The sequence below is a fragment of the Parabacteroides provencensis genome, assembly GCF_900232875.1.
Lineage (GTDB): Bacteria > Bacteroidota > Bacteroidia > Bacteroidales > Tannerellaceae > Parabacteroides > Parabacteroides chinchillae.
This window is the reverse complement of the sequence record NZ_LT960488.1, coordinates 1,145,344-1,376,029: the sequence shown is the minus strand read 5'-3', so window position 1 is coordinate 1,376,029 and position 230,686 is coordinate 1,145,344. Positions and strand designations below refer to the sequence as shown.

The following is a 230,686-nucleotide window of genomic DNA, read 5'->3' as shown; positions in this document are numbered from 1 at the left end:
ATCAGGAGTTGGATAAAACGTGCGAGGCTTCGGGTTGCTATGTGGTTGAAAATATTCGGATCGCACCGGAAGATGTTGCTGAAATAAAAGTAATCCATGTTAAATTTGATTTGGACTATCCATCAACAGGCAAGCCTTGTTCTGTTACTTACTAAAATATAACGAGTAGAACTCCTCAGAAGGGTGATTCTACTCGTTATAGGCAGTTTACTGCATCAGATATTCACCGCCATTCCGTCAATCTTTCGGGCAAGGGCATCCATATCCTGGCTCAACTTCTGGTTGGTGATGCGGGCATAAATTTGAGTGGTTCGGATGTTGGTGTGGCCGAGCATTTTACTCACCGTTTCGATAGGTACTCCGTTGCCAAGCGTGACCGTTGTGGCGAAAGAGTGCCTACTTAAATGGAACGTAACTCGCTTATTTATACCGCACAAAGCAGCTACTTCTTTCAAATAATCGTTGATCTTTTGGTTCGAAGGCATCGGGAATAATTTATCTCCTCGTCCCGTTCCTGCGTATTTCTCAATAATCCGGCGCGGTATCTCTAATAATCGGATATTGATGGGTACTTTAGTCTTCTGCCTTTTCGTCATCACCCACAAGTTGCCTGCGTTGTCCTGTTGGATATGGTCGGTGGTTAAACCGCTGACATCTATGTAACTGAGTCCGGTATAGCAGCTGAACGCAAACATATCACGCACGAGTTCAAGTCGTTGGCTGTCGAACTTTTTCTCCAACATCGAGTTGATTTCTCCTTGTGTGAGGTAGCCTCTATCTACCGCCTCGAAGTGAAGTTTGTGGTTGATGAATGGATCGGTACTGACAAGCCCTTCAGCTCGTGCTTGGTTATAGACCGTTCGGAAGCGTTGTACAAACTTGGTGGCTGAGTTGTTTTCGAGTGCACATTTAGTCTTGAGCCAAATATCGAACTCCTTGATAAATCGCAAGGTCAAGTCTTTGAGCAGGATGTCATTTACTCGGTACTTCTCTCTCATAAACTCGGCAAGTCGGTTTCGGGTTAGCAGGTAACGGCTATAGGTTTTCTGCGTGGATGTTTTGCCTACCGTCTGCGCGTAGTCGTTATTATAGGTATCGAAATACTCCAAGAGTCGGGTAGCGTTAGTGTCGAGTCCCATTACGGAGTTCTTCAGTTTGTCAGCTGTGAGTGTCTCTCCGATGCGAACCATCTCATTGTATCGCCCCTTTACCAAAACCATTAGGTCATTGAGTGACTTGTTGATGATCTTCTCGTCCGGAGTCTGGCCGAGCGTTTTGCACTCCTTGGGCAGCCAACGTTCCGGCAAGATGTCAAACTTGGTCGAGAAGTGCGACATTTTGCCGTTAATCGTGATTCTTGCCATAATCGGCACTCGGCCATCTGCTTTGGGTTTTCCCTTTTGAATGATAAAGAGAACGGTGAATGTACTTTTCATCTGTTTCTATTTTTTAGTGTTCAACAATTACTACGACAAAGGTAGCGTGAGTTTAATTGCCATAGAAACAAACAGATACACAAGAAACGACACTAACAGCGACACTAAAAATCAATCAAGCGACACCAATACCGACACTAATCATTCGATGGAATAGGTTACACGATTTTCTGAACCTTGGTTACGATTTGGTTACTTTTTACGGTCGTAAGTCCCACGACTTTAAGGCCGTAACTAAATACAGCACTAAGAGCGACACTAAAAACGGTTTTAGACGGTGTTTGATTATCAAAGAGTTATCAATCAGGCGTCTGGATACGAAAAAGGCGACAAATCAGTGATTTATCGCCTTTGTGATCCCGCTGGGTATGCTTATTGTTTAATTATATATTTGAGTATCAAATAAATACACCAAATGGTATTCGCAGGTTATGCCGTGGTTATGCGTTAATGTCGCATCGTTTCGCCCGAAAATACGAAAAGGCTCATAATCTGTCGATTACAAGCCTTTTGTGATCCAGCTGGGTAGCGTTCGCGACAATACATTTATTTGATTATCAAAGCAATAAATCAAATAAATATCTTGAGGTTACACGCAGGTCACAGCATAATGTCGTACCAATAAAAAAGGCTCGGAGATAAATCTCTAAGCCTCTTTCCTTAAGTGATCCGCCTGGGTTATGAACCAAACGTTATTTCTTCCTCAATATCAGTACTTTCAGAAATTTCGGCTTTGTACCCGTCACGCTTTAGTCCTTAAAAACTGTCTGCTGTTGTCCGGTGTCTGTCTGCCAACATCTTGGGTTCAAATGTACGCATTATTTTTGAATTATGCAAACCGTTGAAAATAAACATTCTAAGGTTAGTGCAAGGTGCAAGCTATATATATAGATATATACTTGCACCTTGCACTAAAAAAATCACTTGTCCCCAAATAGCATTACAGCATTATTATACAAATGCTTATGGCTTTTTTCTGTTATGTATTCTATCTGTCAAAATGGTGTTCATGTTTTCTTTTGCCCACACAATCAAACTATTGATATGTGGTAGTAATGAGATGGCTCTATCGGTTAGTGAATATTCAACTCTTGGTGGCACTTCTGCATATACTTGTCTTTTGACAAACCCGTCCTCCTCAAGAGTTCTCAAAGTCATAGTCAGCATTTTTTGTGAAATGTCGGGGATGTTTTTTTGCAAAGCGTTAAAGCGCATTAATGCGGACTGGTTTAATGTGAAAAGAACTAATATAGACCATTTGTCACTTATGCGAGCAAGTATATTCCGAATGGGGCAATCGGGATATAATTCATTTTGAATTTCTGTTCTTACCATAACACTTATATTTTTATATTACGCTACAAAAGTAACTAACATTCTCCAAATCAGCAAGGATAAGTTTTTTGATTACTTAAATAGTGTTAAATACATATTTCACAAATTCTTCATAGTCAATAATAGTTTCATGCGGGTAACTATCTGAACACAAAGTGCCTTCTTGTATAACTAAAAAAAGAACTTCATATTTGCATTCGAAAAGAGATAAACAATCTTTTAGATAGTAATATTGATTATTAAATATTTATAGTTATGAAAAATGTAGTATTGATTGGAGCAAGCGGTTTTGTTGGAACTGCAATCCTTAATGAGTTATTGGACAGAGGTAACAAGGTTACAGCAATAGTTCGCAATCCCGAAAAGATTGCAATTAGCAACTGTGATTTATCAGTAGTTAAAGCAGATGTATCTGATGTGGAAACGATAGCCGCTACTTGTAAGGGAAAAGATGTTGTTATCAGCGCTTATAATCCCGGCTGGACAAACCCCGATATTTACGAAGAAACGTTGAAAAACTATCCATTAATCCTCAAAGCTGTAAAGCAAGCAGGTATTAAACGACTGTTGTGTGTCGGTGGTGCTGGTACTTTATTCTGCGCTCCGGGGCTTAGAGTGGTGGATTCGGGTGTAATCCCTGCTGAAATAATGGGTGGGGTGAAGTCTTTAGGTGAGTTTTACTTGAATACATTGTGCAACGAAAAAGAAATCGACTGGGTATTTTTCTCTCCTGCCGGAACTCTTGAACCGGGACAACGCACAGAAAAATTCCGTTTGGGAAAGGATGACCTTATTGTTGACGAAAATGGGAACAGTCATATTTCTGTAGAAGATTATGCAGTTGCAATGGTAGATGAAATGGAGCAGGCAAATCATCATCGGGAACGTTTTACTATCGGTTATTAATAATAAGATTTAGAAATTATGAAAAAGATGTTTTTATTCTTACTGGCTTTTGTGGCAATTGTAGCAGAAGCACAGACAAAAGGAAATTTTGAAGTTTTGGATTTAGGTAGTTTCAAGCTTCATGTATATAATACGAATGATGCGCTTGGAGATGCAAGTTACATTATAGAAGGCAAGACCGGGCTTGTTACTTTGGAGCAACCGTTGTTTAAAGATAATGTATCGGAATTTGATGCTTATGTGGTTTCATTAAATAAACCTGTACAGAAAATCATCACCGACTATCATGTGGGCGGAACGGGCAATCATGATGTTGTGATGATTGAGGGAATGCCGGATTTTGTCAAGGGGACTGTTTACGGTGGAATGATGCAAAATTTTGCAAAAATATTTGGCGATGCCATAGTTCCCATGCCGACCGGAAAAACAGAAGAAGTTCCTTTGGGAAGTACTCAAAATTGGAATGGAGTGAAATTCTCTTTTCAAAAAGGAGCTTCAACAGATTTTCCTGCGGCAAGTATTATAATAGGTAACAAGGTCTATTACACACACTGGACGCCTGTTAAATCTCATGTCAGCCATTTACAAATATCTTCTTTAGCTGCGATTGATGCAGAAATAACAGAAGCGGAGAGGGCTTTAAAATCCGGTTGTGAATATTTTATTGGCGGACATGGGGGTGCTGTGAAAAAAGATATGGTAGAATTTAAAATTGATTATTTGAAAACGATGAAGCGTATAATTGCAGCAAATAAAACAGCCGATTCATTTATCGCAGCCATGAAAAAGGCTTATCCCGATCTGCCGGGAGAAGCCGGATTAGCAGATTTAGCTAAGACTTTATACAAGTAAATCAAGTTCATGTTCAATATAAGGTTACTGTCGGTAGCCTTATATTGTTTAAAACAAACGCAATATGGAAAAAGGATTAAGTTTTTTAATGAGCCATAAAGATGTGGCTTTTGCCACAGTAGAGGATGATAAACCGAAAATTCGTGTTTTTCAGATTATGAAAAGAGAAAAGGCTACGCTTTATTTTACCACAACAACCTATAAGGAAGTTTATAAGCAATTGCAAAAGAATCCTTTTGTAGAATTGCTTGCTATGGCTGGAAATATTTCAGTAAGGGTAAAGGGAAAAGCTGTTTTTGATGTTCCTGATAACATAGGAGAAGAAATCTACGAAACAAATCCGATTCTGATGCGCTTGTATCGTTCATATTCGGACTTGGTGTATTTTCGTTTGGATATTAGCGAATTGGATTATTATGATTTAACGCCGACACCTCCTATATTTGAGCACTTTGACAACAAAAGATAAATGATGTTTTATGCAATTTGTAGATAAAATATTATTTCAAATCGATACGGAAATAGAAAAAAACGGCATAAATGATTGTACCGGTATTGATAGTGCTTTGTATATGATGCGTTTTATTCGACCTTTATGCGATGAACTGAGAAAATACATATCGGCTTATAAGTTTGCGAATGAAGCGGAAGAAATCAACTTCTTTAAAGAACAGAAACCCGAAGTGTTGAGCAAATATTTGTATTACAATAAAATATATGTCATTGAAAGTAAATATCCTACGGGCAGTGATGTTGCGCAAAGAGAATATTTATATAAAGAATTGGATAGTTTGACGTTTTATTTCAGTAGGAATTTGGACTTTTACCAGTATTACCGTTCTAAATCTACTTATTTGGATAGGTACTATTTTACCCGAAATCAAAATGATTTACGAATATGTACAGACAGTTCCCATATTGATAAAGACCCTCTATATTCAACCGGGTATGATTTTAAAGTGGCTAAAATTATTACCAACGAGCTGTTGAAAATCTACTTGACTAACAGATTGCAGGAATTGGAGCGTATTGTGCAGCGCAAAGCGGACAACGGGCTGATTGCAGAAACTATTTTGCGTTGGACTGGCTCTAAAAGGGCATTGGTGGAACTTATTTATGCTTTAGAAGCGAATGGGGATTTTAATAAAGGAACGGCTACTTTAAAAGAGATTGCAGGATATTTTGAAAATGTGTTCAGTATAGATATTGGTGATTTATATCATTCTTATTTAGAAATGCGAAGCCGTAAGATAAATAGAACCCGATATTTGGAAACATTGCAAAAAAGTCTGCTCCGAAGAATGGATGAAAACGATACATGATGCGAGTTTTATTTTCTTTTCGCAAGTAATTATATTCTTGATAATAAATAAACCATTCAGTATTTCAATCAATATTGAATGGTTTATTGTTTTCATTCAATCCTGCCATATTGAAATCTTGCTTTCAATCAATCAAGCTATCAATATTTCAATAAAACAAGATTGCAGAATTACAAAAATAAACTCATCGGTCGGGGAACGCCCAGCGGCAAGGGGCGGGACCACCCGTCCCGACGAGCGAAAAAATCTTTAGTTAGGGAATGTCTTTCTTTCATTGGCAACACGACTTCGGAGTGAATTTGCCCAAGGTGTTTTGCGGCACGGAAAACAGATTTGTGTGCCACAAATCACACCTTGCTGTTATCTGACGATAACACGATTTCATTGGCTGGCAGTCCTGTGTGGAACATCCAACTTTTGAGCCAATATTTCCATGTCGCTACTTACTTTCAAATCGGTAATCCTCGCATAAATTTGAGTAGTTCTTATGTTGGTATGACCTAAAATCTTAGATACAGTTTCAATGGGAACACCGTTTGCGAGCAGCACCGAAGTGGCGCACGAATGCCGGGCAACATGGTAGGTCAAGGTCTTTTCAATTCCGCAAATGGCTGCGATTTCTTTTAAGTAATCATTCATTTTCTGATTGCTGATAACTGGTAAAATCTTACCGTTTGGCAATTTGTCTTTGTACTTTTCCAATATGGCTTTTGGTATATCCAGCAATCGGACGGTAGATGTAACATTTGTTTTGTGTCTTTTCCGTATAATCCACAAATTACCGTCAAATCCGGTGCGAATGTCCTCCTGCTTTAACTCGCATACGTCAATGTAGGAAAGTGCCGTGTAACAACTGAAAATGAACAAATCACGTACCTGCTCCAACCGTTTAGAGCTAAACTCGTGATTGTAAATAGCGGTAATTTCTTCCATAGTCAGATAATCTCTATCGGTACGCTCAAACCTTACCCGATAACTCCCGAAAGGGTCGGCAGTCACTAAACCCGTATTCTTGGCAAAGTTTACCACCGTGCGAAAGCGTTGTACGAACTTCATAGCCGTATTATGGCTACAATTGTAGTTGTTTTTGATATACAGCAAAAAGTCCTCAATGAACACTACATTAATATCTTTAATCAGTATATCAGAAACCGAATACTTGAACTTCATAAATTCGACAAGCCGTTTCTTTGTCAGTTCGTAACGTGAATAGGTTTTGTCTGCGGTATTCATTTTGACCTTTTGCAAATACTGCTCGTTGTGCTGTTTGAAGAACTCTATCAAAGTCCGTTCCCTTGCTATCTTGCCTAAAAAAGCGTTCTTAACCAGTTCTGCGGTTACATATCCGTCTTGCGCCATTAACGCATGGTAATGTTGATGAACTGTGCTACGAATACTTTCCAGCATGGAATTGATGTGTACAGCTTCTGCGGTTCTGCCGGAAGCCTTGCCTAATTCCACGCTCCAGTGAGCCGGATTTATTTCCAGTTTGGTGTTAAACTGGGCTACAACTTGGTCGATAGTGATACGTGCGATAATCGGTGCATTACCGTTCTTCTTTACTGCATTTCGTTTGACGAAATAGAGTAGCTTAAAAGTACTTCTCATAATCTCTTTTTTTAGTTACAAACTTAAATTGATAAACTGAAAATGAGATATTTGCAGTACGGACAAATCAGGACAACAAACCGCCAATTTGGGACATTCCGTGACCTAAAATCTTAGAGGGTGGACAGGTCACGAATTGGTCACGAAAGTGTGTCTTTTTGTGACCTTTTCGTGTCTTAGGTCACAGACATTATACAAAGAAAAACTCCTACAATACCTTGATATTGTAGGAGTTGTACATTTACTGTCCATTTCTGTCCAGCGTTTCTGTGATCCGCCTGGGGTTCGAACCCAGGACCCCATCCTTAAAAGGGATGTGCTCTACCTGCTGAGCTAGCGAATCATCCTATGCGTTACTTCTGTAATGCGGGTGCAAAGGTAGGGATATTTTTTATATATGCAACACTATGCGCATTTTTTTTACTTTTTAGGCTCTGTTTTTTCGCCTGATGCTGTTGGATTCTTTTTCTTTTTATCAATTACACTACTTTCTTCCATGAGGATAAAACGTTTGTAGTAGGATAAAAACAGGGTGGTAAGCGGTAAGGCTACAATCAGTCCGACAAAACCGAGCAAGGTTCCCCAAATAGATAAAGACAATAAAATAATGGCAGGATTCATTCCCATAGCTTTTCCCATGATACGGGGGGTGAGGTATAAATCCTGTATGCATTGTACGATTCCCAGAACTAAAATGCCGGAACCGAATATCATCCAGAAGTTTTCCCCTGTCTCTGCTGATTTAAGGAGGCTCAACAAAACCATGGGGATTATTCCGATTGCTTGCATGTATGGAATCAGATTAAGGAATCCGATAAACAAACCTAACACTACGGCCAGCGGAAATCCTACGATTTTGAATCCGATAGCAAATAAGATCCCAACGCACAGCGCTATTAATGATTGTCCGCGGAAGTAGCGGTTCATACTATATTCTACATCCTCGGCCAAGTCTTGAACGAATGGGCGGTAACGCGATGGTATTAAATGGATCCATCCATTGGCAATGCGTTCGTAATCCAGTAAAATGAATATAAAATACAGGAAGATTACAAAGATAATTGTAATACTGAAGAGGACGGAAAAAGTATTTGTCAATAATACCCACATTTGGGGAGCAATTTGTTTAATTGCATTTTCGATATTTTCTTTGCTCATTATCTGTACCAACTGTTCCGGGTCTACATGCTTGTCTATAAATTCTACCCAGGCACTTGGTAGTAAAGGTATGTGATTATAACCATTGTGTTCTTTCATGAGTTCAAGCGTCCGGTTTATCTCTTGCGTGACAGATGGCACTACTATTATTCCCATTAATGCAATAATCAATATGGTGGATAATAATACTGCGATAATTGCCAGTATACGGCTTTTTAATTTCATCTTATATTGGAAAAACCGGACAAATGGTTGCATCAGATAAGCAAGTAGCCAGGCGATAAGGAAAGGCAATAAGGCATTACGCAATAGTGCGATCAGGTAGATAATGCCGGCAAGGGTTGCTACGCTGAACAGAATGCGCACTACTCTGTCGAATGTAAACGGTTTATCGAATAGTGGGTTCATATTTAATTTTTTATCTTTGTGGACAAAGATAGTAAAGTAAAATAGATTGAGATGATACACATTAAAATATTAGGCTTCTGCTTGTTGATTTGCTTATGTTGGCCTGCAAATGCACAGCCTTCGCAACCCGTAAAACAATTATTACGTAATCCATATATGAAGGGAGCAACATTCTCTCTTGTTGTAAAGGATTTGCAGGACGGGAAAATTGTACATAGTTATGAAGAAGACAGGCAGGTTTCTCCTGCTTCTGTGATGAAGACAGTTTCTACGGCTACTGCCCTTGAAATTTTAGGAGAAGACTATCGTTTTCCTACTTCATTGGAATATGATGGCACTATTGAAAACGGTGTGCTGAAAGGCAATTTATATATTAAAGGCAGCGGCGATCCTTCATTAGGTTCTTCCCATTTCGGGCAAGAAGCCAATTCGTTTCTTCCGGCCTGGATCAATGCTATTTATAAAGCCGGCATACGCAAGATAGAAGGAGCTGTTATTTCCGACGAAAGTATCTTTGATTCCGAAGGCTCTTCTATCAAATGGCTGCGTGAGGATATGGGTAATTATTATGCACCCGGAAGTTACGGCATTTCAATATTTGATAATATGTATAGATTATCGTTTAAAACCGGATTGGCGGGCAGTAAACCAGTGTTGGTTGATAGTGACCCCGATGTTTCGTATATCCGTTTTCATAATTATATGACGGCAAGTCCTGTGTCGTCTGATAGTGCATATATTATTGGTGCTCCGTTTTCACCGGAACGTTATTTGTATGGAGTGTTACCGGCTAATAGGGATCGTTATCAGTTGAAGGGCGATATTCCTGATCCTGCTTTGTTCATGGCACAATATCTGACTGATGTGTTAGGTAATGAAGGAATTATGGTTTCGGGTACGCCTTCGTGCTACCGGATAGAGAAAGAAGAGGACAGGTGGAAAGGCAATGCGGAAAAGACTGTGATTGTGACTACTTATTCTCCGGCTTTGGCCGAAATAGCGAGTGTTACAAACCACGTAAGCCATAACTTATTTGCTGATGCGCTGCTGAAAACGGTGGGTTTGCAATATAAGCCGAAGAAGAATGAGGTGATCTCTTCTTTTAAGCGCGGCGTGCGTGTCGCGAAAGAATATTGGGAGAAGAAAGGTATAGATACGTTTCCCCTGTGGATGTATGACGGTAGCGGATTAGCGCCGGCCGATAAAGTTTCTGCCCGTTTTATTACGGATATGTTGGTATATATGGCCACAAAGTCGGGTGTTTCTGATGCATTTATTGCTTCTCTGCCGCAACCTGGTCTGGAAGGTTCGGTTCGCAATTTTTTAAAAGGCTCGAAACTGCAAGGCAAATCACGTTTAAAAAGTGGCGGTATTACCCGGGTAAGAAGTTATGCCGGCTATGTCACCGTAGGCGGAAAGAAGTATGCGGTTGCTGTTTTCTCCAATAACTATTCATGTAATATGGGACAAATGACAAAAGAGCTGGAACGGCTGCTATTGCAGTTGTTTTAAGGCAATAACGATCTTTGTCCCAGAAATTCCATAAACTTCTGTTTATAGTTGTCGGAGATGGGAATATATTCTTTGCCGAATACGATGCGGTTACGCTCAATAACTTTTATCTTTTCGGGTTGTACGATGAATGAACGGTGTACGCGGATGAAATGATCTGCCGGCAACATCTCTTCCATCGACTTCATACTCATTAACGATAGGACAGGACGGGACTCGTCTTCAACATATATCTTTATATAGTCCTTCAGGCCTTCGATGTAGAGTATCTTGCGTAGCTCTATCTGTACCAACTTGTATTCTGTCTTGACAAAAATGCTTTCGATGGAAGAAGGTGCGGATGAGGCTGTTTGTATATGTTCGCTATCCGGTTTGGTTGCCGCCTGTTCGTTGCTTTGCAATAGTTCATACCACTGTAGTGCTTTATTTGCAGACTTCAGGAAGTCCGGGTAACTGATGGGTTTCAGCAGATAGTCGAGGGCGTTTACCTTGTAGCTGTCTACTGCATATTGCTCAAAAGCTGTTGTGAAAATAATACGGGTACCTGTGCCCAGCATTCGTGAAAACTCCATACCGCTCAACTCTGGCATCTGAATATCCAGGAATAACAGGTCGACAGGTTTGCTGCTAAGCTCCGGTAGCGCATTGACGGCGCTATTGTATTTACCATGCAGTTCCAGGAAAGGAGTTTTCAATACATAGCTTTCCAGCAGGCTTACAGCCAACGGTTCATCATCTATTATGGCACAAATTAACTTCATTATAATTTCAATTCTAACGTACAATTATACACTTCTCCTTCCTGCCCGTATGTGAAGATATGACGGGAGGGATAAAGTAATTCCAAACGGCGTTGGAGATTGAGAAGCCCGATGCCCGAACCGCTTTTGTCTTGCGTGGCATCTTTGGGAAAATAACTGTTGCGGATGGTGCAGGTAATGCGGTCTTTTTCCTGATATATATCTATGTCTATAAAAGACGGCTTGTTGTTGCTTACACCATGCTTAAATGCGTTTTCGATAGGAGAGATAAATAGTAACGGAGCTATTGATACGCCTGTTGTATCTTCCTGGATATTTGTTTTGAGTTGAACATGTTCCGGCAGGCGGATGCGCATCAACTCTACATAGTTGCGGACGAAGTCTAAATCTTTTTCAAGCGATACAAGTGGCTGGCTGCTTTCATAAAGTACGTAACGAAGCAGGCGGCTTAGGTCGTGTACGGCCCCTTGTGCCCGTTCGGGGCTAATGGCAATCAGACTGTAAATATTATTCAATGTATTAAAAAGGAAGTGCGGGTTAAGCTGACTTTTCAGGTTCTGCAATTCGGCCTCGGCACGGCTTGTCTCCAACTCTTTGCGCATAGATTCCATTTCGTACCATCCGCCGGTCATTTTTATGGCAACGCTCAGCCCGGCTACCAATGTGTAGAGGAAAACGTTTACGACTAAGAAACCTACCACGTCCTGCCATTCACGTTCCGGTCGGGGATGATGCCATTCCGGGGGAGGAAGTAACTGAAAGACCAGGTGCACCGCAACCATTGTAAAAGCTATCAACAGTATGTTGCTGGAAAAGAAACGCCACGGATGCTTTGAGAACAAAAAACGATTCACCAGCAGCAGGTAGTTTACGTAGAACACAAGCATAAACGACAACGGAACTATTTCCGAACGGACATAGTTCAGCAGGTTCAATTCTTGTTGTTGCTTGCCGGTGAAGAAGAACGGGAGGCCGAACAGTAATCCCCAGGCTACAATATGAATCAGACGTCCGACTCCTTTGTAGGGCGGCTTTGCCGGTATTGCTATGTTTTCTGTTGCATTCATAAAAACAAAGATAGTTAATTGCTATTGTTTTATATAGTATCTGGTCGTGTTTTTGTCGGTAAGTAATAACCGTTCGACGGCCGCCGGACGACCGTTCTCCAGGCAGCGGACGATTGTCCGGCGGCCGTCGAACGGTTGTCCGCTGACTGGAGAACGATTATTTGCCTGGCACAAAGTGGCTACTTCTTCTTTATAAAATACTTAAAAGAACCGGAACTTATTCGTAGCGTATGGCTTCAATCGGATCGAGTTGTGCCGCTTTTTTGGCCGGATACCATCCAAAGAATACACCGGTTACGGTACAAACTGCGAACGAAAGAACCACGCTCCACGGCTGAATGTAGATTGGGAAATGGGCAACCCCGTTAACAACAAGGGCTGCCCCGACACCCAATACTACGCCTATTAAACCGCCAGTTACACTTATAAGTATGGATTCTATCAGGAATTGCGCCAGTATATCGATGCCTTTGGCTCCGATACTCATACGGAGGCCGATCTCTCGGGTACGCTCCGTAACGCTGACGTACATAATATTCATAATGCCGATTCCACCAACGAGCAACGAAATACCCGCCACAGCCGCCAACAACACCGTCATCATGTCCGTAGTACTTGTCAACATCGTGCTCAGCTCCTGCTGGCTACGGATTGTAAAGTCGTCATCTGCACCTTCTTTCAACTTGTGGTTGCGGCGGAGTATCTCCGTTATCTCATCAATGGCCTGGTCGGTGTATTCTTCTTTTAGGGCCGAACAGGTAATGCCCTGCAAATGGGTAATGGCCAGAACTTTCTTTTGTATAGTTGTGTATGGAGCTAAGATAAGGTCATCCTGGTCCATTCCCATGCTATTATATCCTTTGCTTTCCAACACTCCAACGATGCGGAAAGGTAGTTTCTGAAATCGGAATACTTTTCCTACCGGATTTTCTCCTCCCGGGAAAAGATTGTCTACAACGGTTTTACCTACGACACAAACCTTGGCTGCGGTTTGTATATCCTGTTCGGTAAACATGTCTCCGTCTTGTATCTTATAACGGCGGATGTCCAGATAATCGGGGCTGACGCCATAAACGGTAGTCGGGGCATTATTGGCTCCGTAGATGGTTTGCCCGCTACTGTTTACCGTTGGAGATGTGTATGATATGAAACGGGTCTCGTTCACTATGTCTTCGTAGTCGTTGAGCTTTAGAGTTTCCATTGCGGAAGCATCCTGGCGTACGCCACCCCGGATGTCGGCTCCCGGGTGGATCATTATCATATTAGATCCCATTTCGCTTATCTGTGCCTGTATGCTTCGCTTCGAGCCTTGCCCGATAGCGAGCATGGTAATGACGGATGCCACGCCGATAATGATGCCGAGCATTGTCAGGAATCCGCGCATTTTGTTATTGGCAAGTGCCCTGAGAGCTATCTTTATTAAGTTTGTCCCGTTCATTTTCGTTTTATTTTAATCGTCGTTTTTTGGTAATCGTGCCAGTGCTTCCGCTGCGTTCAGTACGTTAGTATTTACCATGTCGGAAGTAACGTGTCCGTCCCGCAACGTGATGTTGCGGCTACTGTACCCTGATATTTCCGGATTATGTGTTACGAAGATGATAGTACGCCCTTCGGCATGCAGCTTCTGGAATAATACCAGTATCTCGAAACTGGTACGCGTGTCCAGGTTTCCTGTTGCTTCATCGGCAAGTATTACCGCCGGATCATTTACCAGTGCACGGGCGATGGCTACACGTTGCATCTGCCCTCCTGACATTTGGTTGCTTTTATGCTCTAATCTATCACCCAAGCCAACGGCAATCAGTGCGTTGACTGCCTTTTCTTTTCTTTTTGCGGCACTGTAATTCGGATTATACATCAGGGGCAGTTCCACATTTTCTACTGCGGTGGTCTTCGGCAGCAGGTTATAACTTTGGAAGACAAAGCCGATTTTACGGTTGCGCAACGTTGCACGGGCATTCTTTCCCATCGTCCTGACAGAAACACCATCCAGATAGTATTCGCCGGACGTAGGTGTGTCGAGGCAGCCCAGTGTGTTTAGCAACGTGCTCTTTCCTGATCCGGAGGTTCCCATGATGGTGACGAACTCGCCTTCGTGTATGGTGAAGGAGACGCCACGTAAGGCATGGACGATTTCGTCGCCGACCCGGAAGTCACGTTTGATATTATCCAGTTTGATGATCTCTTTCATTGCTTTATTTCTTTTTCTTGCTTCCCGGAGGGCCTGGCATGAACGGGCTCTTTTCTGCCATTTCGGGAGACGGGGTTACAGTGGCAGAAGCGAGGTCTACTATTATTTCTTCTCCTTCTTTCAATCCTTCTGTTATCTCGATATGATTGCCGCTTGTGGAGCCTACGGTAACAGTGCGAGGCTGCAGCTTCTGCCCTCCTTTTACCCATATCAAACGCTTCCCTGCGGGAGTTTCCTTGTTTATATCTGTGACTGTAATGCCCATTGGTGTAAGTATATTTTCGTCAGGAACGAAGCGAAGGGCTTTAGTAGGGATAGTCAGCACGTTTTCTTGTTCCATTGTGTAAATCGTAACATTGGCTGTCAGTCGGGGTTTTAGCTTCAAGTCCGGATTGTCGGCTGTGATAACGACTTCATAAGTTACAACAGTGGAAGAGGAAGATGTCGAACTTGTGTTGCTATTGCTGCTGTCGCCCAGACGTATCTGTTTCACTTTTCCTTCGAATACGTCGTTAGGGTAAGCATCGACGGTGAAACTAACGCGTTGCCCGTCTTGTACGTTGCCTATATCAGCTTCGTCTACATCGGCTATTACCTGCATCTTGGTAAGGTCGGCGGCGATGGTGAACAAGGTTGGTGTTTCAAAGCCGGCGGCAACGGTTTGCCCTTCTTCAACAGCACGGTCTATAATCACGCCGTCTATCGGGCTGGTGATGGTTGCGTATTCCAGATTGCGGTTAACCTTTACCATAGCTGCCTGGCTTTGGTCGTATGCAGCTTTTGCCTTCTCGTAGTTGTAAGTTGCAGTTTCGTAGTCGGAATCACTGATCAGCTTCTTTTCGTAGAGTACTTTGCTGCGGGCATAGTTCTTTTGTTGATATTCGAATTCCGTTTTGCTGCTTGCCAGCCCGGCCTGTGCCGATGCCAGCTCTGCTTTCAGGTTTACCTTATCCATTTCGGCAATTAGCTGTCCGGCTTTTACTACATCATTGTAGTCTGCATACAATTTATCAATGATACCCGAAACCTGTGTACCTACTTCTACTTCGGTAACCGGTTCTACGGTACCTGTGGCTGTAACCGTATTGGTAATGGAGCCACGCCCCACTTTGGCCGTCTCCAGTTTTATACCGCCTTTTGATGATTTGCCCATAAAGAGATAGACTCCTCCAATGATGAGCAACATGACGATAATACCGATAATTAGTCTCTTTTTGTTCATATCTGATCTGTTTTATTTCATTCCCACATCAATTGGTTTCTTCTGATAGAGATTCAACAGTTGTATACTCATTACCGCCATATATTTGGATTGCAATACTTCCTGTTGTGCGGTTAGGTAATTGTTTTTCTCTGTCAGCAGTTCCACCGTGTTTTTCATTCCGAGAAAGAATTGTTCTTCGGTCAGCTTGTAACTTTCCGAAACATATTTAAGACGTTCCGACGCGGATAAATATTGGTTTTGCGAGGAAGTTGCATCCAGGTAAATACCTTCAACCGTTTTCAACAATGCTTTTTGTGTATTAAGCAGTTCGAGCTGGCTGGTTGTGATAGCTAGTTTTGCTTTGTTGTAGGCCGTTTTGTGCTCCCGGTTGCTGAATATAGGAATACTTAATGTAAGACCTATGCTTTCGTTAAACTTATTCCACATCTGGCTGCCAAAGGTATAATCGGTGCCTGACAGGTGCCCGGTTCCTATGCCTGCATTCATCGATAATGAAGGAAGATAGCCGGCACGTGCCTTTGTCTTTTCCAGTTCGGCAATGCCGATAGAGAGTTGGCTGCTTTTTACTTCCGGCATTACAGCCAATGATGTATTGTAGATTGTTTGCTTATCGGGTAGGGGAAACATGATCTCTTTCTCGGTAATATCGGGAGCAGCCAAATGAATGTCTGCATTGATATCCAGTTCCAGTAATTGCTTTAGTTGCAATTTGTAATTATCCAGATTGGTTTGGGCTACTACCAGCTGGTATTTGTCTGTACTGTATTGACTCTCGAGTTGAGCAAAATCTACCTGGGATATGGAGCCAGCTTTGAACAGTTCTTCGGCGCGATCGCGTTGTGCTTTGGAAACTTCTACCGTATTTTTATTAATCCGGACAGCATCCATTGCATACAATACTTGCATGTAGGTCTGGATAAGTGAGATCTGAATGTCGTCTTCGTTTTGTTCAATGCTCAGTTCGTCTACTTTATTTTGTATCTGTTGTTGCTTGATGCTGCTGGTACGGCGTCCGCCATCAAATAAAGTCCAATTTGCATTGACGCTGTAATTTCCCGTATAGCTGTTATTGCTTATGGCATCGGAAGAAGGATAGTTAACATATCCCTGGGTAACGGATGCGTTAAGCGAAGGAAACAATTGTGCTTTTGCCTGTTTTGTATCTTCTATACCGGACAGGTGGGTTACTTTGCTTTTCTTTACCTGGATATTATGTTCCAAGGCATAGTTCAGGCAGTCACGGAGTGTCCATTTGTCTGGTTGATCCTGTGCCTTCATTCCTGTACTGAGGAAAAACAAACATGCTAATAAGAATGAATATTGTTTCATAATGCCTTCGTTTTCTGTCTGTATTACGAAAGCAAAAATAAAAAACCGCTTTTCCTCTTACAATTATAGTAGAAGGAGAGGCGGTTTGTATAGACAAATGTGTTAAATCTATCGACAACGGATAGTTTTGTCCATTGTAATTTTCCGCAGGTCTGTTATATTCTCTTACCAATAAAGCACGATTCCTGCGGCGCCGGCAAGCAAAATCATCAATATAGGGTTGACTTTAAATTTCCAGGTAAGAAGAAAAGCGGCTCCGAAGATAAGGAAGCTTTTATAGTCTATAAAGTTCTCTTTATTCATTAACATCAGGGCTGCGGCTGCTATTAATCCTACTGTGGCCGGACGTAGTCCTGTAAAAGCGGCGGCCACATATTTATTGTTTTTGAATTTGGAAAAGAAATAAGAGATAATTAGTACCAATATAAAGGAGGGCAGACATACGGCAAAAGTAGCCAGGCTGGAACCTAATATACTCATACTTTGTGAATAACCGGCATTATGGATAGCTGTATAACCTATATAGGTGGCACTGTTGATGCCGATAGGGCCCGGAGTCATCTGGGATATGGCTACAATGTCGGTAAATTCCTGTAACGAGATCCATTTGTATTGGTCTACAACATCCGATTGGATTAAGGAAAGCATGGCGTACCCGCCGCCAAATCCAAAGATTCCGATTTTCAGATATACGTAAAACAGCTGTAACCAAATCATATCTCAATACTTTTTTATTTTTAATCCATAATATAATCCGCCAATAATAGCTGCAAGGATAATCCATATCGGCGATACATCGCCTAACCATATTAACAGTGCAGCCCCTATAGGAATGACCATCTGTGCATAACTTAGCTTAATGGAACGAGCGGTGGTAAGGCATGGAACTGCTATCAGTGCTACCACGGCCGGACGCAAGCCTTTAAATGCCTTTTCTACCCATACATTATCCTTAACTCCGGTGAAGAATAAGGCAATGGCTAGAATGATAAGGAAAGAAGGGATAATAGTCCCCAGTGCACAAATGATACTTCCCGGAGTTTTCTTCAGTTTATATCCAACGAAGATTGAAATATTTACAGCAAATATGCCCGGTAAAGACTGTGCTACCGAGAATAGGTCGATAAAGTCTTCTTTCGAAAGCCATCCTCTGTCTACTACTTCACGTTGAATAAGAGGAATCATAGCATAGCCGCCTCCGATAGTAAATGTCCCGATCTTAACGAATGTCAGAAAAAGAGTCCAATACATAGCAATTATTTTGTCAGGATAGTAGAATACGCAGCCGGATCGTTAATGATGCGTAGGGCTTCCTGATAACTTGCATTGTCGTCGTTTATGATCTGGAAATACTGAGCCATGTCATATAGATCACGTGCAATAAGGGCTTTTATCTGAAGCATGATAAGCGGCTTGGAGCGGTTATATTGCTCTTCGTTGAACTCGATCTTCTCTTCTTTTGCCATATTCAGGAGATCCTGCATGATATCATCCGTGATGATGAAATCCTGTTTATATTGTGGAAATTTATGATATTTCTTTGTCATTTCTGCACGATTATGATCTAGGTAATTCATCGCAACCCGGTTTACTAACCCGGATGCTACCAGTTTGCGATGATAGTCTGTGTAACGGGACGTATCTACCGGAATGAAAACGTCGGGCATGATTCCGCCTCCGCCATAAACCGTGCGTTTATTAACTAATGTGCTATACTTCATTGAATCGGGAAAGTGAATACTGTCTGCACTCATTAGCTCTCCACGATTATAACGGTCTATCAGGTCGTGCTGGTATTCTTCGATCTTTCCGTTTTCGTAAGGCTTTTGAATACAGCGTCCGGTTGGTGTGTAATAGCGGGCAACGGTTAAGCGGATCATGGATCCGTCGGGCAGGGGAATAGGTTTTTGCACTAATCCTTTACCAAAAGTGCGGCGGCCTACAATTACTCCGCGATCCCAATCCTGAACAGCACCTGACAGAATTTCACTGGCGGAAGCAGACGCTTCGTCTACCAATACAACAAGACGTCCGTCTTCGAAACCTCCCCGGTTGGTGGATTTCGCTTCTTCACGTGATTGTTTGCTACCTTCGGTATAGACGATGAGTTTATCTTTTCCCAGAAATTCATCAGCTAAATCGATTGCAATATTCAGATAGCCTCCGCCATTGCCTTGCAAGTCCAGAATCAGATTCTTCATGCCTTGTTTCTTCAACTTTTCCAAAGCTTCACGAAACTCATCAGCCGAAGAAGCGGCAAAGCGGTTTAATTTGATATAACCTGTATTTTTGTCTGCCATATAAGCTGCGTCTAAACTGTATACCGGAATTTTGCCTCTGGTAATTTTAAATTCTATTAATTCCGGTTTATTGTTGCGCTGCACTTTCACATTTACCTCCGTTCCTTTGGGACCGCGCAAACGTTTCATAATGTCTGTTGTTTTCATGTTTACACCGGCAATCAGTGTGTCGTCAACCATAATGATACGGTCGCCGGCCATTAATCCTACTTTTTCGGATGGTCCGCCGGGAATTACCTGGATGACGTATAATGTATCTGTCAGCATATTGAATTGAATGCCGATACCGTCAAAGTTCCCTTGTAAAGGTTCGTTCATTTCTTTCGTTTCCTCCGGATCCATGTAGTTTGAGTGAGGGTCTAGTTTATCTAATATGCCTTTGATAGCATCTTCAACCAGCTTACTGTCATTTACGGGGTCTACATATAAATTGGAAATGGCATATAACGCCATGGATAACTTGCGGGCATCTTGATTTACCGGCTGGGCTTTGACAGAAGTAAACGTTACGACTGCCAAGAGCAATACTATAAGTTGTTTCATTCGTTTATTAATTTCCTGATTCATTAATACAATTCTGTTTCTTTAGGGACAAACAGGGAAATGTCTTTTCCGTATCGTAAAAGTTCACGTACAATACTAGAACTGATATGTGTATGTTCCGGTTCGGTAAAAAGGATAAAAGTTTCGATTCCTGTAAGTTTACGGTTTACGTCGGCAATTGTCTTTTCATATTCAAAGTCGTTTACCGTACGGATACCGCGCAGAATAAAATGGGCTCCTACCTCAAGCGCAAAATCGACTGTCAGTGAGTTGTAGGACATAACTTTTACCCTTGGTTCGTTTTTGTATAGGTTTTGGATTGCCTCTATTCTTTTTTCAAGTGAAAAATAGGTTAGTTTCTTATCATTTATACCGATGGATATGATGATTTCGTCCACTAACGTCAGTCCCCGGGTTACTAATGACCGATGTCCGATGGTAAAAGGATCGAACGTCCCCGGAAACAGTGCTATTCTTTTATTTTCAACTGACAACATCTTCTTCTATTACAAGGTTATCTATAATGAAATTTTGTCGTTCCATTGTATTTTTGCCCATGTAGAATTCCAGCATTTCTTTTACGGAGTCTTCTTTCTTCATGGTTACCGGATCGAGACGAATATCTTTACCTATAAAGTGTTTGAATTCGTCCGGCGAAATTTCTCCTAATCCTTTGAACCGGGTAATTTCCGGGTTTTTGCCTGCTGCCTGTATGGCTGCCAAACGTTCTTCCTCGCTATAACAGTACCATGTTTTTTGCTTGTTACGTACGCGGAAAAGTGGTGTCTGCAATATATATACATGGTTACGCTTGATCAGATCAGGGAAAAATTGCAGGAAGAAAGTAATCAGAAGCAAACGGATGTGCATACCGTCTACATCGGCATCTGTTGCAATAATCACCTTGTTATAACGTAATCCTTCCAGACCGTCCTCAATATTCAGAGCTGCTTGCAGCAGGTTAAATTCTTCATTTTCGTAAACGATCTTTTTGGTAAGTCCATAACTGTTTAATGGCTTACCACGCAGACTGAATACTGCCTGAAGATTCGGATCACGGCTTTTGGTGATGGAACCGCTGGCCGAATCTCCCTCTGTGATAAAGATACTGCTCTCTTCTGTCCGTTCTCCTTTTGTGTCGTTTAAATGGATACGGCAGTCACGCAATTTACGGTTATGCAAATTTGCTTTCTTGGCGCGTTCACGTGCCAGTTTGGTTACACCGGCTATTGCTTTGCGTTCTTTCTCTGCTTCAAGTATTTTATGTAAAAGAGCTTCTGAAGTATCGGCATTCTTATGGAGGTAGTTGTCCAGTTCTTTTTTGATAAAGTCTCCGATAAATTTGGCTACTGTCGGACCTTCCGGTCCCATATCTTTAGAACCCAGTTTTGTTTTGGTCTGGCTTTCAAATACAGGTTCTTCTACCTTAATACTGATTGCCGCCACAATTCCGGCCCGGATATCCGAATATTCAAAATTTTTGTTGTAATATTCTTTAATAACGCGTCCTACAGCTTCACGGAAAGCTGAAAGGTGTGTTCCGCCCTGTGTGGTATGTTGTCCGTTTACAAATGAATAATATTCTTCGCCGTATTGGTTGCTGTGTGTAATAACCAATTCGATATCTTCTCCTGTCAAATGGATGATCGGATATAAAGGGTCTGTTGTCATGTTTTCATTTAACAGATCAACCAGGCCGTTGCGTGAATGGAACTTCTTTCCGTTATAAGTAATGGTAAGGCCGGAGTTCAGGAAAACATAATTTTTTAATAAGCTTTCAATGAACTCATCCTTATATTGATAGTCTTTGAAGATTTCGCGATCAGGAATAAAGTAAACCATGGTTCCGTTTGCTTCCTCTGTTGGCTGTATACCTGATTCTTCTGTAATGATGGCCTTGCTGTATTCCACTCGTTTGCATTCGCCGTCACGATAACTGGTGATTAGAAAATAGCTGCTTAATGCATTTACAGCCTTGATACCTACACCGTTCAATCCTACTGATTTCTTAAATGCTTTGCTATCGTATTTGGCGCCTGTATTCATCTTACTGGATACATCGACAACCTTGCCGAGGGGAACACCTCGTCCATAGTCGCGTACGGTAACAGAACCTTCTTCTACGGTAACTTCAATGGTCTTACCGTAACCCATCATATATTCGTCGATGGAGTTATCCAGTACTTCCTTCAACAATACATAGATTCCATCGTCTGCATAACTTCCATCTCCAAGTTTACCGATATACATACCGGGACGCCGGCGGATATGTTCCATCCAATCCAGTGTCTTGATGTCATCGTCGTTATACTCTGTTGGTTGTTGTATAGTTGAATTCAGTTCGTCCATATTGATTATAACTTTTTTATAAATGCTCTTCTTGATTTGTGATGTTCACGTTTGAAGTAATCCCATTGGGCTTGTACGGCGCTGTTAGTTTCCAGTTCGGGATTACTTTCTGCATAAACAGCTCCTATGCTTTTGTATACCGGAATCAAATCATTAAAAAGTAATGCGTTTACGCCTTTGCTTTGATATTCAGGCAAAACTCCGGTTAGGTATAAGTCTATTACTTTAGGTCTGCTTTTTAGCCCTTTCAGCAAATGAATCCATCCGAATGGAAACATGTGCCCTTTTGCTTTTTGCAATGCTTTTGACAGGTTGGGTAACGATATCCCGAAACCGACCACTGAATTGTCATCTTCTTTTATGATAAGAGTAACCAGGTCAAAACGGAGCATCGGGATATACATGTTTATATAATAATCGATTTGTTTTTCCGTGAGCGGAGCAAAACCATATAAAGGTGCAAAAGCAGCATTTAATGTATGGAATACCTGTTTGGTATAAGGCATAATTTCTTTGGCATTCTTAAATTTCATTACTTTTAATCCATATTTCTGCTTTACAATTTCTCCGATGCGCAAATGTTTATCGGGTACACCGTCTGGAATATAGATTTTAAATTCGTGCCAATCCTGATCTTTCTTGAATCCGATACGTTCTATCTGCTTAGGATAATAAGGATAGTTGTATATGGTAGCCATTGTGCCGATTTGGTCGAAACCTTCTATTAACATGCCTTCGTGATCCATGTCCGTAAAGCCCATTGGCCCGTGAATTTCTTCCATGCCTTGTTCGCGTGCCCATTTTTCTACAGCTCCGAACAGGGCGTCAACTACTTCGTTGTCGTCTATAAAATCCACAAAACCGAAGCGTGCACGTTTCTGTCCCCAGACTTCATTGCTCGGATGGTTTATCATTCCGGCAATACGGCCAACAATTTTACCGTCTTTATAGGCTAGAAAGTATATTGCATCGCAAACTTCAAAGGCCGGGTTCTTTTTTTTATCTAATGTAACCATCTCTTCGTCTATCAAGCCAGGCACATGATAGGGATTCCCTTTATATAACTCGATATTAAATTTAACGAACTTCTTAAGTTCTTTCTTTCCGGTTACTTCTTTAATTATTACGCTCATCCATCATTCAATTAGATTGGCAAATTTACATAAATAAATTGATTGTGTAAATAAATAATGACGCTTAGGTTTTAAAGTTGTTGATTAAAACCGTATGTTTGTATGAGCATGATATATACCTTGTATAGAGAAAACCAAAAATAGTTAGCAATTACATGAAGTTTTTATTATTTAATTTATTAGCATCATTAACTATGCTTTTAGGAAATTCTTGTGTTAAGGCCCCAAAAGTTCTCACTGCCGAGAAGGTGTTTGAAGTTGAAGCTGTGACAGGCGAAGGATCAATCTGGCATCCGGACCGCCGTTCTTTGTTTTGGGTCGATATTGAAGGAAAAACACTTTATGAATATTTTCCTTCGAAAAAAGATTGTAATGTGCGAACGTTTGATCGTATGATATCGACAGTTGTTCCTGAGACTGACAGTACTGTCATCGTTGCTTTTCAGAATGAGATAGCCCGTGTAAATTTGTGTAACCAGTCTGTTACTTCAATTGCCTCGATCCCTGATGAAAATGGTACTATCCGTTGTAATGATGGAAAATGCGACCCGGCAGGGCGTTTATGGGTTGGAACCATGAGCCTGAATGCTACCCCTCAGGCAGGTAAATTATATTGTGTACTTCCGGATGGAATGGTAATAACTAAAATTACAAAAGTTTCTATTTCCAATGGAATCGTGTGGTCGGCAAACAAAAAATATATGTATTATAACGATACACCGACTCGTAAAATAGTGCGTTACCGGTATGACGTTAGTAATGACGATATACTTTATGACGGCGTTGCTGTCAGTATTCCTTCGGAGCAAGGCCTGCCTGATGGAATGACTATAGATAGCGAAGATAATTTATGGGTTGCCCAATGGGGAGGATTTGGTGTATATTGCTATAATCCGTATACAGGCGATTTGTTGGCGAAAGTGGAAGTCCCGGCTCCAAATGTTACTTCTTGTGCATTTGGAGGCAGAAGCATGGATGAACTGTATATTACTACGGCTCGTTCGGGTTTATCTGACGAGGAATTGAAGAAATATCCGTTAAGCGGAAGTCTTTTCTATTGTAAGCCAGGAGCAAAAGGTATACAGGCCAATTATTTTAATGAATGATACAAGTCTTTTTATCAAATTAATTTAAACGTAAACAGGATATCAATTATATTTGTTTACTTTGTAAAAGAGATATCTGCTTATCTCTTTTTAAACTAGAAGATTTATGACAAAGAACAAATCCGGAAAGAAGGGTAACAAAGAAAAGAAGGAAAAGAAAGACAAGGGAAAAAGCAAACGAATGAGAAAAGAGGCTATGATACAAGCCACAATCTCTGTTTTCCAATCTTCTCCGAAAGAACCATTCAATTACAAGCAAATAAGTAAGATTATAGGACTGGAAAGCCAGGTACAGAAGTTGCAGGTTGTAGACATCCTTTATGATCTGGCAGCCGAAGATATTATTACTGAAATTGATCGCGGACGTTATCGGTTGAATGGACTGGGAACTGTTGCTGTTGGTTTATTTATGCGCCGTAGTAATGGTAAAAACTCTTTTATTCCCGAAGACGGAGGAAGCCCGGTATTTGTTGCCGAACGAAATTCCGGTCATGCTATGGACGGAGATAAGGTAAAAGTGCAACTTTTTGCTAAACGAAAAGGTGCCGAACCTGAAGGCGAAGTTGTGGAAATACTGGAAACAAAGGAACGTACTTATGTTGGAAAACTTCAAGTTTCCGGCAGTTTCGCTTTTCTTATTACAGAAAACAAAACGCTGGCTAATGATATTTTCATTCCGAAAGAAAAGCTAAACGGAGGGAAAAATGGAGATAAGGCTGTAGTGCGTATTGTTGAATGGCCGGAAAATGCTAAGAATCCGTTGGGCGAAGTAATTGATGTATTAGGCGCTGCCGGACAAAATACAGCTGAAATGCATGCTATTTTGGCCGAATTCGGTTTGCCGTATAAATATCCTGTGAGTGTAGAAAAGGCAGCAGATAAAATTTCTGATAAAATTTCTGAAGAAGAGATAGCGCAACGTGAAGACTACCGTAATATATTGACTTTTACGATAGACCCGAAAGATGCGAAAGACTTTGACGATGCTCTTTCTGCTCAACGTCTTGAAAATGGCAATTGGGAAGTGGGTGTTCATATTGCTGACGTAACGTATTATGTCAAACAAGATAGCTTGATTGATAAAGAGGCTGTAAATAGGGCTACTTCTGTTTATCTGGTAGATCGTACCATACCTATGTTGCCTGAAAGGTTATGTAATCAGATATGTTCGCTTCGTCCGGATGAAGAAAAACTTTGCTTCTCTGCAATCTTTGAATTGGATGAGAATGCAGAAGTGAAAAACTCACGTATTTGCCGTACGGTTATTAAAAGTGACCGGCGTTTTGCCTATGAGGAAGCTCAGGAGGTAATTGAAACCGGCGAAGGGGATTGCAAAGAAGCGATTCTGGCTTTGAATGAACTAGCCAAGAAGTTGAGGGAGAAACGTTTTAAGAATGGCGCCATAAACTTCGATCGTTATGAAGTTAAGTTTGAGATAGACGAAAATGGCAAACCGATCCGTGTTTACTTTAAAGAATCAAAAGAAGCGAATAAGCTGATAGAAGAGTTCATGTTGCTGGCAAACCGTACGGTTGCCGAATTTATAGGCCGTCCTCCTAGAGGCAAAGCTAAGAAGACGTTTGTTTACCGTATTCATGAATTGCCCGATCCGAATAAAATGGAAAACTTTGCCAGTTTTATCCGCCGTTTCGGATATAAGTTGAAGACAGAGGGAAATAAGGGCGAAATATCAAAAGGAATTAATAGCTTGTTGGATTCGGTGCAAGGTAAACCGGAAGAAAACCTGATTGAGACTGTTGCCATCCGCGCAATGCAGAAAGCAAAATACTCAACGGATAATGTTGGCCATTATGGTCTGGCGTTCGATTATTATACTCATTTTACATCTCCTATCCGCCGGTACCCGGATATGATGGTACATCGTTTGCTGGAACGTTATCTGGCAGGCGGGCGTAGCGTAATAAAGAGCAAATATGAAGAACTTTGCGACCATTGTTCTGAAATGGAACAAGTGGCTGCTAATGCGGAACGTGCTTCTATTAAATATAAACAGGTAGAGTTTATGAGTGATAAGTTGGGCATGGTATTCGACGGTGTTATTTCCGGAGTGACCGAATGGGGATTATATGTTGAGCTGAATGAAAATAAATGTGAAGGTCTTGTTCCTATTCGCGATTTGGATGACGATTACTACGAGTTTGATGAAAAGAACTATTGTCTGATCGGTAGACGTAAGAAGCGTAAATATCAATTAGGCGATTCGATCACAATCAAGGTGGCACAAGCAAACCTGGAACGGAAACAGCTGGATTTTTTATTAATGGAATAAAGGTCGAAAGACTTATATCAGGAAAACAAGAAAGGGACTGCTTCGCTATTCATGAAGCAGTCCCTCTTGATTGTTGCGGGGATAGTATTACCTTCTATTACTGAATTATCTTTATTACAGCCTGTAATAAAGATAATCAACAGATACGTGAAAAATAAGAACAACAGTTTATTAATTTCATAAGTTTTTTTGTATTTACCAATAAAGTAATCCGGTAACTCCGCAGGCAATCAATGCCAGTCCCAGAATTGTGTAGAAAATCCGTGCTCCTTTACGTCCGAATTTCCTCACAAATGTCATTGCTCCACTAGTTTGGAAATACCAATCGAAGTTGAAAGCGGCGGCTATAATCGAGAATATGCCTAATGCAATGAATAAGGCAAGAATAAAGTATTCGGAAGGTTTCATATTATTTCCATTCTACAGAGCGCGAACCATCTGCATTCTCACTGATTGTCACCGAAACGACATCTTCCGGCAATAATTCTTCTATCTTTTCAGGCCATTCTATAAAACAGAGGGCTCCGCTATAGAAATAATCTTCCGTTCCGATGTCTTCGGCTTCGCTTAGTTTGTTGATACGGTAATAATCGAAATGATAAATTAGTTCTCCTGTTTCATCGCTACGGTATTCGTTGATAATTGCAAATGTGGGGCTGTTGATTACATCTTCCACTCCCAGTTCTTCGCAGATAGCTTTTATGAATGTGGTTTTACCGGCTCCCATTTTTCCGTAAAAGGCAAAAACTGTACGGTCGTCCATAGCTGCAATAAACTCTTTGGCAGCCTGGTGGATCGTATCCAGGTTATCGATCTTTATTGTATTCATATAAATGATCTTATTATGTTTGTTATGTATTCTGGCTGCAAAGGTAATTAATTGTCCGTTCCCGAAAATTATTTCGGTTCCATAATAATAAACGGTACCATCATTTCTTCCATTGATATCCCGCCGTGTTGGAAGGTATTCTTATAGTAAGAAACATAGTAGTTGTAATTATTAGGGTAAGCAAAGAAGCTTTGCCCTGTAGCAAAGATATATTTACTGCTTAAATTAGGAGAGGGTAGCCCGAACTTTTCGGGATCGCGCATCTCAAAAACTTCTTTCGGGTTATAGTTCAAATTCTTTCCTACTTTATAGCGGAGGTTGGTGTTGGTATTTTTATCACCTACTACTTTGACCGGGTTATCTACCCGGATTGTCCCGTGGTCGGTTGTTACAATAACTTTGTAGCCTTTCGTAGCGATCCGCTTAAATAATTCTAAAGTGGAAGAATGCTGGAACCATGATTTGGTAAGGCTCCGGTAGGCCGCTTCGCTTTCTGCCAGTTCACGTATCATTTTGTTTTCAGTACGGGCATGTGATAGCATGTCTACAAAGTTTAATACCACGACATTCAGTTGATTATGGGTAAGTGAACTTACGTTGCCCAGTAGCTTTTCGCCATATTGGGAATCGTGTACTTTGTTATATGAGAATGTATATTTTTTGCGGAAGCGTTCTATCTGAGTCTTGATAAGAGGGGCTTCGTTCAGATTCTTGCTTTCTTCGCTGTCTTCATCTACCCATAAATCGGGGAACATTTTTTCTATTTGAAGCGGCATTAGGCCTGAAAAGATTGAATTTCGCGCATATTGGGTTGCAGTCGGAAGAATGCTGTAATAAAGGTTTTCTTCCATCGTATAGTAATCGGTCAGCAAGTCTTTTACAACACGCCATTGATCCAACCGGAAATTGTCTATGAGGATAAAGAACACCTTCTCTTCATTATCCAACATAGGAAATACCTTCTTTTTAAACAGGTCGGGACTCATTAGCGGCCGCGACTCTGGATTTTGTATCCATTCGGTATAATTATGTTTTATGAACTTACCGAAGGCATTGTTGGCTTCTTCTTTCTGCATCCGGAGCATGTCTTGCATTTGCACCTGGTTGTTTTCCAGTTCCAGTTCCCAGTATACCAGTTTTTTATATACTTCCATCCATTCGCCGGCAGTGAGCGAATCATTTATTTGCATACCTATGCGACTGAATTCTTGCTGGTAACCTACAGTTGTTGTCTCTGAAATGATTACATTTTTATGGACATTCTTTTTAATAGACAGAAGAAGCTGGTTGGGATTGACCGGCTTTATCAGGTAATCGGCGATTTTATTCCCGATAGCCTGGTTCATGATGCTTTCTTCTTCGCTTTTCGTTACTATGACTACCGGAACGTTCGGGTCTATTTCTTTTATGTAAGCAAGTGTTTCCAGACCTGTGAGGCCGGGCATATTTTCATCCAGAAAGATAATGTCGAAGGATTGCTCCTTGCAACAGTCAATGGCATCTTGCCCACTGATCACGGGAATCACTTCATATCCTTTGTCCTGCAGGAACAGGATATGCGGTTTCAGCAAATCAATCTCATCGTCTGCCCAAAGTACCTTATCTTTCTTTACTGCCATATTTTATTTATTACTGTTTGGTAATATAACTACAAATCTATACCGAATTGTTGAAAATATAACGAAAGGGAACTTTGTTTTGTATATTCTTCGCTGTTTTTTAGGCTCATTAATTTTTCTTGATCGTGTAATCTTTAATACCTAAAGCATTATATGCTTGCAGCAAAGCTTCGTCATTGTCTGAAATCATCAGTAATTTGTCATTTTCTTTCAGTTCGGTGTTGCCTTTGGGAATAAAGTAACGTCCTTCACGTTTTACCATAACCGCCAAAGTATGGTCGGGCAATGTAAGCTCCATCAGCTTATTGCCATGCAGCAGTACGGCCGGTGTTATGTCTATTTCGCTCATTGCACTTTTTATATCCTCGGGAAGTTCGATGCCAAATGCATCCTTTTTGATTGGAGCGGCTATCAGGTTTAACCATTTGGCAGCTAATGTTACGGTAGTTCCCTGGATTAGCAAAGACAAGATGGTGATAAAGAACACGACATTGAATATCAAACCGGCATGTTCTACCCCGGCAATCAACGGGTAAGTGGCGAAGATGATAGGAACTGCTCCGCGTAATCCTACCCAAGATATGTATAGCTTTCCTCTCAGATCGAAGTTCTTGTAAGGAAGCAGGCATAGAAACACACTGACCGGGCGAGCTATAATAATCATAAAGATACCAACTGTTAGCCCGATACTTGCTACCGGTAGCAATTCGTGTGGGTTTACCAGCAATCCCAGCGTTAAGAACATTACAATTTGCCATAACCAGGCGAAACCGTCAAAGAAGGTACCGATACTCTTCTTGTGCACTATCTTTGAATTGCCCACGATTAATCCGGCAATGTATACTGCCAGATAGCCGTTTCCTTTGCAAAGCGTGGTGGCAGAGAAAGTCAGGAATGCTGTTGCCAGTATCATAATAGGATACAAAGATTCGTTTTCTATGTTTATACGGTTAATAATATATACGGCTAACCGCCCGAACAGGTAACCGGCTATACCGCCCACAATCAACTGGATGACCAACGAGAAACCGGCTTCCATCAAATCCATGTCCCCCTGTTGTATATAGGCTATCAATATAAGAGTCAACATGTATGCCATGGGGTCGTTGCTTCCGCTTTCGAGTTCCAGCGTGGGGCGCAGTTTTTGCTTCAGATGTACGCCTTTGCTTCGTAATATGGAGAAGACGGAAGCCGAGTCGGTAGATGACATAACGGCTGCCATCAGCAGCGATTCGGGGAAAGTGAGCGACACGTATTGGGACGCAAAGCCTGATAACCAATATATGAATCCGCCGGTGATAAAGGTGGTTGCAAAAACTCCTACAGTAGCCAGCACTATTCCTTGTGAGGCAATTGGCTTGACTTCGGAGAACTTTGTGTCCATACCGCCGGAAAACAAGATAATACTTAATGCCAGCATACCGATGAACTGTGCAAAATGTGAGTCGCTGAACTGTATACCCAGGCCGTCGCTTCCAAACAGCATGCCTACTCCCAGGAACAAGAGTAACGCAGGAAGTCCGAAACGATAACCGGCTTTACCGGCAAAAATACTTAAAAACAAAATAATAGAGGCTGTCAACAATACCTCTTCGCCGTTATGAAACATAGGTTAAATGATTTATTATATTATTACTTGTTATCAGATGCATAAGCTCTTTGTATTCAATGGAAAATGAAGAACAAAAATAGTAATTATACCCGACAAATCTTCTTTGTTATTATATTATCTGCTGTATATCTAACTTTTATTTGTAAATATGGAACTATTTATCAAAAAGATTGAGATAATTTATTCTTTTGACCCGGGTAAAAAGAATAAAAGTATAGCATCAAATACTTAAAAAAACGGCATAACGGATTTAATAAACTTTATCTTTCCTATTATATTAACAACCTTTTTATCTGTAGGGTTTTTCCTGTTTTGAAGAAAATCACTATTTTTGACGCACATACGATCGCTATATGAACAAAAAACATTTATTTACACTACTATGTGCTCTGTTACTGATAACCAGTTGTAACCGCCAAGAGCACTTTATTACAGACAATGCTTACAGGGCCGAAGTGGAAAAAGATTTTCAGGCTAAGCAGGCTGCATTACCGAACGGCAATCTGTTCGAAGTATTCAATGAGCAAATGACTCCGAAAGAAAAAGAAGCACTTACGTTTATGTATGCTTATATGCCGATCGGAGATATTACCGATTACAGCGGAGATTTCTATCTGGATAATATTCGCTCATCTTTCAAGGCACAAAAGGAAATGCCTTGGGGAGACAGTATCCCGGAACAGGTATTCCGTCATTTCGTCTTGCCGGTGCGTATAAACAATGAAAATCTGGATAATAGCCGCACGGCCTTTTTTGAAGAATTGAAAGACCGCGTAAAAGGGCTTTCTCTTTATGATGCCGTACTGGAAGTAAATCATTGGTGTCATGAGAAGGTTATCTATACGCCTTCGGATGGTCGCACAAGTTCGCCGTTGGCCTCGGTACGGACAGCGTACGGGCGTTGTGGCGAAGAATCTACTTTTACCGTGGCTGCTCTTCGCTCGGTAGGCATCCCGGCACGTCAGGTATATACACCCAGATGGGCGCATACCGACGATAATCATGCCTGGGTAGAAGCATGGGTAAACGGCAAATGGTATTTTCTGGGAGCATGCGAGCCGGAACCTGTCCTTAATATGGGCTGGTTTAACGGGCCTGCTTACCGTGGCATGTTGATGCATACGAAAGTATTTGGCAAATATAATGGCCCGGAAGATGTAATGGAACGTACGGACGGATATACCGAAATCAATGTAATAGACAACTATGCTCCGTCTGCCAGGGCAGAGATTATCGTAACCGATACGGAAGGTAAGCCGGTACAGGGTGCAGAGGTGGAATTTAAGATATATAATTATGCCGAGTTTTACTCCGTTGCACGTAAGAAGACGGATGCCGATGGCAAATGTTCGCTTTCAGCCGGTAAGGGAGACATGCTTGTTTGGGCAAGCAAGGACGGTAAGTTTGGGTATAGTAAAGTCTCTTTTGGCAAAGACGGCAGTATAACTATTCAATTAAATAAAGTACCGGGCGATGTAATCGATACGGCTGTGTTGGATATTGTTCCGCCGGTAGACGGTACTATACCGGTCAGTGTAACCGACGAACAAAAGGAAGCAAATGCAAAACGTTTGCTTGAAGAGGATGCCATCCGTAATAAATATGTAGAAACATTCTATACTGTAGACAAGGCTGTGGCGCTTGCCAAAGAATTGGGCACGGATGAAGACCTGACCGCCAAATATATGTTGGCAAGCCGTGGCAATTATAACGAAATAGAGAAGTTCCTTCGCGAAACTCCGTCCGATAAACGTGCTCAGGCTATTGCCTTGCTAGGTGTAATTTCGGCTAAAGATGTCCGTGATACTCCTGCTTCCGTATTGGCAGACCATTTGAACAATACGCCGCAATCTGATAGCGAACTGTTTACGGAATATGTTATGAATCCGCGTATAGCGCTAGAGTTCCTTACGCCGTATAAGAGTTTCTTTACTGCAAATGTAGATCCCGCCTTTGCAAAACAGGCGAAGGATGATCCGCAGGTGTTGGTCCGGTGGGTGAAAGATAGCATTACGATAAACAATGATTTGAATGCGCAGCGTATTTCTATCATGCCGATAGGAGTCTGGAAGGCACGTGTATCGGATATAAATTCAAGGGATATATTCTTTGTCGCTTTGTCGCGTAGTTTAGGTATTCCGGCACGTATTGAACCGGTAGCCCGTAAAGTACAATATAATAAAGATGGGCAATGGATAGATGTAGACTTTGAAGCTGTTGCCCCGGTTACTGCCAGACAAGGTAAGGTTGTGGCTTCCTATGCTCCGATTAAGGCATTACAAGACCCGAAATACTTCAGCCATTTCACAATTGCAAAAGTGTTGCCTGATGGTAAATTGCAGACATTAAATTTTGAATCGGGAAATGGTGCTGATATGGGCACGGGAGATACCTGGAGCGCTTTGCTGAAAAATCCGTTGACACTGGACGCAGGAGATTATGTGCTGGTTACCGGAACGCGTATGGCAAACGGTAGTGTGTTGTCTGAGATGACTTTCTTTAAAGTAGAAAAGGGCAAAACAACGCCAATTAAGCTGGAAATGCGGGAAAATAAAGACGAAATCCAGGTAATAGGAAACTTTAATTCGGAAGATAAGTTCCGACGCGCTGATAATGGAGAAGAAACAAGCGTTTTGGCAACTACCGGCCGTGGTTATTATGTTGTGGCTATTTTAGGCGCTCGCCAGGAACCTACTAATCATGCAATGCGTGACATATCTGCCGTTAAGAAAGAATTGGAAGAGTGGGGGCGCGGTATGGTTCTGCTTTTCCCTGATGAAAAAGGTTATAAGAATTTTGATCCGAAGGAATTCGGCGAATTACCCAATACAATTACCTACGGTATCGATATTGACAATGCAATCCAGAAAGAAATTGTAAGTGCAATGAAATTGCCGCAATCCAATACGTTGCCGATCTTTATCATAGCCGATACTTTCAACCGTGTGGTTTTCGTGTCTCAGGGTTACACGATCGGTTTGGGCGAACAATTGATGAAGGTGATACATAAACTATAAGTTGGGTAAGCTCAACTTATAGTAGTTAAGAAGTCAAGGAGATAACTGCCAGTTTCTAATTCTTGACTACCAGCGAAGCGATAACTACTTGACTTCTTAACTACTTAATTATTCGTATTTTTCACAGAATTGTAATATCTGTTTCATTTTACTGAAATATGGTTGATATTATTTTGTACTCATAAAATAATTAGACACAGAAAATGAAAAAGACGATTGTTCTGGCTGCAATGGCAGCTTGTATGTTTGTAACAAATGTATTTGCACAGAAAATTAAAGGTAGCGATACTTGCCTGCCTGTTACACAGTCCGAAGCCGAAAACTTTATGAAAAAGAATAAAGGAGCCAGTATTACGGTAACCGGGGGAGGCTCCGGCGTGGGAATATCTGCTTTGCAGGAAGGAACTACAGATATTGCAATGGCGTCCCGTAAGATAAAGTTCGACGAAAAGGTCAGAATGCAGAAGTCCGGTAAAACACCGAAAGAAGTGGTTATTGCCTATGATGCACTGGCTGTCGTGGTACATCCTTCTAATAAAGTCTCTAATTTGACACGTGAACAACTGGAAGGTATCTTTACCGGAAAGATTAAAAATTGGAAAGAAGTAGGTGGGGCGGATATGAAAATCGTGGCTTATTCGCGTGAAACTTCTTCGGGGACATACGAGTTTTTTAAGGAAAGCGTGCTGAAGAATAAGAACTACATGAATGGGATATTAAGTATGCCTGCCACCGGTGCAATCATACAGAGTGTGAGCCAAACGAAAGGCGCCATTGGCTATGTTGGGCTTGCTTATCTGAATAAGGATGTTAAACCTATTCACGTGTCGTATGATTCGGGGAAAACATTTACAGAGCCGTCTATGGCGAATGCAAAGAATAAAACTTATCCTGTTGTGCGTCCGCTCTTTTACTACTATGAAGTAAAGAATGAAGCTAACGTGAAACCCTTTATTGACTATGTGCTTTCTGCTGAAGGACAAGAGCTTGTTAAGAAGGTTGGATATATTCCGTTGAAATAAAGGAAGAAATTGCACACCTTTGCCGGGTTTGTGCATTTATATTGGTTTGTTTTGCACATATATTGGGATATTATTCTACCTTTGCGACCGTTATAAACAAACAACTATTTAATGAAAGCATTGACAATCGGAGACCTAAAGGCTCGCATTCCTATTATCCAAGGAGGAATGGGCGTAGGTATCTCTCTTTCCGGCTTAGCCTCAGCCGTTGCAAATGAAGGTGGGATCGGCGTAATTTCCGCCGCCGGTCTCGGTCTTTTATATAAAAAATTATCTCCAAATTACACAGAAGCCGGTAATCTTGGCCTGGCCGAAGAAATTCGTAAAGCCCGCGAAAGGGCTAAAGGAATTATCGGCGTGAATGTCATGGTTGCTCTTTCCGATTTTGCAGAACTGGTAAAGACGAGTATTGCAGAGAAGGTAGACATCATATTCAGTGGTGCCGGATTACCTTTGGACTTGCCATCGTTTTTGAAGAAAGACAGTGTAACGAAACTGGTACCTATCGTATCGAGTGCACGTGCCGTACGTATTATCTGCGAAAAATGGAAAAACAATTACGATTACCTGCCTGATGCAGTTGTCTTGGAAGGCCCAAAAGCCGGTGGACATTTGGGATATAAGGAGAATCAGTTGGAAGACGAACATTTTTCGCTGGAAGAGTTGCTGCCGCAGGTAGTAGCAGAGGTTTCACACTTCGAACAGAAGTATGACAAGAAGATCCCTGTAATTGCAGCGGGAGGCATTTACACGGGTGAAGACATTAAGCGCATGATAGACCTTGGAGCGTCAGGCGTACAGTTAGGAACACGTTTTGTTACCACCAAGGAGTGTGATGCATCCGAGGCCTTCAAAGAAAGCTATATTCATGCTGAAGAGAAGGATATCGAGATCATTAAAAGTCCTGTTGGTATGCCGGGGCGGGCAATTCACTGCAATTTCCTGGAGAAGGTGAAGCAGGGAATAAAACAGCCGAAAGTATGTCCGTTTAATTGTATCAAGACTTGTGATATATCGCGTAGTCCTTATTGTATTGTGACGGCTTTGTATAATGCATTCAAAGGAAACTTCGAGAATGGTTATGCATTTGCGGGCAGTAATGCCTGGCGGGCAAGCCGTATCATGTCTGTACGGGAAACGATTTCGGAATTGATAGACGAATGGAAATCTAAAATGTAAATAAAAAACGCCGTTGGTAATCTGCCAACGGCGTTTTTTGTTGATACTATATTATTACTGTATATCTTTCAGCTCAACCAGCTTGTTAACGATAGCATAGATTGTTAAACCGCTGGCACTATGTATTTGTAGTTTGCGTGCTATATTGCGGCGATGGGTTATGACTGTATGCGTAGATAAGAATAGCCGGTCTGCAATTTCCCGGTTTGTCATCCCTTTTACCACACAAGTAACAATTTCTTTCTCGCGGGTACTTAATGTTTGTTGTTCCTCATTCTCGGCATTGTCCGGGATTTCTTCGGCCAACAGGCGTTCCAGTTTGTGCTTTATTTCGTCTATACTGTCATAAAGGCCAAATTGGTCGTCGTAGGGACGTATCATTTGAGGATCGGTTGCACTGCATATTAAGGCGATACATTTTATTCCGGGGCAGGCACATCCGTCTTTGATAGACTGGAGCCCCGAATAACCGGGGAACGCCGGATTTATAATCAATAACTCCGGTTTATGCATCCTTAAAGATTCCTGCAGGCTTTCCATGTTACATATCTCTACTATTTGAATATGAAAACCTTGCAGTTGCCGCAATACAGTTTCTAATCCACAACGGATAATTGTAGAAGGTTCTGCAATAGCAATTTTAAAATTAAAGTTCATTGTTATGAATTTAATTGTTTTTCTAATGCCAGGATAGCTGGCACGAATAAATAATCTTCTACGTGATTATGGGCTGCTAAATCTTGTTCGGTAGAAAATATATCGAATAATACACTATTCAGCAGGTAACTGTCTTCTCCCGGATAATATTTGATCAGGATATTTTTCAATTCTGTTATTTTCATTTCTATCTGGTCATGCCGTTTTTTAAAGATGGTAATGTTATACTTAGGGTCTTTTTCTCCTTTGAGCAAATTACGGACATAGGGGAATACATTCTTTTCTTCGTATGACATGTGTTTATTTACTTCTTCTGTATATCCGTCGAAGAATTGGCGAATAACAAATGCTACATCTTCCGGGCAATCTTGTATAGCGTCAACCAATTTACGACGGATGTGCGGAAGGCGGAAATTGAGAAAATAATCATGTGCGTTGTGTAAATAAACAATCAGTGATTCTATAGAGAGACATTTGTCGATATCTGTGATTAGTTCTTTTCTGTCTTCTACGAGGAAATTTACTACGGTTAAGAAAGTACAGGTATCCACCTTATTCTGCCGGCAAACATCTCCGATATTTTTTTCTCCGAAACCAAGGGCAATGCCAAAACGACTCATAACGAGAACCATGGGATAGTTCTCGCAAATCAAATCGCTCATCTTATCAGTCTCTCTGTATTTTCCTTTTTTGTACATTATTTTTCTGTCTCTTTAGGGGGTTGAATAGTCAAAGATACAAAATATTATTCCTGTTTTGCCATCATCGGGGAAAGTTAGATATATAAAATATTGAAAGAGGAACCAGTTCCAGCTGGCATCGGTTGCTATTTGCCGGACACGGGTGCATTGTTGACCATTCTCCTTGTTTTACAAAATTCTTTTTCTATTAAGTAAAGACGGGTTAAATGGATTGTATGAATTTTACAATGGCATCTCTGTCTTCTTTGCTTAATTGACGGAATTTTTCCTTTGATCGCTTAGCATCTCCACCATGCCACATGATAGCTTCTATTTCGTTGCGTGCACGCATATCGTGTAAACGGTCACATGCGCCTGTACAGATGAGTGACAGACCGCGTCCCCAAAGCGGAGTTGTACGGCACCAACCGGTACGTATATCGTTTTTCATTTCCAGTCTATGTTGAATCAGATCGCTATACGGCCATATTGTTTGATGCGGATATTTAGGTAATTTCCCGGCAACTAACGGATCTCCGGAATAATTATCATTTCCGGTCTTCCATGAGGGACGATGGCAGGTAGTACAGCCGATCTGGTTGAAAAGTTGCTTTCCCTTTTTTACGTCTTCATCATGTAAATTGCGTGCTGCAGGAACAGCAAGGCCACGGTGCCAGATCATGAAGTTTATGTAATCTTCGTCCGACATTTCGGCTTTGTGGACAGCCAGGGTCGGATCCAGCATCTTGTAAATAGAATCGCGTCCTACTCCTAACTTCTGTTGGATTTCCTGATTTTCAGACATGGCTTTTGCCCATGCAGCCGAAGTATACAATTTAGGACGGTCTGACCGGTTTACGTTTGTGATGTTCCATATTGCATTAGCTCCGGGACCATTCTGGAGCGTTCCGCGGGAGAGGGCATACGTGAAACGTCCCGGATGTTCCGTTCCATCCGCTTCTTTGATTAGGTTGACAAATTGGCCTCCACCATATTTGGCTGGATTCAGCGGTAATCCCAGCTGTTCTTCATGTTGATATTGTATTAACAGAGAATCGTCAGGTATGGCATCCAGTAAACCGCTTCCGTAAATACCTATGGTCGATTCCAGACGAACTTCGTAGTTGGTAGGCTTAGGAACCGTATTTATATAGTCCGGGTTGATAGTAACTTCCGGATATATCAGGTTATAAGTTTCTCCATCCGGAAATTTGTTCCCGTATTCATCTGTGTAAGGCAACCATTGTATATTAATACCTTCTTCATCAACAGGAGGTAGGTAGGGCGAAGTAGCACGGGTTTGCGGCATACCTGTCAGTTCGGGTACGTATGCTTGTGTGTCTTTATCATATACAACAAGCAGGTAGCCGTTGCCATACTCCGCTTTATATTGATCTACCCTTTTGCCATGCCCGTAGCCGGGATGACAATCCACACATGAACTACGTGTGTAAGCCGGTCCTAAGCCATGAAACGGAGGGGTACTGGTGTTGAACGTCCTTTCAAAGAATATTTCTCCGTATTTGAATTTGTCAACCATTCCGGCTTGCTCGATTGCCGGCGTAGGATCTTCGTAAGCAGATTGCGTTGTGTTGTCTGTTGTACCTAATAAACCGCCGGGATACCACTCGGCAGCACTAAATACTTCATTTGCCTCTCCGCGTCCGGGTATAGGGTTATTTTCCGAACCAGGTTTATCGTCGTTACAAGCGACGAGAGAAAAGGCGGCTATGCATAAGGTAAACCATTTTATGTCAGTGATTTTCATTTGTTAATCCTCCTTAGCTAATTCAGCTTTTGCCGTAGTTAATATATCATCAAGCGCTTTGCAGGCATCCATGGCATTCTGGCATGATGGATCCGTGTAGTTTTTTACAAATGGAAATTTCATGGCTTTAATCCTGGCTATTGTATTGGCTATGGCATCGGTTATTTGTTTATCTAGATCAGGATTAATTTTTGCCATGTAGTCATGGATAGAAGAACCGCGATCTCCTTCGATACCTCCCATATATGCGTTTTCTATACTTTGGATATTGTCGCAGAAGTCTTCAATAGAGTTATAGCTATACGGAGATTCGATGTAGTTAACATCTTCACCTGTATGGGGCTTGCCTATCTTTTGAGTACCTACTTCGTCTGCAATAGATTTACAACCGTCTATAATTGCTTGTGCGGCCGCTGTCCAGGTCGAATATGTACTACCTGCTTTGCCTGCGTTTTTCATGTTTTCTCCGTATGAGAATTCTCCGCTGTTTACGGTAACCGACCATTCCATTTTATCAACTACTTTTGCCCAGCGGTTGGCTGCTGTTCCTTCCTCTCCGGCCCATGATGCTTGCAAACGGTAACAATTGTTACGTAGATCTCCGGCTACAGCGATAGCATAAGTAAGTTCTTTTTCCTGTATGTCTTTTACTGCTCTTTGAGAACCATCCTTGAATAATATGTATTCAATGCTGTGGAATCCCAGTAATTCCTGACCTAACTTTGAATAAGCCCATACGTCGGCATCTTCGGCTTCCATGGCTTTGATATGAGCTTCATTTTTCAACTCATCTAATAATCCGTTCAGGTCTAAAGGCCATGAATCAATGTGCGGGTCAATACCAAAGTCTCCGGCTGCTCCAAACAGGAATGCTTCGCTCAGTTCCCATTGTTTGCGGGCTTGTTTAAACAGGTCGCAAGCTGCTTTTACATTTACATCGGTTCTTTCTGTTTTTAAAGTTTTTAGTTTGTCCACCAGAGTTTCCGTATCGTCAGCCAGTTGTTTATAGGTTGCTATTACAGGGTTATTTACAAATTGAACACATGCAGCTTTCAGCATCTTGTCTTTTTCAGAAGAATCAGGGTTTGTTCCCTGTCCCGGATCGTCGTTGCTACATGCAGAAAAATTCATAGCCATAAGAATACAGGCCGATACACTTAAAGGAAATTGTAAATACTTTTTCATGTCTTATCTGTTTTTGAAATTGTTAGTTCTTTTTTTATCTGATAAAATATCCGGCATACGCTACGCCGATGGAGAATGACGGTTCATTATTAAATTGACTTTTCAGGAAACGTTCGGAGTATTCGGCTTTTATTACTATCTCTTTGATCGGGAAGTAATTCAGGCCAACAGCAATACGATGACGTTCGGTCCAGGCATAATCCTGGTATTGCTTCGTAGGAGGTTCGTATGCGTCATGATATTCGTAACGTCCGAATAGATATAGCTTATGTTCTTTTTCGTGCAGTTTCTTAAAACATGAGAACAAGTCGTATCCGGCTTCTACACCTCCACAAAGAGCTTGCCTGCCTACAAGGGTACGCGAATAAGGTGTTGTGCTTGACTGTCCCCGGTTAAAATCGCTTATTTTATCTGCATCACCCAAATGCCCATAATCAAAATTGCCTCGCGCTATCCAGTTGTGTCCTGCATAATTAAAGTCTATAGCACCAATGGCAACAGCTCCTTTTACGCCTTTGTATTTGGTGGAATTGAAATCCGATTGCAGGGTATTGTTGAAACTGTGTCCATAGTAGCCGCTGACACCAATACGTAAACCGGGAATTGAATAGTTGTCTATGCGGGCGGCTATAGCATAATTATTTGCAACTTTAAATTCGAAAGCCGAAGCCGAACCGTTCTTTATCCAGAGGTCTTTGGAAAACATAGCGGAGTTAAGCCCTGGTAACAGCATGGCTTCATATCTCCATTTACCTGCTACACCCCACAAGCTGATTCCTGTTTCATGCCACGTACAAGGCATTATAGTGTTTTCTCCTTCAGGACGGTACACTGTGAAAAATTGTGTCGGGAGATGTTGCGAATTTGTTAATCCGACAGGTACTACAATGTGCCCCATTCGTAAGTTTACAGCACGATTAAATGATTTTTGTATCCAGAACTGCTCCAAAGCCACTTCGCCGCCGCGTTCTATTTCTTTTTCAAATTCGCCGACTTCCTCCGCTTCCATTTCTACTGCCGATTCTGTCCCGCCGTGTTCAAACTCGATTTCACTTCCCATAGACCAACCTTTCCCGAAATTGTAGTTCAGCATAATTACGACATGAGGCAGGTCAAATTGTCCGTGACTGTGCGCATCTTTATACTTATCGGCATGGGAGTAACGAAATACATTGTCGCTGTAGAAATTGCGTGTCATTACAGCTTCGCCGTAACCCCCCAGCTGGAGACGCGAAGGTTTGGTTGCTGAGGCCTGTTCTGCATACATCGTAATAGCTGATACAAGCAGAAGCAGTAAGAAACGTTTATGAATACTTGTTTTCATCTTGTTAATGAATTTGTTTCTAACTCTTATTATTTTATAATTTTATCAGAGGACAAAAGTACCGGAGGCGAAAAGTGCGGGCAATACCTATTGCTAGGTATCTTGAGGCCTTGATTAATAACAAGTAGGTAATATGAACCCGTTTGCCGGGATTTATGCTTTAAAATCACTATTAATAGGTAACGGCGGAGTTTATTTACTCAGTTCTAGGTATTGTATCTCCTTCTAGGCGAGCTTATCTTTGCAGTGTCAGATGAAAAGATGACTATTAGTATAATCGCTATGCCAGAACCTGTTGCTAATATTTAAAGTAAGCATATAAGATGATTAAACACCGTATGAACAGAGGAGTTTTTTATTGGTTATCCTCTTCATAAAAAAGAAGTCTCCCTGTGAAGGAAGGCTTCTTTTTTGTTAGAAAAAAACATAGCTTTGCATACGGTTGTTGTTAATAATAAAGGGGGGTTATAAAACTAAATAAATATATGGCTATGGGGCATCATCACGAACATAATCATGATCACAATCATGAGATAACTTCACTCAACAAAGCTTTTGTTATAGGCATAAGCTTGAATCTCATATTTGTATTTGCTGAGTTCTTTGCAGGTTTCTGGTATAATTCATTAGGCTTGTTGTCCGATGCAGGGCATAACCTGGGAGATGTTGCAAGCTTGATCCTTGCTATGTTGGCATTCCGGTTAGCCAGAGTGCATCCAACTTCCAGTTATACGTATGGATATAAAAAGAGTACGGTATTGGTTTCGTTACTTAATGCGGTTATTTTGTTAGTTGCTGTCGGTATCATTGTTACCGAGAGTATAGGAAAACTTATGCATCCCCGCCCGGTGGAGGGTGAGGCTATAGCCTGGGTTGCCGGTATTGGTGTTGTTATTAATGCTTTGACGGCCTGGCTTTTTATGAAAGATAAGGATAAAGACCTGAATGTAAAGGGGGCTTATTTGCATATGGCTGCCGATGCTTTGGTATCGGTTGGCGTTGTGGCTTCCGGTATTATTATCAGCTATACCGGCTGGTATGTGATTGACCCGGTCATAGGATTACTGATTGCTGTTATTATAGTGTATTCTACGTGGGGGCTTTTGCGCGACAGTATCCGTCTTTCGTTGGATGGAGTTCCTCCGGGAATGGATATTAAAAAAATAGAAGCGATAATTTATGATGTATCCGGAGTAAAGAACGTACATCACCTGCATATCTGGCCGATAAGCACTACGGAAATAGCCCTGACCGGACATATACGTATTGAAGGTTCGGATTGTATGGAAAATATAAAGCATGAAATTAAGCATAGCCTGGCCGATAATGGCATTTCGCATGTTACATTGGAGTTTGAAACATCGGGCAACAAATGTTGTGATTCTAATTGTGCATTAGTTGAAGATAAATAATGATAAGGATCATTTGAAAAAAACATCCCGATGATTTTATAAAATCATCGGGATGTTTCTGAATTTAGTCAATACCTATTTCGTCGACGAATAAGAAGGCATCGCTGCCGGCTCCACCGTGCCATGCAGGCAATTTGCTGCTGTTGATAATAACTTCCACATAACGGGCTGTTACCGGTTCGAAAGTGATTTCCTGCGGATAGATACCATCCTTGTCTTCTTTTGTCAGTTCGGGAATCTTTTTACTTGCCACTTCACGGAAGTTTGTTCCGTCATTGGAAACCTTTACCGTAACTCCGGCAGCGCCCATAATCCAGTCTCCTTTTACTACATTTGTATTAAAGGTGACTTTGTTTATTTCGGCCGGTTCTTTCAGGTCGATCACGGCATCTACATCCTTTCCCTGAAAACCTAACCAACGGCCGGTCTTGTAGTTCTCATTGCCTGTCAGACCGTCTGCAAGTGCCGGAGCACCATTAAAAGAATAGCCTTTGCTTGGTTCTTCCTTCAGCGTGATAGGCTTCATGGTTGCTTTGTTGAAGTGGATTTGTTCATTGAAAATGCGGCTTTCCGTACCGTTCGGACGAATAACAATAGCTTTAAAGTCGGCATCCTTAGTTATCTGGATAGGTGCTTCATACTTCATGCTGCTGCTTGTTGGAGTACTACCGTCTAACGTATAATAAATGGTGCCTTCTCCCAGTTTAAGCAGGTTGATCTCTAAACTGCCCTTTTCCGTATTGGGGGTAAGTACGGCATTTACATCAAATATATGTTTGGCATAGTTGTAGCCCAGGCGGTCATACAATTCCGTCATTCTTGCTACACGAGGCAGGAAGCTCTGGTAATCTTTCTTGGAAGGGTCAGTCCATTGTACTTCTGCCAATGCATCCATACGGGGCAGTACCATGTATTCTACCTGCGAGAAAGTAGGTATGTATTCTGTCCACAAGTTTGCTTGGGCTCCGATAATATATTTTTGTTCGTCGGGAGTAAGTTCGGCAGGAACAGGCTCAAACGAATATACTTTCTCTAAAGGAAGATATCCGCCAATGGCTTCAGGATCATTCTCCGTATCGGTAGACTGGTAATAATCAAAATATACGAATGTGTTCGGAGACATCACAACGTTGTGTTTCTGCTTGGCTGCTTCCACTCCTCCGGCCATGCCTCTCCAACTCATTACGGTGGCATTCGGAGCCAGGCCGCCTTCCAGTATTTCGTCCCAGCCGATGATGTGGCGTCCTTTGCTTTCTACAAACTTTTCCATCCGTGAGATAACGTAGCTCTGAAGATATTCTTCCGCCGTATGTTTTTTATCACCCTTGATTCCTTCGGCTTTGATGCGCGCCTGGCATTTCGGGCATTTCTCCCAACGGACTTTCGGGCATTCATCGCCTCCCACATGTATATATTCGGAAGGGAAGAGGTCTATTATTTCTGCCAGTACGTCTTCAAGGAATTGCATGGACTGTTCGTTTCCGGCACAGATTACATCTTCGGATACACCCCATTGTTTCCATACTTCATACGGGCCGCCTGTGCAACCTAATTCGGGGTAAGAAGCCAAAGCCGCCTGCTGGTGTCCCGGCATATCGATCTCAGGAATGATCGTAATGTAACGTTCTTGTGCATATTTTATAACGTCGCGTATTTGATCCTGTGTATAAAAGCCGCCATATTCCTGACCGTCATACTTGCCGGAATTGTGCCCGATCACAGTTTCCGAACGTTTCGAGCCTATTTCCGTCAGTTTAGGGTACTTTTTTATTTCAATACGCCATCCCTGATCATCTGTCAGATGCCAATGGAATGTATTTATATTATGCAGGGCCAATATGTCCAGATACTTCTTTACCGAATCTGCAGGGAAGAAATGACGGCTTATATCCAGCATCATTCCACGATATTTGAAACGGGGATAGTCGTTGATTGTAACGGCCGGGAGTTCGATATTCGCTCCTTCTGCCGTTGCCGGGATAGATTTGCGTAATGACTGAATGCCATAGAATACTCCGGCTTCGGTAGCTCCGGCAATCTCAATGCTATCTGCGGACACAACTAATTTATATCCTTCCGGATTCCGGATATTGCTATCTACAGATAAGTTGATTCCTTTGGACGTTGCTTGTGTCGTGGTGCGCAGCTCATAACCCGTTACTTCGTTAATGTAAGCGGCAAGGAATTTGGCATTCCGGGCCATGTTGTCATTTCCTTCCGGATAAACAATCCGGGTAGAGGGGGATAGCATGAAAGGTGTGCCGTCTGCTATTGTCACTTCTTGCGGCAAGGGTACGATTCCATAGTTGCCCTTCATCGTTTTGTTGTTTGAACATGCCACCATGCCTGCGCATGATGCCAGTATCAATACATACTTGCTGAATTTGCTCATGTGTTTATATTGTTTAGTTTAAGAAATGTGAGTACAAACTTACTAAAAAACCTTCGGATTTCCTACAGAGGTATCACCGGAGCTCCGGCGAAGGTTCCGTAGGGCTACAAAATGGTTGCCGTTGTTCCTGTAATGGTTTCGTAGGCCTACAAAACGATGCCAGCCGTTCCGGTAGTGCCTCTGTAGGGATACAAACCCTTCGCAGCCGCTCTGGTGATGCTTTTGTAGGGGTTTTACACCGGGACAGCTTTGAAAAAGCTGCCTACTGCGCGGACAAGTGCCATTTTCAGGTAGGCGTCATGACAGAAGACCAGGGTTTGTCCTTTGTCGGCTGCTTCTTTAAGCATCCGTACTTTTTCGTTATAAGAAATAACAGGATATGTATCATAGGCGGATATCCATTCCGGTGATACGCTGGCGGCAAGAGGGATGACATCTCCTGCAAAAACCACCTTCCGCTCCGGTGTTTGGATATAGGGTACTAATTGTCCCGGCGTATGCCCGTTGTAAATACGAAGTTCTATATCCGGACAAAGGAAAGTATCGTTGTCTACCAACCGGAGCAATCCGGCCTCCTCTACTGCCTGCATGTTTTCTGCGAAGTAAGAATCTTTTTCCAAAGCGTTAGGATGGCAGAAGTTGTTCCATTGGGAGCGGCTTACCCAATGGGTGGCATTAGGGAAGGCAACAATGAGTTGCCCGTTTGCATTATCCTTAAGAGTAGCATATCCGCAATGATCAAAGTGCAGATGGGTAAGCACCACATCCGTTATTTGCCCGCGGCTATATCCCAACTGTTCCAGTTCGTCGTTTAAATCTTTTAAATTGAAAAACTTATAATAGCTGAGTTGTTTTAAGTGCTTATTCCCTGCTCCGGTATCGATTAAAATAACCCGGCCGTCGTCTGTTGTAATCAGGGTGCTTCGCATAGCTAGTATGCACCCGTTTGTTTCATTGCTGGGATAACGGCGTTGCCAAGCTGTTTTAGGAATTGCTCCGAACATGGCGCCGCCGTCTGCATAGAAATACCCCGTATCTATAAGATGGACATCCATATGTTGTGTTTATTTAGAACTTGTATTGCAAACGAACCGTCAGTACATTATCCTTGCGGTCTTTTTCGTAACCTTTTACAAAGGTACTCTTTTCGTTGAAATTAAGTTCATAATAGGCTTGCAGGCGGATATGTTTGTTGAAGTTGTATATACCACCCAGGCCTAAAGTGCTTTGTGCAAGATCCGTTTTGGAGGTATAGCTGTTTTCGGCTCCTGCTTCGTTTCCTTTAATCTTTGTATTCGGATCATAAGCATCGTACTTGAATACGACAGAAAACGGGGATGCCCCGATGTCTTGCACCAGATAGAAGAAATAACCCAGGAAAGGACGCTTGAATAACGAGTTTTCCGGTAAATCTTCAGGGCGTGAACTGTAATTGGGGCTTCTGCTACTTCCGGCAATACCCGGTTGGATGCCTAAAAGCCCTTCTGCACGTAAGGTTGTTTTGCCTAGAGAGCTTAAGAAGGAAAACTGGGCATCCATACCTATATATTGACGTTTCATGTATGTACCGGTTTCTCCTTTGTCTACCTTGACGAAATGCTTACCGTCCATTTCATAAGCCTCTTTTGTCGGATTGTAAACGTAACCGTGATAGTATGAAACACCTAATCCCCATTTGCCCCAATTCCCGATAGGTCTTTCGGCTCCCAGGCGGCCGATAAAATCTTTCCGGCTGTCTGTTTCCCGGTTAATACTGTTTCCTGCGAACAGGCCGGCATCCAAACGAAGAAAGTTTAGCGGACTTTTCTCTGGCGTACGCAAGGTAAGCATAGCTCCCAGATCTCGTTCGTCGGGGAAAAAATACTGAATGATTGTTGCACGTTCGGGAGATTCCAGTCCACTGGTTGAGTAACCGATTTCATGGCCGAAAGGACGATTGAATACACCAGCCATCAGTTGATTGCGTTTTGTCCATGGGTCTTTGACTCCGATGTATAAATCACGAAAGCTTATACCTTTGTCATTTGCTTCTATTTGCACGGCACCTGTACCAATACCGTCGTTGTATTCAAATTTCAGACGTCCGCGACGAATGCCGATACGGTTAAAGCCTTTATCTTCATGTTCGTTCTTATCTCCTACTTTAAGGGTTGCATCTTCCTGCCCATATTGGTATTGTCCCTGGATATAGGCCGATACTTTAAATTTGCTGAGTTTCTTTACAATTTTGTCCAGAGTTGCAGTCTCTTCTGCAAGCGAATCTATACGAGGGTTTAGGCTCTCTGTTTCCTGAGCTTTCATCGCTAAGGGAAGCAGCGCTAACAGAGCGAGCGCCATTCTTTTTCCAATTTTCATTTTAGTTTGTTGGTTGCGGTGAATAAAAATATGACTCACTGTTTCCGCCTGCAAATAAACAGCTTTTCTGTTTCACATACGTTTCGACAGCATTGCAAAGATAGGAACAAATTATTACAATAATATTACAGGGGGGATATCAACCAATATTACCATAATTATATGCACAACATTTTTGTCTTAGCCTCGTCCGGCGTCCCGCTTTCCCCTGCCAGGTCAATGCCACCTGCAGTCGGTAGCCCTGTAGCAATAGCACTATATTGAGTTTTTTTCAAAAGTATATTTCATAAAGAATGCACCTCAAAAGTTAGACAAAAAACTTTTGAGGTGCACTTCATTTAAAAGCTATATATCTTTTTTACTTCTTGTTTCCTTCGATCCACTTGTATGCGTTCACAAAGGCTTCGATCCATGGAGTTACCTGATCGTTTTCCTTGCGGTCGGCAGGATAATAACCACATTGCCATGGGAAGATGGCACGTTCGGGATGAGGCATCATTGCCAGATGACGGCCGTCTTTAGAGCAAACGCCGGCAACAGACCAAGGCGAACCGTTCGGATTGGCAGGATAGCCTTCGTAGTTATACTTTGCTACTACATTATATTCCTTCTCTTCATACGGGAATGAGAACTTGCCTTCGCCGTGAGCCACCCATACACCCAACTTGTTTCCGCTAAGCGAACCGAACATGATGGAGTTGTTCTTCGGAATCTCCAGTGTTACGAAGTTCGATTCGAACTTATGGGAATCATTATGCAGCATCTTGTGCTTCACTTCGTGTTCCGGATAAACCAGTCCCAGTTCGGCCATTAACTGACAACCGTTACAGATACCCATACTCATTGTATCGGTGCGTGCGTAAAAGTTCTCGATTGCCTTTTTTGCCTTCTCATTATATAAGAAGCCGCCTGCCCATCCTTTGGCTGAGCCGAGCACGTCGGAGTTGGAAAATCCACCGCAGAATACGATGAAGTTTACGTCTTCCAGTGTTTCGCGTCCACTGGCAAGGTCGGTCATATGAACATCTTTCACGTCGAAGCCAGACAGATAGAGTGCATAAGCCGTTTCGCGTTCGCATTGCGTACCCTTCTCGCGGATTACGGCAGCCTTTATTCCACTCGGACCTTTGCGATCGGCAGTCAGGCCGTAAGCAGAAAGTTTTCCGGTGAAGTTCTTGTTGTATTTGAATTCAAGCGGTTGCATCTTATAGTTCTCGAAACGGTTGCCTGCGCAAACGTTACCGCTCTGCTTGATATCCAATTTATAGGATGATTCATACCATACGTCGCGCATATAATCGATGCCGAAGTGGTATTGTACACCGTTTTTCGATACCAGTATATGGCGTTCGTCGGTCGGTTTTGCAATGACGGCGAAACCTACACCGGCTTCTTCCATCATCTTTTCAAATGCTTTCTTGTCTTTTACCTGAACCAGAATACCCGGATTTTCGGCAAACAATATTTTGATAACATCCGTTTCGCCTATCTTGTCCAGATTTACTTCCAGGCCACCTTCTACATTGGCAAAACACATTTCGAGCAAAGCAGTAATCATACCGCCGGCAGAGATGTCGTGTCCGGCAAGAATCAAGCCTTTCTCTATTGCTTCCTGTATGGCGTTAAATGCGTCGCGGAAGTATTCGGCATCCTTTACAGTCGGTACTTCGTCTCCCAGTTTGTTCAAGACCTGGGCAAAGGCGGAACCTCCTAATTTTAATGTGTCGAATGAGAAGTCTATATAATACAGGCTCGAATTCTTTTCGCGGGCTAATACCGGAGAAACGATTTTCTTTATGTCGCTTACTTCGGCACCTGCCGAGATGATAACCGTACCCGGAGCAATTACTTTATCGTCGCCATACTTTTGCGTCATGGATAAAGAGTCTTTACCGGTAGGAATATTGATGCCTAAAGAGATGGCAAACTCGGAAGCCGCTTCTACGGCTGTGTATAAACGGGCATCTTCGCCTTCGTTGCGGCACGGCCACATCCAGTTGGCGCTCAATGATACACCTGTCAGTTTATCGCTGAGCGGAGCAAATACGATATTGGTTAATGCTTCTGCTATTGCCATTACCGAGCCTGCTGCAGGGTCTACCAATGCTACCTGCGGAGCGTGTCCGATGGATGTTGCAATACCTGCTTTTCCACGGTAGTCGAGGGCTACGGCACCCAGGTCACTCAATGGCAATTGCAGTTCGCCCTGGCATTGCTGGCGGGCAACCCTTCCGCTTACCGAACGGTCTACTTTATTGGTTAACCAGTCTTTGCAAGCAACGGCTTCCAGCTGGAGAACGTTTTCCAGATAATGATGCAGTTCCGATTCTTTGTAAACAACCGGCTGGAAACTTTCGGTAACGGTATGGTCTGTCATCACAGTTCTTGGCGGTTTGCCAAACATATATTCCAGCTTGATGTCGATAGGTTTTTTTCCGTCGGCCTGTTCGAAAACGAACTTCATGTCGTTTGTTGTTTCTCCTACCACATACATCGGAGCGCGTTCGCGTTCGGCAATGCGGCGTACGCGGGCTACGTCTTCTTCTTTCATCAGCAAGCCCATACGTTCCTGGCTTTCATTACCTACGATTTCTTTGGCCGAAAGTGTCTTGTCGCCGATAGGCAATTTGCTCATGTCTATATGTCCTCCGGTAGCTTCCACTAATTCGGATAGACAGTTCAGATGGCCACCTGCGCCGTGGTCGTGGATAGAAACGATCGGATTCTCGTCTGATTCGGCAATCGTACGGATTACGTTGGCAGCACGTCTTTGCATTTCGGGGTTGGCACGCTGTACGGCATTCAGTTCGATACCGCTGGTATATTGTCCCGTATTTACAGAAGATACGGCACCTCCCCCCATACCGATACGATAGTTGTCGCCACCGATAACGACTACTTTCTCACCAGGTTCGGGATTACCTTTCAGTGCATCGCGCATATTGGCAAAACCTACACCGCCGGCAAGCATAATCACTTTGTCGTAAGCATATTTCTTATGGTTTTCCGTATGTTCAAAGGTAAGCAATGAACCACAGATTAGTGGTTGTCCGAAATGGTTGCCGAATGTTGAAGCACCATTGGATGCCTTAATCAATATCTGCTCGGGCGTCTGGTATAACCACGGACGCGGGTCAAGAATCTTTTCCCATTCACGGGCTTCTTCCGTACGCGGATACGAAGTCATATATACGGCTGTTCCGGCAATAGGCAACGAAGCCTTACCGCCGCCCAGACGGTCGCGGATTTCACCGCCGCTACCGGTTGCAGCACCGTTGAAAGGTTCTACGGTTGTAGGGAAATTGTGCGTTTCTGCTTTCAGCGAGATAACGGTTTTAATATCTTTTACGGCAAAATAGTCGGGTTTGTCTCCACTTTTCGGAGCAAACTGTTCCACTACTGGGCCTTCGTTGAAAGCTACGTTATCTTTGTAGGCTGAAACCAGTTTGTTCGGATTCTCGGCCGATGTTTTCTTAATAAGATTGAACAGTGAACTTTCCTTTTCTTCACCGTCGATAACGAATACACCGCCAAAGATTTTATGACGGCAGTGTTCCGAGTTTACCTGCGAGAAACCAAACACTTCGCTGTCTGTCAGTTTGCGTCCCAGTTTCTGGCTTACTTCATTCAGGTAGGCAATTTCTTCGGCACTTAAAGCCAGCCCTTCCTGCTTGTTGTAAACTTCCAGGTCATCTATGTAAACGATAGGGTCCGGTTGTTTGCTGATAGTGAATAATTCCTGATTCAGCCCGTTGTAAATACGTTGCAACATCGGATCATGGTCTGCATCCTTGCCCGATACAGGAAAATACTCTTCTATGCGGGAGATGCCGGAAAGACCCATGTTCTGGGTTATTTCTACAGCGTTTGTACTCCATGGGGTGATCATTTCCCGGCGGGGACCAACAAACCAACCTTCCAATGTTTCTGCCTGAACAGGAGTTGCATCGCTAAACAACCATACCAGTTTTTGAACATCTTCGGGTGAGAAAGTTTGTGCAGCTTCTACGGCCAGCACAGTCTTTGTTGAAGATTTGAAAAATAGAATCATATCGACGATTTATTTATATATTCCACTTGTTAGTAAGGAGATGGCAAAGATAGCTATTTTTTGCGTTATATGAAATCAGTTGACAGAATAAGAAAGTTAAACGGATATATCCGGTTGTTTAATTTCTGATAAGGCACAATTTAATAAGATGTATAGGAAGTTGTATTCTTTCGACCTAGGTCAAAAGAATAAATGTATAGGATATTCAACTTAAAATATCCGGTATAAAAACCTAACGGGATAGTGAATATCTTTATAGTTTTTAAACACGAAAGTGAATCCGGATATGCAACATATAAAAGAAAGATTCTATCTTTGTAAAGTCATACAGTATTATTAAAACCACGAAGTATCATGAGGAGATCAAGAACCACGCTGACCTGCATGCTTGTGTGCATGCTTTTCGTTTTTACGCACTTGGTGAACAGTGCGGTTTCCGTGAAGAAAGAAAATGGAAATATTATTCTTTCCAATGGTAAAACGGAACTTGTTTTTTCGGATTCCAAGAATTTTAAATTAGTTTCCATGCATGCCGGAAACCGGGCGTTGCTTCCTGCAAAAGGAGTCGATATGGCACCCTGGCAAATCACATATAAAGGAGAGAATGGGGAAAATCCTACACTACTGCCGGTAAACGGCACCTACGAAGGAGTGGAAGTGAAGGAAGAAGGCAACCGTGCCACACTCGTTTTTACCTGGCAGATGGTTTTACGGTATACGCCTACATATCCGGTTCGCATGTCTGTGTCTTTGTCTGACGATTCTGAACTGGCACAATGGAACATCGAAGCTTCTATGCCGGAAGGGTGGGTGGTAAGCCAGTTGGAATTTCCACGTATTCCGGTGTCCAGACCTGAAGGAGCTAAACTTATCATTCCTTTTGGCTGGGGGATAGAATATGAAATGGGACGGCAGAGCGAATACGGTGCACGTTATCCTTCATGCACAGGCGGTATGCAGTTTTTGCTTATGCATAATTCCGAGGGTGCTTTTTATTATGCAACCGAAGACCGTGGCGCGTGCGGTAAATCATTAAAGGTGAAAGATAACGGTACGATCGCTACTTTCCAGACAGATATTGTTGCATCTGAAGGCTGGACAAAAGCGGGGCATTTTAAGTTACCCTGGACTACCGTTACCGGTTTTAATCCGAAAGGCTGGATAGCAGCCACTACTGAATGGTATCGTCCGTTTACTTTTACTACCGAATGGGGAGGCAAACTGTTGACCGAACGTTCTATTCCGGAATGGCTCCGCAATGCGGATATGTGGATCCGTCCGCGTAATTTATCTCCCGAAATCATGCAAGGAGTACGGGATGCTTTGAAATTTTACGGTAAAGGATGCGGCATTCATTGGTACGACTGGCATCAGATTCCTTATGATACACATTATCCGGATTACTTTCCGGCCAAAGAAGGCTTTGCAGAAGCTGTAAAAGAAGCGCAGAAGTTGGGAGGTCATGTTACACCTTATATAAATGGCCGTTTATGGGACCCGGCAACGGAAAGCTATGGCCGGTTGAATGGTAAGGACGCCTCTTGCCGTAAAGCGGACGGAACTTTGTATACCGAGGTGTACGGTTCTAAAGTGCCTAACTCGGTAACCTGTCCTTCTTCCCCGATCTGGCAGAATATATTGAAGGGATTGGTAGACCGTATACAAAACGAACTGGGAACTAGTGGCGTATATATCGATCAGATAGCAGCAGCGGCTTCCGAACCTTGCTATGCTAAAAATCATTCGCATCCTGCCGGAGGCGGAGATTTCTGGCCTAAGGCCTATCGCAGCCTGCTGACAGATATGCACGCCAATCATCTGAAAAAAGACAATATCTTCACCAGTGAAGAAAATGTAGAGTGTTATATCGACCTTTTCGACATGCTGCTTGTGGTAAATACGGCTCATAATGCCAATATCCGTATGGTGCCTCTTTTCCCGATCGTATATTCGGATCGTGCTATATATAGTGGATTTGCTTATCTGCCTTCAAACCTGACCGATGGAGTGTTCCGCTATATCAGTATGCAGAGTTTGTTGTGGGGTTCGCAACTCGGATGGGTGAATCCTGTGCTTCTGATGAAACCCGAATCGCGTACCGAAGCACAATTCCTGAAAAATATGATGTTATTCCGCAAGAAACAACACGACTTGTTCCTGGGCGGACGTTATATGCAGGAAATTATTCCTGCGGGCGATAATCCAACGCGTGATATACCCGGTTACGAAATCTCCCCGGTAGTTCGCGCAGCCGAATGGACAAGCGTAGACGGCAAGAAGGCCATACTTGTAGTAAACATGGATGAAAACAAACATAAAGTATATTTACCCGGAAATAAAGAAATAGAAATAGACGGACTTAGCTGTATGAGAATAAACCAATAATAAGTAATTCGTTAACAATTTATGAGAACCATTATGAAACATCGAGTAATTACATTCGGAGAAATTATGCTCCGCTTAGCCACACCGGACTATTTACGTATCTGCCAGAGTAACCAGTTCAACGCCACTTTTGGTGGGGGAGAGGCAAATGTCTCCGTGTCGCTTGCCAACTATGGTATCGAGACCGAGTTCGTAACCCGCCTGCCTGAAAATGATCTGGCACGCGCCTGTGTAATGGATTTACGTAAATACGGTGTAGGAACATCGCACATTGTTTATGGAGGCGAACGCCTCGGCATTTATTTCCTTGAGACGGGTGCTGTAGCACGTCCCAGCAAGGTGACGTACGACCGTGCGCATTCTTCTATTTCGACCATTCAACCCGGTATGGTTAACTGGGAGGAAGTATTTAAGGATGCAACCTGGTTTCATTGGACAGGCATTACTCCCGCTTTGTCGGAAGGAGCGGCAGCTGTTTGCCTGGAGGCTATCCGGGCAGCTAACCGGATGGGAATCACTGTATCTTGTGACCTGAATTATCGCAAGAACCTTTGGAACTACGGAAAGACAGCTTCAGAGGTTATGCCGGAACTGGTAGCCGGATGCGACGTGATTCTGGGAAATGAAGAAGATGCGGAGAAAGTATTTGGCATCAAACCCGAAGGATTTGACGTGGCGCATACGGGAGGAAATGTGCAGGCCGACGCATTTCGTTCGGTTTGCACCCAGCTAATGACCCGTTTTCCGCGTGCAAAGAAAGTAATCATCACGCTTCGGGGCTCTATTAATGCCAACCATAATACTTGGGGAGGCGTGCTTTATGCAGATGGCAAGCTCTATGAATCCCGCCGTTATGACATAACCCATATTGTTGACCGCGTAGGTGGTGGCGATTCGTTTATGGGAGGTCTTATCTATGGTTTGCTTATTTATACAGGCAACGACCAGAAAGCGTTGGATTTTGCAACGGCGGCCTCTTGCCTGAAGCATACGATTTATGGCGATTTCAACCAGGTGTCGGTTGAAGAAGTAGAGAAACTAATGTCGGGCGACGGCAGCGGACGCGTTGCAAGATGATAATAAATAAACATTATGGCAAGATTCAATAAACTGCAAACTATAGAGGCAATGCGCCGCACAGGTATGGTTCCTGTTTTCTATAATAAAGATGCGGCAATAACGCTGCAAGTAATAAAAGCCTGTTACGAAGGCGGTGTACGTGCCTTCGAGTTTACTAACCGTGGCGACTTTGCCCACGAAGTATTTGGCGAAGTATCCCGCCGGCTAAAGGATGAATGCCCGGATATGATACTTGGGGCAGGTTCTGTTGTAGACCCTGCTACGGCCGCTTTATACATGCAATTGGGAGCAAACTTTATCGTTGGCCCCTGCTTTAATGCCGAAGTGGCCAAGGTATGCAACCGCCGTTTGGTTCCATACATTCCGGGCTGTGGGTCGGTAACGGAAATTGGTACGGCACAAGAGGCCGGCTGCGACGTATGTAAGATATTCCCTGCCGGATCGGTGGGAGGCCCTTCCTTTGTTAAGAATATGCTGGCGCCTATGCCTTGGACACAGATTATGGCTACCGGGGCTGTGGAACCGACCGAAGAGAACTTGTCCGCCTGGATTCATGCAGGTGTGGCATGTGTAGGAATGGGATCGAAACTTTTCCCGGCCGAAACGATAGCCAAAGGAGATTGGGCACACATCAGTGCGCTTTGTTCCGACGTATTGGCCATCATCGACAGGCATAGATAACCTGAAGGAGGATATATAATAAAATGCGCCCCTGCTTTCTTTTTTCAGGAAGAGAGTGGGGGCGGGTTATTAATAATACGAAAACATATTTCCTCTCTCTGCAAATCTGTCTATCTTTGCAAAAATATGAAGAAGATGAAACATTTGAATATATGGATGATCTGTCTTTCACTGTGTTTGCTGGCGGCTTGTACAAACAAACAACAGGATGCAAAGATGATATCTGTAACCATAGAACCTCAACGGTATTTTGCGGAACAGATTGCAGGGGATAAATTTAAAGTCAATTGTGTTGTTCCATCCGGCCAAAGCCCGGAGACATACGACCCGACGCCCCAGCAAATGATACAGATCGATAAAAGCCAGGCTTACTTCCGGATTGGTTTTATCGGTTTTGAGCAGGCATGGATGGATAATATTATAAAGAACAATCCGGATCTGAAAATCTTTGATCTTTCGGAAGGTATGGAATTTGTCCGTAGTGAAGAAGAGCATGACGGACATCACCATGAAGGCGAACACCATCATCATCCGGAAGGTATAGATCCGCATGTGTGGAGTTCTTTGCAAGGTTCGAAGGTGATAGCTCAAAACACGCTGAATGCATTTATTGCTTTGGATAAAGAGAATGAGGCGTATTACCGCGACAATTACGATCGTCTTATGGGTGAAATCAACCAGACTTCTGAGTCTGTTACTTCTTTACTGGAACCCTTGAAAGGGACGGCTTTTATTATCTATCATCCGGCTTTGACCTATTTGGCTGATGAGTTTGGATTGCATCAACTCTGTATAGAGATGGATGGCAAGGAGCCTTCGCCGGCACAACTGAAGCGATTAATAGAAACAGCCAGGGAGCATGATGCCAGAGTCGTCTTTATCCAGCAGGAGTTTGACCAGAAAAATGCCGAACTGATTGCCAAAGAGACAGGCTGTAAGTTGATACGTATAAATCCGCTGGATTATAACTGGAATAAAGAAATGATACATATTGCCCAATCTCTTGCCGATGGAAAAGCTGATTGAAATAGACAATGTAACGGCCGGATATGGAACGAAAACCGTATTGAAGGATATTAAGCTGGATGTATGGAAAGATGATTTCCTGGGGATTATCGGGCCGAATGGCGGAGGGAAAACAACTTTGCTGAAGCTTATTTTAGGATTGTTGTCTCCAAAATCGGGAACAATCCGTTTCTATAGCAATGGCGGGGAAGTATCTTCCCTGAAGATAGGCTATCTGCCGCAAATGAATAATATAGATAAAAAATTCCCTATATCGGTACGTGAAGTAATTGCTTCGGGTTTAGCAGCAGAGAAACCTTTGTTCAGAAAATATAATAGTTCGCAGCAGGGACGGATAGAGAAGGTGATAGGGCAAATGGGACTGGAAGATTTGGCTACCCGCCCTATAGGGGAATTGTCAGGCGGACAGTTGCAGCGTGTTTTGCTGGGACGCTCTATTGTTTCACAACCGCAAGTGCTGATTCTGGATGAGCCTAATTCGTACGTCGATAAGCGGTTTGAATCGCGTTTCTACCAATTGCTGACAGAAATAAATAAGGAAAGTGCCATCATCCTGGTTTCCCATGATATAGGAACTGTGCTGACTATGGTGAAAAACATTGCTTGTGTAAACGAGTCTCTGCATTATCATCCGGGAGCAGATGTGTCGGAAGAGTGGCTGGGCGAGAAGTATGCTTGCCCGATCGAACTTGTCGGACACGGAAACTTGCCGCACCGTGTACTGAAAACACATGAGCATTAGTATCCATTAAATCTTTATTATACAATGATACCACATATCTTAGGCCTTATAAGCATTTCCGAGATCGGATATATTGTCGGAATTGCAGTTATTATGTTTGGCTGTACGGCAGTAATGCAAAACCCGTTCATCAGTACGGGCAAGAAAGTGCTTTGGGTACTTACTATCCTTTTACTGAACTGGATCGGGTTATTATGGTATTACTATACCTATTATATGAAAGATAAATAATACGGATATGAAGATATTGATAACCGGTGCAAGTGGCTTTATAGGTGGATTCCTGGTAAAAGAAGCCCTTCGGAGAGGATATGAAACATGGGCGGGAATCCGTTCCGGCAGCAGCCGCGAACATTTGCAGGATGAACGAATCCATTTTATTGACCTGAAGTATAATAACAGGGAAGCGTTGACTGATCAATTGGCGGAGTTTGCAACTGCCGGAGGTGCGTGGGATTATATAATCCATAATGCCGGACTGACAAAGACATTGGACAAACGCAACTTTTTCCGGGTAAATGCGGAAAATACGTATAACTTCGTTGAAGCGCTTCATGCTGCCGGTTGCCAACCAAAGAAATTTCTGTTGATGAGTAGCCTCAGTTCGTATGGTTGTGGCGATGAAGATACATTCAGTCCTATCCGTCTGGATGATTTTCAACAACCGGACACGGCTTATGGAAAAAGCAAATTGCTGGCAGAAAATTATGTACGTTCGCAAAACTACTTCCCTTATGTCATCTTACGTCCTACCGGAGTATATGGCCCGGGTGAGAAAGACTATTTTATGGAAATAAAAAGCATTCGTTCCGGACTTGACTTTGCTGTAGGGTTCGTTCCCCAGCGCATTACATTTATATATGTAAAAGACCTGGCAACCGTAGCTTTCCTGGCTTTGGAGAACGAGGCGATTCGTAACCGGCATTATTTTGTTGCGGACGGAGATGTATATACCGATGAAGAGTTTGCGCGTATTATCCAGGAATTGTTAGAGAAAAAACATGTGTTACATGCCCGTATTCCTTTGTTTCTGGCATATATAGCTTGTATTTGTTCTGAGGCTATCGGGAAACTATTGAATAAAAGCATGACATTGAACAGCGATAAATATATTATCCTTAAACAACGTAACTGGATATGCGATGTGGAACCGCTTCGGAAAGAACTGGGTTTTGTTCCTTCTTATCCGTTGTGGAAAGGGTTAGAGGAAAGTATTGCGTGGTATAAAAAGGAAGGTTGGCTGAAATAAATCAGTCAACCTTTATTATTTTCCCTGAATTTACTCCTTTTGTGGAAATCTGAGGATTGCCTTTGTACTTAATAGTTCCCGAACCGGCAATCTTTGCTTTGATAAGTTTATTGGCATATACTTCCAAATCTCCACTACCGGCAATTTCACAACGCACTTCGTCTACAATAAAGTCCAGCGCATACACATCGCCACTGCCTGCAATTTCGTAGGATGCTTTTTCGGCCTGGCCTCCTAGAATTAATTCGCCGCTACCTGCAATTTCGGATTTCAGTTCTTCACAGAACAGTTTCTTTGCATTCAGAGTGCCGCTACCTGCTATATCGATAGAGAAATTCTGTACGGTTACACTGTCATTCAGGTTTATTGTCCCGCTGCCACTCATGGATATATTTAGTTTGTCTGATATGAGTGTGCTGTTTACGTTGACATTCATAGAACCGGATGTTTCCAATTCTTCCAATTTGCCGGAGTTGGCAGTTATTGTAAATTCGGTTGGAGAGAAACTAGTCATCCGATATTCGGTTTTCGGCTTTACTTTGAGGGTGTGGTTCTCAACAATAAAGTCGAATATGTCGTAAATGTTCTTGTCTGTAGTTACTTGCATGGAAGCTTCGTTTGCAGATTGAGTATAGTTAAGAATCATATTGCACCCGCTCAGGTCTATCTCATCGAAGTCGCTGATGGAAAGCGTTTCGGTAACAATGTTGCCATCTCCATTTACTACTTTGAAAAAGCAACTGTTCAGTAAAAGTAATATGGAAGTTGCACATAAGTACAAAGAGATTTTTCTTGTCATATTGTTATCGATTAGTTGTTGACACATTTTATACTTCCTACTCCGGACTTGTTGGATTGAACATTGGCTGTACCTTTATATTTGATAGAACCGACGCCGGAAACATTCGCTTCCAAATTATCCGAGACATTTACTTCGGCTCCTCCTACACCTGATACTCCACATTTCATATCTTTCACAACGCAGTCGTAGCAATAAATATGGCCTACACCAGATACCTGGAAGTCTCCTTTGTCTGCCTTACCGGTCAGTTTAATATTTCCTACTCCCGATACGCGGCATGACAAATCACCGCACTCCAGATCGTTCATTTTTATATCGCCAACACCGCTGACGGAAGCTTTAAGCTCTTTGAGTTGTATAGGCCTTTCGGATACAAAGTCCATGCAACCGCTGATATTTACTTTTGTCAGATTCCGTGAAGATCCATTGATTGTTAATTGGGTAGGAATTAATTTGGTCTTCCCGTCTTTGGATTTTATAGTTAAACTGTTTCCGTTTACCTTAATCTCTATAAGAGGCAAAAGATTTTCGTCTGTTGTGATTTGTAACTGTGGAGCATCTTCTGTTAAAACGTAGTTGAATACAGCCGGGTGGCTGGATCCGCCAAATATGTTTTTTCCGCTCTCGATGTTGCTGCCTAAGTCGATTTCTGAAAAATCACCAATCTCTATGGTACGGGTTACGATAGAACCGTTACCTTTTACCTTTTGCTGGCCACTCTTAAAGCTGATGTTTGGTAACACCGTTAGCATGGAAACGATACATACCAGTCCTATTAGTAATGTTTTCATAACTTTTGCCCTTTATGGTTTAATTATTTTACTTCTTCGACGGTTCCCTTGCCAATTACTTTCTGCTGAACTGCCGTGGGACCTTTATAACGGATATTTCCTTTGCCTATAATGGTAGCTTTCAAGTTATCGGTAGGATGAACTTCGGCAGAACCATTGCCTGTAATCTTGCAGGTCAGATCGGGAACAGCAACGCCAAAGGCGTGAATATCTCCACTGCTGACTATGCTATATTTTCCTTCTTTTGCACTGCCGTTTTTCAGAGTAATAGAACCGGAGCCATCCACATTACATTCTATTATATCTACTTTCAGGTCGTCTATTACCATATTGGCACTGCCTGAAACATCCATTTCCAGTTTGCTTACGGTAACCAAATGTTTTAATTGTACCAGGCTGTTTGCATTTGCTTTAATTTCCAATTCATCTCCGGTTAAAGGAGTATTAAGTATAAAATTGCCATTGCCCGAAACCTTTGCGCCTTTTAACCATTTTGAATTTGACTTCACAATGAATTTAGTAAAGTGATCTACCTTTGCACCTTTAAATCCGATAGACAATACACGGTCTTTTACTTCTATGTTTACATATTGATGAAGGTTTTTATCAATAGTTACTTCCATGGATGGTGTCGTTTCAGATTGTTCATAACTAAAGTCGATCACTCCATCTATTTTTATTTCGTTGTAATCGTCAATAGAAATCTTTTTTGTAGTAAGATTTCCATCTCCTTTTACTCTGTCTGCCGCCATAATAGAGGTGGTGGAGAAACATATTACCAATGCCGTACGCAACCAGGATTTTGCCTTCATATAGGTAATGTTTTAGAATTGTTTCTAATAATAAGACGACTTGTAAACCAAATCCGTTACAAAAATAGCAAAAAAAGTTTCTTTTGTTTGTATTCAAATCATAGAGATTCAGATGAATTATTAATTGACTTTTTTTATCGAACCTGATCCAAATACAGAGGTGCTTGCTTTGGCGTTTCCTTTGTGATAGATGCTGCCGCTACCAGTTACAATGGCATCAATGTTTTCTGTTGCGTAAGCTTTTATTTCGCCACTTCCGGCTACACTGCAATCCAGTTTTTTTACAATGCATTTGTAAGCATTTATTTCACCGCTACTAGCTACGTTGTAATTGGCACGTGGCGTTTCACCTCCTAAAGTGATATCTCCGCTTCCGGCCAGTGAACATTCAAGATTATCTACACGTATATCATTTGCATTAATATCTCCGCTGCCAGCCAAAGACAGGGCTATTTTGCTTCCTTTTACCGCTTTTGTGAAATTGACAGAACCACTTCCTGCTAAATTTACCGTCAGTTTATTAATAGACAAGTCACTTAATACGGAAAAATCTCCGGACCCTACGGTCTGAACTTCTTTAAGGTTTTTTGAATTGGTTATTATCTTAAACTTGCTGGGATTAATATTACAGGTGTTTCCCCATTCGTTATCGGGATCATCCAATGCTTTGGGGGCTACTTTCAGAGTTTCCCCTTCTACTTTAATGGAAATATAAGGAAGTACATTTTCATCAATGATTACAGTTAATTTCGGGGTTTCATCAGATTGCTTATACTCAATATAAGCAGAACAACCAATCATATTTACAGATTCATAATCTGAAATTTCGATCTTTTTTGTTATTATATGCCTGTTGCCACGAATGCTTTTTTGAGCAATGCAACCAATTGAAACGGTTATCAATAAACAAAAAATAAATAGGCAAGTACGTGTTTTCATAATCTAACTTTTTTTAAGTTCATTCGTTTTATAAGACGTATAATAAAGTTGCACTGTTGCATAATTATAAAATTTAATCAGCTTTAGTGATGATGTTAGTTATATTAATACTAATTAACGCAAACAATTGCATGTGTTTACGATTTGTTCGTAGATTTGTGATGTTGTCATAAAATATAATTGTCATGGAAAAATTAACACATCAGGAAGAAGAAGCGATGCGCTGGATATGGTATTTGGGTCCTTGCTTTGTAAAAGATATTCTGGCGAAATATGCCGATCCCAAACCTCCCTATACTACGCTAGCTTCAGTAATAAAGAATTTGGAACGTAAAAAGTATGTCAAAGCTAAACGCTATGGTAATACGTACGAGTATACACCTTTGATAGAGGAAAGTGATTACAAGCGAACCTTTATGACGGGAGTGGTGAACAACTATTTCAAAAACTCTTATAAAGAGATGGTTTCATTCTTTGCCAAAGATCAGAAAATCTCGGCCAATGATTTGAAAGACATCATCGATATGATTGAAAAAGGGAAAGAATAACGTTAAAACATATATACCATGAATCCGGAATTTGCCTACTTTATGAAGGTGAATATGGCGCTTGTACTCTTTTACGCCTTCTACCGCCTGTTTTTTTATAAAGATACGTTCTTTAAACTGAGACGTACGATTCTGTTGTCGTTTTTTGGTTTGGCATTGCTCTATCCCTTGTTTAATATACAAGATTGGGTGAGAGACCAGGAACCTATTGCAGACGTAATATATATGTATAGTGCCGTCATGTTGCCGGATGTGACTGTGCAGGCTGCAGAGCAATCAATAAACTGGAAATTGGTTTTACCAGCTTGTGCTGTAGGTATATATGGAGTAGGGGTTCTTTTGTTGATTATACGTTTTTTCATTCAATTAGGTAGTATTATACGGCTTGCTTTTACCTGCCGGAAGACGATGGTTCATGGAGTGATGGTACGGTTGCTGGGGCCTTCTGCAGGACCGTTTTCTTTTTTCAGGTTCATATTTATTTGTCCTGAAAACTTTTCGGATAAAGAGACTGATGAAATATTGACACATGAATGTACACATGTGTCTCAATGGCATTCAGTTGACGTGATCATAAGTGAGATTATAGCTATTTTCTGTTGGTTCAACCCATTTGTTTGGTTGCTCAAGCGCGAAGTGCGCCATAATCTGGAATATCTGGCCGATAATAAAGTGATACAAGCCGGTTATGATAGCAAAGTCTATCAGTATCACTTGTTAGGATTAGCACATCATTGCCAGGTATCTTCGGATTTATATAATAGTTTTAATGTCATACATCTGAAAAACCGTATTTTTATGATGAATAAAAAACGTTCGCATGGAATAGGGCGTACAAAATATCTTATATTTCTTCCCCTTGTTGGTATACTTATGTTATTAAGTAATATTGAGGCTGTGGCACGTATAACAACGGAGCTGGCCAATGGAGCTTCTTCCATCGTAAATGAAGGGGAAAAAGTGAAAATAACTGCTACAGTGGTAGATGAAATGTATAAACCGCTGATCGGTGCAAATATCTTAATAAAGGGAACTTCTAGTGGTACGATAACAGATAATAAAGGTGTTTTTGTATTAGAAGCTCCTGAGGATGGTGTCATTTCTGTTTCAGCTTTAGGCTGTCTTGCCAGAGATATGGAAGTCAGTCGTATAAGAGATAATATGAAGATACAGTTAATGACGGGCGGTACATATTCGGAAGGAAGGTATTTCACCGTAGTAGAACAAATGCCTCGTTTCCCCGGTGGGGATAATGCATTGTTGAAGTTTCTCGGTTCAAATATCAAATATCCGAAAGAAGCACAGGAAAAAGGTATTCAAGGACGTGTAATTTGTAGTTTCATAGTTGATTCGGAAGGCGATATTCGTGATGTGCAAATAGTACGTGGAGTAGATCCGTCATTGGATACCGAAGCGCTGCGTGTGGTCGGTTTATCCCCCAAGTGGACTCCTGGAATGCAGAGAGGGAAAGCTGTTCCTGTAAAGTATACGATACCTGTTACGTTTTCACTTCAACGCTCAAATAACCAATCTTCGGAAAGCGGGAAAGTACAAACTGTAGAGCAAGACCCTAGCAATACCGTATTTCGTATGGTAGAACACATGCCACGTTTTCCTGGTGGTGAGGGCGAACTTTTGAAGTTCCTCGCTTCAAGTATCAAATATCCGAAAGAAGCGCAGGAAAAAGGTCTTCGAGGACGTGTGATCTGCCGCTTTATTGTGGAAAAAGACGGTTCGGTAACAGGTGCTGAAGTTGTCCAGGGAATAGATCCGTTATTGGATACCGAAGCATTGCGTGTTATAGGTTTATTCCCTAAGTGGACTCCTGGAATGCAGAGAGGAAAAGCTGTTCGTGTAATGTATACCGTACCCGTTATGTTTAGACTGCAATGATTAAGATTATATCCATATTGTTGTTGGCTTGGGGCTTTTGTTTACAGATAAAAGCCCAGTCTTCTACTTTGCAACAGTTAGTAGATAAAAAACAGTATGCAGCAGTTACTGCCCGGGCCGATAGCCTAACGGCTACCGACTCGGCGGATTATGCTACGATGTCTGCTATCGGACAAGCTTATGAAGGGATGCTTCAATATCGTAAGGCCTTTGGTTTTTATACTTGTTGCCTGAATATGGATACATCTAATATCGATATGCTTAATACGTTGGCTCGTACTGCTATAAACTTGGGGCGTGTATCAGATGCCAAGCGGCTTTTCTATAAAGTGTTATCAAATGACAGTACAAACTTTTATGCCAATTATCAGTTAGCCAGGCTTTATCAGCAATTGGGCGATTACCGTATGGCAATAGATATGTATCACCAGTTAATGGATTGGAACGGGGTCAGTTCAGCCCTGTATCGCAACGTGGGTGACTGCTATACGAGACTGGAAGAATATCCGGCCGCTGCTTTATGTTACTTTCAGGCATATAATCAGAATCGTGAAAATGCCAGCCTGGCAAGTGCCTTGATTAATACAATGCTACGGATAGGCGGAACTTATCAGCAAGAGGCTTTGGCTATATGTGATACGGCTTTGTACTATAATCCGGATAACCGTTTGTTACGGCAAAACAAAGGGATGGCACTATATATGAACAGAATGTATTCCGAAGCCGATACTTTATATGCTCAACTTCTGGCAGAAGGCGATTCTTCTTACTTTACTTTAAAATATGGAGGTGCATCCAAGTATTATGCCGGACAGTATCTGGATGCTATTGAGCCGTTGGAAGCAGCATATAATAAAGATACTACAGCTGTTGAGGTAAATCTTCTGTTGGGTTCTGCATTAGGAAAAACTTTTGATCGAAACAGGGCCTATGTCTTGTTAGACAAAGCGGAAGAAGGACTTAAGCCGGATGAATTCCTTTCTAACCAATTACTTGGTTTCAGGGCGGAAACGAAAATGAAAGATGGCCATTTCAGGGAGGCTTCACGTTTGTATTATCAGATGTGGAAAAATAACCCTGGGAGACTGGATGTCTTATTCAATATTATGAAAATGTATAGCGGTGGGTTTGATGTAAACCAGTATAAGAATGAAGAAGACCGCCAACGTGGGCTTTTTATCTATGTACTTTACCTGAGTGAATATTTAGAAAGCAAAAAAGATAAAGAATCTCTTTTTTATTACAGGCCATTACTTGAATCTTTTTATCAGGATATGTTTTTTAAGAGCGTGACCGAAGAAACAATGTTGGCACCTGACGGTAAAAAAAGTAAACTCTCTGTGATAGACCTTCGCAATCTGATCGGTAAATTGCCTGATATGCCTGATGACTTTCGTAATCAGCTGAATAAAGTAAAGAAATAGCCCTTGTCCATTTAAGGTAAACCATTACTTTTGTTGCAAAGATTGCAAGGATGAAGAAATGTCTTATCTTTTTGTTGATGACGCTTTTTGCCTTTTCATCTGTCGCTACGGAACGCAAGAAAGTCGGTCTTGTTTTAGGCGGTGGCGGAGCAAAAGGGGTTGCCCATATAGGAGTGCTGAAAGTGCTTGAAGAAGCAGGCATACCTATAGATTATATTGCGGGTACGAGTATGGGAGCTATTGTAGGTGGCTTATATTCCATAGGGTATGCTCCGGCTGAGATAGATAGCATGGTAAGCTCGTTGGACTGGCAAATGCTTTTGAGTGATAAAGTGCAGCGTAGCAATCTTTCCTTTCCTGAAAAAGAAAACTCCGAACGTTATATCATATCTATCCCTTTTGGCAAGGAGAAGAAAGACCGTTTTATGAGCGGGGTGATAAAAGGACAGAATTTGCAGAACCTTTTTTCGAGCTTGACAATAGGTTACCATGATTCGGTGGACTTTAATTCCTTTCATATACCGTTTGCTTGTGTGGCATTGGATATTGTAGACGGTAAAGAGAAGGTATTCCATGAAGGAAGTCTGCCTACCTCGATGCGTGCCAGCATGGCGATACCAGCCGTATTTACTCCTGTACGTTTAGATAGTATGGTATTGGTAGATGGCGGTCTTTGTAATAATTATCCGGCTGATGTTGCTCGTGCAATGGGTGCTGATGTCATTATCGGGGTAGATTTGGGTACCAGCGACCTGAAAGATATAGATGGCATAAATACGCCCAGCGACGTAGTGGGGCAAATTGTAGCTCTGTACGGATATGATAAATATAAAAACAATAAGGATAGTACAGAGCTCCTGATTCGCCCGAACACAGTTCCATATAATTCTGCCAGTTTTAGCGTATCCGCTTTAGATACATTGATAAACCGCGGTGAAATTGCTACCCGTAAACAGTGGGATGAGCTGATTGCCCTGAAACAACAAATCGGATTGATTGATTCTACAGGCCTGCAAGTTGCTGATGTTCCTGTGTACCGGGATAGCGTGCATACTTATCCGGTTTCTCCGAATGATACGCTTTTTATCCGCCACATTCGTTTTGAAGGTATTGATCCGAGGGATGAGAAATGGTTGACAGGCATAACACGCCTGAAGGAAAACAGCACTATAACAATGAAACAATTGCAACAGGCGATGAATATCCTTGTTGGGACAAATGCGTATTCTAGCGTAAGTTATAAACTGACGGGGGAAAAACAGGATAATCTGATATTTACCGTTCAGGAAAAATCTATTAGTTCTATAAATGTAGGGCTTCGTTTTGATACGGAAGAAATAGTGGCTGTTTTGTTGAATGCTACACTTGACTATCGTACCCGCTATCACTCTAAGCTAGCTTTTACGGGGCGGGTTGGAAAGAAAACGTATGTTAAGTTAGACTATGCAATACAAAGATCTCCTCTCCGGAATTTTGACCTTTCGTATAAATTTACTTATCAGGATTTGGATATATATAACAGAGGCGATAAAATATTCAATACAACTTACCGGCATCATCTGGCCGAGTTTAGTTATACGGATGTAAACTGGCTGAATTTTAAGTTTCAGGCAGGCCTTCGCTATGAATATTTTGATTATAATTCTTTGCTTTATACGGCCGACGATCAACGGTTTGATATTAAACCTGCAGGTTTTGTAAGCTACTTTGCCCTGGCTCATTTGGAAACGTTGGACCGTCGGTATTTTCCAAATAAAGGTGTTTCTTTGCAAGCCGGTTATTCAATCTATACAGATAATTTTGTAAGTTATAAAGGACATGTTCCGTTCCAGGCTTTAGGGTATCAGTTTCAGGCAGTTTTACCGTTAACATCTCATTTCAGTTTAATACCTTCCCTTTATGGAAGAGTGCTGATAGGGCGCAATATTGCTTATCCTTTCATGAATGCTGTCGGAGGAGAAGTGCCAGACCGCTATTTACCGCAGCAATTGCCGTTTGCCGGTTTGAATCATGTAGAGATATTTGATAATACGGTTGCTTTTGCACGGTTGCATTTCCGACAGCGTATCGGACAGAATAACTATATCTCTTTCATTACAAATTATGGAATGACCGATAATAACTTTTTTAATCTTTTTAAAGGCGAACATGTTTTCGGAGGTAGTCTGGGATATGCGTATAATAGTTTTGCGGGCCCTTTAAGTGCCAATTTCGGAATGTCTAACCGTAATCATAATGTGCAATTTTATATGAACCTGGGATATTATTTCTGATTTTGTTCTACATTTGTATTCTGTCAATCATTTATTTAAACGATGCGAGCGTATGAATACAGAGATATTACAGTTTCTTGAGGAACTTAAACAGAATAATAACCGTGCATGGTTTCAGGATAATAAAGAACGTTATGATGCCTTACGCCAAGGTTTTATTGATGAGGTGCAAGAGTTGATCGGACGTATTTCATTGTTCGATCCAGAGGTTGCAGGGCTGGAGGCTAAAGATTGTTTATTCCGCATTTACCGTGATATCCGTTTCTCGCCGGATAAAACTCCTTATAAAATACATTTTGCGGCGTATATAGCCCAAGGGGGGCGTTCCAGTGAACGGAGTGGATATTACATTCATCTTGAACCAGGAAACTGTATGTTGTCGGGAGGCGTATGGTGCCCTCCACCCGCTTTGCTGAAGAAATTGCGTCAGGATATATATGACCATATTGAAGAATTTGCAGGTATTCTGGAAGATCCTGTTTTTAAAACGACTTTTCCGGTATTGGAGGGCGAAATGTTGAAACGCATGCCAGCCGGTTATCCGGCAGATTCTCCCTACGATTATATTTTGAAGCATAAAGATTTTAGTGTGGTAGCCGTGAAGCCGGATTCTTTTTTCTGCAAGAAAGGTTGGATTGAACAGGCTGTTGACTGCTATAAGCTGCTTTTACCTTTTAACCGTTTCCTTAATTATACGGTAGACGACTATCAGGGACGTATCTGATAGACTATATATTTCTTTTTTTGAAATCATCCCGATCATTTTTAGAAATCACCTTGATGTTTTTTGAAAATGATCGGGATGATTTTTTTGTAACATTTTATTGGAAAAGGAGGCTGTAATAACTGCTGTTTTTGTATTTCGAAAAATATTTATCGAAAAACGATAAGAAATATTTGGTGGAATAAAAAATAATATATTCATTTGCATATCGAAAAACGATAAAAATTGATTGTAAAACAAAATATATTATGAAACAATTTTTCAAAATGATGTTCGCCTCCACATTAGGAGTGCTAATCGCAGCAGGTATTTTTTCTGTTTGTTCCATATTCTTTATTATGGGAATTCTTGCCAGTGCCGAAGGTTCGTCGGAATATATGCCTGAAAAGAACACTGTGTTCAAGCTTTCTTTGAAAGGAACTTTGTCCGACCAGGCGGTTAAAAATCCTTTTGATGAGATTATGGGTGAAACAAATAGCCGGATGTCCTTGGTTGATATAACAAAAGCAATTCGTTGTGCAAAAACGAATGATAATATAAAAGGTATCTATTTGGAAGTTGATGGCCTATCCGGTGGTTTTGCGGGCTTTGAAGCTATCCAGAGAGAACTTAAAGATTTTAAGGAAAGCGGTAAATTTATTGTGGCTTATGGAGACTTCTATACGCAGGGTTGCTACTATTTGGCCAGTGTTGCCGATTCTGTTTATTTGAATCCTCTGGGTGCTGTAAGTTTGACCGGACTTGTATATCAGGGAATTTTCTTTACCGGACTGGAAGAAAAGCTAGGCATAGAACCTCTTATTTTTAAAGTGGGAACTTATAAAAGTTATACAGAGCCTTATGTGTTAAAGAAGTTCAGCGAAGCCAACCGGGAGCAAATAACTTCTTTTTTGGGAAGTGTCTGGGGAAATATGACATCGGTTATTGAAAAGAACCGTAATATACCGGCTGCAAAATTGGAGCAGTTCTTGAATGAAGGCCTTGCATTGGGCAGTGCCGGAAAAGCGGTAGATTATAAACTGGTAGATGCGTTACTTTATCGAAATGATGTTGAGAATATTGTAAAGAAAATGGCCGGACAAGATGTAAAAGGTAAGCTGAAAGTTGCTGGAGTGGATAAAATGGCATCTATAAAAGTGAAAGAAAAGGAAAGTAAGAATAAAATTGCTATCTATTATGCAGAAGGAGAGATTACAATGGAAGAACCTTCCTCTCCATGGGATGCTGACGCAAAGGTAATTACTGAAAATATGGCAAAACAAATTCGTAAATTAAAAGATAAAGATGACGTGAAGGCTGTTGTGTTGCGTGTAAACTCTCCGGGAGGGAATGCTTTCGTTGCCGAACAGATATGGAAAGCAATAACGGAATTGAAAGCTGTTAAGCCGGTGGTTGTTTCAATGGGCGATTATGCTGCTTCCGGGGGATATTATATTTCAGCTCCGGCAAGTAAGATTATAGCCGAGCGTACTACCTTGACCGGTTCTATCGGCGTATTTGGTATTTTGCCGAATTTGACAGGCACGTTCGAGAAGATCGGTTTAACTACGGATGTGGTAAAAACAAATACTTATGCAGACTTGGGTGATATGAGCCGTCCGATGCGTGAAGATGAAAAGGCTCTGATTCAAAATAGTGTGGAACGTACATATGATCTATTTATCAGTCGGTGTGCCGAAGGACGTGGAATGACGAAAGCCCGGATTGATTCAATTGGACAGGGACGTGTATGGACAGGAGAACAAGCAAAAGGTATTGGCCTTGTCGATGAATTGGGTGGAATAGAAGATGCGGTTAAACAGGCAGCTTCTTTGGCTGAAATTACAGATTATACCGTAACGGTAGCCGATGCTCCGAAAGATTTCATTACCAAATTTATGGAAAAGAAATTGGATGAAGCGAAAGTTTCTGTAGTGAAAAATCTGATGGGAGAAGATTTTGAAACGTTCCGCCTTGTTCAAAAAGCGAAGACTCAACGTGGTATCATGGCTCGCATGCCATTCGACAAAGTAGGTTTATAATCAAGATTAAGGCCATAAGTTATGAGAAAGCAATTAAATATTATCTGTATACTGATATTCGTTTGTCTGGGACTGTCTCTGATTCCCAATGTATATATGATAGGAGATTCCTTTGTTCAAGGGTTTAAGCATGGATATTCACAGTCGAAGGAAGCCTCTTTGCATCTGGAAAAACCGCAGATATTAATGCCTTTGGAATTAAGCTTATGGCCTGAGTCGGTAGCAATTGCCCCGGATACGATCGTAAACCAAAAAAGCGGTGAACGCTTTCCGGTGCAACATATCCATAATATCGTATGGGTAGATCAGGCTAAGTCCGATACAACCACTACTCGCGGTTTGTTATCTATCATTCGTTTGATTGCTATCCTGTATGCTATAATCCAGTTCTATAAATTAATAAATGCAATAAACCATCAGGTTATTTTTGAGTGGGTGAATGTGAAAAAGTTGAATAAGATCGGAGTAGCCTTGCTCCTCTCATATGTGATGACCATGTTGTTTGTCGGATTAAACTATCTGTTTGCAAAAAGCCTGATTGAAATTCCTGGATATCATTTTAATTATTGGTGCGAATTGAATACTGTTAATTTGATATTAGGGTTGATTGCTTTGCTGGTAGGACGCGTTTTTGCTATGGGGATAACATTACGTGAAGAGCAGGAATTAACAATTTAAAAGATGGAAAAGAAAAGAATCAATATACTATGTTTGTTTCTGATAGGCTTGTTTTTGTTTGCTGTATATGATAGCGGAACAGGAATTGTAAAAAGCGTTTCGGATTCCATGGGTCATGTAAAGAATATGAAAGGGATGGAAAAAGTCCATGTTACTTTATTGCCGGACAATAAATATACATTTATTGATATGTTTGACGGAGCATCTCCTTCCGGTTTGCTTTTCCAAATGAAGGAAATCAATCTGGCAGTACCGGAAACAGATGCTTACGGGATTACTTCTTCTGTTTTGCTTTTGGTTGCAACTCCGCTTCTGCTGTTTTTCCTGTTTTGGTCGCCTTATTCGTTTTTGTGTTTTATACAAGATATTAAAAGGGGGCGGATATTTGTCCGGGACAATGTTAAAAGGCTACGGATTATAGCTGCGTTGCTTCTTATTCTCGGGGTGATGATAAATATGCTGGATGCTTTGGATTATTATTTTTTACTGCAAGGGTTAGATTTGAAAATCCAGGGATATCAGGTTGTAAAGTTTGAATTTCATTACACTGCATTGATGGTTGCTCTTTTGTTTATTCTCTTTGCCGAAATATTTTCAATGGGGGTACACATGAAAGAAGAGCAGGATCTTACAGTTTAACGGGGGGATAGATATGGCTATAGTAGTGAATTTAGATGTGATGATGGCAAAACGAAAAATCTCGTTAGGCGAATTGGCTGAACGTATTGATATTACTCCTGCTAATTTATCTATACTAAAAACAGGGAAGGCGAAAGCAATACGCTTTTCTACACTTGAGGCAATATGTAAGGAGTTAAACTGTCAGCCGGCAGATATACTGGAATACAAAGAAGAAGAATAAGTCTCTTATTTATTATTAATCATAAACACACTGAAAAAGGCGCGAATAACAAAAGACGTGAGTCCCTGTTATTAGCGCCTGTTTCATTTTAAATCAATTATTTTATTATCTTCTCGAGTTCTGCAAGGTTTTTAGCTACATCTTCGTCTGTAACTTCATAGTTTGTTAAGTCTCCTGCCAAATATTGGTCGTAGGCGGCCATATCGATTAATCCGTGACCCGATAGATTAAATAGGATCGTACGGGGCTTTCCTTCTATCTTTGCCTGTTCTGCTTCCTGGATTGCTGCAGCAATAGCGTGAGAAGATTCCGGAGCAGGGATGATGCCTTCACATTGTGCAAATAATGTGGCGGCTTTGAATGTATCCAATTGTTTTATATCAACAGCATCCATTAGCTTATCTTTCATCAACTGGCTTACGATGGAACCGGCACCATGGTAGCGTAAACCACCGGCATGTATGTTGGCAGGTGCAAAATTATGACCTAGTGTGAACATAGGCAATAGTGGTGTGTAACCAGCTTCATCGCCAAAATCGTATTGGAATTGTCCGCGCGTTAATTTAGGGCATGATGCAGGTTCAGCGGCAATAACACGTACGTCTTTTCCTTCTGTAAGTTTATGACGTAAAAATGGGAATGTGATACCCGAAAAGTTAGATCCTCCGCCAAAACAGCCAATAACGACATCCGGATATTCTCCCGCCATTTCCATCTGTTTTTCGGCTTCCAGCCCGATTACGGTTTGGTGCAACATTACGTGGTTTAATACACTGCCTAATGCATATTTACAATTTGGTGTTTGCATGGCCAGTTCAACCGCTTCCGAGATAGCAGTTCCCAAACTACCCTGATAATTAGGGTGGTCGGTTAATATTTTGCGGCCGGCCTTTGTGCTCATACTTGGCGAAGCAATAACCTGGGCACCGAATGTCTGCATGATAGAACGGCGATATGGCTTTTGATGATAGCTTACCTTAACCATGTAGACAGCCAATTCTAACCCAAAGGCTTTGGCTGCGTATGAAAGGGCTGCTCCCCATTGACCGGCACCTGTTTCTGTAGTAATGTTGGTAACGCCTTCTTTTTTACAATAATAGGCTTGTGCAAGGGCTGAATTTAATTTGTGTGATCCAATCGGACTGACGCTTTCATTCTTAAAATAAATGTGAGCTGGTGTGTCCAACATCTTTTCCAGTCCGGTTGCGCGTACAAGAGGAGTAGGGCGCCATACTTTATATAATTCACGTACTTCTTCCGGGATTTCAATCCAGGCGTCCGTCGTATTCATTTCCTGATGTGAAACAGCTTTTGAGAACAAAGGATATAAGTCTTCTTCTTTCATCGGTTGTTTGGTCTGGGGATTCAAAAGAGGAAGCGGTTTGGTCTTCATATCGGCAACAATATTGTACCATGAAGTAGGTATATCCTGTTCTTGTAGTAGAAATTTTTTAGTACTCATAATTCTTTATGTAGTTTACATTATTAATCATATTAGCCTAAAAGGCTTACAACTTGGAAGCAAAGGAACAAATAAAATTTCGTTCTTCAAATTGAATAAACAAAAATATATACCTTTGCACCCTGATTATTACAAAAATAACAAACTAAAAAACAATGAAACGAGTAGCATTAGTGCTGGTGGCTATTATTACCTTATTTCCAGTATATGCACAACGGAAAAACTTTACTTATAAGTTTTATGGCTTTGTTCGTGGCGATCTGTTTTATAATACGCGTGCTAATATGGCTCCTGTGGATGGAAATTTTTATTTGTATCCTCTCGACAAAAAACCGGATGCGAATGGAGAAGATCTGAATGCTACGCCTAATGGTAGTTTCTATACCTTTACCTCCCGGCTGGGTATTGATGTTACAGGTCCGAATATAGGTACTGCTAAAACAAGTGCTAAGCTGGAAACTGATTTTGGCGGGTTTTCGGGCAGTACTACTATGTTGCGAATCCGTCAGGCTTATGTAAATCTGGATTGGGGAAAATCTTCTGTTCTGATCGGGCAAACCTGGCATCCTTTGTTTGGAGCGGTTATGCCGGATATTCTTAATCTTTCAACAGGGGCACCTTTTCAGCCGTTCAACCGTCAACCACAGATACGGTATCAATATAATGTAAAGGGATGGAAACTGACAGCTTCTGCTTTGTGGCAATTACAATATCTTTCCAGTGGTCCTAAAGGAATGAGCGAAGATTATATAAAGAATAGCTGCGTGCCTGAGTTTTATGTGGGTGCAGATTATATATCGTATGGCTGGTTGATGGGAGCAGGTGTTCATTTGATTTCTTTAAAACCACGCACTTCTTCCGAATGGCAAGACAAAACTTATAAAGTGAATGAAAGAATGACCGCATTGTCTTATGAGGCTCATTTTAAATATACAGGAAAAAATTATACTTTTGCGGCGAAAAGCCTGATGGCTGCTTGTTTAGATCATACGGCTTTACTGGGAGGATATGGAGTAAGTTCAATTAATCCGGAGAACGGGGAGCAGGAATATACACCTTTTCGCCATTCTACCACTTGGATAAACTTTACATATGGCAAAAAGTGGAAACCGGCTTTGTTTGTTGGCTATACGAAGAATATGGGAACCGGGAAGTCATTGGTTGAATCAACAAAGGTGTATGGTATGGGATTGAATATAGATCAGCTACTTTCTGCTAATGTGAACCTGTCTTATAATTTACCGCATTGGCAGATTGGGTTGGAATACTGTCCTAGCACTGCCTGGTATGGTTCAAATGATCCTGGTACGGGTAAAGTGAAAGATACCCATTCTGTTACTAACCATCGTATCCTGGGATTGGTGATGTATTATTTTTAAGATGATTATTTATTAAGTACGAATGAAATATTTTTTACTTCTTTGGGCGAGTTGGTTGACTGTGTTCATTGGATATGCCCAAAAGAAAAACTTTTCTTACAAATTTTACGGACAAGTCCGTGGTGATTTATTTTATAATTCGCGTGCCAATGCGGAGATAGTGGATGGATTATTTCATTTATATCCTAAAGATGTTTCTTTAGATGCTGATGGAAATGATTTGAACGCAACGCCTAACGGCAGTTTTTACTTGCTTTATTCCCGGTTAGGTATTGATGTTACAGGACCAAATATTGGTAGTGCAGCAACTTCTGTTAAGGTGGAAGGAGATTTTCGCGGTTCGGGAAGCAACTGGGCAATGTTGCGTATTCGTCATGCTTATGTGAATCTGGACTGGAAAAAATCGGCTGTGTTGATCGGACAAACTTGGCATCCGCTTTTTGGTGAAGTATATCCTCAGATGTTGAATCTTTCTACAGGTGCCCCTTTCCAACCTTTCAACCGGGCTCCTCAAATACGTTATCGGTATAAAAATAAATATTGGCAATTAACGGGAGCTGCAATGTGGCAGTTACAATATTTGTCTACCGGGCCTAACGGAAAGAGTGAGGAATATATAAAGAATAGTTGTGTTCCGGAGATTTACCTCGGTGTTGATTATAAAAAACCAACTTGGATGGCTGGCGTTGGAATGGAAATCCTTTCTTTGGTTCCGCGTACGCAAAGTAAAGTTGATGGAAAAGTCTATAAAGTGAAGGAACGTGTGACTTCTGTTTCGGGAGAAGCCCATGCGAAATTTCAGGATGGAAATTGGACTGTTATGGCAAAGACTCTGCTGGCTTCTAATCTTGCTCAGACTTGTATGTTGGGAGGCTATGGTGTTACTGCTATTGATCCTCGTACAGGCGAACAAGAATATTCTCCTTATTTGTATTCGACAACGTGGTTGAATATTGTATATGGAAAGAAATGGCGACCAGGACTGTTTTTAGGTTATTTGAAAAACCTGGGAGCAGGTAAAGCGATACTTGGTAAAACCTATGGTGTTGGCCTGGATGTGGATCAGGTATTTACTGCAAATGTCCAGTTGTCATATAATTTACCTCATTGGAGGCTTGGTGTCGAGTACAGTCCCTCTCTTGCTTGGTATGGGAACGTGGATTGGCTGGATGGCGGAACGATTCATGATATCCATTCGGTAACTAATCATCGCGTGTTGGGCGTTGCAATCTTTATGTTCTGATGAAAGTTCAGGATTGTTTTCTATATAACTTCCTATATTCGGCGGGTGACATGGATTTATATTTCCGGAATATCCTCGATACATTTTTGTAATCATCAAAGCCAACCTGAATAGCAGCATCCGGCAAATGCAGGTTTGTTGTCAATAGCAGTTTGGTAAAATGATTAATTCTATGGTCAAGGACACATTGGTATATGGAAGTGCCAATTTGATCTTTAAATTTCTTTTCTAAAATTCTTCTGGACAGAGGAACCAGATTTACCAGATCAGAAACAGATATCTTATTATTATAATTGTTGGTGATATAATCCAATACTATTTTTACGTGAGGATCTGATACTGCATATTTGTCTGTTGAAGCTCTATTTTCAATATATAAAGGTTTAACTACTATATTGAAAGCTTCTTTTTGTTCATTTTTTATATACTGATCCAATAGTTTGGCTGCCTGGTATCCGCCGTTTTCTACATCAAGAACTATAGAAGACAGTGTAGGTGTTGATAAATTACATAACAGAGTATCATTGTCTACCCCTAAAATGGCAATATCATCGGGTATGGAGATGTTGTATATGTTGCATGTTTCTGATATTTGTAAGGCATAGAAATCGTCACAAGCGAAAAGGGCGGTGGGTTTAGGCAAAGCTTCTAACCATTTACCCATGTCTTCGGTGTTATATAGCCATTCTTTATTATCCGGATTTTTGTTTTCAAGCATGTTGCATGTATAGCCATGTTTTTCAATCCTTTCTTTGTACCCTAAAGCCCTTTCTCTGGACCAGATTGCATTTTTATATCCATAATATGCAAAATGGCGGAATCCTTTTCCCAGAAAGAAATCGGCGGCTAAAACTCCTGTTTCATAATAATCCCCTGTAAGGTTAGAAATATTTTTGTTCCTATGGCGGTAATTCTGTACTATAATAGGAATATCCAGGCTTCTGAACAAATCTATATTTACATCACGAAGTTGTGCAATGATGGCATCTGCCTTCCATCGTTTAGCGAAATCTACAACCCCGTTTTCACCATTCATCATAAGATAATATAGCGGCATGCGTATAAAAGACCAAGGTCCTACTTCTCTGGAGTAACGTATAATACCTTCAAGTAACCTGCGGCTGTATCCGCTGGAGAAGTCTGTTAGTACAAGTATTTTTAGCATATTTCCCGATGATTATTAGTAGTAGATTAAATTGGTGCTAATTTACTATGTATAATAAGAAATATGATCAAATTTACCTCAAAAACAATCTGAATAATTGTTTAATTTCTGTAACCAAGTCTCATTATACAGGGAATGATCGTTTCTTTGATGTGTCAATGAATGTTGACGTTTTTTGAGAATAGTAAGGCGTCATTTGAGTTTTGTTTTAATTCAAATAAGAGTTCCTTTGTATTGCTTGTTAAGATTAAGTTTATCTACTATAAAAATAGAACCATGAGTACACGACGTGAATTTTTGAAAAAAGCAGCACTGGGTGCTTCCGCTCTTTCTTTTGGCGGAATACTGGAGGGTGTGAGTGCTAGAAGTTATTCCAATATCAAAGGAGCAAATGAAAAAATAAGAGTAGCAGCAATAGGTGTTAATTCCCGTGGCGGAGCTTTAGCTGCAAATTTTGCGAAGCAAAAAGGCTGTGAAATAACTTATATTTGTGATGTTGACAGTCGTGCTATTGCTAAATGTTCGGATGCTATTGCAAAAATACAGGAGCGTAAACCAAAAATTGAGAAAGATCTGAGAAAGGTTATCGAATCCAAGGATGTAGATGCCGTTATAATAGCAACACCGGATCATTGGCATGCCCCTGGAGCGTTGATGGCAATGCAGGCTGGCAAAGATGTATATCTGGAAAAACCTTGTAGCTATTGTCCGGAAGAAGGCGAGATGCTTATTAGAGGAAAAGAAAAGTATAACCGGGTGTTGCAAATGGGTAACCAAAGACGTTCATGGCCTAATGTGCAAGAAGGTATTCAGGCATTGAAAGAGGGCATTATAGGTAATGTGCATTTTGGTAAAGCCTGGTATACAAATAACCGTCCTTCCATTGGCATTGGCAAAGAGGTGCCTGTTCCGGAATGGCTTGATTGGGATTTATGGCAAGGTCCGGCTCCCCGTGTGGCCTATAAAGATAATGTTGTTCATTATAACTGGCACTGGTTTTGGAGATGGGGAACTTCCGAATCGTTGAATAACGGTACGCATATGATTGACTTATTGCGTTGGGGTATGGATCTTGATTACCCGACAATGGTTAATTCTGCAGGAGGACGTTATTTCTTTAATGATGACTGGGAAACTCCGGATACTCAGATTATAAATCTTGAGTTTGGCGGTAAAAAATCGATGACATGGGAAGGCCGTAGTTGTAATGGAAGAACAATTGAAGGAAGTAGTGTTGGCGTTATGTTCTATGGAGACAAAGGTAGCTTGCTGATCACGGGAAGTGATGGTTACCGGATTTTCGATATGGACAATAAGGTGATAAAACAACAATACAGCAAACTGGAGATCGACCCTCGTAACCTGATGAATCCGGCTGAAAGCTTGGATGCTTTACATATAAATAACTTTTTTGATGGTATCAGAAAAGGTGCTGTTCTAAATTCGGATATTGTTTCGGGACATAAGAGTACATTGTTGATGCAAATCGGAAATATATCCCAGCGCGTAGGACGTTCTCTTAATATAGATTCTGCTAATGGCCGTATTATTCAGGATGCGGATGCTATGAAATATTGGAGTCGTGATTATGAACCGGGATGGGAAATGAAATTATAATCCGGAAAAAGAAAACCATATCATTTCAAATAATAATTTAAACCATGAATACTCAAAATTTATCTCGTAGAGAGTTTCTAAAAAATGTAGGTACAATCGGCGGTAGCGGCCTATTGTTGTCTTCATTGCCTCAGTTGCATCTCTTCGCTCAGGAAAGAGAGAAACAGGTGAAGGGCCAAAAGGCACGACTTGCCGTAATCGGAACAGGCTCCAGAGGTATGTATCATATAAACCATCTGCTACAGATACCTCATGCAGAGGTAGTTGCTTTGTGTGATATTTATCAGCCTCATTTGGATAATGCTGCAAAACAGTACCNGGCACGACTTGCCGTAATCGGAACAGGCTCCAGAGGTATGTATCATATAAACCATCTGCTACAGATACCTCATGCAGAGATAGTTGCTTTGTGTGATATTGAGCAGCCTCATTTGGATAATGCTGCAAAACAGTACCCTAAGGCAAAGTTGTATAAGGATTACCACCAGGCCATAGCCGATCCGAATGTGGATGGAATCTTAATAGCTACGCCATTGAACATGCATGCACCTATTTCAATTGCAGGATTGAAAGCCGGAAAACATGTCTTTTGCGAAAAGTCTATGGCCCGGACAATGGATCAGTGTAAGGAGATGTACGATGTTTATAAAGAATCGGGAAAGGTTCTTTATATCGGCATCCAGCGTTTGTTTGATCCGAAGTATTTGAAGGCTATCGAATTAATAAAGAATGGTACAATCGGCCAAATCGTCGGTCTTCGTAACTTCTGGTATAGAAATAATGATTGGCGCAGACCTGTTCCTGATCCATCCTTGGAAAAACTGATAAACTGGCGGTTGTATAAAGAATCTTCCGGAGGTTTGATGACGGAGTTGGCCGCTCATCAATTGCAGATGGGAACCTGGGTCAACCATTCGTTGCCTGATTACATCACCGGCTTCGGCGATATCATTTATTGGAAAGACGGCCGGGAGGTTTATGATAGCGTAAGCGTGATCTACCATTATCCAAACGGTTTGCGTATGACCTTCGAATCAATCATTTCGAATAAGCGTTACGGTATGGATGAACAGGTTCTGGGTCATGAAGGAACATTGGAGTTGGCTCAGGGTTTGTTGTATACGGAAAACCCGAAACCGGCTCCTGGTATCCAGCAGTTGATAAATCAGATAGAGCATAAGGTGTTCGACAATATCTCGTTCGCGGGTCCGAGTTGGGTACCGGAAACGGCCTCCTCTACAAAGGGTGAACCTATAATGGATCATATCCAGACTCATGATGGCTCTAATACTACCGGCGCTACAGTAGATGACGGTTCAAAGGGCCTTGTATCGGCTTATTGTTCATCAGTCATCACCGGCGATCCGATACCAAATCTGGTTGAGGAGGCGTATTATTCGTCCGTTCTGGCTTTGCTGGGCAATAAGGCAATGGAAGAACGTTCGGTGATAGAGTTTCCTGAAGAATACAAAATACCTTATTCATTTGACGCATAATTATGAGAGACTTAAATATAACAATAACAACAAAAAGGCAACGCACTGAATTATTGATCTTTGGTGTTTGTTTTGTACTGGCTTTCTTACTGAATATCATTTCTATTATAGCCTTTGGTACGGAATGGAAAGAAGTATTTACACAGTTGCTATGGGTGCTTTGTCTAAGCATCGCTTTTTATGCTCTTGCACTTTTCTTCCGTATCCTTTATTGGTTGATTCGTAACGTATTCGGGAGGAAGAAATAACAACTTGTAGATGATAGATTGTCGGTTAGTTTGTAGAAAGCTTTTATACTTACCGGTATAAAGACATTCTACAAAACGGACACTTCTATCAGAATATTGACCACTAATAAAAGTAAATACGGATAAAAATGAGACAAATACTATTTGCCTTTTTGATTATAGTTCTTCAGGCTACTATGTTACATGCCGGAGAATTGCAGAATAAAAACCATTCCGTTGCGGTTAAACCCGAAGACTTTGAAGGGAAGAACATATCAGAACAGATATCTAACGCTCTGGATTTTATAAAAGAATGCAACGGTGGCACAATCCTGTTCAAAGACTCTCCGGTTTATCTTATATCAGAGGCAATTGCTTTGCCGTCCAACACAACGATGATTGTTGACGGATGTAAAATAAAGCTTGCCGATCAGGTGTTCGACAATATTATTCGTTCAGGAAATCTGGATATAGATGAAAATAATCCGAATGGGTATGTCAAGCAATTATTGCCTGCCGAGAACATTAAAATTATAGGATTGAACGGAGCAATAATAGAAGGTGCCGAAAATTTTTATGAAGGAGTAAACCCTAAGACGAAGGTGAAAGAAAAATGGCTGGGTGATTATTGGGGTTGGAGAAACTTTACGATACTGTTTTCTTATGTCGACGGATTTGAAATATCCGGATTGAAAGTACAGAAAACGCATAGTTGGGGTATTGTATTGACTAACGGATGTAAAAACGGATATGTTAATAATATAGATTTGCACACAACTGTTAAAAATGGCGATGGAGTAAGTATAATTCAGGGAGGTTCTGATATTGTGATTGAGAATATTACAGGAGAAACTTCTGATGATACGATAATCCTCGCTGCTTTTGACGAAACCCGGTGGAGCAATAATAAATATGTATTTCCTCTTCTTCCGGTAAGATATTCGGATTATTCTTATGGAGGCGACATACATGATATTACCTGTCGTAATATTGAAGCATCCGGTGTACATCACGTGATGATTCTGTTGCCTTCACAGCCTAAAATTTATAATATTTATTGTTCTAATATAAGCGACGGACCGAAAGGCGGAAAAAGAAAAGTTGTACGTATTTATGGAAATGGGCAATATGGACAAGGCTTTAAACCTGGAAATATGTATAATATCTTTATGAATGATATTCGCTCTTATAAGTCGGATATTGCCTTGGAGTTTCTTGCTCCGGTATATAATTCGCATTTCAATAAAATCACACAACTTAACCCGAAAGGGAAAGATGTACAACTGGATCCAGGAAATGTAAATGTGAGGATAACCAATTCGGTAAAAAAATAATAATAGGATAAAGCAGAAAATTGCAACAATGAGTACATGTAAAAACCACATATTATTTTTTCTTGTTTTTTTTACAGCATGCATGGCTGTTACGGTCCTTTCTGCAGAGAATTATTCTCTGCAGAAAAGAACCGCAGAAGATGAAAAATATAAAGCGACTCTAACTGTAGACTATGCCAAGAATAACAATAAAACCACTAATGTAATCTATAAGACTGCTTCTCCGAAAACAAAATTATTGACTTTAAAAAAAGGAGTGAGCGAAAGAGTAAGTACTGATACCGAAACCGATCCTGATGTAGTATATAAAGTTAAGGTTCCTGAAGCCGGGAGGTACAGGTTATTTGCGGATGTGATTAGGCACGAGGTCATTAAACCCGGAATGAATGTAGAGACACGTTTGGTTAAGATTCAAATAAACAATCAACGTGTAACGAGACGTATCGTATCGAACCTGCATGAATATTCCGGGCATGACCTCGGCATATTCACTTTGGAAACAGGCCAGGAGTTAAAACTTTGGTTACCGGAAAAAATATCATTCGAAGCAATTCGTATAGAGAAATATGTTCCTCTGGAAGTACCGGCTGATGCTGCCAGTTATGTTCCAACAGTTGTTCCGCCTACAGACAGACCAAGACTATGGGTTAACAAGAATAATATTGCAGATGTAAGAGAGAACTTAACGAAAGGTGAAAATCTTGCGATATGGCAAATAGTAGAAAAAACAGCGAAAAAACCATTCCCTTTTCAATTCAATATACGGAAAGAAATATTTTATAATACGGAACTGGAAGACGCAGTCATTATTAAGTCTTTCTATTATCTTATGACCGGCAATCGCGAGATCGGAAAAGAAGCTGTTCGATTGGCGGTTGATTATTTATCAGTTTTAGAATTCGGTAATGTTAAATCCGGAGATATTACGCGTGAAATAGGAAAAGCTATTTATACGGCGGCAATTACTTACGACTGGTGTTATAACTTGCTGGATGAAAAAGATAAGCAAAGTCTTTATGATAACATGATGCGTCTTGCTCCGGATATGGAGATCGGGTGGCCTCCTTTCAAAGAGCATGTAGTAAATGGACATGCCAGTGAAGCTCAGGTGAACCGCGATTTTTTAGCGATGAGTATTGCTATATATGATAAAGACCCTGAACCATATCGTTATATCTCTTACCTGTTTCTGGAACATCTGGTTCCTATGAGGGCATTTGAATATCAATCACCCCGTCATAGTCAAGGTTTTGATTACGGAGCATATAGACATGGGTGGGAAATGCATGCTGCATGGATGTTTTATAGAATGACCGGAGTTCGCGTGTTTAACGATAATGTTGCTGATCTGCGGAAGTACTGGTTATATATGCGTCTCCCGGATGGGCTTCGTATGTATGATGGGGATAAATTTTCCAAAACGCATTTTGCTTACCCCGAAACCTTATTGTTGGACTATTCTTATGCTGATGATGCTGTAACGAAAGGAGAATTTGAACGTCGTGGCGGATTGGAAAGAGCTAAAGACAATCCTGTTCTTTTTTTGTTGGTGAATAATCCTGATTTAAAAGCAGAACATGATTTAACTTCTTTACCATTATCTACAGAATTTGGTCCTGTATTGGGAAGCCTGATTGCAAGAACCGGATGGAATATGGATAAAACAAGTAATGATGTGGTTGCCGAAATAAGAGGCGGAGGTTATCATTTCGGAAATCATCAACATGCCGATGCCGGTTCTTTTCAGATTTATTACCGTGGTCAACAAGTCGCAGATTTGGGAATATATGGAGCGTATGGCACATCATATGATTTCAACTTCTATAAAAGGTCTGTTTCTCACAATATGATACTTGTTAAAGATCCTGATGAAAAGTTGGCTAACAGAACAAAAATAAATGATGGAGGAAGCCGGTTTAATCAAAGAAATCCGAAATCACCCGATGAGGCTAAAAATAACCCTTGGTTTGATTACGGAACCGTACTTTCTGCAGATTTTGAAGCAAATACTCTGAAACCGTCATATAGTTATTTTAAAGCAGATTTGACCGCTGCTTACTATAGTAAAGTTGCTAATTATACCCGTAGTTTCTGTTTCCTTAATATGAATAGGGAAGATGTTCCGGCTGTAATTATTTTGGCAGACGATCTGTTTGCGTCCAAAGACAACTTTGATGCTTATTGGAAGATAAATACATTGAATAAACCAGGCCGTCTCGGTACCGACGTTGTATTACAAAATAATAAAGACGGCTTTGTTGGTAAGACCCATATTAATATGTTACTTCCATTACCGGAAAATCGGGAGATCGAAATTTCCAGCCTGAAAGATTCTTCTAGTGTATTAGGCCCCCAGTATCAGATTAAATCATCTTATCCCGAGGCAAATGGTTATCAGGTTGTTGCTTTTTCGAAGAAAAAAGAAAAGCACAATCGTTTCCTTACTGTTTTTCAAATGACAGCAGACAATACAAAACCTATGCCTGTAGACTTTAAAGAAGAAAATGGCCAATATATTATATGTTGTCAAGATCGTGTGGTATGCTTAAGTTCCGGTTATCAGCAAATACAAAATCCGTTTACCTTAAAGGTTGATCAAAGTTCGGAATCCCAGATATTAATAACTGATTTGAAACCCGGTTTTTGGAATGTACAAAGCGAGAATGGGGCGATAAATATTAACTTCAAAGTTAAAACGGGTAAGAATACTATTTTCTTTAGAGGTGGTAAGGGAAGGTATTTAATTACTCCCGGTCGCTCTTATGAATTGGGTAAATAGTTAGAAATTGTTTGATTATAAATAAAATTTCCAGATAATACAGAATGACGTGATTTGAAGATTCTTTAGCTCGAATGTACTACTGAGAGGGTAAAAGAATCAATAGTTTTGTAAATAAAGTGAAGGGAAGATAGATAACCGTTATTCTTCAAATTCGCTTTACACTAATGAATAAGTAAAGATTGATTATTTCCTGTAATCTAATGTCTAATTATAAATTAATATGAAAAACTACAAAAGATCTATTTTAGGAGTATTTCTTGGCTCCGCGATGTTGGGTTTACCCAATGTTGCTGCTTACGCGCATGTACCAGATAAGGTAGATGACAGCAGCAAGATTGGAATGCCGTCTCCAACGCAACAAAAGCAGTTGAGAGGTAGTGTCAAGGATGAAGCGGGCGAACCACTGATGGGTGCTAGTGTGGCTGTGAAGGGAACCACTAACGGAACAATGACTGATATGGACGGTAATTTCTCTCTTTCAGTAAGTCCGGGTTCAGTGCTTGTTATTACTTATCTCGGTTATCTGCCAAAAGAAATTACTGTTGATTCCAAAAATACTTATAATATTGTACTGGCCGAAAATTCTCAAATGATTGATGACGTTGTGGTTGTAGGCTATGGAACAATGAAGAAACAGAATTTGACAGGTGCCGTATCTGCTGTTAGATTTGATGAGTCAATGGAGAGTCGTCCTACAATGAATCTGTCTTCGGCATTGACAGGTCTGAGTGCAGGTTTAAATATCTCTCAGACATCGGCAGCTCCTGGGTCTGAAGAAGTCTCTATCCTGGTAAGAGGTAAAGGTACAATGAATAATTCGGAACCTTTGGTTATTATTGATGGTGTACCAGGAGCATTAAATGATGTAAATCCGAATGATGTAGAAAGTGTATCTGTGCTTAAAGACGCTTCTTCTTCTTCAATCTATGGTTCCCGTGCTGCTAACGGTGTAATTCTGGTTACTACAAAGAGAGGAAAAGAAGGTAAAGTAAATGTTTCTTATAATGGTTATGTTGGATGGCAAAGTGCAGCAAAGACGGTCGACTTTGTAAGCGATATGGCTACTCATATGAGTTTGGTAAACGAAGCAGAAGGTTTTGAAAAGTATTCAAATAGTCTGATTGATCAATGGAGGCAAGAATCTGCCGCAGGTAATCCTCTGTATCCGAATACCAATTGGTATGATGAAATGCTTAAGACCTCAGTTTTGACAGAGCATAATCTGAATGTAAGAGGTGGTAGCGAGAAAATGAATTACTCATTGTCTCTTGGCTATTTGGACAATCAGGGAATTATTGATAATTCCGGCTCTAAAAAGTATTCATTCCGTTTAAATGTAGATTCAAAAGCAACAAGTTGGCTTGATTTGGGTGCTAACGTGTTTGGTTCATGGTCGGATAGTAAACCTATTAATACAAAAGACTTTTTCAACTACATCAGAAATACAACTCCGGGAGTTATTCCTCAATATGAAGATGGCCGTTATGGTGGAACTATGTTCAAAGACCTGGCAGAAGTTAGTAACCCGCGTGCTTATGTAGATAATATACGGGGTAACTATCAAAGACAAAAATTAGGATTGAAATTCTATGGAAAAGTGAAGTTCCTGAAATTCTTTGAATGGGAAAGTAGTTTCGGCTTTAATTATGATAACAGATATAACTGGGAATATACCAATCCTTATTCTCTATGGGACTTCCAGTCTGGATATGAATACCAGCCAAAATCCAATATTGATAAATTATTTAACGGTACACGAAGAGACTATTCAACTATTTTGAATACCCTTTTGCGTTTCAACTATTCATTAAATAAGGAGCATAACTTTGCGGTTTTACTTGGTTTCGACCAACAATATAATCGTATGGATAAGTTTGATGCAAAGAAAAGCGATATACTTGGAAATGATGCCATATATATTATGGATGCCGGTGTTGAGAACGAATCTATAACCGGATCCGGAACCGACGATGCTCTCCGTTCTTATTTCGGACGTGTCAACTACGATTATAAAGGAAAATACCTTTTAGATATCAGTGCCCGTTATGATGGGTCTTCCAGATTTGCTCCTGCTAACAGATGGGGATTCTTCCCTTCTTTCTCTGCCGGTTGGAGATTAACAGAAGAATCTTTTGCCCAACCATTGAAGACTGTTTTTGATGATATCAAGATCAGAGGTTCATGGGGTAAATTAGGTAACAACAGAATTGGAGATTATGCATATCAGGTTGTATATGGCTCTTCACCTTATTCTTTTGGCGGACAACTTCAGCAAGGTGTGGCTCCTGTAGAGTTGGCAAACAATAAAATTAAATGGGAAACAACAGCAATTACTAATATTGGTGTAGACTTTGTCTTGTTTAATAACAGACTATCCGTAAGTGCTGAGTATTATAATAAGAAAACCAGTGATATCTTAACACGTATTCCTATTTCATTGACAATGGGAAACTTTACTCCACCTTGGCAGAATATTGCTGAAATGACCAATAAAGGTGTGGAATTACAATTGACTTACCATGGCAATGTTGGAAAAGATTTCTCATATAGCGTTAGTGGTAACTTAGCTACAGTGAAGAATGAAGTAACCAAGTTTAATGGCGACAGATCCATAGATAAAGCTATGATTACTATGGAAGGTAAGCCTTATAACAGTTACTACGTTCTTGAAGTAGATCATATCATTCAGGATCAAGCCGAAATAGACAAGTTATTGGCTGACGGATATACTTTCGGAAGTGATATAGGTGGTACACCTAAACCAGGTGATTTCTTATATAAGAATACAAATGACGATAAAGCATTCAATTTGGAGGATCGCGTAGCAAAAGACTTTTCTTCCCTGCCTAAATTAACTTATGGTATTAGCATTAGTGCTGCATACAAAGATTTTGATTTTAATATCGTGGGACAAGGAGTCGGCAACGTAAAAGGTTATTGGGGTAATGACGGATTCAATACGTTCAATATTAACGAAGGATTCTTGATCAGAGAGAATGTTTTAAATCATTGGACTCCTGAAAACAGATCAACGGAATATCCTCGTCTGCAGACTTCAGGTTCGGCACTTAATACGGCATATAGCGATTATTGGTTGTATAATACTTCTTATTTCAGAATTAAGTCCATACAACTTGGATATACTTTGCCTAAACGATTGACATCTACCTTCTTGGTTGATAGATTGAGAGTATATACGAACCTTGAGAATTTCTTTACCTTTACAAGCTTCGACGGATATAACCCTGAAAACACAGATATATCTTATCCGTTAATGAAACAATGGGTAGTTGGTTTAAACGTAACATTTTAAATGAATAAGATATGAAAAAGATAATAATATCAATTATAGCATCTATATTCCTTCTGTCTTCTTGCAGTGATTTTCTTGATAGAAATTCATTGGTAGGACTTTCGGAAGGAGGATTTTGGAAATCGGAAGAAGATGCGATAATGGGCGTAAATTCATTGTATAATGCGAATCGTGAATTTACAAACAGCATCGTAATATATGGTATGATGGACGACTTTACTGATATTTCGTACCAGTCATGGGCTACCGGATTGACAACCGGAAATTTCCCTACGAATGCTGTCTTTTATGAAACTTCATGGGGTATATTCTATAAAGGCATTTACCGTGCGAACACAGCTATTAAGCAGATACCGGGTATCGAGATGTCAGAAGCTGTAAAGAACCGTACAATGGGTGAAGCAAAGTTTTTCCGTGGATATTTCTATTTTAAACTATGGGATTATTTTGGAGGTGTGCCTATTTATGATTATCCGATGAATGCAGACGAAGCTGATAAGCCTCGTAATACAGAACAGGAAGTGTATGATTTTATTGTGCAGGATATGACAGATGCTATTTCTTTATTGCCTGAAAGTTATGGACAATCAGACAAAGGCCGTGCTACAAAATGGGCTGCATTGGCAATGAGAGGTAAAGCACATCTGTGGGCTAAACAATATGACAAGGCTGCTGCCGATTTTAAAGAATTGATGGAAAAGAGCGACCGCAAGTTGGTGGATGATTTCCATTCACTATTCCGTGTTGCAGGAAATAATAACAGCGAAGTTATTTTTGATGTACAGTATGTTGCCGAAGCAAAACAAGGTATAGCAACAGACCGTAATTATGGAAATTCGGGAGGTGCAACATCTGGATCGCAGCGTACCCGTCCTACTCCGGCATTGGTAAATGCTTTTGAAATGATTGACGGAACATCTTTTGATTTCAAAAATTATAAAAATGCAAAAGGAACTACTTTTGATCCTAACAATCCGGAAGACTGGAATGATGAAGCCTCTGTTAGAAAATTGTTTGAGAATAGAGACCCTCGTATGCATCAGGCAATTATTGTTCCCTGGTCTGAATTTGAAGGAAAAAGTGGAACGCTCCTTTATAAATTTCCGGTTGATAAAACAGATCCGGGTGCTTTTGTTCCGGTTTGGGCAAATGGTAGCTATTCATGGAGAAAGTTTGTGGAAACAGGTTCTACATATACATTGCAGGATAATATGCCTCAGAACTTCCCTCTGATTCGTTTGGCCGATGTTATGTTGATGTATGCTGAAGCTCAGAACGAAGCTGCTGGTGCAGACCAATCTGTTTATGATGCAATAAATGCTGTTCGTAAAAGGGCAGGTATAAAAGAACTTCCTGCCGGGTTGAGCCAAGCTCAGATGCGTGAGAAAATTCGTCATGAAAGAATGGTTGAACTTTGCGGTGAAGGACAGAGATATTCGGATATCCGCCGTTGGAAAATAGCGAAAGATGTAGTGGATGGTGTTTGGATGACTGAATTTACAGGCGTGAAGATCCGTCAGAGAGGATTCCCTGATCACTACTATTTGTGGCCAATTCCTCAAAAAGAAATGGATTTGAATCCAGCTTTGAAGCAAAATCCGGGATGGAATTAAAATAAGTGGATAGTAATGTGTTGACCCCCGAAAGTTATTTCTAATTTTCGGGGGTATTTTTTCTTTTATCAGAAAATAGACAGGTAAATAAGAAAAGAGGCCAACTAACTTTTTATTGTTAGCAGGCCTCTTTTATCTTGTAATATCAGGAAGTAAATTACCCTATATTCTTTACCTTAATCAGATATTCTGCAATCTGAACAGCGTTCAAGGCTGCACCTTTCTTGATTTGATCGCTTACTGTCCAGAATGTTAAACCGTTCGGATTTGTAAGGTCTTTTCGTATGCGGCCAACATAAACAGGGTCTTCTCCTGCAATGAATAATGGCATCGGGTAGTCTTTTTTTGCCGGCTCGTCTTGCAATACGACACCTTCTGCTTCAGCAAATGCTTTGCGGGCTTCTTCGATGCTGATAGGACGTTCTGTTTCAACCCAGGTAGATTCGCTATGAGCGCGCATAACAGGTACACGTACACAAGTAGCACTTACTTCAATATCCGAATGCATGATCTTGCGGGTTTCGTTATACATCTTCATTTCTTCTTTTGTATAACCGTTTTCCAGAAATACGTCTACATGAGGAATGACGTTGTAGGCCAGCTGATAAGCGAATTTCTCCACTGTCGGTTCTTCGCCTTTCAACAGTTGCTCATATTGTTTTACCAATTCGGCCATAGCTGTGGCACCTGCACCACTGGCAGCCTGATAGGTAGATACATGTACGCGTTTAATATGCGACAGATTTTCGATTGCCTTCAACGCAACAACCATTTGAATGGTAGTACAGTTAGGGTTGGCAATGACACCGCGCGGACGATTCAGTGCATCTTCCGCATTTACTTCGGGAACGACCAAAGGTACATCGTTATCCATACGGAAAGCACTTGAATTGTCGATCATGACAGTACCGAATTTGGTGATTGTCTGCTCGAATTCGCGTGATGTACCTGCACCGGCCGAAACAAAAGCAACATCAATTCCCTTAAAGTCGTCGTTATGTTTAAGTTCCTTGACAGTAATCTGTTTACCACGGAAGTTATAAACATGTCCGGCACTGCGGGATGAACCAAAAAGGATAAGCTCATCCATCGGGAAGTTTCTTTCGTCGAGTACTCGCAGGAATTCTTGTCCTACGGCTCCACTTGCTCCAACAATTGCTACTTTCATTTTGAGCACTAATTAATTTGTTTGTAGAAAAAATGTTATAATTTTACGTCGCATAGAAATATAAGTCTCTTTATGCTACAACGTTTTGAGGCACAAAGATATGCAAATTATAACAAAACCATATAACTATGAGACAAATTATTATTATTATCTTCTTGTTTCTGCCTTTTTGTGTTTTTGCACAACTCATCGAATCATTTGACGGACCAGATGTAAATTCTGGTAATCCCTGGGTTGCCCCAAAAGGTTTTTTTCGTATTGATAACGGATCGCTTCAATTTGACGGAAGTAGCTTAACCGGAGATTTTTCTTGCTATGTTCCTGTAATATACTCGAAAAATATGGAATGGCAGATAGATGTAAGTCTTTCTTTTAAGTCTTCAAATTCTAATCATGCCCGTATTTATGTATATGCAACCGATAGTCCGGCTTCAGTCCTTTATTATTTGCAAGTGGGACATAATGACCATAATGTCTCTCTTTATCGACAAAAGGGAAACGGAACTCCACAGCGAATTATTAACGGACGGAAAGATCTGCTAGGTACAGGCGCCTTTTCCGTGAAAGTAAAACTAACGATGGAAAATGAGAGAATATGGACACTTTATACTTCTGTAAATGGAAATGTTTACAAACAGGAGGGACAACCATTTACAGATAATCCCTTGTCCAATATACGTCCCGGGGGCTATTTCAATATTACTTGCCGTTGCAAGGCCTCTTCTTTAAAGAATATGGTCTATGCATTTGATAATATCAGAATCCTATCTGAAATAACTTCAACTCCAACTGTCCCCGATAAGGAACCTGGCGGACAACCGGATGATAAGCCTTCTACCGGAACTTCTATTCCCAAGCTTTTATCTTTGGCGGAGGAAGACCAATATTCGCTACTCCTTTCATTCGATCAGAAAGTGGATGCACGAAAAAGTGTGTTCCTATTGGATGAAGATAAAGCCAATGAGGTCTATATTTCGGATGACGAGACAATACTGAAGCCTGTTTGGATAACCAGCCGACAAAAAGCGGCCGGTTATACATTGACTTATTCCGGGATAGTAGCAAAAGGAAGAACAGATGAATGTAAAGGAAATAAAGCTTTCGTTTCGACATTGGGAAATGATCCCGATGATTTTGAAAATGATCCTGATGGTTTTGAAAAACCATCGGGATGTTTTATTTGCATCAATGAGATCATGGCCGATCCCAACGGATTGGATGTTTTGCCCCAGACAGAGTATGTGGAATTATATAATACTTCTACTACTGCCTGCCAACTGGAAGGGTGGATGTTTGTTTATAATGATATATCTGTTAAACTCTCGAATCTATTGCTTCCTGCCGGAGGTTATGTGGTACTATATAAGGAAGGCAGGGAGGTGAAACTTGATCCTGCGGGTAACGAAATGCCTCTGGTTAAGTTTCCGGCACAACTGGCAAATAATGGCAAAACGCTCCAACTGAAATCTCCAACTGGCGAATTGATTGATCAAATTACATATCCGAAAGCTAAACCCGGTATTGCCTGGGAACGTTCGGGACAAGGCTTGTATCTGTCTACCGATTCTAAGGGTGGAACTCCCGGTGCGGTAAATTCACGTCCGGATAATCCCCAACCTCCGACTGATTTGGAAGACACTTCCGTGAATCCCTTTGAGTTGATTTTTAATGAATTGTTGCCGGACCCTTATACCGGAGGTAGCGAATATATAGAATTGTATAATCGCTCAGACCGGAAATTGTCGGTAAGGGGACTATCTATTGCCACCCGGAAGTCCGACGGTGCGTTAAGTACGTATTATCCGTTGTCGTCGGTTCCTTTCGACATAAATCCGAAAGAGTATCTTTTGTTGGCAAAAGATGTAGAAGGTATTTCTTCTTTTTATCTTGTTTCTTCACCGGAATCGTTGCATCAGCAGAAATTGCCGGTATTGGCAAATACTTCATCTGATTTGGTGCTGTTTCGGACGAAAGATGAAGAAGTGATAGATGAAGTTGCCTATTCTTCCAAATGGCATGCGCCTTCTGTAAAGAATGGGAAAGGTGTTTCGTTAGAGCGGATTGATCCGGATGTTGCAACGCAGGATGCTGCCAATTGGACATCGGCGGCCGAAACCGCTGGCTCAGGTACACCGGGTTATCGTAATTCTCAATACAAAACAACAGGAACCGGGCATCCTACTTCTATTGAAGCTCCTGTATATTCCGAACTTACCGGAGAGTACACAATCCTTTATTATATGGATAAACCCGGATATAATTGCAGGATGTGGGTGTTTGATACAACGGGCCGGCGGTTGGCGGAAATAGCCAACCATGAACTGCTTGGAGTTGAGGGAAGTCTGCTATGGAATGGTATGGGACAGGATCGTTGCCGGCTTTTGCCGGGAATCTATATATTGTATATTGAATTATTTCATCCTGACGGGACAACCAAATCCTATAAAAAGGTGTTTCTTATGCATTAAAATAGAGGAGGCTGGCAGGTGAGGACTGTTTTTTCGTATCTTTGCCCTTTATCTAAATTTAAAGTCTGATTTATGAAATATAATGTACTATATTTTCTTTTGTCATTTGCTATGATCTTCAGTTCGTGCAGCCATGATGATGAACCGGTTAACAAAGCTCGTACTGTGTTAGTATATATGGTTGCCCAAAACACATTGTCTGATTTTGCTTTGAAAGATTATGAGGAAATGAAGCAAGGCATGCAGGAGGTAGATCCCGCATCTTGTAATCTGTTGGTATATATAGATGATAATTCCGCTCCCCGCTTGATGCATCTTACTAAAAATAAAAAAGGGCAGGTCGTGGAAGAAACGGTGAAAGAGTTTGGAGAACAGAACTCATTAGATATATCTGTTATGAAAGGTATTCTGTCTGATGCTTTTCAAAGATATCCGGCCGAAAGTTACGGCCTCGTTCTTTGGTCTCACGGCGAGGGATGGCTGCCTAAAAGCATGATGCGCTGGTGGGGGCAAGATGATAATGACTATCTGGATATTTCGGAACTGCACGAAGTATTGCAAAGCATCCCGCACCTGGATTTCCTCTTTTTCGATGCTTGCTTTATGGAGTCTGTAGAAGTTGCCTATGAATTGCGGGACTGTATGGATTGTTTAATTGGCTCTCCAACCGAGATTCCGGGTCCGGGCGCTCCTTATCAGCTGGTTGCCCCCGCTTTCTTTGTTAAAGAAAATGCAGGATTGGCAATTGCCACTGCTTATTATGAATACTATAATGGATTGTATAAAGATGGCGCCGGACTTAGTAATTCTAACTGGACGGCCGGTGCTTCGGTGGCTGTGTTAAAGTGTAGTGAGCTGGAACGGTTGGCTTCTGCCACGGCAAAAGTACTTCCTAAGTATATCCAAAACAAACAGGATATCGATGTTTCCGGTGTGATGTACTATGATAAACGCTACACGCGGTATTATTATGATTTGGAACGCTTTATCTATAAATTAACGGGGGGCAACAGCGATTATACCGAATGGAAGTCTGCATTTGATGCTGCCGTGATTTATTGGAAGACTACTCCGAAGAATTTCTCAGGACTAATTCAAAGTATGTTTACAATGGATCTTAATGCCGGCGGTATCTCCGGATATGTTCCCCGCTCTTCAATGGCATCCGTAAATGCGTTTTATCAGAACTTGGCATGGTATAAAGCGGCTGGATGGTCGCAAACAGGCTGGTGATGCCTGGGAGGCATTGACATTCCCCTGATGAAACCATCCCCCTACCTAGGGAGGTTTTTTCTCCTTACCTAGGGAGATTCTTTCTCCCTACCTAGGGGGGTTGGTCTGACAGGGGAGGTCGGGACGTCGGCCTCTTCACCTTCTGCTTCTATTTTTCAGGTGTAACTGTTTTATCTCTTACTCCGGCCAGAATGCTTTGCAGTTTGTAAACTACTTCGGGGTGTTGGAGGGCTTGGTTGGTTTGCTCTCCCTCTTTTGTCATGTCGTAGAGTTGCGGATCTTTAGAATATCCGGTTTCTACATTCTCGAGCGGCATAAGTGCCTGTCCCTTGCTTGGTTCGATATACTTCCAGTCTTTTGTGCGTACGGATAGGGCGCGGTTTAATGCCTGTTCTATTACCCAGGGACGTCCTTCATTATCTTTGCCTAACCAGGTATTGAGGTAGTCGTAGCTGTCGGGAGCGCTTCCTTTTGGCAGGCGCGAATTGGTTAATGCTGCCAGTGAAGCAAACCAGTCGATCTGGCAAACCAGGGCATCGGATACGGTGGCTTTCTTAATTTCTTTTGGCCAATGTGCGATTGCCGGGATGCGTGTTCCGCCTTCAAATGCACTGTATTTGTTGCCTCGTAGCGGGCCGGTTGGTTTATGGTCGCCCAATAATTCTACGGCTCTGTCTGCATAACCGTCGTCTACTACCGGGCCGTTGTCGCTGGATAGGATAATTAATGTATTCTCTGTTAAGCCCAGTTCGTCCAGTGTTTTCATTAATTGCCCTACTGCCCAGTCGAATTGGGCAATTGCATCTCCACGTAGTCCCATCGGGCTCTTGCCGCGGAAACGGTCGTGCGGAAAACGGGGTACATGCACATCGTTTGTGGCAAAGTACATGAAGAACGGTTTGTCTTTGTTGGATTTTACAAAGTCTATTGCATGTGTTGTGATAGAGTCGGCAATGTTTTCGTCTTTCCAAAGGGCTTTGCCGCCTCCTCTCATAAATCCGATACGGCTGATACCGTTGACGATAGACATATCATGCCCGAAGCTGGGCTTCAGGTTGTATAGGAGTTCGGGGTTGTCTCTTCCGGTAGGTTCTCCCGCAAAGTTCTTTTCGTAGCTTACCTCGATGGGGGCAGACGGATCGTAGTTTGCTACCTTGCCATTTTCTATAAAGACGCAGGGTACACGATCTGCTGTGGCGGCCATTATATATGAATAGTCGAACCCCAAGTCGCCTAAGGCTGTTGGCAGCGGAGCATTCCAATCCTGTTCTCCGGTTTTATCACCTAAGCCCAGATGCCATTTTCCTATCGCGGCTGTGGCATATCCTGCATTTTTGAACATGTCGGCTATTGTGTAGCGTTCGGGGCGGATAATCATACCTGCATTGCCGGCGGCAATATCTGTGCCGGGCACACGCCATGCATATTCGCCAGTGAGCATAGAATAGCGTGAAGGCGTACTGGTAGAAGCTGTTGCATAAGCGTTGGTGAAGCGGATGCCTTCGTTTGCCAGCCGGTTTACATTTGGTGTTTGAACACGTTTGGCTCCATAACATTCCAGATCTCCGTAACCTAAATCGTCGGCATAAATAAGGATTACATTGGGTGTTTTCTGTTGCGTTTGTTGTTTTTTCTGGGCATGTATTATACCGGTAGCCAGAAACGAAGCTCCGATACCCAGGATAAGTGTTGATTTCATGTTGGTAAATATTCTATTTCTTGTTTAGTTCGTAAAGATATGAATATTTACCGGATGGATACCATTAATTCCTTTCTGCAATTGCTGAAAGGAATTAATGGTTGTATGGTTTATGTAACTTTTATTATTCGATCGTACCTGATCCCGTGTTATCTTTCCATGCTTCTACACTTTGGCTGAATTCAACACCGGCAGATGTAACAGTAACACTGATTGTTGTTGTTGTACCTGCTTCTAATGTAGCAGTTGGCGTGAATTGATAATCTGTACCGTCGATAGTGAAAGTAACGGAGTTGCTTCCTAATTCTTCAGGGAATAACATTAATGGCTTGACTCCTGTTATCTCTGCAAAGTCGTTAGCCGGAATATTAAAAGAACCTCCTGTTAATACTGTGAAATCTATAGGAGTGCCTGTGCTTGAGTATTTTCCGTCTGTTAATGCCATTGTTCCTACTGAATTTGCATTAACTTTTATTTCAGTAAGCGTAGTAACACTGGCCCCAGTGGCTTTCTTGATTTTGAATTTAATCTGTGCAAGTGAATGTTTAAAAAGTAGGGCTACTGCGTTTCTGGATTTAGTGACCCCTGTTTGTGAGGCATACATTAAATCAATCTGATCTGTTGCGCCAAGTGTTAAATTGATTGTTGGAGCGGCTCCTGCAGTTGCGGCATTAGATGAAACGCTGGCATCCCCTTTTGGTGCATATGCATAAAAATCATATTTGGTATTCGGAGTTATTGAATAGTATTTTGTGCCGGTATAAGTAATTGCTCCGCTTCCGTCCACAGTTAATTCTAAGTCATCCATAAAATTTTTATTGTCTGCAACCCAGGCTGGTGTTGCTGTATATTCTTGTGCCCAAATTCCAATTTTAGTACTTGCTAACTGGGTACTTGTTATAGGAGCTTTGGTTAGTAAACTTATAGACTGACCAAAGACAACAGGTGTAGGCTTGTCATTATTAATCACTTCGCCTATAGGGTCGTTTTCGTTTGTGCAACTAACCATGGCTGCCATGGCAAGCATGCTGAGAATTAAATTTTTCATGTTGTTTTTTTAAAGTGTAAATATGTTTGTTATTTTATAGCTATACTGTCGCCGGAAGTTATCTTCCAGCTATTAATAGTGACAGTGAAAGTGGGGGATGGACTTACTGTAGCATCTATATCTACATGTATACCTGATTGATGTTTGTCTGCCAGATCATGTCCTAGATCGGCGGTAGTGGTAAAGGTTGAACCGTCTGCCAGTGTAAAATCTAATGTCAGTTGGTTAGACGGAGTGTTGGGTTGATCTTCTCCTTCTCCTATTTGTGTGGCAACACCTAAAATCAGTGCACTTCCTTTAGCGCCTTTGTCGGTGAGGGAAGTTTCAATATTAACAGTTGTGGGAGTATCAGGCATTACCTGCCTTTTGCTGAGGTTCAAAGCCGAAGCTACACCTGATAGGCTGCCTTTGCAACTGTTAATATATTCGGAACCATCTATGTTTATGTCGAAAAATATTTCTTTTACTAACGGGGTCGGTTGCATTATTTCTTCTATATCTTGTCCCGGATTTATCTGCAGGTCGGTTATTGTTAAACCGTATAAAGGAATTTTTCCGTTTGTATTGCTGCCTATTGCTTTGGTGGCTATTAATCGTGCTTCTGCTTTATCAAAGCTTTCCAGGTTATTAAATTCTATATCGGATGCGTCACAATTAAATATCAGTACATTATATTTATCTGCAGGCAGGATAATTTTGAAACCTTTGCAGTCTCCATCTGTGCGAAGCAGCGGACCTCCGTTGACAGGATAAAAGCAGTAGCGTAATTTTTCAGGTTTGGAATAGCTCTCAAAAACTTTGTCCCAGTTGATAGTATAGGAGAGATTTACTTGCGAAGATTCCTTGTCGGTCTCTCTTCCGCAGCTGCATTCTATCATGGCCCAGGCTAACCCCGTAATGATAGTAAATACATGTAATATAATTCTCGTCCTTGAATACATTTAGGATTGATTTTATGTGATTTTTTACATTCTCCCAAATCAGTATCCAAAAGTATTCTATTTAAAAACGGACTAAATTGTTTTTTCTGCTCAATAAGTTGTAAAAATTATGATATTTGTTGATTTTTATATGTTTTCGATTCTTTCATTACGTATGGCACGTGGTGATTTGCCAAAGTTGGCCCGGCAGAAATGTGAGAAATTGGCCAATGATTCGAATCCGTATTTATAGCAAATTTCGGAAATACTTTGGTTGGTGGTGATAAGATCGTTGTGAATGTCCTGGCATTTCTTTTTAACCATCCATTGATATGCAGGCTCTCCGAAGGTTTCTTTAAAAATACGCCGGAAGGTGGGGAGGCTATAGCCTCCTAATTGAGCAAAAGATTCAACATCTTTTGCTTTCAGGTAATTTTGCATTACAAAATATTTAAAGCTCTTGGTATATCTGTAAATCGGGGCATAAAAAGTAGCCAGTTCTTTAAGAGGATAATAACAATTAAGTATGTATATTAATTCGGTTCCTTTCGCTTGAAGGAAGTTGCAACATAACATAGCGTCGTTTATGTATTTCTTCATTCCTTCCAGATATAATACGAGCGGAGTACAGGAATTCATTACTATGGGAGTAACGGTCATGTTTCCGGCCATGGCTTCCCCGCTCAGAAAGCGGTCATTACATACGTTTTGCGGACGGTCGAAAAGGTAAAGAATACATTCGCATGATTCGAGAATGTGGAATTCTACCCGCGAACCTATCGGTTGAAGGATAAATTGTCCGCTTGAGAAAGTAGTCGTCGGATGTTCTTCACTTTTTACAAGTACTTTGCCCGAGATGAGGAAATAGATAGTATTCTGCATGCATCTGGCCTGAGGTATCATCATTCCCCTAGGATATGCACGGTATTTGAATATATTCGTCTGGCAAGACTTGCACGAAGAATAATCCGTGAATTTGGCCCATCTTTGATCGGACATAATTATATGAGCGACTTAGAGTTTAACTTTCTTACTTTTTCCTTTTTCTGTTTCATTATGGAAACGATCTACAGCTGTTACTATATAGCGATATTTACGTTTACCATCATTGTAAGGTAACAGATAATTCGTTTTACGTGTAATGGCAGCTATTTTAGCCGGATTACTTAAGTCTACCGGTTCTTTATCATCAAAACGGTAAATTACAAAATAGGATGCGAGTTCGGGGTTGGTCTCACTCTGTTCTGCTATCCAATGGAGCATATAGCCTTGCGGAGTCCATTCTGTTTTTAGTTTCTTTACTTCCTGCGGAGCACGGTTGTGCATGTGTGTGTATGCCGGAATTAATGCCGGATAGCGATGATAATTTCGTTTCAAGCTGTCGGCAACGCCTTTGTTGTTCCATAAAATTTCGTTGGCCGGCCAGAAACAATTACCACTGACATGAGGTAAAGCTCTTTCATAACGCATCTTTCGTGTCAGCTCATTGGCTTTCATTGTGCGGGCTACATCTTGCCCGATATAAAGGTGACCTCCGTTTGCATTTTTGTCCCACCATTTAATTAGTGTGATATAATCTGCTGCCGGATGCCCTATTTCCCAGTATATTTGTGGCATGTTGTAGTCTATCCATCCTTGCTTTACCCAATAAAGTATGTCGGCATATAAATCGTCATAATTCTGTAGACCGTTGGTTTCGCTGCCGGAGTTGTCGGGGGTATTTTTCTTGTTCCTATAAATACCGAACGGGCTGATACCGAACCGTACCCAAGGTTTGGACAGCAAAATGGTGCGTTTGATATCTTTTATTAGTTTATTTACGTTTTCTCTGCGCCAGTCATTCCGTTGGGCTTCTGTATATCCTTTGCGCAAACCGTACTTGTAGAAACTGTTATCGTCGGGAAAAGAAAGCCCTGCTGCCGGGTATGGATAAAAGTAGTCATCCATGTGGATGGCATCTACGTCGTAGCGGGTAACAATATCACGTACAACCCTACAAATAAACTGACGGCTTTCGGGTAATCCCGGATCGAAAAGTATTTGTTTGTTATAAGTGACAAACCATTCCGGGTGGCGATAGTAGATATGTGAATCGGCAAATTTGGTATTACCGGCAGTGCTCACCCGGTAAGGATTTAGCCAGGCATGGAATTCCATGTTTCTTTTGTGGCATTCTTCAATGAGAAAGGCCATCAGGTCGAAGTTACCGGCTGGAGCTTTTCCCTGTTCTCCTGTATAAAAACGGCTCCAGGGTTCTATTTCTGATTTATAAAAAGCATCTGCTTCCGGACGTATCTGAAAAATGATGGCATTAATGCCGCAATTTTGTAGATAATTAAGTTTACGAATGAAATCTTTTTTCATTTGAGATGGAGTCATGTCTTTGTATTCGCCCTGAAAAGCTGTTTGAATCCATGCTCCGCGGAATTCTCTTTTTGCTTCTTTTTGGCCTGTCGTTTGACGCGGAATTTCCCGGACAGTTGAACATGAAGACATAGCAATAGATAATATCGCCAATAGCAGACGGAGATATTTTATATACATTGTTCTATTTATTTGTTTTTATGTACGAAAACTCAACAAAAATACATGAATATCTTTTAAAAACAAAAGGTTTCGTAACTTCTAATGTGAATACTTATTGATTGTTTGTCAAAACGGTATTACTTTTCTAACTTTGCAAGTTAAGAAAAATAGGAAAAGGTGTTATGTCTGAGAGCAATTCTATATTTATAAAAGGTGCACGTGTTAATAATCTGAAGAATATCGACGTGGAAATTCCACGTGATAAGCTTGTGGTGATAACCGGTTTGTCTGGTAGCGGAAAGTCTTCATTAGCTTTTGATACTTTGTATGCGGAAGGACAAAGGCGGTATGTTGAAAGCCTTTCGGCATATGCCCGCCAGTTTCTGGGCAGGATGAGTAAGCCGGAGTGTGATTATATAAAAGGTATTCCTCCTGCAATAGCCATTGAACAAAAGGTAAATACCCGTAATCCGCGTTCTACGGTAGGTACATCAACTGAAATATATGAATACTTACGTCTTTTGTATGCCCGTATAGGGAAAACCATATCTCCTGTTTCCGGTGAAGAAGTAAAGAAACACCAGGTTAGCGATATTGTTAATATGGTGTTGGCTTATCCTGATGGGACTCGTTTTGCTGTTTATGCTCCGGTTGTGTTGCCTGAGGGACGAAGTATGAAGGAACAATTGGAGATTTTACAAAAAGAAGGATATACGCGTCTGGCAATTAATGATAATGTTTATCGTATAGGAGAAGTGATTGGAGATGAAGCGTTGCAGAACTCCCAAAATGTTGAATTGCTGATCGACCGTTTGACCATATCGGATGACAAAACATTGAAAAGCCGTTTGGCAGATTCAGCGGAGACTGCTTTTTTTGAAGGGCATGGCACTTGCATAATCCGTATCTATACTCCTGAAGAAACGGTGACGAAAGAATTCTCCAAACGGTTTGAAGCGGATGGTATAGTTTTTACGGAGCCTACGGATATGATGTTCAGTTTTAATAATCCTCTAGGAGCGTGTCCGGTATGTGAAGGCTTCGGCAAGATTTTGGGCATAGACGAAAATCTTGTGGTGCCGGATAAAAGTTTGTCGGTGTATCAGGGAGCTGTTGTATGTTGGAAGGGAGAAGTAATGGGCGAATGGCTGAAAGAGTTCGTAGCCAAAAGCGAAAAATACAAGTTCCCGATTCATCGGCCTTATTATGACCTGACGGATAAGGAAAAAGATTTACTCTGGCATGGTGCTCCGGGATTGCACGGCATTGATGATTTCTTTAAATTTGTGGAAGAAAATTTATATAAGATACAATACAGGGTTATGCAGGCGCGCTATCGTGGAAAGACTACTTGTCCGGTTTGTAAAGGCGCCCGGTTGAAACCTGAAGCCCTTTATGTACGGATAGGAGGAAAAAACATAGCTCAACTGGTAACATTGCCTATTACAGAAGCAAAAAGTTTTTTTGATAATCTGGAGCTCGATGAAACGGATGCAGCTGTAGCTAAACGCTTGTTGACAGAAATAAACAGCCGTCTTCAATTTCTTTTGGATGTAGGTTTGGGGTATCTTTCATTAGACCGTCTGTCATCTTCTCTTTCGGGAGGAGAGAGCCAGCGTATTAATCTTGCTACTTCTTTGGGCAGTAGCTTGGTTGGGTCTCTTTATATATTGGATGAACCAAGTATCGGTCTTCATTCAAGAGATACGGATTTGTTGATTAATGTATTAAGGCAGTTGCAATCGTTGGGCAATACGGTAGTTGTGGTGGAGCATGATGAGGAAATAATCCGTGCTGCTGATTACATTATAGACATTGGTCCTAAGGCCGGACGGTTGGGTGGTGAAGTAGTGTATCAGGGAGACATTAATAATCTGCAAACAAATAGTGAAAGCTATACGGTGCGATATCTGACTGGCGATGATAAAATAGATGTCCCTTCTTTCCGTCGTCCCTGGAATAATTATATAGAAGTAAAAGGTGCACGTAAGAACAACCTTAAAGGAATAGATGTAAAGTTCCCATTGAATGTAATGACTGTTGTGTCGGGTGTCAGTGGATCAGGTAAAAGTTCATTAGTGCGTGATATTTTTTATGAAGGAGTAAAGCATTATCTGGATGAAGCTGCCCGGTTAATGGTTGATTGCTCAGGTTTGGAAGGGGATATGCACATGGTACAATCGATAGAGTTTGTAGACCAGAATTCGATTGGGAAAAGTTCGCGTTCCAATCCGGTAACTTATATAGGTGCTTATGATGAAATACGTAAATTGTATGGAGATCAGCCTTTGGCAAAGCAGATGGGGTATAATTCGGCTTATTTCTCTTTTAATAAAGAAGGCGGACGTTGCGAAGAATGTAAAGGTGAGGGTAAAATAACTGTTGAAATGCAGTTTATGGCCGATATAACATTGGAATGTGAAGCTTGTCATGGTAAACGTTTTAAATCCGAAATCCTGGAAGTGGAATACTGCGGAGCTAATATTTATGATGTATTGGAAATGACGGTTAACCAAGCTATCGAGTTTTTTGGACAGTCTTCAGGATCGCAGGAGAAGAAAATCGTTAAAAAGTTGAAACCTCTTCAGGATGTGGGCTTGGGATATATTAAGCTGGGACAGACTTCCTCCACTTTGTCGGGTGGGGAAAACCAACGTGTGAAACTGGCATATTATCTGGGGCAAGAGAAACAGCAGCCTACTTTATTTGTCTTCGATGAACCGACGACCGGACTTCATTTTCATGATATTAAAACGTTATTAAAAGCATTCAATGCTTTGATAGATAAAGGGCATACTGTTGTTATCATTGAACATAACATGGATGTGATTAAGTGTGCTGACTATGTGATAGATTTGGGGCCAGAAGGAGGAAAAGCCGGAGGTGGTTTGGTTTGTACCGGAACGCCTGAAGATATAGTGGCTTGCAAGGAATCGTATACAGGTAAATATTTAAAAGAAAAATTAGATATTGCTTTATAGTTTTAATCTGATAAAATGTTGATATGAAGAGTAATGACTGGAAAGGCCGTTTAGGGGTAATGTATTCTACCAATCCGGATTTTCAATATAATACAGAAGATGGGGAGGAAGAAGAAACGCTTCCGAAAGAAAAACAACAGTTGCGTATTTCCCTGGATAAACGTAACCGGGGAGGGAAGGTAGTTACGTTAATAACCGGTTTTCGTGGAACTTCAGACGATCTTACTTCTTTGGGAAAACTCCTGAAAGTGAAGTGTGGGGTTGGTGGTACCGCAAAAGACGGTGAGATTGTTGTACAAGGTGATTTACGTAATAAGGTACTTGAAATTCTGCGGAAAGAAGGATATATCAAGAGTAGAATTATATAAAATGTTAACAGTTTACAGAGCTTCTGCCGGTGCAGGAAAAACACATAAACTTACGGGTGAATACCTTTTGTTGCTTTTTACGCAGCCGGGGGCATATAAGCGTATTTTGGCGGTAACCTTTACTAATAAGGCTACCGATGAGATGAAAAACCGTATTGTCGAGGAGCTCTATAATTTAGCATCCGGTAATAAATCCGATTATGTCAGTCTGTTAATGTCTGCTAACTCTCTTACCGAAAAGCAGGTCAGACAACAAGCCCGGCGAATTTTAATTCTTATTCTTCATGATTATTCGGCATTTAATATAAGCACGATCGACCGTTTCTTTCAGCAGACAATGCGTGCCTTCACCCGTGAGATCGGTTTACAGGGCGGCTATGGAATAGAAATGGATCAGGAATTGGTCTTGGCAGAGTCGGTAGATAAATTGCTGGCCGATCTGGAAAAGCCTGAAAGTAAAGAATTACTGGGGTGGCTTCTCCGTTTTGCGGAAGAGAAGATAGAAAATGGCGGAGAGTGGAATCTGCGCCGGGATATTATGGCTTTGAGCCGTGAGGTATTTAAAGAGAGTTATAAGGCTTTTAGTGATGAGGTGTCTCGGGATATTGAAGATAAAGACGCACTGGAAGAGTATAAAAATGACTTATATGCTATTATCCGCTCTGTAGAAAGGGAAGCAAAGCGTTTGGGAGAGAAGGGAATGGCATTGCTTAAGCAATATGGGCTCCAACCTTCCGATTTCAAAGGAGGAAGCCGTTCACCTTTGTTCTTCTTCGAAAAACTGGCTAACGGAGAGATGAAAGAACCTTCTGCTACTTTTATGGGGCTGGCAGATAATCTGGACGGTTGTTTTACAAAAACAACCTCACAATCCCTCCGTTTAGTTATAGGATGTGCATTTGAAGGAGGACTGAACGAATGCATAAAGGGAGTGGTATCTCTTTTCTCCGATCTGACTGCTTATAATACGGCTAAAGAAGTGGTTCGTTTTTATTATACACTGGGAATTTTGACAGATGTATCACGGCAGATTGCTGCATATCGTGAAGATAAAAATGTAATGTTGATTGCCGATACGACCGAATTGCTGAATAAAATCATAGATGGTAGTGATGCTCCGTTTATTTATGAAAAAACAGGAACTCATGTAGATCATTATATGATAGATGAATTTCAGGATACCAGTGGTATGCAGTGGAATAACTTCCGTCCGCTTATTCAGGAAAGCATGGCACACAGGTATGCAAACCTGATTGTGGGGGATGTAAAGCAGAGCATCTACCGTTTTCGTAATTCTGACTGGAAATTGTTGGATGAACAGGTACAAAATGATTTTATTCATGAAGAAATCAAAGAAGATACTTTAAAGGAGAATTGGCGTAGTTGCCGTCATATTGTGGAAGTAAATAATGCTTTGTTTTCTGTTACTCCAGCCTTGCTTCAACATTATTATAACGAAGCTCTTGATGCGTCTTCTTTGAAAACTGAAGAACGGATAGGTTATTTTACCAAGATCATGTCTGCTTATAAGAAAAGCTATCAGCAGATTCCCGCTCCTTTTCAAAAAAAAGATGGACATGTGAAAATAGAGTTTTTAACCGGTGAAGATGGTAAGGACTGGAAAGAAGAAGCTCTAGAAAGACTTCCGGGTGTATTAGAGCAATTGCAGGATAACGGATATATGTTGAAAGATATAGCAATCTTGGTACGTACCAATATGGAAGGTGCTATGGTGGCTGATACATTGTTGTCTTATAAGGAAATGCATTCTTCAGAACAGTATCGTTATGATATAATATCAGATGATGCGTTGTATGTCAGCAGTTCGCCGGTTGTGCGTTTTCTCGTAGCAACATTACGTTATTTAAAAAATCCTGAAGATTTGACAAATGAACAGATTGCTACATTTTCCTATATTGTTTTGTCTGGTGGATGGCAAAAGGATGCAGAACCAGTGTCTTCTTTTTCTATTCCTGCAGATATAAAACAAGAGTTACTAGGGCTTTCACGTCAATCTTTATATGAGATAACGGAAGGTTTGTTCCGGTTGTTTGCTGAGCGATTTCCTGATAATGAACAAGTTTTTGTGCAAGCATTCCTGGATATGGTTTCTGAGTATAGCCAAAAAGAGAGTCCGGACTTAAATCGTTTCTTGAAATGGTGGGATGAAACGGGATATAAGAAAACAATTGCTACACCGGATGAACAGAACGCTATTCGTATACTTACCGTACATAAATCTAAGGGCTTGGGCTTTAAGGTTGTAATTATACCGTTTGGAGACTGGGAAATAGATCATAAGCCATCTAAACCTGTTATTCTTTGGTGCCATCCGGATGAAAGACCTTTTGACCGTTTGCATTTGGTTCCGGTGCGCTATGGGCAGGCATTGGGTAATACAATCTTTGCAAAAGACTATTTCAAGGAACGGTTGCATGCCTTTATTGATAATCTGAATACATTATATGTTGCTTTTACCCGTGCTAAAGAAGAACTATTGGTCTTTGCTCCCCGGCCTAAGAAAATGGATGAGAAGAGCGGAGATATAGAGAAGATTACTTCTATAGGAGATTTACTTTGGGCAGGATTGAATACTCAGGTAGACGATGTGGAAGAAGGAGAGCCATTAATAAATCTGCCGTATTCTTTCAATATTGCAGATGGAGTGTTTGAATTGGGTAACTGGTGGCATCCGTCTGAAGAACAGAATAAAAAAATGGGCGTTGAAGAAATTTCGATGGACCGGATTCGTTCGGTTTCTTCGGATGATCGTTTGCAATTACGTTTACATGGAAAAGGATTCTTTTTTGATAATGAACGCCGTAAGCACGGAGCATTAATGCATGAAGTGTTAAGTGGTATCCGTACTGAAAAAGATATACCTGTTGCTGTAGAGAACTATCGTTTGGCTGGTGTGGTAAATAGGGACGAAGCCGAGAAATTATGTGTCCGGCTATCTGATTTGTTGAATCAACCTGAAGTTGCACCATGGTATGATGGATCGTCACGTGTTTTGAATGAGGTAGATATTCTTTTTGGAAAAGGTCTTTCCAAACGTCCTGATCGCGTGATGATAAATGGAAATGAAGCAGTTGTTGTCGATTATAAATTCGGGGAAAAACAAGAGAAACGCCATTATAGTCAGGTTAAAAATTATTTGAAACTGGTTCGCCAGATGGGATATGAAAAGGTAAGCGGCTTTTTATGGTATGTCGAACTAAATAAGGTGGAAGCGGTTAATGAATTATGATATATTTTTGATATTCCGTAAAAATGAATATTTTTGCAAATTCTTATTATCAAACGCAGTAGAATAAAGGATGAAAGTACATAGAGAAGGAACAGGACTATTATTGACGTTGTTTACAATATTATTTATTGTGAATGTCGTCTTATACCACACAACCGGTAAGGGCGGGCTGTTCTATTCTGTTGCATTGATTTCTACCATATTATTTTTATTGGTATTGAATTTCTTTCGTAGTCCTTTCCGTCGTTTTCCTTATGATTCGGAAGGGCTGGTGATTGCCCCTGCCGATGGGACGATTGTTGCAATTGAAGAAGTTATGGAAAATGAGATATTGCATGAAAAACGTTTGCAAATCTCTATTTTTATGTCAATTTTCAATGTTCATGCCAACTGGTTTCCTGTAAACGGAACAGTGAAGCATGTGTCTCACCAGAACGGACGTTTTATGGCGGCTTACTTACCTAAGAGCAGTACGGAGAATGAGCGTTCGGCAGTTGTTATTACTACTAAAAACGGTATTGATATTCTGGCGAGGCAAATTGCCGGAGCAATGGCACGGCGTATAGTTACTTATGCAAAACCCGGAGAAAAGTGCCATGTAGACGAACAAATGGGATTTATTAAGTTCGGTTCCCGCGTGGATGTTTATTTACCGGTGGGAACAGAAGTTTTGGTAGAAATGGATCAGAAAGTTACCGGAAACCAGACTCCTATAGCCCGTTTAAGTAAGTCTAACGGATAATAAAGAAAGAATGAGTATCAAGAAATATATACCTAATACAATAACCTGCTTTAGTCTTATATCAGGTTGTGTAGCCAGTGTTATGGCTTTAAACGGTGATTTACTGCTTGCTGTTGTCTGGATTATCATTGCTGCTGTGTTTGATTTTTGCGATGGTTTTGCCGCACGCATGCTGAAGGCTTATTCCGCAATAGGGAAAGAACTGGATTCATTGTCTGATATGGTTAGCTTTGGTGTTGCCCCCGGAATGGTATTATTTTGGTTGCTTCGTCAGGTAAGTCCTGTATTGCCTTTGGGGTCTTTGAATGAATATATTCCTTATCTGGCATTTGTTATTCCGGTTTTTTCGGGATTGAGGCTGGCTAAATTTAATATAGATGAACGACAGACTACTTCTTTCATAGGTTTGCCTGTTCCGGCGCATGCTTTATTCTGGGCTTCTGCCGGTTATTCTGTTTTACCCATCATACATGTTAATGAATGTATTTTTGCATTAGCAGCTATTATATTATCTTTTGTAACTTCTTTATTGCTGGTTTCGGAGATACCAATGTTTTCATTGAAAATAAAATCTCTTTCCTGGAAAGGGAATGAGTTGCGTTATATATTAGTTGTCTGTGCTATCCTATTCGTTGCTTTGTGGGGATTTCTCGGTATATCGGGAACCATTCTGCTCTATATAGTCTTGTCTATTTTTAACAGAAACAGATAAACAAGATTTCTTATCTTTGTGTTTGTGTTAATGAACTAACTAAGGATCGCATTATGTTTAAATTTTTATTTGTCATATTTTTCTTTTTTATCCTGTTGGTATTTCTGATGGGCTTTTCTATTTTGAGAACATTTAAAAGAATATTATTTGGTAGTGGCAGCAATAGCAATTCGAATGAAAAGCGCCATCGTGGGGGCAATTCAAGCAATACTTCCAATAATATGTATCAGGATGAAAACCAAAGAAGTCAGCAGCGAAAGAAAATCTTTGCGAAAGATGAAGGAGAATATGTCGATTATGAAGAAGTTAAATAGTGATTTTTACTTAGATAGATTCCTTAACGTCGTTGTTTGAAAAAAGCTTTCATCTCTGCAGCGCAATCTACTTCTAATACTCCACTCTTTACGATAGCTTTTGGGTGAAATGCATCGGGCGCATATTTTTTATACCCTCTTTTTTCATCAGAAGCTCCATATATTATTTTGTTTAATTGCGACCATCCGATTGCCCCGGCACACATAATACAAGGCTCTACAGTAACATATAAGCTGCATTCTGTTAAATATTTGGCTCCAAGTACACCTACTGCCGCTGTTATAGCAAGCATTTCAGCATGCGCTGTTGGATCATTCAAACGTTCTGTCTGATTATGTGCACGGGCTATTATCTGATTATTACATACAATAACAGCTCCTACCGGAACTTCACCTTCTTCCGCTGCTATACGGGCTTCGGCTAATGCTTGTTTCATGAAATATTCGTCGTCGAAAGGTTTCATCTCCGCATTTCGTTTTCGTTAAACAACGTAGGATAATCCTCTTCCAGGGTTTTAAGTATATGAGACATTATAGTCTCACGGTACCAACGTGATTTATTGGCAATTCTGTATTTTGTAAGGTAGCGGGAAATGGTTTTATGCTCGTCATCATTAAGCATAAAAGTAACCTTATGGATGCGTGGGTGATTCGGTTGTGCAATAGAATATTTTCGTACCTTCTTCATACATTTGCAAATGTACAAGTGAAAGCTTAAATAAAAAAGAAAATGGCTATATTTGTGCAAATTAATCAAATGGCTGAACGAAACGAAACAGGGAAAGATGGTGAAGTTTTTGCCCGCGAATTTCTGATAAAACGCGAGTATACAGTGTTGGAAACTAATTGGCACTGGCATCATTATGAACTCGATATTATTGCAGTTAAAGATAATGAGTTGGTGATTGTTGAAGTAAAAACACGTTCAGGAAATTTTCTGCTTTCACCGGAGGAGTCCGTAGATAATAAAAAAATACGGCGAATCGTTTCTGCTGCGGATGCTTATGTCCGTAACTATAATATTGGCCTGCCTGTCCGTTTTGATATAATTACATTGGTTAAGACGGAGAGAGGTTATCGTGTTGAACACATCGAAGATGCTTTTTACGCACCGTGTCGTTAATTTGGAAATAACAGGGAATATGAATATTGAAGAAGTCCGGGAATATTGTTTGTCGCTGAGAAACGTAACAGAATGTTTGCCATTTGATGACGTTTCTTTGGTATTTAAAGTGGAGAATAAGATGTTTTTGTTGCTTCCTTTGGATGCGCTAGAGCCATGCCTGTCTCTTAAATGCAGTACAGATTATGTAGAAGATCTCAGAGAACGTTTTAAAGCTGTGGAACCTGCATGGCATTTTAACAAGAAATATTGGAATACTATTTATTTGGAACGTGATATGGGAGATGAAGATATAAAATACTGGATTCGTCATTCATACCGTGAGGTTATTGCTAAACTCCCGAAGAAAATACGTGATTTATATAATGAATAATTCAAAGACCATTCCCCAGATTATCCGTTTGGAAGAAGCTTCTTCAACGAACCATTATCTTCGTGGCCTGCTGGCCAGAGGGCCGTTGCCGGAAGGCAGTGTTGTTGTAACTGAAAATCAAACGGCAGGCCGCGGGCAAATAGGTAATGTCTGGGAATCGGAACCGGGTAAAAATCTTACGTTCAGCCTTGTTCTGTATCCGGATTGTATTCCTGCCAACCGCCAGTTTCTGATATCGCAAATAGCAGCATTAAGCGTTAAAGAAACATTGGAGGCTTATACCGGAGACGTCACTGTTAAATGGCCGAATGACATTTACTGGAAAGATAAGAAAATATGTGGAATGCTGATTGAAAACGATTTATCGGGGCATAATATGTATTGTTCCGTAATAGGTATAGGCATTAATGTTAATCAGAAAGTGTTCCGTAGTAATGCCCCTAATCCGGTTTCCCTTTGGCAAATTGTAGGTGAAGAAACGGATAAAGAAGCCATTTTGAACCGTTTCTTGCATATTTTCTATAACTATTATCTTTGGTTGTTGCAGGAAAAGCAGGATGAGATTCGCAGCTTGTATCGTAAGTCTCTATACCGGGGAGATGGATTTTTTTCGTTTGCCGACGAACATGGTATTTTTGAAGCATCTGTTTATGATATTGAATTAACCGGTCATCTTATTCTTCGTTTACATAATGGCGATTTAAGGCGGTATGCATTTAAAGAGGTTTCTTATGTATAATGCTGATAATATTGGTCAAAAACGTGAATAATAGTCCCGTTTAATATAATGAATTACTGATTTTCACTAATTTTGCTGCTTCAAAAATAGAAACTAATGAATATACATGACCTTTGTTGCGTGGGACATATCACGCTTGATAAGATTGTGACTCCCAAGAAAACGGTACATATGCCCGGAGGTACGTCTTTTTATTTTTCACATGCCATCAAGCATTTTGACGACATAGATTATACGTTGGTAACAGCCTTGGCTGAATCGGAGATGGAAACAGTTCATGAACTTCGTTCCGAAGGAATAGATGTAGCTGTAATGCCAAGTAAACATTCTGTTTATTTTGAGAATATTTATGGGGAAAACCAGGATAACCGTAAGCAGCGGGTTCTGGCCAAGGCGGATCCTTTTACAATAGATTACCTGGAGAACATAGAAGCTCGTATATTCCACCTGGGAAGTTTATTGGCAGATGATTTTTCGTTGGACGTAATTAAATATTTATCGCAGAAAGGACTTATTTCTGCTGATTCGCAAGGCTATTTACGTGAAGTAAGAGATACAAAGGTATATGCGGTAGATTGGGAGGAAAAGACGGAGGCATTGAAATATATTCATTTCCTGAAAGCGAATGAACATGAGATGGAAGTTCTGACTGGTTATACGGATGTACCTAATGCTGCTAAACAACTTTATGCCTGGGGCGTGAAGGAAGTGTTGATCACTTTGGGTAGTATGGGGTCTGTAATTTATGATGGTAAGACGTTCTGCAAGATTCCCGCTTATAAACCGAAAGATATAGTAGATGCTACCGGTTGTGGAGATACTTATATGACCGGTTATCTTTATCAACGGGCAAAGGGGGAGAGCATAGAAAAAGCCGGTTGCTTTGCTGCAGCAATGTCCACATTGAAGATAGAAGGCAGTGGCCCGTTTAAAGGTACAAAAGAGGATGTTGTCCGTTGTATGGAAACAGCCGGACAGACATTGCCGGATTTGAATATAACATTTGGCTCAAACAGGAATTAAACAAAGGGGAAAAAGATCCCGATCATTTTATAAAAAGTTCCCGATGATTTAAAAAAATCATCGGGGACTTTTTATATATATCCGATTCATATATTTTATTTTCCTTTCGGTTCTTCCACTTTGAATGCTTTGCAGAAGGTGGTCATCAGCAGAATACATAATCCTAATACGCCTACTACCATATATGCATATTTCATATTGAAAGCCTGGGATATTGCACCTATTAACAGCGGTGCTATGAGTGAACCAATAAAGCTGATACTGGATAAAATGGTAAGGGCTATGCCTACCGGAGTTTTCGATTTTGCACCTACCAAACTATAGATGGTTGGTACCATACATGAAATACCTAAACCTACTAACATAAAGCCCAGCGAATTTACAATTACCTTGATTGCCATAGAGTCGAACAATCCGGCAAACAAAGCCGAAGTGAAAAAGCCTATGAAAATGAATGCGCCTGCAAGTTGTAATACGCGTTGTTTACCTAATATATGATAAGCATAGTTAGTAAGAAAACGTCCGGCTGTCATCATCACCATAAAGACCAGAAAGCCTATCTGAAGAGACTTGGGGACTTGTAATACAGATTCGAAATAAACTCCGCTCCAGTCGAACATCGCACTTTCTACAACCAAAGCAAATAGCCCGACAATTCCTAGTTGAATCAATAACATTTCCGGCTTTTTCAGGAAACTGGTTAAAGCCGGGGCTTCAGCTTTTTCTTCTTGTGGTTCCGGTTCTATGTCATTCTGTAAATATTTTCGACCGAAAAGGGTTATTAGAAGGATAATAATGGTTATCAAACTAAAATGCCAGAAGGGTTGTACGCCGGATATAATCATAATAAAACCGATTAATGCTCCAAAGCAAGCAGCCAGACTCCATCCTCCGTGGAAAGATGCCATAATAGTACGCCCATAAAGACGCTCTATGCCGATACCCTGTGTGTTAAGTGATATATCGCATAAGTTCCAGAAGACTCCGAAACAAAAGAGGAAAGCACCTAACATGTAGATATTGAATGCCGTCCCGATGGCAAATAAAGATAAAGCATAGCCCAGAATGCTTATTTGTACCATTATACGACTTCCTAATCTGGAAACCAGATATCCGGCTAATGGTATGGCTACAAACTTGCCGACGGGTATGAGGAATAATACCAATCCCCAGTAAAATGCGTAATTTACTTCAAAAACATCCTTTATATCCGGTATACGGCTTGCCCAGCTTGAAAAGCATAGTCCCTGGGCTAAAAAAAAGGTTAGGACAGCATAACGTATTTGCTCTTTTGGGAAAGAACTTCGTTTTTCTATTTCCATTTCCTGTAGTTAGTTCATTATGATTTAATAATTCCACAAAAGTAACCTTTTAGGCTCAACAAAAGGCATAACCGATTATGTTATTTTGGTCATAATAATGCTTTTAATAGTTCTTTTAGTTGTTTTTCGTTGACCGGTTTAGCCAAAAAGTCAGTACAGCCGGCATTCAGTGCTTGTTTGCGATTGTTGTCGAAAGTATATGCCGTAAGGGCTACGATTGGGATATTAAGATCATGTTTGCGTATTTCTTTTGTGGCTTCCAGGCCATTCATAAGCGGCAATTTTATATCCATTAATATTAAATCAGGATGGGTTTCATGATATAACCGCACTGCATCTTTGCCATTTGAGGCTCTTATTACCTGATAATCCTTTTTCAAGATATGAAGTAACGATAAATAATTGTCGTCATTATCTTCTGCAACCATGAGTGTGTATTGTCTGTTGGCTACCTTGTCCTTGGTTGAAATTTTTATTTCCGCTTTTTGATCTTTAACTGTGGTTGCAGGTCTGGATGGTTTGGTTTTGCATGGAAGTGTGAACCAGAATAAAGAACCTTTGTTTAATTCGGAATCTACTCCTATTTCGCCCCCTAAATGGTGGATAATTGACTCGCAGATAGAAAGTCCTAATCCAGTACCTTGCACAAAGCTGTCGAATTTGGCAAACCGGTTAAAGACAAAAGGTATATTTTCGGGAGAAATTCCTTTGCCCGTATCTTGCACATAGAAACGTAAGCTATCGGCTGTATAAGAATAGCCCATCCGGATTGAGCCGGAGGTAGTGAACTTGCTGGCATTACTGAGGAAATTGGAAATAACTTGTGTCAACCTGTTTTTCTCCGAATAAATTATACAGGATTGTTCCGGCAAGTCTGTTTCCAGAGAGACGCCTTTCTTTATGCGGTATTTATAAATTTGTTCCAGATCATAGAATATCGTGGAAACATCTACGTCGGAATAGTTAAATTCAAGTTGTCCGGCTTCAATTTTAGATAAATCGAGAATATCATTTATAAGTTGTAATAATAACTCATTGTTTGCTTCGATAATATGGCTGTATTCTTCAATTTCGCTACGGTCATCCGTTTCAATGATGAGGTTTGAAAATCCTACGATAGCATTTAAAGGAGTACGTATCTCGTGGCTCATGTTTGCAAGAAATGCACTTTTTAAACGGTTCGATTCTTCGGCTTTATTTCGTAATTCAATGAGTTCGTCAGTCATTTTTAAGTCGGTTATATCCCAACGCACGCCTATTATACGGCATACTTTGCCTTCTTTATCACGTTCAAAAACGAGGCCATGTATTTCATACCATCGCATTTCTTTTCCGGGGAAAGCAACCCGTACCTGGATATCCATCGATTTAATGTCTCCACTTATTAAATCCTTTATGCCGTCTCTAAGAAGATGCATGTCTTCTTGATTCATGTATGTCAGGTATTTATCCAGTGAAACGTCGGTATATTCAAAAACAGCCGGATTGGGCGATGAGAATATATTGGTGCTTATATTATATTCCCAGGGTATAATTTGGGCTGCATCAAATGCAAACTCTAATTTGAATTTATTCTCTTCCTGCTCTTTTTGTTTCCTGATTTCTTCTGAAATGTCTTTTTCTGTGCCGACTACGCGTTTTACTTCTCCTGTTTTTCCGGAACGGATAACCATCGCATAGGTTTCGTAAAAATTGTATGAGCCATTACGCATGAAACGGAAAACCTGTCTTTGTTTTTCTTTTTCTCCGCAGGAAAGCTGTCTTATAAATTCACGGTATTTATCTACGTCGTCGGGATGTATGAATTCCATACAATGGTCAAGTGAAAAGCCATTTCCCGTAACCGATTCTTTATATAAGGAAGAAAACCATTGCTTTTTTACGTCATACATCCATGCAGATAATGAACCGGCATCAAGTGCTATAGATAGCTCTTTTCTTGTATTTTCCAGTTCCAGTTCTTTTTTTCGTATTTCTGTTGTATCTACAATAACAGATATGATATAAGAGGAACCATCGTTGTTGAGCAACCTGCTTTTGGTGATAATGCCCCATTTGCAAGGCTGTTTTGTTTTTTTATCTGTAATAATCCGTTCGAAAGAAAGAGGTATTTTACTATTGGAAGTCATAATATCTTCCTGACGGAATAATGCAGCCTCCGGATCATGGACTTCAAAATCGTTTTTGCCTAGCAAATCGCTACTATTAGTGTCTCCATAAAATTCGCAGGCTTTATCATTGTAGAAAAGGTAACGAAATTCGTTGGACATATCCTTTACCGACAATCCGATTGGCAGGTTGTCTATGACGGATTGTAAGAATGTCTGTAATTTTAATACTTTACGTTCTGCTTCTACATGTATGGTAACATCGTGACAGAAATAAATAACATTGTCTTTGTTAAATGGAACAGTGCGTGCACGGCCATAATGAATGTTGTCGTCGATTTTTACTTGATAATCGAAAGAAAATACCTGCTTTGTGTCTTTTGTGCGGATTAAATTTTTAGTAATTATGGAAGCCGCTTCTTTAAATGCTTCTATTGGAGCGATGGCATCTTGTAAACTTTTTCCTATCATCTCCTGCCAATCAAGACCTAATAAAACATTTTCCTGAGGATTGATTATGTCTGTTATTTTTAGTGAAGAATCAAAAATGAATGCCATATCCGGCATTGCTTTTAATAGCCTCATCATGCGTTGATTTGCTATTTTATACTGTTCTTCTTTACGTTTGCGGAAATGGAGGATAACAATAAATAATATCGACATGAGTACAATAACCATTACAAATAAAAATACTTCCATCGGATATTCTTTAATGAGAGAAGGAGCCTCGTTGTAAAATATAGTGTTTGGAGGAAGATTTTTAGGATTGATACCATAATATTGTAATGTCGGATAATTAATATGGTATTGAGGCAATGATGGTGTCATTTGGAAAGAAGGACTGTTCTTAATCCCTTTTGTCAAGACATCATAAGTAAGGTTAGCAATGTCGTTCCCCAGATTTTTTCCTAGAATAAAATAGCCTCCTAAGAAATTTAAACTTGAAAAATCCTGATCACGTACTTGGTAAAGTACGTGAGATTTAGAACGGGATAGTTCGTTATGCAACATGGTATAAGCATGAGGATAGTGGTTGACGTCGGTATACCAACCCGCTGATAATAATGCATGACGGCTATCCATATTTGATATGGAATCGATTAGTTGTGTCGTGGAAAGTTTGTCTCCACTTAAAAAGCAAACATCCAGTGAATCGATTTCATCAAACAACGAACACAGGTAATCGGAAAAGTATCGTAATGAATATCGGTTGTCATAATAAAAAGCAACATAGCGCACTTCGGGTTGCAGTTTTTTTATTAGTTGCAGATTTTCTTTGATGAAATCGTTGTAAAAATATCCTGTAATCTGGAAGTTATCGAATGTCGTTTCCATTTTAGGGAACTGTGTTATGTTTGTGATAGAATCTGTTTGGGTCAGCTTCTCATAATCTATAAATATAGGTTTGACGTTTCCTAGAATGACCGGAATAGTATGCCATTCCGGAATACATACTTTGCGGTATACACTCCATGCTTCATTGCCCAGCAATACGACAGCTGACGGCGGTTCTTGATAAGCTTTGAACAGCTGTTTCATCCAAATAGCCCATGTTTCGAAATTTGGTGAAGATTCGCTATCCATATATTCAATTGAAATTGAAACGTCGGTTTTGTCTTTTAACGTTTTTTCAAAAGAGGAAATAACATTTATGCCTCCTTCTTTTAAAGGAGAATATGAGCTTATCAATAATACTTTTTTCTTTTTGCCTGTATTTTGATTCGCCAAAGTAGTTTCCGGACACAATATAAAAGCTAGTATTAATACTAGTAATGTTTTTATAACCCCAGTTTCCATTCTTGTTTTATAGAGTGTACAAAGATATGTATAAATCAATATGGTTGCATTGAAAATCGTTGAATATTATAAGATTTGATTAATTATTCAAATTTATGATAATAATATGATACTTTTATTATCTTTATCGGGGTTGTGGATTATCGGTTTTTATAACATCGGGATATTTAGGAATGGCGATAATTCGTTGAATGCTCTGGAAATCAATAAACAATGATGAATATAAGAAATACAACGTTAGCCGATTTAAGTCATGTGATGGAAATCTATGACTACGCTAAAAGATTTATGCAAGAGCATGGCAACGGGAATCAGTGGATTAATGGTTATCCTTCAACGGAATTGATTGTTAGGGAAATAGAAAAAGGGCATAGCTTCGTTTGCGAAGATGAAAAAGGGGAAATAGTCGGGACATTCTGCTATATAGAAGGAATAGATCATACTTATTTACGTATTTATGAAGGAGAATGGCTTAATGATGAACCTTATGCGGTGATTCATCGTATGGCATCAAATGGAAAACAAAAAAATGTATCTTCCGAATGTTTGGAATGGAGTTTTAGGAAATGTAATAACATCCGTGTGGATACGCATCGCGATAATGTTGTGATGCAGGCTATTTTAAAAAAACATGGCTTTATGCAATGTGGTATTATTTATGTTGATAACGGAACAGAGCGGTTGGCCTTTCATAAAGTGATTGATAGCCCGCCTTAGTTTTTTATATTCTTATAATCTTTGGTTTAATTCTTTTCCCGGATACACTTTGTAGAAAGAAAAAATCCTGACAACCAATCGGCTATCAGGATTTCTTTAAGTACCCAGAGCCGGGATCGAACCGGCATGGAAGTGAATCCACTGGTGTTTGAGACCAGCGCGTCTACCAATTCCGCCATCTGGGCATCTCTTGTTTTGAAATGCGTTGCAAAGGTAGGCATATTTTTGAACTTCGCAAGAGTTTTGTCGTTTTTTTTCAAATAATATATGGTGGAAGAATAAATAACAGATTATTTCGTTAGCTTTGTGGTGGATGTATAATTAAAACAGCTATATCATGAAAGATAATTACTGCGTTATCATGGGAGGAGGAATCGGTAGTCGTTTCTGGCCGTTTAGCAGAGAAAGTTATCCGAAACAGTTTCTGGACTTCTTTGGTACCGGTCGGTCGTTATTACAGATGACTTTCGATCGTTTTTCTAAAATTATTCCAACTGAAAATATTTATATCGTAACAAATGAACTGTACGCAAAACTTATCAAGGAACAATTACCCGAATTAAAAGACAATCAGATTTTACTCGAACCTACTCGTCGTAATACGGCTCCTTGTATTGCGTATGCGACTTATCATATAAAAGCATGTAATCCGAATGCAAACATAGTGGTTGCTCCTTCAGATCATCTTATATTGAAGGAAGATATCTTTTTGCGAGATGTGCAGAAAAGTCTGGATTTTGTAAAAGAGAATGAAGCGCTGGTGACATTAGGCATTAAACCGAGCCGTCCGGAGACCGGGTATGGCTATATCCAAAGTAGTGATACGATGCTTGGCGACTTTACGAAGGTGAAGACTTTTACGGAGAAACCGAATCTGGAGTTGGCTAAAGTGTTTTACGAAAGCGGAGAATTTTTCTGGAACTCCGGTCTGTTCGTGTGGAACGTGAATACGGTGCTGTCTGCGTTCGAAAAGTTCCTGCCTGAAATAAGCGCTCGTTTTGATCTGGGTAAAGAGAAATTCAACACACCGGAAGAACGTCATTTTATACATGAAAACTTTCCTTATTGCCCTAATATATCAATAGATTATGGTGTGATGGAAAAAGCTGATAACGTATATATGCTTTGTGTGGATTTTGGTTGGGCGGACTTAGGAACTTGGGGATCTTTATTTGATATAGCACATAAAGATGAGAATAATAATGCTGTTCTTAAGAATAATAAGGCCCTGATGTATGAAAGTTCGAATAATGTCGTGGCTTTTGAGAATCCGAACCGTTTGGCAGTAGTACAAGGTATTAATGACTGTATAATTGCCGAGTCGGGAAATGTATTGCTTATCTGCAAGAAAGAAGACGAGCAGCGAATCAAGCAATATGTTGCAGATGCACAGATTAAGTACGGAAAAGAGTTTAATTAAACATAAGTATAAAAATTGCGGGTGAAAAGTGGTCTTTAATTCTAAAGGCCACTTTTTTCTTTTATGGTTTGTCCGAATAAATATGTGTTTTATCCGAAATATTTTTCTTTAATCTTGTTATATTAAAAACGGAGAGTTATGAGAAATATGTTTATTATTGCAATATTGCTGCTAGGTAGTATTGCTGCTGTAAATGTACAGGGCGAAGTGGTTAACAATTTAAATATACAGGAGAAAAATGTAATGAAGAATCAGAGTGAAATATATTTTGCCGGAGGTTGTTTCTGGGGAACAGAGCATTTTATGAAACAAATAGATGGCGTAACGGCTACGCAAGTAGGGTATGCAAACGGGAATATTGATAATCCTACTTATGAACAGGTCTGTACGGATAAAACGGGCTTTGCAGAGACAGTGAAGGTGAAGTATGATCCGCAAAAAGTGAATTTGAGTCTGTTGATCGATCTTTATTTTAAGACAATTGATCCAACCAGCTTGAATCGTCAGGGAGGCGATCGCGGATCACAATATAGGACCGGCATTTATTATACGGATGAAGCTGATTCGCCAATTATCCAATCTGCTATTAAAGAGTTATCCAAGAAGTATTCAAAACCTGTACTTGTTGAAGTAAAGCCGTTGAAGAACTTTTATCCGGCAGAAAATTACCATCAGGATTATCTGGATAAACATCCGGACGGTTATTGCCATATTAGTCCTGAGCTGTTTGATTTTGCCAGGAAAGCGAATGCTCCTACCTCTTATACAAAGCCGGATGATGCAACACTCCGTAAGAAACTGACAACTGAACAATATGCTGTTACGCAGAAAAATGCAACCGAACCGGCTTTCCATAATGAATATTGGAATGAACACAGGGACGGCATTTATGTAGATATCACAACTGGCGAACCTTTGTTTGTCTCAACAGATAAGTTCGATTCGGGTTGCGGATGGCCTAGCTTCTCCAAACCTATAAAGAAAGATATTATAAGAGAAAATGTGGATACTTCGCACGGTATGGTGCGTACGGAAGTACGGAGTAAAACGGGTGATGCTCATCTGGGGCATTTGTTTAATGACGGACCTGCCGAATTAGGAGGAATGCGTTACTGCATAAATAGCGCTTCGCTGCGTTTTATTCCGAAGGAGAAGATGAAAGAAGAAGGTTATGCCGGTTACTTATATTTGTTGGGAAAATAATTAATGGGCTTGTAACCACTTTTTGCCTAAATAACGAACAGGATACCAGGCAGCCAGGAGTCCGATAGTTAATACCGTAATAAATACGGTAATAATATCCGTCATTTCCAAACGAACAGGATAAGCGTCGATAATAAAAGCTCCGGCAGTCTGTCCCAGTTTTATTAAACCTAACTCTTGTTGCAACAGGCATAAAATTACACCTATTGTTATGCCTATCAAAGCACCGAATCCTGAAATCATCCAACCTTCAAACAGAAATATGCAGCGGATCAACTTATCGTCTGCTCCCATGTTGCGTAGCGTACGTACGTCTTCTTTCTTCTCGATCATTAACATAGAGAGCGAACCAACAACGTTAAACAACGCTATGGCCAGGATAAAACTCAAGATCAGAAATGTCATCCATTTTTCTACCTGCATCATCTTGAAAGACGCATCCTGTTGTTCAAAACGGTCTTGAACTTTGAACTTGTCCCCTAATATCTCTTTTATCTGTTTTTTTACGGACGAAAGACCCGCTCCATCAGCCAGCTTTAGTTCTATGGCTGTAACCTCTTTGTCGTAATGAAATAAATTGCGTGCCAGATCCAGCGAAACAATCATAAGCCCTTCATCATAGATTTGTTGGTTAATGCAGAATACGCCGCCAATATAAGCATACTCTACATTAAAAGAAGCGGCCGGATTAGCCATGTTTACTTTCTCGTCCCGTTTGGGTGCATAAATTTCCATTGGAGATACAAAACCTGCATTAATTCCCAGTGCAGAGGCTAGTCCTATACCTAATGTAGCATAGTCTACGACATCTTCTCTGAGTGCAAATCTTCCGTCTACCAAAACACTGTCTATTCGAGCCAGATTTTCAAACTTATTATCTACTCCTTTAATCACGGCTACATTCTGCCGGTCACGATAACGAACCAAGGCATTGTCTTGTAATACTTCGCTGAAAATCGCAATTTCAGGAAGTGATTTTACCTTTTGTATCTCTTTAGTTGTGGGATCAAAAACTTTTCCTGTATTGGGAGTGATTTTTAATTCCGGATCAAAGCTGCTAAATAATGCAGAGACAAGGTCGTTGAACCCGTTATATACAGAAAGAGCACAAACAAGAGCTATAGTAGCTACTACCACACCACAAACCGATACCATCGAAATGATATTGATGGCATTGTGCGATTTCTTCGAGAACAAGTATCTCCGGGCTATATAAAACGGGAAGTTCAAGGTGAAAGCTACTGTTTCAGGAGTTTGTCAATATTGTCGATATAGTCCAGTGAATCGTCAATGTAAAAACTTAGTTCCGGAATTTTGCGTAACTGTTTTCCTGTGCGTTGTCCCAAATCAAAGCGAATCGCTTTTGTGTTTGTCTGAATGGCTTCCAACAATTCCTTTGACTTTTCCGAAGGAAAGATGCTCAGGTAAGCACGCGCTACGCCCAGGTCTGCACTTACGCGTACACGGCTAACTGATATCAAAACACCATGCATACCTTGTGTTTGCTTCTGAAATATGTCGCTTAACTCTTTTTGGATAAGACGCTCTATTTTGTTTAATCTAGTACTTTCCATAATCTCTATATTTTATTTTTTCCAAATCATTGTAAGGCCGTCGCGTAAGGGTAGAATTACTTTTTCTATCCTTTCATCTTTCTTGATCTTTTCATTAAAAGCCAGAATACCGATGGTTTGTTTGTCCGACGTATGTGGCTTTTCCAGTACTTTGCCGTCCCATAATGTGTTGTCTGCCAAAATCAGACCTCCGGGACGGACTTTTGGGAATATCATGTCGTAATACTCCGAGTACAAGCGTTTGTCTGCATCAATGAATACCAGGTCGAATGTTTCATCCAGTTGAGGAATAATTTCCATGGCGTCGCCGATGTGTAGACGGACTTTGTCTTTATGTGGCGAAACAGATAGGTATTTCTGAATGAAATCTTCCATTTCATCATTGATTTCCAATGTATGGATCAATGAATCTTCTTCCATACCTTCTGCCATGCAAAGAGTGGCATATCCTGTGTAAGTACCTATCTCTAACACCCGACGAGGACGTAGTATGCGGCAAAACATTTTCAGTATTCTGCCCTGCAGATGTCCTGATAACATTCGCGGACGAAGAAGGTTCACATTTGCGTCCCTGTTCAGGGTAGAAAGCAAAGCTCCTTCTTCATCGATGTGAGTAAGTATGTACTCATCTATTGTCACGTTATTCAATTATTCTTTAAAAGTAGGCAGTTGATAATTGTCTCCTGCTTCTAATACTTTACCTACATTATTGATTTCGAGGAAAGTTGTTCCTCCTCCTTCTCCGAAGCTTCCGCTTAAATAAGCAACCATATCGTTATTGGTGATACGTCCGCTCTTTATTAACTGGTTCAAAGCATCGTAGAAATAGCCTCGGCGACTATCGTTCCAAGGTTGATATACTGCCCAAACACCATAAGATAAAGCCAGCATACGCATCACACGTGCATTGTAACAGATCGAAAACACGGTAGATGTACCGCGGAATGCAGCCAGAAACCGTGCTGTACGCCCAGTATAGCTATCTGTAATAATTGCTTTTACGTGTAGTTTGGAAGATGATTTTACGGCTTGTTTTGCCAGATATGAGGTAACATCCAGGTCATTTCCTTCGATAGGTACACGAATATCGTTAGCTGCCAACTTCGTTTTCTCTGCTTCACGGGCAACCTTCGTCATTGTTTGTACGGCCTCTAAGGGATATTTGCCGTATGCAGTTTCGCCACTTAGCATTAACGCATCTGTACGATAATAAATTGCATTGGCAATATCTGTTACTTCCGCACGGGTTGGGCGAGGATTGTTTATCATGGAATGAAGCATCTGTGTAGCTACAATAACCGGTTTTTTCACCTCTACACATTTACGGATAAGTGTGCGCTGGATACCCGGTATTTTTTCGGCGGGTACCTCGATACCCAGGTCTCCGCGGGCAATCATTACGCCGTATGCCACTTCCAGAATCTCATCTATATTGTCAACTCCTTCCTGGTTTTCAATTTTTGCGATGATTTTGATCGGGCTGTTGTATTCGTCCAGTATGCGTTGTATATCTAATACATCCTGTTTGTTGCGTACAAAGGAGTGGGCAATAAAGTCCAGTTCGTTGTTAATAGCCCAAAGGATGTTTTTACGGTCTTTTTCTGTTAAAGACGGAAGGTTGATACGGACACCCGGTACATTTACACTTTTGCGGTTACCCAGTGTTGCATCGTTTCCTACTTCGCAAAGCAGATAGTCGGGATGTTTTTCAATAACTTTTAGTTCCAGGTCTCCATCATCTATCAACACATCGCTGCCGATAGCTAAATCTGATGCGAAATTCTTATAAGATACATAAATGCACTCATGCGAAGTTTCCTTGTCCGGATCGCCTGCAACTTTAACGTGTTCTCCCGTTTTAAATGAAATTGGTTCTTTATTTACTGCCACAGTGGTACGAACTTCGGGGCCTTTTGTGTCCATCAGTATGCCTATGCGGTCGGATACTGTACGTGTGTTAGTAACAACGCGGCTTAAGCCTTCTTCCATCATGTGTGCCGTGTTAAGGCGCACAACATTCATACCTGCCTTGTATAGTGAGTCGATAAAATCAACATCACAGCGTTGGTCAGAAATAGTAGCAACAATCTTCGTATGCTTTAACATATACCTTTTATATTATAACCTTATTATTTATCTTTTATACTTATTCTAAAAAATGTTTCTTTCGGAAGAAACCGGATTTTCTTTCGAGAGAAATTGGAATTTCTTCCGCATGGAGGTGTTTTCTTTATAGAAAAGATTCAAGTGCCAACCGGTATGAATCCAGACCGAACCCGAGGATAACCCCTTTGCAGGCGGCAGAAATCATAGAAACGTGGCGAAAAGATTCCCGGGCATGTACATTCGAAATATGTACTTCAACGACAGGTGTTGTTACCGCCTTTATTGCATCATGTAAAGCTATAGACGTATGTGTGTACGCTCCGGCGTTCATGATGATGCCATCGTAATCGAAACCTACTTCATGAATTTTATCAATCATCTCACCTTCTATATTGCTTTGGAAATAAGCAATTTCAAATTGAGGATATTTGTTACGCAATTCGCTCAGATATCCTTCAAATGAAGTGTTTCCGTATACTGTAGGCTCGCGTTTGCCCAGCAGGTTCAGATTCGGGCCGTTGATGATTTGAATCTTCTTCATTTTGTTGTAAGTTTATTACCTTTGCATTACCCTTCCGGGTTGAAAATATCCGGCAAAGGTAGTGATTTTATTTGACACATACATAATGGTACACTTAACAATGCAACAGTCGCAACAACAAAAGGAAATAATTAATAAATATCAAATCTATCTCCGTCTCGAAAAATCCTTGTCTGCCAATTCGGTGGATGCCTATCTGACGGATCTGGACAAACTGATCTGTTTTGCAGGGAGTGAGGGATTGGGAATAAAGGAGATTACTTATGAAGATTTACAACAGTTTGTTGCACAATTGCGTGATATAGGTATTCATCCCCGTTCTCAGGCCCGCATTATTTCCGGCATCAAATCCTTTTATCGTTTTCTATTGCTGGACGATTATATAACAGCCGACCCTACGGAATTGTTAGAATCCCCGAAGATTGGTTTGAAGCTTCCCGAAGTGCTGACTGTAAATGAAATAAATAATATTTTAGATACAATAGACCTGTCATTGCCTGAAGGTCAGCGTAATCGTGCCATGTTGGAAGTATTATATAGCTGCGGGTTGCGTGTGTCCGAACTTACTTCATTGCGTTATTCTGATGTTTATTTTGACGAAGGCTTTATCAAAGTGGAGGGAAAAGGAAGCAAGCAACGTTTGGTTCCGATTTCCGATACGGCTATTAAAGAGATAAAGAATTATTTATATGACCGGAATCGTGTTGCCGTGAAAAAAGGATTTGAAGATATTTTATTCCTTAGCCGCCGGGGAACGGCCCTGTCGCGTATTATGGTCTTTCACGTAATTAAGCAACAAACGGAAATGGCCGGTGTGCAGAAAAATGTAAGTCCGCATACATTCCGTCATTCTTTTGCCACTCATTTGTTGGAAGGGGGGGCAAATCTCCGTGCCATCCAGGAGATGCTGGGGCACGAGAAAATTACTACTACTGAAATTTATACGCACATAGACCGCGAATTTCTGCGCAAAGAAATTCTGGAACATCATCCCCGCAGTAAGCATAGGGAATAGTTATACTTCCTCTTCATCGTATTGTTGGAAAAGAAAATCGTTATAAGGGAAGCGGGTTATGTGAATTTGCTTTATCCGTTCGTACAACATGCTTTTGAGTGCATCTATATTTGTGCGTTCTTTTGCTGAAATGAAGATGCAGTTATCCTGTAATTTGTTCATCCAGGTGCGTTTCAGTTCGTCAAGATCAATGTTTTCGCGTGTACGGGGAGTCAGATCGTCTTCGTCCTTCGGTACAAAAGTGAATGCGTCTACTTTGTTAAAGACCATAATCATGGGCTTTTCGGTTTTGTCTATTTCTGCCAGGGTTTTATTAACCACTTCAATTTGCTCTTCAAATGTAGGATGCGAAATATCAACAACGTGCACCAGTAAATCAGCTTCGCGTACTTCGTCTAAGGTCGATTTGAAAGACTCCACTAATTCTGTCGGCAGCTTACGGATAAAACCAACCGTATCGGATAACAGGAATGGAAGGTTTTCGATTATCACTTTGCGGACGGTCGTGTCGAGAGTTGCAAACAGTTTGTTCTCAGCAAAAACCTCGCTCTTGCTTAACAGGTTCATTAAGGTTGATTTGCCAACGTTGGTATAACCGACCAAAGCTACGCGGACCATTTTTCCGCGGTTCTTTCTTTGAACACTTTTTTGTTTGTCTATGTCAATCAGATCGTTTTTCAGTTTGGATATTTTATCCAGGATAATACGTTTGTCCGTTTCCAACTGTGTTTCACCCGGACCACGCATGCCTACGCCGCCACGCTGCCGTTCAAGGTGAGTCCATAAGCGGGTTAAGCGAGGCAACATATATTTATATTGAGCCAACTCTACCTGTGTTTTGGCATGGGCGGTTTGTGCCCTGCGGGCAAAAATATCGAGAATCAGGTTTGTGCGGTCTAATATTTTTACCTGCAGCTCTTTCTCTATATTACGGAGTTGCTTGGACGAAAGTTCATCGTCAAAAATAACCAGTCCTATTTCATTTTCGACAACATATTCTTTTATTTCTTGCAGTTTACCTGTACCGACAAAAGTTACCGGATTAGGATGGTCTAGTTTTTGCCAGAACTTTTTAACGGTCTCGGCACCGGCCGTATCTGCAAGAAACTCCAGTTCGTCCAGATACTCTTTTACTTTTTGTTCGTTTTGATCGGGAGTAACTAACCCGACTAGCACAGCTTTCTCTGTTTGTGCTTCTGAGATAATAAATTCTTTCATGCGGCAAAGATAATAAATTCAATAATTTGTATACATTTGTAGACGTATTTACAAACCAAAATTATAGTAACTATGATAAAGAACAGTTTACGGGCTATAATGTATGTTTCTTTGTGCTTATTAATGGTAAACTTCCCTTTGCATCTCCAATCCCAGATTCCGGTTCCCGGTCAGTGGAACAATTTCGTACAGGATGTTTCACAGAATATATCGGTAAGAGATACTTTCCTATTCCAGTCTTTTGAGAATGATTTGTCAGATACATGGAATTATACGAAAACAGAAAATATTAACCGTATAGATGTTTTTTCTTTATACGGAATTAAAGGACAAGGAGGAAAATATTCTTTAAAAATGCCTCCCGCATCCCAAGTTACGTTTGCTTCGTTTGAACAATCGCCTTTATACACTGATATTCGTATTAATGCAACATTTGCCGCCAAAGAGTTAAGTAAAGGTGATAAATTATTTGTAAAGGCTGAAAGAAATGGAAAAACAGATCAATGGGAATGGTGCCGGTCTGGCTCAGATAAATACACCTTTCCTTACAGGACCTTGGCTACTCTTCCTTATAAATTGGGGAATCCGGTTCAGATTCCCGGAAATCCGTCTGATATAGTTCTGTTTACGCCTGATACCAATTGCGGCAATTGCTATTGCATAGATAGTGTTTATGCATTTGGACTTATTCCCCAATATTCTCTTTTTACGGATAAAGGCGATTGGAGTGATGAAGATTTATGGACACATCTTCCGGCTTTGCGCCACCGCAGTGCGTTGGTAAACGGCGATGTTTCTATCCTTTCGGATGTGCAATGTAAAGATTTGGCTGTTGGTAATGGGAGCGTTTATATAGCAAAAGATGCGTCTCTTGCCGTAAGTAATCTGATCCTTTATTCTTCGGATAAGGATGCAAAGGTAGATGTAGACGGACATCTTATTGTTCGAAAGCAGGTTGCAATAGAAAAAACTTTTAAGGAAAAAGGTAAATGGTATTTCCTTTCTTTTCCTTTTGATGTTTATTTGGCAGGTATCGAGCCGGATTTTGAGCTAAAGGACGATGCACCTAATGACGGGGGAAACTATTTTTATGTATGTTGTTATAATGGTGACAGAAGGGCTTCTTTGGGAAGAAGTAATGACAATTGGGAGGTTTTAAAGGTAGATAATGTTTCCGGTTCCCAACCTGTCTTTGAAAAAAATAAAGGTTATCTGATAGCATTGGATAGCAAGGCTTCCAACCAAACACTTCGGTTTTCTTCGGCTATTGGAAAGTTGCCTTCTGATTTTGGAAAAAGCATGTCTGTGCCAGTAAAAGCTACATTGGATGGCATAAAGGATGAAGATAACGGCTGGTATTTATGTGGAAATCCTTTACCGTCTCTTTTGCCGTTAAAGGCTATTGAATCTAATCCGTTATTAGACGGTTATGTTTATGTGTATGAAAGAGGAGATTATAAGCCTTATCCTATCGGCAGCAATTATGCTTTGCCTCCTTTTGCTGCTTTTTTTGTGAAGACACAGGCAGATACGGAGCTTGTTATCAATAATCAGTCCGGTTCGGACAATTGTGTACTGCTATCTATGCCCGATCCTTTATCGTCGATAAACTTGGAGCCGGGCAACAAAACAACGCCATTGCATACCGGAGCAGACTTCAATCAAAGGAATATAATTAGTTATATGGATGGTGACCGGTTAATCCTCGAGAATATCCCGGATAAGGGAAATATCCGGATTATGGATTTGGCCGGCAAGGTGGTTTTACAGAAAAAGATAGGAAAAGGCTGTTCGTCAATTAATTTACCGCTGTGTCCGGGTTTATATATCCTAAAGATTGAAATGGAATGTTATTGTGCTTGCCATAAGATAGTTAAAGCCGGATAGGAAATAAAACAATTTGTATCTTTGTTACCTATTAATGTAGAATAAGACAATATGAAAAAGGTAAATATTACCAGTATAGCATTGCTGGTATATCTTATAATTATGAGCGTGATTGGCTGGCCCGGCAATAATCCGGAAAATGGCTATACGGAATACTTTTGTATAATCGGGGCAACGTTGGCAGTTATTCTTTTACTTCGCTTTCTCCAGATCAAACGTCTTAAAATGCGTGGTAAAATAAATCATCCTGATGATTCTTCCAAAACATCCTGATGATTTAATAAAATGATCGGGATGATTATAAAAAGAAAACGCCAAAGAGTATTCCATCTGGTTTGAAATACCCTTTGGTGTTTGTCTGCCATTCCTTCTTCACAGAAGTTGTGGCAGATAGAACTTCATTTTTGTACTTTAGTATTAATATTCCACTTTTTCGCCCTCACGGGGTATTTGGTACATATTTCTATGTTATCCGCGTGGTTAATTAGAATTATGTGATTATAAATAAGTACCAGTCAAACAGGGGAGAGCGGAAAGTTGTTGCGAAGTTGAGATTAATTAACTTGTGGCTTTGGAGATAAAAAATGCTTGCCCTTTTGAAAAAGAAGGCAAGCAGTCTATGAAAAAATAGTTGTATTGTTTTTATTTTTGGATAAGAACCGTAGCGTAAGCGGCAATACCTTCCTGCCGTCCGGTAAAACCTAATTTTTCTGTTGTTGTAGCTTTTATGGATATGTCGTCTGCATCTACTTGCATTACCTCAGCCAGGATTTGCTTCATTTCGGGAATATGCGGATTCAGTTTCGGGCGTTCGGCAGCTATGGTTGCATCTATGTTTCCTAGTTCATATCCGGCATTACGGATCAGCTTCATTGTGTCACGAAGCAGTATTTTGCTGTCTATGTTTTTGTATTCGCCGGCTGTGTCGGGAAAATGAAATCCTATGTCACGCATGTTTGCCGCCCCTAACAGGGCATCGCAGATGGCGTGGATTAATACGTCGGCATCACTATGCCCAAGCAGTCCTAGTGTATGCTCTATTTTAATTCCTCCTATCCATAGTTCGCGATCGGGAACTAGTGCATGCACATCATAACCGAAACCTACTCTGATCTTCATATTTTCTATTATCTGAACAGATTTCTTATGCCATCCATATCGAATGAAAGAGAGAAACGGAGGGTTTGATCCAATGGGTTGCTTTGTACAGTACTTACAAGGTAAGCTGCGTCCAGTTGGAATACACTCATACGGAAACCGGCACCTACTGAGAAATACTGTCTGTTACCCATATTCTTGTTTTCGTAATAATAACCGCCACGTACGAAAAACTGTTCGTTGTAGCTGTATTCTAAACCGATTGAAGCCATTATTTCCTGCAGTTCTCCCTTGAAACCGTTTGGATTATCGCCAAAAGATTTGAAGATGCCGGATATGGAAGACAAAGATCTGTAATCTTCAAGCCTTTTTTGAAATTCTTCGTCTGTTTCGTCCGGGTTTTTATCCCCTTTTGTCGGATAGTTTGGAACCAGATATTTGCTGATGTCTAAATAAGCGCCTATACGGTTATAATCGTCTATCGGGTATAAAAGACCTGTTCCGACAGCTAACTTGGCAGGAAGGAAGCGGCTGGTTTCTCCTCCGTCGAAAGATATTTTAGAACCAATGTTGGAAGCGTTAAATCCGAAACTCCATAAACATTCGCTATTACCAAGAATTACATATTTCTCAAGATAACCGGCAATGTCGGCAGCAAATGCGTTTCCTGCAGTTTGTCCGTCTGAACGTGAGTCGGCGCCTAAGTCCGAGCGTATGTATCGTAGAGCTACGGCCATGGAGAAGTTTTCCGAAAGCTTACGGCTGTAGCTGGCATCTACTGCCATTTCGTACGGGTTTAGTGTGACTCCACTACCGCCTTGCCCCATATATTCCGAGTCGGATATTTCGCCAAGTGAGAAATAGCGGACAGAGGCACCGATAGCTTGCAGGTCGCTATCTCCGATTTTATAATAACCGGCAAGGTTCACCAATGCTACGTCATTAACCAACTTACGTAACCACGGAGTATATGACAATGAAACTCCGGCTTTACTGTAATTAAATGCGTATTTTGCAGGGTTCCAATATTGGGAGTTTACGTCTGGCGTTGTAGATACGCCATTGTCACCCATAGCACCTCCGCGTGCATCCGGAGCAATAGATAATGATGGTACGGCCGTCTGGATAGGTGCAAATTGGTTTTTATCTTGTGCCTTTACTACAGCGGTTGCAGCAAACAGACAGAAGGATATAAGGAGTAAATAAATTCTCGATACTTTTCTCATACTGAAATTACTATTAATAAAAGAACGGACAATTGTTCGTTCCTACATATAACTGATTTACCGATTCTTTATTGTGCAAGAATGACTAATTTCTTTGTTTTTGTAGCTTCTTTAGAATGGTTAGAACTTATTGCCGCCCGGTATAAATAGATTCCGGGGTGCAGCCTGGCTCCGTTGTTATCGGTCAGGTTCCAGGTTACTATATAAGCTTTGAATAGTTCGTTCGAACCTGTTTCACTATGATTCCATAACAGTTTTCCTGCCATATCGTAGATCATAATATTTACGGCAACGTTGGTTTCCGGCCGGTTATGATACAGGCGGAATTCCACTTGTTCGCGGGCTGGATTTGGCGTGCCGATTAGTTCGTACAGATTGGGTTTTAAACCTTCAACTACTTCGAAGCTGAAGGTTTTAGTCGTCGAATTGTTCTGTATATCCCATACTTTAAATTCTGCCGTATGAATACCCGGATTTAATGCAGGGATAGAGAATGTCACAAATCCTTCGCCCTCTTTACCCGGAACAGACTCATAATAACTGTTCAGGTTATAATTTAAAGCGGACTGGTTGTCGATTGTCAGTGTGATGTCATGCCCTACGCTGTTGCCGGTGATATTAACACCGCTTTTATCCCAAAGTTGGGCAACAAATAAAGGAGTCGTGTTTACTTGTCCTCCATCTGTGAAAGTGGAGTCGTTCAAATACAGGGCTTTGATTTCCGGACCTTCTGTGTCTTTTTCCGTGTCATCAGATGTTCCTCCTACAATGAAGTTGGTAAAAGACCCTTGCGCTTCTGTCCCTTTTGTTTCGTCCGAAGCATATAGGTTTATTTTACCATAATCGTTTGAATAGGAAATATCTTTGGGTACGGTGAAGGTGAAGCTGAACTTGCCGTTGCGTACGGAATCATTTCCTATAAATATCGTGTTCGGATAGTCGGTAAAAGAAAACGTCTGTCCTATATTGTTATTATCCAGTGTTGTAATTGTACGCTTACTGTCTAACACTGTCGGATTTACTATTCCTGTGAAATCCTCGGCTTTTTCTCCGTTGGGAGTAGTGATTTCTCCTTCTACAGTGACTTTTTGTAATGCCTTTAAAGTAATAGGAGAACCGTCAACCGGTTCGCCATTGACGGATGTCACTTTTGCGTGGTATTCCGGATAAGCCAGTTTCATGGCGGGATCTCCAACCAACAGGAAATTAAGCTTGTTGGAATCATTCCCCAGATTGCGTTTGGTTATTTTAATTACGTCTCCCAATGTTATACGCCGTCCGTTTTCTTTTTCAAATAAATTGGCAAGCAATTCCATGTTGATATTGAAATTCGGGCCGGATAAAACAACTCTTGTTGTGGAGAACAAAGCTATACCTCCGCTTTTTTTATTCAGAAAAACACTTTCGCCTGCAGATGTGGTTGGGGCATCAAACCGGGTAAAGTCGCAGGTAGCCGTAATCCATAAAGGCAGATTGGCATAGGTGGACTGATTAATGTCACTTTGTGTTATTATATGCTCGTCGGCTAAAGCTTCTGTGCCACCGTGCCCTGTGTAATTAATCAACATTAACCCGCTTTTCAGAAGTTGTTGAATCTTCTTGTTTACATCGGGATAGGAGCTTTGCCCGCTATGATCTTTCTTGTAAGCATCCATGAATATTTTGTTGACAAGAAATTCCGGGTGATTTCCTTCAATATAATCGGCTTCCTTGTTTGCCTGATTCATGTGGTTTATCGTAAATGTATCGGCATTGTTTCCGTCATCTGCAATAAAAGCAACTTTATTTTTCCATGAACCGAATTGTGTATTGTTCATGTAGGCAATTGCTTTATCGACCATCTGGGTGGCTTCTTCTACTGTGCGTACGGGGAAGCGACCAATTCCTATCTGTAATTTATCATTTGGTAAATAGCTGCCCGATTGATCTTCCAGGAAACCGAAATAATCTTCTGTTACGTAAGAATTTATGTCAAGGGAATTAGCAGATTGATAGGTGGGCAACATGTTTTCCCGGGGTATGTCTTTCAGGTCTTCACAAAGAAAACGGTTATCGTAAACACCGTCGCCAAATAGTAATAAGTACTTGGGTGCATCCGTTTCAGAAGTGCTGCGGTCGTAAAACATTTTCATGAAACGGCGGATAGCTGTGGCATCTGGCGTACCACTCGAAAATTCGTTGTATATCTTTTCCGGTTCTACAACTTCTACAGTCAGGTTATCGCGTTGGCGGTGTTCTTCCGCCAGACGTTCTGCCTGGCTTTTGAGGGCAGGAGCTGCTATAATCACCATATCTGTTTGTCCTAACTTGTGCAAATCTTGTGCAGCAACATAGCCATTGGCTTTTTCATAGCCGGGAAAAGTTTTGTCCGGTTGTACCAATGCAAATTCCCGTAACTCTCCTTGTGGAATGGTGAATGAAAGTTCTGTGCCGTTTAATGAAGTTTCCATTCGTTGCGGATTTTGGCTGTCTGTTATATCGAATACCAAAGTACTTGCATTTGCATTTTTGATGACGAAACGGGTGGTATTCCCCTTAGATGCCAAGCTACGGAAAAGTGTACTTGCCCCATAGGGTTGTAGAGTACGTTTTACTTGTAGCCTGATGTAATCGAGGTGTACGTTTGTATGTCCGCTTGGGTTATAACTAACAGTGACTTTTGGTGACTCGCTTTTATCTCCTGTCCATGTAGCAGTGCCGGTTCTGGCTATAGCTTTTATATATTCCGGATAGTTATAACCATTGGCTGCAGGAATCGTTAAGTTTAGCAGATCTTGATTACTAATACTTAATGTTGCCTTTCCCGCACTTGAAGCTCCTCTGGCGATGAAGCGCATTGTGACTTTTGCGTCATCATTAGTGATACCCGGAATGGAGGGCATCGACAGGGTTCTTGTACGTGTCAGGCTGAAAGATTCACCAAATAAGTCCCGTCCGGATTTATTGACCGATATAAGGTCTTCTTCATGGACAACATAATCGTCAAAAGTATTGACAACTAATGTTGCTCCTTCACCGGAGGCAGCAGTTGTCATTTCTTTTGTTTCTGTATTATCTGTCAGGAAGTAACATCCGTATAGTGAATACGGATTGTTGGTATGTGCAAAAGTCCCGTTCTCTGAGTCATATTCCCATTTACGTACCCCCTTGCCATAAAAAAGCAGGTAGTCTGTTCCTTTGTAAACGGGAACAGTAGGAAGGTCGTCCAGGTAAGGTTTACGGAAGTCTTCATCCATGATCCATCCTCCGTAACCGTGAACGGAAACTTTTGAAGGATCGGAGAAGCCCATGTTCTTTAAGTCGGAAAAAGAGAGCTTGTACATCCCGTTTTCCTTTATTTTTATCTTAACCCATTTCCCTTGTGATAAAACGGAACTGGATGTATAGCGGTCGCTGCCTGCCCATGCAGAGGACAAGAAGCAAAGACTTATCAGTAATGTGTATATAGTTCGTAACATAAATCAGTTATTACCGTACATAGAAGTCCAGCAATTTCCGTTCGCCGATATATCCTTGCAGATGGTCATCAATCTTAACCGGTCCTACACCGACAGGGGTTCCCGTATAAATCAGGTCTCCGATTTTTAATGTGAAGAAACGGCTAACGTAAGCAACAATTTTGTCTACAGGGAAAAGCATATCCGACGTATTGCCTTCCTGAACTTTCTGTCCGTTTATTTCCAGATGGAAAGGAATGCGGTCAATATCACCTGCTCTATCCAACGGGATAAACGTTCCTACTGCGGCCGAGTTGTCGAATGCTTTGCTGATTTCCCAGGGTAGTCCTTCTGCCCGTAATTTGTTTTGCAAATCGCGCGCGGTAAAATCGATGCCGACTGTTACTTCATCGTAGTAACGATGTGCAAAACGTTCGGCAATATTCTTTCCCAGCCTGTTTATCTTTATTACAATTTCCGTTTCATAATGAATCTCGGACGAGAAATCGGGAATAAAAAAAGGTTTCCCGTCTTTCAAAAGAGACGAATCGGATTTCATAAAGATCGTAGGTTCTGATAATTCTAACGAATGATGTAGCTCTTTATTGTGGGCTGCATAATTCATTCCTACAGCAATAATTTTCATTTTTAGTGATTTATTGAATTCATCCGGTTGAACATAACCGCTAAATGTGCATACATGGAAGTATTTTGTACCACGATATGTTCCGGTACGCGGATACGGAAAGGTGTAAAATTCCAGAGAGCCTTGATTCCTCCGGCAATGATTTGTTCGGTAACCTCTTGGGCCTTTTCAACAGGAACCGTAATGATGCCGATTGTTGCTCCGTATTCCTTTTGTTTGGCAGGAAAATCATCGATATGGAATACAGGGATGCCATGAATGCGTGATCCGGCCAGTTCGGGGCGGACGTCGAAACCTGCCACTATTTCCAATCCGTATTGATTCAGACCGGAGTCGTGTAATAACGCTGCTCCCAGGCTTCCTACACCGAAAAGGAAAGCTTTGTGTTGCACCGTGAAGCCCAGAAAGTCTTCCAAAACGTCTACCAGTGTATTTATATCGTAACCGACTCTGGTTTTTCCCGATATGTTTACAAATGACAGATCTTTAGCAACCTGGCTGGCGTCTACATTAATTTCTTTGGCAATTTGAGTAGACGACACAAATGTTTCCCCTTTCCCTTTCATCAGTTTTACAAAGGCAAGATACCACGGCAATCTTCTGAGTGTGGGCTCCGGGATTTTCCAAATTTCTTTCATTTCATCGCTGGCCATTGCTATATATTTAATGTAAGAGCACAAAAGTACAATAAATTTTAAATTTGACCGATATTCTTAGAGAAGCACTTACGTTTATTAACATGATTTTTAATGCTGTCTATTTGCAATGGTTTCAGAGTTTCGTATTACGTAAATACAGACTTTGGATATGTCTCCCACTTTGTCACCTTCTGTCACCTTCTTCGGGGGGTATTCTTAAATTGCAAAATGATCTGATATCGGCTGTATGTTGTTGATATATATATTATTGTATCGTTGTTGCGAAATCATGCCTGTAACGCTTTAGTGCTTCCCGCGAACACTTTCCCTGATGCTTAAATAAGCTGTTTATCGCTTATTTAATATGGCTTTAGCCTGGTTTCAATTGCCGTCTGCTTCAGCTGACGGACTAAAAGGGGATATATCTGTATTGGCTTTAGCCAAATTTCTTCTCGGAAAGCTCTTTTTGATTATCTCATTCTTATTGGGCTGAAGCCCTTGAAAGAAGAAGGCTCTACTATCCGTCGGTTAAAACCGACGGCAATTGAACTTAGGCTAAAGCCATATTAAAGAAGCGCCCTTATTAATCAAATCTAATGCTATTATAAACTAAATCTAATTCTATTATTAACATAACCGGATGATAATGCCATTGTTTTAGGGAAGCTTTATGTGTTTTGTAAAGAAGTTAAGTAAGAAAGAGTAACCGTTTTTTATATGGCTTTAGCCTGGTTTCAATTGCCGTCTGCTTTAGCTCAATGTCATTAAGTTAAGCGATAAGTGCCTGACAACCTTGTGTTCTCATGACAATGAAGAGAAGCTTTACAAGAAAGTGGAAGTTCAATAATGCAGAATGGATGATAAGTTTTTTCAGGAAGAGAAAAAAAGAGAAAAACCATTGGATTGAAAACGGAAACTCCGTTTTTTTATAATTGAATCTAAAAAAACAAGCCAATGGTTTCCGCAAATATAGAAATAATAAACGATTTGAATGAGTTTTTTCAAAATACAATGAGTGATAAAGAAACAAAAATGCGATACGTAAACAAGGCAACAGATTTCACGCGTAAACGCAGTTTATCCTTTTCGAGGATGGTTGCGTTACATATCAATCTCTTAAAAAGGAGTTTAAGCGTAGAACTAGAGAGCTTTTTTTCTCATATCAGCTCTGCGACCGTGACCAAGTCGGCCTTTTGCCAACAGCGAAGAAAATTAAAGCCTGTCTTTTTTCAGGACTGGAATGACATACTGATATCCTCCTATTATCGGAATACCCGGAGGCAAGAGAGGAGGTGGCGAGGTTTTAGGATATTCGCCATTGATGGCACGAAGTTATCATTGCCAAATACGAGAGCTTTGAGACAGCATTTTGGATACAGTACCAACCAGCATGGAATAAAATCGGCCACAGCCCGTGCTTCAGTTCTCTATGACGTATTGAACAAGTTGGTGGTTAATAGCAAATTATGCTCACTCAAAGAGGCTGAGCGTACCACGGCATGCGACCTGATCCCTTTCTTGAATAAGGACGACTTGCTGCTACTGGACCGCGGATATCCATCCTTCATGTTGTTCTATTTACTAATAAACAGGCAAGACTCTCACTTCGTGATGCGTGCCCAAGCAAACTTCTGCAAGGTGGTTGACGAGTTCCGTTCCTCTGGCAAAAAAGAAGAGATAGTCACCCTTCGAGCCACTTATAAGGCGATCAAAGGCTTAAAGGATCAGGGTGTGGAAATCCCACCGGAGACAGAGGTCAAGGTTCGCCTGGCCAGAATACGGCTGGATGATGGTCAGGACGAGATATTGATAACGAATCTCTACGACACAAAAGCATATACACTTCCGGTTCTAAAGGAACTCTACTTCTTGCGTTGGCCGGTGGAGACCACTTATGGCTACCTCAAAAATGAGCTACAGGTAGAGTGCTTCAGTGGGATCAGCCCTGTTAGTATAGAACAGGACTTCTATGCTAACATTTTTGTGTTCAACCTGCAAGCCGTTATAGAAGAGAGCTGTGAGGAATACGTGCGAACTGTAAACCGACAAAGGACAATCAAGTATAAGATCAATAAGAACGTATGCTGGGCTCTGATGAAAGGGAGGGTTATCGATTTATTTCTCCATGCTGAACAAGCAGGTTACTTGTTGAAGGAATTGACTTCCTTATTCGAAAGGTATTTAGAGCCTGTCAGGCCAGGCAGGAAATATACACGAACAAAGAAATCAATCAAACTTCTAGGCAAGTATGTGACACTTACGAATTATAAAAGAGCGGTCTAGTGCTTAACTTAATGACATTGTGCTTCAGCTGACGGACTAAAAGGGGATATATCTGTATTGGCTTTAGCCAAATTTCTTCTTGGAAAGTTCTTTTTGGTTATCTCATTCTTATTGGGCTGAAGCCCTTGAAAGATGGATGCTTTACTATCCGTCGGTTAAAACCGACGGCAATTGAAACCAGGCTAAAGCCATATTAAAGAAGCGCCCTTATTAACTAAATCTAATGCTATTATAAACCAAATCTAATTCTATCATTAACAACAACCGGATGATAATGCCATTATTTTAGGAAAGCTTTGTATGTTTTGTAAAGAAGTTAAGTAAGAAAGAGTAACCGTTTTTTATATGGCTTTAGCCTGGTTTCAATTGCCGTCTGCTTCAGCTGACGGACTAAAAGGGGATATATCTGTATTGGCTTTAGCCAAATTTCTTCTCGGAAAGCTCTTTTTGATTATCTCATTCTTATTGGGCTGAAGCCCTTGAAAGAAGAAGGCTCTACTATCCGTCGGTTAAAACCGACGGCAATTGAACTTAGGCTAAAGCCATATTAAAGAAGCGCCCTTATTAACTAAATCTAATGCTATTATAAACCAAATCTAATTCTATCATTAACAACAACCGGATGATAATGCCATTATTTTAGGAAAGCTTTGTATGTTTTGTAAAGAAGTTAAGTAAGAAAGAGTAACCGTTTTTTATATGGCTTTAGCCTGGTTTCAATTGCCGTCTGCTTCAGCGGACGGACTAAAAGGGGATTTATCTGTATTGGCTTTAGCCAAATTTCTTCTTGGAAAGCTCTTTTTGATTATCTCATTCTTATTGGGCTGAAGCCCTTGAAAGAAGAAGGCTCTACTATCCGTCGGTTAAAACCGACGGCAATTGAACTTAGGCTAAAGCCATATTAAAGAAGCGCCCTTATTAACTAAATCTAATGCTATTATAAACCAAATCTAATTCTATCATTAACAACAACCGGATGATAATGCCATTATTTTAGGAAAGCTTTGTATGTTTTGTAAAGAAGTTAAGTAAGAAAGAGTAACCGTTTTTTATATGGCTTTAGCCTGGTTTCAATTGCCGTCTGCTTCAGCTGACGGACTAAAAGGGGATTTATCTGTATTGGCTTTAGCCAAATTTCTTCTTGGAAAGTTCTTTTTGATTATCTCATTCTTATTGGGCTGAAGCCCTTGAAAGAAGAAGACTCTACTATCCGTCGGTTAAAACCGACGGCAATTGAACTTAGGCTAAAGCCATATTAAAGAAGCGATAAACAGCTTATTTAAGCATCAGGGAAAGTGTTCGCGGAAGTGTTAAAATGAAATCAGTATTGACCGTTTTTAGGCGTTTGAAAACCTCGTTAGTGTATTGTAATATTATCTATATTAGCAAGTTGTATATTTATATGGAGTGTCTATGGATAATTTTTCACATTTAGGAATACCCCCCGAAGAAAGTGACAGAAGGTGACAAAGTGAACCCCTAAATGTCCCTTTATTGAGACTATGGTCTGATACTTTTTAGGTAAGCTACTAAATTGAATAGGGTAAGCAACCTATGAGGAAAGGTAGGCAACTAAAAAGGGCACAGATGGTGCAGGCAAGGCACAGATAAACGCAGACCTTATTGATTATTAATAAAAATCTGCGATATTCTGTGTGTTCTGCATCATCTGCGTTCAATATTAGCTTTTTGACATGTTTCCTTGATAATTCCGGAAAGAGTCAGATTCTTTCTAATGTAGCCTTTATAAATTCCCAAACCCGTTGTACGGATGAGATGCTGACGCGCTCGTCAGGAGAGTGGGGATGTTGTAAGTCCGGTCCGATGGAAATCATGTCCATTTCCGGATATGCTCCCTGTATGATGCCGCATTCGAGACCGGCATGCATAACCTTTACCGATGGTTTTTTACCGTATAAATCCAGATATACTTTCTCCATCAGATTCAGGACAGGTGAGTCTATGTTGGGTTGCCATCCATTGTAGGCTCCGCCATATTCCACTTTTGCACCGGCCAGGGCAAAGATGCTTTCCAGGCTGGAACAAACAGCATATTTGCGGCTTTCGGAAGAACTTCTTACTAATATCTTTATCTCGATCAATTCGTTAGCCGTATGCACAATTGCCAGATTGGATGATGATTCCACTGTGCCGGGGAAATCATGCAGCATGCTGATGACACCGTTCTGGCATCCTTCGATAGCGTTGATCAAATCGTCCTGAATTTCTTCCGGGATCAGAGTTGACGGCATATCTGTCATTTCAGCCACAAAACTTATATTGTCTTCTATACCTTTGTATTCGGTACGGAAAGTGTCCTGGTAGTCTGCTATCAATTCCCAAAGGGATTCTACATTATCTCCCGGAATTGTTATCGTGGCAAATGCTTCACGTGGAATGGCATTGCGTAAGGAGCCTCCTTCAATGGAAGATAAACGTGCTCCATAATCGCAGACAGCTTCTTTCAGGAACCGGAACATTAATTTGTTGGCGTTTGCCCGTCCCAGGTGGATATCTACACCGGAATGTCCGCCTTTTAATCCGGTCAGGCTTAATTTAACGGCTGTATCGCCTTCCGGTATATATTGATCTTCTTTAAATTGGAAAGAGATATTCAGGTCTGCACCACCGGCGCAACCTACAAACAACTCTCCTTCTTCTTCCGAATCGCAGTTTAGCAGAATATTGCCTTTCAGGAAACCGGATTTCAGCCCGACTGCTCCATCCATGCCTTCTTCTTCGTCTATGGTAAAGAGTGCTTCCAAAGGACCGTGTTGTAAAGAGTTATCGGCTAATGCCGCCATAGCGAATGATGCCCCTATCCCATTGTCTGCTCCTAATGTCGTTTCATGAGCTTTTACCCAGTCTCCGTCTATGTAAGCATCTATAGGGTCAGTAATGAAGTTATGTTTTACTGATGCATTTTTCTGCGGAACCATATCGAGATGTGCCTGCAAAGTAACGGTCTTGTGTCCTTCTCTTCCGGGAGTAGCCGGTTTGCGGATCAAAACATTTCCTACTTCGTCCTGCAGGGTTTCTAATCCCAAGCTTTTTCCAAATTCGACTACATAACGGGTTACGGCCTCCATGTGTCCGGTTGGACGAGGAATTTGTGTAAGGTCATAGAAATAACCCCATACATGCTTTGGTAATAGATTTTTGATTTCTGCTGACATAGAAGTTACTGATTTAAGTTTATAACTCTTATTTAATACATGATTGTATTCATTCTGAAACAACAGCTGTTTCCTGCGTTCCTTTGTTGGTTAGCGGCAATGCTATTACGCCAAACAAACCACAAAGCCCTGTCCATACCGTCTGTACAGTGTGTACGACTAAAGCAAAAGCTGCAGCATCACTCTCGTTTACCCCGAAACAAACTAATGTTGCAATAACCATGAAGTGCCACGGACCGATGCCTCCCTGTACCGGAACGGCAACGCCTATACTACTCATCGTAAATGCGATTAATCCGACGGAAACCCCCAGGTCGCGGGTAAAATCGAATGCATAAAACGTGATATAGAAATAACAGAAATAACCAGCCCAGATAAGCACTGTCTCCAACAAGAAACGAACTTTGTGTTTCATCAGCCAGATGCTTTTCATCCCTTCCCAAACATTCAACAACAGGGTCTTCGCTTTCTGTACCAGCGTAAAGTTACTCATATAAGTGAATATAAACCAAATTCCGACGCAAAAAACTATCAGAACCACATAAATCCAGATAGAATTGAACATAGATTGGAAGCCGTCAAGCAGTGCCGGGTTCTTGGCAAAGAAGCTCGTGAAGAAATTAATGTTGAAGATGAATATCATCAAAGTAATAAGTCCGACCATGATTGTATCGCTTACACGGTCTATTAACAGGGTGCCCAGCAATTTGGAGAATGGGATCTTGTCGTATTTCGTAATCACACCACAACGCCATACTTCCCCGACGCGGGGCAGTACGAGGTTTACAGCATAATTACCTAATACGGCATAGATAACGTTGCTCATCTTGAACCGCTCGCCCAGCGAACTGATCAGCAATCCCCATCGGAGACCGCGTATTATATTGGCAGCAAGGCCGAATAATAGGGAAAACAAGATTATGTCATAACGGACACCTTCTTTTACTACTCTCCATATCTCACTGACATCCATCTTCCGATATAAAAACCAGAGCAGCAAACAGCCGAAAACCAGAGGTAAGCATATCTTAAGAATCGTGCGTAGAATGCCTTTAAAATCCATTACACGTAGGGTTCTTTTAATAATTTGTTGTATTTTTGTGCGTCTGCAAAGATACAATATTATTTAGATACGAAACACAATCTATTAAATAACTGGATGAGATTAGTTAAACCGAAAAAGGCATTAGGGCAACATTTCCTTAAAGATTTGCAAATTGCCCAGCGTATTGCTGATACAGTAGCCGACTATAAAGGTACACCGATATTGGAGATAGGTCCTGGTATGGGAGTGCTTACCCAGTTCTTGCTGGAAGCAGGACAAGATCTTACAGTTGTGGAACTTGACCGGGAATCGGTAGCTTATTTGGAACAGAATTTTCCTGCTTTGCGAGGGCGCATTATAGGAGATGATTTTCTGAAGTTGGACCTTCCCAAACTGTTCTCAGGGCCGTTTTGTGTGATTGGGAATTATCCGTATAATATATCCAGCCAGATATTTTTTAAGGTTCTTGATTATAAAGAACAAGTACCTTGTTGTTCCGGAATGTTGCAGAAAGAAGTGGCCGAACGCTTGGCTGCCGGTCCGGGTAGCAAGACATATGGCATATTAAGTGTATTATTGCAGGCATGGTATGATGTAAGTTATCTGTTTACAGTCAGCGAATATGTTTTTGATCCGCCCCCAAAGGTAAAAAGCGCCGTTTTGCGTATGGTGCGTAATGACCGGAAGGAATTAGGATGCGATGAGAAATTGTTTAAAACCGTTGTCAAGACCTCTTTTAACCAACGTCGCAAAACGCTTCGCAATTCAATGAAACCTCTTTTAGGCAAAGATTGTCCGGATTATGTATTGCCTATTTTTGATAAGCGCCCCGAACAACTTTCTGTAGAACAGTTTGTAGAGCTTACCCTGATTTGTCAAAAGAATAATGTGCTTGGCCGGATAACCCCCGCCCGATAGAAGAAACAACACGTTGTCATGATTGAATTAACGAAAGAATACATCGAGAACCTGAAAAATATCATCGAACGGAAAGAAGATGATAAAGCGCGCGAATTGTTGCACGAATTATATCCTGCAGATATTGCCGAATTATATCAGGAACTGAATCTTCGGGAAGCTATTTATCTCTATCTGCTGATGGACGGAGACAAAGCAGCCGACGTGTTGATGGAACTTGACGAAGAAGACCGTCATAAATTACTGAAAGAACTTCCGAGTGAATTGATTGCGAAGCGTTTCGTGGATAACATGGAAACCGACGATGCAGTTGATTTGATGCGTGAATTGGATGAAGACACGCAGGAAGAAATCTTGTCGCATATAAAAGATGTTGAGCAGGCCGGTGATATCGTAGACTTGTTGAAATATGACGAAGATACGGCCGGTGGTTTGATGGGTACTGAAATGATCGTTGTAAACGAGAATTGGAGTATGCCCCAATGTATTGACGAAATGCGTAAACAGGCTGAAGAGATGGACGAGATTTATTACGTATATGTAATAGATGACGACGAACGCCTGAAGGGTGTTTTGCCTTTGCAACGGCTTATCACCAATCCTTCTGTTTCCAAGATCAAACATGTAATGAAGAAGGATCCGATTTCCGTACATGAAAGTGACAGTATTGAAGATGTATCGCAGACTATTGAGAAATACGACTTGGTTGCGTTGCCTGTAGTAGATAGTATCGGACGTTTGGTTGGTCGTATTACTATTGATGACGTAATGGATGAAATCCGCGAGCAACATGAGCGTGAGTACCAGTTGGCTTCCGGTATTTCCCAGGATGTGGAGACATCCGATAATGTGTTTATGCAAACGGCTGCACGCTTGCCTTGGTTACTTATCGGCATGATTGGCGGGTTAGGAAATTCGGTGATTCTGGGAGGCTTTGAGAGCAGTTTTGCTGCTAATCCTAAAATGGCTTTGTTTATCCCGTTGATTGGTGGTACCGGCGGAAATGTAGGAATACAGTCTTCTGCTATTGTGGTGCAAGGCTTAGCTAATAATACATTGAAAGAAGGACATATAGTTTCGCAAATATTAAAAGAATCTGTTGTTTCGCTTATCAACGCCAGCATTATCAGTCTGGTAGTATTCATATACAACTTCTTTATGCTGGGTGACAGAGCTATTACGGCATCTGTGTCACTTAGTTTATTTGCCGTAGTCATGTTTGCCAGTATATTCGGGACACTTGTGCCGATGACATTGAACCGGATGAATGTGGATCCGGCCCTTGCTACCGGCCCTTTTATAACGATTACTAACGATATTATAGGTATGATGATTTATATGTTTATCACCTCTGCATTAGCCTGATTTATCAAACCATCGTTACACACGCTTTTTTTGTATCGCAAAACCCATCCCGGTGATTTGGGAAAATCATAGTTATGGGTTTGAAAAGTTATAACTATGAATCTGTTTTGTTAAACATAGGTTAATGTCTTATGTTGTAGAACATATTTTTTGTTTGTGTGTTATCTTTGCAGTCACTAAATAATAGGTAAAAGGTTTATGCTGGCACAAGCGTTTTATATTTTATTCTTCTACTTTACGGGAGAGTTTATAAGCTATTTCATAGACGGTTTTATACCGGGTAGCGTGATAGGCATGGTGTTGCTCTTTCTGGCTCTTGCTTTTAAATGGGTAAAACCGGATAAAGTGAAACGGGTATCTACTATATTGACACAGAATATGAGCCTGTTCTTTGTTCCTGCGGCTGTAGGATTGATGGGCTCAGTGGGTATTCTTTCCCAGTATTGGGCGGTTATCCTTACGGCATGTGTGGTGAGTACGATTTTAGTTATTGTCAGCGTTGCTCTTGTGCAACAGAAAATGGAGAAAGGAAAATAGACGATGAATACGTTGGCTGATTCTGAAATATTTGCCCTGACCTTGGTGTTGGGAACTTATTTGGCGGCGATGGCTTTGTATAAGAAGACCCGTGTCAGCCTGTTGCATCCTTTGATAACCTCCGTGTTTGTAATTATAGTCGTGCTGCAAGTGCTTGGTGTTCACTATGAATCGTTTCAACAACATACGCATTTGATTCACTTTCTGCTTGGTCCTTCCGTTGTAGCATTAGGATATGTCCTGTACGAACAGATACAATACCTGAAAGGAAATGTAATCTCGATCCTGACTTCGGTATTTGTAGGAGCTATCGTTGGTATCGTAAGCGTAATTATAATAGGTAAAGTAATGGGAGCGGACCAGGCTTTAATAGCCACCCTTCAACCTAAATCGGTGACAACACCCATTGCTATGGGCATTGCTGAAAAGGCCGGGGGTATCCCTTCTTTAACAGCTGTTATTGTTGTTGTGGTAGGTATTTTTGGCAGTATAGTCGGGCCTGTTGTAATGAAAGTTTTAGGTATAGAAAGCCATATAGCCAAGGGGCTGGCACTAGGCGCTTCGTCGCATGGAGTAGGGACATCTGTTGCCATCCAGCTGGGAGCTATAGAAGGAGCCTTGAGCGGATTAGCTATTGGCCTGATGGGTATAATGACTGCTGTTTTGGTTCCTTTGATTGGTTTAATTCTGTCGATGTTCTAAATAAACAACCACGGGCATTTTCTCCTTCCAAATCATATTAGATTGATTTGCAACTCTTTTCAGAATAAAAATACGGCAATATGTTGTTACTTTCGTTTGAAAGCACTACTTTTGCACCCGGAAAATGACGAATTAACTCAATCGTATTACATAAATAAAAAATATAAAGTATGATCAATTCACAAGACATTAAGAAAGGAACTTGTATTCGTTTAGACGGAAAGCTATATTTCTGCGTGGATTTTCTTCATGTAAAACCAGGTAAGGGTAACACTATCATGCGTACGAAATTGAAAGATATTGTAAATGGCGGTACGCTTGAACGTCGTTTCAATATTGATGAAAAACTGGAAGATGTACGTGTTGAACGCCGTCCCTACCAGTTTTCATATAATGAAGGCGAACATTATCACTTTCTGAACCAGGAAACATGGGAAGATGTTATTATCGATAAAGAACTTATTAATGGTGTTGAATTCATGAAAGAAGGTCAGGTTGTTGATGTTGTTTCGGATGCTTCGACAGAAACTGTTCTTTTTGCTGACATGCCTGTAAAAGTACAATTGAAGGTTACTTATACGGAACCGGGTGTTAAAGGCGATACTGCAACAAACACATTGAAGCCGGCAACAGTGGAAACCGGTACGGAGGTTCGTGTTCCGTTGTTTATTTCTGAAGGTGAAACGATCGAAATCAATACACAGGACGGTTCTTATGTAGGACGTATCCGTTAATACTATATAGAGAAATGGGGGCGGCTAAAAGCCGCCCTTTTCTTTTTTATACCAAATACAAGCTATGAAAATAACAGATTGGGCGATAGAAGATCGTCCGCGTGAGAAATTACTTCATAAAGGAGCATCTTCCTTAAGTGATGCCGAGCTTCTGGCTATTCTGATTGGTTCTGGAAATCTGCAGGAAACGGCAGTTCAACTGTCCCAGCGTATTCTTCATTCTGTTGATAATAATTTGAATGCATTAGGCAAATTGTCGGTAAACGATTTAATCTCATCTTTTAAAGGTATTGGTGAAGCAAAAGCAGTTACAATTGCTGCTGCTTTGGAATTGGGTAAAAGACGCAGAGGTTGTGAACCGGTTCAACGGTTGGTTGTTCAGGAAAGCCGCGCGGCTTATTCTCTTTTTTATCCCTTGCTTTGTGATTTGCCATACGAGGAACTATGGATTGCTTTACTGAATCGTGCAAACAGAGTTATTGAGAAGGTTAAAATTAGTCAAGGTGGAGTGGGGGAAACCCAGGCAGATATTCGTCTGATACTGAAAGCAGCTATCCAATCGCTGGCTGCAAGTATTATTCTTTGCCATAATCATCCTTCGGGAGTCATCCAGCCAAGTGCACAGGACGATGCGTTGACACAGCGGCTAAAGCAGGCGGTGCAGTTGGTGGATATCCGTTTATTAGACCACATTATCATATCAGACGACCGGTTTTATAGTTATACGGATGAAGGCAGGCTCTAGTAAAGTAGCTTTTAATAAACTTTTCAATGTATAGAGAGGTTCTTTAGTTAACTATTTCGTAATTTTGCACTTAAATAGAATTAAAATGAACAACGAATTCCTCCAGACAGAAGAAGCTATTGTTGCCATGCTTAAAACCGTATATGATCCGGAGATACCGGTAAATGTGTACGATCTTGGCCTTATATATAATGTAGAGATTGACGACGATAAGAATGTTCGTATAGATATGACGCTTACGGCTCCTAATTGCCCTGCAGCCGATTTCATTGTGGAAGATGTCCGTATGAAAGTAGAATCGGTGGACGGTGTGAACAATGTGGAAGTGAACATTGTGTTCGAGCCGGAATGGGATAAAGATATGATGTCTGAAGAGGCTAAGTTGGAACTGGGCTTTTTATAATTCCTCCTGAAAGAAAAATGAACTCCTCCCGAAAGAAAATATATTTTGCTTCGGATGCCCATTTAGGCGCCCGTTTCCACAAAGACCCGTTGGCGGTTGAAAAGAAGCTGGTGCGCTGGTTGGACAGTATAAAAAAAGATGCTGCAGCTGTTTGGCTGTTGGGTGATATTTTCGATTATTGGTACGAGTATAAATATGTTGTTCCGAAGGGACATACGCGTTTTCTTGGTAAATTGGCCGAGTTGTCGGATAATGGAATTGAGATTCATATATTCATTGGGAACCATGATATATGGATGTTTGACTACTTGCCTCAGGAAATAGGCGCTGTTATTCATCGTGAACCGCTTACCATTGATTTATTGGGCAAACGTTTCTTTTTAGCACATGGAGATGAAGTGGATTATCGAAGTAAGCTTTTTCGTCTGATCCGGGCTGTTTTTCGCAATAAATTCTGTCAGTGGTTGTATGCGGGTATTCATCCCCGGTGGACATTTGGTTTTGCCTTAGGTTGGTCATTGAGTAGCCGTAAAAGTGGTTTGAAGAAAGAAACTCTAAATGGTAATGTAAAAGCATATCAAGGAGAAGCAGGAGAGTACCTGATTTCTTTTGCAAAAGAATATTTGAAGGTGCATCCGGATATAAACTTCTTTGTTTTCGGGCATCGTCATATCATGCTGGATTTAATGTTGTCTAAGACGAGCCGTTTACTTATTGCCGGCGACTGGATGCAATATTTCTCTTATATAGAATGGGACGGCGAGTCTCTCTCCCTGAATCAGTTTGAAATAGAATAAAAAAACAGTCCCAACCGATGCCGGGACTGTCTAAACACTAATCCTTTGTGTTTTGTAAGCTGTGAGGATTAGGATTTTATTTGTTTAATATATCCATCGTGTCGGAAGCAATCATATATTCTTCGTCAGTAGGAACAACAATAATAGTAACTTTACTGTCCGGAGCGCTGATTACCATTTCTTCGCCACGCATACCTTCATTTTTCTCCACATCGATTTTCATGCCCATATATTCCATGTTTTCGCAAACAACACGACGGGTTGCCCATTGGTTCTCACCAACTCCACCAGTCCATACAAGGATGTCGCAACCACCTAAAACAGCTGCATAAGCACCGATATATTTCTTAATACGATAATTGTATACGTTTAATGCCAGGATAGCCTTCTTGTCTCCGTCGGCTACTGCGGCTTCGATTTCACGCATATCGGAAGACAATCCGGAAAGTCCCAGTACGCCGCTTTGTTTGTTTATCAGGTTAGACATGCCTTTAGCATCCAGACCTTCTTTGTCCATCAGGAATGTCAGTGCACCGGCGTCTACGTCTCCGCAACGGGTACCCATCAATAAACCTTCTACCGGAGTTAATCCCATGGAAGTATCTACGCATTTACCGTCTTTGATTGCAGCAATAGAACCTCCGTTGCCTACGTGGGCTGTGATAATACGTTGTTTTTCGTATGGGACTCCTAATATTTCGCAAGCACGTCTTGATACATAACGATGGCTCGTCCCATGGAATCCATAGCGGCGGATACCGTATTTTTTATAAACGGAATAAGGAAGTCCGTACATATAAGCGTAATCCGGCATTGTCTGATGGAAAGCCGTATCGAATACACCTACCTGGCGAATACCCGGAATCAATGAGCTCATCGCACGAATACCTTTCAGGTTAGGAGGATTATGAAGAGGGGCCAGATCAATACATTCTACCACTTTTCCAATCACTTCGCTTGTGATTTCAACACTTCCGCTGAATGCTTCTCCTCCGTGTACTACCCGGTGTCCAACAGCGTCTATTTCATCATATGATTTGATGCAACCATATTTTTCGTCGGTTAATATGCTTAGAATAAACTGAATTGCGGCATTGTGTTCCGGCAATTCTTTTTCCAAGATCACTTTTTCTCCATTAGGCAATGTGAATTTGAGAAAAGAACCGGGTAATCCCAGTTTCTCGACACCGCCTTGAGCCAGTACTTCATGTTTGTCCATGTCAAACAATTTGTACTTTACAGAAGAACTTCCGCAGTTAAGAACTAATATCTTCATGTGTTTATATTGTTATTTTGTGATTCTTACTTTTTTGTAGCTTTCAAACCTATCGATTGGTTGCAGGCTATAGCAACCATCTTGTAAATATCGTCTACCGAACAGCCACGTGACAGATCGTTTACAGGAGCAGCCATTCCTTGAAGGATAGGGCCTACAGCTTCTGCATCTCCAAGGCGTTGTACAAGTTTATAAGCAATATTGCCTACTTCCAGAGTAGGGAATACCAATACATTTGCTTTGCCGGCAACTTCACTACCCGGTGCTTTTAAAGATGCTACCTTTTCAACTAATGCAGCATCAGCCTGAAGTTCACCATCAATTTTCACGTTCGGAGCCATTTCTTTGGCCATCTTGGTAGCTTCTACAACTTTGTCTACCATTTCGTTTGAAGCACTTCCTTTGGTAGAGAAGCTTAACATGGCAACCTGAGGTTCAATACCTACGATATCCCGTGCTGTTGCAGCTGTTGCGATTGCAATGCTGGCCAGTTCGGGAGCTGTGGGGTTAGGCATTACAGCACAATCGGCAAATACAAGTATGCCGTTTTTACCGTATTCCTGTTTTTTTGTGAACATGATAAATGCACCTGAAACGCAGCTCATACCCGGAGCTGTTTTTATAATTTGTAATGCAGGACGCAAAACATCGCCTGTTGTGTTTTGGGCGCCGGCAATTTCTCCATCGGCATCTCCCGATTTGATCATCAAACAGGCAAGAAACAACGGTTCTTCAACCAATACGGCTGCTTTCTCCGGAGTCATGCCCTTTTTCTGACGTAATTGGAAAAGCAAATCGGCATAAGCTGCCTTCTTTGCATGATTTTTAGGGTCGACGATGGTTGCTTCGTTAATGTGGTTCAATCCAAAATCTGTAGCAAGTTTTTTAATTTCGTTGGGATTGCCGATCAATACAATGTCTGCTACTTTGTCGGCCAATAAGCGGTCGGCTGCTTTCAGAGTTCTTTCCTCTGTTCCTTCGGGAAGAACAATGCGCTGCTTGTTAGCTTTAGCGCGTGCAATGATGTCTTGCATTAAGTCCATAATAGGAATTTTTATATTATTTTGTAATTGTCACCGTAATCGGTTACAAAAGTATACAATAATGCAATATGGAGTTTGCAAAACGGGCAAAAGAATTACATGTTAAGTTGTCACTTTCAGAACTTTTAACAATAGTTTGTCACTTCCCGTTCGCCTGAGAGTATTTGTTGGAGTTCTTCTGCAGTCACATTCACACTTAGCTTACCTTTGTGGGCTACTGATATTTTTCCGCGTTCTTCCGAAACAATGATAACGAGGGCATCTGTTTCGAGTGACATGCCTAATCCTGAGCGATGCCTCAATCCCATATCTTTGGGTAGGGAAGCGTTTTGTGCGACAGGAAGGATGCAGCCTGCTGCTTTGATACGGTTGTCTGCAATGATCATGGCTCCATCATGTAGAGGGCTGTTTTTGAAGAAAATATTTTCTATCAGGCGTGCATTAACATCGGCATTAAACATTTCCCCTGTATGTTCGTATACCGATAAGTCGATATCCTGTTGAATGACAATCAATGCTCCTGTTTTTTTACGTGCCATATTCATACAGGCAAGTACAACCGGTGCTATGAACTTACCTTCTTTTTCTTTGGTTTCATCCTTTTTCGAAAACAATTTGCCCAAGAATTTCCATCCGCGGTGTGAGCCTAAAGCCACCAGAAAGCGCCGTATTTCGTCTTGAAATAAAATAACCAGTACCAGAAACCCTACACTGATGAACTTATCGAGTATGGCTCCCATTAGTCTCATTTCCAGAACTTGCGAAACGAGTATCCATACTATAATAAATGAAACGACGCCACTGAAGATTGCCAGTGTACCCGAACTTTTCATTAATTTATAAGTCTGGTACAGGAAGAAGGCTACCAGTAGTACATCAATCAAATCTTTTATGCCAAAGTGCATCCACATAATAATAGATCGTTTACAGTTGACAATTGACAGTTAGTTTCTCTGTAATTCTGACAGCTTCTACTGCGGCTCTTACATCATGCACACGTAGAATATCAGCGCCGTTGAGCAAAGCAAATGTATTTAAAACAGTTGTCCCGTTCAAACTTTCGGTTGGCGTTCCGCCCAGATATTTATAAATCATGCTTTTACGCGAAATACCAACTAGTAACGGTAATCCGAATAATCCGAATTCTTTCAAATTGCTCATTAGTTCATAGTTCTGGTCCACTGTTTTACTGAAACCAAAACCGGGATCCAGTATAATATCGTTAGCTCCCATCAAGTGCAGGCGTTTCACCTTTTCTGCAAAATATTGTATGATTTCGCTCATCATGTTTGTGTAGTTTGTATGCTGTTGCATGGTTTTGGGTGTGCCTCGCATGTGCATCATGATATAAGGAACACGCAAATCGGCAACGGTTTCAAACATGTTTGGGTCTAATTCGCCGGCTGATATATCATTTATAATAGCCACCCCGTATCGTTCTATGCAACGGCGTGCAATATCTGCGCGGAACGTATCTACCGAAATAATAACATCCGGGTACTGTTTGTTCAATATTTCCAGAGCCATTTGCAGTCTTTTCATCTCTTCTTCGGAAGAAACGTCTATTGCATCCGGACGGGATGAATATCCTCCTATGTCAATTATCGTTCCACCTTCTTCCAGGATTGTTTGTATGCGCTTTTCTATCTCAGCTTCCGATTGTTTCCGGCTTCCGGCATAAAAAGAATCGGGTGTGATATTCAATATCCCCATGACTATAGGCTTTTCCAGGGGAATGAGAGTGCCTTTAATATTGAGCGTTTTATAATTCATCTTTATAATCAGTAACAAACAATTTCCTACAAAAGTACGGAAATAATATAATATGCGTTACTTTTGCTATCCAATAAAATGCTAATAATGCTATGAATATTTCAGAACTATACGAATTGTTTTTACATAATCCGAAGATTACGACTGATAGTCGTAATTGCCCCAGAGGATCATTGTTCTTTGCTTTAAAAGGCGACAAGTTTGACGGGAACCAATATGCGGCGAAAGCTTTGGATTCCGGTTGTTCGTATGCTGTAATAGATAATCCGGCCTATGTTACCGGCGAGCGTACTATATTGGTGAATGATGTGTTAGTCACTCTTCAACAGTTGGCTCATCGTCACCGTAAAATTTTAGGTATTCCTGTTATTGGAATTACGGGAACAAATGGTAAGACAACGACAAAAGAGATACTGGCAGCAGTTCTTTCTACAAAATATAACTTACTTTATACGGAAGGAAACCTGAATAACCATATCGGTGTTCCTCTTACTCTGTTACGTTTGAATCATGATCATGAAATGGCCGTGATAGAGATGGGAGCCAGCCATCCGGGAGATATAAAAGAACTGGTTAATATCGTTCAGCCGAATTACGGAATTATTACAAATGTTGGACGGGCACATTTGGAAGGTTTTGGTTCTTTTGAAGGTGTGGTCAAGACAAAAGGAGAGCTTTACGATTATATGCGTGCCAGCAAAGGGAAAATATTCATCAAAAAAGAAAACGCCGATTTACAGGCTATAGCCAAAGGTATTGAACAGATTACTTATGGCGAAAGTGAAGAAGCATTTGCTTCGGGACATGTGGTTAGCTGCAACCCTTTGTTAGTATTTGACTGGAAGCAACAAGGTAAGATACATACGGTAGAGACTCACTTGATAGGTGCTTATAATATAGACAATGTTTTGGCTGCAGTTGCAGTAGGACGTTATTTTAAGATTCCGGCTGAGCGTATTAGCCGTGCTATTGCTAGCTATGAACCGACAAATAATCGTTCGCAATTGAAAGAAACCGGGCATAACAAACTGATTATCGATGCTTATAATGCCAACCCAAGCAGTATGAAGGTGGCTTTGGAAAATTTTGCTTCTATGCCGGTATGCCCGAAAGCGGTTATACTTGGTGATATGAAGGAGTTAGGACCGTCTAGTGATGAACTGCATACGGAAATAGTAGAATTAGTAAAAGCTGCTAAGTTTGATAAAGTATATCTTTGTGGTGATCATTTTGCAAAAGTTGGAAAAGAGTTTTCTCCTTTTGTGGAAACTGAAGAGCTAATAACAAGCCTCCGGGAGCAACCTTTGAAAGGATACCACATACTGATTAAAGGGTCGCATGGAATGGCTTTGGAAAAAACGATAGAGTTTCTATAACATAAATAGCAACCCTCGCTTTCCGCTGAAAGACGGGCTGCTATTTTAAGTTAGGAATAAAGTTTTGGTGATATTTTTATCTTAAAAAAACAGGAAGATTACCAAACTTGTTTCACGACAAAAATAATATCGGAATATTACAAAATGATTTCATTTTTTGTACAGTCTTGTTAAATGTCTACTTTTGTTCAATTATTTTAAAATCAATAGATATGGCTCAATACAAACGAATTCTTTTAAAATTAAGCGGAGAATCGCTGATGGGTGGTAAGCAATATGGCATAGACGAAGTCCGGTTGAATGAATATGCTTCTCAAATTAAAGAGATTGCTGAAATGGGTGTACAAATAGGTATCGTTATAGGCGGTGGAAATATTTTCCGTGGTTTGAGTGGTGCATCTAAAGGATTTGACAGGGTAAAAGGCGACCAGATGGGTATGTTGGCAACCGTAATCAACAGCCTGGCACTTAGTTCGGCTCTGGTTGCACAAGGAGTGAAGGCAAAGGTGCTTACTGCTATCCGTATGGAGCCGATTGGCGAATTTTATAATAAATGGCGTGCTATTGAATTGCTGGAACAAGGCAATGTAGTTATCATGTCGGGCGGTACAGGAAATCCGTTCTTTACTACAGATACAGGTTCTTCTCTGCGGGGGATTGAAATAGAGGCGGATGTCATGCTGAAAGGAACCCGGGTGGATGGTATTTACACCGCTGATCCGGAAAAAGACCCTACGGCAACAAAGTTCTCTGAAATTACGTATGATGAAATTTATACCCGTGGATTAAAGGTTATGGATCTGACCGCTACTACCATGTGCAAAGAAAATAACCTGCCTATTATCGTATTCGATATGGATACAAATGGTAATCTGAGAAAAGTAATGAGCGGGGATAATATAGGTACGCTGGTACACAATTAGTGTTTTTACTAAGTCATCCCGATGATTTTGTAAAATGCCGGGATGATTTAGCACTCTTCTTTAAACTGCCTGGCGGCAGTATCTGGAAATGTCAATTCTGTAAATCTTTTCAACTTTGTCTGCTGATAGTTATGAAGCAATTGTTTAAACTTTTTCTTTCCATTACTGTACTGGCATCTTGCTTATTCTCGTGTACCACTTCCGAGAAGAATGATAAAAAGTTCGTAATTGGTCTTTCACAGTGCATGCTGGACGATGCGTGGCGTCAAGCCATGCTGAAAGAGATGGAAATAGAGGCATCCAACTACGATAATCTGGAAATTATGATCAAAGATGCACATAGCGACAACAGCACCCAGATACGCCAGATCAGAGAATTGATAAACGAGAAGGTGGATGTGTTAATCATCTCCCCATTCCAGTCGCAGCCCATCACCGAAGCGGCCGAGGAGGCTTACCGTGCCGGAATCCCCACGATTATAACAGACCGGAAAGTAAACACAGACCTTTATACCGCCTTTGTGGGTGCAGACAACTACGAAATAGGCTACGAGGCCGGAAAATATGCTTCCAGATACCTGCCTCCCAAAGCAACAATCCTGGAGATATGGGGATTGGCAAGCTCGTCGCCTGCGCAAGAACGCCATCAGGGATTTATAGATGCTCTGGTTAAACGCTCCGATCTTTACTTCCGTAAAGTGGAGGGAGAATGGGTCTATGATACTGCCAGAGTACGCCTGGCTTCATTGGAATGGCCTTTCAACGTTGATTTTGTATATTCTCACAACGACATGATGGCCATTGCCGCCCGCGAATATTTTTTGGAAAAAGATTCCGTATTAGGGGACAGCCTGCCTATTATTGGAGTGGATGCCGTACCCGGGGCCGGTTTGGAAGCCGTTGCCGACGGACGCATCAATGCCTCTTTTTTATATCCTACAGGCGGCGAGCAGGTGCTCCGTACCGCTGTGAAAATATTGAACGGCGAGCCGGTGGATAAATTTATCCCTCTGCAAACGGGCGAGATCGACAAGTCCGCTGCCCGTTCCATGCTGATTCAGGCATCACGCCTGCTGAACTACCAGAGACGTATCGAGCTGCAGCGCGGCAATATAGAATCCTTGCTCAATCGTTTCCAATTTCTGCAAGGCTCGCTCTGGATCATCACAACACTGATGATAGGCTTCGTTCTCCTTTCTTTTTACGTCTTTTCCATTAACCGGAAGATGAAAAGGAAGAACCGGGAGCTGCGCGAAATAAACCGTAAAGAAGAAGAACAACGCCGGAAACTCATCTCCCTTAATGCCGAGATCAAGGAGGTGACTGCCCAGAAGCTACAATTCTTTACCAACGTTTCGCACGAAGTACGTACTCCCCTCACGCTGATACTGGGCCCGCTGGACCGCCTGATGGGGTTGATGCACGACTCTCCCTACCTGCCCGATCTGCAATTGATACAGAAAAATGCGAACCGGCTGTATCGCGTAATCAATCAGATATTGGACTTCCGCAAGATAGAAAACAAGCAGGAGAAATTGAAGATACGGCAGACCGAGATTGTTTCGTTTGCCAGCGAAGTAAAGTCATATTTCGATAGCATGGCCGTAGTACGCCATATTACCTACACTTTTGCCTCGGGCGTGAAGTCGCAGGAGATATGGATCGATCCGGACAAGATAGAGAAGGTTTTGATGAACCTTCTTTCGAACGCCTTTAAATTCACCCCCGATGGTGGGAGCATAGCCGTTGAAGTGGCCGATGCGGGAGAGTGCATACAAATTAGTGTGAAAGATACCGGACAGGGCATCTCTGCCGAGAAAATCCCTTATTTGTACGACCGTTTTTATACCGAGAATGCTACGGAGGGAACTGGCATCGGGCTTCATTTGGTCAAGGAATATATGTTGATGCACAATGGAGACATCAGGGTGGACAGCCTGCCCGGAAAAGGAACAACGTTTATCGTCAACCTGTATAAGGAGAAAAAGCATTTTGTTGATGCCGACGTAACCGAAGTGCCGCAAATGGCTTGCGACGCTGCTATGCTCGACAATACCGGCGAGAAGGAAATGCTTTCCCGGAAATATCCTTACACCATTCTGGTGGTGGAAGACGACAACGAAGTGTGCACCTTCTTGAAAGAAGGGCTGAGCGAGAATTTTAGTGTGGTAACCGCTTCCAACGGCGTGGAAGCTCTTCATGTTTTGCAACATGAAGATATTGCCATATCCTTTGTTCTTAGCGACGTGATGATGCCCGGCATGAATGGTTTCGACCTGTGCCGCACCATCAAAACTACCCTTTCGTGCAGTCACCTTCCGGTGATGCTGCTTACGGCGCTGTCTGACGAACGGCAGCAGAAGCACGGAATTTCGGGTGGAGCCGACGATTATATACAGAAACCTTTCAATATGGATTTTGTCAAGCTCAAAATCATCCGTGTGCTGGAAGAGCGTGAGCGTTTGCGCGAACAACTCCTCCGGAAGCTGGAAAACGGCAATCTGCTGCTCGACAAACCGGACAAACCCGAAAGCATGGACGATGCGTTTATGCACCGTTTTGTAGAGCGTATCGAAGAGGGCTATCCCGATCCTGATTACAATGTGGAAAAACTGAGCGATATGCTTGGCTTGTCGCGCGGACACCTCTACCGCAAGATAAAGGAGCTTACCGGAACCACACCGGTGGACTTCCTGCGCAATTACCGTCTTTCGAAGGCCGCTGCGCTGCTTCGCGAACGGAGATACACGGTGAGCGAGATAACGTATCGCACCGGATTTTCGTCGCCGGCCTATTTTACCAAGTGCTTTAAGGCTGTGTACGATGTAACGCCTACCGAATTTGTGTAGGGAAAGTCCGCCGATACTGCGGCTAGGTCGTTGTAGTGCTCTGCCCACTATAATACGCTCGTATTATAGTGGGCAGAGCACTTTGTTGGGTATAATACGCTCGTATTATAGTGAGCAGATCACTTTGTTGAGCATAATACGCTCGTATTATTGTCGTCAGACTGGTTTGTCGATTGTGAAACGCTCGTTCTGCTTTCGGCAGAGGCCGGATTGTTGGTGGCAGGCTCTGCTTTGGACTCTGTATTCCGTGTTTGGGCAGCCTGCTCATGAGCCAGATCGTTTTGAAGCGAATCTACTTGCCCGTTAAAGCTCTGTACAAGTATGGATAGTTTGTCGGAGGGATGCATCACCGTGAGAGCGTCTATCGTACGCGTTATGTTTTGATATACGACGGCGGCTTTGGGACGCAAATCCCGGCTATTTATCTTGCCCACATAATCCAAATGCTCCAGGGTCTCGTCGATGGCATATCTCGATTCCTGCTTGTAGCGTTCGTTCTGTTGTCTGAAAAGTTCAATGGCAGGGGCAAGATGCAGGGTTTGGATGGCATCGGCCAGTTCCGGTTTGTCGAGGTCGCGGCACAGGCTATCTATTAATGCTGTCTGTTCGTCGCGCGACTTGATGCGTAATCTGCGGTAAGCGCGTGTAATCACATATAGCTGCCGGGCGGCTTCGGCTTCGGCTTCAAGAGGGCTGAAACGGTAAGCGGTAACAACCTGCAGAATGAACCCCGAAGTGCGGTCGCGTTGTTCGTCAGCTTTCAGGGTTTGTACAGTGGCATTCATTTTCCGGCGGCGCCCCAATTGGCGGGTCAGCAGCCCGGTCAGGGTTTGCAGTTCTGCGGCGTCGTTTGCCAGTTGAGGCCATTTTTGTACGGCATCGGGCAGGAGCAGGCTTACTATATTCTGATAGAAATTGCAAAGTGTGCCTAAACGGGGACGGGTCAGGGAGACGGAGCGTATGGCGGATATGTTTTTCATAAAGCGGAGACGTGTTTTATGTTAATGGAAGCAAAGGTAGTACTTTTGGCCGGATATCAAATTTGTATTATTACTGTAACAAATGTAGCATTCTGCGTCCGATGTTACATTTGTAATATATCCTGGTTGTTTTGTTATCAACTCCGTATAAATGGCGCGTCTATATTTGCCGCATATCAATTTTTTGGATCTAGTTATTATTGTTGAACTATTAAATTTAATCTTTATGAAGAGATTGCCGCTTGCAAAGTGGTGCTTCTGGGTTGCCCTGCTATTTATTACGCAATCCATGTACGCACAGCAGATTTCGGTAAAAGGTACAGTTATTTCGGGAACAGACAACTTCCCTATAATTGGTGCTTCTGTAGTTGAAAAAGGAACTACAAACGGAACCATCACCGATTTGGATGGAAACTTTACTCTCTCAGTGCCCCAAGGGGCAACAATTCAGATCAGCTATGTAGGTTTCATTACACAAGACATGGCTGTAACGTCAAACAAAGCGCTCAACATTATTCTAAAAGAAAACGTACAGGCATTGTCTGATGTGGTAGTTACCGGATATTCTTCCCAGAAGAAAGCCGATTTGACCGGTGCCGTATCCGTTGTGAAAATGGACGATATCAAAGATATCAACAGCAGTAATGCTATCAAGTCTTTGCAGGGACGCGTACCCGGTCTTAGTATAAAGAATACCGGTCAGCCTAACGGCGACGTAGATGTTAAGATTCGTGGAGTCTCTACTTTGGGAAACAGCAAACCTCTATATATTATAGACGGTATTCCCAGCACCCGCTCGATGAATGAAATTGCTACTTCCGACATCGAATCTATTCAGGTTTTGAAAGATGCTTCTGCTGCCACTATCTACGGATCGCGTGCTGCCAACGGTGTTATTATCGTAACAACCAAGAAAGGCAAAGCTGGTGGTACACATGTAGACTTCCGTGCTTCCGTAACGGCTCAGCAATGGCAACGTTCGGTTGATTTGTTGAATGCCGAAGAATACGGTTTGGTTAATTTCCGTGCAGGTGTTAACGACGGTTCTATCCTGAACACAACAACCTTGAGCAACGGACAACCTAACACAGGTATGAACAAATATACATATATGTATGACGTTGCCTGGAATAACGGTATTCCTACTTTGAATAACATTATTATGCCCGAATTCCTTGACGTAGCCGGCACTCCGGTGATGCGTGCAGGCGACACGGACTGGGTGAAGGAAATCAGCCGCACAGGTTTGATGCAGAACTATAACGTAACTGTTACTTCAGGTACCGACAAAGGACGTGCTTTGTTCTCCGTAGATTATTATGGCAACAACGGTACGGTGAAAGGTACTTACTTCGACCGTGTAACTGCCCGTATCAATAGCGACTATAAACTGATTAACGATCGCGTTACTATCGGCGAGAACCTGTCTTTGTCTAAAACACGCAGTTCTGTTATCAGCGACCGTACTTTGCAGGAAGGTGCAAAGAATATCCAGTCTATCGTTCCTATCCATTCACTGGACGGCGGTTGGGGTGGTCCTGCCAGCAACATGAGTGACCGTCAGAATCCGGTTCGCCTGATTGAAGATAACAAACAGAACCATGAAGATGTATTCCGCATCTTCGGCGACGTTAACTTGACAGTAGATATTTTGAAGGGGCTTACTTTCCGTTCTAAATTCGGTATCGACTATACCGGTTGGTGGAAGCGCGATATGCAGAAGACATATCAGTCCGGTTTCATGTCTGACAAGACTGCGCGTTTGAATACATATGCAAATTATGGCGGTAACTGGATTTTGAGTAACACGTTGCAATATAAATTAGACTTGGGCAAGAGTAACTTCGATATCCTGGTTGGTCAGGAAATGTTGAAATACAGACTGGAAGATATGAGTGCCGGCCGCGACGGTTTCTTGCTGGAAAATGAAGATTATATGTACTTGTCTGTTGGCGATGGTAACTTGCGTAATGGCGGCGGCGCTACGGCTTATGCTCTTTCTTCTTTCTTCGGAAAGATCAACTATAGCTTCGATAATAAGTATTTGGCTTCTGTAACTGTTCGTCGTGACGGTTCTTCACGATTCGGTGCTAATAACCGTTGGGGTACTTTCCCTGCATTCTCTTTAGGATGGCGTGTTAGCGAAGAAGGTTTCTTTGAAGGTGCAAAGAATGTTGTTTCAGACTTGAAACTTCGTTACGGTTGGGGTATGACAGGTAATCAGGAAATAGACAACTATGCTTCATACGGTTTGTACCAGGCCCGTTACTTTACAGACCCTGCTTTCAATCGCGATCAGGGTACGGCTTACGATATCACAGGTGCAGGACAGGGAGAACTTCCTTCAGGTTTTGTGCGTACACAATTGCAGAATCCTGATTTGAAATGGGAAGCTACCACACAGAATAATGCCGGTATCGATTTCGGCTTGTTCAACCAGATGTTCACCGGTTCTGTAGACTACTTCTTTAAGAAAACAAACGACATCCTCGTTAAGCCTCCTTATATTGCAACAATTGGCTTCGGTGGAGACCGTTGGGTGAACGGGGCTAGTATGGAGAACAGCGGTTTTGAATTCTTGCTTACTTTCAATAAGAAAATTGGTGAGGTAGAACTGAATATTTCCGGTAACATCGCCAGCTATCGTAACAAGATTACAAAATTACCGGAAGACGTAATCAATTCTTATGCCGGTAACGGTAACGACCAGACAATTCTGGGACGTCCCTGGAAATCTTTGTTCGGTTATGTAGCCGACGGTATTTTCCAGAATCAGGAAGAAGTAGATGCTCACGTAGGCCAGCCGGGTAAAGGTGTGGGACGTATCCGCTACAAAAACCTGAATGGCGATAATGTGATCAACGACGAAGACCGTACATGGTTAGGCGTAGAAGATCCGGACTTCCTGTATGGCTTGAACCTGAGTGCAACCTGGAGAAACTTCGACGTTTCAATGTTCTGGAACGGACAGGTAGGTTCTCATGCAAATGTAAATAGCATTAAGGCGTTTACCGACTTCTACGGTTTCTTTGGCGGACAAAACTATGGCGCCCGTTTGCTGGACGCTTGGAGCCCTACGAATCCTAACTCTACGATTCCTGCTGTTTCGGCAAACAATGTAAATGATGAAGGCCGTTTCTCTACATACTTCATCGAAAATACTTCTTTCTTGAAGCTGGCTAACTTCGAGATTGGTTATACTTTGCCGAAGGCTTGGCTGCAGGCAGCACGTATGCAGAATGCACGTATTTATGTATCCGGACAGAACTTGTTGACAGTTAAGAAGGGCTGGGGCGATAACGCCTTTACGGGTGTAGACCCTGAAACACCAGATTTCGCATATCCGGTTCCGCGTGCTTTCACTTTGGGTGTTAATGTTTCATTTTAAAACTAATTAGCGAATACAATTATGAAGACTTTTAAATATATGACATTGGCAGCTGCCTTGCTGCTTCCTATGACAGCTTGCGACTCTTTCCTGGATGTCAATCCGCAGGGAGTTGCCAGCACGGACGACCTGAATACCGTGGAAAATATAGAAAAAATGGTCATTGCAGCTTACTCTGCACTGGGTAACGACAACTTTAGCGACGGTATGCATGCATACTGGCCTTATGGCGATTTGCGTGCAGGGGATGCTTATAAAGGAGGTGCCGGTACTGGTGATATGGGCGACTTCCATCTTTTTGAAACGTTTGTTTATCTGCGTGACGATAATGGCTATCTGGATAAGAAATGGTATAATGAATATGTCTGTATAGCCCGTACTAATGACGCATTGTCTCGTATCAATGCGATGGATGCAACTGTGTTCCCGCTGAAGACTACACGCGAAGCCGAAGTGCGTTTCTTGCGTGCACACTTCTATTTCGACCTGAAGATATTATTCAAACAGATGCCTTGGATCGACGAGAACGATAAGACTGAGGATTATATCAATATCTCCAACGTTGAATATACCGACAAGCAACTTTGGGATATGATTATTGCCGAATTCCGCTTTGCTGCCGAAAATCTGCCGGAAAAACAAGCGGAGATCGGACGTATTAATAAGAGCATTGCCCAGGCTTATCTGGCAAAAGCGCTCTTGTATGCAGCATACGAACAGGACGAAAAGAATAATGTCGTTAATATAGACAAAACAAAGTTGCAGGAGGTAGTAACTCTTTGCCAGGGATTGTCGGGCAAATATTCTTTAACTTCCGATTTTGCTGAAAACTTCCTTTGTGAAACTGAAAACGGACGCGAATCTGTATTTGCCGTACAATTCTCAACCGGCGACGGAACACTATACGGCCGTTTGGATTGGGGTGCAATGTTGAATTATCCGATGAATCCTGAATATGGATGCTGTGGTTTCCACTCCCCTTCCCAGAATATGGTGAACGCATTCCAGACAGACGATAATGGCCTTCCTTTGTTTGATACTTATAACAACAACGACTTGAAGAATGCCGAAGATTTGTTGAAATACAACATTGACCCGCGTTTGAATCATACGGTAGCTATTCCGGGTGCTCCTTATAAGTATAACCCCGAGTTTATCTTTGAAGCAAGTTGGACCCGTGATCCGAATACATACGGAAACTTCATGTCTATGAAAGAAGTTGTGTTGCCTGATTGTCCTTGTTTTGCTTTCTCATTACCGTTTATGTCAAGCTCTAAGAACCGCGATATTATTCGTTACGACGATGTTCTTTTGTGGGAAGCTGAAGCTTTGATCGAATTAGGCCGTCAAAACGAGGCATTACCTATTATAAACTCTCTTCGTGAAAGAGCAGCTAAGAGTACGGCACGCTTGGTGGATGTTCAGGGCGATCCTACGGGAAAGTTCAAGATTGCCACCTATCAGCCCGGCGTAAATTGTCCGGCATGGACGCAAGACTTTGCACGTAAAGCATTACGTTGGGAACGACGCTTGGAATTGTCTCAGGAAGGTTCGCGTTTCTTTGACCTGGTTCGTTGGGGTATTGCTGACAAAGAAGTAAACAGTTACTTTGCTACAGAAAAAACACGCCGTACCTATATGGGTGAAGCGAAGTTCACAAAGAACAAGGATGAGTATTTCCCAATTCCGAAGAATCAGATTAACTTTAGCAAGAAATTGTATAAACAAAACTACGGTTGGTAAACAAAGTTTGTGATAAGCAGGCTTTTGATAGTCTGCTTATCTTTTATTTATAATATCTCTTTAATTCTAAATACGTATAACGCATGAATTACAGTAAATTGTTGACTTTAACAGGTGCCATGTTAACCCTGTCCTGCATAGTGAGTGCAGAAGATATCAAGATGAAAATTACTAAGAAATATTTGAATCTTCCTGTCTCCCAGAAGGTAGACCGCGCCGTAATGACATTAAGCGCAGATGGTAAAGAGCAGGCTTTTGATATACGCCTGGCACCCGCCAACCCGGACTATTGGGTGTTCTGCGATGTCTCTCAATATAAAAATAAGAATATCGTTATCTCCTATAAAGGTGATAATGCCGGAATGGATAAGATATATCAGGCCGATGAAGTTGCCGGACACGAAAATATGTACAAAGAAGAAAACCGTCCTTTAGTACATTACACGCAACGCAGAGGCTGGAATAATGACCCGAACGGTCTGCTTTATTATGATGGCGAATATCATTTGTTCTATCAGCATAACCCGTATGAACGTGAATGGGGTAATATGCATTGGGGACACGCGGTAAGTAAAGACCTTATTCATTGGGAAGAACTTCCGGTAGCTCTGTATCCGGACGAACACGGAACGATGTTCTCTGGTTCTGCTGTGATAGACTACAATAATACGGCAGGTTTTAATAAAGGTAATACACCGGCTATGGTAGCTATCTATACTGCCGATCAACCGCAGAAACAGGTGCAGTGTATCGCTTATAGCCTGGATAAAGGACGTACGTGGACGAAATATAAAGGAAATCCGGTGATAGACTCGTTTGACAAGTGGCAATCACGGGATACCCGCGACCCGAAAGTATTTTGGTACGCACCGGGTAACAATTGGGTTATGATCCTGAATGAACGCGATGGGCACTCAATTTATAATTCGTCTAACTTGAAAGATTGGACGTTCCAGAGTCATGTGACCGGTTTCTGGGAATGCCCTGAACTGTTTGAACTGGCAGTGGATGGCAATCCTGACAATAAAAAATGGGTAATGTACGGAGCTTCGGGAACCTATATGATCGGTTCTTTTGACGGAAAGACTTTTACACCGGAAGCCGGCAAATATTATTTCACTTCAGGTGCTATCTATGCAGCGCAAACATTTACTAATATACCTGAAAGCGACGGACGCCGCATACAGATTGGTTGGAGTAACATAGACCATGCAGGCATGCCGTTCAAAGGTACAATGACGCTGCCTACTTCTTTATCTTTACGTACCACTAAAGATGGTGTCAGATTATTCAGCGAGCCTGTAAAAGAGGTGGAAATGCTACAAACGAAAGCGTTTGACAGAAAAGACCTGACAGTTCAGCAAGCAAGCGAGATGTTGCAGCCGTATAACAATGCCGGAGCTCTCCGTATACGTACCACATTGAAGTTGTCTCATGCAACCAGTGCAGGCCTGAACCTGTTTGGACAACGTTTATTAGATTATGATATGAACTTTAATCGCGTAAACGGGGTATTCTATTCCCCTGAAGACAGAACAAGCATGGAAATCACTGTTGATATTATTCTGGACAAGACAATGGTGGAAGTCTATGTAGATGGCGGTGCCTACGCTTATTACATGGAACGTAAAGCTGATCCGAACAATAAGGAAGGATTCCATTTCTGGGGTCATAATATTGAAGTGAAGAACCTCGAGGTTTATACGCTTCAGTCCATTTGGAAATAACAACAATCTGATAAAACACAAACAAATGAAAGGTTTATTACATTGTGCACTGGCTGCCGTTATCGGATTTACAGCCTGTACGGGAAACAAAACAAATAAAAATACTGAAACAGCGGAGGTAACTTCGCTGTTTCAGGAAAAATACCGTCCGCAAATTCATTTTTCACCGGCGGAACATTGGATGAACGACCCGAATGGAATGGTGTATTATGAGGGAGAATATCATCTCTTTTACCAGCATTATCCCGAGAAGTCTGTTTGGGGACCTATGCACTGGGGACATGCGGTAAGTAAAGATTTGGTACACTGGGAACATTTGCCTATTGCCTTGTATCCGGATAGCCTTGGATATATTTTCTCGGGAAGTGCAGTGGTAGACTGGAATAATACATCCGGTTTCGGAACAAAAGAGAATCCTCCGCTGGTAGCTTTCTTTACTTATCATAATCCGGATATAGAACAAGCCAAAGAAATTGAAGTCGAATCTCAGGCTATTGCTTATAGTACGGATAAGGGTCGTACGTGGACGAAATATGATAAAAATCCGGTGATTAAGAATCCGGGTATTCGTGATTTCCGCGATCCGAAAGTAATCTGGCATGAAGCGAGCAAACGGTGGATTGTAGCTTTGGCTTCGGGACAAGAGATACGTTTCTATTCTTCTCCGGATTGTAAAGACTGGACTTACCTGAGTAATTTTGGCAAAGGATACGGCTGTCATGACGGAGTGTGGGAATGTCCGGATTTGATTCCTTTGAAAGTAAAAGGATCGGATGAGACTAAATGGGTTTTGATTGTAAATATTAATCCGGGTGGTCCGGCCGGCGGTTCTGCCACACAATATTTTGTAGGAGATTTTGATGGTAAAACATTTACCAGCGACCAGAAAAAGACATTTTGGATGGATCACGGACGCGATAATTATGCAGGAGTGACTTGGTCTGATGCACCGGATGGTCGCCAAATTCTGATAGGTTGGATGAATAACTGGCAGTATGCAGGTGATAAACCGTGTGTTAAATGGAGTGGCGCAGCTACTTTGCCCCGCGAATTAGGTTTGGTCAAAGATGGGCCGGTTTATTTATTGACTTCGGAGCCGGTAAAAGAAATAAGTACTTTGTATGGTGAATCCGTAGACCTGAAAGATATTAATGTCAGTAAATCGGAAGTACTGTCTGATAAGTTCGATTTTGCAAAAGCTCCGGTTGAGCTTAAACTGACTTTTAACCAGGAAAATAATACCCGGTTGGGTTTTGCTTCCCGTTATGGTGTACGATTGAAGAATGGAAAAGGCGAATATATAACCATAGGATACGAAAATGTAGACAAATTGTTTTATGTAGATCGAACGAATGCAGTAGGAGAGGTTTTTTCAGATAAGTTTGCCTCTATCCATTCGACACCTTATATTGTTAATACGCCGACTGTAGAATGGACATTGTTGATAGATGTAGCTTCCGTGGAATTTTTTACGGCAGAAGGCCGTATTGCCATAACGGATGTGTTTTATCCGTCCGAACCATTTGATACGATAGAAGTCTTTACGGAAAATGGAGATATACAAATAACAGAAGCTAAAATTACAGAGTTACACTCAATTTGGAAATAGATATAAATTTATACTCATGAAAAAGAATAAACCAGTAGTGGCAGGCATTGGCGAACTCCTGTGGGATGTGCTTCCCACAGGAAAAAGGGCTGGCGGTGCTCCTATTAATTTCGTGTATCATGCTACCCAGTTAGGAGCGGAAGGATATGCTATCAGTGCAGTAGGCAATGATGTTTTTGGTACGGAAATTTTACAGGAACTGGATAAGAACCATATCAGTTATTATATCAGCACAGTAGAATATCCTACAGGTAGTGTTATGGTGGAGTTGAAAGACGGAATACCTTCTTATACTATTATAGAGGGGGTAGCCTGGGATCATATACCACTTACACAAGATGCGATCGATTTGATGAAGAGAACTGATGCCGTATGCTTCGGAACTTTGGCACAACGCGCTCCTGAATCGAGGGAGACTCTTCGTACATTACTGAGCTATATACCGGAAGATTCTTTGCGTTTTTTTGATATAAACATCCGCCAGTCTTATTATTCCAAAGAGCTTATAGACTCATTGCTTGAACAAGCTAATGTGTTTAAAATAAATGATGAGGAACTGGAATTGCTCCGTTCAATGTTCAGCTTGGAAGGTTCGGTTGATGATGTTTGCAACTGGTTTATGGAAGCTTATTCTCTGAAGTATCTTATTTTAACTGCCGGTGCCGATTTCAGCACGATATACTCTACGGGAGAAAAATCTACGATTCCTACCCCTAAAGTAAAGGTTGCAGATACTGTTGGAGCCGGCGATTCTTTTTCCGGTGCATTTGTTTATTCCATATTAACAGGCAAGTCTCTGCGTGAAGCTCACCAAAAAGCTGTTGAGACAGCTGCGTTTGTTTGTACACAGGAGGGGGCATGGCCTCCATATCCAAATAAAGAATAATGAGTATGAAAGAAAAAGGAATGTCGTGGAAGTTGATCCCGGTGATGCTTACGTTCTTCACTATGGGATTTGTTGATTTGGTAGGAATCGCTTCCAATTATATAAAAGCGGATTTGAACTTGACAGACTCGGAAGCAAATATTTTCCCGTCTTTAGTGTTTTTCTGGTTCTTGATCTTTTCTGTTCCAACAGGAATGTTGATGAATAAGATCGGGCGAAAAAAGACTGTGCTGTTAAGTTTGGTTGTAACTTTTCTTTCGTTGCTGATTCCTATTTTCAGTGATACATATATGGTAATGCTTGTTTCCTTCTCTTTGTTGGGTATAGGAAATGCATTGATGCAAACATCACTGAATCCATTACTTTCAAATATAGTCAATGGAGATAAACTGGCAAGTTCTCTTACTTTCGGACAGTTTATAAAAGCAATTGCATCGTTCCTGGCGCCTTATATTGCTATGTGGGGGGCAACAATGGCTATACCTTCTTTCGGCTTGGGATGGAGAGTGTTGTTTCCTATTTATATGGTAATAGCAGTGGTTGCTGTTTTCTTATTGGGGGCAACTTCTATCTATGAAACAAAAGAAGAAGGAAAACCTTCTACATTCGGAGAATGTCTGGCATTGCTGGGTAAGCCGTTTATTTTGCTATGCTTTATTGGTATTATGTGTCATGTGGGTATTGATGTAGGTACAAATACTACAGCCCCGAAGATTTTGATGGAACGTCTGGGTATGACTTTGGCTGATGCAGGTTTTGCTACCAGTTTATATTTTATTTGCCGTACGGCCGGATGTTTTTCGGGTGCGTTTATTATGCGGAAAATATCTCCTAAGTCATTTTTTATTTTCAGTGTGGTACTGATGCTGATAGCTATGGTTGGTTTATTCTTGTTCCATTCATTGTCTATTATATATATATGTATAGGCTTGATCGGCTTTGGAAATTCGAATGTCTTTTCCATTATATTCTCCCAGGCTTTACTTTATATGCCGAATAAACAGAATGAAGTTTCAGGACTTATGATTATGGGATTATTCGGAGGAACAATATTCCCGTTATTGATGGGAATTGCTTCAGACATGATGGCCTCACAGACAGGAGCCGTGGCTATTTTGAGTATTGGAGTTATTTATCTGCTCTATTTATGGAGAAAGCTGAATTAAGATAACTATTTCTTTGCCCTTTGTCATAGAGGGGCAACCCCTTTATAAAATGATCCCGATGTTTTTTTAAAATCATCGGGATCATTTTATTAAATCACCTCGATGATTTCAAACCGTTTTTTTAATCATTTTATTTGATAAACAGTATATTTGTATAATATGGTTATAAGATGAACACGAAAACACTAATAAGTTGTTGCCATGTGAAAAAGTAAACAAAAATATTACTGTCATGAAAAGACCATTTACAATTGTAGCAATAATTCTGTTTGTTATGTCAGGGTGCAGAGAGAACAAACAATCAACAAATGAACTCGTCATAGTTGATGTTACAAAGAATTATCCTGAAAAGGAACTGATATTACAGGATTTTATGGATGTGGAATACATCCCGCTGGAAACAAATGATGAGTTTGTTACCCAGGGTAAAGTAATGGCCGTTGGTGCAGAAGTTATATTAATAACAAACTGGGCCAACGATGGGAATTTGTTTGTTTTTGACAGAAAAACCGGCAAAGGCTTGAAGAAGATAAACAGGAAGGGGCAAGGTGGCGAAGAATATGTGGGTATTACTGAGATTGTCCTGGATGAAGCAAACAAGGAAATATTTGTTATAGCCTACACCGGAAGTAAAATCTCAGTATATGATCTAGACGGAAATTTTAAAAGGAGTTTCAAAGCCACAGGTACGGATTCTCATATAAATACATTTAATTACGACCGGGAAAATTTGATTTCTTATGTACCGGATAATAGTCTGGAAAACCCGTCAAACATCATACATCCGTATTATTTAATCTTTTCCAAGCAGGATGGAAGTATCACCCGGAAAATATCAATTCCTTTTGATGAAATTAAAAGCCCGGTCGCAAGAGACGGGGAGGCTTGGGTTGTTCCAGTACCAACTGCTGTATACCAAATAATTCCGGATCATGTCAGTTGGGTACTTATGGAGACATCATCCGATACCATATACCACTATTTGCCGGATGCTAATGCGACAATCCCCCTTATCGTAAGAACCCCCTCCATACACACCATGGATTCTCCTGAAGTATTTCTTATGCCAAGCGTTTTTACCGACCGTTATTATTTCATGAGCCTGTTGAAAGCGGAATTTAATTTTGAAATAGGGAGAGGGTTTCCATCTTCCGGATTGATGTACGATAAGCCGGAAAATTCTTTATTCATACCTAAAATATACAATGGTGATTATACCAGCAAAAGAGAAGTGGATATGACATCGAGACCTTTAGATCAGGAATTCGTAATCGGACAGTCATTACAAGCCCACGAACTTGTCGAGGCCTACGGGAAAGGACAACTGAAAGGCAAACTGAAAGAAATTGCAGCCGGATTGAATGAAGAATCCAATCCGGTGATTATGTTGGCTAAGTATAAGAAATAAACATAAATAGGGGCGATCAAAATATAATATTCTGAATGTATAAATAAAATTGAATGGAAACCTTAACATCAAAAAAGAACTAAAGCAAATAAAAATAGCGATGTAAGCAACTTATGTAATATATCAGAGGACGACAATACTATAGTTATATCTGTTGAATGACTGCTACTAATTGGTTTTTAATTTAATGACATTTTAATGACATTTTCTTAATAGGCTTGTTTAAGACATTTTAATCCATTAGTTTTGGAAAAATAAATAATTTAACCTTAGATGTCTCATATATGCCTATAAACTGCTCTTCAATATTATATATAGGAACACAGGAAGGACTGGATACTTATTCAAGAGAAATATCCGGCTATCTGGTTAAGTTGTTATCTGCCCATTATCAACTTCATCTGTTGGGAGACCTGTTTTCTGAACAAAGCTATGAACAGGGACAATCTTATGATCTAATTATCATTCAAAATTCGCTTAGCCTTATACGCTATAGAAAACAGCTTAAGCGGTTGGGTAAATCTCCTGTATTGTTTATTGCTACAACGAACCGTTTAGATAGCTACATTGCCCCGTTTAAGAATTTGTATGGAGTATTGAGTATGAGTGATGCAGCCTTGCCGGATTTTGGTATACCGGAAGAAATGATGCTTCATTTTAATTATCCGGTGAAGAAAATGGCTAATTACTACTTTTACGAACAACAACCGAAGTATTGCCGGATTGTTTATTGTCCAACCGGAAATACAATCAAGGAAAGTGACCTTAAATTATTGACTTTTCTGCATAAAACGAATGCCCTGCTAACTATCGTTTCGGATGAATATCGATGTTTAAAGAACGCATTGCCTTCTTTTGTCATTGTCGCACCTAGCTCTTACAAGCTTTCCATCTATAGGAGAGCGCATTTGGTGGTAGCCTCAGGTATTGATGCAGTGCGTGCGATGGCACTTTGTAAACCCTGTGTTATTTTAGGAGATTACGGCCTGGGAGGAATGGTGACGCCTGCCAACTATGACCACTTGCAATCCGTATCTTTTAGAGGACGGAAAGGTGGCTGTTTCAAGGAAATGGTTCCTTTGGATTTGCTGGAAGTGGAAATTCGGAAGTATTTTACATCTGATTCCCTGAAATCTGTTTTTGAGGTCCAAAAAAAGATATTTGCGGATTATGGTAAAATTATTATTGATAAAAAAATATTGGAAGAAACAGAGCGGATAATCAGTTTGTCTGCATCGATAAACAAACGCAGTGAAAGGTATTCGTTAAAGCCCCGCTTATCCTCTTTGTTTGCTTTGGAAGAATCGGACGGAAAACAAAATCTGATGCGTGGGTTCGGGTGTTTTGGCGAGATAGATATAGAAATGACCAACCTGCTTAAACAATGTGACGGAACTTTGTCTGTACAGGGATTAGCCGAACGAAACGGATATAATAAAGAGGAAACCGGAATACTTTGGTCTAATCTGTATGAGTTGTGGAAAGAGAAACTAATTCTTTTTGCCTTATGAAACAGTTGCAGGATTTTGATTTAAGCATCGTAATACCACTTTGTGGTTGGTTTGATGGATTTAAACGGGTATTCTCGTCTGAATCGAACTACTATGAACGAAACGGTATTGAAGTAGTAGTGGTGATCAATGAGCCTAGCGAAAAGGAAAAAATCTTGGATTATATCCGTACTTATCCCTTCATTAATTGGAAGATAGTAGTCAATACACAATATCATTCGCAACAGAACCCGGCAAAAGCATTTAACACCGGTATCCGGCAGGCAACAAAACAATATGTTTTAATAATGAATCCGGAACTGGAATTTTATACGGATATGATCTATCAGTTACGAGAAAAGTTAGATTCTTATCCGGAACATTATGCTATTTGTCAAGTTCGGTATATGGATAAACTGCTTCCTTATGAAAATATCATGGCTAAAAAAGAATATTTCGAAAAGGTAGGCGGATATAGTGAACATTATACCGAATGGGAAGAAGAAAACAACAATATATGCAGACGCTTGGAATTGGCAGGCATTCATCGGCTGCTATTCCCAGAAATAGAACTGAGCCTAAGAGAAAATTCCTCTCAACAAACAGTTTCAAAAAATAAACAACAGGCACGAATCCCTAATGAGTTATTATCGGAAATGCTTTTGCCTGTAGATATAAAAATAAATAAGTCTTTTAAAATAACTGATTATGATACGGTAATATATGACTGGAAAGAGCATCCTTATGCCAAACAGCAATGTAGGGATTATCTTTCGACCTTAAAGCAATTTGATCTACTGTCAGATGATATATTTGAAAAGTCATATCCTTTGATTGCATTAATCCCTACATACAACGAATCCGAACGCATAACTGATTGTTTGCGTAGTGTAGAGAAATATTGTGACGGTATCATTTTGCTGGACGATGAAAGTACGGACGATACCTACCGGATAGCCCAATCGGATAAACTATTAATCAAAGCGAAAAAAGCGCGTACCGAATTTAATGACAAACAAAACCGCAATATCCTGTTGGACATAGCCTCGTTCTTTAAAGCGGAATGGTTCATTTTCATAGATGCAGACGAGCGGTTTGATGATCGGTTTGTGGATTTGCGGGAAGTGATGAAAAGAGACGATGTAGACGCAGTCGGGGTTTGGATTGCAAATTTATGGGATAGTATGGAAACGTATCGGACAAATATGTTAGATTCTCATCCATTATCTCAAAATGGATTATGGTTTAGATGGAGAATGTTTAGAAATAAGGGGCATATGCAAATACTAAGTGAGAATAAATTGCATTTTGATTCTGTACCTTATTTGGAGAATAGGCACATTAGTCAAACACTTCTTTTGCATACGGGATATTTGACATTAAATAAAAGAAACCAAAAATTCTCATTTTATATGAATGAAGATAAACAAAATAAGCCTTATTACAATGACATTCTATTTAAAACCATCAAAATACAAGATTTAAATACTCTAGCTTCTTTAAAACATGAAAAAGACAGCTGTTTAAAAAAAAATAATCATCAAAAAAGTCATCTTTATCTTAAATAGCTTAAGAACAACAGAATATACCTATGAAATATTTTTAGTACAATTAGTTTTCTTGTTAAATTAAATTAAAGTGAAATGAAAACGTTACGATTAAAAAAAGAAGTGATTGCGAAGCTTCAAAATGACGAAATGCGTCGAGTTCAAGGTGGGACAGGTTGTACCACTTCGGCAACATGTGGCCATGAACAATCTGTTGCTTCATGTCTTTGTCAAGTCACTGCAGGTGACTGTGATATGCCGACAATCGGGCATGATGATGGGCCAAACTGTGTGAGTAAATCCGATTGGGGATGGTGTTGGTGCTATGGCAGAGGTTAACCCTAAAAAGTAATTATGATTACTTTTGGTGATTAAATATTTTGTTGTATTTTCTTTTGTCTAAACTCGATAAAAAGAAAATACAACAAATATAGAATATTGAGAAAGAATCAATTAGGCTATCTCGTGAATTTAATGTATGCGAATAGATGGTAATGCTAATATTATGATGAAAATAAAATTCAAAAAAAGGTATTTCTTTTACTCTATCTGTGCTTTATTGATAATTATTCTTCACGCACCTATAGAGGGATGTATTAGAATGTATAAGATTCACTATAAATTTAGTGCTACAATTGATCTAACACGCGATTCGATATTTAGAGAATTTAAAACACAAAAGCCATACTTTCCGGAGGAATTTAATGAGCAAGCCCGCTTGTTCTATTTATGTAAAGTATGGGGATTTGTGAAATACCATGGAGAAAACCCTTTACTCCATTCTGTTATCGACAGTTTATTGATAGTAGCTATACCACATGCAATTAGTTCTACAAATAAAAAAGAGTTTTCAACAATACTGAAAATGTTTATTTCTCCTGCATTGGATTATCCATCTACCAGGGAAAAAACATACACAAATATTAATGATTATGTATTGTTTGATAACCTATGGATGAATGATACACTCTGTTTGTACGATAAAATTAAAGCAGACTTAAATACTATTTGGATAAAGCATACCGGTAAAAATAATTTTGCATTCAATAAGAAGAGTACTGGAAATATTCGTTTAATGAATGAAGTTAATTATCCAGAATTTCCTGATGAGAAAAAACGCCTGTTAGGCCTGTTCAGGTACTGGAATCTCATTAATTATTTCTACGTTTATAAGAATCATATGGATGAAAATTGGGATAAAGTTTTATATGAATCCATTCCTGATTTTAAGAATGCAGATACCCGAAAGAAATACCATCAAGCAATTTATCGATTGACCAATCGATTACGGGATACTCATGCTTCATACCCACCAACAATAGACAAAGTAGTTTTTGGCCCATACAGACCTAATTTTAGATTAATGCTTATTGACAATACATACATTATTAGTAAAATTAGGTTACCACACTATGACAAAGATAATTTCAAAGTGGGAGATATCGTAATAGAAATAGATGGTCAGGATATTCATACTTTAAGCGATAGCTTAGGGCAATATGTTTGTGGAGGAAACTATTGGTCAAATCAATCATTTCTGTGCAATGCTATTTTATCACGAAGAGATTCTTCTACACTTTTTACTCTTGTAAGGAACAAAGACACATTATTTGTAAAATCAAAAAATTATCAAGTATATGAAATGTTTCAAGCTGAAAGAAAAAAAGAAAGGGAAAATGAAAAAAAGCAATTATATAAGTGGATAAACGATAGTATTGCCTATTGGGATTTGCGTTCGGTGACTGCGGATAATTATAATAGAAACTATAAATCTATCCAATCGGCTTCTGTAATTATTTTGGATTTAAGATGTTATCCATGTACAGATTTGATATTATATTTAACCAATTCGTTTGTCCCGCCAAACTCATTCTTCGCATACGGAACCTATCCGGATGCACGTTTCCCCGGTATGATCAGATATCAGAAAACCACTTCTGAAAGTATAGGTAACAAAGATTATTACAAAGGGAAAGTAATTGTTCTGATAAATGAATGGACAGAAAGCTATTCGGAATATACGACAATGGCCTTGCAAGTAAATCCCAAAACAATAACCGTAGGTAATTCTTCATCAGGTTCAGACGGTAATATTACTACTTTTGAATTTCCAGGAGGGGTTAAGACTATTTATTCGGGAATAGGCATTTATTATCCGGATTTTACCTCAACTCAACGGACAGGAGTGAAAATTAACCACACTGTAGAGCCAACCATAAAAAGTATAAAACAAGGTATAGATGTAGCCTATGAAAAAGCTGTGGAAATTGCCAAACAATGATCTTAAAAAGCGAGTGGAAATTAAGTTGAGAGATATTGTCGAATATTTAGTTAATATCGAAAACAAAGACAAATATCCACCTTGTTTAATGTCAGGAAATATGGGTATTGCGATATTTTTATTTTACTATGCTAGGTATACACAAAATGAGTATTATGCAGAGCAGGCAATGTTTTTTTTAGAATCATCTATTAATACTATCAATGGAAACTTTAACCCTTCTTTCTGTAATGGCATAAGTGGAATTTGCTGGGGCATACAACATTTAATTGCTAATCAATTTCTTGAGAATGATAGTACAGATATACTAAAATCTTTTGATACTAATTTATCTACCCATGTTATAACCTATGCTTCATTAAATTATTTTGACTACCTGCATGGAGCTATAGGAATAGCCATATATTTATTAAAAAAAATCAACAGTAATAATATTAGAGCATGTGAAAATAAAATAATAGATATTTTATCTAGTTCGAAAATTAACATCAACAATAAAGGTTGTTATTGGGAATCTAAAATTGGTGAGAAAATCAATATAAGCCTATCTCATGGTTTGGCAAGTATATGTATTTTTCTAGCAAAAGCATATCAATTAAATATTAACTCATCGAAAACAAAAGACTTATTAAATAAGAGCATTACATTTCTTTTATCACAAGAAATACAAATTCCCAATAGAATATCAATCTTTCCAAGTTTTTCATTATATGAAGACCATTACCATTCTAGTCGATTGGGATGGTGCTATGGAGATTTGGGTATTGCTTTAGCTTTGTGGCATTATGCAAACATCTTTAAGGATAGCAATATAAAACAAAAAGCAATTGAAATATTTTTATTTTCTGCATTGAGAAAGAATTTACATTCAACTGCGGTTATTGATGGAAGTATATGCCATGGATCTGCTGGTATTGCCTTGATTTTTAAAAAAATGTATTATTATACTCAAAGAGAAGAGTTTCGAGAAGCATCTACCTATTGGTTGTCTCAAACATTAAAAATGTCGAAATATGAAGATGGTATTGTTGGTTATAAATCAAATGGAGAAAAAAACTCAATTGATTTTTTAAATGGAATCACAGGTATAGGTATGGTTTTATTATCATTCCTAACAAATGAAAATAGTATTTGGGATGAGTGTCTTTTATTAAGTTAAATAATATGTATTACCCATTTAATAAATTTCTTCTTCGTACCCCTCACTATCCTTTTTGTTATTTGGGGAAAGAGGCAATAGGTAAAATATCTTCTAATAGAGAGATTCTAGAAGCCATTTATCTAGCTTCTCCTGTATTGTATAAAGAATTAAAGAAGTTAGAGAATAATGAAATTAAAAATTCAAAAGAGAAAGATCGCATATATCATTCTTTATATAAATACATTAGTAGAATGTCTACTCGTTGTACTCCATTTGGATTGTTTGCGACTTGTTCTATAGGAGAAATCGGAGACAAAACAGAAATTATATTGGACGATCATATCAAAAAACATATGCGATTAGATATGCATTATTTATGTACTCTCTCTCAAACATTAAGTCAATTATCTGATATTAAAAATAAAATAAATTATTTTCCAAATACAAGTTTGTACAAGATTGGAAAAAAATATCGATATATTGAATATCAATACCTAAATAAAAAGCGAGTACATCAAATATCATCTATTGACAGATCTGTTTATTTAGATTCTATTTTAGAAAAAGTAAAGGAAAGAGTCAATACAAAAAATTTAGCAGACTATTTGATAAGCCAAGGTATTTCAGAAGAAGATAGTGTGAATTTTATTGAAAAGTTAATAGATTCACAGATTATAGTTCCAGAGATAAGCCCTATGATTACGGGAGGTGATTATCTTTCATTTTTAGTCAATCACTTAGATTCTATATGTTCTGAAGAAAAAATAATTCCGTTGATAAAAGAGTTAAAAAGCTATATTGATAAATTGAATTGTAAACAAGAAAACACTTTTATTTTATATAAAAAAATAATTGAAGTTATCACTCAAACAGAAGTTCCTTATGAAGAAAATTTTTTATTCCAGGTGGATACTTATAGAAATACATCTTCTGCTATTGTTAGTAAAGAAATTATTAGTGAGTTACAATCTTCAATGTTATTTCTAAATAAAATTACTTCAGTTTGGCAAAATGAAAATTTATCTAAATTTCAGCAAATATTTTCTACTCGCTATGAAGATCGGGAAATTCCGTTAATGGAAGCCCTTGATCCTGACTTGGGAATCGGTTATCCGATAGGTGCCGATGCAGGTGATATAACGCCATTGCTGGACAATTTTACTCTCCCTATACAATCCTCACTCAAAAACTACCAATCAACCCCCTTTCAATCTCTTTTATTATCAAAAATACTGGCATCTTCATCCAGCAACAAAAAGGAAATTATTTTCACAGACAATGACATTAAGCCATTCAAGGAAAATTGGGAAGATTTACCCCTAACTTTGTTTTGTATGTTTGAAATAATAAAAGAAGACTCTACAGGGATGTTAATTAAGTTAAATTCATGTAGCGGAAGCTGTGGAGCTAATTTGCTTGCTCGTTTTTCCCATATTAATAATAAGATTGAGAAATGGGTCAAGGATATAACAGAAAAAGAGCAGGAATTAATGCCAGATGTAATAATAGCAGAAATTGTCCATTTACCTGAATCAAGAGTGGGCAATATATTATCTCGTCCACATATTCGTGATTATGAAATCATTTATTTGGCAAATTCAGATTTACCAAATAAGAATCTTATTCATATGTCGGATTTAATGTTATCTGTTCGCCAAGGAAAACTCTATTTGCGTTCCAAAAAACTGAATAAAGAAATCATCCCTCGTTTAACAACTGCTCATAACTACCATATCAATTCTATGCCAGTTTATCAATTTCTATGCGATTTACAAATGCAAAACAAAAGAGGGGGGGGACATTTTGATTGGGGATATTTAGGAAATGAATTACAATATTTGCCACGTATTCGATATAAAAACACCATTCTTTCTTTAGAGACATGGAAGATCAATACAGAAGAATTAAAGTATTTATTTTTGATAAAAGATAATAATCAACTAGTTATAAAAAGTGAGCAATGGCGAAAAAAGTATCAACTACCTCGATATGTTTTATTGTCTGAGGGTGATAATGAATTATTTATTGATTGGGAAAATGCGTTAAGTATTCGTGCTTTTTTTTCAACGATCAAGAATAAACAAAAAATTTCTTTTACAGAATTCATTTACGATTCAGAAAATGTATTAGTAAAAGACAAAAATGGAAATGGATATTTAAATCAATGTATCATATCTTTTTATAAAGATTCTTATTTGTAAATAATATTTTTTGAAAGTTTTTATTTGCTGAGATGTTTTTAATATTAACAATAAAGTGCTACGATTTAAATGTTTTTGTAATAAAATGAATACAGTATACCGCACTTTTATGCCAGGAAGCCAATGGTTTTATATAAAAATCTATTCTGGTATAAAAACAACAGAAACTATTTTAATTAAAGAGATTTATTCACTTATAAAAACAGCTAAAAATCATCAATGGATCGATAAATGGTTTTTTATTCGCTATGCAGATCCGGATCCCCATTTGCGCGTTCGTTTTTTACTAAAAGAAAAGCAAAATGTAAACAATATACTTAGTTTGTTTCATAAAAAACTAAATTGGGCCGTTCAAGAAAATATCATTTGGAAAGTACAAATAGATACATATAATCGAGAATTGGAACGCTATGGAAATCATTTAATTGAAGAAACTGAATCTTTCTTTTGGATAGATAGTGAAACGACTTTATCTATAATAAGAAAGATAGTGTCTTTCAATAATGAAAACTATCGGTGGATGATAAGTTTAAAAATGATTGATTGTTTATTATCAGATTTTTCATTAAATATTATGGAAAAACATCGACTTATGGAAACATTAAGTCATTCTTTTAAAACAGAATTTGGATTTAATGACTACAATTCCAAACAATTTAATATAAAGTTCAGAGAAAAGAAACATATTATAGAATCAATATTAAATAATACAGTTAATGATCAAAATTTTGTATCATTATATAATCTGCTACAAGATAGATCAAAAAGTTTAATACCAGTCTTTGAATTAATAAAAATGAAATCTAAAAAGAAAAATCTTAATATGACTTTGAATAACTTATTGGCAAGTTATATTCACATGATGCTTAATAGACTTTTCCGTTCAAAAAGTCGTATGCACGAATTAGTACTGTATGATATAATGCGTAGATATTATACAAGTGAGATAGCTAAATTAAAGTTCAATAGAGAATAATTTTTTATATTATACTCAATATGATGTGATAAAAGCGAATTCTATTATAATGAATATTACATAATTGCAGCAAACTGGATTAATCCTGAGTCTGCAGAAGCTTCAGATAAAGTAGATTGGAAGTTTGGCTAGGGGCTTTATTTTAGTGACAAAAAAGACATTGCTCAATACTATACCAAAACAATTGGAGAAAAGATGGAACAAAATTCAATGCACTTCTTATATGGAATGCACAAAAGGGTAGTTTTGAATTTAACCAAGAAAAAGAAAAATAGAATCATGAAAACTATAAAGAAAAAACATATACAGGAAAAATCAAGCGCATCAAACAAACAGATTTCTACCCTCTTTCAACATTTCAATATGCTTTCTTCTATTACTATAGAAAGCTTTTATGTACTGGATATATATCGTAGAAACTATTTACACAAAATACAGACACGTTTTGAAGAAGGTATTATGCATGAAGATGAATTATGGTGTCCTGTAGTTCTCTGTCAAGCTGAAAAGATCATAATTTCCGATATCGGATTTTACTATTACCGCCAAAACGTAGAATCGGTTATGCATACAACAGGCTTACTCCGGAGATTGAAATCTTTGTTTTGTGTTACCGACAGATTGGTTAAATATGCCGATTTATACAACTTTTCAGAAGAAAATAGAGAATTGACAAGCTGGTGGTACGTAAATATTTTCAGACTTTATTCAATGGCATTCCGGTTACTTTCTCAGGTTAAAGATTCTTCCTATATAGTGCCTAAGCACCATTTGGATCGTTTTTGGCGTGGTTGCGAGTTAATGATTCCGGATTCATTACAAAGATGCAGAGATTATTACTGCAATGCGGAAGCCGGACTGAAAAAATATATAGATTGGCGTATGTCTGATTGGGTAGCTCCCATAGACTTTCAAATAAAAGCCGGGAAGAAATTGGCATTAATATACAATATGATATATAGTGAAGATTTATTGCCGAGAATTGAAGATATTCCCATTGATTGGGTGATAACGACCGACCGCAAATACTTTCAACAGGCTGCTTTAATTGTCTTCCATCTTCCTGGTTTATATCAAGAATTAGAAACGGATTTGGATAAACAGGAGGGACAAATGTGGATTAGCTGGTTTTTAGAGTCGGAAAAAATGACCCGCTGATTAATGATCCGGAAATCAAGGATGTATTCGATCTGTCGATAAGTTATTGTAAGGATAATGAACAAAAAGAACATCCATTAATATATTTGTGCCGTAACTATCCTATCATAGATCCGTAAGCGGCCGACCAACTTCGACTATTAATTTTCTATCCGCTTTTTAGTTATAAACATAGAGGCTTAGTACATTATCCGAATATTTTTGCAGGTTTCGAAATCTTTATTACTTTTGTTAATTAAAAAAACGGCAAATATAAACGTACAACTATGGTAGATACAAAGCAACATGTAAAAGCATCGGAAGATAAAATGAAGTTCGCAATAGAATACCTTGACGAACAATTGTCTCATATCCGGGCCGGCAAAGCAAATCCGAAAATTCTGGATTGTGTAAAGGTCCCTTATTACGGTAGTTTGGTTCCGCTTACCAATGTGGCAACTGTAACCGTACCTGATGCAAAAACAATCATGATTACTCCTTGGGAAAAAAAGATTATTCGTGATATAGAGAAGGCTATTTTAGATTCTGAAGTAGGTATTACGCCGGATAATAACGGAGAGATTATTCGTTTGGGAATTCCTCCTCTGACAGAGGAACGTCGCCGTCAGTTGGCAAAACAATCAAAACAGGAAGCTGAGAGTGCAAAAATCAGTATACGTAATGCACGTCGTGATGCAATCGAAGCTTTGAAAAAGAGCGTTAAATCTGATGGTGTACCTGAAGATGTAGAAAAAGATGCAGAAGGGGAAGTGCAAAAGATACATGATAAATATATCAAGAAAGTGGAAGAAATCTACGCCGCAAAAGAAAAAGAAATAATGACCGTATAAATAAGCTGGCAGTTGACAGTTGACAACGTTTTATATTTACCTGTCACTTGTCAACTGTCACTTGTCAACTGATATGAGAGGGTTAGTAATAAAAAACACAGGTAGTTGGTACACTGTTCGTACGGAAGACGGACGCGATATCGAGAGTAAGATCAAGGGAAACTTTCGTTTGAAAGATATTCGCAGTACCAACCCTATAGCTGTGGGCGACCGTGTGGTGATAGATATAAACCAGGAGGGAACCGCTTTTATTTCTGAAATTGAAGACCGTAAGAACTATATTATACGCCGAGCATCTAATCTTTCCAAGCAATCTCATATCATTGCTGCAAATCTGGATCAGGCAATGCTGATCGTTACAGTAAACTATCCTATTACAACTACTATATTCATTGATCGTTTTTTAGCAACAGCCGAGGCTTACCGCGTCCCCGTGAAACTGGTATTTAATAAAGTGGATCGTTATCGTGGCGAAGATCGTGAATGCCTGGAAGAACTTATTAAGCTTTATACAAAAATTGGTTATCCCTGTTCTAAATTGTGTGCTCGTACAGGGGAAGGATTGGATGAGCTAAAGGCTGAACTGAAGGATAAGATTACACTTCTGTCTGGACATTCGGGAGTGGGTAAATCTACTATAATTAATACAATGGTTCCGGGGGTGAATTTACGGACAGGTACGATTTCCGAATACCATAATAAAGGAATGCATACTACAACATTCTCTGAAATGATTCCCTTACCGGATGGTGGCTATATTATCGACACTCCGGGCATTAAAGGTTTTGGAACAATAGAGATGGAAGGTGCAGAAGTGTCCCATTATTTTCCGGAGATTTTCAGTTTTTCTTCCGAATGTAAATTTAGTAATTGTTCGCATCGGCATGAGCCGGGTTGCGCTGTGCTTAAAGCAGTGGAAAACCATCGCATCAGTGAATCCCGCTATAAGAGCTATCTTAGCATTCTTGACGACAAGGAAGAAAGTAAATATCGCGAAGAATATTAATGCTCTATACAGCCGGTAAACTCATTCCTGTGATTTTACGGTACAAATCTAGTGCGTATACATCAGTCATACCGGAAATATAATCTAACACACATTGTATTTTGCCATAAGTGCTGGGCGCATTTGTGTTATATTGTTCAGGTATACGCTGCAGAAGCAATTTGCTATAAGCATGATCCTGATTCATGACTGCTTCCGTGAGGCTGTCTATCAGATGGCTGAAAATATGATACCCCGCTAATTCTATGTCAAGTACTTCTTTTGCTTTATATATCTTTTTGTAGGCTGTGGCGGAACATGTTTGATATGCTTCCTGCGCTTTCCCTGATATTTGTTCGATTAAAGGCGTATGATAAGAGCCATCCAGTAAGCCATTTTCATTTTCAAGGAACACCCGTGAACATTCGTCTACCAGCAATCCGATGATACATGAACGCAAGTAAGCTATCTGTTCGTTGGTATCATCTACCATTTTCATTATTTTTACAATATGTTCAAGACGCTCTCCTTCAAAAAAATTAAGTAGTAGATTGATAGCTTCTTCTTTTGTCAGGATATGTAATTTGCAGGCATCTTCTATATCCATAATTTGATAACAAATATCGTCGGCCGCTTCAACCAGGTATACCAGGGGATAACGGACAAACCTATTGTTGTTTTCTTTACTTTTACAAATGCCGAGTTCGTTTGCAATTTGCATATAAGTATCTTCTTCAGACTGGAAAAAACCAAATTTGCCTTTTGAGCCTGATTGAGTAGATGCGTATGGATATTTAATAATTGATGCAAGTGTACTGTAGGTTAAAGCAAATCCTCCTTTTCGTCTTCCTATAAATTGATGAGTTAGCAACCGCATAGCATTTGCGTTTCCTTCAAAATGGACGAAATCTTCCCAACGATTACCCTCTTTGCGAACTTTTTCCTCTAATTTTCTACCGTTTCCTTCCGAAAAATAGGCAGAAATAGCACGTTCGCCCGAATGTCCAAAGGGGGGATTTCCCATATCATGGGCTAAACATGCTGCAGAGACAATGGAGCCTATTTCCGGAAAGTTAATACTCCCGTTGGGATACTTTTGCATTAATCCTTTAGCTACATTATTACCCAGGGAACGTCCTACGCACGATACTTCCAGGCTATGTGTAAGTCTGTTATGGACAAAGATACTTCCGGGCAGGGGGAAAACCTGTGTTTTATTCTGTAGCCGGCGAAAAGGGGAAGAAAAAATTAAACGGTCATAATCTCTTTGGAAGTCTGTACGTTCATGTTTTCGTTCGTGATATTCTTCCATCCCGAAACGTTTTCCGGAAAGTAGTTGCGTCCAATTCATAATTTTCTGATTGTTTTTTCGATACACAAATGTATCGAATTAATCGTAAAGACAAGAAGTTGTAATGTGAAAGATATATTAAATGTAATTTTTTTTAGTCTTCTTAGAACTAAATCATAAAAAGATTTGTTCTTTTAAATATGTTAATAAATATGCCTGAAATGCACTTGACTTCAAGTTAAAATTATAAGATCATTAGAACATTTATGAGAAAAATGTTAGTAAATATTATTTTATATGTATATTTGCATCAGCTAAAATTAAAATCAACCATAGTTCTAAGAAGACTTGGCGCTCAAAATGTAAATTAAATTAGGACTTTGGTCTAAAAATTAATATGAAGAGAACTATATTTATTAACTCGCCTAAACAATCTAGCTTTATGAGAAAGAGCTTAATTTTATTTGTGCTGTTCTGTATAGGGACATGTACAAGTGTGCTATGGGCACAAAACAAAGTGAGTGGCGTCGTAATGGACAAAGATGCCAACATGCCGTTGATCGGTTGTAACGTTGTTGAAAAGGGAACAACAAACGGCACGGTTACCGATTTAGAAGGTAAGTATGTATTAGAGGTAGGTGCTAATGCCATCCTCGAATTCTCTTATTTAGGAATGGAAACCATTACAGAACCCATTAATGGCCGTTCCGTAATTAACGTAGACATGTACTCCGATTCTCAAAAGATCGACGAAGTTGTTGTTACTGCTATGGGTATCCAACGAAAAGCCAAATCGTTGACGTATGCAACCCAACAGCTTGCCGGTCAGGAATTGACACGTGCAAAAGATGCTAACCTGATTAACGCATTGCAAGGTAAAGCAGCCGGTATGGTAATTACCCCGAATGCTACCGGAGCAGGTGGATCTTCAAAAATTGTACTTCGTGGTAATAAGTCTGTTTATGGAAACAACCAGCCTTTGATCGTTATTGATGGTATTCCGATGAATAACCCTGAAACGACTCAGTTGTCTGGCGAATATGAAGGACGTGACGGAGGTGATGCTTTAGGTAACCTGAACCCTGACGATATTGCCAGCATGAACGTGTTGAAAGGTGCTTCTGCTGCTGCATTATACGGTAGTATGGCTGCCAATGGCGTTATCATGATTACAACTAAGAAAGGCCGTGATGGTGCTGCACGTGTAGATTTTTCTTCTAATATAACGTTAGAGACTCCACTATCATTACCCAAATTGCAAGGTCGTTATGGTGCTGTTAAAACAGGAGACCAGTTGAGCTTGATGAGCTGGGGAGAAAAGATTGCTGATAATGATAAGAAAGCAATGGATAATGTAAATGACTTTTACCGTACAGGTTCTACCTACATTAACTCTGTTACAATTAATGGTGGTACCGAGAAAATCCAGAGTTTCCTTTCTTATGCAAATACAACTGCGCTGGGCATTATGCCTACTAATGATTTTCAACGGCATAATATGTCAATGCGTGAAACATTCAACTTGTTTAACAATCGTTTGACTGTTGATGCTTCTCTTTCATACATTACACAAAAAGCAACAAACCGTCCTCATGGAGGTACGTATATTAACCCATTGACAGGTTTGTATACATTCCCTCAAAATGGAGATTTCGGTTATTATAAAAAGAATTTCGAAACGTTTGATGACTCACGTAACCTGATGGCTCAAAACTGGTATACTTCATTAGACGACTTTACAGCTAACCCATATTGGTTGCTAGAACGTGTTCAGGCTAAAGAAAAGCGTGATCGTGTGATGGCTTCGGCGACAGCTAAATTGAAGATTACTGATTATTTGAATGTTCAGGGTCGTTTGAGTGTTGATAATACATTTGATAAATTTGAACGTAAATGGCATGCCACTACCAATATCAACTGGGCGGCTCATGCTAATGGGCGTTTCCGTCAGGAACGTTTTGATGCAAAGCAATTCTATGGTGATTTCTTGATTAACTTTAATAAAACCTGGAATGAAAAATGGGAATTAAATGCTTCTTTAGGAACTAGTTTCATGGAATCTAAAGTTCAAAATACATTATTGGACAGTGATAAACTGGGTCTTATCGAGGCAAATTTCTTTGTGCCTGAAAATATTAATGGGAATGGTAACCAACGCATGAGTAATCCTCATAAACGATTGAATTCTGTGTTTGGAACAGTACAATTCGGCTTTAATGGTATGATTTATTTGGATGTGACAGGACGTAATGACTGGGCTTCCGCTTTAGCATATACACAGAACTATTCTTATTTTTATCCTTCAGTGGGTTTAACTGCTTTGTTGAATGAAATAATTCCGATGTCTGAAAAGATTAATCTGTTGAAGTTGCGTGGTTCTTATTCTGTTGTAGGTAATGATGTCCCTGCTTATATTACTTATCCAATGGATGGTATTAACTTAGGGCAACTAGAACCGAATACAAAGGAACCATTCTCTGAAATGAAGCCGGAAAAGATGCATTCTATGGAGTTTGGTCTTGATCTGACGATGTTCGATAATCGTTTTAACTTTGATGTTACATATTATAAGACGAATAATAAGAACCAATATTTTACTATTGATGCTCCGTTGGCTTCTGGTTATGAGCAATATTATATAAATGCCGGAGATATCCAGAACCAAGGTTTTGAAGCTTCTGTAAGTTATCGTTGGGATTTTGCTAAGGATTGGAGCTGGAGACCTGAGTTCAATATTTCATATAACGATAATAAGGTTAAGAAATTGGACGACCGTTTAGCTGATGGCGTACAAGTTGGTAGTGGTGCCGGTTATCGCTTTATGTTGAAAGAAGGCGGATCTTATGGTGATATTTATGGTAAAGATCTGAAACGTAACGAAGATGGTTCTATAGTCTTATCAGATAAGGGTGAGATAATGTTGACCGAAAATGAAGTTTATCTGGGTAATGTGAACCCTAAATGGCAAATGGGTTGGGGTAATACATTTACTTATAAAGATTTCTCGCTCTACTTTTTAATTGATGGAAAGATTGGAGGTAATACAATTAGTATGACACAGAGTTACCTGGATAGCTTTGGCGTAACAGAAGAGACAGCCAATGCTCGTGATAATGGTGGTGTTGATATAGGTAACGGCCAGAAAATGGATGCCCAGAAGTATTATTCTTCAACTTCTGGTAAAGAAGGTGCAAAAGGTAATTATGTATATTCTGCAACAAATTTCCGTCTGCGTGAATTGTCTTTAGGATATACATTCCGTAATTTGTTGGGAGCTTCCAAGAATCTAAACTTGTCATTTGTGGCTCGTAACTTATTCTTTATTTATAAAGACTCTCCTAATGATCCGGACTTATCTGTTTCTACTAATAATGCATGGAAAGGATATGATTCATTCGGCCTTCCTGCAACACGTAGCTATGGTATTAATTTGAAGGTTACATTCTAAAAACGTCTATCATTATGAAAAAGAATATATTTAAACAAATAAAAAACACATTGCCGTTTTGGGGAATTGCTCTTATAATGGGAGCAACGGCTTGCACGGATAATTTTGAAAATATCAATACAAATCCAAACGGTCTGGAGCCTTCACAGGTGAAAATCGCATCCCGTTTCAACCAACCGATAGTTTCTGTATATTTGAATTATCAAAATAGAAACTATGAATTCCAACTACAGCAAAATCTGAATGCAGATCTGTATTCCGGCTATATGGCTAATCCGACGCCTTTTAACGGAAATAAAAATAATTCAACTTATGCACTACAGGAGGGTTGGAATGAGACCCCATTCAAAGCTGGTGAACTTTATGTAATGAAACCTATCAGTGATATTCTGAAATCAACCGAAGCTTTGGATTATACTTCTATTGCTAAGATTATTCGCGTAGAAGCTATGCACCGGGTTGTAGATTGCTATGGACCTATTCCATATACAAAGGCTATGCAGGGAGGTTCATCTGTGCCTTACGACGATGTAGAAACGCTTTATAAAACTTTCCTTACAGAACTGGAAGAGAGTGTAAATGACTTAACTACTTTTGTTGATGGAGGTAATGCTGAATCTAACCGTTTGTCAGACTTTGATATAGTGTGTGGCTCGGATCATAAGCAGTGGATTCGCTTTGCTAATACATTACGTTTACGTCTTGCTATGCGTCTTTCTGTTGTTGCTCCGGAAATAGCACAAAAAGCAGCTGAAGCGGCCGTCGGCCATAAATATGGCGTATTGGTAGCTGGCAATAAAAATGTGGAAGTGATAGATGCAACATTAATGAATCCTTTGGCTGAATGTAATATTGGTTACAATGATATGCGTGCAGGTGCATCTTTGGTAAGTCTTTTGCAAGGGTATAGCGATCCGCGTTTACCAATCTATGTTACACAAGTTGGATGGTTTAAAGACAAAGGTGTAAGTCAGGATATAAAAGATAGCCAGGGTAAAAAAACGAATAAGATTGGCCAATATGTTGGTATTCGTCAGGGAACTCTGGTAGATAAGGATATTTATCAGGTATATTCTACTGTAAATATGTCTTTAACAACAAGAATGGCTGATTATACGGGAAATAATGTTCAATTGTCTAATCATTTGCCGTGGATGAAAGTTGCAGAAGCTTATTTCTTGCGTGCAGAAGGTGCTTTGCGTGGTTGGAACATGGGTGGTTCTGCAAAAGAATTATACGAACAAGGAATAAAAGTATCGTTCGACGAATACGGTATTCCTGCTTCGGAATATGCAAAGTATATTGAGAATAATACAGGTGTAGGAGCAGACTATGAAGATCCTCATAATGCAGTAAACAATATTAAAGGGCTTGATAAGTGTACTGTTAAATGGGACGAAGCGGCTTCAAAAGAAGATAAACTTCATAAGATAATTAACCAGAAATGGTTAGCTATGTATCCTGAAGGCCAGGAGGCATGGAGCGAATTCCGTCGTACAGGCTACCCTAAATTATTCCCGGTAGTGAATAACTTTAGCGCAAACATTGCAAATGGCGATTTTATCAAACGTCTTCCTTTCCCGCGTAATGACAAGAATGCTAATGCTGCTGAAGTTGAAAAGGCCAAAGCTTTGTTGAACGGTCCGGATAATGAAGCTACTCGTCTGTGGTGGGATACTGGTAGGAATTTCTAACCGGCATTTGGTTCGTAATTTATTATAACGGAAAAAGCCTGTCTGACAAAAAGAGTCGGACGGGCTTTTTTGTTTTATGGGTCTATAATGTAAATATATTCAGATAGGCAACTAAACCGAAAAGGATAGGCATCGGGATTATATTTGGTAAGCATTTGGTAATGTGGAACGATGGAGGGTATAATTTTATTCTTATATTTATACTCTAAACTAATTAGTGTTATGAAAAAATATAATTGTAACTTTTTCACTGTATGGTTATGCCTTTTGTGCTTACTTGTTCCGGTTCATATTAAGGCAATAGAAGTCATTAAGTTGCTTGAACCGGGTCAAAAAGTGTTGTTGAACTCCGGCTGGATTGCCCGAAGGGCAAATGAGGTAAAAGTAGATGGCAACACACTCTCGGCAGTCCCTTTTGATAAGGCAGGATGGCTATCTGCCCGTGTTCCCGGTACGGTATTGACTACAATGTTGGAGAATAAATTATTCCCCGCTCCGGAGTTTGGGGTGAATAATAACCTGATACCCGATATTTATGAAACAGGTTCCGGTTTTTATACTTTCTGGTTTGTAAAAGAATTTAAAACGCCCGACTTACCTCAGAATAAAAATGTATGGCTTAACTTCAGGGGAATAAATTATAAAGCGGATATCTTTCTGAACGGAAAACGTATCAATGCGACTACACATGAAGGAATGTTTCTTCGGAAAAGTTTTGACATAACTCCTTATCTTCGTTCCGATAAAGCCAATATTCTTGCTGTTATTGTATTTCCTCCTACTTATCCCGGAAACCCGAATGGCGGACAAGGTGGCGACGGAATGATTGCCCGCAATAATACAATGCAATATACCCCGGGCTGGGATTGGATTCAGCCGGTGCGTGACCGTAATACCGGCATTTGGGATGAGGTTTCTATTACGACAACAGGTGCGGTTAAAGTGGAACATCCTTACGTAATAACTAAAGTGCCCGGTATACGCAGTCCTAAAGATAAACAACAGGAGGATGCGTTTGTAAAAACCTCTGTGGAACTGGAAAACACTACAAACGTGCCACAGCAGGGTATGCTGGTCTGTGAAACAAACGGGCAAACATTGAAACAGTCTGTTTCTTTGCAGCCGAAAGAAAAGAAATGCATTGCGTTTAAAGATTTGAGTATAAGGAATCCGGAACTTTGGTGGCCTAACGGCATAGGTAAACATCCCCTTTATAGAATGGACATTCGCTTCGAGCAGAATGGACAGGTCAGCGATAGCGAAAATCTTCGTTATGGCATACGCGAAATCGCGACCGAAAAAGATCCGGTTACGGGTGGACGTATGTTCTTTGTTAATGGACAGAAAATTTATATTACAGGCGGAAATTATATCAACTCCGATTGGTTGCTTCGTCTTTCTCCCGAGCGTTACCGGGATGAGGTACGTTTCCATGCCGAAATGAATTTGCGTATGATGCGCGTATGGGGTGGGGCTTTGCTTGAGCGCCCTGAATTTTATGATGCATGTGACGAATACGGTATTCTGGTTTTTCAGGATTTATGGGGTAGTGGAGATTGCAACGGCGCCTGGGAAGACCCTACGAAACTGGAATCGCAGGAACGTCGTTGGGAATATCCGGATAATCATGATTTGTTCATAGCTTCTGTTGAAGATCAGGTAAAGATGGTGCGAAATCATCCAAGCCTTTGTTTCTGGTGTGGCGCGAATGAATGGCCTTTGGCAAAAGATATAGATGAAAAGTTGAAAACGGAAGTATTCCCTAAGCTCGACCCCGAACGTCTTTTTGCCAGTTTTTCTACAGATACGGTATTTACCCGCAATCTGTTAGGTGATAATGGAGATGGTCCTTACGGTATCCAGGAGGCAGAGTGGTTTTTTACTTTTCGTTCTCATCCGTTTAATCCCGAGGCCGGGTCGGTTGGTTCGCCGGAAATCGAAAGTATGCGCGAGATGATGACGGAGCAGGACTTGGCGGAATTTCCACGTAGAGGCCGGACGCGTAATTACGTGTGGCGCTATCATAAGGATTTGGGCTATCTGGATCAGTTGGAGCGTTTAGGTGAGGTGAAGGACATTGAGACGTATTGTAAGCATGCGCAAGTGGTAAACTATGATCAATACCGTAGTTTTATGGAAGGATGGGCTTCTAATATGTGGAAATGGTATACCGGCATATTGATATGGAAGACCCAGAATCCGTGGACTTCTTTGCGTGGCCAGATGTATGACTGGACATTGGATGTAAATGCTTCTTTATATGGTACGAAAAAAGGATGCGAACCTTTGCACCCCTTCTACAATCCGGTTGAAAAACAAGTAGAACTGTTGAATACGAATATCTACGATTGTAAAAATCTTTTAGTAAAGGCCGAGATTTATGATCGGGAAGGAAAACGTGTTTGGGAAAAGGAAACTATAGCCGATATGGATGCTAATACGGTGAAAGAATTGTTTACCGTTACCGAACCACAAAGCGTGAGCGGTGTTTATTTTCTGAAACTGACGCTTGCAGATAATGAGAGTAAAGAGCAGATTACGTCCAATATCTATTGGTTGACTACTTCACCAAAGGATTATACTACTTTATATCAGTTGCCAAAAACAACACCCCGTTTGCAAGCCAGATTGGTTAACGGTGGAGGTACTACTTACTCAGGAGTTGTTGAACTGGAGTCTGATAAGAATATATCTTTCTTCAATCGTATTAAAGTGCTTGATAAAGAAACCGGAAAGCGCATACTGCCTGTTCACTACTCCGATAACTATATCACATTGATGCCGGGAGATAAACAACAGGTAAAACTGGATTTTACTACATCTGTTCCTAAAGAAAGGATTGAGATAGTAGTGGATAGTTGGACAGCCGATCGTATGGTTTGTCTTCAATAGGTATTTTGCTATATCAGCTCACCTTTTCCCTGGCGGAGTATTTCAAAATCGTTGGTTGTACAGTCTACAATAGTAGATGCTTCGGTACCTCCGTAACCTCCGTCAATGACAATATCGACCTGGTTCTCATATTTCTCATGAATGAGTTCCGGGTCGGTCGTGTATTCAATCATATCGTCTTCGTCGTGCACGGAAGTGGTAAGGATGGGGTTGCCCAGTTCTTTTACCAAAGTACGGATGATATTGTTGTCGGGGATACGGATTCCTACTTCTTTGCGGTTTTTGTAAATCTTAGGCAGTTCGCTGCTTGTTGGAAGGATGAAAGTAAAAGGGCCTGGTAAGTTTTTCTTCATCAGTTTGAATACCGCATTGCTTACTTTTGCATATTCGCTCAGGTTTGAAAGATCATAGCAGATAATAGAGAGGTTGCTCTTCTGCGGGTTGATGTTTTTCATTTGACAGATCTTTTCTACTGCACGTACATTAAGAGCGTCGCAACCAATAGCATAGACAGTATCGGTAGGATAAATAACAAGGCCTCCGTCTTGTAAGACGGAGATTACCTTGTCTATTTCTCTTTGATTCGGATTTTCAGGGTAAATCTTTATAAGCATATTAGCCGTAAATGATATGTCCGTCTTTATCCGCGTAATCGTCCAGGCACTTGCTATACTGGTGCATAGCACGAAGGCTCATGCCCATGCTTGAGAAGCCTCCGTCGTGGAAAAGATTCTGCATGGTTACTTTGCGTGTAAGGTCGGAGAACATCATGATGCAGTAGTCGGCACATTCGTCGGCATTGGCATTACCCAGAGGGCTCATCTTATTTGCAAAGTCCATCAGATGATCCATTCCTTTTACACCACTACCTGCTGTTGTTAATGTTGGCGATTGTGAAATGGTGTTGATACGGACTCCTTTTTCGCGACCGTAGATATAACCGAAACTGCGGGCGATAGATTCCAGCAGGCTTTTTGCATCGGCCATATCGTTGTAGCCAAAGAATGTACGTTGGGCTGCCACATAAGAAAGGGCTATAACAGAACCATATTCTGCAATAGCATCCTGCTTTTTAGCAACCTGCAACATCTTGTGGAAAGAAATAGCGGAAATGTCCAGTGTCTTTTCCAGCATATCATAATCCAGATCGTCATACGTACGTTTCTTACGGACATTAGGACTCATGCCGATTGAATGTAATATGAAATCTATTTTGCCTCCAAGTATTTCAACGGATTTTGAGAATACCATTTTAAGATCTTCCACGCTGGTTGCATCTGCCGGTATTACTTCTGCATTTAGTTTTTGCGCCAAGTCATCTATCTGACCCATACGAACTGCTATGGGAGTATTACTTAAAGTAATGGTTGCTCCTTCTTCTACGGCTCTTTCTGCCACTTTCCAGGCAATAGACATTTCATTCAGTGCACCGAAAATAATGCCGCGTTTGCCTTTCAATAAATTATGACTCATACTTAATTATGTTTATTTCGGCACAAAAGTACACAAAATGTGCGATATGTACAAACCGAAAGGTTTTCCGCACGGAGGGAAACCTTTCATATACATTTGATTAATTTTGTGAAGCCGATGATTAACTTATATATTTTAGCTCTCTTTATCAAAACAATGCAATTGTTGCCATTGTTTTGTCATAGCCCGAATATCTGCATTGGCAATATCTATATTCTACTTTTTACTATTCTCTGTAGTATACCCTTTTGACCCTTGGCGATACGGATGTAAGTATTTCGTAAGGGATGGTTTTAAGTTTGTCCGACAGTTCGCTAACCGGAAGATCTTCTCCGAAAATAATAACGGAATCGCCCTCGTGGGCATCAATGTCTGTTACGTCTATCATGCAGGCATCCATACATATATTCCCTATTATGGGACAACGATGTCCATTGATCAGAACTTCTCCGCCACCATTACTAAAGTGCCTGTTCAGGCCGTCCGCATATCCAATCGGGATGATGGCTATGCGTGAGTCCCGTTTAACAAAGCTCATCCGGCTGTATCCGATAGAATCTCCATTGGGGACGTTCTGAATTTGTAATATGGTTGTTTTGAGTGTACTTACATTTCTTAATCCTTTTTGTCCGGATGCGCTTACACCGTATAAACCGATACCCAAACGAACCATATCCATTTGGTATTTTGCAAATCGTTCTATTCCGGCAGAATTAAGGATATGTTTGATAACGTTATACTCCAAACCAGTTTCCAGTTCGGCAGAGGCTTTTGCAAACTTATCCAATTGTTGCTGGGTGAAATCATCGAATACGTATGAATCGCTTCCTGCTAAATGAGAGAATACGGAACGAACTGCTACACCAGATTGGTTTTTTATCCGTTCGCATACAGCCGGAATATCTTCGGGCTGGAAGCCCAACCGGTGCATTCCTGTATCGATCTTGATGTGAATGGGGTAAGAAGTAATGCCCCGGCGTTCTGTCTCATGAATCATGGCCTCTAAAAGGCGGAAGCTATAAACTTCCGGTTCCAGATGATTTTCAAGTAAAACATTGAAACTGCTAAATTCCGGATTCATCACAATGATAGGGACAGAGATACCTTCTTTACGTAATTCGGCTCCTTCATCAGCAACGGCAACAGCCAGATAATCACATCGATGTTCTTGCAGAGTCTTGGCTAATTCATACGAGCCTGCCCCATAAGCAAAAGCTTTAACCATACAGACCATTTTTGTTTCCGGCTTTAGCTTAGACCGGTAATAGTTGAAGTTATGAACAATGGCATCCAGATTTACTTCCAGGATGGTTTCGTGCACCTTCTTTTCCAGTAATTCTGAAATTTGTTCAAAATGAAAATGGCGGGAGCCTTTTATGAGTATAAGTTCGTCTTTGAATTTACGGAAAGAGGGGGATTTGATAAAGTCTTCTGTTTTTAGGTAAAACTCTTTCTCCATATCGAAGACATTTCCATATTCACATAAATCGCGCCCAATGCCTATTATACGGTCTACTTTCTTTCTGCGAACCAGATCTGCTACTTTTTTGTAAAGGGATTTAGGCAGTGTGCCGGATTGCAGGATATCGGAAAGTATCAATGTGCTTTTCAGTTTTTTCTCGACACGCCGACTTTGTTGAAAGTCCAGAGCTATATCCAGCGAATTGATGTCCGAATTGTATGTGTCGTTGATTAATAGGCAGTTATTGATTCCTTGTTTTACGTCCAGTCTCATCGCGACGGGTTCCAGATGCGAGAATTTTTCTTCGTCATTTACACTGGTTGGCTTTAGGTAAAGCATGGCAGCCATACAATGTATCACGTTCTCGATAGATGCATCGTCTGTAAACGGAATCGTATAAACGCGATTAAACCCTAATAACGTGCAATGGATAGTTGTCTTATTTTCTTTTTTCCGGATCGATTCAATGAATAAAGGGGCTTCCGAATCTGTACGGCTCCACGCAATTGCTTTATGTGACAGACATGCCGATTCTATGCAATTTGCGATGAATGCGTTATCTCCGTCATATATAATAGCTTCGCAATCATTGAATAAACTCAGCTTTTCCAAACATTTTTGTGTTGTTGAAACAAAATTTTCCTGATGTGCTTCCCCTATATTCGTGATAATTCCAATGGTGGGAGCAATAATGGGCTGTAAACGCTCCATTTCATCCGGTTGCGAAATTCCTGCTTCAAAAATACCCAGTGTGTGTTTTTCATTTATTTGCCAGACAGAAAGCGGTACTCCCAGTTGCGAATTATAGCTCCGGGGCGAACGAACGATATTGAATTCGTTATGAAGTAATTGATATAGAAACTCTTTTACTATTGTTTTTCCGTTACTCCCGGTTATACCTATTACGGGTATATTAAATCGTTTGCGATGATTGGTCGCTAATTTTTGAAGGGCTTTTTGTACATCTTTTACCACAAGAAAGTTCGCATCTGTCATTGCGTCAAACTCCGGTAAGATTGTGCTTACAACAAAATTGCGAACACGAAGTTTGTACAATTCAGCGATATATTTGTGCCCGTCATTTGTTTTTGTTTTAAGGGCAAAGAAAAGACTTTGTTCCGGAAAAGAGAGGCGGCGGCTATCGGTAAGCAAAATGCTTATAGTGCTGTCATGTAGTTTGTCTGTTTTTGTTCCTATAATTCCGGCAACTTCTTTAATAGCGTATTCCATTCCTTACTTTAGTTTAGACTTTATTAATTCACACTCTGTTGAGATATCAAAGGAAGGTATTTTATTGCTAATACGTTCCATCTTTAACAAAGTTTGCGACATAAATTGCTTATAGGCTTCACTTTCCGCTTGAAAGGGCTTGTGATTAAGCGCTTTTTTTATGTCATTCCATTCTTTAAATATTGTTAGACTTTTTGAAGATAGACAATTCTCGACAAATCTTTGCCAAATATATTCTACTGCCAAAGACGATGGGTGTAGCATGTCATCTGCATAAAATCGATAATCTCTGAGTTCATCCATCATGATTTCGTATGCTGGAAAATAGGCTGTTTGTGTTGGAAAATTGGTTTGTATTTGATCAATAGCCAGTAATAAAGATGCTTTGCTGAGCTGGTTGCCATGTGCTCCGTCCTTCCAGTGACGGATAGGGCTAACGGTAAACAGAATTTTAAGTTCCGGATTTTGTTCCCACAGAGATAATAGCAAGCAATTCCAATCATCGATAATACTTTGGACAGATAGCATTTCGCGCAAAAACATCTTGTCCGGTAGTTTATGGCAGTTGGAGACGATTTGTCCGTTACTTTTTAATTTATAAACGTATGCTGTTCCAAATGTAATGACCAGGCATTTGGCCTTTCGCAAATATTCGGCAGATTTTAAAAGCCGTTGATTCATATTTTCCAGACATTCTGTTTCTGAGATAGACGAAAACCTACTATGATGCGTAAAACTATGATAAGTGCCTTCGTGTAGAAACAGGTCATCTTTCGTGAATTGTTCAGGTCGTAAAAGTATCCGTAATGCAGAAGCTATAGAAGCCGGATTGTATAGTGTACCAAATGGATTGATATCTACATCGAATTTATTTTCCTGTAGCTTATTTCCTATGTTTTCGGCAAAACAGGAGCCTAGTAATATGATTTGTTCTCCGTATTCAAATGAGAATTTACATTTGGGTATTACTATGTGTGTTGAAAACTCCATTTGTACATCTTTTTTATAGACAAATGTATAAAATATTTGAATGCCGTCTAGCTATGCACGAAAAAAGAAATGATCGGGATGTTTTTGTAAAATCATCGGGATGAATTTTTAATAACATCGGGATGAATTGAAATATAGCGTGCGAATGTTTTGGTTAAGCGGTTGTTCATACGATAAACAGTAATCACAAAAATGTACGCGTACATTAAATATATAATATACTTGTTCTGTTTGTAATATGTTGTTATATAATTGATTATAGATGTCTGAAGCGACTAGTGAAAACGATCGTTTAGATTCGTCATTGCAAAGGTACATCTTTCTTTCATTCTTGCAACGGTTTTATATTCTTTTTTTTCTTCTCTATCTTCTTTCTTATCAACAATATAACCTATAGCATACAAAACAAACGATTCCTGTTACAAACAGGCCAAAAATGGTCAATAAAATGACTAGTGAAAACGATCGTTTTCACTAGTCATTTTTTATAAGGACGATCGTTGATAATGAACTTATTACACTTTAGTATTAATATTAAATTTTTAGATTATGAACAAAAAGTTTTCTACTCTTGTAGGTGGCTTGGCTTTACTTAGTTCATTGACAGTGGGGGCTGCTGACTTCGCCAATGTGAATTTTGCGGGAGCTAGAGCTATTGAAAAATTGCCTGCTAGCGACAATGGCTTGTATCAGTTGGGAAATGGCTCCTTTACCGGAACTTATGCGGACAGTGTTGTCTATATGAGTAAAGATGGAGCTTTGCAATTTGTGCCGACTCCTGCTAATGCCGACAGTTTGGCAAATACATTGTGGTGTGTCAATGTGGCTGCTCCTGAAAAGTTGGGTCAAAATCCTACATTTGACTTTATTAACAAAGGTACAGGCCAGCGCTTGGATATTACAATGACCGGCCTCGAAGGTTTGGACACAATGGAATGGCCTGCTCTTAAGGATTCTGTAATAGTTGGTGGTGAAGTCTATGGATGGGCTTTCTCTAAGTCTTATGAAGGATCACTTGAAAAAGGAAAGCCTTTGTATTCTTATTATAAAACAGACTCTGTTGTTGGTCTTGGTTATAATCCGAGTAACGGATATTTTTATGCAGTAAAAGCAGATGCTACAGAAGCTGCAATTAAAGATGCTGTTGATGGTCTTTTCTTTACTAAACTGACTATTCAGACTGCTCCTGAAATTATTTTGAATGCAAATCAGATCAATACTATTTTCGGCCAACAGAAAGCCGATGCTGGTGTTAATTTGAAATTTAAACCGGAAGTAGCGAAGAACAATCCATTTAACGACAAGAGCAATAAATTCTTTGCAAAACAGGTTGATAATGGCAGTGGAGATTCTACGAGTTATGTTTATGTATTGAAAGCAGACTCTTCGTATTTACGCGTAGATACTTCTTATGCTAATACAATTGGTCATGGTTATTTGGCTTATGGCTGGACTGGATTGAAGGAAACTACAAATAAGATTTCTGCTACTGATTCTTTGAACAATTCGGCATTGAAAGCTCAACACCAGTTCTTGTTCACATATAGACCTTCTGTTGATAGCGTTAATATCTATGTTCACCGTGCTACATTTAAGACAAGCGAAACTGCTAAAACTTGGTCTGCACCTACTGATACTGTTGGATTTGAAAATGCCAGAGTATTTGCTCAGGATTTGGGTACAGAAAAGGTTTTGACAATAGATAGTTTGGATCAGAATGTTCATATTTCTTTGGGTTATGCCGGTTGCGCTGAAGTTGAAAGTGATAGAACTTCTGTACCTAGCGGTTTGTATATTATCAAGAATGCTAAGGGTGAAGTGCTAGCTGCTCCTATCCATAAGAATGGAACTTCTATCGAATGGGTAAAATTGGATGCTCAGGAACCGAGACATATGCCTGCTTATCAATGGGTAATCGTTCAGAATCAAGAGGCTCTTCCTAAATCATCTACTATTCAGGTTATTAACCGTGAGTTTAAAGCTAAGAGCGTAGCATCTTTGCAATTAACTAAAGACAAAAATGGTAACATTGTTACTGCTGATGCTTCTTTCGGTTTGAATGGAGGTGCTTTGACATTTGACAAGATCGGTGACCAGGAAGGTGATTCTGCTATCATCAAAGATCAATATCTGGGTTATAAGCATGTGAAAGTTGCTGATTTGGATGTTACTAGATTTAAATTCAATTATTTACATTCATTCAACCACAACAAGTGGATTGGTTTGGCAAGTTCTAAAGATTCTGTTCTGTATGTACAGGATGATTACAATGCATTTACAATGAAGGCTGGACGTGACAGCGTATATGGTGTTGATGTAACTCCTGCTCTTTTGAAGAAGATCCCGGGTCTGGCTCAATTGCGTAGATCTCACTATATTGTTTGTAGCGGAAGTAAATCTTTGACAGAAGCTGATGGTGACAAATATTCTGTAGGTTCTCCTGTTGTTGTAGATACTTTCTATTTCAAAGAAAATAACCATTATGATGGTAAGGACTTCTATGCAATCGTAAGAAATAATGGCTATTGCCAGATTGGTGACCATTCAAATAAAGTAGGTGTTGCTGATGATGGTGTTACTGTTCCTTTGAAAGTACAGGATATGTCTGAAACAAGAACTTCTGCTTTCACTGTGGAAGAAATAGACGCTCCTCTTTACAGACGTTTCAATAATGCAGAGTTAGAAGGAAACGAAGGCGATGCATCTGATACGTTAAGATTTGTAGAACAATATCGTGGTGAAGTATTACAGATTGAAGGAAACAAGAACTTTAAAGTTTCTGGTGTAGACTTCTTAGGTATTTATACTGAAGGTGCTGCTCCTTCCGGATTGTCATTCATTGTTGATACAGCTTGGGTTAATCGTGGTTTGGGTTATATCAAACCTCAATACCTGATCTCAATCGAACGTGATGATGTTAAGGGTACTCCGTTCCAGAGATGTGCAGAATGTCAGAGACTGATCGATGCAGGTAAAGAGCCTATCAAAGATTGTAAACATGACATCCAGGCTACTCCTGATATGCGTTTCGGTAAATATCTTGTAAACTTCGCAGATTCAGTTGCTTTAGGTAAAGAAATTGGTTCTACAAAGAAAGGTTATAACTGGAAAGAATATGACCGTGCAGGTTTCGTAAAAGCAATCCAATATGGTGATAGCTTGTATATATTGAAAGATGAATTTGCAGGTGTAACAAAGAAGGATGTAAATCCTGCTTTGCTTGCTAAGATTATCAAAGCTAATGATGCTGTTACCGATAGCCGTAAGGGTTATATTGTAAACTTGACAACTGATAAGCACAAACTTATAACATGGTCAATGCGTTATGTTAAACCGGGTACTGATAACAAGACTTTCTTGATTGAATCAATGAAGAAAGCTAGTGATAAGGATATTGCTCCTGAATATGCAGCATGGTTGAAGATGCAGAATGGTTGCTTGGTATTGTCTGATAAGGAAACTTCTAAATTCAACGAAATGACAGGTGGTGATGATGCTTTGATCTTTGATGTTAAGCATGTTGCTAACGACGAAATTGCTACAGATAATGAAGTGATTACTAATTCTGGCATATCAATTATTGCAGGTGAAGGTAATGTAACAGTTACTGGTGCCGCTGGTAAGAAAGTCGTTATCACAAATATCTTAGGCCAGACAGTTGCAACAGCTGTAGCTACATCTGATAACGAAACTATTGTGGTACCTCAGGGTGCAGTTATAGTAGCTGTTGATGGTGAGGCTGCTGTAAAAGCAATGGTTAAGTAATTAAGCAAACGAATTTATAATCAAATATTTTGAATGCTACGTAATGGCTCTCTTTCGGGAGAGCCATTTAGTAACTTGTGAAAAGCGAACAAGTAGCATTATTACTAAGTAAAAAATAAAGTTCTAACTGTCAATACTTCTGTGAAGAAGAACGACAGCTACAAGACAAGCCTTATCAGTCTATTTAACTGATAAGGCTTTTGTATTTATGTCAACAAACTAAGCCTGCAATGGAGTATATAGAATAATTGACCGGCTAAAGCTATTATATATGCCGTTAATTCTTTACTTTTGCCACAAAAAGTAATAGAAATGGCGGAATGCAAAAATAAGCATATATTGAGCAGCATAAATAATCCTGCAGACCTGAGAGGGGTGTCGCAAGATAAGCTGGCAGATGTGTGTGCTGATTTACGTCAGTATATTATAGATGTCTTATCTGAAAATCCGGGCCACCTTGGAGCCAGTCTGGGTACTGTTGAATTGACAGTTGCGCTCCATTATGTTTTTAATACCCCCTATGACCGGATTGTTTGGGATGTGGGGCATCAAGCTTATGGGCATAAGATATTAACCGGACGCCGTGATGAATTTCATACATTGCGCCGTTTTAAAGGAATAGGTGGCTTTCCTAATCCGAAAGAGAGCGAGTATGACGCGTTCATTGCCGGACATGCTTCTACATCCATATCAGCTGCAATGGGTATGTCTGTTGCTTCTGCACTGAAAAATGAACAAGATCGTCATGTAATTGCGGTTATTGGTGATGGTGCCATGACAGGCGGGTTGGCTTTTGAAGGGCTGAACAACGCTTCTGCAAATCCTAATAATTTGCTTATTGTGCTGAATGATAACGATATGGCTATTGATCACAGTGTAGGTGGACTTAGCCAGTATCTTGTAGATATTACAACAAGCCAGACTTACAATAAAATGCGGTATGATGTGTATCGCGGACTGCGTAAGATGAAATTGATTAACGACGATCGTCGTGAAAATATACTCAGGTTTAATAATAGCCTGAAAGCGTTGCTTACTCAACAGCATAATCTTTTCGAAGGATTCAGTATTCGTTACTTCGGACCTGTTGATGGTCATGATGTAAATTATTTAATAAAAATACTGAATGATATAAAAGATATGCAAGGGCCTAAATTATTGCATATCAAAACAAAAAAAGGAAAAGGATTTAAACCTGCAGAAGAGTCGGCAACAGAATGGCATGCTCCGGGACGTTTTAATAAAGAGACAGGACAACGCATAGTTGTGCATAGTTTGGAAGAGCCTCAGCTTTATCAGGATGTGTTTGGTCATACACTGGTAGAATTAGCAGAGAAAGATGGTCGGATAGTAGGGGTTACTCCTGCAATGCCAACCGGATGTTCGATGACTTATATGATGAAAGCCTTTCCCGACCGGGCTTTCGATGTAGGTATTGCAGAAGGACATGCTGTTACTTTTTCAGCAGGTTTGGCAAAAGAAGGTATGATTCCTTTTTGTAATGTATATTCATCGTTTATGCAGAGAGCTTATGATATGCTTATTCATGATGTTGCCATACAAAAGTTGCACATGGTTATTTGTTTGGATCGTGCAGGTTTAGTTGGTGAGGATGGAGCAACGCATCATGGTGTTTTTGATATGGCTTATCTCAGACCTGTACCGAATTTGGTAATTTCATCTCCCCTGAATGAACTGGACTTACGAAACCTTATGTTTACCGGATACAAAACGGCAAATGGTCCTTTTGTAATTCGTTATCCGCGTGGTAAGGGTGAAAAAAAGGATTGGCGCAATGAAATGACGATATTGCCGGTAGGCAAAGGCAGAAAGTTACGTGAAGGAAAAGATATTGCTGTGCTTTCGCTGGGATCTATAGGAAATGAAGTGATAAAAGCAATACAAATGGTTGAAAGTAAAGGCATATCTGTTGCTCATTATGATATGATCTATTTGAAACCGATAGATGAAGAGCTGTTGCATGAAGTAGGCCAAAGGTTTACTCGTATTATTACGGTTGAAAATGGTGTGATAAAAGGGGGACTAGGTAGTGCTGTCCTTGAATTTATGGCAGATAAAGGATATACTCCTTTAGTAAAACGTGTTGGTGTTCCTGATGAATTTATAGAACACGGTTCCATTCCCGAACTATATAAATTGTGCAATATGGATGCGGAAAGTATTGCTGGTTTAATAAGTTCTTTTTGATAAAGAGTGCGTAGTGTATGTATTTTAGACTATTTAGTGTAATATGAAGATTATCATCGCTGGTGCAGGTGAAGTGGGAACACATTTAGCAAAAATGTTGTCTCAGGAGAACCAGGATATTATATTGATGGATCCTAATGAGGAACGTCTGAATTTCCCCAATTCGGGCATGGAGATACTTCCTATTGTAGGAAATCCTACTTCTTTGCGGGATTTGGAGGAAGCCGGTATCAGGCATACGGATTTGTTTGTGAGTGTTACTCCTGAAGAGACGACAAATGTGACTGCTTGTATTCTGGCTCACCGGTTAGGTGCTCATAAAACATTTGCACGAATCAATAACTATGAATATCTGTTGCCTAAAAATAAAGAATTATTTGAGAAGCTAGGTATTGGTTCAATGATCTATCCGGAGATGTTGGCAGCAAAAGAGATTGTAACTGCCGTACGTCGTCCGTGGGCCCGTCAATATTGGGAGTTGTTTGGCGGGGCACTTATTCTGATTGGAGTGAAAGTACGCGATAATGCCCGTATTGTTAATCGTCAACTGTCGGAGTTGTTGAATGAACAGAAACTTTATCATATTGTAGCTATTAAGCGCCAGAATGAAACGATTATTCCTCGGGGTACAGACAGGATTGAACCTGGAGACATTTTGTTTTTTACAACTACTAAAGCACATATAGAAGATGTGCGCATGCATGCAGGTAAGAAAGACCCGGAAGTGAAAAAGGTTTTTATTATGGGGGGGAGTCGTATTGCAATTCGCGCTTGCCAGTATCTGCCGAATAATATCCGCGTGAAAGTTTTGGAAACCAATAAAGAAAAAAGCCATCGGATAGCGGAAGTCGTACCCGGTAATGTGCTTATAATTAATGGTGACGGGAGAGATACGGATTTGTTGATGCAAGAAGGAATCAAAGATGCACAGGCTTTTATTGCTTTGACTGAAAATTCGAGTACAAATATATTGGCATGCCTTGCAGCTAAGCGTTTCGGAGTATTTAAGACAATTGCTAAAATTGAAAATATTGATTATATATCATTAGCCGAAAGTATGGATATTGGTTCTGTTATCAACAAAAAATTGATTGCTGCCAGTCATATTTATCAATTTTTATTGGATGCGGATGTCTCTAATGTGAAATGCCTGACATTTGCCAACGCTGATGTTGCTGAATTGGTGGCACGCCCTAATTCGAGAATCACAAAAAAGCAGGTTAAGGATTTGCGCCTTCCTCGTGATATGACTTTGGGGGGACTTATCCGGAATGGAGAACCTATGATGATTAAAGGTGATACGCAGATACAAGCTTACGACCATGTTGTTGTATTTTGTCTGGATACGGCAATGCGTAAAATAGAAGACTATTTTAATTAGTTGGCAGTTGGCAATTTATAAGATATGTTGTTGAATATTCGTTTTATAATTAAAATGCTGGGAGGAATGTTTATCCTTGAGACATTATTTCTCCTTGCTGCTACAGCTGTGGCATTTATTTATGAAGGGGACGATGTAATCCCTTTATTGCAATCTTGTGGGATTATGTTTGGTACCGGTCTGGTTTGTTACATGATTGGTTTTCGGGCAAACGAATATAATGTAGGACGACGGGAAGGTATGTTAATCGTTACATTGACGTGGATATTTTGTTCTTTGCTGGGAATGCTTCCTTTTTATATAGGCGGATATATTAATACAGTGACCGATGCTTTCTTTGAAACGATGTCGGGGTTTACAACCACCGGATCTACTATCCTGACAGATATTGAATCATTGCCTAAAGGCGTTTTATTTTGGCGGAGTTTGACACAATGGCAAGGAGGGATCGGAATGGTGGTTTTTACTGTGGCATTGTTGCCGATTTTTGGTGGAGGAGCGGCGCAGATGTTTGATGCGGAGACGCCTGGTATTACGCACGAACGTTTTCGCCCGCGTATTGCTCAGGTTGCCAAACGCTTGTGGGGTGTGTATATGATTCTGACTATTATTCTTTGTTGTTTTTTGTGGGCAGGACCGATGGATTTGTATGATGCCGTTAACCATGCTATGACAACGATGGCAACAGGGGGATATTCTACTAAAAATGCTAGTATTGCTTATTGGAATTCTGCATATATTGATTATGTGATTACGTTCTTTATGTGCATTGGAGCTACTAATATGGCGTTGATTTATTTCTTTTTTAATGGAAAATATGGAAAGCTTCTGAAAGACGAAGAAACCCACTGGTTCTATATATTTGTAGCGGGGACAATGCTGATTGTTACTTTTTACCTGATGCAAAAAGGATTTGCCGGCAGTTTTGGGGAGGCGTTTCGTTTGGCATCGTTTCAGGTTGCAACCTTGGTTTCTACTTGTGGATTTGCGACAGCCAACTATATCCCTTGGGGGCCTTTTTTCTGGTTAATAGCTATCATTTTGATGATAATCTGTGGATGTGCCGGTTCCACCTGTGGAGGTTTTAAGATGGGACGTTTTATGATTCTGACAAAAAACTTACTGAATGAATTTAAGAAACGGACACATCCCCATGCAGTAGTGCCGGTACGTGTAAATGGTCATGCTTTGTCCGATGAGGTTGTATATCGGGTTTTATCGTTTGCTTTTATTTATATTAGCCTGATTGTGGTGGGTTGTCTGCTGCTGATGGCTGATGGAGTAGGCTTTGAGGAATCGATTGGTTCTGCTGTATCAGCAGTGAGTAATACAGGACCCGGTTTGGGGAGCGTAGGACCTGTTGATAATTTTTCTGCATTACCTGACTTTTCGAAATGGGTGCTTTCATTCCTGATGATGACTGGACGTTTGGAGATATTTACTGTAATTACAATATTGCTTCCCGGATTTTGGAAGCAGTAATTTTTACGATTCGTATATACGTTTTCGTTTAATTTTACGTTATAAAAGATACGAATCATTAAGTTGACACATAAATGATAGAATATATAAAGGGCGAAATTGTAGAACTTACGCCTGCACGTATGATCCTGGAATGTAGTGGTATTGGTTATGAGTTCAATATATCTTTAAATACATATAGTGCTTATAATGGGAAGTCTGCGGGGAAAATTTATGTATATGAAGTTATAAGGGAGGATGCCCACCTGTTGTTTGGTTTTGCCGAAAAAATAGAAAGGGAGTTATTTTTGCTTTTAACTTCAGTATCGGGAGTTGGTCCCAATACGGCACGAATGATTCTTTCTTCCCTTCCTCCTTCCGAATTAATACAGGTTATTTCGACAAAAAATGAGACGGCTTTAACAGCTGTGAAAGGGATTGGGGCGAAAACAGCACAGCGTATATTGGTCGATTTAAAGAGTAAAGTGAAACCGGTAGAAGGAATTGCTGTTTCTTCTACATCTTCGGTTCTGGGTAATACGGCAATAGTTGAAGAAGCGGTAGCAGCGTTGGTGATGCTTGGTTTTCAGAAAGCTGCTTCTCAAAAAGCTGTGAATACAATATTAAAAGGGTCGCCCATGTTGGCTGTTGAGCAAGTTATAAAAACTGCACTCAGAATGCTTTAATTTTCGGGTTGGAAATAATGAGAAAACGGATACTGAAATATATTCTGTGGATTGTTGTTTTATTGTTTGGGGTCGGTATGTATTCTTTGAATGCCGACTACTTGACTTATACTGCCTCTTTGCCTGAACTTGAAGTAATAAGTGCTCCCGAAGATACAATTCCACCCCGTTTTCCTGTAGCCAAGACTTCTCCTCAGGAATATGAAGATATTGTGAAACAGTCTCCTGCCGATCTCCGTAATCCTGAAAATGTAAAAACTGCTGTGGAATATGACTTAAAAACAGGTACTTACATTGTTCGAACCAAACTAGGCGATATGGAATTGGGAACACCTATGACTTTAACGCCGGAAGAGTATCAGGATTATAGTATGCAACAGTCGTTGCGTTCTTATTTCCGCCAGAAAAATGAAGAAGAATTCCAAAAGGAGGCAAATAAGCAGTTCAATCTGACAGATATGCAATTTAATATTGGTGCTGCAGATCGTATATTCGGTCCGGGTGGAGTACGGGTTAAAACACAGGGTTCTGCCGAACTTACGATGGGATTGAAGAATAATAAAGTACAAAACCCTTCTTTGCCGGAGCGTTCCCGGAATCGGACATTCTTTAATTTCGATGAGAGTGTACAATTAAATGTTCAGGCTTCTGTTGGAACGAAGGTGAATTTTGGTATGAATTATAATACTGAAACATCTTTTGATTTTGATTCTAAAAAACTGAAACTGGCATATACCGGAGAAGAAGATGAAATAATAAAATCTTTGGAAGCGGGAAATGTAAGTATGACTACTAATAACTCGCTGATTAACGGAGGTGCAGCTTTGTTTGGTATTAAGACCGATTTGCAGTTTGGAAAACTTCGTGTAAATGCTTTGTTTGCCCAGCAGGAGTCGGAATCGAAAACTGTTAATTCTAAAGGCGGAGTACAAACAAAGCCCTTTGAAATAACAATTGATCAATATGATGAAAACCGACACTTTTTCCTTGCTCAGTATTTTAGGGATACGTATGATGATGCAATGAAAAAATTGCCTTATATTTCTTCTTCCATTACGATTAACCGTATTGAGGTCTGGATTACAAATAAAAGAAGTAATTATGATCAATCCCGTAATATTGTTGCTTTCTCTGATTTAGCGGAACATAAACATATAAGCAATACTTCTTTTATTCAGCCTGCCGGATCTAGTAATTTACCTGCAAACGGAGCTAATAATTTATATAGTAAGCTACAAACGATTGATGGTGTCCGTGAAATTAGCAGAGTGGGGCAGGCCTTGCAAGGAAGTCTGGATGGGGGAAAGGATTTTGAAGAAATAGAAAGTGCCCGCAGACTGGATGAATCCGAATATACTTACAGTAAACAGTTGGGATATATCTCATTGAAAACACAATTGCAACAGGATGAAGTATTGGCCGTAGCATTTGAATACACTTCCAACGGACAGGTATATCAGGTGGGGGAATTTTCTACTGACAATTCCAATAATACTACCAATTGTCTGTTTGTGAAATTGCTGAAAGGTGTTACAATGGCACCTAATATGCCTTTCTGGGACTTGATGATGAAAAATGTCTATTCTTTAGGCGCTTATTCTGTACAGAAAGAAAAGTTTAAGTTGGATATTATGTATCAGAGCGATTCTGCCGGTACATATGTAAATTATATTCCAGAGCCTTCACTTAAAAATCAGATATGGTTGAAGTTGATGAATTTAGATCGTTTGGATTCAAAGAATGAACCTTATGCTGACGGCTTTTTTGACTATGTTGATGGTTATACTGTTCAATCGGAAAATGGTAAAATTATTTTTCCGGTAATTGAACCGTTTGGCTCAAACCTGAAAAATAAAATAGGTAATGATGCTATTTCTAAAAAATATGTGTATCAGGAATTATATGATTCTACATTGACTGTTGCGCGACAAATTGCAGAGAAGAATAAGTTTATTATGCGTGGGGAGTATAAAGCTTCATCAGGTTCTGAAATTCAACTCGGGGCTACTAATGTAGCACGGGGATCGGTAAAAGTAACAGCAGGTGGAGCGATTCTTACAGAAAATGTAGATTATACTGTAGATTATACTTCCGGTACGGTAACAATTTTGAATGAAAGTATTATTTCTGCCGGAACTCCTGTCAGTGTTTCTCTTGAAAACCAGTCGATGTATAATATGCAGCGAAAGACAATGATGGGGCTCGATCTGAATTATCAGTTCAGTAAAGACTTTAATCTGGGTGCAACAATTATGCACATGTCCGAAATGCCGCTGACTACTAAAACTGCATTTGGTGATGAATCTATTAAAAATACATTATGGGGCGTGAATGCCTCTTATAAAGGCGAAAGTCAATGGTTGACCAATATGCTTGACAAGCTACCTTTGTTAACATTGACTAAACCAAGTCAGATATCTTTCAATGCAGAATTTGCCCATTTGATAGCCGGGCATTATGAAAATAAAAATACCGGAGGATATTCTTATCTGGATGATTTTGAATCTACTCAGAGTGGTTTTGATTTGTTGAATCCATATCCCTGGAATTTAGCTAGCACTCCAACTGATGAGGGTTCATCTGCTTTATTCCCGGAAGGGAAGTTCGTAAATAATATAGAATACGGAAAAAACAGGGCTTTATTAGCTTGGTATTATATAGACGGTATTTTTACGCGTAAAAATTCATCCGCTTTACCCAGACATTTAAAGGAAGATAAAAAGCAATTGTCTAATCATTATGTGCGTGCTGTCTATTCACAAGAATTGTTTCCGAACAAAGATTTGGGATATAATGAGAATAATACTCTTTCTGTTCTGAACCTGGCTTACTATCCGAACCAACGGGGACCTTATAATCTGGATGCAGACAATGTAAATCCGGATGGAACGCTGGCTGCACCTGAAAAGAGATGGGGCGGAATCATGCGTAAGATCGATCAAAGTGATTTTGAGACGGCCAATATCGAATATATAGAATTTTGGTTGATGGATCCTTTTATTTATGACCGTGATGTGAAAGGCGGCGATCTGTATTTTAACCTTGGGGAAATTTCGGAAGATATTCTGAAAGATGAGAAAAAGTTTTTTGAAAATGGTTTGCCTATAGATGGGGATGTGTCAAAGGTAGATACTACTGTCTGGGGTAAAGTCCCTCGTCAGCAAAGTACAGTATATGCTTTTGATAATACAGCCGGAGCTAGAAAATTGCAGGATGTAGGTTTGAATGGCTTATCAACTGCCGAAGAGTTAGGTTTCGATACATATGTGGAATTTTTGGAGAAACTGAAGCGTAAGTTGCCGGCTTCTACGGTTGCCAATATGCAAAATGATCCTTTTTCTGTGTTTAATGATCCTGCCAGTGACAATTACCATTATTTCCGTGGTGAGGACTATGATGAACAGGAAAAGAGTATTTTGGAACGTTACAAACGTTATAATGGAACAGAGGGAAATTCAGAAGAATCAACAGGCCGGTATAATACATCTGCAAAGAATTTACCGGATGTGGAAGATATAAATCAGGACAATACGCTGAATAAAAATGAAAAATATTATGAATATAGGGTTTCTGTCCGTCCGAAAGATTTAGTGGTAGGAAGTAATTTTATCGTAGATAAGCGCGAATCTTCTGTAAACTTGGTAGATGGTACAACAGATAAAGTAACCTGGTATCAGTTTAAAATACCGGTAAAGAAATATGATCGTGCAGTTGGTGGTATCAGTAACTTTAAGACGATACGTTTTATGCGTATGTATTTGACAGATTTTCGTGATTCTACATTTTTCCGTTTTGGAACATTTCAATTGGTAAGAGGCGACTGGCGTTCGTATGAACAGGATTTATCCAATCCAAAAGTACCTCCTACGATTAAAGGTACTTTGGAGGTTTCTACCGTAAATATTGAAGAAAATAGCGATCGCCAACCTGTCAATTATGTGCTTCCTCCGGGAATCAGCCGTATGCTTGATCCTGGTCAGCCTCAGTTAGTGCAACAGAATGAACAGTCTCTTTCGTTGAAAGTAACTAATCTGGCTCCTCAGGATGCAAGGGCTGTTTATAAAAATACGTATTATGATTTACGTCAGTATAAACGTCTGCAACTGTTTACACATGCGGAGGCTTTCAGCCCGAACGTTTCAGAACTTAAAAGTAATGAATTATCGGTTTTCATTCGTTTAGGATCTGATTATAAGAACAATTATTATGAATATGAAGTACCATTGCGTTTGACACCTCATAGTGATCAGTATAATTCGAATAATTCGGATGACAGGGAAGCTGTTTGGCCTACTTCGAATAAGTTGGATTTTAGCTTGGAAGAACTGACGAATATTAAGATGGAGCGTAATCGTGCAAAACGTATGGGTGCAGGCGATGTTACGTTTCAGACCGTGTACTCCAGAAATGATTCTGAACATCCGTTGAATAAAATCAGTATTGTGGGTAATCCTTCTTTGTCTGAGGTTAAAACAATTATGATTGGTGTTCGTAATAATTCCAGGGAAATAAAAAGTGCGGAAGTCTGGGTTAATGAACTTCGTTTGACCGACTTTAATGAATCGGGAGGTTGGGCTGCTAATGCAAATTTGAATGTTGCTTTATCAGATCTGGGAACGGTAAACCTTGCGGGACGGATTGAAACGGCAGGTTTCGGTGCTTTAGATCAGTCTTTGAATGAACGTCGTTTAGATGATTATTCTCAGTATAGTGTAGCAACCTCTATTGAATTAGGAAAATTATTTCCTGAAAAAGCAAAGGTGAGCGTACCATTATATTATGCTTATTCGAAAGAAGTTACAAATCCAAAATATAATCCGTTGGATCAGGATATAAAACTGTCGGATGCTTTGGATGAAATGGAAACAAAAGCGGAAAAAGACTCTATCAAAAACTTTGCACAGGATCGTAATATTATTAAGAGTATTTCATTTAATAACGTGCGGGTTAACATACAGAGCAAAAATCCGATGCCATATGATCCGGCGAATTTCTCTTTCGGATATTCATATAGCGAAAACAGTAAACGGAATCCTGATACGGAATACGAAACAACCAAAGATTACAGAGGAAATTTAGCGTATAATTATACACCCTATGTAAAACCTTTCCGCCCGTTTGGAAAGATAAAGAAGAGTAATGGATATACGAGCTATATTAAACAATTAAGCTTGAATTATGTACCTTCTAACATAAGTTTCCAAACGGTAATGATGCGTAATTATTATGAAATTCAATTGCGTGACTTGACGAGTCAGAGTAGTGGAGGGGATAAAGTGCCTGTGTCATTCAGCCAGAATTTTTATTGGGATCGTGCATTTAGTTTACGTTGGGATTTTACTAATAATTTAAGTGCAACGTTCACTTCAGGAACGAATGCCCGGATTGAGGAACCTCATGTTCAAGTGAACAAGGAGCTGAATCCGGATGCATATAAGGTCTGGAAAGATTCGGTAAAACAAAGTATTGCAGACTTAGGTACGCCGATGAAATATGACCAATCTCTGTCTGTGACGTGGAATATGCCATTACAATTTGTACCTGCCCTTAATTGGGTTAATAGTTCATTATCATATAATGCTGCTTATAATTGGGATCGTGGGGCAGAAGTAGATGCTGAGACTGAAATAGGGAATATCATTAAAAACCAACGTCAATTTGATTGGCAGGGTAGTTTTAATATGCAGTCATTGTATAACAAAAATAAATTTTTGAAGAAGGTTAATCAGAAATTTAGTGCCACTCGTTCTACAGCTTCCCGTGGACAAGAGAAGAAGAAAAAGGAGGTGAAACTGGAAAAAGAAATTCAATTGAATCCGGATAGTGGTACTATTGTCCAGCATGGTATGTTTACGAAAAAAGTTCGTATTAAAGCCCGCGGTGCTGATGGAAAATTATATTCAGTTAAATATAAACCTCTTAACTACGCACAGGTAATGATTCTGAATAAAGATACGGCACATTTAAAATTGACGATTTATCCCGGACCTAAACCAACTGAAGATTTCTTTTATAAATCAGCAGAATATGCTAGCCGTTTCTTGATGATGGTTCGTCGTATTAATGTTCAGTATTCTACGACGGCAGGCATGATGTTGCCAGGCTTTCGTCCGCAAATTGGAGATATATTCGGACAGAAAAGAAATAGTGGCATATTGGCTCCGGGGCTGGGCTTTGCTTTTGGTTCCGTAGACCGTAATTATATTAATGAGGCGGCAGACAGAGGCTGGCTGGTAATGGATTCCTCTAATGTAACTCCGGCCATGATCAATAATGCGAAGAATCTGACAATCCGTGCAAATCTGGAACCTATTCCCGGATTGAAAATTGATTTGAATGCAAATCGTGTTGATACCCGTAGTACGGAGATTCAATATATGTATGATGGTATGCCGGAAATTCAAGGCGGTAGTTTTACTATGACAACTATTGCTTTGGGGAGTGCTTTGGGAGGGAGTGGCAATGCTGGAAATGGATACTCGTCTAAAGCATTTGATAAGTTCCTGTCCCATCGCAGTATCATAGCAGAACGTCTGGAAAATATGTATTCCGGTACCGTTTATCCGAATGCCGGTTTTATTGCGGGTACGGCAAATGCAGGGCGTCCGTATGAACGCGGAGGTGTTAGTTTAAATTCAACGGATGTATTAATTCCGGCATTTTTGGCTGCCTATACCGGGAGGAATCCTAATAATGTTGGACTTTCCGCTTTCCCTTCAATAGCAAGTTTGTTGCCAAACTGGCGTATTACCTATGACGGGTTGATAAAGATTCCGACAATAAAGAAATATTTTAAAAGTGTGATGTTGAGCCATCAATATCGTTGTTCTTATAGTGTAGGAACATTCTCTTCATTTCTGAACTGGGTCGATACGGGGCAGGATGGCCTTGGTTATATCCGGGATGTGTTAACAGGCAATCCAACGCCTTCTTCTCCTTACGAAATTGCAGCAGTAAGCATATCTGAAGGATTTAGTCCTTTATTGGGAGTTGATGCAACCATGCTGAATAATGTAACGGCTCGTGCCGAATACCGCACTACCCGGAATCTGAGTTTGAACATTTCATCTTATCAGTTAGTCGAAGCTTTATCTAATGAGTTTGTTATAGGCTTGGGATATAAAATGACGGAATTCAACAAGGTGTTGAAGATGAAAAAGACAAGAGACTTTAGTAATGACCTTACAGTTCGTATGGATTTTTCATTTCGCAAAATGCAATCGTTGATCCGTAAGATAGAGGATGGTTTTACACAAGCTACCAGTGGCAATATTGCAAGAACAATCCAGTTCTCTGCCGACTATGGCTTAAGCCGTGCACTTACTTTAAGGGCTTTTTATGATTTGCAGGTAAATAAACCGTTAGTATCGAGTGCATCATATCCGACTTCAAACTCAAACTATGGATTAAGTATCCGTTTTTCATTGGCACAATAACTCGAAATATTATTAATAAACAGGTTAAGTGTATGAAAAGAGTTTACATTCTGTTTGGCCTTTTCTTATTGCTTTTTGGTCAGATTTTTGGTCAAAAAGTGGAAGGATATGTTTATGATGCAGCAAACAATGACCCTTTGACCGGTGTCAGTATATATTATAAAGATAAGTCCGGAACAAAAGGAACCGTATCAGATATAGACGGACATTATGAATTGCCGGTTCCTGCAGGAAGTGTCATATTAATGTTCAGCTATTTAGGATATGAGAACCTGTCCTACCCGTTAATCCTTACTCGCGGACAGAGCTATACTTTAAATGCGCAAATGAAGGTTCAGACGAACTTGATGGATGAGGTGGTTGTTAGTGTGAGCCGTTATGAACAAAAGTTAAGCGATGTAACTGTTTCGATGGAGCTTCTTAAAGCATCCGATATTGTTAAACAAGACCCTGTGGATCTGACTTCCGTATTAAAGAATCTGCCGGGCGTAGAAATTACGGATCGCCAACCATCAATTCGTGGTGGAAGCGGCTGGACGTATGGAGTAGGTAGCCGTTGTCTTATTCTGGTAGATGGGATGTCCGTTCTTTCACCGGGCTCGGGAGAAATAAACTGGAATATTGTTCCGATGGAAAATGTGGAGCAGGTGGAAGTGTTGAAGGGAGCTTCTTCTGTGCTTTATGGTTCTTCTGCATTAAATGGTTTGATTAATGTACGTACCAAACGTCCAAGCCTGGACCCGGTAACACATGCAAATGTTTATATGGGTATTTACGGGAATCCTGAAAATAAAAGTAATATTTGGTGGGATCGTGATTTATGGAAGAATGGAGGATATGGTACGAAACCCTTGCTGCGTAATATTCTTCCCGGTTCAAATCCGATGTATAATGGGCTTGATTTGTCGCATAGCCGTCGTATAGGCAATTTTGATTTGTCGGCTGGCCTGAATCTTTTTTCCGACGAAGGTTATCGTAAGGGTAATTACACAAAACGTTTCCGCGCCGGAGGAAACCTGACGTACCATGATCCGCGAGTGAAAGGATTAAATTATGGTGTGAATGGTAATTTCCTTTCAAATGATTATGCCGGATTCTTTTTGTGGCGTTCTCCGGAGGAAGTGTATACACAATCTCCGTTAGCGAATATGGGACGCGAAGGACATAGTTTTTATGTTGATCCTTTTATCAATTATTCCAATCCTGATAATAATACGGTGCATCGTATTAAAGGACGCATTTATCGCCGCAAAGATCAGATTGTATCGGGTACAACGGACAAGTCCATTTCTGAGATTGCCAACAACATGGGATTTGATTCTAACTCCATTCCTGAGATAGTGAATATAGCAAAAAATCCGATGGAAACGTTGATGCCTATAGCTATTCCACACCTGGGAGATGTATTAAACGGCAATTTTACAGGATTAGCCGGGGAGGTAGAGAAATTAGGTAATCATTTCTTTCCGACGGCAAAACCTGCCGATTATATGGATCTGGTTTCTTGGGTAATGGGGCGTACTCCACTACCAACCAATGAAGAAGAACTTCTGCCTTGGCTGGAAAATGCATTGGAACCGGTAGAGAAAAAGAAATCGGGTGCAGATCTGACTGCTTCGTATTATTTGGATTACCAGTTTAGCAAGAAATATGATAATTCTTTATTGACGACAGGCGCTACTTACGAGCGTGTTTATGCCGATTCGAAGGTGACAGGTACACATAAAAGCGATAATATTGCCCTGTTTGTTCAATATGACCGGAAATTTTTCGATAAGTTGAATCTATCGTTGGGTATGCGAATGGAATATTATCGCGTAGACGACCATTATAGAGAAGCCGAGACTAAAATATTTGAAGCTGACATTCCGTTTAAGCCTGTCTTCCGTGGCGGTCTGAATTATGAATTAGGAGAGTATAGCTTCATACGTGCTTCTTTCGGGCAAGGGTATCGTTATCCATCTATCGTAGAAAAATTCGTTTTGAAAGACATTGGTGGAGTTGGTGCGTTTCCGAATGCTAATCTGAAAGCAGAACAAGGGTTCAATGCGGAAATAGGCTTTAAGCAAGGATATAAACTGGGAGGTCTAAAAGGTTTTGTGGATGTTGCCGGCTTTTACACTCAGTATAAAGATATGATCGAGTTTCAGATCGGCTTGTTTGATAAAGAATCATTTGAATACCTCGATAATCTGAAGGATATTATCTCCTTGTTGATAAATGGGAAAGTCCCGGGTATAGGTGCTCAGTTTACAAATGTGGGAAAAGCCCGTATTTCCGGTATTGATGCTTCTGTTAACGGTATGTATAATTTTAATTCGCATACAAAGCTGACCTTTAATTTGGGTTATGTCTATACTCAACCCATCGATATGGAAGCGGATGATATAAATGCAAAAGAGGAGGCGAATACGGATGTGTTTTCTATGAAATCTAAATCGAATACTTCGAGGTATCTGAAATACCGTCAAAAGCATTCTTTGAAAGGTATGTTCGATCTGGAATGGAAACGTATAAACATTGGTACAAACCTGGCCTGGAAAAGCAAGACTTTAGCTGTTGATTACTTTATGGTAGATGAACGGGAAAAAGTATATCCCGATTTGATGGACTATGTTCGTGGTTTGATGTTCGGAGACCTTCATGATTATTGGACGAATAATAATAAAGGATATTTCACTATGGATATTCGTCTAGGAGTGAAAATAACAAAAAATATTTATTTTCAGGGTATTATAAATAATCTTTGGAATAAAGAGTATAGTGTACGCCCGATGGATGTTGGCGCACCCCGGACGTTTATTATGCGATTGAATACTACGTTTTAGAGCATTTCTGATAATTGAGGCGAAGCCGGTTTGGTTTCGCCATTAATCAAACTGTTAATTTTATCTGCAATTAAATGTTTGGCTTATAAAGGATGGAAATTTTTTAATTCTTTCCGTAAGGATAAAGCTTTGTTTTCGGTTACTTTGTTCATGATATTCCAGAACCGCTCGCTGTGATTCATTTCTACCGTATGGCATAATTCATGTAGTAATACGTAATCTATCAGATGTTCCGGTAAAAGCATCAGGCTAAGTGACAGGTTTATGTTTTTACCGGAAGAACAACTGCCCCATCTGCTTTTGCTGTTTTGTATTTTAAGGCTTTTATAAGAAAACTTGTGGCGTTCGGCTAATAGTTTAATGCGTGGAGGAAGTAAGCGCTTGGCTTCGTGCCGGAGGGCGGTTTCCAGCATTTTATGTAAGACTTTCTGGGTTTCCTTATTCTCAAAAAGAATGTCTTCAGGACAAGCTATATTAAGATAGCCATCCTTCAAAGCCATTACGAATTTTTTATGTTTATGGCGCAAAATGCGGAGATGGAATGAATAGGTTTGAAGTTGGGTGTTCTCATCCAATAAAACCAGAGGGCGGTTCTGCAAATGTTGTAACAAACGTTCTTTGTTTTCCCGGATAAGGCGTAACATGAAGTCTTCATTTCCGTTCACAGGCATGGTTCCGACTATTTCTCCGTTTACTACTTTTAGAGAGTATCGGATAGCGCGGGGATGTGTACGCAACTTTATAATTCCTAATTCACTGTCGGGTATCATCTTTTCCATAACGTATGCAAAAGTAATACTTTGCGGGGGAATAATACCGTAGAAATATGTATCTTTGCAGCCAGATTCCAGAAATAGTATAAATAAATATAATATTACAGATCATGAGCAAAAAAGCACTATTATTAATCTGTGATGGTTGGGGTATCGGAGACCATCAGAAAGATGACGTAATCTATAACACTTCTACTCCTTATTGGGATTATCTGTTGAAAACATACCCGAACTCTCAGTTGCAGGCTTCTGGTGAAAATGTCGGTCTACCTGACGGACAGATGGGTAACTCGGAAGTAGGTCACCTGAATATTGGTGCAGGACGTGTTGTATATCAGGATTTGGTGAAAATTAATATAGCATGCCGCCAGAATACAATTATGGATAACCCGGAAATCAAACGTGCTTATAGTTATGCAAAAGAAAACAATAAGCAGATTCATTTCATGGGATTGGTTTCGGACGGAGGTGTGCATAGTTCTATGGAGCATTTGTTCAAACTAACAGATATTGCTAAGGAATACGGTATCAGTAAAGCTTATGTTCATTGCTTTATGGATGGTCGTGATACAGACCCGAAGAGCGGAAAGGGCTTTATAGAACAGTTGGAAAATCATTTGAAAACGACAGGAGGCAAGATTGCTTCTATTATTGGCCGTTATTATGCAATGGACCGTGATAAACGTTGGGAACGCGTAAAAGAAGCTTATGACCTGCTTGTAAATGGCAAAGGTAAAGAAGCTGCTTGTATGGTGACTGCAATGGAGGAATCATATGCAGAAGGTGTAACTGACGAGTTTATTAAGCCGATTGTACATGTTGAAAACGGCAAACCGGTAGCTACTATCGAAGAAGGCGATGTTATTATATTTTTCAACTATCGTAACGACCGTGCTAAAGAATTAACGGTTGTATTGACACAACAAGACATGCCCGAAGCTGGTATGCGTACTATCCCTAATTTGCAATATTTCTGTATGACTCCGTATGATGCAAGTTTTAAAGGAGTGCATATCTTGTTTGATAAGGAAAATGTAGAAAATACATTGGGAGAATATCTTGCAGCTGAAGGTAAGACCCAGTTGCATATTGCAGAAACTGAAAAATATGCTCACGTAACATTCTTTTTCAATGGCGGACGCGAAACTCCTTATGATGCAGAAGAACGTATCCTGGTTCCGTCTCCGAAAGTGGCAACGTACGACCTGAAGCCTGAAATGAGTGCATACGAAGTAAAAGATAAATTGGTTGAGGCAATCAATACGAAGAAATATGATTTCATCGTTTGTAATTATGCTAATGGCGATATGGTAGGCCATACCGGAATCTACGATGCAATTGAAAAAGCAGTTGTTGCAGTAGATGCTTGCCTGCATGATACGGTTGAGGCTGCAAAAGCGAATGATTATGAAGTAATCATTATTGCAGACCATGGAAATGCAGACCATGCATTGAATGAAGATGGTACTCCTAATACTGCCCACTCTTTAAATCCGGTTCCGTTTGTGTATGTAACGGCAAATAAAGATGCAAAAGTGGAAGATGGTATTTTAGCAGATGTAGCACCTTCTCTTCTCCGGATTATGGGTATGGAACAGCCAAAAGAAATGACTGGGAAGGTATTGATTAAATAATAGTAATATATTAATATGATCTTTAAACCCTGTAAGGGACTAACAAATGTTGTTTGCTTTTACAGGGTTTTTTGTATGTTTATTTTTCTTATTTATGATACAGATAGATGACACATTGGTTAGCTTGGATGTAATAGAACGCTATTTCATTTGCGACCTCTCTCATTGTAAGGGGGCTTGTTGCATAGAAGGTGACTCTGGTGCTCCTTTGGAAGATTCCGAATTGGCAAAACTTCAGAAGGTACTTCCATATGTATGGAGTGATTTGTCTCCTCAAGCACAGGAAGTGATAGATAGACAAGGAGTGGCTTATATCGACGAAGAAGGAGATACGGTAACTTCTATTGTGAATGGGAAGGACTGTGTGTTTACCTGTTACGATGGGGATGGAACTTGTAAATGTGCTATCGAAAAAGCATACCGTGAAGGCCGCGTCGATTTTTATAAACCGGTATCTTGCCATTTATATCCGATCCGGGTTACACAATACCGTGATTTCCGTGCTGTAAACCTTCATCGGTGGGATGTGTGTAAAGCTGCCGAAATATTAGGGAAGAAAGAGAAACTTCCGGTTTATAAGTTCTTGAAAGAACCGCTGATCCGTAAGTTTGGTAAAGAATGGTATGATGCTTTAGAACAGTGTGCCCAAGAGTGGTCGAAGCAAAAGAATATGTAAATTTGTAATTCCTTAAATTAATACTAGTATGGATAGACGTAGATTTTTACAGTTAGGTGGATTGGCTGCTACTGCAGCATTGATGTCAAGTGATTTAAAGGCTATGGATTTTAAACATAATCCGAAAATAAAGCCGGTTGTGGGTTCCTGGTTCGAATTCTATCACCATTCGCGTGTGGGAGCGAAGTATTGGAATCCTATTTTATATAAATATACGGATGAACAATGGCGGGCAATGATCAAAGATATCCATGAATTGGGTATGGAGTATCTGGTATTGCTATCTGTTGCAGACAATGGAAAGACTTTTTATCCGTCAAACTTGCAACCACGATATGATATGGCTTCACCTGATCCGTTAGAAACTGTGCTTAGCGCAGCGGATGAATATGGAATCAAGTTCTTTATTAGTAATGATTATTGGGGAGATTTTCGGGAAGTGGATAAAATGATGACTAGCCGGGAAGTAGCCGCTCTGCGTGCTAAAGGGATGGAAGAAGTAGCCACAAAATATTCTCATCATAAAAGTTTTTACGGTTGGTATTATCCGAATGAAACCAATTTGACGGAAACGATGGATGAAATGACAATCGCTTATGTCAATGGCAGTTCAAAACTGGCGCACGAATTGACTCCTCATTGTAAAACGATGATTGCCCCTTACGGGACACGTACTGTAAAAGCTGATGATTATTATGCAAAACAATTGGAGAGATTAGATGTGGATATTATTGCATATCAAGATGAAGTCGGTGTGCAAAAGTCTAAGGCCGGTGAAGTTGGAAAATACTTCGAGGCTTTGTCTCGTGCCCATAATAAAGCTGGCCGTGCTAAAATCTGGGCAGACTTGGAGATATTTGATTTTGAAGGAAAAGTATATACAAGTCCGGCCATACCGTCTACATTCGATCGTCTTCTTGTGCAGATGGAAGATGTTTCTCCTTTTGTTGAGAAAATATTAATTTACCAGTATAGCGGACTTATGAGTAAACCGGGTTCAATAGCAACCCTCGGACAGCCGAAAGCAGATAAATTTTATACAGACTATGCTGCCTGGCTGAAAGCGCAGAAGTAATCAGCCTTTCCGAATCAGTTCTGCCGATTGGCATTCCTCTTTAAGGTATGTTTCGATATGACGCTTTTTCTTGTCTTCCAGAATTTCGTTGATAGCGATAAGTATTCCGGTTTCTTCTACTTCTCCGAACTCGTGGTTGATAGCAGTTCCGAATACACGCATCTTTGGGGAAAGGCTCATATATGCATTTACAAGCGGCGGAACATTGATTCCGAATTTTCTTACTTCCTGGTTTAATACCTTATAATTGTCTTTGAAATTGTCATGGTGGAAAAGTGCTTTCATTTTTTCTAAGTCAGTGTTTGTTTGTAGCGGATAAACAGGTGTTATCAGTTTTTCCGCATCAGGAAAATGGAGTCCCAGGAAGTAAAGAATCATATTTCGGGCTTCGGTATTGTAAGTGTTATACATCGTAACTTTACCGAAGTAATATTTTAAACTTGGGTCTACTACGGATAATGCGCCTAGCCCGTCCCATAAATTGTCAAGTACGAATAAGCTCTTTGCAGAAGTCCTTGTTGATTGGTATTCCAATGTAACGAACGAGCGTCCTAACTCTACGGTGTAAGGAAGCACTTCTTTTATGAACTGCTCTGAAAAATTAAACAGATGTGCTGTCGCAAGTATCGGCTTTCCTGTCTTATCGAATTTTACATCTGTGCCGCATAAAAAGCGATACCCTCCCAATATTTGTTCGTCTTCAGGACTCCATACGATTAGTTGTCTGTATGCATCTTCCATAGTGTCGAACATGTCAATATCGCAATCTAAGCCAGTGCCGCCTCCATAATACCGGAAAGCTATTTCGCGGAGACGTCCTATCTCACGCATGACGTTGGGGGCATCATGGGCTGTAATGATATAAATTTCGTTGTTCGATTTATTTGTTCTCCGGAGTAATTTATCTTTTGTAAGTTCAGCTTTCAAAAGAGTCCGGTCAACAGGTTTAATAATGTCTTGCATATAGTGAGTCTATTTTTTCTTTAAATTATAAACAATTCCTTTTACCCATTCTGCCCATTCAGCCGGCTTTTTGCTATTGTCGAATGTTTGCCAGGGAATGGGGTTGCCAAAATAAATGTGGAATGTTTTATGCTTGCACCGGAACATTTCATCCGGCAGATATATCATTTCGTAATTCATTTTTATACCGAATGCTTTGCGGATATTTGCCAAACGATAGAAAAAATTGGAGTTTTTTCCTTCAAAGTAAACGGGTATAACGTTTCGTTTATATTCTACAGCTTTTTGGATGAATGATTTTTTCCATTCTAGATCGGTAATATGTCCGTTTTGCTTGCGCGAACAAAGTCCTGCCGGAAAGGTAATAATTTGGTTGTCAGATGCATAAGCTTCTTCTATCAATCTGGCATTTTCTTTACCTTGGGCGCCATGTTTATTAATAGGGACAAATATCGATTTTAAATTAGATAAATAAAGGAGCAGGTCGTTTACCAGATAACGGATTTTTCCATTATAGTGTGTTCCGATAACGGCCGATAGGCAAATTCCATCCAGTCCTCCTAACGGATGATTGGATGCGAATATATATCGTCCTTCTGAGGGGAGATTTTCTACGTTTACTAAATTTAGGGTAAGATCGAAATATCCTATAAGTTCATTCATGAAGTCCACTCCGTCTTTGTCGTGGTAACGGGTGAGGATGTCATTCAATTCTTCTTGATGAATGGTACGTGTCAGATAATTGACAACAAACCCCGGTATCTTTTTAGCAGCAGGTGCTTTTTCTTGTAGTACCTGCCTTATGTCAATCTGTTTTATGCTATTTGCCTGTGTCATTCTTGCATTCACTCGTGGCAAAGATATAGTGAATAATTAAATCAGACCTTTTTTATAGGATGTTTTTAATTATATTTCTCTAAATCTTTGGCTAAATCTTCCAAAATACTATGATATGTCTTATTTGTTCTGGGCTTTGGATTTAAAGGTCTCATTTCTTTTAATGGTTTATTATAGAATGCATTGATTATATATTGCATATCCATTTTGTCAGCGTCGGGGAATTTTTTTATATGCTTGACGGCTAATTCTTTGTTTATTTCTTTCACATAGTGTTCAAATTGGGGTAGATAATAATAATCAAAGAACTCGCTGATATAACTACGGCAATAATCGTTTTCGGAATTGCCTTTTAAAGCTTGTTCAAATGCCGGATTGACAGGTTGCTTTACTGATTCGATCTGTTTTAAGGAAGCATTCATTGAATAATCATCATGTAAAGCCAGTATGTCTCTTAAAGCATACAATGTTGCTTTGGCTCGCCTCTCGGCTGTCTTGATGTGATTTATTTTACATCTTCCTGCCCGGTAATCTGCTTGTGCAATAGCATAGCGGTACAATTCGGCTGTGAATTGACGACCTGCAATAGTGCGTGCTAAATCAATAGCGTCCCGGTCTATGAACTTATTTCCTTTGCCATAGGGCAAGCGTGCTAATATGTGAAGTATTTCAGGTACTTTATTTAAGGTTGTAGCTATTTTTGTGTCATTGTCCCGGAATTCTTTTACAGATTCATCTGTGATCTCCTTTTTGGCAAAAGCCCATATGTTTTTGTATTGTGCAGGAAGTTCATCTTCTAGCTCGATAACGGGCATTGCAGCTTTCCAGCCTTCCAGCATAATTTTTGCATTTTCTTCATAGCGGTCATTGCAGAATACAGGTAAAATTTCTTCCGGGGTTAACATGTCGGGCTTCCAGGAATTATGTGTGAAAAATTCCAACATTAAGGGATCGCTATGTGATGTTTCAGGCCAGAAAACAAAACCTTTACACATTGGGTCTGCAATAGCGATGGGCATACGCTGCCTGATCAAGTCGTAATTTCCCCGCAATTCATTTTCCCATTCGTATGCGTGGAAAATGCCAAATGTGTATGGGAATTTATTTACCACACCCCAGTTCTCAAAATGCGTGTTTGTTTTGTTGGAAGGTAAATCTGATGTATAATCAAGAATAATTGTATTTGAAGGATTCAATTGCATTAATAGTTTTTTTATTTCGCTGCCTTTCCAGCCTGGGAGATAAAAATCCCATGATGCTATTAAAATCGGTGCTGTTGGATAGTGTTCGCGTAGTTTATTAATTATACGGCGGTATGCGTATAGTTTCATTTCCAGATTATCTTCCCGTGTGTTAAAAGTTTCTCTTTCTGCTATGCCAATCGTGTGAAACATATTGGGACTACCGTAATTATCAATGTGGGCTTGCGTTAGTTTCCAATAGTTATCTAGGTTCTTATCGTCGCGGATATCCCATACGGCATTGGTGGGATTTCCCAGATAGGCACCTCCGGATTGTGGGTTAAATGTGGGTTGAACAGTTTTAAGGAAAGCTTTGGGTGTACAACTATACCAGTGGGTCATAGTCCCCATATCCTCAGGATGTATTAGTTCCCGGTCTCTTGCATAGCTCAGGATGTGTTTTCGTAATTCGCCGCGATATTGTAAAGGCCAGGCTGTCGTTCTGTCATAAAATGAGCGGGGGAGTGCTTCCGGCAAAGTTTTATCGGTAGGAGGGTAAGGAACGATGTCTGGAAATGCTTTTTGGAAAATATCATCCATGCCAATACGTAGCATGAATAGATTCAGGCGCTTTTTTACGATCCAGTTTATTTCTTTCTCCCATTCGTCAGGTCCCCAGTGCTCTGCCTGAAAACGGGTCAGGCTGCGGTGCGCAAAATAACGAAGACCTCTATACATGAATCGAGGAGATTCCGTAATATCAAGTCCTGTCATTTGGATATGGTCGGCTTTGGGAATAATATCCCCATCCCAGAAATAGCGGCATCCTGCTTCTCTTTCGAAGAAATCATATACGGCATATAGCGTAGACCGTCCGTTTCCTCCTGCAAGAAAAAGAAAGTTACAATCGTCGTCTTTTGCTGATAATATTCGATAAGAGTCACTTTCTGCTCCGATATTAAGAGGTGATATGATTTTTTTTTCGATGGCATCTCTTGTAAAACGATTCACAATATCTGAGCCTATGACAATTAAGTTGCCTTTTTGGGGAGTGTTTATAATTTCCAGCTTTTGCCCTGTAACGGCATGATAGAATGCCTGAAATTCATTTGCTGCAATTTCATAAGCGCGGTGTGCATTTGTTGGTTTTAAAATCTTCCAATCATTTGCTTGTGTAAAGAATGAAATAAAAATAGAAGCGATAATAAGAAATGGTGTTCTCATAATGATAAAGTGGTTTTTCTTTTTGAGATGTACAAATATAGTGAATACTAATCAGAATAACCAATACTGTTGGACAAAAGAAAGAATTCATCATTATGACTTTTCAAAAACATAACTATGAATTAAAAGAATCATAACTATGATTGTGTCCGTTTTGGTTTTCCTGTTTATTTGATGAGCTGTTGAAAACTTTTTTGCACTTTTCTTATCTATTTCTTGGCAGGTATTTTCGGAAATATGTACTTTTACCCTCTAATAGGTTAATGTATGTGCTGCTCAAAGAAGTACGCCATCTTATTTTAAGAGGAAGTTTAACATAAATGCAGGAGATGGAAGAGACAGAAATTTGCTATCATGTTCCGGTGATGTTGCATCAAAGCCTGGAGGGTATGAATATTAGTCCTTCGGGTATTTATGTTGATGTGACATTTGGTGGTGGCGGGCATTCCCGTGAGATACTGAAACGGTTGGATAGCGAAGGGCACTTATATGGCTTTGATCAGGATGCGGATGCGGAAAATAATATCCCGGATCAGCCGGGATTTACATTCGTTAGAAGTAATTTCCGCTACTTGTATAATTTTATGCGCTATTACGGAGTGGATGGGGAAGTCGATGCTTTGCTAGCCGATCTGGGTGTATCGTCCCATCATTTTGATGATAAAAAACGCGGTTTTTCTTTTCGGTTTGACGGTGCATTGGATATGCGGATGAATACCCGTGCGGGTAAGACTGCTGCCGATATAGTAAATACTTATACGGCAGAGGCATTAGCTAATGTGTTCTACTTGTATGGTGAATTGAAGGTTGCGCGAAAGTTGGCTGCTGTGTTGGTAAAAGCACGTGAAACCAAAGAAATAAGGACTATTGGGGATTTTTTGGAAATACTGAAGCCGTTTGCCGGCAGGGATAAAGAAAAAAAGTTTTTGGCACAGGCTTTTCAGGCACTTCGTATAGAGGTGAATGACGAGATGCGTGCTTTGCGCGATATGCTTCAGCAGACTTTGAAAATATTGAAGCCGGGTGGACGGTTAGTGGTTATTACTTATCATTCGCTGGAAGATCGTTTAGTGAAAAACTTCCTCAAAACAGGCAACTTTGAAGGAAAGAGCGAGCAGGATTTTTTTGGAAATATCCAGTCTCCGTTTAAATTAGTGAATAATAAAATTATCGTTCCGGATGAAGAAGAGGTCATGCGGAACCCCCGTTCCAGAAGTGCTAAACTTCGGATCGCTGAGAAAAAATAATGAGTACCAGAGTTGTCATTGTAAACTGAAATATGGAAGAAGAAAAAAAACAACAGCGTAAGAAGGCAAAAAGGAAAGAAAATCGTTTTTCTCCTTTGTATGTGTTGGGCGGTGGTATCCTGAAGGAGGATTTCATTATCAAACATACGCGTATGATTATACTTGTTGTGATATTGATATTCTTTTTCATAAGCAATCGTTATACGTGTATGCAGAAATTACGCGAAATAGACCGTTTGCAACAACAATTACGTGATGTGCGTTTTGAAGCATTGTCAATTTCGTCGGAATTGACAGGCAATAGCCGCCAGTCACAGATAGAACTACTTATTGAAGAACAAGGTATTGAATTGGAAGGCGCAAAAACGCCTCCTTATGAATTGTATAAATAATTATGGCAGAAGAGAACGAACCAAAAGAAGTGGTGCCGGGCAATAACAGAATTTTACTCTGTTATTTCCTTGTTGTTGTTGTGCTAGGGCTCGTAGCTGTTGCCATATTAATGCGTGCTTTTAATACTGCTTTTGTGGAAAAAGCAATATGGGAAAAAGTGGCTGAGAAACAAAAACGGCCGAACCGCCTAGTATTGCCCGGGCGTGGTAATATTTATTCTGCAGACGGCAAATTAATGGCAACCAGTGTGCCTCGTTATTATTTATATATCGATTTTGGGGCGGACTGCTATAAAAGTCCTTCAAAGAAGTGGAGCAGCCGGGATACTTTACTGAAGTCGAAACGTGACGGGCTCGATTCCTTATCTATCTACTTGTCGCGTAAGCTCAAAAACCGCACTCCGGGTGGTTATAAAGATTATTTGGTACGTGGATTGAAAAGCGGAAGCCGGCAGTTTCCTCTTTATGAAGGAAAAGTTTCTTATTCTGATTATAAGGAGATAAAAAAGTACCCGTTTATGCGCTTAGGCCGTTTTAGAAGCGGATTTTATGCTAAAGAGATGGTACAGCGCCAGAAACCTTTTGGAACATTAGCTTCCCGTACAATTGGAGATATTTATGGGGAAATTGAAGCAAGCGGGACAACCAAAGGTAAAAACGGGCTTGAATTACAATATGACTCTTTATTACGTGGGCAGGCTGGTTTAAGTTCTGTACGCCGTGTAGGTGGAGGTTGGACAAATGTTGTTGAACTTGAGCCTACGGATGGTCTGGATATCCGTACTACAATAGATATAAGTATACAGGATATTACAGAAAAGAGTTTGATAGATAAACTGAAAGAAATTGATGCGGAATCGGGCACAGCTGTTGTCATGGAAGTGGAAACCGGAGAAATTAAGGCAATCACTAATATGGGACGTATTCGTGAGGGTGTTTATGGCGAAACTAAAAACCATGCTGTAGCCGATGAAACAGAACCTGGGTCTACATTTAAAGTTGCTTCTATAATGGTTGCTCTTGAAGATGGGGTATGTACTCCCAATGATACAGTAGACGTAGGTAATGGTATATATATGTATAAAGGTGCCCGGATGACCGACCATAATATGAATCATGGAGGATATGGGCGTATATCGGTTGCCCAGTCTATCTGGTATTCTTCTAATATAGGTGTCGCCAAAACGATCCTGAAGGGATATTCTAATAACCCGACAAAATTCGTGGAAGGCTTATACCGTGTTGGTATGAATGCAGACCTGCGTTTGGAAATTCCGGGTGCTGGCCGGTCAAAGATACGCCGTCCGGACGATTCAACACGCTATTGGTCTAAAACAACATTGCCGTGGATGTCGTTTGGTTATGAAACTCAGGTCCCTCCAATTTATACGTTGACTTTTTTTAACGCCATAGCCAATGATGGGAAGATGGTACGTCCGATGTTTACAAAAGAAATTATGCATAACGGAAAGACTGTCGAAAGTTTTTCTACGGAAGTGATAAAATCTTCTATTTGTTCCAGCCGTACGTTATCTCTTATAAAAGAAATGTTGGTTAATGTGGTGGAGCAAGGCACAGGTAAAGCAGTCCATTCGGATATTATTCCGATAGCAGGAAAGACAGGTACGGCTCAGATTGCCAGTGGCGGGGTGTATCGTACCAGTGGGCATCAAGTATCTTTCTGTGGCTATTTTCCTGCCGATCATCCGAAATATTCGGCAATTGTGGTAATTCGTCGTCCCCGGATTGGTTATCCTTCCGGAGGTACAATGTCGGGCGCTGTGGTAAAAGCGATTGCAGAGAAGGTATATGCGAGCCACATGTCTTTTGATGTGCGTGATATG

The 230,686-nt window shown here is 40.3% G+C and carries 172 protein-coding genes and 2 tRNA genes (2 of these 174 running past the window's edge); 100 read left to right on the top strand and 74 right to left on the bottom strand.

The features are described from left to right. Positions 1-155: the 3' end of a GNAT family N-acetyltransferase gene (locus CTY47_RS06000; protein WP_099463862.1), read on the top strand. 880 nt of this gene lie to the left of the window's left edge; only the last 155 of its 1,035 coding nucleotides appear in the window; its start codon lies beyond the left edge, outside the window; its stop codon occupies positions 153-155. A 60-nt stretch (positions 156-215) separates the two neighbouring features. Here the strand turns inward: CTY47_RS06000 and CTY47_RS05995 are convergent, their stop codons facing one another. Further along, the gene (locus tag CTY47_RS05995) at positions 216-1,436 is read right to left on the bottom strand and encodes a site-specific integrase (RefSeq protein ID WP_099463861.1); all 1,221 of its coding nucleotides are present in this window, start codon (positions 1,434-1,436) and stop codon (positions 216-218) included. Between the two features lie 963 nt (positions 1,437-2,399). Continuing rightward, positions 2,400-2,771, bottom strand: a complete 372-nt coding sequence (locus CTY47_RS05990; RefSeq protein WP_099463860.1) for a winged helix-turn-helix transcriptional regulator — start codon at positions 2,769-2,771, stop codon at positions 2,400-2,402. 255 nt (positions 2,772-3,026) lie between these two features. On the opposite strand from CTY47_RS05990, the gene CTY47_RS05985 reads away from it, so the two are divergent. From CTY47_RS05985 to CTY47_RS05970, 4 genes are all read left to right on the top strand, one after another. After that, positions 3,027-3,677 (top strand): NAD(P)-dependent oxidoreductase, encoded by a 651-nt coding sequence (locus tag CTY47_RS05985; RefSeq protein ID WP_099463859.1) that lies wholly within the window; start codon positions 3,027-3,029, stop codon positions 3,675-3,677. Positions 3,678-3,695: 18 nt separating this feature from the next. Beyond that, positions 3,696-4,529, top strand: a complete 834-nt coding sequence (locus tag CTY47_RS05980) for a hypothetical protein (RefSeq protein WP_099463858.1) — start codon at positions 3,696-3,698, stop codon at positions 4,527-4,529. A 64-nt stretch (positions 4,530-4,593) separates the two neighbouring features. After that, positions 4,594-4,998, top strand: coding sequence for a pyridoxamine 5'-phosphate oxidase family protein (locus tag CTY47_RS05975; protein WP_099463857.1), 405 nt, complete (start codon positions 4,594-4,596; stop codon positions 4,996-4,998). Between the two features lie 10 nt (positions 4,999-5,008). Then, positions 5,009-5,851: an RteC domain-containing protein gene (locus tag CTY47_RS05970; RefSeq protein ID WP_099463856.1), complete on the top strand. Its 843-nt coding sequence runs from the start codon at positions 5,009-5,011 to the stop codon at positions 5,849-5,851. A gap of 381 nt (positions 5,852-6,232) precedes the next feature. On the opposite strand, the gene CTY47_RS05960 is transcribed toward CTY47_RS05970, so the two are convergent. The 3 genes from CTY47_RS05960 to CTY47_RS05950 all read right to left on the bottom strand — a co-directional run bounded on the left by CTY47_RS05960 (position 6,233) and on the right by CTY47_RS05950 (position 9,025). Continuing rightward, the gene (locus CTY47_RS05960) at positions 6,233-7,459 is read right to left on the bottom strand and encodes a site-specific integrase (RefSeq protein ID WP_099463854.1); all 1,227 of its coding nucleotides are present in this window, start codon (positions 7,457-7,459) and stop codon (positions 6,233-6,235) included. Positions 7,460-7,729: 270 nt separating this feature from the next. Next, a tRNA-Lys gene (locus CTY47_RS05955) sits at positions 7,730-7,802 on the bottom strand. A gap of 77 nt (positions 7,803-7,879) precedes the next feature. Beyond that, a complete protein-coding gene (locus CTY47_RS05950) occupies positions 7,880-9,025 on the bottom strand; it encodes an AI-2E family transporter (RefSeq protein ID WP_099463853.1) in 1,146 nt (381 codons plus the stop codon). A 51-nt stretch (positions 9,026-9,076) separates the two neighbouring features. Between CTY47_RS05950 and dacB the strand changes: the two genes are divergently transcribed. After that, on the top strand, positions 9,077-10,537 hold the full coding sequence (gene dacB / locus CTY47_RS05945; protein WP_099463852.1) for a D-alanyl-D-alanine carboxypeptidase/D-alanyl-D-alanine endopeptidase: 1,461 nt from the start codon (positions 9,077-9,079) through the stop codon (positions 10,535-10,537). Here the strand turns inward: dacB and CTY47_RS05940 are convergent. The 12 genes from CTY47_RS05940 to CTY47_RS05885 form a co-directional block, all read right to left on the bottom strand. Further along, positions 10,534-11,298, bottom strand: a complete 765-nt coding sequence (locus CTY47_RS05940; RefSeq protein ID WP_099463851.1) for a LytR/AlgR family response regulator transcription factor — start codon at positions 11,296-11,298, stop codon at positions 10,534-10,536. The genes dacB and CTY47_RS05940 overlap by 4 nt on opposite strands. After that, entirely contained in the window at positions 11,298-12,365 is a 1,068-nt protein-coding gene (locus CTY47_RS05935) for a sensor histidine kinase (RefSeq protein ID WP_099463850.1), read from the bottom strand. Before CTY47_RS05935 ends, CTY47_RS05940 begins: the two co-directional genes overlap by 1 nt. Positions 12,366-12,582: 217 nt before the next feature. Continuing rightward, a complete protein-coding gene (locus CTY47_RS05930) occupies positions 12,583-13,803 on the bottom strand; it encodes an ABC transporter permease (RefSeq protein WP_099463849.1) in 1,221 nt (406 codons plus the stop codon). 12 nt (positions 13,804-13,815) lie between these two features. Beyond that, positions 13,816-14,556 carry an ABC transporter ATP-binding protein gene (locus CTY47_RS05925; RefSeq protein WP_099463848.1) on the bottom strand — a complete coding sequence of 247 codons (741 nt, stop codon included), beginning with the start codon at positions 14,554-14,556 and terminating at the stop codon, positions 13,816-13,818. A gap of 4 nt (positions 14,557-14,560) precedes the next feature. After that, positions 14,561-15,778, bottom strand: coding sequence for an efflux RND transporter periplasmic adaptor subunit (locus CTY47_RS05920; RefSeq protein WP_099463847.1), 1,218 nt, complete (start codon positions 15,776-15,778; stop codon positions 14,561-14,563). A 12-nt stretch (positions 15,779-15,790) separates the two neighbouring features. Continuing rightward, positions 15,791-17,110 (bottom strand): TolC family protein, encoded by a 1,320-nt coding sequence (locus CTY47_RS05915; RefSeq protein WP_099463846.1) that lies wholly within the window; start codon positions 17,108-17,110, stop codon positions 15,791-15,793. Between the two features lie 165 nt (positions 17,111-17,275). Then, entirely contained in the window at positions 17,276-17,827 is a 552-nt protein-coding gene (locus CTY47_RS05910; protein WP_099463845.1) for a chromate transporter, read from the bottom strand. A gap of 3 nt (positions 17,828-17,830) precedes the next feature. Next, the gene (locus CTY47_RS05905) at positions 17,831-18,361 is read right to left on the bottom strand and encodes a chromate transporter (RefSeq protein ID WP_099463844.1); all 531 of its coding nucleotides are present in this window, start codon (positions 18,359-18,361) and stop codon (positions 17,831-17,833) included. A 5-nt stretch (positions 18,362-18,366) separates the two neighbouring features. Continuing rightward, complete coding sequence (locus CTY47_RS05900) at positions 18,367-19,953, bottom strand: S41 family peptidase (RefSeq protein WP_099464100.1); 1,587 nt, start codon at positions 19,951-19,953, stop codon at positions 18,367-18,369. A gap of 23 nt (positions 19,954-19,976) precedes the next feature. Then, complete coding sequence (coaD, locus tag CTY47_RS05895; RefSeq protein ID WP_099463843.1) at positions 19,977-20,450, bottom strand: pantetheine-phosphate adenylyltransferase; 474 nt, start codon at positions 20,448-20,450, stop codon at positions 19,977-19,979. Then, on the bottom strand, positions 20,437-22,302 hold the full coding sequence (locus CTY47_RS05890) for a DNA topoisomerase IV subunit B (RefSeq protein WP_099463842.1): 1,866 nt from the start codon (positions 22,300-22,302) through the stop codon (positions 20,437-20,439). The genes coaD and CTY47_RS05890 overlap by 14 nt, the downstream gene beginning before the upstream one ends. Positions 22,303-22,307: 5 nt before the next feature. Further along, positions 22,308-23,435 (bottom strand): hypothetical protein, encoded by a 1,128-nt coding sequence (locus CTY47_RS05885; RefSeq protein ID WP_099463841.1) that lies wholly within the window; start codon positions 23,433-23,435, stop codon positions 22,308-22,310. Positions 23,436-23,629: 194 nt separating this feature from the next. Here CTY47_RS05885 and CTY47_RS05880 point away from each other — a divergent pair, with 194 nt between their 5' ends. Beyond that, positions 23,630-24,541 (top strand): SMP-30/gluconolactonase/LRE family protein, encoded by a 912-nt coding sequence (locus tag CTY47_RS05880; protein WP_099463840.1) that lies wholly within the window; start codon positions 23,630-23,632, stop codon positions 24,539-24,541. A gap of 106 nt (positions 24,542-24,647) precedes the next feature. Then, positions 24,648-26,831: a ribonuclease R gene (gene rnr, locus CTY47_RS05875; protein WP_099463839.1), complete on the top strand. Its 2,184-nt coding sequence runs from the start codon at positions 24,648-24,650 to the stop codon at positions 26,829-26,831. A gap of 195 nt (positions 26,832-27,026) precedes the next feature. Here rnr and CTY47_RS05870 read toward each other — a convergent pair whose 3' ends face one another. The 4 genes from CTY47_RS05870 to CTY47_RS05855 form a co-directional block, all read right to left on the bottom strand. After that, a complete protein-coding gene (locus tag CTY47_RS05870; protein ID WP_099463838.1) occupies positions 27,027-27,239 on the bottom strand; it encodes an immunity 17 family protein in 213 nt (70 codons plus the stop codon). A gap of 1 nt (position 27,240) precedes the next feature. Then, complete coding sequence (tsaE, locus tag CTY47_RS05865) at positions 27,241-27,660, bottom strand: tRNA (adenosine(37)-N6)-threonylcarbamoyltransferase complex ATPase subunit type 1 TsaE (protein WP_099463837.1); 420 nt, start codon at positions 27,658-27,660, stop codon at positions 27,241-27,243. Between the two features lie 68 nt (positions 27,661-27,728). Beyond that, a complete protein-coding gene (gene porX, locus CTY47_RS05860; protein ID WP_099463836.1) occupies positions 27,729-29,279 on the bottom strand; it encodes a T9SS response regulator signal transducer PorX in 1,551 nt (516 codons plus the stop codon). Between the two features lie 109 nt (positions 29,280-29,388). Beyond that, positions 29,389-30,888, bottom strand: coding sequence for a potassium/proton antiporter (locus tag CTY47_RS05855; RefSeq protein ID WP_099463835.1), 1,500 nt, complete (start codon positions 30,886-30,888; stop codon positions 29,389-29,391). 356 nt (positions 30,889-31,244) lie between these two features. Between CTY47_RS05855 and CTY47_RS05850 the strand changes: the two genes are divergently transcribed. The 3 genes from CTY47_RS05850 to CTY47_RS05840 all read left to right on the top strand — a co-directional run bounded on the left by CTY47_RS05850 (position 31,245) and on the right by CTY47_RS05840 (position 36,109). Further along, positions 31,245-33,908: a transglutaminase-like domain-containing protein gene (locus CTY47_RS05850; RefSeq protein WP_099463834.1), complete on the top strand. Its 2,664-nt coding sequence runs from the start codon at positions 31,245-31,247 to the stop codon at positions 33,906-33,908. Positions 33,909-34,111: 203 nt separating this feature from the next. Further along, positions 34,112-34,930: a PstS family phosphate ABC transporter substrate-binding protein gene (locus CTY47_RS05845; RefSeq protein WP_099463833.1), complete on the top strand. Its 819-nt coding sequence runs from the start codon at positions 34,112-34,114 to the stop codon at positions 34,928-34,930. Between the two features lie 111 nt (positions 34,931-35,041). Further along, the gene (locus tag CTY47_RS05840; RefSeq protein ID WP_099463832.1) at positions 35,042-36,109 is read left to right on the top strand and encodes an NAD(P)H-dependent flavin oxidoreductase; all 1,068 of its coding nucleotides are present in this window, start codon (positions 35,042-35,044) and stop codon (positions 36,107-36,109) included. A 54-nt stretch (positions 36,110-36,163) separates the two neighbouring features. Here CTY47_RS05840 and CTY47_RS05835 read toward each other — a convergent pair whose 3' ends face one another. The 5 genes from CTY47_RS05835 to CTY47_RS05815 form a co-directional block, all read right to left on the bottom strand. After that, positions 36,164-36,766, bottom strand: coding sequence for a response regulator transcription factor (locus tag CTY47_RS05835; RefSeq protein WP_099463831.1), 603 nt, complete (start codon positions 36,764-36,766; stop codon positions 36,164-36,166). A 2-nt stretch (positions 36,767-36,768) separates the two neighbouring features. After that, positions 36,769-37,464 carry a hemerythrin domain-containing protein gene (locus tag CTY47_RS05830; protein WP_099463830.1) on the bottom strand — a complete coding sequence of 232 codons (696 nt, stop codon included), beginning with the start codon at positions 37,462-37,464 and terminating at the stop codon, positions 36,769-36,771. 205 nt (positions 37,465-37,669) lie between these two features. Beyond that, positions 37,670-39,214 (bottom strand): di-heme oxidoredictase family protein, encoded by a 1,545-nt coding sequence (locus tag CTY47_RS05825; protein ID WP_099463829.1) that lies wholly within the window; start codon positions 39,212-39,214, stop codon positions 37,670-37,672. A 3-nt stretch (positions 39,215-39,217) separates the two neighbouring features. Then, on the bottom strand, positions 39,218-40,399 hold the full coding sequence (locus tag CTY47_RS05820) for an imelysin family protein (protein WP_099463828.1): 1,182 nt from the start codon (positions 40,397-40,399) through the stop codon (positions 39,218-39,220). A gap of 34 nt (positions 40,400-40,433) precedes the next feature. Then, the gene (locus tag CTY47_RS05815) at positions 40,434-41,666 is read right to left on the bottom strand and encodes a hypothetical protein (RefSeq protein WP_233202116.1); all 1,233 of its coding nucleotides are present in this window, start codon (positions 41,664-41,666) and stop codon (positions 40,434-40,436) included. A 548-nt stretch (positions 41,667-42,214) separates the two neighbouring features. Between CTY47_RS05815 and CTY47_RS05810 the strand changes: the two genes are divergently transcribed. Further along, positions 42,215-43,135 (top strand): cation diffusion facilitator family transporter, encoded by a 921-nt coding sequence (locus tag CTY47_RS05810; protein WP_099464099.1) that lies wholly within the window; start codon positions 42,215-42,217, stop codon positions 43,133-43,135. A gap of 64 nt (positions 43,136-43,199) precedes the next feature. Here the strand turns inward: CTY47_RS05810 and CTY47_RS05805 are convergent, their stop codons facing one another. The 4 genes from CTY47_RS05805 to purL form a co-directional block, all read right to left on the bottom strand. Then, a complete protein-coding gene (locus CTY47_RS05805) occupies positions 43,200-45,527 on the bottom strand; it encodes a glycoside hydrolase family 20 protein (RefSeq protein WP_099463826.1) in 2,328 nt (775 codons plus the stop codon). A 233-nt stretch (positions 45,528-45,760) separates the two neighbouring features. Further along, positions 45,761-46,582, bottom strand: coding sequence for an MBL fold metallo-hydrolase (locus tag CTY47_RS05800; RefSeq protein ID WP_099463825.1), 822 nt, complete (start codon positions 46,580-46,582; stop codon positions 45,761-45,763). 13 nt (positions 46,583-46,595) lie between these two features. Continuing rightward, positions 46,596-47,882: a porin family protein gene (locus tag CTY47_RS05795; protein WP_099463824.1), complete on the bottom strand. Its 1,287-nt coding sequence runs from the start codon at positions 47,880-47,882 to the stop codon at positions 46,596-46,598. A gap of 358 nt (positions 47,883-48,240) precedes the next feature. Beyond that, the gene (gene purL / locus CTY47_RS05790; RefSeq protein WP_099463823.1) at positions 48,241-51,933 is read right to left on the bottom strand and encodes a phosphoribosylformylglycinamidine synthase; all 3,693 of its coding nucleotides are present in this window, start codon (positions 51,931-51,933) and stop codon (positions 48,241-48,243) included. Positions 51,934-52,287: 354 nt separating this feature from the next. Here purL and CTY47_RS05785 point away from each other — a divergent pair, with 354 nt between their 5' ends. From CTY47_RS05785 to CTY47_RS05755, 7 genes are all read left to right on the top strand, one after another. Continuing rightward, the gene (locus CTY47_RS05785) at positions 52,288-54,318 is read left to right on the top strand and encodes a DUF6259 domain-containing protein (protein ID WP_233202094.1); all 2,031 of its coding nucleotides are present in this window, start codon (positions 52,288-52,290) and stop codon (positions 54,316-54,318) included. A 33-nt stretch (positions 54,319-54,351) separates the two neighbouring features. After that, a complete protein-coding gene (locus CTY47_RS05780; RefSeq protein ID WP_099463822.1) occupies positions 54,352-55,395 on the top strand; it encodes a sugar kinase in 1,044 nt (347 codons plus the stop codon). Between the two features lie 15 nt (positions 55,396-55,410). Beyond that, positions 55,411-56,079, top strand: coding sequence for a bifunctional 4-hydroxy-2-oxoglutarate aldolase/2-dehydro-3-deoxy-phosphogluconate aldolase (locus tag CTY47_RS05775; protein WP_099463821.1), 669 nt, complete (start codon positions 55,411-55,413; stop codon positions 56,077-56,079). A gap of 135 nt (positions 56,080-56,214) precedes the next feature. Then, positions 56,215-57,105, top strand: a complete 891-nt coding sequence (locus CTY47_RS05770) for a metal ABC transporter solute-binding protein, Zn/Mn family (protein ID WP_099464097.1) — start codon at positions 56,215-56,217, stop codon at positions 57,103-57,105. Next, entirely contained in the window at positions 57,089-57,847 is a 759-nt protein-coding gene (locus tag CTY47_RS05765; protein ID WP_099463820.1) for a metal ABC transporter ATP-binding protein, read from the top strand. The genes CTY47_RS05770 and CTY47_RS05765 overlap by 17 nt, the downstream gene beginning before the upstream one ends. A gap of 24 nt (positions 57,848-57,871) precedes the next feature. Continuing rightward, positions 57,872-58,078 carry a hypothetical protein gene (locus tag CTY47_RS05760; protein WP_099463819.1) on the top strand — a complete coding sequence of 69 codons (207 nt, stop codon included), beginning with the start codon at positions 57,872-57,874 and terminating at the stop codon, positions 58,076-58,078. 7 nt (positions 58,079-58,085) lie between these two features. Then, positions 58,086-59,096, top strand: a complete 1,011-nt coding sequence (locus CTY47_RS05755; RefSeq protein ID WP_099463818.1) for an NAD-dependent epimerase/dehydratase family protein — start codon at positions 58,086-58,088, stop codon at positions 59,094-59,096. A gap of 1 nt (position 59,097) precedes the next feature. Here the strand turns inward: CTY47_RS05755 and CTY47_RS05750 are convergent, their stop codons facing one another. From CTY47_RS05750 to CTY47_RS05735, 4 genes are all read right to left on the bottom strand, one after another. Beyond that, positions 59,098-59,895, bottom strand: coding sequence for a head GIN domain-containing protein (locus CTY47_RS05750; protein WP_158228505.1), 798 nt, complete (start codon positions 59,893-59,895; stop codon positions 59,098-59,100). A gap of 11 nt (positions 59,896-59,906) precedes the next feature. Continuing rightward, complete coding sequence (locus tag CTY47_RS05745) at positions 59,907-60,689, bottom strand: head GIN domain-containing protein (RefSeq protein WP_099463816.1); 783 nt, start codon at positions 60,687-60,689, stop codon at positions 59,907-59,909. 23 nt (positions 60,690-60,712) lie between these two features. Next, entirely contained in the window at positions 60,713-61,501 is a 789-nt protein-coding gene (locus tag CTY47_RS05740) for a head GIN domain-containing protein (RefSeq protein ID WP_099463815.1), read from the bottom strand. A 120-nt stretch (positions 61,502-61,621) separates the two neighbouring features. Then, complete coding sequence (locus CTY47_RS05735) at positions 61,622-62,440, bottom strand: head GIN domain-containing protein (RefSeq protein ID WP_099463814.1); 819 nt, start codon at positions 62,438-62,440, stop codon at positions 61,622-61,624. A 185-nt stretch (positions 62,441-62,625) separates the two neighbouring features. Here CTY47_RS05735 and CTY47_RS05730 point away from each other — a divergent pair, with 185 nt between their 5' ends. The 9 genes from CTY47_RS05730 to CTY47_RS05690 all read left to right on the top strand — a co-directional run bounded on the left by CTY47_RS05730 (position 62,626) and on the right by CTY47_RS05690 (position 72,863). Then, complete coding sequence (locus CTY47_RS05730; protein WP_099463813.1) at positions 62,626-62,988, top strand: BlaI/MecI/CopY family transcriptional regulator; 363 nt, start codon at positions 62,626-62,628, stop codon at positions 62,986-62,988. An 18-nt stretch (positions 62,989-63,006) separates the two neighbouring features. Next, positions 63,007-64,881: a M56 family metallopeptidase gene (locus CTY47_RS05725; protein ID WP_099463812.1), complete on the top strand. Its 1,875-nt coding sequence runs from the start codon at positions 63,007-63,009 to the stop codon at positions 64,879-64,881. Then, a complete protein-coding gene (locus CTY47_RS05720; protein WP_099463811.1) occupies positions 64,878-66,305 on the top strand; it encodes a tetratricopeptide repeat protein in 1,428 nt (475 codons plus the stop codon). The genes CTY47_RS05725 and CTY47_RS05720 overlap by 4 nt, the downstream gene beginning before the upstream one ends. A gap of 50 nt (positions 66,306-66,355) precedes the next feature. Beyond that, positions 66,356-68,578 carry a patatin-like phospholipase family protein gene (locus CTY47_RS05715; RefSeq protein ID WP_099463810.1) on the top strand — a complete coding sequence of 741 codons (2,223 nt, stop codon included), beginning with the start codon at positions 66,356-66,358 and terminating at the stop codon, positions 68,576-68,578. A 52-nt stretch (positions 68,579-68,630) separates the two neighbouring features. Continuing rightward, entirely contained in the window at positions 68,631-69,302 is a 672-nt protein-coding gene (locus tag CTY47_RS05710) for a DUF2461 domain-containing protein (protein ID WP_099463809.1), read from the top strand. Between the two features lie 248 nt (positions 69,303-69,550). Beyond that, complete coding sequence (gene sppA, locus CTY47_RS05705; RefSeq protein ID WP_099463808.1) at positions 69,551-71,323, top strand: signal peptide peptidase SppA; 1,773 nt, start codon at positions 69,551-69,553, stop codon at positions 71,321-71,323. Positions 71,324-71,344: 21 nt separating this feature from the next. Further along, positions 71,345-72,001, top strand: coding sequence for a DUF2975 domain-containing protein (locus CTY47_RS05700; RefSeq protein WP_099463807.1), 657 nt, complete (start codon positions 71,345-71,347; stop codon positions 71,999-72,001). 3 nt (positions 72,002-72,004) lie between these two features. Continuing rightward, positions 72,005-72,640: a DUF2975 domain-containing protein gene (locus tag CTY47_RS05695; protein WP_099463806.1), complete on the top strand. Its 636-nt coding sequence runs from the start codon at positions 72,005-72,007 to the stop codon at positions 72,638-72,640. Positions 72,641-72,653: 13 nt separating this feature from the next. Further along, positions 72,654-72,863, top strand: a complete 210-nt coding sequence (locus CTY47_RS05690) for a helix-turn-helix domain-containing protein (protein ID WP_099463805.1) — start codon at positions 72,654-72,656, stop codon at positions 72,861-72,863. A gap of 97 nt (positions 72,864-72,960) precedes the next feature. Here the strand turns inward: CTY47_RS05690 and CTY47_RS05685 are convergent, their stop codons facing one another. Next, positions 72,961-74,325 (bottom strand): TrpB-like pyridoxal phosphate-dependent enzyme, encoded by a 1,365-nt coding sequence (locus CTY47_RS05685; protein WP_099463804.1) that lies wholly within the window; start codon positions 74,323-74,325, stop codon positions 72,961-72,963. A gap of 155 nt (positions 74,326-74,480) precedes the next feature. On the opposite strand from CTY47_RS05685, the gene CTY47_RS05680 reads away from it, so the two are divergent. Then, positions 74,481-75,704 (top strand): DcaP family trimeric outer membrane transporter, encoded by a 1,224-nt coding sequence (locus CTY47_RS05680; protein ID WP_099463803.1) that lies wholly within the window; start codon positions 74,481-74,483, stop codon positions 75,702-75,704. Positions 75,705-75,726: 22 nt separating this feature from the next. After that, a complete protein-coding gene (locus CTY47_RS05675) occupies positions 75,727-76,947 on the top strand; it encodes a hypothetical protein (RefSeq protein ID WP_099463802.1) in 1,221 nt (406 codons plus the stop codon). Positions 76,948-76,954: 7 nt separating this feature from the next. Here CTY47_RS05675 and CTY47_RS05670 read toward each other — a convergent pair whose 3' ends face one another. Further along, a complete protein-coding gene (locus CTY47_RS05670) occupies positions 76,955-78,112 on the bottom strand; it encodes an AraC family transcriptional regulator (RefSeq protein WP_099463801.1) in 1,158 nt (385 codons plus the stop codon). A 276-nt stretch (positions 78,113-78,388) separates the two neighbouring features. Here CTY47_RS05670 and CTY47_RS05665 point away from each other — a divergent pair, with 276 nt between their 5' ends. From CTY47_RS05665 to CTY47_RS05635, 7 genes are all read left to right on the top strand, one after another. After that, on the top strand, positions 78,389-79,729 hold the full coding sequence (locus tag CTY47_RS05665) for a Gfo/Idh/MocA family protein (RefSeq protein WP_099463800.1): 1,341 nt from the start codon (positions 78,389-78,391) through the stop codon (positions 79,727-79,729). 44 nt (positions 79,730-79,773) lie between these two features. Beyond that, a complete protein-coding gene (locus tag CTY47_RS05660) occupies positions 79,774-81,225 on the top strand; it encodes a Gfo/Idh/MocA family protein (protein WP_233202093.1) in 1,452 nt (483 codons plus the stop codon). A 2-nt stretch (positions 81,226-81,227) separates the two neighbouring features. Beyond that, positions 81,228-81,473, top strand: coding sequence for a hypothetical protein (locus CTY47_RS05655; RefSeq protein WP_099463799.1), 246 nt, complete (start codon positions 81,228-81,230; stop codon positions 81,471-81,473). Positions 81,474-81,601: 128 nt separating this feature from the next. Next, on the top strand, positions 81,602-82,786 hold the full coding sequence (locus CTY47_RS05650; protein WP_143813342.1) for a glycoside hydrolase family protein: 1,185 nt from the start codon (positions 81,602-81,604) through the stop codon (positions 82,784-82,786). A 28-nt stretch (positions 82,787-82,814) separates the two neighbouring features. After that, on the top strand, positions 82,815-85,565 hold the full coding sequence (locus CTY47_RS05645) for a heparinase II/III family protein (RefSeq protein WP_143813341.1): 2,751 nt from the start codon (positions 82,815-82,817) through the stop codon (positions 85,563-85,565). A gap of 223 nt (positions 85,566-85,788) precedes the next feature. Next, on the top strand, positions 85,789-88,881 hold the full coding sequence (locus CTY47_RS05640) for a SusC/RagA family TonB-linked outer membrane protein (protein ID WP_099463796.1): 3,093 nt from the start codon (positions 85,789-85,791) through the stop codon (positions 88,879-88,881). A gap of 11 nt (positions 88,882-88,892) precedes the next feature. Next, the gene (locus CTY47_RS05635; protein ID WP_099463795.1) at positions 88,893-90,494 is read left to right on the top strand and encodes a RagB/SusD family nutrient uptake outer membrane protein; all 1,602 of its coding nucleotides are present in this window, start codon (positions 88,893-88,895) and stop codon (positions 90,492-90,494) included. Positions 90,495-90,651: 157 nt separating this feature from the next. On the opposite strand, the gene CTY47_RS05630 is transcribed toward CTY47_RS05635, so the two are convergent. Further along, a complete protein-coding gene (locus CTY47_RS05630) occupies positions 90,652-91,662 on the bottom strand; it encodes an aspartate-semialdehyde dehydrogenase (RefSeq protein WP_099463794.1) in 1,011 nt (336 codons plus the stop codon). 128 nt (positions 91,663-91,790) lie between these two features. Between CTY47_RS05630 and CTY47_RS05625 the strand changes: the two genes are divergently transcribed. Further along, a complete protein-coding gene (locus CTY47_RS05625; RefSeq protein ID WP_099463793.1) occupies positions 91,791-94,130 on the top strand; it encodes a lamin tail domain-containing protein in 2,340 nt (779 codons plus the stop codon). A gap of 72 nt (positions 94,131-94,202) precedes the next feature. After that, a complete protein-coding gene (locus tag CTY47_RS05620; protein ID WP_099463792.1) occupies positions 94,203-95,363 on the top strand; it encodes a clostripain-related cysteine peptidase in 1,161 nt (386 codons plus the stop codon). A 148-nt stretch (positions 95,364-95,511) separates the two neighbouring features. Here the strand turns inward: CTY47_RS05620 and CTY47_RS05615 are convergent, their stop codons facing one another. The 5 genes from CTY47_RS05615 to CTY47_RS05595 all read right to left on the bottom strand — a co-directional run bounded on the left by CTY47_RS05615 (position 95,512) and on the right by CTY47_RS05595 (position 101,574). Then, positions 95,512-97,062 carry a sulfatase family protein gene (locus CTY47_RS05615; RefSeq protein ID WP_099463791.1) on the bottom strand — a complete coding sequence of 517 codons (1,551 nt, stop codon included), beginning with the start codon at positions 97,060-97,062 and terminating at the stop codon, positions 95,512-95,514. A gap of 124 nt (positions 97,063-97,186) precedes the next feature. Then, positions 97,187-98,110, bottom strand: a complete 924-nt coding sequence (locus CTY47_RS05610) for a fimbrillin family protein (protein WP_099463790.1) — start codon at positions 98,108-98,110, stop codon at positions 97,187-97,189. Positions 98,111-98,139: 29 nt separating this feature from the next. Further along, on the bottom strand, positions 98,140-99,051 hold the full coding sequence (locus CTY47_RS05605; protein ID WP_099463789.1) for a DUF5119 domain-containing protein: 912 nt from the start codon (positions 99,049-99,051) through the stop codon (positions 98,140-98,142). A 126-nt stretch (positions 99,052-99,177) separates the two neighbouring features. Next, positions 99,178-100,029: a helix-turn-helix domain-containing protein gene (locus tag CTY47_RS05600; protein ID WP_099463788.1), complete on the bottom strand. Its 852-nt coding sequence runs from the start codon at positions 100,027-100,029 to the stop codon at positions 99,178-99,180. Positions 100,030-100,044: 15 nt separating this feature from the next. Then, on the bottom strand, positions 100,045-101,574 hold the full coding sequence (locus tag CTY47_RS05595; RefSeq protein WP_099463787.1) for a glycoside hydrolase family 10 protein: 1,530 nt from the start codon (positions 101,572-101,574) through the stop codon (positions 100,045-100,047). 164 nt (positions 101,575-101,738) lie between these two features. Here CTY47_RS05595 and uvrA point away from each other — a divergent pair, with 164 nt between their 5' ends. From uvrA to CTY47_RS05565, 6 genes are all read left to right on the top strand, one after another. Further along, complete coding sequence (gene uvrA, locus CTY47_RS05590; RefSeq protein WP_099463786.1) at positions 101,739-104,537, top strand: excinuclease ABC subunit UvrA; 2,799 nt, start codon at positions 101,739-101,741, stop codon at positions 104,535-104,537. A gap of 23 nt (positions 104,538-104,560) precedes the next feature. After that, positions 104,561-104,905, top strand: coding sequence for a translation initiation factor (locus CTY47_RS05585; RefSeq protein ID WP_099463785.1), 345 nt, complete (start codon positions 104,561-104,563; stop codon positions 104,903-104,905). A 1-nt stretch (position 104,906) separates the two neighbouring features. Beyond that, positions 104,907-108,155 (top strand): UvrD-helicase domain-containing protein, encoded by a 3,249-nt coding sequence (locus CTY47_RS05580; RefSeq protein WP_099463784.1) that lies wholly within the window; start codon positions 104,907-104,909, stop codon positions 108,153-108,155. A gap of 70 nt (positions 108,156-108,225) precedes the next feature. Next, the gene (locus CTY47_RS05575; protein WP_099463783.1) at positions 108,226-108,897 is read left to right on the top strand and encodes a phosphatidylserine decarboxylase family protein; all 672 of its coding nucleotides are present in this window, start codon (positions 108,226-108,228) and stop codon (positions 108,895-108,897) included. A gap of 10 nt (positions 108,898-108,907) precedes the next feature. Further along, entirely contained in the window at positions 108,908-109,609 is a 702-nt protein-coding gene (locus tag CTY47_RS05570; RefSeq protein WP_099463782.1) for a CDP-alcohol phosphatidyltransferase family protein, read from the top strand. A gap of 53 nt (positions 109,610-109,662) precedes the next feature. Next, the gene (locus tag CTY47_RS05565) at positions 109,663-109,923 is read left to right on the top strand and encodes a DUF4834 family protein (protein WP_099463781.1); all 261 of its coding nucleotides are present in this window, start codon (positions 109,663-109,665) and stop codon (positions 109,921-109,923) included. Between the two features lie 23 nt (positions 109,924-109,946). Here the strand turns inward: CTY47_RS05565 and CTY47_RS05560 are convergent, their stop codons facing one another. Together CTY47_RS05560 and CTY47_RS05555 are read right to left on the bottom strand one after the other, a co-directional pair. After that, a complete protein-coding gene (locus CTY47_RS05560) occupies positions 109,947-110,387 on the bottom strand; it encodes a nucleoside deaminase (protein ID WP_099463780.1) in 441 nt (146 codons plus the stop codon). Further along, on the bottom strand, positions 110,384-110,611 hold the full coding sequence (locus CTY47_RS05555) for a hypothetical protein (protein ID WP_099463779.1): 228 nt from the start codon (positions 110,609-110,611) through the stop codon (positions 110,384-110,386). The genes CTY47_RS05560 and CTY47_RS05555 overlap by 4 nt, the downstream gene beginning before the upstream one ends. A 69-nt stretch (positions 110,612-110,680) precedes the next feature. On the opposite strand from CTY47_RS05555, the gene CTY47_RS05550 reads away from it, so the two are divergent. From CTY47_RS05550 to CTY47_RS05535, 4 genes are all read left to right on the top strand, one after another. Further along, positions 110,681-111,046: a YraN family protein gene (locus CTY47_RS05550; protein WP_099464095.1), complete on the top strand. Its 366-nt coding sequence runs from the start codon at positions 110,681-110,683 to the stop codon at positions 111,044-111,046. 19 nt (positions 111,047-111,065) lie between these two features. Continuing rightward, complete coding sequence (locus CTY47_RS05545) at positions 111,066-111,419, top strand: MmcQ/YjbR family DNA-binding protein (RefSeq protein ID WP_099463778.1); 354 nt, start codon at positions 111,066-111,068, stop codon at positions 111,417-111,419. Beyond that, the gene (locus CTY47_RS05540; protein ID WP_394340708.1) at positions 111,409-112,158 is read left to right on the top strand and encodes a biotin--[acetyl-CoA-carboxylase] ligase; all 750 of its coding nucleotides are present in this window, start codon (positions 111,409-111,411) and stop codon (positions 112,156-112,158) included. The genes CTY47_RS05545 and CTY47_RS05540 overlap by 11 nt, the downstream gene beginning before the upstream one ends. Positions 112,159-112,254: 96 nt before the next feature. Next, positions 112,255-113,181: a PfkB family carbohydrate kinase gene (locus CTY47_RS05535; RefSeq protein ID WP_099463776.1), complete on the top strand. Its 927-nt coding sequence runs from the start codon at positions 112,255-112,257 to the stop codon at positions 113,179-113,181. 95 nt (positions 113,182-113,276) lie between these two features. Here the strand turns inward: CTY47_RS05535 and CTY47_RS05530 are convergent, their stop codons facing one another. Together CTY47_RS05530 and CTY47_RS05525 are read right to left on the bottom strand one after the other, a co-directional pair. After that, a complete protein-coding gene (locus CTY47_RS05530; RefSeq protein ID WP_099463775.1) occupies positions 113,277-114,503 on the bottom strand; it encodes an MFS transporter in 1,227 nt (408 codons plus the stop codon). A gap of 89 nt (positions 114,504-114,592) precedes the next feature. After that, a complete protein-coding gene (locus CTY47_RS05525; protein ID WP_099463774.1) occupies positions 114,593-118,408 on the bottom strand; it encodes a PAS domain-containing hybrid sensor histidine kinase/response regulator in 3,816 nt (1,271 codons plus the stop codon). Positions 118,409-118,624: 216 nt separating this feature from the next. Here CTY47_RS05525 and CTY47_RS05520 point away from each other — a divergent pair, with 216 nt between their 5' ends. Continuing rightward, entirely contained in the window at positions 118,625-119,125 is a 501-nt protein-coding gene (locus tag CTY47_RS05520) for a GNAT family N-acetyltransferase (protein WP_099464094.1), read from the top strand. A gap of 101 nt (positions 119,126-119,226) precedes the next feature. On the opposite strand, the gene CTY47_RS05515 is transcribed toward CTY47_RS05520, so the two are convergent. Beyond that, positions 119,227-119,310, bottom strand: a tRNA-Leu gene (locus CTY47_RS05515). A gap of 152 nt (positions 119,311-119,462) precedes the next feature. Between CTY47_RS05515 and CTY47_RS05510 the strand changes: the two genes are divergently transcribed. Beyond that, the gene (locus tag CTY47_RS05510) at positions 119,463-120,545 is read left to right on the top strand and encodes a mannose-1-phosphate guanylyltransferase (RefSeq protein ID WP_099463773.1); all 1,083 of its coding nucleotides are present in this window, start codon (positions 119,463-119,465) and stop codon (positions 120,543-120,545) included. Positions 120,546-120,683: 138 nt separating this feature from the next. Further along, positions 120,684-121,748, top strand: coding sequence for a peptide-methionine (R)-S-oxide reductase MsrB (msrB, locus tag CTY47_RS05505; RefSeq protein WP_099463772.1), 1,065 nt, complete (start codon positions 120,684-120,686; stop codon positions 121,746-121,748). On the opposite strand, the gene CTY47_RS05500 is transcribed toward msrB, so the two are convergent. From CTY47_RS05500 to aroQ, 5 genes are all read right to left on the bottom strand, one after another. Further along, positions 121,749-122,978, bottom strand: a complete 1,230-nt coding sequence (locus tag CTY47_RS05500) for an FtsX-like permease family protein (RefSeq protein ID WP_099463771.1) — start codon at positions 122,976-122,978, stop codon at positions 121,749-121,751. Positions 122,979-122,986: 8 nt separating this feature from the next. Then, a complete protein-coding gene (rbfA, locus tag CTY47_RS05495; protein ID WP_099463770.1) occupies positions 122,987-123,322 on the bottom strand; it encodes a 30S ribosome-binding factor RbfA in 336 nt (111 codons plus the stop codon). Between the two features lie 12 nt (positions 123,323-123,334). After that, positions 123,335-123,961 carry an O-methyltransferase gene (locus CTY47_RS05490; RefSeq protein ID WP_099464093.1) on the bottom strand — a complete coding sequence of 209 codons (627 nt, stop codon included), beginning with the start codon at positions 123,959-123,961 and terminating at the stop codon, positions 123,335-123,337. 9 nt (positions 123,962-123,970) lie between these two features. After that, positions 123,971-125,428 (bottom strand): pyruvate kinase, encoded by a 1,458-nt coding sequence (gene pyk / locus CTY47_RS05485; protein ID WP_099463769.1) that lies wholly within the window; start codon positions 125,426-125,428, stop codon positions 123,971-123,973. 124 nt (positions 125,429-125,552) lie between these two features. Next, positions 125,553-125,969, bottom strand: a complete 417-nt coding sequence (gene aroQ, locus CTY47_RS05480) for a type II 3-dehydroquinate dehydratase (RefSeq protein ID WP_099463768.1) — start codon at positions 125,967-125,969, stop codon at positions 125,553-125,555. Between the two features lie 85 nt (positions 125,970-126,054). On the opposite strand from aroQ, the gene xerD reads away from it, so the two are divergent. Beyond that, complete coding sequence (gene xerD, locus CTY47_RS05475; RefSeq protein ID WP_199163393.1) at positions 126,055-126,984, top strand: site-specific tyrosine recombinase XerD; 930 nt, start codon at positions 126,055-126,057, stop codon at positions 126,982-126,984. Here xerD and hflX read toward each other — a convergent pair whose 3' ends face one another. Then, on the bottom strand, positions 126,985-128,202 hold the full coding sequence (hflX, locus tag CTY47_RS05470; protein WP_099463766.1) for a GTPase HflX: 1,218 nt from the start codon (positions 128,200-128,202) through the stop codon (positions 126,985-126,987). It lies immediately after the preceding gene. Positions 128,203-128,274: 72 nt separating this feature from the next. Between hflX and CTY47_RS05465 the strand changes: the two genes are divergently transcribed. Together CTY47_RS05465 and CTY47_RS05460 are read left to right on the top strand one after the other, a co-directional pair. Next, positions 128,275-130,089: a T9SS type A sorting domain-containing protein gene (locus CTY47_RS05465; RefSeq protein ID WP_099463765.1), complete on the top strand. Its 1,815-nt coding sequence runs from the start codon at positions 128,275-128,277 to the stop codon at positions 130,087-130,089. Between the two features lie 51 nt (positions 130,090-130,140). Then, positions 130,141-130,362 carry a hypothetical protein gene (locus tag CTY47_RS05460; RefSeq protein WP_099463764.1) on the top strand — a complete coding sequence of 74 codons (222 nt, stop codon included), beginning with the start codon at positions 130,141-130,143 and terminating at the stop codon, positions 130,360-130,362. A 369-nt stretch (positions 130,363-130,731) separates the two neighbouring features. Here CTY47_RS05460 and ispF read toward each other — a convergent pair whose 3' ends face one another. From ispF to CTY47_RS05435, 5 genes are all read right to left on the bottom strand, one after another. Further along, a complete protein-coding gene (ispF, locus tag CTY47_RS05455) occupies positions 130,732-131,208 on the bottom strand; it encodes a 2-C-methyl-D-erythritol 2,4-cyclodiphosphate synthase (RefSeq protein ID WP_099463763.1) in 477 nt (158 codons plus the stop codon). An 8-nt stretch (positions 131,209-131,216) separates the two neighbouring features. Next, positions 131,217-132,413 (bottom strand): type IX secretion system outer membrane channel protein PorV, encoded by a 1,197-nt coding sequence (gene porV / locus CTY47_RS05450; RefSeq protein WP_099463762.1) that lies wholly within the window; start codon positions 132,411-132,413, stop codon positions 131,217-131,219. Between the two features lie 68 nt (positions 132,414-132,481). Next, positions 132,482-135,871, bottom strand: coding sequence for a type IX secretion system sortase PorU (gene porU / locus CTY47_RS05445; RefSeq protein WP_099463761.1), 3,390 nt, complete (start codon positions 135,869-135,871; stop codon positions 132,482-132,484). A gap of 10 nt (positions 135,872-135,881) precedes the next feature. Continuing rightward, the gene (locus CTY47_RS05440) at positions 135,882-136,496 is read right to left on the bottom strand and encodes a fumarylacetoacetate hydrolase family protein (RefSeq protein ID WP_099463760.1); all 615 of its coding nucleotides are present in this window, start codon (positions 136,494-136,496) and stop codon (positions 135,882-135,884) included. A 2-nt stretch (positions 136,497-136,498) separates the two neighbouring features. Then, a complete protein-coding gene (locus CTY47_RS05435) occupies positions 136,499-137,149 on the bottom strand; it encodes a redox-sensing transcriptional repressor Rex (protein ID WP_099463759.1) in 651 nt (216 codons plus the stop codon). A 939-nt stretch (positions 137,150-138,088) separates the two neighbouring features. Between CTY47_RS05435 and CTY47_RS05430 the strand changes: the two genes are divergently transcribed. Further along, the gene (locus CTY47_RS05430) at positions 138,089-139,417 is read left to right on the top strand and encodes an IS4 family transposase (RefSeq protein WP_099463225.1); all 1,329 of its coding nucleotides are present in this window, start codon (positions 138,089-138,091) and stop codon (positions 139,415-139,417) included. Between the two features lie 1,721 nt (positions 139,418-141,138). On the opposite strand, the gene CTY47_RS05425 is transcribed toward CTY47_RS05430, so the two are convergent. Both CTY47_RS05425 and CTY47_RS05420 read right to left on the bottom strand, forming a co-directional pair. Next, positions 141,139-142,593 carry an aminoacyl-histidine dipeptidase gene (locus tag CTY47_RS05425; protein WP_099464092.1) on the bottom strand — a complete coding sequence of 485 codons (1,455 nt, stop codon included), beginning with the start codon at positions 142,591-142,593 and terminating at the stop codon, positions 141,139-141,141. A gap of 49 nt (positions 142,594-142,642) precedes the next feature. After that, positions 142,643-143,656, bottom strand: a complete 1,014-nt coding sequence (locus tag CTY47_RS05420) for a lysylphosphatidylglycerol synthase transmembrane domain-containing protein (RefSeq protein ID WP_099463758.1) — start codon at positions 143,654-143,656, stop codon at positions 142,643-142,645. A 96-nt stretch (positions 143,657-143,752) separates the two neighbouring features. Between CTY47_RS05420 and rsmA the strand changes: the two genes are divergently transcribed. The 8 genes from rsmA (at position 143,753) to CTY47_RS05380 (ending at position 149,839) form a co-directional block, all read left to right on the top strand. After that, positions 143,753-144,556: a 16S rRNA (adenine(1518)-N(6)/adenine(1519)-N(6))-dimethyltransferase RsmA gene (gene rsmA, locus CTY47_RS05415; protein ID WP_099463757.1), complete on the top strand. Its 804-nt coding sequence runs from the start codon at positions 143,753-143,755 to the stop codon at positions 144,554-144,556. Positions 144,557-144,574: 18 nt separating this feature from the next. Then, positions 144,575-145,921 (top strand): magnesium transporter, encoded by a 1,347-nt coding sequence (mgtE, locus tag CTY47_RS05410; RefSeq protein WP_099463756.1) that lies wholly within the window; start codon positions 144,575-144,577, stop codon positions 145,919-145,921. Positions 145,922-146,119: 198 nt separating this feature from the next. After that, positions 146,120-146,458, top strand: coding sequence for a CidA/LrgA family protein (locus CTY47_RS05405; protein ID WP_099463755.1), 339 nt, complete (start codon positions 146,120-146,122; stop codon positions 146,456-146,458). A 3-nt stretch (positions 146,459-146,461) separates the two neighbouring features. Then, complete coding sequence (locus tag CTY47_RS05400) at positions 146,462-147,160, top strand: LrgB family protein (RefSeq protein WP_099463754.1); 699 nt, start codon at positions 146,462-146,464, stop codon at positions 147,158-147,160. A gap of 170 nt (positions 147,161-147,330) precedes the next feature. Beyond that, positions 147,331-147,894 (top strand): elongation factor P, encoded by a 564-nt coding sequence (gene efp, locus CTY47_RS05395; RefSeq protein ID WP_099463753.1) that lies wholly within the window; start codon positions 147,331-147,333, stop codon positions 147,892-147,894. A 64-nt stretch (positions 147,895-147,958) separates the two neighbouring features. Further along, positions 147,959-148,639, top strand: a complete 681-nt coding sequence (gene radC, locus CTY47_RS05390) for a RadC family protein (protein ID WP_099463752.1) — start codon at positions 147,959-147,961, stop codon at positions 148,637-148,639. Positions 148,640-148,724: 85 nt separating this feature from the next. Further along, positions 148,725-149,042, top strand: coding sequence for an SUF system Fe-S cluster assembly protein (locus tag CTY47_RS05385; protein ID WP_099463751.1), 318 nt, complete (start codon positions 148,725-148,727; stop codon positions 149,040-149,042). Between the two features lie 17 nt (positions 149,043-149,059). Then, positions 149,060-149,839 carry a UDP-2,3-diacylglucosamine diphosphatase gene (locus CTY47_RS05380; protein WP_099463750.1) on the top strand — a complete coding sequence of 260 codons (780 nt, stop codon included), beginning with the start codon at positions 149,060-149,062 and terminating at the stop codon, positions 149,837-149,839. Between the two features lie 76 nt (positions 149,840-149,915). Here the strand turns inward: CTY47_RS05380 and CTY47_RS05375 are convergent, their stop codons facing one another. The 4 genes from CTY47_RS05375 to folP all read right to left on the bottom strand — a co-directional run bounded on the left by CTY47_RS05375 (position 149,916) and on the right by folP (position 153,931). After that, a complete protein-coding gene (locus CTY47_RS05375; RefSeq protein ID WP_099463749.1) occupies positions 149,916-151,115 on the bottom strand; it encodes an acetate kinase in 1,200 nt (399 codons plus the stop codon). Positions 151,116-151,141: 26 nt separating this feature from the next. Next, positions 151,142-152,158 (bottom strand): phosphate acetyltransferase, encoded by a 1,017-nt coding sequence (pta, locus tag CTY47_RS05370; protein WP_099463748.1) that lies wholly within the window; start codon positions 152,156-152,158, stop codon positions 151,142-151,144. 125 nt (positions 152,159-152,283) lie between these two features. Beyond that, positions 152,284-153,069 (bottom strand): diadenylate cyclase CdaA, encoded by a 786-nt coding sequence (cdaA, locus tag CTY47_RS05365; RefSeq protein ID WP_099463747.1) that lies wholly within the window; start codon positions 153,067-153,069, stop codon positions 152,284-152,286. Positions 153,070-153,082: 13 nt separating this feature from the next. Then, positions 153,083-153,931: a dihydropteroate synthase gene (gene folP, locus CTY47_RS05360; RefSeq protein WP_099463746.1), complete on the bottom strand. Its 849-nt coding sequence runs from the start codon at positions 153,929-153,931 to the stop codon at positions 153,083-153,085. A 92-nt stretch (positions 153,932-154,023) separates the two neighbouring features. Between folP and CTY47_RS05355 the strand changes: the two genes are divergently transcribed. From CTY47_RS05355 to CTY47_RS05345, 3 genes are all read left to right on the top strand, one after another. Then, positions 154,024-155,307, top strand: coding sequence for a UDP-N-acetylmuramoyl-tripeptide--D-alanyl-D-alanine ligase (locus tag CTY47_RS05355; RefSeq protein WP_099463745.1), 1,284 nt, complete (start codon positions 154,024-154,026; stop codon positions 155,305-155,307). A 212-nt stretch (positions 155,308-155,519) separates the two neighbouring features. Further along, positions 155,520-156,230, top strand: a complete 711-nt coding sequence (pyrH, locus tag CTY47_RS05350; RefSeq protein ID WP_099463744.1) for a UMP kinase — start codon at positions 155,520-155,522, stop codon at positions 156,228-156,230. A 131-nt stretch (positions 156,231-156,361) separates the two neighbouring features. Then, positions 156,362-159,079, top strand: coding sequence for a hybrid sensor histidine kinase/response regulator transcription factor (locus CTY47_RS05345; RefSeq protein WP_099463743.1), 2,718 nt, complete (start codon positions 156,362-156,364; stop codon positions 159,077-159,079). Between the two features lie 119 nt (positions 159,080-159,198). On the opposite strand, the gene CTY47_RS05340 is transcribed toward CTY47_RS05345, so the two are convergent. After that, entirely contained in the window at positions 159,199-160,059 is an 861-nt protein-coding gene (locus CTY47_RS05340) for a DUF6261 family protein (protein ID WP_099463742.1), read from the bottom strand. Between the two features lie 226 nt (positions 160,060-160,285). Here CTY47_RS05340 and CTY47_RS05335 point away from each other — a divergent pair, with 226 nt between their 5' ends. The 17 genes from CTY47_RS05335 to rsgA all read left to right on the top strand — a co-directional run bounded on the left by CTY47_RS05335 (position 160,286) and on the right by rsgA (position 184,616). Then, the gene (locus CTY47_RS05335; RefSeq protein WP_099464091.1) at positions 160,286-163,447 is read left to right on the top strand and encodes a SusC/RagA family TonB-linked outer membrane protein; all 3,162 of its coding nucleotides are present in this window, start codon (positions 160,286-160,288) and stop codon (positions 163,445-163,447) included. Between the two features lie 21 nt (positions 163,448-163,468). After that, positions 163,469-165,190 (top strand): RagB/SusD family nutrient uptake outer membrane protein, encoded by a 1,722-nt coding sequence (locus tag CTY47_RS05330; RefSeq protein WP_099463741.1) that lies wholly within the window; start codon positions 163,469-163,471, stop codon positions 165,188-165,190. Positions 165,191-165,309: 119 nt separating this feature from the next. After that, the gene (locus CTY47_RS05325; protein ID WP_394340707.1) at positions 165,310-166,917 is read left to right on the top strand and encodes a DUF4980 domain-containing protein; all 1,608 of its coding nucleotides are present in this window, start codon (positions 165,310-165,312) and stop codon (positions 166,915-166,917) included. 25 nt (positions 166,918-166,942) lie between these two features. Beyond that, positions 166,943-168,526, top strand: a complete 1,584-nt coding sequence (locus CTY47_RS05320; protein WP_099463739.1) for a glycoside hydrolase family 32 protein — start codon at positions 166,943-166,945, stop codon at positions 168,524-168,526. Positions 168,527-168,542: 16 nt separating this feature from the next. Further along, positions 168,543-169,412, top strand: a complete 870-nt coding sequence (locus tag CTY47_RS05315) for a carbohydrate kinase family protein (protein WP_099463738.1) — start codon at positions 168,543-168,545, stop codon at positions 169,410-169,412. 5 nt (positions 169,413-169,417) lie between these two features. Beyond that, positions 169,418-170,578 (top strand): MFS transporter, encoded by a 1,161-nt coding sequence (locus CTY47_RS05310; RefSeq protein ID WP_099464090.1) that lies wholly within the window; start codon positions 169,418-169,420, stop codon positions 170,576-170,578. A 232-nt stretch (positions 170,579-170,810) separates the two neighbouring features. Next, positions 170,811-171,986, top strand: a complete 1,176-nt coding sequence (locus CTY47_RS05305) for a 6-bladed beta-propeller (protein ID WP_099463737.1) — start codon at positions 170,811-170,813, stop codon at positions 171,984-171,986. Between the two features lie 284 nt (positions 171,987-172,270). Continuing rightward, the gene (locus tag CTY47_RS05300; RefSeq protein ID WP_099463736.1) at positions 172,271-173,497 is read left to right on the top strand and encodes a hypothetical protein; all 1,227 of its coding nucleotides are present in this window, start codon (positions 172,271-172,273) and stop codon (positions 173,495-173,497) included. Continuing rightward, positions 173,494-175,044 carry a glycosyltransferase family 2 protein gene (locus tag CTY47_RS05295; protein ID WP_099463735.1) on the top strand — a complete coding sequence of 517 codons (1,551 nt, stop codon included), beginning with the start codon at positions 173,494-173,496 and terminating at the stop codon, positions 175,042-175,044. The genes CTY47_RS05300 and CTY47_RS05295 overlap by 4 nt, the downstream gene beginning before the upstream one ends. Positions 175,045-175,119: 75 nt before the next feature. Continuing rightward, positions 175,120-175,362, top strand: coding sequence for a class I lanthipeptide (locus tag CTY47_RS16760; protein WP_143813340.1), 243 nt, complete (start codon positions 175,120-175,122; stop codon positions 175,360-175,362). 166 nt (positions 175,363-175,528) lie between these two features. Next, complete coding sequence (locus CTY47_RS05290) at positions 175,529-177,304, top strand: S41 family peptidase (protein ID WP_233202091.1); 1,776 nt, start codon at positions 175,529-175,531, stop codon at positions 177,302-177,304. Beyond that, positions 177,273-178,463, top strand: coding sequence for a lanthionine synthetase C family protein (locus CTY47_RS05285; RefSeq protein WP_099463734.1), 1,191 nt, complete (start codon positions 177,273-177,275; stop codon positions 178,461-178,463). Before CTY47_RS05290 ends, CTY47_RS05285 begins: the two co-directional genes overlap by 32 nt. A gap of 5 nt (positions 178,464-178,468) precedes the next feature. Then, positions 178,469-180,646: a lantibiotic dehydratase family protein gene (locus tag CTY47_RS05280; RefSeq protein ID WP_099463733.1), complete on the top strand. Its 2,178-nt coding sequence runs from the start codon at positions 178,469-178,471 to the stop codon at positions 180,644-180,646. Positions 180,647-180,731: 85 nt separating this feature from the next. Further along, the gene (locus CTY47_RS05275; RefSeq protein WP_099463732.1) at positions 180,732-181,622 is read left to right on the top strand and encodes a thiopeptide-type bacteriocin biosynthesis protein; all 891 of its coding nucleotides are present in this window, start codon (positions 180,732-180,734) and stop codon (positions 181,620-181,622) included. 279 nt (positions 181,623-181,901) lie between these two features. Beyond that, the gene (locus CTY47_RS17065; RefSeq protein WP_199163392.1) at positions 181,902-182,780 is read left to right on the top strand and encodes a hypothetical protein; all 879 of its coding nucleotides are present in this window, start codon (positions 181,902-181,904) and stop codon (positions 182,778-182,780) included. Positions 182,781-183,046: 266 nt separating this feature from the next. Further along, the gene (gene frr / locus CTY47_RS05265; protein ID WP_099463731.1) at positions 183,047-183,610 is read left to right on the top strand and encodes a ribosome recycling factor; all 564 of its coding nucleotides are present in this window, start codon (positions 183,047-183,049) and stop codon (positions 183,608-183,610) included. Between the two features lie 73 nt (positions 183,611-183,683). Further along, positions 183,684-184,616 carry a ribosome small subunit-dependent GTPase A gene (rsgA, locus tag CTY47_RS05260; protein WP_099463730.1) on the top strand — a complete coding sequence of 311 codons (933 nt, stop codon included), beginning with the start codon at positions 183,684-183,686 and terminating at the stop codon, positions 184,614-184,616. 4 nt (positions 184,617-184,620) lie between these two features. On the opposite strand, the gene dgt is transcribed toward rsgA, so the two are convergent. Further along, the gene (gene dgt / locus CTY47_RS05255; RefSeq protein ID WP_099463729.1) at positions 184,621-185,946 is read right to left on the bottom strand and encodes a dGTP triphosphohydrolase; all 1,326 of its coding nucleotides are present in this window, start codon (positions 185,944-185,946) and stop codon (positions 184,621-184,623) included. A gap of 382 nt (positions 185,947-186,328) precedes the next feature. On the opposite strand from dgt, the gene CTY47_RS05250 reads away from it, so the two are divergent. The 3 genes from CTY47_RS05250 to CTY47_RS05240 all read left to right on the top strand — a co-directional run bounded on the left by CTY47_RS05250 (position 186,329) and on the right by CTY47_RS05240 (position 193,920). Continuing rightward, positions 186,329-189,334: a SusC/RagA family TonB-linked outer membrane protein gene (locus CTY47_RS05250; protein ID WP_158228504.1), complete on the top strand. Its 3,006-nt coding sequence runs from the start codon at positions 186,329-186,331 to the stop codon at positions 189,332-189,334. Positions 189,335-189,348: 14 nt separating this feature from the next. Beyond that, complete coding sequence (locus CTY47_RS05245) at positions 189,349-191,028, top strand: SusD/RagB family nutrient-binding outer membrane lipoprotein (RefSeq protein WP_099463727.1); 1,680 nt, start codon at positions 189,349-189,351, stop codon at positions 191,026-191,028. A gap of 222 nt (positions 191,029-191,250) precedes the next feature. Then, positions 191,251-193,920, top strand: coding sequence for a glycoside hydrolase family 2 protein (locus CTY47_RS05240; protein ID WP_099463726.1), 2,670 nt, complete (start codon positions 191,251-191,253; stop codon positions 193,918-193,920). A gap of 8 nt (positions 193,921-193,928) precedes the next feature. On the opposite strand, the gene CTY47_RS05235 is transcribed toward CTY47_RS05240, so the two are convergent. The 4 genes from CTY47_RS05235 to CTY47_RS05220 form a co-directional block, all read right to left on the bottom strand. After that, entirely contained in the window at positions 193,929-194,534 is a 606-nt protein-coding gene (locus CTY47_RS05235) for an L-threonylcarbamoyladenylate synthase (RefSeq protein WP_099463725.1), read from the bottom strand. Position 194,535: 1 nt separating this feature from the next. Beyond that, entirely contained in the window at positions 194,536-195,393 is an 858-nt protein-coding gene (locus tag CTY47_RS05230; protein WP_099463724.1) for an enoyl-ACP reductase FabI, read from the bottom strand. Between the two features lie 226 nt (positions 195,394-195,619). After that, complete coding sequence (locus tag CTY47_RS05225; protein WP_099463723.1) at positions 195,620-198,085, bottom strand: bifunctional UDP-N-acetylmuramoyl-tripeptide:D-alanyl-D-alanine ligase/alanine racemase; 2,466 nt, start codon at positions 198,083-198,085, stop codon at positions 195,620-195,622. 3 nt (positions 198,086-198,088) lie between these two features. Then, positions 198,089-199,075 carry a GSCFA domain-containing protein gene (locus tag CTY47_RS05220; RefSeq protein WP_099463722.1) on the bottom strand — a complete coding sequence of 329 codons (987 nt, stop codon included), beginning with the start codon at positions 199,073-199,075 and terminating at the stop codon, positions 198,089-198,091. A gap of 549 nt (positions 199,076-199,624) precedes the next feature. Between CTY47_RS05220 and CTY47_RS05215 the strand changes: the two genes are divergently transcribed. From CTY47_RS05215 to CTY47_RS05185, 7 genes are all read left to right on the top strand, one after another. Beyond that, on the top strand, positions 199,625-202,840 hold the full coding sequence (locus tag CTY47_RS05215; protein ID WP_099463721.1) for a DUF6383 domain-containing protein: 3,216 nt from the start codon (positions 199,625-199,627) through the stop codon (positions 202,838-202,840). A 312-nt stretch (positions 202,841-203,152) separates the two neighbouring features. Next, a complete protein-coding gene (dxs, locus tag CTY47_RS05210; RefSeq protein WP_099463720.1) occupies positions 203,153-205,048 on the top strand; it encodes a 1-deoxy-D-xylulose-5-phosphate synthase in 1,896 nt (631 codons plus the stop codon). A 43-nt stretch (positions 205,049-205,091) separates the two neighbouring features. Then, the gene (gene trkA, locus CTY47_RS05205) at positions 205,092-206,429 is read left to right on the top strand and encodes a Trk system potassium transporter TrkA (protein ID WP_099463719.1); all 1,338 of its coding nucleotides are present in this window, start codon (positions 205,092-205,094) and stop codon (positions 206,427-206,429) included. A gap of 27 nt (positions 206,430-206,456) precedes the next feature. Continuing rightward, positions 206,457-207,911, top strand: coding sequence for a TrkH family potassium uptake protein (locus CTY47_RS05200; protein ID WP_099464088.1), 1,455 nt, complete (start codon positions 206,457-206,459; stop codon positions 207,909-207,911). A gap of 74 nt (positions 207,912-207,985) precedes the next feature. Next, positions 207,986-208,576, top strand: a complete 591-nt coding sequence (gene ruvA, locus CTY47_RS05195) for a Holliday junction branch migration protein RuvA (protein ID WP_099463718.1) — start codon at positions 207,986-207,988, stop codon at positions 208,574-208,576. Positions 208,577-208,593: 17 nt separating this feature from the next. Continuing rightward, positions 208,594-216,012, top strand: a complete 7,419-nt coding sequence (gene sov / locus CTY47_RS05190) for a T9SS outer membrane translocon Sov/SprA (protein WP_099463717.1) — start codon at positions 208,594-208,596, stop codon at positions 216,010-216,012. A gap of 32 nt (positions 216,013-216,044) precedes the next feature. Continuing rightward, a complete protein-coding gene (locus tag CTY47_RS05185) occupies positions 216,045-218,840 on the top strand; it encodes a TonB-dependent receptor (protein ID WP_099463716.1) in 2,796 nt (931 codons plus the stop codon). An 83-nt stretch (positions 218,841-218,923) separates the two neighbouring features. Here the strand turns inward: CTY47_RS05185 and CTY47_RS05180 are convergent, their stop codons facing one another. Further along, positions 218,924-219,619 carry a M48 family metallopeptidase gene (locus tag CTY47_RS05180; RefSeq protein ID WP_099463715.1) on the bottom strand — a complete coding sequence of 232 codons (696 nt, stop codon included), beginning with the start codon at positions 219,617-219,619 and terminating at the stop codon, positions 218,924-218,926. A 104-nt stretch (positions 219,620-219,723) separates the two neighbouring features. Between CTY47_RS05180 and gpmI the strand changes: the two genes are divergently transcribed. The 3 genes from gpmI to CTY47_RS05165 all read left to right on the top strand — a co-directional run bounded on the left by gpmI (position 219,724) and on the right by CTY47_RS05165 (position 222,998). After that, positions 219,724-221,247, top strand: a complete 1,524-nt coding sequence (gpmI, locus tag CTY47_RS05175) for a 2,3-bisphosphoglycerate-independent phosphoglycerate mutase (RefSeq protein WP_099463714.1) — start codon at positions 219,724-219,726, stop codon at positions 221,245-221,247. A gap of 94 nt (positions 221,248-221,341) precedes the next feature. Next, positions 221,342-221,923, top strand: coding sequence for a DUF3109 family protein (locus tag CTY47_RS05170; protein WP_099463713.1), 582 nt, complete (start codon positions 221,342-221,344; stop codon positions 221,921-221,923). A 28-nt stretch (positions 221,924-221,951) separates the two neighbouring features. Next, positions 221,952-222,998 (top strand): DUF4434 domain-containing protein, encoded by a 1,047-nt coding sequence (locus CTY47_RS05165; RefSeq protein WP_099463712.1) that lies wholly within the window; start codon positions 221,952-221,954, stop codon positions 222,996-222,998. On the opposite strand, the gene CTY47_RS05160 is transcribed toward CTY47_RS05165, so the two are convergent. The 3 genes from CTY47_RS05160 to CTY47_RS05150 all read right to left on the bottom strand — a co-directional run bounded on the left by CTY47_RS05160 (position 222,999) and on the right by CTY47_RS05150 (position 227,203). Continuing rightward, positions 222,999-223,961 carry a GNAT family N-acetyltransferase gene (locus CTY47_RS05160; protein WP_099463711.1) on the bottom strand — a complete coding sequence of 321 codons (963 nt, stop codon included), beginning with the start codon at positions 223,959-223,961 and terminating at the stop codon, positions 222,999-223,001. A 9-nt stretch (positions 223,962-223,970) separates the two neighbouring features. Next, a complete protein-coding gene (locus tag CTY47_RS05155; protein ID WP_099463710.1) occupies positions 223,971-224,798 on the bottom strand; it encodes a 1-acyl-sn-glycerol-3-phosphate acyltransferase in 828 nt (275 codons plus the stop codon). 65 nt (positions 224,799-224,863) lie between these two features. Beyond that, complete coding sequence (locus tag CTY47_RS05150; RefSeq protein WP_099463709.1) at positions 224,864-227,203, bottom strand: alpha-N-acetylglucosaminidase TIM-barrel domain-containing protein; 2,340 nt, start codon at positions 227,201-227,203, stop codon at positions 224,864-224,866. A 329-nt stretch (positions 227,204-227,532) separates the two neighbouring features. On the opposite strand from CTY47_RS05150, the gene rsmH reads away from it, so the two are divergent. The 3 genes in view from rsmH to CTY47_RS05135 are tightly spaced (at most 32 nt apart) and all read left to right on the top strand, a layout consistent with a single transcriptional unit that may run on beyond the window. Beyond that, positions 227,533-228,450: a 16S rRNA (cytosine(1402)-N(4))-methyltransferase RsmH gene (rsmH, locus tag CTY47_RS05145; protein WP_099464087.1), complete on the top strand. Its 918-nt coding sequence runs from the start codon at positions 227,533-227,535 to the stop codon at positions 228,448-228,450. A gap of 32 nt (positions 228,451-228,482) precedes the next feature. Beyond that, complete coding sequence (locus CTY47_RS05140; RefSeq protein ID WP_099463708.1) at positions 228,483-228,842, top strand: FtsL-like putative cell division protein; 360 nt, start codon at positions 228,483-228,485, stop codon at positions 228,840-228,842. A gap of 2 nt (positions 228,843-228,844) precedes the next feature. After that, positions 228,845-230,686, top strand: the 5' portion of a protein-coding gene (locus CTY47_RS05135; protein ID WP_099463707.1) for a penicillin-binding protein. It continues 351 nt past the right edge of the window; 1,842 of the gene's 2,193 nt are visible here — the first part of the coding sequence; its start codon is at positions 228,845-228,847; its stop codon lies off the right edge, out of view.

Excerpts from the sequence above, each read along its gene's own strand:
- CTY47_RS05995 (WP_099463861.1), bottom strand. The coding sequence starts at position 1,436 with ATGAAAAGTACATTCACCGTTCTCTTTATCATTCAAAAGGGAAAACCC.
- CTY47_RS05990 (WP_099463860.1), bottom strand. The coding sequence starts at position 2,771 with ATGGTAAGAACAGAAATTCAAAATGAATTATATCCCGATTGCCCCATT.
- CTY47_RS05985 (WP_099463859.1), top strand. The coding sequence starts at position 3,027 with ATGAAAAATGTAGTATTGATTGGAGCAAGCGGTTTTGTTGGAACTGCA.
- CTY47_RS05980 (WP_099463858.1), top strand. The coding sequence starts at position 3,696 with ATGAAAAAGATGTTTTTATTCTTACTGGCTTTTGTGGCAATTGTAGCA.
- CTY47_RS05975 (WP_099463857.1), top strand. The coding sequence starts at position 4,594 with ATGGAAAAAGGATTAAGTTTTTTAATGAGCCATAAAGATGTGGCTTTT.
- CTY47_RS05970 (WP_099463856.1), top strand. The coding sequence starts at position 5,009 with ATGCAATTTGTAGATAAAATATTATTTCAAATCGATACGGAAATAGAA.
- CTY47_RS05960 (WP_099463854.1), bottom strand. The coding sequence starts at position 7,459 with ATGAGAAGTACTTTTAAGCTACTCTATTTCGTCAAACGAAATGCAGTA.
- CTY47_RS05950 (WP_099463853.1), bottom strand. The coding sequence starts at position 9,025 with ATGAACCCACTATTCGATAAACCGTTTACATTCGACAGAGTAGTGCGC.
- dacB (WP_099463852.1), top strand. The coding sequence starts at position 9,077 with ATGATACACATTAAAATATTAGGCTTCTGCTTGTTGATTTGCTTATGT.
- CTY47_RS05940 (WP_099463851.1), bottom strand. The coding sequence starts at position 11,298 with ATGAAGTTAATTTGTGCCATAATAGATGATGAACCGTTGGCTGTAAGC.
- CTY47_RS05935 (WP_099463850.1), bottom strand. The coding sequence starts at position 12,365 with ATGAATGCAACAGAAAACATAGCAATACCGGCAAAGCCGCCCTACAAA.
- CTY47_RS05930 (WP_099463849.1), bottom strand. The coding sequence starts at position 13,803 with ATGAACGGGACAAACTTAATAAAGATAGCTCTCAGGGCACTTGCCAAT.
- CTY47_RS05925 (WP_099463848.1), bottom strand. The coding sequence starts at position 14,556 with ATGAAAGAGATCATCAAACTGGATAATATCAAACGTGACTTCCGGGTC.
- CTY47_RS05920 (WP_099463847.1), bottom strand. The coding sequence starts at position 15,778 with ATGAACAAAAAGAGACTAATTATCGGTATTATCGTCATGTTGCTCATC.
- CTY47_RS05915 (WP_099463846.1), bottom strand. The coding sequence starts at position 17,110 with ATGAAACAATATTCATTCTTATTAGCATGTTTGTTTTTCCTCAGTACA.
- CTY47_RS05910 (WP_099463845.1), bottom strand. The coding sequence starts at position 17,827 with ATGATTTGGTTACAGCTGTTTTACGTATATCTGAAAATCGGAATCTTT.
- CTY47_RS05905 (WP_099463844.1), bottom strand. The coding sequence starts at position 18,361 with ATGTATTGGACTCTTTTTCTGACATTCGTTAAGATCGGGACATTTACT.
- CTY47_RS05900 (WP_099464100.1), bottom strand. The coding sequence starts at position 19,953 with ATGAAACAACTTATAGTATTGCTCTTGGCAGTCGTAACGTTTACTTCT.
- coaD (WP_099463843.1), bottom strand. The coding sequence starts at position 20,450 with ATGTTGTCAGTTGAAAATAAAAGAATAGCACTGTTTCCGGGGACGTTC.
- CTY47_RS05890 (WP_099463842.1), bottom strand. The coding sequence starts at position 22,302 with ATGGACGAACTGAATTCAACTATACAACAACCAACAGAGTATAACGAC.
- CTY47_RS05885 (WP_099463841.1), bottom strand. The coding sequence starts at position 23,435 with ATGAGCGTAATAATTAAAGAAGTAACCGGAAAGAAAGAACTTAAGAAG.
- CTY47_RS05880 (WP_099463840.1), top strand. The coding sequence starts at position 23,630 with ATGCTTTTAGGAAATTCTTGTGTTAAGGCCCCAAAAGTTCTCACTGCC.
- rnr (WP_099463839.1), top strand. The coding sequence starts at position 24,648 with ATGACAAAGAACAAATCCGGAAAGAAGGGTAACAAAGAAAAGAAGGAA.
- CTY47_RS05870 (WP_099463838.1), bottom strand. The coding sequence starts at position 27,239 with ATGAAACCTTCCGAATACTTTATTCTTGCCTTATTCATTGCATTAGGC.
- tsaE (WP_099463837.1), bottom strand. The coding sequence starts at position 27,660 with ATGAATACAATAAAGATCGATAACCTGGATACGATCCACCAGGCTGCC.
- porX (WP_099463836.1), bottom strand. The coding sequence starts at position 29,279 with ATGGCAGTAAAGAAAGATAAGGTACTTTGGGCAGACGATGAGATTGAT.
- CTY47_RS05855 (WP_099463835.1), bottom strand. The coding sequence starts at position 30,888 with ATGTTTCATAACGGCGAAGAGGTATTGTTGACAGCCTCTATTATTTTG.
- CTY47_RS05850 (WP_099463834.1), top strand. The coding sequence starts at position 31,245 with ATGAACAAAAAACATTTATTTACACTACTATGTGCTCTGTTACTGATA.
- CTY47_RS05845 (WP_099463833.1), top strand. The coding sequence starts at position 34,112 with ATGAAAAAGACGATTGTTCTGGCTGCAATGGCAGCTTGTATGTTTGTA.
- CTY47_RS05840 (WP_099463832.1), top strand. The coding sequence starts at position 35,042 with ATGAAAGCATTGACAATCGGAGACCTAAAGGCTCGCATTCCTATTATC.
- CTY47_RS05835 (WP_099463831.1), bottom strand. The coding sequence starts at position 36,766 with ATGAACTTTAATTTTAAAATTGCTATTGCAGAACCTTCTACAATTATC.
- CTY47_RS05830 (WP_099463830.1), bottom strand. The coding sequence starts at position 37,464 with ATGTACAAAAAAGGAAAATACAGAGAGACTGATAAGATGAGCGATTTG.
- CTY47_RS05825 (WP_099463829.1), bottom strand. The coding sequence starts at position 39,214 with ATGAAAATCACTGACATAAAATGGTTTACCTTATGCATAGCCGCCTTT.
- CTY47_RS05820 (WP_099463828.1), bottom strand. The coding sequence starts at position 40,399 with ATGAAAAAGTATTTACAATTTCCTTTAAGTGTATCGGCCTGTATTCTT.
- CTY47_RS05815 (WP_233202116.1), bottom strand. The coding sequence starts at position 41,666 with ATGTATGCAGAACAGGCCTCAGCAACCAAACCTTCGCGTCTCCAGCTG.
- CTY47_RS05810 (WP_099464099.1), top strand. The coding sequence starts at position 42,215 with ATGGGGCATCATCACGAACATAATCATGATCACAATCATGAGATAACT.
- CTY47_RS05805 (WP_099463826.1), bottom strand. The coding sequence starts at position 45,527 with ATGAGCAAATTCAGCAAGTATGTATTGATACTGGCATCATGCGCAGGC.
- CTY47_RS05800 (WP_099463825.1), bottom strand. The coding sequence starts at position 46,582 with ATGGATGTCCATCTTATAGATACGGGGTATTTCTATGCAGACGGCGGC.
- CTY47_RS05795 (WP_099463824.1), bottom strand. The coding sequence starts at position 47,882 with ATGAAAATTGGAAAAAGAATGGCGCTCGCTCTGTTAGCGCTGCTTCCC.
- purL (WP_099463823.1), bottom strand. The coding sequence starts at position 51,933 with ATGATTCTATTTTTCAAATCTTCAACAAAGACTGTGCTGGCCGTAGAA.
- CTY47_RS05785 (WP_233202094.1), top strand. The coding sequence starts at position 52,288 with ATGAGGAGATCAAGAACCACGCTGACCTGCATGCTTGTGTGCATGCTT.
- CTY47_RS05780 (WP_099463822.1), top strand. The coding sequence starts at position 54,352 with ATGAAACATCGAGTAATTACATTCGGAGAAATTATGCTCCGCTTAGCC.
- CTY47_RS05775 (WP_099463821.1), top strand. The coding sequence starts at position 55,411 with ATGGCAAGATTCAATAAACTGCAAACTATAGAGGCAATGCGCCGCACA.
- CTY47_RS05770 (WP_099464097.1), top strand. The coding sequence starts at position 56,215 with ATGAAACATTTGAATATATGGATGATCTGTCTTTCACTGTGTTTGCTG.
- CTY47_RS05765 (WP_099463820.1), top strand. The coding sequence starts at position 57,089 with ATGGAAAAGCTGATTGAAATAGACAATGTAACGGCCGGATATGGAACG.
- CTY47_RS05760 (WP_099463819.1), top strand. The coding sequence starts at position 57,872 with ATGATACCACATATCTTAGGCCTTATAAGCATTTCCGAGATCGGATAT.
- CTY47_RS05755 (WP_099463818.1), top strand. The coding sequence starts at position 58,086 with ATGAAGATATTGATAACCGGTGCAAGTGGCTTTATAGGTGGATTCCTG.
- CTY47_RS05750 (WP_158228505.1), bottom strand. The coding sequence starts at position 59,895 with ATGACAAGAAAAATCTCTTTGTACTTATGTGCAACTTCCATATTACTT.
- CTY47_RS05745 (WP_099463816.1), bottom strand. The coding sequence starts at position 60,689 with ATGAAAACATTACTAATAGGACTGGTATGTATCGTTTCCATGCTAACG.
- CTY47_RS05740 (WP_099463815.1), bottom strand. The coding sequence starts at position 61,501 with ATGAAGGCAAAATCCTGGTTGCGTACGGCATTGGTAATATGTTTCTCC.
- CTY47_RS05735 (WP_099463814.1), bottom strand. The coding sequence starts at position 62,440 with ATGAAAACACGTACTTGCCTATTTATTTTTTGTTTATTGATAACCGTT.
- CTY47_RS05730 (WP_099463813.1), top strand. The coding sequence starts at position 62,626 with ATGGAAAAATTAACACATCAGGAAGAAGAAGCGATGCGCTGGATATGG.
- CTY47_RS05725 (WP_099463812.1), top strand. The coding sequence starts at position 63,007 with ATGAATCCGGAATTTGCCTACTTTATGAAGGTGAATATGGCGCTTGTA.
- CTY47_RS05720 (WP_099463811.1), top strand. The coding sequence starts at position 64,878 with ATGATTAAGATTATATCCATATTGTTGTTGGCTTGGGGCTTTTGTTTA.
- CTY47_RS05715 (WP_099463810.1), top strand. The coding sequence starts at position 66,356 with ATGAAGAAATGTCTTATCTTTTTGTTGATGACGCTTTTTGCCTTTTCA.
- CTY47_RS05710 (WP_099463809.1), top strand. The coding sequence starts at position 68,631 with ATGAATACAGAGATATTACAGTTTCTTGAGGAACTTAAACAGAATAAT.
- sppA (WP_099463808.1), top strand. The coding sequence starts at position 69,551 with ATGAAACAATTTTTCAAAATGATGTTCGCCTCCACATTAGGAGTGCTA.
- CTY47_RS05700 (WP_099463807.1), top strand. The coding sequence starts at position 71,345 with ATGAGAAAGCAATTAAATATTATCTGTATACTGATATTCGTTTGTCTG.
- CTY47_RS05695 (WP_099463806.1), top strand. The coding sequence starts at position 72,005 with ATGGAAAAGAAAAGAATCAATATACTATGTTTGTTTCTGATAGGCTTG.
- CTY47_RS05690 (WP_099463805.1), top strand. The coding sequence starts at position 72,654 with ATGGCTATAGTAGTGAATTTAGATGTGATGATGGCAAAACGAAAAATC.
- CTY47_RS05685 (WP_099463804.1), bottom strand. The coding sequence starts at position 74,325 with ATGAGTACTAAAAAATTTCTACTACAAGAACAGGATATACCTACTTCA.
- CTY47_RS05680 (WP_099463803.1), top strand. The coding sequence starts at position 74,481 with ATGAAACGAGTAGCATTAGTGCTGGTGGCTATTATTACCTTATTTCCA.
- CTY47_RS05675 (WP_099463802.1), top strand. The coding sequence starts at position 75,727 with ATGAAATATTTTTTACTTCTTTGGGCGAGTTGGTTGACTGTGTTCATT.
- CTY47_RS05670 (WP_099463801.1), bottom strand. The coding sequence starts at position 78,112 with ATGCTAAAAATACTTGTACTAACAGACTTCTCCAGCGGATACAGCCGC.
- CTY47_RS05665 (WP_099463800.1), top strand. The coding sequence starts at position 78,389 with ATGAGTACACGACGTGAATTTTTGAAAAAAGCAGCACTGGGTGCTTCC.
- CTY47_RS05655 (WP_099463799.1), top strand. The coding sequence starts at position 81,228 with ATGAGAGACTTAAATATAACAATAACAACAAAAAGGCAACGCACTGAA.
- CTY47_RS05650 (WP_143813342.1), top strand. The coding sequence starts at position 81,602 with ATGAGACAAATACTATTTGCCTTTTTGATTATAGTTCTTCAGGCTACT.
- CTY47_RS05645 (WP_143813341.1), top strand. The coding sequence starts at position 82,815 with ATGAGTACATGTAAAAACCACATATTATTTTTTCTTGTTTTTTTTACA.
- CTY47_RS05640 (WP_099463796.1), top strand. The coding sequence starts at position 85,789 with ATGAAAAACTACAAAAGATCTATTTTAGGAGTATTTCTTGGCTCCGCG.
- CTY47_RS05635 (WP_099463795.1), top strand. The coding sequence starts at position 88,893 with ATGAAAAAGATAATAATATCAATTATAGCATCTATATTCCTTCTGTCT.
- CTY47_RS05630 (WP_099463794.1), bottom strand. The coding sequence starts at position 91,662 with ATGAAAGTAGCAATTGTTGGAGCAAGTGGAGCCGTAGGACAAGAATTC.
- CTY47_RS05625 (WP_099463793.1), top strand. The coding sequence starts at position 91,791 with ATGAGACAAATTATTATTATTATCTTCTTGTTTCTGCCTTTTTGTGTT.
- CTY47_RS05620 (WP_099463792.1), top strand. The coding sequence starts at position 94,203 with ATGAAATATAATGTACTATATTTTCTTTTGTCATTTGCTATGATCTTC.
- CTY47_RS05615 (WP_099463791.1), bottom strand. The coding sequence starts at position 97,062 with ATGAAATCAACACTTATCCTGGGTATCGGAGCTTCGTTTCTGGCTACC.
- CTY47_RS05610 (WP_099463790.1), bottom strand. The coding sequence starts at position 98,110 with ATGAAAAATTTAATTCTCAGCATGCTTGCCATGGCAGCCATGGTTAGT.
- CTY47_RS05605 (WP_099463789.1), bottom strand. The coding sequence starts at position 99,051 with ATGTATTCAAGGACGAGAATTATATTACATGTATTTACTATCATTACG.
- CTY47_RS05600 (WP_099463788.1), bottom strand. The coding sequence starts at position 100,029 with ATGTCCGATCAAAGATGGGCCAAATTCACGGATTATTCTTCGTGCAAG.
- CTY47_RS05595 (WP_099463787.1), bottom strand. The coding sequence starts at position 101,574 with ATGTATATAAAATATCTCCGTCTGCTATTGGCGATATTATCTATTGCT.
- uvrA (WP_099463786.1), top strand. The coding sequence starts at position 101,739 with ATGTCTGAGAGCAATTCTATATTTATAAAAGGTGCACGTGTTAATAAT.
- CTY47_RS05585 (WP_099463785.1), top strand. The coding sequence starts at position 104,561 with ATGAAGAGTAATGACTGGAAAGGCCGTTTAGGGGTAATGTATTCTACC.
- CTY47_RS05580 (WP_099463784.1), top strand. The coding sequence starts at position 104,907 with ATGTTAACAGTTTACAGAGCTTCTGCCGGTGCAGGAAAAACACATAAA.
- CTY47_RS05575 (WP_099463783.1), top strand. The coding sequence starts at position 108,226 with ATGAAAGTACATAGAGAAGGAACAGGACTATTATTGACGTTGTTTACA.
- CTY47_RS05570 (WP_099463782.1), top strand. The coding sequence starts at position 108,908 with ATGAGTATCAAGAAATATATACCTAATACAATAACCTGCTTTAGTCTT.
- CTY47_RS05565 (WP_099463781.1), top strand. The coding sequence starts at position 109,663 with ATGTTTAAATTTTTATTTGTCATATTTTTCTTTTTTATCCTGTTGGTA.
- CTY47_RS05560 (WP_099463780.1), bottom strand. The coding sequence starts at position 110,387 with ATGAAACCTTTCGACGACGAATATTTCATGAAACAAGCATTAGCCGAA.
- CTY47_RS05555 (WP_099463779.1), bottom strand. The coding sequence starts at position 110,611 with ATGAAGAAGGTACGAAAATATTCTATTGCACAACCGAATCACCCACGC.
- CTY47_RS05550 (WP_099464095.1), top strand. The coding sequence starts at position 110,681 with ATGGCTGAACGAAACGAAACAGGGAAAGATGGTGAAGTTTTTGCCCGC.
- CTY47_RS05545 (WP_099463778.1), top strand. The coding sequence starts at position 111,066 with ATGAATATTGAAGAAGTCCGGGAATATTGTTTGTCGCTGAGAAACGTA.
- CTY47_RS05535 (WP_099463776.1), top strand. The coding sequence starts at position 112,255 with ATGAATATACATGACCTTTGTTGCGTGGGACATATCACGCTTGATAAG.
- CTY47_RS05530 (WP_099463775.1), bottom strand. The coding sequence starts at position 114,503 with ATGGAAATAGAAAAACGAAGTTCTTTCCCAAAAGAGCAAATACGTTAT.
- CTY47_RS05525 (WP_099463774.1), bottom strand. The coding sequence starts at position 118,408 with ATGGAAACTGGGGTTATAAAAACATTACTAGTATTAATACTAGCTTTT.
- CTY47_RS05520 (WP_099464094.1), top strand. The coding sequence starts at position 118,625 with ATGAATATAAGAAATACAACGTTAGCCGATTTAAGTCATGTGATGGAA.
- CTY47_RS05510 (WP_099463773.1), top strand. The coding sequence starts at position 119,463 with ATGAAAGATAATTACTGCGTTATCATGGGAGGAGGAATCGGTAGTCGT.
- msrB (WP_099463772.1), top strand. The coding sequence starts at position 120,684 with ATGAGAAATATGTTTATTATTGCAATATTGCTGCTAGGTAGTATTGCT.
- rbfA (WP_099463770.1), bottom strand. The coding sequence starts at position 123,322 with ATGGAAAGTACTAGATTAAACAAAATAGAGCGTCTTATCCAAAAAGAG.
- pyk (WP_099463769.1), bottom strand. The coding sequence starts at position 125,428 with ATGTTAAAGCATACGAAGATTGTTGCTACTATTTCTGACCAACGCTGT.
- aroQ (WP_099463768.1), bottom strand. The coding sequence starts at position 125,969 with ATGAAGAAGATTCAAATCATCAACGGCCCGAATCTGAACCTGCTGGGC.
- xerD (WP_199163393.1), top strand. The coding sequence starts at position 126,055 with ATGGTACACTTAACAATGCAACAGTCGCAACAACAAAAGGAAATAATT.
- hflX (WP_099463766.1), bottom strand. The coding sequence starts at position 128,202 with ATGAAAGAATTTATTATCTCAGAAGCACAAACAGAGAAAGCTGTGCTA.
- CTY47_RS05465 (WP_099463765.1), top strand. The coding sequence starts at position 128,275 with ATGATAAAGAACAGTTTACGGGCTATAATGTATGTTTCTTTGTGCTTA.
- CTY47_RS05460 (WP_099463764.1), top strand. The coding sequence starts at position 130,141 with ATGAAAAAGGTAAATATTACCAGTATAGCATTGCTGGTATATCTTATA.
- ispF (WP_099463763.1), bottom strand. The coding sequence starts at position 131,208 with ATGAAGATCAGAGTAGGTTTCGGTTATGATGTGCATGCACTAGTTCCC.
- porV (WP_099463762.1), bottom strand. The coding sequence starts at position 132,413 with ATGAGAAAAGTATCGAGAATTTATTTACTCCTTATATCCTTCTGTCTG.
- porU (WP_099463761.1), bottom strand. The coding sequence starts at position 135,871 with ATGTTACGAACTATATACACATTACTGATAAGTCTTTGCTTCTTGTCC.
- CTY47_RS05440 (WP_099463760.1), bottom strand. The coding sequence starts at position 136,496 with ATGAAAATTATTGCTGTAGGAATGAATTATGCAGCCCACAATAAAGAG.
- CTY47_RS05435 (WP_099463759.1), bottom strand. The coding sequence starts at position 137,149 with ATGGCCAGCGATGAAATGAAAGAAATTTGGAAAATCCCGGAGCCCACA.
- CTY47_RS05430 (WP_099463225.1), top strand. The coding sequence starts at position 138,089 with ATGGTTTCCGCAAATATAGAAATAATAAACGATTTGAATGAGTTTTTT.
- CTY47_RS05425 (WP_099464092.1), bottom strand. The coding sequence starts at position 142,593 with ATGTCAGCAGAAATCAAAAATCTATTACCAAAGCATGTATGGGGTTAT.
- CTY47_RS05420 (WP_099463758.1), bottom strand. The coding sequence starts at position 143,656 with ATGGATTTTAAAGGCATTCTACGCACGATTCTTAAGATATGCTTACCT.
- rsmA (WP_099463757.1), top strand. The coding sequence starts at position 143,753 with ATGAGATTAGTTAAACCGAAAAAGGCATTAGGGCAACATTTCCTTAAA.
- mgtE (WP_099463756.1), top strand. The coding sequence starts at position 144,575 with ATGATTGAATTAACGAAAGAATACATCGAGAACCTGAAAAATATCATC.
- CTY47_RS05405 (WP_099463755.1), top strand. The coding sequence starts at position 146,120 with ATGCTGGCACAAGCGTTTTATATTTTATTCTTCTACTTTACGGGAGAG.
- CTY47_RS05400 (WP_099463754.1), top strand. The coding sequence starts at position 146,462 with ATGAATACGTTGGCTGATTCTGAAATATTTGCCCTGACCTTGGTGTTG.
- efp (WP_099463753.1), top strand. The coding sequence starts at position 147,331 with ATGATCAATTCACAAGACATTAAGAAAGGAACTTGTATTCGTTTAGAC.
- radC (WP_099463752.1), top strand. The coding sequence starts at position 147,959 with ATGAAAATAACAGATTGGGCGATAGAAGATCGTCCGCGTGAGAAATTA.
- CTY47_RS05385 (WP_099463751.1), top strand. The coding sequence starts at position 148,725 with ATGAACAACGAATTCCTCCAGACAGAAGAAGCTATTGTTGCCATGCTT.
- CTY47_RS05380 (WP_099463750.1), top strand. The coding sequence starts at position 149,060 with ATGAACTCCTCCCGAAAGAAAATATATTTTGCTTCGGATGCCCATTTA.
- CTY47_RS05375 (WP_099463749.1), bottom strand. The coding sequence starts at position 151,115 with ATGAAGATATTAGTTCTTAACTGCGGAAGTTCTTCTGTAAAGTACAAA.
- pta (WP_099463748.1), bottom strand. The coding sequence starts at position 152,158 with ATGGACTTAATGCAAGACATCATTGCACGCGCTAAAGCTAACAAGCAG.
- cdaA (WP_099463747.1), bottom strand. The coding sequence starts at position 153,069 with ATGTGGATGCACTTTGGCATAAAAGATTTGATTGATGTACTACTGGTA.
- folP (WP_099463746.1), bottom strand. The coding sequence starts at position 153,931 with ATGAATTATAAAACGCTCAATATTAAAGGCACTCTCATTCCCCTGGAA.
- CTY47_RS05355 (WP_099463745.1), top strand. The coding sequence starts at position 154,024 with ATGAATATTTCAGAACTATACGAATTGTTTTTACATAATCCGAAGATT.
- pyrH (WP_099463744.1), top strand. The coding sequence starts at position 155,520 with ATGGCTCAATACAAACGAATTCTTTTAAAATTAAGCGGAGAATCGCTG.
- CTY47_RS05345 (WP_099463743.1), top strand. The coding sequence starts at position 156,362 with ATGAAGCAATTGTTTAAACTTTTTCTTTCCATTACTGTACTGGCATCT.
- CTY47_RS05340 (WP_099463742.1), bottom strand. The coding sequence starts at position 160,059 with ATGAAAAACATATCCGCCATACGCTCCGTCTCCCTGACCCGTCCCCGT.
- CTY47_RS05335 (WP_099464091.1), top strand. The coding sequence starts at position 160,286 with ATGAAGAGATTGCCGCTTGCAAAGTGGTGCTTCTGGGTTGCCCTGCTA.
- CTY47_RS05330 (WP_099463741.1), top strand. The coding sequence starts at position 163,469 with ATGAAGACTTTTAAATATATGACATTGGCAGCTGCCTTGCTGCTTCCT.
- CTY47_RS05325 (WP_394340707.1), top strand. The coding sequence starts at position 165,310 with ATGTTAACCCTGTCCTGCATAGTGAGTGCAGAAGATATCAAGATGAAA.
- CTY47_RS05320 (WP_099463739.1), top strand. The coding sequence starts at position 166,943 with ATGAAAGGTTTATTACATTGTGCACTGGCTGCCGTTATCGGATTTACA.
- CTY47_RS05315 (WP_099463738.1), top strand. The coding sequence starts at position 168,543 with ATGAAAAAGAATAAACCAGTAGTGGCAGGCATTGGCGAACTCCTGTGG.
- CTY47_RS05310 (WP_099464090.1), top strand. The coding sequence starts at position 169,418 with ATGAAAGAAAAAGGAATGTCGTGGAAGTTGATCCCGGTGATGCTTACG.
- CTY47_RS05305 (WP_099463737.1), top strand. The coding sequence starts at position 170,811 with ATGAAAAGACCATTTACAATTGTAGCAATAATTCTGTTTGTTATGTCA.
- CTY47_RS05300 (WP_099463736.1), top strand. The coding sequence starts at position 172,271 with ATGCCTATAAACTGCTCTTCAATATTATATATAGGAACACAGGAAGGA.
- CTY47_RS05295 (WP_099463735.1), top strand. The coding sequence starts at position 173,494 with ATGAAACAGTTGCAGGATTTTGATTTAAGCATCGTAATACCACTTTGT.
- CTY47_RS16760 (WP_143813340.1), top strand. The coding sequence starts at position 175,120 with ATGAAAACGTTACGATTAAAAAAAGAAGTGATTGCGAAGCTTCAAAAT.
- CTY47_RS05290 (WP_233202091.1), top strand. The coding sequence starts at position 175,529 with ATGATGAAAATAAAATTCAAAAAAAGGTATTTCTTTTACTCTATCTGT.
- CTY47_RS05285 (WP_099463734.1), top strand. The coding sequence starts at position 177,273 with ATGAAAAAGCTGTGGAAATTGCCAAACAATGATCTTAAAAAGCGAGTG.
- CTY47_RS05280 (WP_099463733.1), top strand. The coding sequence starts at position 178,469 with ATGTATTACCCATTTAATAAATTTCTTCTTCGTACCCCTCACTATCCT.
- CTY47_RS05275 (WP_099463732.1), top strand. The coding sequence starts at position 180,732 with ATGAATACAGTATACCGCACTTTTATGCCAGGAAGCCAATGGTTTTAT.
- CTY47_RS17065 (WP_199163392.1), top strand. The coding sequence starts at position 181,902 with ATGAAAACTATAAAGAAAAAACATATACAGGAAAAATCAAGCGCATCA.
- frr (WP_099463731.1), top strand. The coding sequence starts at position 183,047 with ATGGTAGATACAAAGCAACATGTAAAAGCATCGGAAGATAAAATGAAG.
- rsgA (WP_099463730.1), top strand. The coding sequence starts at position 183,684 with ATGAGAGGGTTAGTAATAAAAAACACAGGTAGTTGGTACACTGTTCGT.
- dgt (WP_099463729.1), bottom strand. The coding sequence starts at position 185,946 with ATGAATTGGACGCAACTACTTTCCGGAAAACGTTTCGGGATGGAAGAA.
- CTY47_RS05250 (WP_158228504.1), top strand. The coding sequence starts at position 186,329 with ATGAGAAAGAGCTTAATTTTATTTGTGCTGTTCTGTATAGGGACATGT.
- CTY47_RS05245 (WP_099463727.1), top strand. The coding sequence starts at position 189,349 with ATGAAAAAGAATATATTTAAACAAATAAAAAACACATTGCCGTTTTGG.
- CTY47_RS05240 (WP_099463726.1), top strand. The coding sequence starts at position 191,251 with ATGAAAAAATATAATTGTAACTTTTTCACTGTATGGTTATGCCTTTTG.
- CTY47_RS05235 (WP_099463725.1), bottom strand. The coding sequence starts at position 194,534 with ATGCTTATAAAGATTTACCCTGAAAATCCGAATCAAAGAGAAATAGAC.
- CTY47_RS05230 (WP_099463724.1), bottom strand. The coding sequence starts at position 195,393 with ATGAGTCATAATTTATTGAAAGGCAAACGCGGCATTATTTTCGGTGCA.
- CTY47_RS05225 (WP_099463723.1), bottom strand. The coding sequence starts at position 198,085 with ATGGAATACGCTATTAAAGAAGTTGCCGGAATTATAGGAACAAAAACA.
- CTY47_RS05220 (WP_099463722.1), bottom strand. The coding sequence starts at position 199,075 with ATGGAGTTTTCAACACACATAGTAATACCCAAATGTAAATTCTCATTT.
- CTY47_RS05215 (WP_099463721.1), top strand. The coding sequence starts at position 199,625 with ATGAACAAAAAGTTTTCTACTCTTGTAGGTGGCTTGGCTTTACTTAGT.
- dxs (WP_099463720.1), top strand. The coding sequence starts at position 203,153 with ATGGCGGAATGCAAAAATAAGCATATATTGAGCAGCATAAATAATCCT.
- trkA (WP_099463719.1), top strand. The coding sequence starts at position 205,092 with ATGAAGATTATCATCGCTGGTGCAGGTGAAGTGGGAACACATTTAGCA.
- ruvA (WP_099463718.1), top strand. The coding sequence starts at position 207,986 with ATGATAGAATATATAAAGGGCGAAATTGTAGAACTTACGCCTGCACGT.
- sov (WP_099463717.1), top strand. The coding sequence starts at position 208,594 with ATGAGAAAACGGATACTGAAATATATTCTGTGGATTGTTGTTTTATTG.
- CTY47_RS05185 (WP_099463716.1), top strand. The coding sequence starts at position 216,045 with ATGAAAAGAGTTTACATTCTGTTTGGCCTTTTCTTATTGCTTTTTGGT.
- CTY47_RS05180 (WP_099463715.1), bottom strand. The coding sequence starts at position 219,619 with ATGGAAAAGATGATACCCGACAGTGAATTAGGAATTATAAAGTTGCGT.
- gpmI (WP_099463714.1), top strand. The coding sequence starts at position 219,724 with ATGAGCAAAAAAGCACTATTATTAATCTGTGATGGTTGGGGTATCGGA.
- CTY47_RS05170 (WP_099463713.1), top strand. The coding sequence starts at position 221,342 with ATGATACAGATAGATGACACATTGGTTAGCTTGGATGTAATAGAACGC.
- CTY47_RS05165 (WP_099463712.1), top strand. The coding sequence starts at position 221,952 with ATGGATAGACGTAGATTTTTACAGTTAGGTGGATTGGCTGCTACTGCA.
- CTY47_RS05160 (WP_099463711.1), bottom strand. The coding sequence starts at position 223,961 with ATGCAAGACATTATTAAACCTGTTGACCGGACTCTTTTGAAAGCTGAA.
- CTY47_RS05155 (WP_099463710.1), bottom strand. The coding sequence starts at position 224,798 with ATGACACAGGCAAATAGCATAAAACAGATTGACATAAGGCAGGTACTA.
- CTY47_RS05150 (WP_099463709.1), bottom strand. The coding sequence starts at position 227,203 with ATGAGAACACCATTTCTTATTATCGCTTCTATTTTTATTTCATTCTTT.
- rsmH (WP_099464087.1), top strand. The coding sequence starts at position 227,533 with ATGGAAGAGACAGAAATTTGCTATCATGTTCCGGTGATGTTGCATCAA.
- CTY47_RS05140 (WP_099463708.1), top strand. The coding sequence starts at position 228,483 with ATGGAAGAAGAAAAAAAACAACAGCGTAAGAAGGCAAAAAGGAAAGAA.